Source organism: Clostridium nigeriense (assembly GCF_050585265.1).
Classification (GTDB): Bacteria; Bacillota; Clostridia; order Clostridiales; family Clostridiaceae; genus Clostridium; species Clostridium nigeriense_B.
This window is the reverse complement of sequence record NZ_JBNOOE010000002.1, coordinates 115,343-346,028: the sequence shown is the minus strand read 5'-3', so window position 1 is coordinate 346,028 and position 230,686 is coordinate 115,343. Positions and strand designations below refer to the sequence as shown.

220 protein-coding genes, 3 tRNA genes, 5 pseudogenes and 2 riboswitches (2 of these 230 cut by a window edge) are annotated in these 230,686 nt (G+C 28.1%); of the genes and pseudogenes, 22 read left to right on the top strand and 206 right to left on the bottom strand.

All coding sequences use genetic code 11. The annotated features are described in order from the left end of the window. The 38 genes from ACQPVP_RS03380 to ACQPVP_RS03195 form a co-directional block, all read right to left on the bottom strand. Nucleotides 1-326 carry the 5' end (the start) of a phage tail spike protein gene (locus ACQPVP_RS03380; protein ID WP_430847232.1) on the bottom strand. It extends 1,954 nt beyond the left edge of the window, so the window shows 326 of its 2,280 coding nt (coding positions 1-326); its start codon is at nucleotides 324-326; its stop codon lies off the left edge, out of view. Beyond that, nucleotides 326-1,012 (bottom strand): distal tail protein Dit, encoded by a 687-nt coding sequence (locus ACQPVP_RS03375; protein ID WP_430847230.1) that lies wholly within the window; start codon nucleotides 1,010-1,012, stop codon nucleotides 326-328. The genes ACQPVP_RS03380 and ACQPVP_RS03375 overlap by 1 nt, the downstream gene beginning before the upstream one ends. Beyond that, on the bottom strand, nucleotides 1,005-3,968 hold the full coding sequence (locus ACQPVP_RS03370; protein WP_430847228.1) for a phage tail tape measure protein: 2,964 nt from the start codon (nucleotides 3,966-3,968) through the stop codon (nucleotides 1,005-1,007). Before ACQPVP_RS03370 ends, ACQPVP_RS03375 begins: the two co-directional genes overlap by 8 nt. Nucleotides 3,969-3,978: 10 nt before the next feature. Further along, nucleotides 3,979-4,221 (bottom strand): hypothetical protein, encoded by a 243-nt coding sequence (locus tag ACQPVP_RS03365; RefSeq protein WP_430847226.1) that lies wholly within the window; start codon nucleotides 4,219-4,221, stop codon nucleotides 3,979-3,981. Nucleotides 4,222-4,235: 14 nt separating this feature from the next. Then, complete coding sequence (gene gpG, locus ACQPVP_RS03360; protein ID WP_430847225.1) at nucleotides 4,236-4,556, bottom strand: phage tail assembly chaperone G; 321 nt, start codon at nucleotides 4,554-4,556, stop codon at nucleotides 4,236-4,238. Nucleotides 4,557-4,614: 58 nt separating this feature from the next. After that, entirely contained in the window at nucleotides 4,615-5,247 is a 633-nt protein-coding gene (locus ACQPVP_RS03355; protein WP_430847223.1) for a major tail protein, read from the bottom strand. Then, on the bottom strand, nucleotides 5,248-5,592 hold the full coding sequence (locus ACQPVP_RS03350) for a hypothetical protein (protein WP_430847221.1): 345 nt from the start codon (nucleotides 5,590-5,592) through the stop codon (nucleotides 5,248-5,250). Between the two features lie 9 nt (nucleotides 5,593-5,601). Continuing rightward, complete coding sequence (locus ACQPVP_RS03345; RefSeq protein WP_430847219.1) at nucleotides 5,602-6,033, bottom strand: HK97-gp10 family putative phage morphogenesis protein; 432 nt, start codon at nucleotides 6,031-6,033, stop codon at nucleotides 5,602-5,604. A 1-nt stretch (nucleotide 6,034) separates the two neighbouring features. Then, nucleotides 6,035-6,355 (bottom strand): phage head closure protein, encoded by a 321-nt coding sequence (locus tag ACQPVP_RS03340; RefSeq protein WP_430847217.1) that lies wholly within the window; start codon nucleotides 6,353-6,355, stop codon nucleotides 6,035-6,037. Next, complete coding sequence (locus ACQPVP_RS03335) at nucleotides 6,356-6,637, bottom strand: head-tail connector protein (protein ID WP_430847215.1); 282 nt, start codon at nucleotides 6,635-6,637, stop codon at nucleotides 6,356-6,358. It lies immediately after the preceding gene. 50 nt (nucleotides 6,638-6,687) lie between these two features. After that, a complete protein-coding gene (locus ACQPVP_RS03330) occupies nucleotides 6,688-7,773 on the bottom strand; it encodes a phage major capsid protein (protein WP_430847213.1) in 1,086 nt (361 codons plus the stop codon). A 45-nt stretch (nucleotides 7,774-7,818) separates the two neighbouring features. Beyond that, the gene (locus ACQPVP_RS03325; protein WP_430847211.1) at nucleotides 7,819-8,430 is read right to left on the bottom strand and encodes an HK97 family phage prohead protease; all 612 of its coding nucleotides are present in this window, start codon (nucleotides 8,428-8,430) and stop codon (nucleotides 7,819-7,821) included. Then, the gene (locus ACQPVP_RS03320) at nucleotides 8,417-9,637 is read right to left on the bottom strand and encodes a phage portal protein (RefSeq protein WP_430847316.1); all 1,221 of its coding nucleotides are present in this window, start codon (nucleotides 9,635-9,637) and stop codon (nucleotides 8,417-8,419) included. Before ACQPVP_RS03320 ends, ACQPVP_RS03325 begins: the two co-directional genes overlap by 14 nt. Before the next feature lie 8 nt (nucleotides 9,638-9,645). Then, nucleotides 9,646-9,804: a hypothetical protein gene (locus ACQPVP_RS03315; RefSeq protein WP_430847209.1), complete on the bottom strand. Its 159-nt coding sequence runs from the start codon at nucleotides 9,802-9,804 to the stop codon at nucleotides 9,646-9,648. Nucleotides 9,805-9,808: 4 nt separating this feature from the next. After that, nucleotides 9,809-11,491: a terminase large subunit gene (locus ACQPVP_RS03310; protein ID WP_430847207.1), complete on the bottom strand. Its 1,683-nt coding sequence runs from the start codon at nucleotides 11,489-11,491 to the stop codon at nucleotides 9,809-9,811. A gap of 2 nt (nucleotides 11,492-11,493) precedes the next feature. Next, a complete protein-coding gene (locus tag ACQPVP_RS03305; RefSeq protein ID WP_430847205.1) occupies nucleotides 11,494-11,961 on the bottom strand; it encodes a phage terminase small subunit P27 family in 468 nt (155 codons plus the stop codon). A 129-nt stretch (nucleotides 11,962-12,090) separates the two neighbouring features. Beyond that, nucleotides 12,091-12,525, bottom strand: coding sequence for a hypothetical protein (locus ACQPVP_RS03300; protein WP_430847203.1), 435 nt, complete (start codon nucleotides 12,523-12,525; stop codon nucleotides 12,091-12,093). Between the two features lie 22 nt (nucleotides 12,526-12,547). Further along, nucleotides 12,548-12,799, bottom strand: a complete 252-nt coding sequence (locus ACQPVP_RS03295) for a hypothetical protein (RefSeq protein WP_430847201.1) — start codon at nucleotides 12,797-12,799, stop codon at nucleotides 12,548-12,550. Nucleotides 12,800-12,811: 12 nt separating this feature from the next. Continuing rightward, complete coding sequence (locus tag ACQPVP_RS03290) at nucleotides 12,812-13,291, bottom strand: Xaa-His dipeptidase (RefSeq protein WP_430847199.1); 480 nt, start codon at nucleotides 13,289-13,291, stop codon at nucleotides 12,812-12,814. Between the two features lie 273 nt (nucleotides 13,292-13,564). Then, a complete protein-coding gene (locus ACQPVP_RS03285; protein ID WP_430847197.1) occupies nucleotides 13,565-14,221 on the bottom strand; it encodes a tyrosine-type recombinase/integrase in 657 nt (218 codons plus the stop codon). Then, nucleotides 14,214-14,396: a hypothetical protein gene (locus ACQPVP_RS03280; RefSeq protein ID WP_430847195.1), complete on the bottom strand. Its 183-nt coding sequence runs from the start codon at nucleotides 14,394-14,396 to the stop codon at nucleotides 14,214-14,216. Before ACQPVP_RS03280 ends, ACQPVP_RS03285 begins: the two co-directional genes overlap by 8 nt. Before the next feature lie 82 nt (nucleotides 14,397-14,478). Continuing rightward, the gene (locus tag ACQPVP_RS03275; RefSeq protein ID WP_430847193.1) at nucleotides 14,479-14,826 is read right to left on the bottom strand and encodes a DNA-binding response regulator; all 348 of its coding nucleotides are present in this window, start codon (nucleotides 14,824-14,826) and stop codon (nucleotides 14,479-14,481) included. Nucleotides 14,827-15,061: 235 nt separating this feature from the next. Beyond that, on the bottom strand, nucleotides 15,062-15,301 hold the full coding sequence (locus tag ACQPVP_RS03270) for a DUF370 domain-containing protein (protein ID WP_430847191.1): 240 nt from the start codon (nucleotides 15,299-15,301) through the stop codon (nucleotides 15,062-15,064). Between the two features lie 30 nt (nucleotides 15,302-15,331). Then, complete coding sequence (locus ACQPVP_RS03265; RefSeq protein ID WP_430847189.1) at nucleotides 15,332-15,544, bottom strand: hypothetical protein; 213 nt, start codon at nucleotides 15,542-15,544, stop codon at nucleotides 15,332-15,334. Nucleotides 15,545-15,571: 27 nt separating this feature from the next. Then, complete coding sequence (locus tag ACQPVP_RS03260) at nucleotides 15,572-15,736, bottom strand: hypothetical protein (protein ID WP_430847187.1); 165 nt, start codon at nucleotides 15,734-15,736, stop codon at nucleotides 15,572-15,574. 33 nt (nucleotides 15,737-15,769) lie between these two features. Further along, on the bottom strand, nucleotides 15,770-15,973 hold the full coding sequence (locus tag ACQPVP_RS03255; protein WP_430847185.1) for a hypothetical protein: 204 nt from the start codon (nucleotides 15,971-15,973) through the stop codon (nucleotides 15,770-15,772). Nucleotides 15,974-16,000: 27 nt separating this feature from the next. Beyond that, nucleotides 16,001-16,255 (bottom strand): nucleotide modification associated domain-containing protein, encoded by a 255-nt coding sequence (locus ACQPVP_RS03250; protein ID WP_430847183.1) that lies wholly within the window; start codon nucleotides 16,253-16,255, stop codon nucleotides 16,001-16,003. 26 nt (nucleotides 16,256-16,281) lie between these two features. Then, on the bottom strand, nucleotides 16,282-17,136 hold the full coding sequence (xerA, locus tag ACQPVP_RS03245; protein ID WP_430847181.1) for a site-specific tyrosine recombinase/integron integrase: 855 nt from the start codon (nucleotides 17,134-17,136) through the stop codon (nucleotides 16,282-16,284). Between the two features lie 6 nt (nucleotides 17,137-17,142). Then, a complete protein-coding gene (locus tag ACQPVP_RS03240; RefSeq protein WP_430847179.1) occupies nucleotides 17,143-17,307 on the bottom strand; it encodes a hypothetical protein in 165 nt (54 codons plus the stop codon). A 154-nt stretch (nucleotides 17,308-17,461) separates the two neighbouring features. Then, entirely contained in the window at nucleotides 17,462-17,671 is a 210-nt protein-coding gene (locus ACQPVP_RS03235) for a hypothetical protein (protein WP_430847177.1), read from the bottom strand. A gap of 6 nt (nucleotides 17,672-17,677) precedes the next feature. Beyond that, complete coding sequence (locus ACQPVP_RS03230; RefSeq protein ID WP_430847175.1) at nucleotides 17,678-17,863, bottom strand: BC1881 family protein; 186 nt, start codon at nucleotides 17,861-17,863, stop codon at nucleotides 17,678-17,680. Nucleotide 17,864: 1 nt separating this feature from the next. Then, nucleotides 17,865-18,779, bottom strand: a complete 915-nt coding sequence (locus ACQPVP_RS03225) for a phage replisome organizer N-terminal domain-containing protein (RefSeq protein ID WP_430847173.1) — start codon at nucleotides 18,777-18,779, stop codon at nucleotides 17,865-17,867. Continuing rightward, nucleotides 18,769-19,008 carry a hypothetical protein gene (locus ACQPVP_RS03220; protein ID WP_430847171.1) on the bottom strand — a complete coding sequence of 80 codons (240 nt, stop codon included), beginning with the start codon at nucleotides 19,006-19,008 and terminating at the stop codon, nucleotides 18,769-18,771. Before ACQPVP_RS03220 ends, ACQPVP_RS03225 begins: the two co-directional genes overlap by 11 nt. Nucleotides 19,009-19,020: 12 nt before the next feature. Beyond that, nucleotides 19,021-19,212 carry a hypothetical protein gene (locus ACQPVP_RS03215; protein ID WP_430847169.1) on the bottom strand — a complete coding sequence of 64 codons (192 nt, stop codon included), beginning with the start codon at nucleotides 19,210-19,212 and terminating at the stop codon, nucleotides 19,021-19,023. Next, on the bottom strand, nucleotides 19,205-19,351 hold the full coding sequence (locus ACQPVP_RS03210; RefSeq protein ID WP_430847168.1) for a hypothetical protein: 147 nt from the start codon (nucleotides 19,349-19,351) through the stop codon (nucleotides 19,205-19,207). Before ACQPVP_RS03210 ends, ACQPVP_RS03215 begins: the two co-directional genes overlap by 8 nt. A gap of 9 nt (nucleotides 19,352-19,360) precedes the next feature. Continuing rightward, nucleotides 19,361-20,059, bottom strand: a complete 699-nt coding sequence (locus ACQPVP_RS03205; RefSeq protein ID WP_430847166.1) for an ORF6C domain-containing protein — start codon at nucleotides 20,057-20,059, stop codon at nucleotides 19,361-19,363. Nucleotides 20,060-20,077: 18 nt separating this feature from the next. Then, entirely contained in the window at nucleotides 20,078-20,245 is a 168-nt protein-coding gene (locus ACQPVP_RS03200; protein WP_430847164.1) for a hypothetical protein, read from the bottom strand. Continuing rightward, nucleotides 20,202-20,447, bottom strand: coding sequence for a helix-turn-helix transcriptional regulator (locus tag ACQPVP_RS03195; RefSeq protein WP_430847162.1), 246 nt, complete (start codon nucleotides 20,445-20,447; stop codon nucleotides 20,202-20,204). The genes ACQPVP_RS03200 and ACQPVP_RS03195 overlap by 44 nt, the downstream gene beginning before the upstream one ends. Nucleotides 20,448-20,701: 254 nt before the next feature. Here ACQPVP_RS03195 and ACQPVP_RS03190 point away from each other — a divergent pair, with 254 nt between their 5' ends. Both ACQPVP_RS03190 and ACQPVP_RS03185 read left to right on the top strand, forming a co-directional pair. Beyond that, a complete protein-coding gene (locus tag ACQPVP_RS03190; RefSeq protein WP_430847160.1) occupies nucleotides 20,702-21,064 on the top strand; it encodes a helix-turn-helix domain-containing protein in 363 nt (120 codons plus the stop codon). A gap of 3 nt (nucleotides 21,065-21,067) precedes the next feature. Continuing rightward, nucleotides 21,068-22,564, top strand: a complete 1,497-nt coding sequence (locus ACQPVP_RS03185) for a recombinase family protein (RefSeq protein WP_430847158.1) — start codon at nucleotides 21,068-21,070, stop codon at nucleotides 22,562-22,564. Here ACQPVP_RS03185 and ACQPVP_RS03180 read toward each other — a convergent pair. Next, nucleotides 22,562-23,134 (bottom strand): annotated as a pseudogene (locus ACQPVP_RS03180) (B12-binding domain-containing radical SAM protein); the annotation flags it as partial. The gene ACQPVP_RS03185 and the pseudogene ACQPVP_RS03180 sit on opposite strands and share 3 nt — an antisense overlap. A gap of 27 nt (nucleotides 23,135-23,161) precedes the next feature. After that, nucleotides 23,162-23,656, bottom strand: a complete 495-nt coding sequence (locus ACQPVP_RS03175; protein ID WP_430847156.1) for a hypothetical protein — start codon at nucleotides 23,654-23,656, stop codon at nucleotides 23,162-23,164. A gap of 156 nt (nucleotides 23,657-23,812) precedes the next feature. Between ACQPVP_RS03175 and spoVB the strand changes: the two genes are divergently transcribed. Next, nucleotides 23,813-25,312 carry a stage V sporulation protein B gene (spoVB, locus tag ACQPVP_RS03170; RefSeq protein ID WP_430847155.1) on the top strand — a complete coding sequence of 500 codons (1,500 nt, stop codon included), beginning with the start codon at nucleotides 23,813-23,815 and terminating at the stop codon, nucleotides 25,310-25,312. 163 nt (nucleotides 25,313-25,475) lie between these two features. On the opposite strand, the gene ACQPVP_RS03165 is transcribed toward spoVB, so the two are convergent. From ACQPVP_RS03165 to ACQPVP_RS03135, 7 genes are all read right to left on the bottom strand, one after another. After that, entirely contained in the window at nucleotides 25,476-26,462 is a 987-nt protein-coding gene (locus tag ACQPVP_RS03165; protein ID WP_430847153.1) for a GNAT family N-acetyltransferase, read from the bottom strand. A 52-nt stretch (nucleotides 26,463-26,514) separates the two neighbouring features. Next, complete coding sequence (locus ACQPVP_RS03160) at nucleotides 26,515-26,697, bottom strand: DUF4177 domain-containing protein (protein ID WP_430847151.1); 183 nt, start codon at nucleotides 26,695-26,697, stop codon at nucleotides 26,515-26,517. Nucleotides 26,698-26,923: 226 nt separating this feature from the next. Beyond that, the gene (locus ACQPVP_RS03155) at nucleotides 26,924-30,172 is read right to left on the bottom strand and encodes a LamG-like jellyroll fold domain-containing protein (protein ID WP_430847149.1); all 3,249 of its coding nucleotides are present in this window, start codon (nucleotides 30,170-30,172) and stop codon (nucleotides 26,924-26,926) included. 498 nt (nucleotides 30,173-30,670) lie between these two features. Next, on the bottom strand, nucleotides 30,671-32,287 hold the full coding sequence (locus tag ACQPVP_RS03150; protein ID WP_430847147.1) for a putative polysaccharide biosynthesis protein: 1,617 nt from the start codon (nucleotides 32,285-32,287) through the stop codon (nucleotides 30,671-30,673). Between the two features lie 15 nt (nucleotides 32,288-32,302). After that, nucleotides 32,303-33,271, bottom strand: a complete 969-nt coding sequence (locus ACQPVP_RS03145) for an RluA family pseudouridine synthase (RefSeq protein ID WP_430847145.1) — start codon at nucleotides 33,269-33,271, stop codon at nucleotides 32,303-32,305. Between the two features lie 63 nt (nucleotides 33,272-33,334). After that, nucleotides 33,335-34,525 (bottom strand): M20 metallopeptidase family protein, encoded by a 1,191-nt coding sequence (locus tag ACQPVP_RS03140; RefSeq protein ID WP_430847143.1) that lies wholly within the window; start codon nucleotides 34,523-34,525, stop codon nucleotides 33,335-33,337. Nucleotides 34,526-34,696: 171 nt separating this feature from the next. Continuing rightward, the gene (locus ACQPVP_RS03135) at nucleotides 34,697-36,688 is read right to left on the bottom strand and encodes an ATP-dependent helicase (RefSeq protein ID WP_430847141.1); all 1,992 of its coding nucleotides are present in this window, start codon (nucleotides 36,686-36,688) and stop codon (nucleotides 34,697-34,699) included. Between the two features lie 150 nt (nucleotides 36,689-36,838). Between ACQPVP_RS03135 and ACQPVP_RS03130 the strand changes: the two genes are divergently transcribed. After that, nucleotides 36,839-38,305 (top strand): nicotinate phosphoribosyltransferase, encoded by a 1,467-nt coding sequence (locus ACQPVP_RS03130; RefSeq protein WP_430847139.1) that lies wholly within the window; start codon nucleotides 36,839-36,841, stop codon nucleotides 38,303-38,305. A 107-nt stretch (nucleotides 38,306-38,412) separates the two neighbouring features. On the opposite strand, the gene ACQPVP_RS03125 is transcribed toward ACQPVP_RS03130, so the two are convergent. Together ACQPVP_RS03125 and ACQPVP_RS03120 are read right to left on the bottom strand one after the other, a co-directional pair. After that, on the bottom strand, nucleotides 38,413-38,634 hold the full coding sequence (locus tag ACQPVP_RS03125; protein WP_430847137.1) for a hypothetical protein: 222 nt from the start codon (nucleotides 38,632-38,634) through the stop codon (nucleotides 38,413-38,415). A gap of 266 nt (nucleotides 38,635-38,900) precedes the next feature. Next, complete coding sequence (locus ACQPVP_RS03120) at nucleotides 38,901-39,233, bottom strand: hypothetical protein (protein WP_430847135.1); 333 nt, start codon at nucleotides 39,231-39,233, stop codon at nucleotides 38,901-38,903. Nucleotides 39,234-39,572: 339 nt separating this feature from the next. Between ACQPVP_RS03120 and ACQPVP_RS03115 the strand changes: the two genes are divergently transcribed. After that, a complete protein-coding gene (locus tag ACQPVP_RS03115; protein ID WP_430847133.1) occupies nucleotides 39,573-39,980 on the top strand; it encodes a Fur family transcriptional regulator in 408 nt (135 codons plus the stop codon). Nucleotides 39,981-40,172: 192 nt separating this feature from the next. Here the strand turns inward: ACQPVP_RS03115 and ACQPVP_RS03110 are convergent, their stop codons facing one another. The 14 genes from ACQPVP_RS03110 to ACQPVP_RS03045 form a co-directional block, all read right to left on the bottom strand. Beyond that, the gene (locus tag ACQPVP_RS03110; protein WP_430847131.1) at nucleotides 40,173-40,709 is read right to left on the bottom strand and encodes a hypothetical protein; all 537 of its coding nucleotides are present in this window, start codon (nucleotides 40,707-40,709) and stop codon (nucleotides 40,173-40,175) included. 113 nt (nucleotides 40,710-40,822) lie between these two features. Then, nucleotides 40,823-41,083: a hypothetical protein gene (locus ACQPVP_RS03105; protein WP_430847129.1), complete on the bottom strand. Its 261-nt coding sequence runs from the start codon at nucleotides 41,081-41,083 to the stop codon at nucleotides 40,823-40,825. A gap of 25 nt (nucleotides 41,084-41,108) precedes the next feature. Next, nucleotides 41,109-41,510, bottom strand: coding sequence for a hypothetical protein (locus tag ACQPVP_RS03100; RefSeq protein ID WP_430847127.1), 402 nt, complete (start codon nucleotides 41,508-41,510; stop codon nucleotides 41,109-41,111). Between the two features lie 155 nt (nucleotides 41,511-41,665). Further along, nucleotides 41,666-42,265 (bottom strand): ribosome biogenesis GTP-binding protein YihA/YsxC, encoded by a 600-nt coding sequence (gene yihA / locus ACQPVP_RS03095; protein WP_430847125.1) that lies wholly within the window; start codon nucleotides 42,263-42,265, stop codon nucleotides 41,666-41,668. Next, nucleotides 42,258-44,588 carry an endopeptidase La gene (gene lon, locus ACQPVP_RS03090; protein ID WP_430847123.1) on the bottom strand — a complete coding sequence of 777 codons (2,331 nt, stop codon included), beginning with the start codon at nucleotides 44,586-44,588 and terminating at the stop codon, nucleotides 42,258-42,260. Before lon ends, yihA begins: the two co-directional genes overlap by 8 nt. Before the next feature lie 251 nt (nucleotides 44,589-44,839). Beyond that, nucleotides 44,840-46,513, bottom strand: coding sequence for an ATP-dependent protease LonB (lonB, locus tag ACQPVP_RS03085; protein ID WP_430847121.1), 1,674 nt, complete (start codon nucleotides 46,511-46,513; stop codon nucleotides 44,840-44,842). Between the two features lie 179 nt (nucleotides 46,514-46,692). Next, entirely contained in the window at nucleotides 46,693-47,988 is a 1,296-nt protein-coding gene (gene clpX / locus ACQPVP_RS03080; protein WP_430847119.1) for an ATP-dependent Clp protease ATP-binding subunit ClpX, read from the bottom strand. Between the two features lie 29 nt (nucleotides 47,989-48,017). After that, nucleotides 48,018-48,620: an ATP-dependent Clp endopeptidase proteolytic subunit ClpP gene (gene clpP, locus ACQPVP_RS03075; protein ID WP_430847117.1), complete on the bottom strand. Its 603-nt coding sequence runs from the start codon at nucleotides 48,618-48,620 to the stop codon at nucleotides 48,018-48,020. A 155-nt stretch (nucleotides 48,621-48,775) separates the two neighbouring features. Continuing rightward, nucleotides 48,776-50,059 carry a trigger factor gene (gene tig / locus ACQPVP_RS03070; protein WP_430847115.1) on the bottom strand — a complete coding sequence of 428 codons (1,284 nt, stop codon included), beginning with the start codon at nucleotides 50,057-50,059 and terminating at the stop codon, nucleotides 48,776-48,778. 107 nt (nucleotides 50,060-50,166) lie between these two features. Further along, nucleotides 50,167-50,964, bottom strand: a complete 798-nt coding sequence (locus tag ACQPVP_RS03065) for a hypothetical protein (protein ID WP_430847113.1) — start codon at nucleotides 50,962-50,964, stop codon at nucleotides 50,167-50,169. 81 nt (nucleotides 50,965-51,045) lie between these two features. Continuing rightward, nucleotides 51,046-51,216 (bottom strand): hypothetical protein, encoded by a 171-nt coding sequence (locus ACQPVP_RS03060; RefSeq protein WP_430839639.1) that lies wholly within the window; start codon nucleotides 51,214-51,216, stop codon nucleotides 51,046-51,048. Nucleotides 51,217-51,729: 513 nt separating this feature from the next. Further along, nucleotides 51,730-53,073, bottom strand: a complete 1,344-nt coding sequence (locus tag ACQPVP_RS03055) for a murein hydrolase activator EnvC family protein (protein ID WP_430847111.1) — start codon at nucleotides 53,071-53,073, stop codon at nucleotides 51,730-51,732. 18 nt (nucleotides 53,074-53,091) lie between these two features. Next, on the bottom strand, nucleotides 53,092-54,342 hold the full coding sequence (locus ACQPVP_RS03050; RefSeq protein WP_430847109.1) for a TcaA 3rd/4th domain-containing protein: 1,251 nt from the start codon (nucleotides 54,340-54,342) through the stop codon (nucleotides 53,092-53,094). Between the two features lie 14 nt (nucleotides 54,343-54,356). Beyond that, the gene (locus ACQPVP_RS03045; protein WP_430847107.1) at nucleotides 54,357-54,719 is read right to left on the bottom strand and encodes a hypothetical protein; all 363 of its coding nucleotides are present in this window, start codon (nucleotides 54,717-54,719) and stop codon (nucleotides 54,357-54,359) included. Between the two features lie 193 nt (nucleotides 54,720-54,912). Between ACQPVP_RS03045 and ACQPVP_RS03040 the strand changes: the two genes are divergently transcribed. Beyond that, nucleotides 54,913-55,686, top strand: a complete 774-nt coding sequence (locus ACQPVP_RS03040; protein WP_430847105.1) for a histidinol phosphate phosphatase — start codon at nucleotides 54,913-54,915, stop codon at nucleotides 55,684-55,686. A 112-nt stretch (nucleotides 55,687-55,798) separates the two neighbouring features. Here the strand turns inward: ACQPVP_RS03040 and ACQPVP_RS03035 are convergent, their stop codons facing one another. The 7 genes from ACQPVP_RS03035 to ACQPVP_RS03005 form a co-directional block, all read right to left on the bottom strand. Then, a complete protein-coding gene (locus ACQPVP_RS03035; protein WP_430847314.1) occupies nucleotides 55,799-56,119 on the bottom strand; it encodes a DUF4367 domain-containing protein in 321 nt (106 codons plus the stop codon). 45 nt (nucleotides 56,120-56,164) lie between these two features. Further along, nucleotides 56,165-56,314, bottom strand: a complete 150-nt coding sequence (locus tag ACQPVP_RS03030; protein ID WP_430847103.1) for a hypothetical protein — start codon at nucleotides 56,312-56,314, stop codon at nucleotides 56,165-56,167. A gap of 228 nt (nucleotides 56,315-56,542) precedes the next feature. After that, entirely contained in the window at nucleotides 56,543-61,618 is a 5,076-nt protein-coding gene (locus ACQPVP_RS03025) for a S8 family serine peptidase (RefSeq protein ID WP_430847101.1), read from the bottom strand. 493 nt (nucleotides 61,619-62,111) lie between these two features. Continuing rightward, nucleotides 62,112-62,849: a DUF2812 domain-containing protein gene (locus ACQPVP_RS03020; protein ID WP_430847099.1), complete on the bottom strand. Its 738-nt coding sequence runs from the start codon at nucleotides 62,847-62,849 to the stop codon at nucleotides 62,112-62,114. 15 nt (nucleotides 62,850-62,864) lie between these two features. Continuing rightward, nucleotides 62,865-63,185, bottom strand: a complete 321-nt coding sequence (locus tag ACQPVP_RS03015) for a PadR family transcriptional regulator (protein WP_430847097.1) — start codon at nucleotides 63,183-63,185, stop codon at nucleotides 62,865-62,867. Between the two features lie 386 nt (nucleotides 63,186-63,571). Next, entirely contained in the window at nucleotides 63,572-68,446 is a 4,875-nt protein-coding gene (locus tag ACQPVP_RS03010) for an Ig-like domain-containing protein (RefSeq protein ID WP_430847095.1), read from the bottom strand. A 556-nt stretch (nucleotides 68,447-69,002) separates the two neighbouring features. Beyond that, nucleotides 69,003-69,401, bottom strand: coding sequence for a MerR family transcriptional regulator (locus ACQPVP_RS03005; RefSeq protein ID WP_430847093.1), 399 nt, complete (start codon nucleotides 69,399-69,401; stop codon nucleotides 69,003-69,005). A gap of 102 nt (nucleotides 69,402-69,503) precedes the next feature. On the opposite strand from ACQPVP_RS03005, the gene ACQPVP_RS03000 reads away from it, so the two are divergent. Both ACQPVP_RS03000 and ACQPVP_RS02995 read left to right on the top strand, forming a co-directional pair. Then, nucleotides 69,504-70,349: an aldo/keto reductase gene (locus ACQPVP_RS03000; protein WP_430847091.1), complete on the top strand. Its 846-nt coding sequence runs from the start codon at nucleotides 69,504-69,506 to the stop codon at nucleotides 70,347-70,349. Nucleotides 70,350-70,395: 46 nt separating this feature from the next. Then, nucleotides 70,396-70,977: a histidine phosphatase family protein gene (locus ACQPVP_RS02995; RefSeq protein ID WP_430847089.1), complete on the top strand. Its 582-nt coding sequence runs from the start codon at nucleotides 70,396-70,398 to the stop codon at nucleotides 70,975-70,977. 196 nt (nucleotides 70,978-71,173) lie between these two features. Here the strand turns inward: ACQPVP_RS02995 and ACQPVP_RS02990 are convergent, their stop codons facing one another. The 17 genes and pseudogenes from ACQPVP_RS02990 to ACQPVP_RS02910 all read right to left on the bottom strand — a co-directional run bounded on the left by ACQPVP_RS02990 (nucleotide 71,174) and on the right by ACQPVP_RS02910 (nucleotide 84,848). Continuing rightward, a complete protein-coding gene (locus ACQPVP_RS02990; RefSeq protein WP_430847087.1) occupies nucleotides 71,174-72,055 on the bottom strand; it encodes a hypothetical protein in 882 nt (293 codons plus the stop codon). 129 nt (nucleotides 72,056-72,184) lie between these two features. After that, entirely contained in the window at nucleotides 72,185-72,817 is a 633-nt protein-coding gene (locus tag ACQPVP_RS02985; RefSeq protein ID WP_430847085.1) for a DUF4230 domain-containing protein, read from the bottom strand. Nucleotides 72,818-73,069: 252 nt separating this feature from the next. Continuing rightward, nucleotides 73,070-73,318 carry a WYL domain-containing protein gene (locus ACQPVP_RS02980; RefSeq protein ID WP_430847083.1) on the bottom strand — a complete coding sequence of 83 codons (249 nt, stop codon included), beginning with the start codon at nucleotides 73,316-73,318 and terminating at the stop codon, nucleotides 73,070-73,072. Nucleotides 73,319-73,620: 302 nt separating this feature from the next. Further along, nucleotides 73,621-74,187, bottom strand: a complete 567-nt coding sequence (locus ACQPVP_RS02975) for a zeta toxin family protein (RefSeq protein ID WP_430847081.1) — start codon at nucleotides 74,185-74,187, stop codon at nucleotides 73,621-73,623. A 1-nt stretch (nucleotide 74,188) separates the two neighbouring features. Further along, nucleotides 74,189-74,353 (bottom strand): hypothetical protein, encoded by a 165-nt coding sequence (locus ACQPVP_RS02970; RefSeq protein WP_347467817.1) that lies wholly within the window; start codon nucleotides 74,351-74,353, stop codon nucleotides 74,189-74,191. Nucleotides 74,354-74,796: 443 nt separating this feature from the next. Next, on the bottom strand, nucleotides 74,797-75,717 hold the full coding sequence (locus tag ACQPVP_RS02965) for a sensor histidine kinase (RefSeq protein ID WP_430847079.1): 921 nt from the start codon (nucleotides 75,715-75,717) through the stop codon (nucleotides 74,797-74,799). A 19-nt stretch (nucleotides 75,718-75,736) separates the two neighbouring features. Then, nucleotides 75,737-76,516, bottom strand: coding sequence for an ABC transporter permease (locus ACQPVP_RS02960; protein WP_430847077.1), 780 nt, complete (start codon nucleotides 76,514-76,516; stop codon nucleotides 75,737-75,739). After that, nucleotides 76,509-77,429 carry an ATP-binding cassette domain-containing protein gene (locus tag ACQPVP_RS02955; protein WP_430847075.1) on the bottom strand — a complete coding sequence of 307 codons (921 nt, stop codon included), beginning with the start codon at nucleotides 77,427-77,429 and terminating at the stop codon, nucleotides 76,509-76,511. The genes ACQPVP_RS02960 and ACQPVP_RS02955 overlap by 8 nt, the downstream gene beginning before the upstream one ends. 114 nt (nucleotides 77,430-77,543) lie before the next feature. After that, nucleotides 77,544-78,245 (bottom strand): response regulator transcription factor, encoded by a 702-nt coding sequence (locus ACQPVP_RS02950; RefSeq protein WP_430847073.1) that lies wholly within the window; start codon nucleotides 78,243-78,245, stop codon nucleotides 77,544-77,546. A 258-nt stretch (nucleotides 78,246-78,503) separates the two neighbouring features. Further along, nucleotides 78,504-78,590, bottom strand: a pseudogene (locus ACQPVP_RS02945) (phosphoribosyl-AMP cyclohydrolase); the annotation flags it as partial. A gap of 235 nt (nucleotides 78,591-78,825) precedes the next feature. Beyond that, nucleotides 78,826-79,326 (bottom strand): GNAT family N-acetyltransferase, encoded by a 501-nt coding sequence (locus ACQPVP_RS02940; RefSeq protein ID WP_430847071.1) that lies wholly within the window; start codon nucleotides 79,324-79,326, stop codon nucleotides 78,826-78,828. Nucleotides 79,327-79,363: 37 nt separating this feature from the next. After that, nucleotides 79,364-79,828: a GNAT family N-acetyltransferase gene (locus ACQPVP_RS02935; protein WP_430847069.1), complete on the bottom strand. Its 465-nt coding sequence runs from the start codon at nucleotides 79,826-79,828 to the stop codon at nucleotides 79,364-79,366. A 105-nt stretch (nucleotides 79,829-79,933) separates the two neighbouring features. Next, nucleotides 79,934-80,734, bottom strand: coding sequence for a YhfC family intramembrane metalloprotease (locus tag ACQPVP_RS02930; protein ID WP_430847067.1), 801 nt, complete (start codon nucleotides 80,732-80,734; stop codon nucleotides 79,934-79,936). Nucleotides 80,735-80,933: 199 nt separating this feature from the next. Further along, nucleotides 80,934-82,064, bottom strand: a complete 1,131-nt coding sequence (locus tag ACQPVP_RS02925; RefSeq protein WP_430847065.1) for a DUF1648 domain-containing protein — start codon at nucleotides 82,062-82,064, stop codon at nucleotides 80,934-80,936. 10 nt (nucleotides 82,065-82,074) lie between these two features. Further along, nucleotides 82,075-82,455, bottom strand: coding sequence for a GntR family transcriptional regulator (locus tag ACQPVP_RS02920; RefSeq protein WP_430847063.1), 381 nt, complete (start codon nucleotides 82,453-82,455; stop codon nucleotides 82,075-82,077). 88 nt (nucleotides 82,456-82,543) lie between these two features. After that, nucleotides 82,544-84,142, bottom strand: a complete 1,599-nt coding sequence (locus ACQPVP_RS02915) for a putative ABC transporter permease subunit (RefSeq protein WP_430847061.1) — start codon at nucleotides 84,140-84,142, stop codon at nucleotides 82,544-82,546. Then, a complete protein-coding gene (locus ACQPVP_RS02910) occupies nucleotides 84,135-84,848 on the bottom strand; it encodes an ABC transporter ATP-binding protein (RefSeq protein WP_430847059.1) in 714 nt (237 codons plus the stop codon). Before ACQPVP_RS02910 ends, ACQPVP_RS02915 begins: the two co-directional genes overlap by 8 nt. A 205-nt stretch (nucleotides 84,849-85,053) precedes the next feature. Here ACQPVP_RS02910 and ACQPVP_RS02905 point away from each other — a divergent pair, with 205 nt between their 5' ends. Both ACQPVP_RS02905 and ACQPVP_RS02900 read left to right on the top strand, forming a co-directional pair. Next, nucleotides 85,054-85,680, top strand: a complete 627-nt coding sequence (locus ACQPVP_RS02905) for an ECF transporter S component (RefSeq protein ID WP_430847057.1) — start codon at nucleotides 85,054-85,056, stop codon at nucleotides 85,678-85,680. A 234-nt stretch (nucleotides 85,681-85,914) separates the two neighbouring features. After that, entirely contained in the window at nucleotides 85,915-86,103 is a 189-nt protein-coding gene (locus ACQPVP_RS02900; RefSeq protein WP_430839603.1) for a small, acid-soluble spore protein, alpha/beta type, read from the top strand. Nucleotides 86,104-86,318: 215 nt separating this feature from the next. Here ACQPVP_RS02900 and ACQPVP_RS02895 read toward each other — a convergent pair whose 3' ends face one another. The 4 genes from ACQPVP_RS02895 to ACQPVP_RS02880 all read right to left on the bottom strand — a co-directional run bounded on the left by ACQPVP_RS02895 (nucleotide 86,319) and on the right by ACQPVP_RS02880 (nucleotide 87,141). Next, complete coding sequence (locus tag ACQPVP_RS02895; RefSeq protein ID WP_430847055.1) at nucleotides 86,319-86,666, bottom strand: class Ib ribonucleoside-diphosphate reductase assembly flavoprotein NrdI; 348 nt, start codon at nucleotides 86,664-86,666, stop codon at nucleotides 86,319-86,321. A 237-nt stretch (nucleotides 86,667-86,903) separates the two neighbouring features. Beyond that, nucleotides 86,904-86,978: transfer RNA gene (locus ACQPVP_RS02890), tRNA-Gly, on the bottom strand. A 6-nt stretch (nucleotides 86,979-86,984) separates the two neighbouring features. Then, a tRNA-Lys gene (locus ACQPVP_RS02885) sits at nucleotides 86,985-87,060 on the bottom strand. 4 nt (nucleotides 87,061-87,064) lie between these two features. Further along, nucleotides 87,065-87,141 (bottom strand) — tRNA-Arg (locus ACQPVP_RS02880). Nucleotides 87,142-87,308: 167 nt separating this feature from the next. On the opposite strand from ACQPVP_RS02880, the gene ACQPVP_RS02875 reads away from it, so the two are divergent. Further along, entirely contained in the window at nucleotides 87,309-88,190 is an 882-nt protein-coding gene (locus ACQPVP_RS02875; RefSeq protein ID WP_430847053.1) for a DUF4300 family protein, read from the top strand. A 111-nt stretch (nucleotides 88,191-88,301) separates the two neighbouring features. Here ACQPVP_RS02875 and clpB read toward each other — a convergent pair whose 3' ends face one another. Further along, a complete protein-coding gene (clpB, locus tag ACQPVP_RS02870) occupies nucleotides 88,302-90,902 on the bottom strand; it encodes an ATP-dependent chaperone ClpB (protein ID WP_430847051.1) in 2,601 nt (866 codons plus the stop codon). 171 nt (nucleotides 90,903-91,073) lie between these two features. Here clpB and ACQPVP_RS02865 point away from each other — a divergent pair, with 171 nt between their 5' ends. After that, nucleotides 91,074-93,140 carry a helix-turn-helix domain-containing protein gene (locus tag ACQPVP_RS02865; RefSeq protein WP_430847312.1) on the top strand — a complete coding sequence of 689 codons (2,067 nt, stop codon included), beginning with the start codon at nucleotides 91,074-91,076 and terminating at the stop codon, nucleotides 93,138-93,140. A gap of 514 nt (nucleotides 93,141-93,654) precedes the next feature. On the opposite strand, the gene ACQPVP_RS02860 is transcribed toward ACQPVP_RS02865, so the two are convergent. From ACQPVP_RS02860 to ACQPVP_RS02810, 11 genes are all read right to left on the bottom strand, one after another. After that, nucleotides 93,655-94,911 (bottom strand): helix-turn-helix domain-containing protein, encoded by a 1,257-nt coding sequence (locus tag ACQPVP_RS02860; RefSeq protein WP_430847049.1) that lies wholly within the window; start codon nucleotides 94,909-94,911, stop codon nucleotides 93,655-93,657. A gap of 18 nt (nucleotides 94,912-94,929) precedes the next feature. Further along, nucleotides 94,930-96,231, bottom strand: coding sequence for a helix-turn-helix domain-containing protein (locus ACQPVP_RS02855; protein ID WP_430847047.1), 1,302 nt, complete (start codon nucleotides 96,229-96,231; stop codon nucleotides 94,930-94,932). 406 nt (nucleotides 96,232-96,637) lie between these two features. After that, nucleotides 96,638-96,811: a YtxH domain-containing protein gene (locus tag ACQPVP_RS02850; RefSeq protein WP_430847045.1), complete on the bottom strand. Its 174-nt coding sequence runs from the start codon at nucleotides 96,809-96,811 to the stop codon at nucleotides 96,638-96,640. Between the two features lie 117 nt (nucleotides 96,812-96,928). Beyond that, nucleotides 96,929-97,405, bottom strand: a complete 477-nt coding sequence (locus ACQPVP_RS02845) for a hypothetical protein (RefSeq protein WP_430847043.1) — start codon at nucleotides 97,403-97,405, stop codon at nucleotides 96,929-96,931. Nucleotides 97,406-97,533: 128 nt separating this feature from the next. Continuing rightward, nucleotides 97,534-98,760, bottom strand: a complete 1,227-nt coding sequence (locus tag ACQPVP_RS02840; protein ID WP_430847041.1) for a DUF6179 domain-containing protein — start codon at nucleotides 98,758-98,760, stop codon at nucleotides 97,534-97,536. 29 nt (nucleotides 98,761-98,789) lie between these two features. Further along, nucleotides 98,790-99,236, bottom strand: coding sequence for a DUF6323 family protein (locus ACQPVP_RS02835; protein ID WP_430847039.1), 447 nt, complete (start codon nucleotides 99,234-99,236; stop codon nucleotides 98,790-98,792). 197 nt (nucleotides 99,237-99,433) lie between these two features. Next, a complete protein-coding gene (locus ACQPVP_RS02830; RefSeq protein WP_430847037.1) occupies nucleotides 99,434-99,592 on the bottom strand; it encodes a hypothetical protein in 159 nt (52 codons plus the stop codon). 224 nt (nucleotides 99,593-99,816) lie between these two features. Beyond that, nucleotides 99,817-100,734 carry a ComEC/Rec2 family competence protein gene (locus ACQPVP_RS02825; protein WP_430847035.1) on the bottom strand — a complete coding sequence of 306 codons (918 nt, stop codon included), beginning with the start codon at nucleotides 100,732-100,734 and terminating at the stop codon, nucleotides 99,817-99,819. A 196-nt stretch (nucleotides 100,735-100,930) separates the two neighbouring features. After that, a complete protein-coding gene (locus tag ACQPVP_RS02820; RefSeq protein ID WP_430847033.1) occupies nucleotides 100,931-101,863 on the bottom strand; it encodes a viroplasmin family protein in 933 nt (310 codons plus the stop codon). A 23-nt stretch (nucleotides 101,864-101,886) separates the two neighbouring features. Continuing rightward, nucleotides 101,887-102,846: a YkvA family protein gene (locus ACQPVP_RS02815; RefSeq protein ID WP_430847031.1), complete on the bottom strand. Its 960-nt coding sequence runs from the start codon at nucleotides 102,844-102,846 to the stop codon at nucleotides 101,887-101,889. A 24-nt stretch (nucleotides 102,847-102,870) separates the two neighbouring features. Next, a complete protein-coding gene (locus ACQPVP_RS02810; RefSeq protein ID WP_430839588.1) occupies nucleotides 102,871-103,293 on the bottom strand; it encodes a hypothetical protein in 423 nt (140 codons plus the stop codon). Nucleotides 103,294-103,515: 222 nt separating this feature from the next. Here ACQPVP_RS02810 and ACQPVP_RS02805 point away from each other — a divergent pair, with 222 nt between their 5' ends. Then, nucleotides 103,516-105,264: an ATP-dependent metallopeptidase FtsH/Yme1/Tma family protein gene (locus ACQPVP_RS02805; protein ID WP_430847029.1), complete on the top strand. Its 1,749-nt coding sequence runs from the start codon at nucleotides 103,516-103,518 to the stop codon at nucleotides 105,262-105,264. Nucleotides 105,265-105,404: 140 nt separating this feature from the next. Here the strand turns inward: ACQPVP_RS02805 and ACQPVP_RS02800 are convergent, their stop codons facing one another. From ACQPVP_RS02800 to ACQPVP_RS02580, 45 genes and pseudogenes are all read right to left on the bottom strand, one after another. After that, on the bottom strand, nucleotides 105,405-105,584 hold the full coding sequence (locus ACQPVP_RS02800; RefSeq protein ID WP_430847027.1) for a hypothetical protein: 180 nt from the start codon (nucleotides 105,582-105,584) through the stop codon (nucleotides 105,405-105,407). 35 nt (nucleotides 105,585-105,619) lie between these two features. Then, nucleotides 105,620-106,150, bottom strand: coding sequence for a helix-turn-helix domain-containing protein (locus ACQPVP_RS02795; RefSeq protein ID WP_430847025.1), 531 nt, complete (start codon nucleotides 106,148-106,150; stop codon nucleotides 105,620-105,622). A gap of 119 nt (nucleotides 106,151-106,269) precedes the next feature. Further along, on the bottom strand, nucleotides 106,270-106,953 hold the full coding sequence (locus ACQPVP_RS02790) for a DUF4179 domain-containing protein (protein WP_430847024.1): 684 nt from the start codon (nucleotides 106,951-106,953) through the stop codon (nucleotides 106,270-106,272). Continuing rightward, nucleotides 106,953-107,471 (bottom strand): RNA polymerase sigma factor, encoded by a 519-nt coding sequence (locus tag ACQPVP_RS02785; RefSeq protein WP_430847022.1) that lies wholly within the window; start codon nucleotides 107,469-107,471, stop codon nucleotides 106,953-106,955. Before ACQPVP_RS02785 ends, ACQPVP_RS02790 begins: the two co-directional genes overlap by 1 nt. Before the next feature lie 146 nt (nucleotides 107,472-107,617). Then, nucleotides 107,618-107,752: pseudogene (locus tag ACQPVP_RS02780) on the bottom strand (UDP-galactopyranose mutase); the annotation flags it as partial. A gap of 27 nt (nucleotides 107,753-107,779) precedes the next feature. After that, a complete protein-coding gene (locus ACQPVP_RS02775) occupies nucleotides 107,780-108,796 on the bottom strand; it encodes a glycosyltransferase family 2 protein (RefSeq protein WP_430847020.1) in 1,017 nt (338 codons plus the stop codon). 184 nt (nucleotides 108,797-108,980) lie between these two features. After that, nucleotides 108,981-109,586: a hypothetical protein gene (locus ACQPVP_RS02770; protein WP_430847018.1), complete on the bottom strand. Its 606-nt coding sequence runs from the start codon at nucleotides 109,584-109,586 to the stop codon at nucleotides 108,981-108,983. Nucleotides 109,587-109,588: 2 nt separating this feature from the next. After that, nucleotides 109,589-112,039, bottom strand: a complete 2,451-nt coding sequence (locus ACQPVP_RS02765) for a glycoside hydrolase family 3 C-terminal domain-containing protein (RefSeq protein ID WP_430847016.1) — start codon at nucleotides 112,037-112,039, stop codon at nucleotides 109,589-109,591. A 187-nt stretch (nucleotides 112,040-112,226) separates the two neighbouring features. After that, nucleotides 112,227-115,103, bottom strand: a complete 2,877-nt coding sequence (locus ACQPVP_RS02760; RefSeq protein ID WP_430847014.1) for a glycoside hydrolase family 3 C-terminal domain-containing protein — start codon at nucleotides 115,101-115,103, stop codon at nucleotides 112,227-112,229. A gap of 239 nt (nucleotides 115,104-115,342) precedes the next feature. Then, nucleotides 115,343-117,232 (bottom strand): beta-glucoside-specific PTS transporter subunit IIABC, encoded by a 1,890-nt coding sequence (locus ACQPVP_RS02755; RefSeq protein WP_430847012.1) that lies wholly within the window; start codon nucleotides 117,230-117,232, stop codon nucleotides 115,343-115,345. Nucleotides 117,233-117,493: 261 nt separating this feature from the next. Continuing rightward, a complete protein-coding gene (locus ACQPVP_RS02750; RefSeq protein WP_430847010.1) occupies nucleotides 117,494-118,378 on the bottom strand; it encodes a LysR family transcriptional regulator in 885 nt (294 codons plus the stop codon). Beyond that, nucleotides 118,375-120,792, bottom strand: a complete 2,418-nt coding sequence (locus ACQPVP_RS02745) for a beta-glucosidase family protein (protein WP_430847008.1) — start codon at nucleotides 120,790-120,792, stop codon at nucleotides 118,375-118,377. The genes ACQPVP_RS02750 and ACQPVP_RS02745 overlap by 4 nt, the downstream gene beginning before the upstream one ends. Nucleotides 120,793-121,077: 285 nt before the next feature. Next, nucleotides 121,078-121,626 carry a hypothetical protein gene (locus tag ACQPVP_RS02740; protein ID WP_430847006.1) on the bottom strand — a complete coding sequence of 183 codons (549 nt, stop codon included), beginning with the start codon at nucleotides 121,624-121,626 and terminating at the stop codon, nucleotides 121,078-121,080. Nucleotides 121,627-121,910: 284 nt separating this feature from the next. Next, on the bottom strand, nucleotides 121,911-122,621 hold the full coding sequence (locus tag ACQPVP_RS02735; protein ID WP_430847004.1) for an N-acetylmuramoyl-L-alanine amidase: 711 nt from the start codon (nucleotides 122,619-122,621) through the stop codon (nucleotides 121,911-121,913). Between the two features lie 179 nt (nucleotides 122,622-122,800). After that, a complete protein-coding gene (locus tag ACQPVP_RS02730) occupies nucleotides 122,801-123,997 on the bottom strand; it encodes an alanyl-tRNA editing protein (RefSeq protein ID WP_430847002.1) in 1,197 nt (398 codons plus the stop codon). 8 nt (nucleotides 123,998-124,005) lie between these two features. Continuing rightward, a complete protein-coding gene (locus ACQPVP_RS02725) occupies nucleotides 124,006-124,968 on the bottom strand; it encodes a serine hydrolase (protein WP_430847000.1) in 963 nt (320 codons plus the stop codon). 312 nt (nucleotides 124,969-125,280) lie between these two features. Continuing rightward, nucleotides 125,281-126,117, bottom strand: coding sequence for a MetQ/NlpA family ABC transporter substrate-binding protein (locus ACQPVP_RS02720; RefSeq protein ID WP_430846998.1), 837 nt, complete (start codon nucleotides 126,115-126,117; stop codon nucleotides 125,281-125,283). A gap of 142 nt (nucleotides 126,118-126,259) precedes the next feature. Continuing rightward, the gene (locus ACQPVP_RS02715) at nucleotides 126,260-126,895 is read right to left on the bottom strand and encodes a methionine ABC transporter permease (protein ID WP_430846996.1); all 636 of its coding nucleotides are present in this window, start codon (nucleotides 126,893-126,895) and stop codon (nucleotides 126,260-126,262) included. Then, a complete protein-coding gene (locus ACQPVP_RS02710) occupies nucleotides 126,895-127,923 on the bottom strand; it encodes a methionine ABC transporter ATP-binding protein (protein WP_430846994.1) in 1,029 nt (342 codons plus the stop codon). The genes ACQPVP_RS02715 and ACQPVP_RS02710 overlap by 1 nt, the downstream gene beginning before the upstream one ends. Nucleotides 127,924-128,006: 83 nt before the next feature. Beyond that, nucleotides 128,007-128,147: riboswitch (SAM riboswitch) on the bottom strand. A gap of 80 nt (nucleotides 128,148-128,227) precedes the next feature. Further along, the gene (locus ACQPVP_RS02705) at nucleotides 128,228-128,515 is read right to left on the bottom strand and encodes a DUF503 domain-containing protein (protein ID WP_430846992.1); all 288 of its coding nucleotides are present in this window, start codon (nucleotides 128,513-128,515) and stop codon (nucleotides 128,228-128,230) included. A gap of 585 nt (nucleotides 128,516-129,100) precedes the next feature. Further along, nucleotides 129,101-130,579, bottom strand: a complete 1,479-nt coding sequence (gene malQ / locus ACQPVP_RS02700) for a 4-alpha-glucanotransferase (protein ID WP_430846990.1) — start codon at nucleotides 130,577-130,579, stop codon at nucleotides 129,101-129,103. Nucleotides 130,580-130,666: 87 nt separating this feature from the next. Next, nucleotides 130,667-131,689: a LacI family DNA-binding transcriptional regulator gene (locus tag ACQPVP_RS02695; RefSeq protein WP_430847310.1), complete on the bottom strand. Its 1,023-nt coding sequence runs from the start codon at nucleotides 131,687-131,689 to the stop codon at nucleotides 130,667-130,669. Nucleotides 131,690-131,775: 86 nt separating this feature from the next. Next, a complete protein-coding gene (locus ACQPVP_RS02690) occupies nucleotides 131,776-132,672 on the bottom strand; it encodes a sugar ABC transporter permease (protein WP_430846988.1) in 897 nt (298 codons plus the stop codon). A gap of 1 nt (nucleotide 132,673) precedes the next feature. Next, on the bottom strand, nucleotides 132,674-133,591 hold the full coding sequence (locus ACQPVP_RS02685) for an ABC transporter permease subunit (protein WP_430846986.1): 918 nt from the start codon (nucleotides 133,589-133,591) through the stop codon (nucleotides 132,674-132,676). Nucleotides 133,592-133,686: 95 nt separating this feature from the next. After that, nucleotides 133,687-134,895 (bottom strand): maltose ABC transporter substrate-binding protein, encoded by a 1,209-nt coding sequence (locus ACQPVP_RS02680; RefSeq protein WP_430846984.1) that lies wholly within the window; start codon nucleotides 134,893-134,895, stop codon nucleotides 133,687-133,689. 115 nt (nucleotides 134,896-135,010) lie between these two features. After that, complete coding sequence (locus ACQPVP_RS02675; RefSeq protein WP_430846982.1) at nucleotides 135,011-135,958, bottom strand: PucR family transcriptional regulator; 948 nt, start codon at nucleotides 135,956-135,958, stop codon at nucleotides 135,011-135,013. A 397-nt stretch (nucleotides 135,959-136,355) separates the two neighbouring features. After that, on the bottom strand, nucleotides 136,356-136,547 hold the full coding sequence (locus tag ACQPVP_RS02670; RefSeq protein WP_430846980.1) for a hypothetical protein: 192 nt from the start codon (nucleotides 136,545-136,547) through the stop codon (nucleotides 136,356-136,358). Nucleotides 136,548-136,625: 78 nt separating this feature from the next. Further along, entirely contained in the window at nucleotides 136,626-137,168 is a 543-nt protein-coding gene (locus tag ACQPVP_RS02665) for a phosphatase PAP2 family protein (protein WP_430847308.1), read from the bottom strand. Between the two features lie 178 nt (nucleotides 137,169-137,346). Then, a complete protein-coding gene (locus tag ACQPVP_RS02660) occupies nucleotides 137,347-137,670 on the bottom strand; it encodes a PTS lactose/cellobiose transporter subunit IIA (RefSeq protein ID WP_430846978.1) in 324 nt (107 codons plus the stop codon). Between the two features lie 19 nt (nucleotides 137,671-137,689). Next, on the bottom strand, nucleotides 137,690-139,024 hold the full coding sequence (locus ACQPVP_RS02655; RefSeq protein ID WP_430846976.1) for a PTS sugar transporter subunit IIC: 1,335 nt from the start codon (nucleotides 139,022-139,024) through the stop codon (nucleotides 137,690-137,692). 42 nt (nucleotides 139,025-139,066) lie between these two features. Beyond that, nucleotides 139,067-139,372, bottom strand: coding sequence for a PTS sugar transporter subunit IIB (locus ACQPVP_RS02650; protein WP_430839547.1), 306 nt, complete (start codon nucleotides 139,370-139,372; stop codon nucleotides 139,067-139,069). A 272-nt stretch (nucleotides 139,373-139,644) separates the two neighbouring features. After that, nucleotides 139,645-140,373, bottom strand: a complete 729-nt coding sequence (locus tag ACQPVP_RS02645) for a MurR/RpiR family transcriptional regulator (protein WP_430846974.1) — start codon at nucleotides 140,371-140,373, stop codon at nucleotides 139,645-139,647. 64 nt (nucleotides 140,374-140,437) lie between these two features. Further along, complete coding sequence (locus ACQPVP_RS02640; protein ID WP_430846972.1) at nucleotides 140,438-140,671, bottom strand: hypothetical protein; 234 nt, start codon at nucleotides 140,669-140,671, stop codon at nucleotides 140,438-140,440. A gap of 5 nt (nucleotides 140,672-140,676) precedes the next feature. Continuing rightward, nucleotides 140,677-141,765: a glycosyl hydrolase gene (locus tag ACQPVP_RS02635; RefSeq protein ID WP_430846970.1), complete on the bottom strand. Its 1,089-nt coding sequence runs from the start codon at nucleotides 141,763-141,765 to the stop codon at nucleotides 140,677-140,679. Between the two features lie 11 nt (nucleotides 141,766-141,776). After that, nucleotides 141,777-143,462, bottom strand: a complete 1,686-nt coding sequence (locus ACQPVP_RS02630) for a glycoside hydrolase (protein ID WP_430846968.1) — start codon at nucleotides 143,460-143,462, stop codon at nucleotides 141,777-141,779. Then, nucleotides 143,452-145,317 carry a glycosyltransferase family 2 protein gene (locus ACQPVP_RS02625; protein WP_430846966.1) on the bottom strand — a complete coding sequence of 622 codons (1,866 nt, stop codon included), beginning with the start codon at nucleotides 145,315-145,317 and terminating at the stop codon, nucleotides 143,452-143,454. Before ACQPVP_RS02625 ends, ACQPVP_RS02630 begins: the two co-directional genes overlap by 11 nt. A 26-nt stretch (nucleotides 145,318-145,343) precedes the next feature. After that, a complete protein-coding gene (locus ACQPVP_RS02620) occupies nucleotides 145,344-147,941 on the bottom strand; it encodes a polysaccharide deacetylase family protein (RefSeq protein ID WP_430846964.1) in 2,598 nt (865 codons plus the stop codon). A gap of 246 nt (nucleotides 147,942-148,187) precedes the next feature. Continuing rightward, the gene (locus ACQPVP_RS02615; RefSeq protein WP_430846962.1) at nucleotides 148,188-149,027 is read right to left on the bottom strand and encodes a PRD domain-containing protein; all 840 of its coding nucleotides are present in this window, start codon (nucleotides 149,025-149,027) and stop codon (nucleotides 148,188-148,190) included. 37 nt (nucleotides 149,028-149,064) lie between these two features. After that, nucleotides 149,065-150,534 (bottom strand): glycoside hydrolase family 1 protein, encoded by a 1,470-nt coding sequence (locus ACQPVP_RS02610; RefSeq protein ID WP_430846960.1) that lies wholly within the window; start codon nucleotides 150,532-150,534, stop codon nucleotides 149,065-149,067. A 4-nt stretch (nucleotides 150,535-150,538) separates the two neighbouring features. After that, nucleotides 150,539-152,398, bottom strand: a complete 1,860-nt coding sequence (locus ACQPVP_RS02605) for a beta-glucoside-specific PTS transporter subunit IIABC (protein WP_430846958.1) — start codon at nucleotides 152,396-152,398, stop codon at nucleotides 150,539-150,541. Between the two features lie 377 nt (nucleotides 152,399-152,775). Continuing rightward, nucleotides 152,776-153,570 carry a metallophosphoesterase family protein gene (locus tag ACQPVP_RS02600; RefSeq protein WP_430846956.1) on the bottom strand — a complete coding sequence of 265 codons (795 nt, stop codon included), beginning with the start codon at nucleotides 153,568-153,570 and terminating at the stop codon, nucleotides 152,776-152,778. A gap of 1 nt (nucleotide 153,571) precedes the next feature. Continuing rightward, nucleotides 153,572-154,486, bottom strand: a complete 915-nt coding sequence (locus ACQPVP_RS02595; RefSeq protein WP_430846954.1) for an ABC transporter permease — start codon at nucleotides 154,484-154,486, stop codon at nucleotides 153,572-153,574. Nucleotides 154,487-154,488: 2 nt separating this feature from the next. Further along, nucleotides 154,489-155,574 carry an ABC transporter permease gene (locus ACQPVP_RS02590; protein ID WP_430846952.1) on the bottom strand — a complete coding sequence of 362 codons (1,086 nt, stop codon included), beginning with the start codon at nucleotides 155,572-155,574 and terminating at the stop codon, nucleotides 154,489-154,491. Next, the gene (locus ACQPVP_RS02585; protein WP_430846950.1) at nucleotides 155,564-157,072 is read right to left on the bottom strand and encodes an ABC transporter ATP-binding protein; all 1,509 of its coding nucleotides are present in this window, start codon (nucleotides 157,070-157,072) and stop codon (nucleotides 155,564-155,566) included. Before ACQPVP_RS02585 ends, ACQPVP_RS02590 begins: the two co-directional genes overlap by 11 nt. 197 nt (nucleotides 157,073-157,269) lie before the next feature. Beyond that, a complete protein-coding gene (locus ACQPVP_RS02580; RefSeq protein WP_430846948.1) occupies nucleotides 157,270-158,340 on the bottom strand; it encodes a BMP family lipoprotein in 1,071 nt (356 codons plus the stop codon). Between the two features lie 261 nt (nucleotides 158,341-158,601). Between ACQPVP_RS02580 and ACQPVP_RS02575 the strand changes: the two genes are divergently transcribed. From ACQPVP_RS02575 to ACQPVP_RS02560, 4 genes are all read left to right on the top strand, one after another. Continuing rightward, nucleotides 158,602-159,288: a cyclic nucleotide-binding domain-containing protein gene (locus ACQPVP_RS02575; protein ID WP_430846946.1), complete on the top strand. Its 687-nt coding sequence runs from the start codon at nucleotides 158,602-158,604 to the stop codon at nucleotides 159,286-159,288. Between the two features lie 80 nt (nucleotides 159,289-159,368). After that, nucleotides 159,369-159,413: riboswitch (PreQ1 riboswitch) on the top strand. 253 nt (nucleotides 159,414-159,666) lie between these two features. Further along, entirely contained in the window at nucleotides 159,667-160,641 is a 975-nt protein-coding gene (locus tag ACQPVP_RS02570; RefSeq protein WP_430846944.1) for a nucleoside hydrolase, read from the top strand. Between the two features lie 18 nt (nucleotides 160,642-160,659). Then, complete coding sequence (locus ACQPVP_RS02565; RefSeq protein WP_430846942.1) at nucleotides 160,660-161,223, top strand: ECF transporter S component; 564 nt, start codon at nucleotides 160,660-160,662, stop codon at nucleotides 161,221-161,223. Next, entirely contained in the window at nucleotides 161,216-161,905 is a 690-nt protein-coding gene (locus tag ACQPVP_RS02560; RefSeq protein ID WP_430846940.1) for a radical SAM protein, read from the top strand. Before ACQPVP_RS02565 ends, ACQPVP_RS02560 begins: the two co-directional genes overlap by 8 nt. Nucleotides 161,906-162,052: 147 nt before the next feature. Here the strand turns inward: ACQPVP_RS02560 and ACQPVP_RS02555 are convergent, their stop codons facing one another. From ACQPVP_RS02555 to ACQPVP_RS02540, 4 genes and pseudogenes are all read right to left on the bottom strand, one after another. Further along, nucleotides 162,053-162,607 carry a maltose acetyltransferase domain-containing protein gene (locus ACQPVP_RS02555; protein WP_430846938.1) on the bottom strand — a complete coding sequence of 185 codons (555 nt, stop codon included), beginning with the start codon at nucleotides 162,605-162,607 and terminating at the stop codon, nucleotides 162,053-162,055. A gap of 223 nt (nucleotides 162,608-162,830) precedes the next feature. Then, a complete protein-coding gene (locus ACQPVP_RS02550) occupies nucleotides 162,831-163,160 on the bottom strand; it encodes a hypothetical protein (RefSeq protein WP_430846936.1) in 330 nt (109 codons plus the stop codon). A 47-nt stretch (nucleotides 163,161-163,207) separates the two neighbouring features. Continuing rightward, nucleotides 163,208-163,535: pseudogene (locus ACQPVP_RS02545) on the bottom strand (class I SAM-dependent methyltransferase); the annotation flags it as partial. A 598-nt stretch (nucleotides 163,536-164,133) separates the two neighbouring features. Continuing rightward, nucleotides 164,134-170,025, bottom strand: coding sequence for a S8 family serine peptidase (locus ACQPVP_RS02540; RefSeq protein ID WP_430846934.1), 5,892 nt, complete (start codon nucleotides 170,023-170,025; stop codon nucleotides 164,134-164,136). A 270-nt stretch (nucleotides 170,026-170,295) separates the two neighbouring features. On the opposite strand from ACQPVP_RS02540, the gene ACQPVP_RS02535 reads away from it, so the two are divergent. Then, on the top strand, nucleotides 170,296-171,381 hold the full coding sequence (locus ACQPVP_RS02535; RefSeq protein ID WP_430846932.1) for an ArsR/SmtB family transcription factor: 1,086 nt from the start codon (nucleotides 170,296-170,298) through the stop codon (nucleotides 171,379-171,381). A gap of 84 nt (nucleotides 171,382-171,465) precedes the next feature. On the opposite strand, the gene ACQPVP_RS02530 is transcribed toward ACQPVP_RS02535, so the two are convergent. The 25 genes and pseudogenes from ACQPVP_RS02530 to ACQPVP_RS02410 all read right to left on the bottom strand — a co-directional run bounded on the left by ACQPVP_RS02530 (nucleotide 171,466) and on the right by ACQPVP_RS02410 (nucleotide 198,030). After that, a complete protein-coding gene (locus ACQPVP_RS02530) occupies nucleotides 171,466-172,242 on the bottom strand; it encodes a class I SAM-dependent methyltransferase (protein WP_430846930.1) in 777 nt (258 codons plus the stop codon). Nucleotides 172,243-172,562: 320 nt separating this feature from the next. Beyond that, nucleotides 172,563-172,781: a DUF2922 domain-containing protein gene (locus ACQPVP_RS02525; protein ID WP_430846928.1), complete on the bottom strand. Its 219-nt coding sequence runs from the start codon at nucleotides 172,779-172,781 to the stop codon at nucleotides 172,563-172,565. Nucleotides 172,782-172,848: 67 nt separating this feature from the next. Beyond that, entirely contained in the window at nucleotides 172,849-173,076 is a 228-nt protein-coding gene (locus tag ACQPVP_RS02520; RefSeq protein WP_430846926.1) for a DUF1659 domain-containing protein, read from the bottom strand. A 161-nt stretch (nucleotides 173,077-173,237) separates the two neighbouring features. Then, a complete protein-coding gene (locus tag ACQPVP_RS02515; RefSeq protein ID WP_430846924.1) occupies nucleotides 173,238-173,588 on the bottom strand; it encodes a DUF3221 domain-containing protein in 351 nt (116 codons plus the stop codon). Between the two features lie 272 nt (nucleotides 173,589-173,860). Beyond that, nucleotides 173,861-174,913 (bottom strand): conserved phage C-terminal domain-containing protein, encoded by a 1,053-nt coding sequence (locus ACQPVP_RS02510; protein WP_430846922.1) that lies wholly within the window; start codon nucleotides 174,911-174,913, stop codon nucleotides 173,861-173,863. A gap of 560 nt (nucleotides 174,914-175,473) precedes the next feature. Next, nucleotides 175,474-176,076: pseudogene (locus ACQPVP_RS02505) on the bottom strand (hypothetical protein). A 309-nt stretch (nucleotides 176,077-176,385) separates the two neighbouring features. Continuing rightward, nucleotides 176,386-177,060, bottom strand: coding sequence for a CPBP family intramembrane glutamic endopeptidase (locus ACQPVP_RS02500; protein ID WP_430846920.1), 675 nt, complete (start codon nucleotides 177,058-177,060; stop codon nucleotides 176,386-176,388). Between the two features lie 120 nt (nucleotides 177,061-177,180). After that, a complete protein-coding gene (locus ACQPVP_RS02495; protein ID WP_430846918.1) occupies nucleotides 177,181-177,414 on the bottom strand; it encodes a hypothetical protein in 234 nt (77 codons plus the stop codon). A 65-nt stretch (nucleotides 177,415-177,479) separates the two neighbouring features. Next, the gene (locus ACQPVP_RS02490; RefSeq protein WP_430846916.1) at nucleotides 177,480-177,779 is read right to left on the bottom strand and encodes a hypothetical protein; all 300 of its coding nucleotides are present in this window, start codon (nucleotides 177,777-177,779) and stop codon (nucleotides 177,480-177,482) included. Between the two features lie 527 nt (nucleotides 177,780-178,306). Continuing rightward, a complete protein-coding gene (locus tag ACQPVP_RS02485; RefSeq protein WP_430846914.1) occupies nucleotides 178,307-179,041 on the bottom strand; it encodes a hypothetical protein in 735 nt (244 codons plus the stop codon). Nucleotides 179,042-179,270: 229 nt separating this feature from the next. Continuing rightward, nucleotides 179,271-180,401, bottom strand: a complete 1,131-nt coding sequence (locus ACQPVP_RS02480) for a hypothetical protein (RefSeq protein ID WP_430846912.1) — start codon at nucleotides 180,399-180,401, stop codon at nucleotides 179,271-179,273. Nucleotides 180,402-181,188: 787 nt separating this feature from the next. After that, a complete protein-coding gene (locus ACQPVP_RS02475) occupies nucleotides 181,189-183,690 on the bottom strand; it encodes a hypothetical protein (RefSeq protein WP_430846910.1) in 2,502 nt (833 codons plus the stop codon). A 191-nt stretch (nucleotides 183,691-183,881) separates the two neighbouring features. Then, the gene (locus ACQPVP_RS02470; RefSeq protein WP_430846908.1) at nucleotides 183,882-184,769 is read right to left on the bottom strand and encodes a GIY-YIG nuclease family protein; all 888 of its coding nucleotides are present in this window, start codon (nucleotides 184,767-184,769) and stop codon (nucleotides 183,882-183,884) included. Between the two features lie 121 nt (nucleotides 184,770-184,890). Further along, on the bottom strand, nucleotides 184,891-188,235 hold the full coding sequence (locus ACQPVP_RS02465; RefSeq protein ID WP_430846906.1) for a DEAD/DEAH box helicase family protein: 3,345 nt from the start codon (nucleotides 188,233-188,235) through the stop codon (nucleotides 184,891-184,893). Between the two features lie 19 nt (nucleotides 188,236-188,254). Next, complete coding sequence (locus ACQPVP_RS02460; protein WP_430846904.1) at nucleotides 188,255-188,587, bottom strand: hypothetical protein; 333 nt, start codon at nucleotides 188,585-188,587, stop codon at nucleotides 188,255-188,257. Nucleotides 188,588-188,631: 44 nt separating this feature from the next. Beyond that, the gene (locus ACQPVP_RS02455) at nucleotides 188,632-189,186 is read right to left on the bottom strand and encodes a hypothetical protein (RefSeq protein ID WP_430846902.1); all 555 of its coding nucleotides are present in this window, start codon (nucleotides 189,184-189,186) and stop codon (nucleotides 188,632-188,634) included. Between the two features lie 11 nt (nucleotides 189,187-189,197). Continuing rightward, nucleotides 189,198-190,346, bottom strand: a complete 1,149-nt coding sequence (locus ACQPVP_RS02450) for a restriction endonuclease subunit S (RefSeq protein WP_430846900.1) — start codon at nucleotides 190,344-190,346, stop codon at nucleotides 189,198-189,200. Between the two features lie 2 nt (nucleotides 190,347-190,348). Further along, nucleotides 190,349-191,812: a type I restriction-modification system subunit M gene (locus tag ACQPVP_RS02445; protein WP_430846898.1), complete on the bottom strand. Its 1,464-nt coding sequence runs from the start codon at nucleotides 191,810-191,812 to the stop codon at nucleotides 190,349-190,351. A 216-nt stretch (nucleotides 191,813-192,028) separates the two neighbouring features. Continuing rightward, the gene (locus ACQPVP_RS02440; protein WP_430846896.1) at nucleotides 192,029-192,469 is read right to left on the bottom strand and encodes a hypothetical protein; all 441 of its coding nucleotides are present in this window, start codon (nucleotides 192,467-192,469) and stop codon (nucleotides 192,029-192,031) included. A 154-nt stretch (nucleotides 192,470-192,623) separates the two neighbouring features. After that, nucleotides 192,624-193,871, bottom strand: coding sequence for a sigma factor-like helix-turn-helix DNA-binding protein (locus ACQPVP_RS02435; RefSeq protein WP_430846894.1), 1,248 nt, complete (start codon nucleotides 193,869-193,871; stop codon nucleotides 192,624-192,626). A gap of 585 nt (nucleotides 193,872-194,456) precedes the next feature. Further along, the gene (rlmD, locus tag ACQPVP_RS02430; RefSeq protein ID WP_430846892.1) at nucleotides 194,457-195,818 is read right to left on the bottom strand and encodes a 23S rRNA (uracil(1939)-C(5))-methyltransferase RlmD; all 1,362 of its coding nucleotides are present in this window, start codon (nucleotides 195,816-195,818) and stop codon (nucleotides 194,457-194,459) included. 18 nt (nucleotides 195,819-195,836) lie between these two features. Beyond that, a complete protein-coding gene (locus ACQPVP_RS02425) occupies nucleotides 195,837-196,214 on the bottom strand; it encodes a hypothetical protein (protein ID WP_430846890.1) in 378 nt (125 codons plus the stop codon). Between the two features lie 26 nt (nucleotides 196,215-196,240). Then, nucleotides 196,241-196,921, bottom strand: a complete 681-nt coding sequence (locus ACQPVP_RS02420; protein WP_430846888.1) for a hypothetical protein — start codon at nucleotides 196,919-196,921, stop codon at nucleotides 196,241-196,243. Between the two features lie 151 nt (nucleotides 196,922-197,072). Further along, nucleotides 197,073-197,288, bottom strand: coding sequence for a DUF350 domain-containing protein (locus tag ACQPVP_RS02415; protein WP_430846886.1), 216 nt, complete (start codon nucleotides 197,286-197,288; stop codon nucleotides 197,073-197,075). 82 nt (nucleotides 197,289-197,370) lie between these two features. Continuing rightward, entirely contained in the window at nucleotides 197,371-198,030 is a 660-nt protein-coding gene (locus ACQPVP_RS02410) for a helix-hairpin-helix domain-containing protein (RefSeq protein WP_430846884.1), read from the bottom strand. Nucleotides 198,031-198,185: 155 nt separating this feature from the next. On the opposite strand from ACQPVP_RS02410, the gene ACQPVP_RS02405 reads away from it, so the two are divergent. Further along, nucleotides 198,186-199,478, top strand: coding sequence for a D-alanyl-D-alanine carboxypeptidase family protein (locus tag ACQPVP_RS02405; protein ID WP_430846882.1), 1,293 nt, complete (start codon nucleotides 198,186-198,188; stop codon nucleotides 199,476-199,478). 37 nt (nucleotides 199,479-199,515) lie between these two features. On the opposite strand, the gene ACQPVP_RS02400 is transcribed toward ACQPVP_RS02405, so the two are convergent. The 27 genes from ACQPVP_RS02400 to ACQPVP_RS02270 all read right to left on the bottom strand — a co-directional run bounded on the left by ACQPVP_RS02400 (nucleotide 199,516) and on the right by ACQPVP_RS02270 (nucleotide 225,240). Continuing rightward, nucleotides 199,516-200,418, bottom strand: a complete 903-nt coding sequence (locus ACQPVP_RS02400; RefSeq protein ID WP_430846880.1) for an RluA family pseudouridine synthase — start codon at nucleotides 200,416-200,418, stop codon at nucleotides 199,516-199,518. 59 nt (nucleotides 200,419-200,477) lie between these two features. Beyond that, nucleotides 200,478-201,827: an LCP family protein gene (locus tag ACQPVP_RS02395; protein WP_430846878.1), complete on the bottom strand. Its 1,350-nt coding sequence runs from the start codon at nucleotides 201,825-201,827 to the stop codon at nucleotides 200,478-200,480. Between the two features lie 21 nt (nucleotides 201,828-201,848). Further along, entirely contained in the window at nucleotides 201,849-202,415 is a 567-nt protein-coding gene (gene yqeK / locus ACQPVP_RS02390; RefSeq protein WP_430846876.1) for a bis(5'-nucleosyl)-tetraphosphatase (symmetrical) YqeK, read from the bottom strand. A 30-nt stretch (nucleotides 202,416-202,445) separates the two neighbouring features. Further along, on the bottom strand, nucleotides 202,446-203,060 hold the full coding sequence (nadD, locus tag ACQPVP_RS02385; protein WP_430846874.1) for a nicotinate-nucleotide adenylyltransferase: 615 nt from the start codon (nucleotides 203,058-203,060) through the stop codon (nucleotides 202,446-202,448). 8 nt (nucleotides 203,061-203,068) lie between these two features. Beyond that, the gene (gene yhbY / locus ACQPVP_RS02380) at nucleotides 203,069-203,362 is read right to left on the bottom strand and encodes a ribosome assembly RNA-binding protein YhbY (protein WP_430841594.1); all 294 of its coding nucleotides are present in this window, start codon (nucleotides 203,360-203,362) and stop codon (nucleotides 203,069-203,071) included. A 15-nt stretch (nucleotides 203,363-203,377) separates the two neighbouring features. After that, entirely contained in the window at nucleotides 203,378-204,667 is a 1,290-nt protein-coding gene (gene obgE / locus ACQPVP_RS02375) for a GTPase ObgE (RefSeq protein WP_430846872.1), read from the bottom strand. A 264-nt stretch (nucleotides 204,668-204,931) separates the two neighbouring features. Beyond that, entirely contained in the window at nucleotides 204,932-205,231 is a 300-nt protein-coding gene (gene rpmA / locus ACQPVP_RS02370; RefSeq protein WP_066895552.1) for a 50S ribosomal protein L27, read from the bottom strand. A 1-nt stretch (nucleotide 205,232) separates the two neighbouring features. After that, on the bottom strand, nucleotides 205,233-205,607 hold the full coding sequence (locus ACQPVP_RS02365; protein WP_430846870.1) for a ribosomal-processing cysteine protease Prp: 375 nt from the start codon (nucleotides 205,605-205,607) through the stop codon (nucleotides 205,233-205,235). 5 nt (nucleotides 205,608-205,612) lie between these two features. After that, complete coding sequence (gene rplU, locus ACQPVP_RS02360) at nucleotides 205,613-205,924, bottom strand: 50S ribosomal protein L21 (protein WP_066895557.1); 312 nt, start codon at nucleotides 205,922-205,924, stop codon at nucleotides 205,613-205,615. A 132-nt stretch (nucleotides 205,925-206,056) separates the two neighbouring features. Then, the gene (locus tag ACQPVP_RS02355) at nucleotides 206,057-207,505 is read right to left on the bottom strand and encodes an Rne/Rng family ribonuclease (RefSeq protein WP_430846868.1); all 1,449 of its coding nucleotides are present in this window, start codon (nucleotides 207,503-207,505) and stop codon (nucleotides 206,057-206,059) included. Nucleotides 207,506-207,518: 13 nt separating this feature from the next. Next, nucleotides 207,519-208,220, bottom strand: a complete 702-nt coding sequence (locus ACQPVP_RS02350) for a TIGR03936 family radical SAM-associated protein (protein WP_430847306.1) — start codon at nucleotides 208,218-208,220, stop codon at nucleotides 207,519-207,521. Continuing rightward, a complete protein-coding gene (locus ACQPVP_RS02345; RefSeq protein WP_430846866.1) occupies nucleotides 208,204-210,057 on the bottom strand; it encodes a TIGR03960 family B12-binding radical SAM protein in 1,854 nt (617 codons plus the stop codon). Before ACQPVP_RS02345 ends, ACQPVP_RS02350 begins: the two co-directional genes overlap by 17 nt. 159 nt (nucleotides 210,058-210,216) lie before the next feature. Continuing rightward, entirely contained in the window at nucleotides 210,217-211,068 is an 852-nt protein-coding gene (locus tag ACQPVP_RS02340; RefSeq protein ID WP_430846864.1) for a site-2 protease family protein, read from the bottom strand. Nucleotides 211,069-211,132: 64 nt separating this feature from the next. Then, nucleotides 211,133-211,606, bottom strand: coding sequence for a peptidase M23 (locus ACQPVP_RS02335; RefSeq protein ID WP_430846862.1), 474 nt, complete (start codon nucleotides 211,604-211,606; stop codon nucleotides 211,133-211,135). 95 nt (nucleotides 211,607-211,701) lie between these two features. After that, complete coding sequence (rodA, locus tag ACQPVP_RS02330) at nucleotides 211,702-212,838, bottom strand: rod shape-determining protein RodA (RefSeq protein WP_430846860.1); 1,137 nt, start codon at nucleotides 212,836-212,838, stop codon at nucleotides 211,702-211,704. A gap of 304 nt (nucleotides 212,839-213,142) precedes the next feature. Next, entirely contained in the window at nucleotides 213,143-213,406 is a 264-nt protein-coding gene (gene minE, locus ACQPVP_RS02325) for a cell division topological specificity factor MinE (RefSeq protein ID WP_430846858.1), read from the bottom strand. Between the two features lie 16 nt (nucleotides 213,407-213,422). Beyond that, a complete protein-coding gene (minD, locus tag ACQPVP_RS02320; protein WP_430846856.1) occupies nucleotides 213,423-214,217 on the bottom strand; it encodes a septum site-determining protein MinD in 795 nt (264 codons plus the stop codon). A gap of 20 nt (nucleotides 214,218-214,237) precedes the next feature. Continuing rightward, nucleotides 214,238-214,891: a septum site-determining protein MinC gene (gene minC, locus ACQPVP_RS02315; RefSeq protein WP_430846854.1), complete on the bottom strand. Its 654-nt coding sequence runs from the start codon at nucleotides 214,889-214,891 to the stop codon at nucleotides 214,238-214,240. Between the two features lie 161 nt (nucleotides 214,892-215,052). After that, complete coding sequence (locus ACQPVP_RS02310; RefSeq protein WP_430846852.1) at nucleotides 215,053-218,004, bottom strand: penicillin-binding transpeptidase domain-containing protein; 2,952 nt, start codon at nucleotides 218,002-218,004, stop codon at nucleotides 215,053-215,055. Next, nucleotides 218,001-218,492: a rod shape-determining protein MreD gene (gene mreD / locus ACQPVP_RS02305; RefSeq protein WP_430846850.1), complete on the bottom strand. Its 492-nt coding sequence runs from the start codon at nucleotides 218,490-218,492 to the stop codon at nucleotides 218,001-218,003. The genes ACQPVP_RS02310 and mreD overlap by 4 nt, the downstream gene beginning before the upstream one ends. 10 nt (nucleotides 218,493-218,502) lie before the next feature. After that, nucleotides 218,503-219,354 carry a rod shape-determining protein MreC gene (gene mreC / locus ACQPVP_RS02300; protein ID WP_430846848.1) on the bottom strand — a complete coding sequence of 284 codons (852 nt, stop codon included), beginning with the start codon at nucleotides 219,352-219,354 and terminating at the stop codon, nucleotides 218,503-218,505. Beyond that, nucleotides 219,354-220,373 (bottom strand): rod shape-determining protein, encoded by a 1,020-nt coding sequence (locus ACQPVP_RS02295; protein WP_430846846.1) that lies wholly within the window; start codon nucleotides 220,371-220,373, stop codon nucleotides 219,354-219,356. Before ACQPVP_RS02295 ends, mreC begins: the two co-directional genes overlap by 1 nt. 16 nt (nucleotides 220,374-220,389) lie before the next feature. Next, on the bottom strand, nucleotides 220,390-221,079 hold the full coding sequence (radC, locus tag ACQPVP_RS02290) for a RadC family protein (RefSeq protein ID WP_430846844.1): 690 nt from the start codon (nucleotides 221,077-221,079) through the stop codon (nucleotides 220,390-220,392). Between the two features lie 50 nt (nucleotides 221,080-221,129). Next, nucleotides 221,130-221,699: a Maf-like protein gene (locus ACQPVP_RS02285; protein WP_430846842.1), complete on the bottom strand. Its 570-nt coding sequence runs from the start codon at nucleotides 221,697-221,699 to the stop codon at nucleotides 221,130-221,132. 208 nt (nucleotides 221,700-221,907) lie between these two features. Further along, nucleotides 221,908-222,621: an SPOR domain-containing protein gene (locus ACQPVP_RS02280; protein WP_430846840.1), complete on the bottom strand. Its 714-nt coding sequence runs from the start codon at nucleotides 222,619-222,621 to the stop codon at nucleotides 221,908-221,910. Between the two features lie 350 nt (nucleotides 222,622-222,971). Further along, the gene (locus ACQPVP_RS02275; RefSeq protein ID WP_430846838.1) at nucleotides 222,972-223,601 is read right to left on the bottom strand and encodes an NAD(P)-dependent oxidoreductase; all 630 of its coding nucleotides are present in this window, start codon (nucleotides 223,599-223,601) and stop codon (nucleotides 222,972-222,974) included. Between the two features lie 187 nt (nucleotides 223,602-223,788). Further along, complete coding sequence (locus ACQPVP_RS02270; protein ID WP_430846836.1) at nucleotides 223,789-225,240, bottom strand: aminoacyl-histidine dipeptidase; 1,452 nt, start codon at nucleotides 225,238-225,240, stop codon at nucleotides 223,789-223,791. Nucleotides 225,241-225,378: 138 nt separating this feature from the next. Between ACQPVP_RS02270 and pyk the strand changes: the two genes are divergently transcribed. The 3 genes from pyk (at nucleotide 225,379) to ACQPVP_RS02255 (ending at nucleotide 228,338) form a co-directional block, all read left to right on the top strand. Next, complete coding sequence (gene pyk, locus ACQPVP_RS02265; RefSeq protein WP_430846834.1) at nucleotides 225,379-226,797, top strand: pyruvate kinase; 1,419 nt, start codon at nucleotides 225,379-225,381, stop codon at nucleotides 226,795-226,797. A 295-nt stretch (nucleotides 226,798-227,092) separates the two neighbouring features. Continuing rightward, a complete protein-coding gene (locus ACQPVP_RS02260) occupies nucleotides 227,093-227,437 on the top strand; it encodes a hypothetical protein (RefSeq protein WP_430846832.1) in 345 nt (114 codons plus the stop codon). 1 nt (nucleotide 227,438) lies between these two features. Next, a complete protein-coding gene (locus ACQPVP_RS02255) occupies nucleotides 227,439-228,338 on the top strand; it encodes a M28 family metallopeptidase (protein ID WP_430846830.1) in 900 nt (299 codons plus the stop codon). 343 nt (nucleotides 228,339-228,681) lie between these two features. Here ACQPVP_RS02255 and ACQPVP_RS02250 read toward each other — a convergent pair whose 3' ends face one another. Further along, nucleotides 228,682-229,380, bottom strand: a complete 699-nt coding sequence (locus tag ACQPVP_RS02250) for a response regulator (protein WP_430846827.1) — start codon at nucleotides 229,378-229,380, stop codon at nucleotides 228,682-228,684. Beyond that, on the bottom strand, nucleotides 229,355-230,686 hold the 3' end of the coding sequence (locus ACQPVP_RS02245; protein WP_430846825.1) for a DUF4118 domain-containing protein. Its footprint extends 1,371 nt past the window's final position; the window shows 1,332 of its 2,703 coding nt (coding positions 1,372-2,703); the start codon falls outside the window, past its right edge; the stop codon is at nucleotides 229,355-229,357. Before ACQPVP_RS02245 ends, ACQPVP_RS02250 begins: the two co-directional genes overlap by 26 nt.

The window sequence follows — 230,686 nt, the reverse complement described above, 5'->3', positions numbered from 1 at the left end:
TTTAAAGCTTCTTGTCCTAGTTTATTACTAGGTCTAACATCTAATAAGACTTTATCTATTAAGTCATAAAATAAAGGCCTTGCATAAGCTGTTACACTATACAAAGACCTAACTACATTATATATTCTATAGAATATTTTCTTTTCATTTTTCTCTACTGCAATTACATTTTCATATTCAATGTATTTCCATCTGCCTTCTTCATCTAAGAAATGTTCTAGAGTTACCTCTTTCTCACTATCCTTATATGTACAAGAAGTAGGATCTAGTGTTATATCGCCATTCTTATCATAATTGGTATTGCTTTTTAAATATATTTCTATCATTATAAACACCTCCAATTAGGTAAGATATAAATCTTAAAACCTTGTGTCCAACTAAATGTATTTTCACCTTCTAATAAATACATATCTTTCCATCTACCTTCTAAGGCTACATTATTAACTATTCCCTCTCTATAACATAATCCTTTATCTGTATCTATTATTAATTCTTGCCCTACGTTAGCTTTTATAGTTTTATTATTTATTGTTAATGTTAAATATCCTTCTCCTACAATACGATACACTGGTCTAGAAACTAGATAATTATTGTATAGAAGTGTTACTAATTCCCTTTCATTTTCATCTACGTAAATATAAGGCTCACAAGTAAATGTAGCTGTAAACCTACCTATCTTTTTTATTACTCTTTCAGGAGTATCTATAGTTACTTTATTAACTTTATAATATACTTCTAGATCATCAGAAAACTTTAATTTATTACTTCCTTTACCTAGTAACCAACTCTTTATATTTCTAAAATCTTTATCCCATGTATTTTTAGACATAAAATTAAAAGATACAGTTATATCTATATCTCCATATCCCTTTTCTCTATATAAAGTTTTACCTCCTGGTACTTTTACTTCTTCATATTCCATTTCAGGAGAAGGCTTAGAAGGCCTAGCTGTTACTAAAAGATTTACATCTAAATTGGTTTTATTATTATAAACTATAAAATATTTACCCAAGTGCTAGACCTCCTTTGCTTTTTCTATAGTTATTAGTTCCCTTACTTATTTTCTTAATTACTTTCTTACTAGTCTTTTCGCTTATAACTTCACCATCTAATTCAGTTACATTAGTAATATATATAACAATATCTTTATCTGAACTACTATCAACTATTCCTTTTATATTTCTATACATTTCATTAAGTGGTACTACAGCTTCTGCATTAGATCCTTGTCCATTGAAGGCATCCCCTACACCTATTCCATTTAATATTGTTGGTGTCTTAAATATACCACCATTATAATACCAATCAACTGATACCCTAGGAATTGAAGGTGGCGATAAGCTAAATTTTCCTGTTATGCTGAAATGAGGTAACTTAAACATTGATGTAATATTACTCCATATCGATGTTATACTGCTAACAACTCTTTGAAATGGTGATATTATACCATTCCATGCATTCTTAATACCATTTACAACTCCACTCCATACTAAGGATATTGTATTAGTTATATTTTGCCAAACGAATTGAATGGTATTACTTACACTTTGAAATATACTTTTCCATCCTTCCCAAGTAGATCTAAAAGTATTAATAACTATATTCCATATATTCTTAATTATATTACAAGCACTTTCCCATATAAAACGAATAGCATTAACTATTATCTCAAATGCAGTCTTCCATGCTTCTATTTGAAGCTTAAAATATTCTATTGCCATATCCCAAATTAATTTAAATGCTGCAACAAATCCTTCCCATATGCTTTTGAAAAAATTTATCGTTGTATTCCAAGCAACCTTTAAAGCTTCAAAAAGTTCTAAACATAAATTTCTAAACCACTCGCATTTATTCCAAAGAATAACTATAGCAGCAACAAGTGAAGCTATTGCAATTATTATAAGCGTTATTGGATTCAAATTCATTACAAAGTTTAATGCTGCTTGTGCTATGGCCATTGCATTAGTTGCTATAGTACTTGCAACTGTTGCAACTTTATGAGCAATAAATTTAGCTGCACTTATACTAGCTTGAACAGCACTTTTGGCAAACTCTAATGTTGCTTTCCCTAAATTTAAAGCTAAATTTCCTACTGCTTTTGCTCCATTCACTGCTGAGGTAACCATATTTTTCCCTATAGTAGTTGCAAAATTTCCTACAGCCTTTACACCATTTAATGAATTGCTACTAATATTTTTAATTACATCAATAGCCTTACCACCAAATTCTTTCATATCCTTATACCCATTTATTATATTACTTATTCCTTTAGAAAATGAGCCTAATACTATAAGTGTTGGTCCAATTGCTGCTACTATACCCGAAATAGTTAATATGTTTTTTCTTCCTTCATCGCTTAATCCACTTAAAAAATTTGTTACAGTTTTTAATACATTCTTAAGTTCTGGTAATGCAACTTTTGCTAAATTTAATAGCTCCTGTCCAAATGGCAATAATTCAGATTTAGCTTCTCTCAAAATAGATGAAAATTGTTTTCCAAATGAATTATTAACTTCTTCTCCTGCTTTTTCTGTTGCTCCTGTAATATCTGTTAATCCCCCATTTATATTATTCATTGCTAAAATAGCATCTTTTGAAGAATCTTCCCACATTGTTCCAAAAAGATTGACTCCAGCCAAATCTTGTTCTATAGGATCTTGTATGTTTTTTAATCCTTCTATAGTTTGATTTAACGCTTCCTTAGCTGTATCTCCACCTGCTGCAAATTTTCTAGCCATTTCATCAGCATTTAAACCTATTAATTCAAACCCTTCTATAGTTGTATTACTTCCATCTATTGCTCTTATTGATAATTCCTTTAATGAATCAGCCATTTTATCAGCATTATATCCACCAGCATCTAATCCAGCTTTTATATAACTTAGTGCATCTTGTCCATCAAGACCTAATTTTTTAAATTGTGGTGAATATTCATATAATACATCTAATAAATCTCCTCCACTATTAAGTCCATTCTGAAAACCTTTAGTAATCAAATCTAATCCTTGATCTAAATCATCTATTATTCCATTTTTAAGCATATTGTTTAAAGTTTTTGTAATCTCATCTGTTTCTGCTCCAAATAATGTCTTTATAGTAGAAATCTGTTCTAATAAGTTTTCTTTTTGCTCATTAGTTAAATTTGATGTTTCTTTTATATTTTGTTGTAATAAAACTACATCATTTACACAATCCTCTAAACTTTCTCCAAAACCATTATTATATAAACTCTTAGCTACATCCTTAAGCTTTTCAGTTTCTTCAGATGTTAAGCCTAGTCTTCCAGATAAAGTGCTCAAATCATTTTCTGTATCAAATGCCATTTTACCTAAAGCAGTACCTGTAGCAACTATTCCAGTACTAACTACACTCATCTTTTTACCTACATCTGTTGCTGAATCTCCAACCTTCTTGAAATTTTCTGATAGCTTATCTATTTTACTATTGTTAATTTCTTTATTTATATCTTCTAGTGCCTTTTTATTTTGAATTATAGCTTTTTCAGTATTATTCATTTTTGATGTGGTATCAACTAGCTTGTTATTATTATTTTGAATTGCTTTTTCATTTCTGGCATACTCTTCTTGTAATGCTTGTAATTCCGATTTAAGCTTTTTACTCTCTTCGCTATTCTTTCCAGTTTGCTCAACTGATTCCTTATATTTTTTATTTGCATCTTCAATTTTACTAGTCAATTCACTTTGCTTAGATTTCTGTTTATCAATTTCATTATTTATTCCTGTTATTCTATCTTTATATATCTGAATAATTTGAGTTTGAGCCTGAATTTTAGCTGTAAGTTCTTTTTGAACTGAACTTAACTTTTCTTGTGTTGTACCAAATGCCTTAGCCTTTTCAGTTGCTAGTCCACATTCAGAACTAACTAACTTTAACTGTTGTGTAACCTCTTTCATTTGCTTTTGAAACTCACTACTTGAAGCACCAATCTTTATACTTGCTCCTGACATAATTCACCTCCTAACTTTCAAATTCTCCTGATGCACTATGACTTTCTATAGGATTCCTCACCATATCAAATTCTAAATAATCAATATAATCAACAATATCCATGTCCATACATTCTGAATAGCTCATTTTATGAACCCTCATTCCATACCTAATTATCTGAAATAATATATCAACATATTTATTTTCTTCTATTTCTTCATCCTCATAGCCGTTTTCCTTATCATAATCATCAAAGGCGGAAGCTTCTTTCATTTCACCCCCGCCATTTATTTTTTTATTAAATTTTCCATCTTCTTCATAGTCTTGTTTCCTATTTCTTCTCCAAGTTTCATGAAAGTTGGATATATATCGTCTAGATCCATGCCATCTAAAAGTTCATCAACTGTAAAGCTATCTCCAAACATTTCACAAATATACTCACACATCAAATCATAATGTTCCTGTGTGAAAACACCCTCTTCATCAGCTTTATTCATTACATCTTGAATTTCTAGCATTCTTTTTAATGCTCTTCCTCTCATTCTTCTTGTAGAAAATTCCTTTTCTATAATCTTCCCATTTTCAAATATTTCTAATTTTATTTTCAAATTTCTTCCTCCCAAATATTAAGACCAAGGACTGAACCTTGGTCTATTATTCTAAATATTAAATTTCTGGAGCTGTATATTCCTGTACTTTAGCAAACCACGTTGTAATTGCTTGTGTTGCTGTAGTATCTGCTTCAAGTAAATTGCTTTCATCAACTTGTATTGCATATAAATTTTTCTTTTTCCCATCAATCGTATCTTCTTTTTGTCTAGAATAAAAACTTCCTTTTAAGCTAGATGTTTGTGTTTTTATTTTATCTTCTTGTGTTTCATAGTTCATTTCTGGTCTTTCAAGCTTACCGCAATAATACCATGTAAATTCATACTTGCCATTTCTCTTCTTTGCTCTCCAACCAATTGCAATTTCTTTAGCTCCATCTCCAGCTGCCTTTAATAAAAATCCATTTTTATATAGATTTTCATAAAGCCTTGCATAATCCTGTGGTGCTAATGTATTTACTGAAAAATCTATATCAGTACCTTCATACTGTTCAACTATATCTTCAACATTATCATCACTATAAACTTTTTCAATTGTGAATTTATCACTAACCTTTGCACTTAATGCTCTTGCAAGTTTTACGGGCGTACCTGCTGTGTATGTTGTTCCATCATTAGTCGTTACTTCTGCTACATAGATATCCTTTAACCCACATAATCTACTTCTTACTATTACTTCTTGTTCTGGCATTTAATTTACCTCCTCTAAATAATTAAATCTCAATGCTTTATGATATATTTTAGTATCAGTTTCAAAGAAATCCTCGCCATCAATATACCCAAAATCATTTCTTAACATTAATTTTTTAATTTCTTTTTTTAATTCCCATTCATCTTTTAAGCTCCAAATATCAATCTGAATAGTATGAGCTATATCTTCTTCTTCATCATCTGATAAATTATTACTTCTATCACTTAACTCACAAAACGTAATGTGAGTATCACTAATATTTTCATCATACCAACCTTGTACTACCGTAATACTTCTTTTAGATATTGTATCTAATGCTTTTGCTATTATTTCTATAATATCCACTTTACTCACCTACTTTAATTTTGTAATTAAACTTTCATATTCGCTTTTTGCTACTTCACTAAAATAATCTTCTAGTTCTTGTTTGGTTTTTTCCATATATGCTAATGGTTTCATCCGTGAAGTACCCCATTCAGTAAATTTAACATAAAAATAAGGTGAAATATCTGATTTATCCCACCCTACAATTATACTTTGATATCCATTTTTCTTTTTTACCCCACTTAAAGGAACATTATCTGCTGAATGTCTTCCTGTTCTACTTCCTTTTCTTCCACTAAGCATAGGATCTCCACTTCTTGGCATCTTAGTTTTTACTGTATTTTGTGCCTTAACCCCACATTTTTTTAGAATATTAGCATTAACTTTCTCTATTTCATTTTCACTAGCAATGTTTTCTACCTCTTTTATAATTTCATCTAAGCCTTCAAATTTAATAATCATGTTAAATTATCATTTTCGCTTTTATATAAACATAATCCTTAGAATTGGCTTTAAAATCAACTTGATATACTTGATATTCAATATCCTCAAATAAAATAATAAATTTATTTTTATCGGTAGTTCTCATTGCTTTTACTTTATTACAATACCTTACTTTAAAAACTATGACATTTTCATATTTTATATTTTGAGCTTCATATAGTTCATTTCCATATAACTCCATTGGAGTACACCAGCAATCATAATAATCTTCTGTCTTTTCTTCCCATCTTCCATTAACTATTAATTTTACTCTATTCTTAATACGAATCTTACTGTCCAATCACTCCACCTCACTATAATTGCTTAATTTATCTAATATAGTAGTAACTATAGCATCTTTCTTGGTATTATTCGGAACTTCTGTACCTCTATTCTCATACATATCATGTATAATCTTTTTTTGCAATAAATCAGCTAGCTTATTAGCCTTTTCATCTCTTTTATATGAAGTTCCTACACATGATTCAATATAATTTTCACTAACAATTATTAAATTATATAAAACATCATCATCATCATAATAATCTATTTTTAAATACTTCTTAACCTCATCTAATTCCATATACTCACCCTTTCTTTAAAGTAGGAAAGGGAAATTTAATCCCTAACCTTTTAAGCTAACTCTATCTTCTTTATAGATCTAATTGATCCTTTTATAGCATCAAATCTTTCTAGTATTCTTAACTTTATAGTATCAGTATTAAATCCAGCTTCTGTACTTCTTGCAATTGTAACACCATTTCTTTCTAGATATTTAACAGCTTCCTTAATTTTTAGTGAAAAATAAACTTTTGTTTTTTCTGCTGAAGGTGTAACTAAAGAGCTATCAAAGGTTACTATTGGCTTACCATTAAAATATTCCTTTCCATCTAGACCTACAGTAATAAGGTTCATATTTCTACCTTGCTTATCTTTCATATTTTTTAAATAAGCATATCCCTCTACATTACATAAAGTAATTAAACCAGCTTTTACTGCTGGTAAAGCTTTTGCCATTACATCTTCTAATGCTGTATAATCTGTTGCTTCTACAATTGTTGCATTATCATTAATAATAGTCATAATTTTTTTATTTTCTTTTGCAACTGCTATTTCAGTAAAGTTAGTCTTAGCAATTCCTTCAATTTCTACTTCTGCATCATCAACTAATTCAGAAGCTAATGTTTGAATTAACCCTACTTTCTTACATTTATAAGGTAACTCAGTAGTTACTAAAGTACCATCTACTATATCAGCGCCTTCAGCTATATCTGCTAATTCATTTTGATCATAATCAACTACTGGAATAGTTCCTTCATTCTTTGTAACAGGAATAACATCACAAAGCTCTTTTAATGATCCGTATCCTTTTTTTATTTCTTGTAATTGATTTATAAATTCCTTAGGTAGTACAGCAGCATTATCACTTGATACTACAGCGGCTCTTTCTTCATTACTTAATTCATGACCCATTACACTTTTTACTATAGCTCTCATTTCATTTACTTTTACTTTTGGATTTTTATTAGCTAAATCCCTTTGTTCTTCTAAATCTCTTTTTTCATCTTCTTCTATTTCCTCTGCAATTTTAACTTTTCTCTCAAGATTTCTTATTTCAGCAGTTATATCCTCTGCTTCTTTTAATTTATCTTCTTTTAATAACTGTCTTGCTTCAACTTTTTTATCTACAATTAATCTTCTTAACTCTTTTACTTTCATTTTCTCACCATTCCTTATATTTTTTATAAAAAAAGAACCTATTGTTTAAATAAGTTCTAATTCTAATCTTAATTTTTCTTTTCTTTTTTCTCTTAAATTTTCATGATTCTCTTTTGCTCTTTTATAGGTTGTACAACTTGTACTTTCATAAGCAGGATTAGTAACAATCGATACATCAAATATTTCTTTGATTTTATTTATAGTTCTTAAATCATATCCTCTTTTTCCATTATCCCAATCCCATTTTTGTGAATCTAAATCAGAATAGTCTAACATAAATGCAAAACTACATTTATCTATTATTCCTGCTTCCATATTAGAAATTAAATCTCTACTATAGGATGTATCAGTTGGTATTGCATCAAAGAAAAGTCCTTTTTCATCAACTGTTAATGTTAATGCTCCAATTCCATTAACTTTGTTATTTCTAGCTAAAGGCTTATCCATATCATGATTGATATTTAAAACTACATTATCCATTTTACAGTTATCTAAAGCTCCTTCTCGAATTATCTCCCTAAAATAGCCTAAGTCTTCACTTAAACTATCAAAAGTTAATGCATAACCTTGTAAATGAGTTTGCTTTTCTTCACCTTCTCCAATGCTCCTAACTTCAAAAGAAGTAGTGATTTTCATTATTTCTTTACTCAATCTCATCACCTCCTTTCTTATCATTAGCTCCCTTTTGCCAAGTAGCATTACCTTTAATAAGGTTATCTAAAGTAATTTGTCCACTAGGTAACGTTACTATATCCCCACCATCAACAAGTGGCACTCCTAATATTCTTTTAGCATCATTTACTGTATATGCTCCATCCTTTAAATATCTATCTATAATAATACTTTGAGTTAATGGACTAGTTCTAAGCATAGCATTAACATTAAATCTAATTTTATATCCCGCTTCCCTTTCATCCTCACTAAGTAATTTCCAGTCCATTTCTTGCTCTAATGCTGTTATTATTGGGATTATAGCATTACTTAAAAAAGCTATTGTTTCCTCTTCCGTTAATGATCCCTTTTCTATTAGCGAGTACGGAACTCCTATAGCACTTGTTATATCCTTCTTACCTATTATCTTTAATTCTGCGAACTGACTATCTGCTAAAGAAAGATTTAAGGCTGATACATTATATCCAGCAGGTACTGTAAAAACTCTTCCGTTGTTTGAATACATTTTATCAAACTTATTCTGAACTTTTTTAAGTTCTTTTTCTTCTTTTATGTCTGATGTTAACTGAACTACTATTTTGTTAGTTAATCCATTGCTGAATAATTGAGCTTGGTACTTTTGAGCTTTAATATTTGTATCAATACTATCTTTTATATAGGATCTAGTATTTCTAAAGCTTATTCCATTAATAGAATTATCCCTTAGAATAATTATGTCTTTTTCAAAGCAACTACCATTCATATCTCCACAAGTAAAATCAACTAATACTTTGTTTTCTTTAGTTGATTTTATTAGTCCTGCATTATCAACTATAAACTGATTAATTTTAACTGGATAAAGACCTTTTACTAACCCTTTTTTGTCATAATCTATATATAATCCAGCACTTCCATAATGCTTATTCATTGCTACAAGTGCTTTTATACATTCAAATGCATTCATTGAAGGATTAGGCCTTAGTCTTAAAAGTTCATAAAGATAAAAGTTATTTGCATCTATATCTCCTTTTTCAGTGCTTATTTTAGTTATAATAGGTAGTTTAGCAATATTATCACTATAAAGATTAATACATTTTGTATAGGTACTATCATTATTACTAAAATCACTATCTTCTCCTTTTATCCATGATGTCCAATCAAAAGGATTTTCACCAATTAAGCTTCGCTTTTCAAATAACTTTTCAAACATTATCTCACCTCCTATCTATATCTTGATATAATTATTGCTATCCCTATTAATACAAAAGATAGCAAGTATAAACCCATATAGATATTAAGGATTAATGTTGTATTTATAAGAATAATTAATGCGATAATAACTAAAATATCTACTAAATTCTTTTTTAAAAACTTTAACATTAACTTAACCCCAATCCTCTTCCTCTAATTTATCAACTGCATTATATCCATCCTCTGGTACTACAAATTCTGTATAAGCAAATATTAATACTGCAACCATATCTATTCTTTGTTTATTTTTATCTTCTTTTGCTAACATTTCATCATCTGATTTACCTTTAGTTGTAATGGCATTTTTCATATTCCAATCTAATAATTCATTAGCTTCATATCGTACTTTGTTATCATATATTTTTTTTCTAAACTCTTTAGTTGAAGGACTTAAATTAGTATAGGTTTGCTTTAATAATATTACATCATAATCTTCTGCTAATCTTTCCATAAGCTCTTTTGCATTCATAGGATCAGTTACAATAGATTTAATTGTACATTCGTATTCTTCTTCTATACCTCTTATATATTCCTCAACTTTTGTATAGCTTATAGTCATACCTTTATGCAAATCACAATATTTTTTTTCAGCATAATTCCTATAATTAATGTTTTCTCTTCTTTCTGCCAAACTATCTTCTGGTAAAAAGCCATGAGATTTACAATATACTTTTCCATCTTCAACATACATTATAGAAACTGCTGTTAAGTCAGTTGTTACAGATAAATCAACTCCTACAACAACTTCCTTTCCTTTAAAATCAATGCTTTCTCGCCTACATTTCTTCCAATAATCTATATTTATATACTTATTCAATTCATTACTCTCCAAAAATATATTAAAATTCTTTGTAAATAGCTCTTCTTGCTCACTTGTTTTAATTTTTGCAGTTTCTCTATCTGCTCTAATCTCATTGTAATTTTCTTCAACTCTTAACGGATTAGCTTTATATAATCCTTCTTCTGTCCATACTTCTTCTTTGCTGCAATAATATAATAAACAGAATAATCTTTTATTATCTATTGTTCCTTCTAAAACTGCTCTATCGTAATCTAACTCTTCTGGCATAATAGAATTACTTTCAGCATAAGCAGTAGTTATTTTAAACATTATAGGATTTAATACCGATAACTGACCTTTTCTCATAGCTTGTATATTCTTATTATCAGTAAATGCACCTACTTCATCACAACAAACTGCTGCTGGTCTTATGGAGTTATTCTTATTTGCCTTTGCAGTTCTTGGATAATAAAAACTATTAGTAATTTTACACTTGATTACTCCTATTTCACTCTCTGATACAAAGAAATGCTTTTTTATTAGTGGACTAGCTTCAATTAACTGAGCCATAGCCTTTCTTACCTCTTTTGCTAAATCTCTATCTATACAAATAGAATAAAATTCACTAAATTCCTGTTCCGTTAGCATCAGCAATAATAAAACTAAAGCAATAATAAATGTCTTAGCATTTTTTCTAGGAATAAATAAAACTACATCCCTATATCTAAATTTTTTCTTATTACTTTTATATCTCCATCCAAAAATAGCTGCTAAAAAAAGGCATTGAAAACCTTCCAATCCCTCTAAAACTTGTTTACCTGCAATAAATCCAGTAGCATAATTAAATAATTTTAATAAGTTATTTATCTTTTTTAACTTTTTTTCACTAAAACAAAATTCAAATTCATCCAAATATTGTTTTTTGTAGTAATCGTCCAAGAATATTTTACATTGTAACTTTACCTCATCCGTTGTAATTTCTTCTCCAGAAAGCACATCATTGCAATATTTTAAAGCTCTATCTAATAAAATCATAATTATTCGTCATCATCATCTTGTAATGCTCTTAATACAGCATCTTCATTTTCATCTTTAGCTTTTAGTGATAAGCTGCCAAACTTTGCTCTACTTTGTGGAGATAATGAAAGTTCATTACAACACCTATAAAAATCTTTATTGTATTTATCTTTCGCACTCATTAGATCCTTATTCATTATTGCTTTTGGATTTTTATTTATTATTTTTTCAATATATTGTAATCTATCAATCGCTATGCTGCATGTTGCTAATATATAAACATCTAAATTACTTAATATTTGACTTGCTTTTAATTCCTCAAATATATTTGTATATATAAACTTTTGTTCATCTGTTAAATAAATTGGAGGAATTTCTATTTTATCAGCTAATCCTTTTAATTTATTTTCTGTTTCTTTTCTTTTTTCAATTTCTTCTTTTGAGTTATGTCTACTTTGTCCTTCAATGCTTTTACATGGTCTAGCCATTTTAAAAATTACCTCCTTATGAAGTTTTAAAAGTTTCATTTTGGGATATTTTTGTGACTGAGAGAGCATGCAGGATTTTTTTAATCTCTATAAAAAATTTTACTACTCCCCCGGGTATATAAATTTTATCTATCCAATTCCAAATTCTTTTTTCGCTTTCTTTAAACATTCAAATAATATTTTTTGCATTTTATTTTTTTCTTTATCTGATTTTAAATAAGCTTTATGAATCTTTATATGATTAGATTGAGTTAAGTATATTAAATTGCTTTTATCTAATGCTCTTTCTTTACGCTCTTTTAATTCTTCAATATGATGTAGTGTGTATCCTTCCACTACATTTCCATTAATATAATACTCATACCAATCAATATTAACTAACTCTATTATTCTAGTTTCCCTACAATCAATCCAGGTATTGCTCCTATAAAAAGCTTGTTCATCCTTATCATTTCTTCTAGCTCTATATTCTCTATATCTTTCTCTAGTATTGTCTATCTGGCATTTACAGGTAGTATTACTAGGAATTCTTTTACCACATGAACTACAACGCTTATACATCATAATTAACTAATAACCTTACTATTTATTTCTTTTCATTCTGAATTAATAACTTATTATCAATAGCTATAATATCTAAATCACTAGGAATTATAATTATTCTTATCCCTTGATCTAAAAACAGTTTCCTCAATCCTCTATAGTACTCATCCGTTATAGGTCTATTAGCCTTTAATATAATTTGCCCTGGTAATAAGTCTAATGGTATATAATCAAAATCACTTATCTTGAATCCCGGCTTATTACTCTTAGGACTTGGATTTATTCCACATTCCATTTATTTCACTCCTTAAATTATTACTTTACTATCTATTTCTTTTTCTTTAAGTTTTAATGACTTCTTATCTATATCTATCTTGTGAGGGTCATTCTTCCAGCTAGCCTTTTTCTTATTCTGTAACCAAAACTTCTGAGCATTAACATCTGGGTGACTATATTTTTTAACCTTTGATATAACTACTTTTTCTTCTACCACAATTTCTCCATCAATTAAGCTTTCTACCTTAACCTTTGTTGGAACTTCTTCATAATAATAAAATCCTGTAGCCTTTTTAAAAACTGCCTTTTCTGCTTCTTGATTTAACTTATCTTTTCCAGTAGCAAATACAGCCTTAAGTGCTACGCTTTCAGTCTTGTATTTCCTAAATGTGGAATATCCTATTCCTAACTCTACTGCTATTTCTTTATCTGTGCAACCCTGCTCAATCATTGATTCTATCTTATCTAAGCTACTATTTATAATCTCTTCAAAACTATCTTTTCTAGCCATTTTTTACCTCCTTTATCGTAGCACTCATTTTTTAAAGTGCTATGATAATTTTATATATTTCCCTTCCAGTTATTTAAAGCTATATTTTATAATTTTATATATATTTATAAAAACCTATTGTAACCATTGAATTTACTGGTGTTAGCTAACCTTTTTTATTTTTCTTATAATCGGTAATAACATGGAGAATTACGGATGTCTTTTTTAAGTTACATATATTAGTAGGAATTTTTCTACTTTCTATTAAATAGTAATCATTTTATTTTTTACGTATTATATATCTTTATCTGCAATCTTGAAACTATCCTTAATCATCTTTTCTTTTAGTCCTAAATATCTTTTTGTTTCTTCAATACTCTGATGATTTAATGCAATTCTAACCTGCTCTAAATCTTTCCCAGATTCTTCATATATTTTTGTTGCAAAAGTTTTTCTTGGACTATGTCCACTTATATTTTTTAATCCTATTCTTTTACCTACTTCAGATAATATCTCACTAAATGCTTTTTGACTTATCGCTTCATTTCCTCCACCTTTATTAGAAGGAAAAGCAAATTCTGATCTCTTTTTCCCTTTTACATAATCTCTTAAATATTTTTCTAACTTATTACCTATTAATGCATCTCTTCTATCAGGCTTCTTTCTATTAGGATATTTAGGTAAATTACTTTTCCATTGCTCATATTGTTTTGATTCCTGGATTGAAAAATATCCATGTTCTAAAGCTTCTTTTATTTCTCCGATAGTTAAACTAACTAAATCACCCATTCTATATCCAGTTGCCCTTGCTAAAATAAAGAGCATTAAATTTCTTTCAGAATACTTCTTGCTATAGAGAATAAGTTCCTCTTTAAATCTAATATATTTATTATCAGGTATCGGATTTGCTGTTCCTTTTTCCCAATCTCTAATTTTTTCTTCTTCAAACATCACTATATCTCACCTGCTTTATAGCACCATGTTTCCCCCTTTTATAAGAACTATGTGACATTAAATCTTTTAAATCTCTTTCACTTAGCTTTTCTTTACTATTTTTTTTAATAATCGATTTTAATTCCTTATATTCTTTTGATTGACTTTCTTTTAAAATATCATTAATTCTCATAGTTCTCCTTTCTTCCCAAAATACAAAAAGACACCTAATTAGATGCCTTTTGTAATCCCATCCTAGGGTATATATGATTTTATTAGTACACACTCTTATTTTCATTTACTAACCTCTTAGGTGTATCCCAAGTTGTAGTAATATCTTTTTTAATTACTATATCGCCATTTTCTTTTGTTTCATAAATTGATCTATTCTTTAATATAAATGTTTTATCAGTCATATATTTTTTAGATTCATAATTTACTGCTTTTAAGGCTTCTTTTCTCATGATAACTGCTCTATCATGTTTTTCCTTAAATTCTTTTAAATTTCTTTGTATATATTTTTGAATCGCTGCCTTTGTAGTTTTTTTACCTGAGGTATTTATTATCCTTGCTATTTCAACTGAATTATATCCTTCTAAATATAACTTTTTAATAAACTCCATAAATACCTCCTAAATTACATAGTTCACCCCAACCCATTAAGGTGGACAACCCTTAATTTAAACAAATAAGTAATTAATATTGCTTGTCCTTTTTATTTCCGATTTGTTTAAATACATTCTAATATAAAAAAATATAAATATCATCTTACGTTTAACATATATTTCAATATGTTTTTAATTCATTTTTGATGATATTTATATCTTTTTTGTTTGTTTTTATAGTTTTATATTTTATTTAAAAATTTTCATTAAACCTTTTTCTTAAAGTATCTGCTCTATTGCTACTTATTATTATTTTTCCTTCTGCTATTATTATTGAATTTGTTTTTTTACCACCTGTTGCATCTATTAAACTATTTTCTTCTTTTGCACTTTTAATTAATCTTCTTGCATGGTTACTATCAGCATTTATTATTCCTATTATTTTATCTACATTAACACTATTTTCTAAACCTATGTTTAAAAACTTTGCCATATAATCACCTTCTTATACCTTTTGTTTGAATTACTCTCTATCCATAAAATCAGCTAAATCTCTTAAGTTATCTCTAACATCTGATATTTTTTCTGATATATCATCTAAATCATCATTTTCATGCAATCTTAAATCTAATAATTTATTATCTATCCTTCTTACAATACTGGCGCATAAACTCAGCTTTGTATTTAATTTTCCAACTTCGTAAGAAAGCTCCATAGTATCTTTGTTTATATTCATTTTTACCTCCTGTTTTTGCATTGCGAATTAACAATGATATTCAAAATTAATTAAATCATCTTTGCTTATCCACAGAACAACTCCATCTTCACACTCAATCTCATATTCATACATATCAGAATTTGTTATTTTATACTGTTTTCCTTTTCTTAAATTATTCATATTATTTTTAGGTACAACAAACATTCCCAAGGCTCCTCACTCCTTTCTTGATGCGTAATATAATCAAATTATATATTTATGACCTCTTAAAAAATCTATCATTCCCTCCACAACATCTTTATTGTTTTTAGCTAGTACTCCTTTAATAAAAATATTTCCATCAGCTTCTAACCTAATCATTTCTTTATCTCCACATATAAAAGTTATTGTATTACTAGGTTTAATTGTATTGGCATCTAAAAAAATAGAATCATTATTTACAGTCATTTTTAACCCTCCATATTTTAAAAAAATTCATGCCTTACTTCTCTTATTATTAATCATTAACAATGTGTACCCTATTATATCTTTAAGAGTGTCCTCTATGCTCTCCTCAACCACTTCGCTTTCTTTCTTGGTAAGACTTTTCAATCTGCTTAACTTGTCCTCTATTCTTAGAAAATAAGCAGTATCTCCATATTCTTGTAATGTCCTATCAAAACTATTCCCATAATCTCTATTTTTCTTTTCTACTAACTCCGCTACCTCAATAGCTATATTTTTTATCATTAAATAACCTCCATTCAATATCCCCATTAACTTACTAACATCCTATAGCTATGCTCTACATCACTTTCAGCTAACTTAGCATAAACCTTTAATGTTATTCCTACATCTTCATGACCTAGTATTTGTTGTATTACTTCTGGCTTCATTCCACTTCTTAAGGCTTGTGTAGCAAATGTATGCCTAAATATATGTGGATGTATGTGTATATCTAAGTTAGCTTTTTCTTTCATTTTATTTACAATTACTTGCATACCTCTTGGACTAATTTTCCTATATGGCTTTCTTTCAGTAACAAATAAATACTCACTTTCATCTTCTCGACTTTTTAGATAATTGTTTAAAGATCTCTTACACCTTTCAGTAAAATATACCCTTCTCTCTTTATTTCCCTTACCTATTACAAGTAAAGTCTTATTAGCAAAATCTATATCTCTTACTTTTACATTTAGAACCTCTGATAATCTGCATCCTGTACTTAAGAAAAATTCTAATAGAGCTCTTTCTCTTCGTGTAAGCATAGAATCTCTAAGTTGCTCTACCTGTTCCTCAGTAAGTGGTTTCCTCATTCTCTTAGGTTCCTTCATAGGTTTTATACTTGCACAAGGGTTCTTTATTATAAATTCTTCATTTTGCAACCATGCAAAAAATAATCTTATAGGTGTCATAAATGTGTTCATACTGCTTGGACTTTTCTTTTCAGCTTCACTATACATAAGCATTTTTATGTCTGCTGTTGTAACTGTGGAAACTGGCTTATGAAATACATTTTGTAATTTCCTTAAAGTGTATTCATAATTTCTAAGTGTTCTTGGAGATAATCCTTCTAACTTCTTAGTAGCTAAGAAATAATTTATCTTTCCTTCTAGATCTGATGTAGTCAATGCAGTTTATTTACTAGTAACTTCATAGTTATAAATCACTTCTTCTATAATTTTCCTTATTCTTAATTGCTCTTGTAAATTTGCTTCTAATCCAGGTAATTCAATAGTCAATTTTCCTATTAATTTAACTACAACCTCATCATTACAATTCCTATAAAAATTAGTTTCCATATCATTTCCCCCTTGTAGCAAGTGCAAAACTTAGTCTTGCTTTTCTCTTTTAGTAGCTCCATATATTAATGCCCAATAGGCAAATATACCTATTATCCATATGACTACTACTCTCATAAACTCTCTCCTTATATTTTAATTTTTATCTTCTTTATTACTTCTTTCTGCTAAAGTTTCTTCTAGTTTTATTTTTATCAAATTTAATCATCCTATTATAACCAGCTTTAACATATTCTTTCTTCCAGGCATTATAAACTTTTTCTACATCTTCGACCTTTAATTCGAATACAATTTTAACTCTCATCTTTATTAGCTTAGGATCCATGTAAGATATTTCGTCTAGATAATTAAATATCTCAATCACTTAAATTCACCCCTTTTTTATTTCTAAAATAATAGCTGGCCCTTCGCCTTTAATGTAACGATTTTTACTATCATCTAATCCTGCAGCTTGTACCTTATGGACTTCATTTTTATTGATTTCCATACTTCTTATCCCGTCTCTACTTGTAAGTTCTTTTATTAACTCACTAACTGCAACTTTCCTTAAATCCATGCTAATTCTCCTCATCCCAGCCTAAAAGTTTTTTCTCTAGATCATCATAGTCATAATCTCTGCCTTTAAAATTATCAAATTTTAATTTAGATTGTTTATTTCTATTTGTTGTTTTTTTATCTGCATAATTACCTTCAATAACTTTTATAAAGTTATTAGGTTTTACTAACCAATCAAATGTTATAACCCATCCTTTACTATTTTGACCTTTTAGAAATGTACTGTATTTTATATTATCTATTGCTTCTAAAACTTTATCTTCTCCATATTCTTTAAGTCTTGCATTTAATAATTTATATCTAGTAGTACCTGGATTAATAGAAACTAATTTTTGTAATCCTAGTTCATTCCACTTCTTTATGATAGGTTGTAATTTATTACTACTCACTATATCTTTAGATGTAGTCTCATCTCTCTCTAACTCTATCTCTCTCTCTAACTCTATCTCTCTCTCTAACTCTATCTCTAGTGGAAGTTTGTCCAAATCTGTCTCGAAAATGTCCGGACATTTGTCCCCTTCTATTAATAACAACTTTTTTTCTTCTTTTATCTTATTTCTATATTCTCTTTTTCTATCAGCTTCTGAGCTGCTTTTACCAATAAGACTTTGAATATCTAGCATATATATTGCTCCATTATCTAACACTTCAATTAAACCTAATTCTCTAAATATACATAAGGCTTTGTCTACAGTATCAACATTATGGTTAGCAATAGTAGCTATCATCTTCGGACTATAAGGGATATTTTCTTTAAACATTAGTTTTCCATCTGTTTTCAAGGACTTAAGATACAGTTTCATTAATATATCTGAATATAAATATCCATTGTCCATAGCTTGTAATATCTTCATATCTTCTGTTTCATAGAAGTTTTCTTTAATTTTCAAATAATAGTATTTTTTATTATCTGACATTATACTTACCTCCTTCACAATAAATTCTGTTATTGTCTATATCCTTTATATCTGGTATAATGTCTTTGATTATTTTGCTATGCTCTTTCCCTTTATCTTGGTTGGTAAGGGATTGAGCTATTTCCTTTTCTAACTCTTCCATTAGAACTTCTTTAAGCTCCTCACCTTTGTAAACTCTGTCTTGAACCCTTGGAACTACATTATTTACAATGTCTAAAATTAAGCCCATATTCTTCTCCTTTCATCTTCTACACATATACCTCTTTAGTTGTCCTAATTTCTTAGTGAAGTAATATTTATCATTTAATATAAAACTTATAAAAAACATTAAAATTGTTATTATTAATAATCCAATAACTACTTCATAACATAACTTAAGTAAACTCATAAAAAATATTTTAACTACATAAAAGAAATAAATTAATTTACTCATTTGAACACCTCATTTTAGTAGTTACTAACACATAATTACTATAAATTTCTAAGTTATATTTACTATATTCTTTAGTTATTCTTATCTTTTCTTTAAAAGTCCTATATGGTATTACTTCACATATTAAATACCCTACCATCTTATACTCCTACATTCTTATTTGAGCATTGCAGCCTTTAATCATCAGTTCTAATTCTCTAGCAGGTTGCCAGTCTATTATTACCTTCTTAGCAAAGTCAAAATCCTTTATTGCGGTATCTTTATAGGAAGCAACTCCTACTATTCTTTTATAGTCCTTCCAGCATTGGCTAAATGCTTTCTTGCTAAGTTCCTTATATGCTGGTGTATCTTTTCCACCTAATACTGCTATCACCTTTTTATTTACTAGATCACTTAGCACTTTCTGATTTCCAGTTTCTATTGTCATTCTATTTTCTAAGTTAGCAACTCTATTATCTATTTCCAATGTCTTTTCATCTAACATCAAAATTGCTTGAAGCTCTTTAGATAGTCTAGGAATTTGTTGCTCTTTAATTTCATTTTCCATCTTATTAAATGCCTCTATATATTTAAGTTTCCAACTTAAAGCTTTACTGCCTGTGAATCCCATTACTAATAAACTAAACCCATCTCTAGTCAATAGATATTCTGGGTATTGCTTACCTCTATTTTCGTAAGTACTTTCAACCATCATATCTTTCACGGCTGAATTTTCAGCTGCCAAATTTGAAATTGTTTGTAGTATATTTTTATGTTCCTTCCCAAAATCTTCTGCAACTTGTCTACTAGTTACAACTGGTACTGCTTGTCCTCCAATATTAATTTGTTTAATAGTTAAATTATTCATATAGATTGTCCTCCTCACTTAAATTCCTATTTCATCATAAGCATGTCCTAAGTTCTTAAATGCTTCTGGTATTCTTTCTGGATTAGCAATTGTAATATTGTTAAATATCCCCTTTAAGCTATCTAGTAATTTTTCAGTTTCCTCATCTGTTAACAGTTCGATTTCTTTTTTTAATTTCTCTTTCATCTTTTATCTCCTTCCCTAATTTATAGCAAATCATTATTTCTTCATATGTGCACTTGTAAAGTTCTTTCATTTTTAATAAGATAGAAGCAGAAGGTAAGCAAATATTTTGTTCTATCTTATATAGTGTTGTAATTTTAATGTCTAATTCATCAGCGACATATTTCTTTGTTAATCCTGCTCTTTCTCTTAAAGTTCTGAACACTGTATCACCTCGTTTCTATGTTTTATTATGTCACTTAAAATGACAAATAACAATTGCTATATTTATCCATTCTAGGTTATTTTAAGTCATTTTAAATGACATAAGTTCTAATTGCTATTGTTTTCTCTATTTTACTGTTTTTGTTTATTTCTCTATACATTACTTCACTTTAGAACGCTTGTTCTCTTTAATTATGTCATTTTATATGATAATATTTTCGTATAGTCATTTAAAATGATTTTAAGGAGGCAAAAATGAAAGGCGAAATTTTGAAACAATTAAGAAAAGAAAAAAAAATGACACAGCAACAATTAGCTGATAGATTAAATGTTTCACGCAGTGTTCTTGCTATGATTGAGAGTGAAAAACAAAAAGGAAGCATTGATTTACAAAGACAAATTGCTAATTATTTCAATGTCAGCTTGGATTATTTAGAAGGGTTTACTAATGAAAGAAGTGGAATCTCTGAAAAAAAAGAAAGTTTAGTTACTAACTTCTTACAATTTTTAATTAATTCCGGGATTATAAAAGATGAGAATGAAATTGATGATAAAACCGAGGAAATGATTTTGGAAATGGTTAAAAAGGAAATTGCAAATTTAAAACGAGGTGAATAGAAAATGAAAATAGCAATATACACAAGAAAATCTGTTGCCGTTGAGAGAAGCGAAAGTATAAGCACTCAAATTGAAATGTGTAAGAAATATTTTAAAGGGAAAAATGAATTTGAAATTTTTGAAGATGAAGGTTTTAGTGGAGGAAATACTAATAGACCTTCATTTTTAAAAATGATGTCTTTAGTTAAGCTTGGTAAATTTGATGCGGTAGCAGTGTATAAAGTTGATAGAATAGCTAGAAATATAGTAGACTTCTTTAAAATATTTGATGAGTTAGAAAAGTATAATGTAAAACTTATATCTATAACTGAGGGGTTTGATCCGAGTACTCCATCGGGAAAGATGATGATGATAATGTTAGCTGGATTTGCTGATATGGAGCGTGAGAATATAAGGCAAAGAGTTAAGGATAATATGATAGCTTTAGCCAAGAAAGGTTGTTATACTGGTGGTTTTGTTCCCTTTGGGTGTGTTACTGTTAATATCGAAGGTAAATCTTATCTTCAAATTAAAGACAAAGACCTTATCAAATTAATATTTAAAAAATATTATGAATTGGGATCTCTATATGCTACTCAAAAGTATCTTAAAGAAAACGGTTTTAAAACTTTAGCAAATAGAACTAGTTTGAATAGAATACTTAGAAGTCCTGTTTACGCTAAAAGTTCTAAAGAAATAAATGACTACTTTAAGGCTAAAGGATATTTGATATACGGAACTCCTAATGGAAAAGGCTACAATACATACGGTAAAACAGTTAATGAATCTATGCTCATAGTATCAAATCATTCTGCACCAATTTCATCTGAGTTATTTTTAAAAGTTAATAAAATGTTAGATAAAAAAAGAGACGAATCTGCAAAAAGATTTAGTAAGACTTATTGGCTTACTGGTACACTCTATTGCCCTTTCTGCGAAGGTAAATACACTATAGCTAATAGCAGTAAGAAAAGCTATTATATATGCTCTAATAGACTAAATAGAAAGAATAACGATACTGGAATAGATAAAAACAAAGAAAAATGTTCAAATAATAAATATATTAATGCAGAAGTGCTAGAGAAAAAAGTTGAAGAATTAATAAAAAGATTAGAGCAATCAGAATTATTCGAGAAATATTATAAAACTAGTCTTTCAAATGTTGATGATAATGAAGATAATGAGATAGATATTTTAAAGAAAAACTTTGATGAGAATGAATCAGCGATAAAAAACTTAATAGATAAATTATCTTTAGTGTCTAATGAAGCAGCTAAGTATTTAGTTGAAAAAATTGATGCTTTAACAGAGCAAAACAAAGAGATAAGTCTAAGCATAGATAATTTAAAATTACAGAGATTAGAGAAAAGTACGAAGATAAGCAAAGAGGAGATTAAGGATTTAATAATAAGATTTAATAAAATAAGTGATCCAAATGAGAAAAGAGTTATATTGAATAAAGTCTTTAAAAAACTAGTATATAACCCATTTGATGATACTTTAGATATTCATTTTAATTAGTATCAGTTTTGTATCTAAAGGACATCCCCTCGAAGCCTCATAATATACAATTTTATTATCTAAATTTTCATCTTTCTCATAAGGAAATACTATTTCATTCATATTCATTAATGGTCTTTTCCCATTAAAAACTACATCTACATCACATTTATAATATAATCCCCTAATAGAATTAATATTTCTTTCCCCTAATTTATATTCTACAAACTCTCTATAAGTCTTTTCTCCTTCGCCCTCTATGATATATTCTCCATTAAGCTCCTTAAGTATATTTTGGCTATCATAAGAAACCTCAGGTCCTCCATAAAGGATTTCTATATCTTCATCTACTAGTTTAATTAAATTTGAAATCCTTTTAATCATTTCAATATTCCAAATATAAGTAGAAAAAGCTACAACATTTGGCTTTTCCATAATTATCTCTTCTAATATCTTTTCTTCTCTATCATTTATGGAAAACTCTCTAATTTTGCAATCATAATTCATATCCTTTGTAAATGCTTTTAAATATCTAACAGCTAAATTGCTATGTACAAATTTAGAGTTTATAGCTGTAAGTAAAATTTTCATAAGTATTTTCTCCCTTCAAACTTAAACTTATATTTTTCTTCCCCTAATGAAGTGAATATCCTCCCATAACTTAGTTTCTTCTATTTTATAATATTTTTCAAGGAGTTTTTCATTTTCTTCCATATTAGATTTTATTATTGGGTTTAAATTCTTAAATTCAAACTCTTTTAAATTTCCTGATGGCAACACTGCTACTATTTTATTATTTATCATATCTCTTACTTCTTTATTTATATCCCATATAAATAATTCTCCCCCAGCTTTAATATATTTACTTACCTCTTCAATTAATTTTAATCTTATTGAAGAGTTCCACATTCTACTTAGGCAGAAAAACATTGTGCAAGTATCATATTCTCCCTCTTTCAAAATATCATTATTATCTCCATTTACATAGTCAACTGATATTTCTTCCATTATCTCTTTTGATATATTATAAATAACACCAAAGCTTTCACCAACATCTAGTATGTTTCCTTTTAATTTCACATCTGATAAATTTAATACTATAGTTTTTCCCATCTCACCTTACCTCCATATTACATAAGTTATATTACATTTATATTTACTTAACTATAAATTTATTAATACTTTTTATATTTATATTTAAATTTCTTATTACTCATATTTGTTTACATTTTAGAATAGATATAAATGTATTGATTGGGGGTGAAAAATTTGAAAGAAGATAGCTTTCTGAAAAATTCTGTCCTGCTAACAGCATCTAATATAACTACTGGAATTTTAGGATTTATTTTCTCAATTTACTTATCAAAACTTATAGGTCCTGTAGGAATTGGTCTATACGGCTTAGTAATGCCTATTTATAACCTTTTTATATGTTTGATGACTGCTGGAATAATAGCTGCTATTTCTAAAGTTTCAGCTATATATAAGGCAAAAAGACAATATAATAATATAAGTAAGACAATAAAATCAGTTGCAAGCTTTAATATAATATGGTCCATTGCAATAGGAATAATGGTATTTTTTCTAGCTCCTTACATAAGTAAATATGGAATCCATGATATGAGAACTGTTAATGCTATTAGAATAACTTGTCCAGCAATGGTATTTATAGCTTTATCAAATATTTTAAAAGGATACTTTTTAGGAGTTTCAAAAATAGTTGTTCCATCCTTTATAGATATTTTAGAAAAAGCTATGCGTATAATTACAATAACATTATTAATTATATTTTTTAAAGCTAATTCTATTACAGCTCTTGTAACATTAGCATATTTATCATTAGCTATTGGAGAACTACAAAGTTTAATATTACTATTTGTATACTACAAAAATATTTCTAAAAAGGCTCCTACTTCAGCAGATAAGCCCGAAAGAGCTTCACAATTACTATTTAATGTTTTAATTATAGCTTTACCATTATGTATAAATGGTTTTTTAGGAAATTTATTTGGGACAGCTTCCACACTTTTAGTTCCTAGAAGATTAGCATCTGCTGGATTTGATGCTTCTACTGCTTTAGGTATGATTGGAAAGTTTACTGGTATGGCATTAACTATAGTTACCTTCCCTATGATAGTTATTATGTCAATTAACACTCTAATGGTTCCGGATTTATCTGAAACCATTAGTAGAAGGGATTATTATAATGCCTCTATAAGAATAAAAAAAGTTATGAAAATAGCATTTCTCCTAGGTCTTGCTACTACAGTAATTTGTAACTTGATTCCTACCTCTTTAGGGCAAATGTTTTATAGTAGGGATGATTTAGGTGCCTATATTAAAATAGCCTCATTAAGTGCTCCTATATTCTTTACATCTAGTACTATGTTTGGAATATTAAATGGTTTAAATAAACAAAGTATAATACTTAGAAACTCCTTAATAGTATCAGCAATAGAAATTGTATGCCTATATATATTCATTGGTATTCCAGGAGTTAATATAATGGGATATGGAATAACTTTATTCATAAGCTCTAGCATAAGTTTATTTATAAATCTTAGAGAAGTTCAAAAACATATATATTTAAATTTATCAAAAAGCAATATAATTATTTTTACATTACTTTCAATATTAATATTTATGATATTAAGAGGACTTACAGCCAATATACTTACTAATTTTATAATTATTAGAAATATTGCTCTTATTATAATAACCTTTTTAATATTTACAGCACTAAGCTTCTTTGGAATAGAAGAAGAGTAGTGATAACACACAATTAAAAATAAATAATGTATAATGCATAATTAATATAAAACTACTTGAAGTAATTTTAAAAGAATAAAAAATTAAGTATTTCGATATGAAATACTCCCATAATTTCAAATTATACATTTTACATTAAGGGGCTGTTTACAACGGCCCCTATTCACTTTTCCATTATATAATTTTTGAAATTCTGTCCTTTTCTTTTAACCTGTTGTTCTTTTACAACTCTATATCCTAGTTTTCTAAAAAATGGTTTTGCTGTTATTGATGCATGAGTTGTTATAACCATTTCCCCACATCCATATGCATATCTTTCAAGTCTTCTAATAATTTCTGTTGCTATACCTCGATTTTGATAATCCTTGTGTACATATAGCCTATCAATATAGCAACCATCAATATCTCCAAATCCAACAATTTTATTACAAATCTCAGCAACAACTGTATGATGTTCTAAAAAAGATTTGTTCCATTCTTCCTTGTTAATATTTCCATCTGCCCATGCATTAAGCTGATTTTTATTATAGTCTTTATTACAAATTTCATGTACTGTGTTATAAAAAATCTCTACAATATCATCTATATCAGAGTGCTCATATTCTCGAAGTATAATAATATTTCCATCAATATAATCATATACCTTTTGAATCTCTTTTTCATAATCCTCTTTAATTTCAAAATAAGTTACTCCTGCTTTAATACATTTTTTCTTTAGTTCTTTATTCTCAATAATAAACTCATCTATATTTATTTCTTCGTGGAACTTTCTTTTTTCTATTATATTTTCATAAGTAATAATTTTTTTAAAATTCTTTTCTATATATGAATCTGAAAATAAAATATAAACTGCTATAATATTATCATCAGAAATATCAGCCACACTTTCAGGTGGAAGATAGCATCCTTCCAGAATTATATTCTGTTTATTTTCAATACAAGTATCTATTATTCCTTTTACAACTCCCCATAAATTTTCTGAAATTACATCGTCACTATCATAAGGAGTAAATCCACATTTTTTATATCCACGAATAATTCCCATCTTTATATGATCGATACTTGTATATGAGAAACTGTACTTTTCAAGTAATTTTTGTGCCATTACAGTTTTACCAGTATGGCTTACACCTCCAACTAAAATAATCATTTATTTTCCTCCAATAAATATATACACATTTTTTGTTAAAATTAATCTTTATCTATTCTTCATATTTTTCAAATACTAAATCTACAGAATCAACTTGTCCATAGCTTCCATTACTTTTAGGTATGGCTGTTACAAATCTCCATCCGTCTACTGCATTCCTAGCTATTATTTCCCTATGATCTTCTTTCCCAAAATAGCCTCCAACTTTACACTCAATAAATAAATACTTATACATATTAAATCTCCTTTATTATTTATATGATAATAGCGATGGATCTTTGATTGAAATTCTTTTAGGCTCACTATTTTATCCTCATTATTAATTCAATTATTGATGTTCCATCAAAATCATAAATCTTAACCAAAAAATATTACTGGAAAATTAAATTTCCAGTAATATTAGCTAAAATCCTATTCTATAAAAAATTATTTAAAGTCTAATATTATATATTTTATTATTTTTAAATTTTTTTTCTTCCTAATATAATAATTCCAGTAGATGATAATAATACCGCAAGTACTAGCATTATATTTGAAGATACTATTATTCCTGTTTTTGGTAATTCATTATTAGACTCTTCTTCTTTATCAGTTATATCAACATTATCTTCCTCTTTACTAGTGTCATTATCTTTAACTTTTAAACTTTTCACAGCTATATCTAAATTATTTATTGCTTCTTCTACCATTGATTGACTTGCTTTTTTATTATCTAATACTTCTTTCGCATTATTTAATGCTACTTCGAAATCTTTCCATGAATCTTCTGTATAATTTTCTTCAACCTTATCTTTATTTGCATTATATAATTCTCCTAATTTATCTTTATTTACTTCTGGAATTTCTACCTTTTCTTTTAATTCTGATACTGCAACTCTTAGCTTTTCTAATGCATTATCTACTTCCTCTTGTGTTACACTTTCTTTTTCTAATAATTCTTTTGCTTCATTTAATGCAACTTCGAACCCTCTCCATGACTCTTCTGTATAATCTTCTTTAATCTTATCTTTGTTTGCATTATATAATTTTTCTAATTCTTCTTTGTTTGACTCTGTAATTTCCCCACTATTAATCTTAAATATAGTAAATGAATGAGGATCCAAGTCTACTTTTAGATCTTCGCCATCTGATACAAATGATGAACTTTCTATTGCAACATTATTAGGATTTGTTAATGAATTTTCTGCACTAAAAGAATCTCCTGAAAGTTTTTTAACATCTACTTTTTTACCTGTTAAATCCATATCATTAACATTAATTTTTATAGATTGATTTTTTTCTATATCAAAATTAACTAAAGCTACATAAATATTGTTATACTCATCTTTACTAGTTAAAGAATTAAACATTTTTACATTATCACCAAAAGTAATCATATTATTAAAACTACTTTCAACAATTTCACTTCCAAACATACCATTATATAGTTCAAAAACATGAGCAGATGGTGTTGAGAAGAACTTATAGTCGCCTTCACCTCCACTAGCTCCATTTTGTGCAACTGCTTGAATTACAGCTTGCTGTGTTGGTCCTAAAGCATCTGCCCCATCACTATACCAATCTACTAAACAATGCTTTTGAATGTAAGGACTTCCTAATTTAATATAATCCATTATACTCTTTGCTACATATAATGCATGGGTTTGAGACCTTACTAGAGGATTAGTTGATCTAAATATTCCAAATTCAGATATTACTGGAACCTTATCTTCAGGCATTATATCAACATATTCTTTCACTTTATTATAAGCCGTTGTTTCTGATAGTTTCATTGCTTTATTATAAAAATCTTCACCACTTCCACCTGGATCACCTGAATATGGATGAATAGTTAATCCATCATAAAGGTCATTCTGACCTTTAGCATTCATTGTATTAATGAACCCTTGACTTTCATAACTTGAATATATATGAATTTCTTTATTTGTGTTAGATTCTTTATTTATTTGATCAATGGTTTCTCTCATAGCTTTTGATATTTGAGTAAATCCATCTTTTTTAACTTTGTATGAAACTGTAATTTTTGAATTAACTTCTGGAATATTCCCATTAGTACCATCACCAAATTTAATTTCTCCAGTAAAGTAATTCACTTCTACTTCATCTTTTTGTCCAGCTTTCTTTATATCACTAACTATATCCCATTTTTTATCATTTACATAAATCTCAACAGAATCACTTTCTATTGCTGTAAAAGATTCTTTTTGGTATTCTTCATTAGTAACACTACCTCTTCCTGGAATTGTGTTAGAATATCTCATATATTTTACTTGATTTGCTTCTCCATTACTATTGCTAGTAGAAGAATTCCAATTTTCAGGTTCAACAACCTCCTGTTTTGTAAAAGCAACAGTTCCACCATTTATATAACGATCTAATGAATCTCCTCCTGGAGCTTGTGTCCAGTACATTTGAGATGTTGATCCATCTCCTCCGCCTTGATTCATTTCATTTCCAATCTCAAAATATCTTATATCATATGGTTTAGAATGTCCATTTTCCTTACGAACTTCGGCCCATGCAATTCCACCATTAGGATTTGTTCCTACTTCCGCATTAAGATATTCAATTAGATCTGCAGCATCGCTTGCTGATCCTCTTCCTAACCCATATACATAAATAATTTCAGAGTTATTATCTGTTGCAAATGTTCCAATTTCATCTAAACCGAAATTAGGTTCTATTCCTTGAGCTGCACTATAAAAACCATGGATTTGATTTTTTCTATTATCTTTATCACCAATAGAATCCTTCCATCTAAATAAATTTGAAATAGTTCCGCCAGGATATCTTATTGAACCAAAATTTGCATCTTTATAAAGAAGTTCAAAATCTTCCCTTACCTTTCCTAATTCAGGATCAAAACTTCCATATCCATTAAATGCATATCTATGGTTTATTCCAAATAAACCTCTATCTATCTCTCTCTGAATATTATTTGTGTTTATTGTTAAAGTGATATTGTGATCTATAGTTACATCATCATAAATTTCCTTTGCTATTGTATCACCGATTACATAGTCATATACTCTTATTTCATCAATTTCTCCTACAAATTGCTGAGGATTACTGTTTGTAAGAGATTTATGACTGCCAATTAATAAACTAGTTAATTCATTAACTTTATTGCTTCCTGCATCATACTCACCATCTAACTTACCATTAATATAATACTTTATTTTATTGGAATCTTTATTAATAGTTATTATTATATTTTGCCAACTTTCTTTTGCTATTGTACCTGCTGATAATGCATCTGTTCCATAAACATATGATCCATACTTATTATCATTGGAACGTAAAGTTAATAATGATTTTCCTTTACCATCCTGTTGTAATAAAGCTGTATGTTGAGTTGTGCTAAGCTCTCCAGCCTTATACCATAAAGAAAATGAATATGAGTTTTGTGCTGTATTTAAGAAATCCTCTATTTTTAGATTACTATCATTTCCCTTTGTAAATGATAATGATTTTCCTAAATTTTCATCACTTGACTCTTTTATAGATACATGATCTCCAACTAATTCTCCATCTTCATCACCAGCCAAGTTTTTAACTTGTCCATCATCAAAGTTCCAATAACCAATTAAACCATCTTCAATATTTACTGTTTTTGTATTAGTTTCAGCTTTAACTGCTAGTATAGGGTTTATAAACGTTGTAGTTAGTGCTATTGATAAAAATAAATTTATAAACTTCTTTTTACTCAAATTAATTACCATCCTCTCAAAATAATTAATATCCTCAAGATATCGATTACAATTCAAATATAAAAGTAATAACTTTATTATTTTCATTAGTATATTCCCCATAACACTATCTTAAGTTAAATTATACTTCACCTCCTAGGATATAATTAAATTTATATTTTATATATAAAATATATTTATATATCTCTCTAGTACTATTATTGAATCCTAAAAAATTTCAAAATGAAATGAAATATCCTCTTGAGGTCATGTCTTATAAAAGCCGATTTTTCTAATACTTAATGCATCTTAATTTCTTCTATATTTTACCATGACATATATATTATGTACATATATTACTTAATAACCAAATTGATTCACTTTTGTATGATAAAAAATGTTGCAGTATAACAAAAAACTCAGCCTAAGCTGAGTTTTTTGTTATCGTTATAAATTAATAAGTAAAATATGCTATGAATAGACGTAATAGTATTTTATTATTTATGTAATATCTTTTTTCTAAAGTAATTCTTTTCTAAGACTTCTCGGTAAAAACTTATATACCTTAGGTGATATTAAATCTAAGTCTTTTCTTCTAATTCCTCCAAAGTATATCATAGAATATAGATAAATAACTCCTCCTATAGCAATTAATAATATAGTTGCTATTGCAATTATAACTCTTCCTCCACCTAAGGCTTCTGCTACCTTAATTATTGGGAATTTAGCTACTAGTATTACTATAGTCATTAATAAAGAACAAATAGTTGGTACAATTGCTTGTTTAACTATTGGAATATTAACTTTAAAGAATCCCTTTATCTTTTTATGATTTATTATTGTTGGAATAATAAATGATATAAATGTTGCGATTACTGCACCCATTACATTAACACTTGGAATAGAAACTAATAAAATATTTATAATTATTTTTGCTATTAATCCAAGACTAGCTGACACAATAATTAAGTATAGCTTATTAATTCCTTGTAATATAACATTTTGTATAGTTGTTATTGACATAAATATCAGTAATGTTGAACCATACATAAGTAAAGTATATCCTGAATTAGAAGGAAACAAGAAAGTATATATTTCCTTACTTAATATTGCTAATCCGAAAGTAGCTGGCATTACTATTATATACATCATCCTAAAGGAATAACTAGTTTGTTGTTTTAATTCCCTTTTATTTTTATAAACAAATGCCTGTATAATCTTCGGAAATATTGATGTTCCAAGAGCTGTTACAATAGCTAGTGGTACATATACAAGTGTTTTATAATAAGATAATACAGATGTTAAATTATCTATTTGTAGTTCATTAAATCCAGCCGAAGTTAAGCTTCTTGCTAAGGTTATACTATCTATAACTCCTGCAAAGTTTTGAACTGCTGCAACTAAAGTTATAGGAATAGCGTACATAAATATCTTTTTAACTATTCTTTTATCGGAAACCCTCTTTCTACTTGGATCATGATTTTTTTCTGCTTCTTCTTCAAAATCCTTCTTATTATATATATATATTATATATATAATTGCAATAATAGCTCCAAGAGAAGTTCCTACAGTACCTCCGGCACTTCCCCATTCCAAACTTCCTGTACCCCAAATTAATAAAGCTGCAAAAATAATACTCATAACTACATTTATTAATTGCTCAATTATTTGAGATATTGCAAGAGATTCCATCTCCTCTACCCCCTGCATATATCCTCTATATCCAGCTAAGATAGCTGCAAATATTATTGCAGGACCTAAAAATAGAAATGTTAAAGCTGATCTCTCTCTATATATTAATTTAGATATAGGAAATGATAATGCCATAAAAATTCCAGCAATTACTATACTTATAATTGATAAATATTTTATTGAAAGTTTCATAGCTCTTAAAGCATCTTTATGATTTCCCATTGCTCTAAGTTCAGTAACTACCTTAGTTACTGCAGGTTGTGCTCCTAAACTTGTTACAGCAATTAAAAATACAAATATATCATAACCTGCTACATATATTCCATAGCCTGTTTGACCTAAAACCCCTGTTAGTAAAGGTACATATATTGCTGATAATAATTTACCAGCAATACCTGCTATTGATAATATTAAAAAACCACGTCCGGCTGATTTTTGCTCCATAATAATCACCTTTTATTATATTTTGAACTTAAATACATCATTTTTTATCTTTTTAAATACTGGTGGTAAGCTTTCTGTTATTGTTTTATTATTTAAATAGTTTAATTTATCTTGTGTATCTCTAAAAACAAGTTTATATGCATATAAGAATTGACAATCTAAGCCGAACTTATTTGCAAAAAATGAGTTTAATTTTCTATCTCCATATTTATTATCTCCAATAATAGGAGTACCTAAATGAGATAGGTGAGCTCTTATTTGATGGCTTCTTCCTGTTATTAAATCTATTTCTAAAAATGAATATGCTCCATTAGTCTTTAATGTCTTAACTTCCATAGCTATTTCCTTAGAATTTGGAATCTTTTCATCATAAATTTTAGAAATATTAGCTTCTTCATTTTTCAGTATATAACCTTTGTATAGCCCATCTTTAATTTTACCCTTAACTAAAGTATTGTAATACTTCTCAACATTACCTTCCCTTATTAATTCATTTATGCATCTTAAAGATTCAAAATTCTTACCAAATATAACTATTCCTGAAGTATTTCTATCTAATCTATTACATGGTGCTGGAGTAAATGTTACTTCATTTTCAGGTAAATAATCACCCTTCTCATTTAAATATGATAATACATAATCAGTTAAGCTTGGTTCTTTTCCTTTTTCATCTGGATGCACTAAAATATTAGGCCATTTTTCAACTATTAATATATTAGAATCTTCATAAGTTATCTTCATTCCTCTAGCATTTACCTTAATGAATTTTTCCTCTGGCTTTTCTTTAGTACTTTGTATATATTTAATTTCAACAACATCATCTACTTGAAGTGTATAATTTTCTTTTTGCTTCTTACCATTAACTCTTACATCACCTTTTCTTAAGGCTTTAAATATTTTACTTAAAGGAACATCCTTTAATAGTTTTCTTAAAAATTTGTCTAATCTTTGACCCGCTTCATTTGTTCCTATTTCTATTCTCAAAGTAATCACTCCTAGTTTCTATATTCTAAACTATTTTCCCCATTCTACTAGAGTAATATTATTTTAGCATCTTGTCAAATATTCAAATACCATTTGACACTGCATTGCTACTCCAAGTGGTAAACAATCCTCATCTATATCAAATAAATTGCTATGAGCTGGGAAAATAATATTTTTCTCCTTATTGCCTGAGCCTAAGAAGTAAAATACTGATGGTCTTTCATTTGCAAAATAAGCAAAGCTTTCTACTCCCATTTTAGGATTCTTTTGAAGTAATACATTCTCACTTCCTAAAATCTTTTCTGCTCCAGTTTTAAATAATTCTACCATTTCATCATCATTATAAAGATTTGGATAAGACTCCTCTATTTCTATTTCAGCAGTTGCCCTAGAAGATTTGCATATTCCATCAACTATTTCAGTTAATCTTTCTTTTGCAAAAGTTCTATCCTCCTTGCTCATAGTTCTAATTATTCCACTTATTATTACCTCTTCTGGTATTATATTTTGAGCTGTTCCCCCATGAATACTTCCAACTGTTACTACCGCTGGATTCGAAGTATTTATTTCTCTACTTACTATAGTTTGTAAAGCTAATACAACATGACTTGCTATGACTACAGGATCTACAGTAGTATGAGGATAAGCTCCATGTCCACCTGAACCTTTAATTTTTATAGTAAATGGATTTGATGCTGCATTTACTACTCCATCTTTTATCATAATAGTTCCACATTCTAAAGTTTCTTCTACATGAAGCCCACAAACACAATCTACTATAGGATTTTTTAAAACTCCATCTTCAATCATAAATCTAGCTCCACCTATAGTCTCTTCAGCTGGCTCAAACAATAGTTTTACATTTCCATTAAATAAATGTTTATTTTCATTTAATATTTTAGCTGCTCCTAATAAAATTGTAGTATGAGCATCATGTCCACATGCATGCATTCTTCCTTTAACTTTTGAGGTATAATCACAAACCTTTTTATCTAAGATAGGCAGTCCATCAATATCCCCTCTTAGCGCTATAGTCTTATTAACTATATCCTTGCTTTCTTTAGTGCCTTTTATAATTCCACATACACCAGTCTTAGCTACTTCTCTAAATTCAATACCTTCATTTTTTAAAAAGTTCTTTATAAATTTAGAAGTTTCATATTCTTCCATACCTAACTCCGGATGTTCATGTAAGGTTCTTCTTATTTTTATTAATTCATCTTTTATGCTTATTGCTTCATTCTTAAAATTCATATTTTTGCCCCCTTAAGAATTTCTAAGATTTTTTATTCAATTTTTTCATATTGACTTAACAGATTCATACTAAATATATATGAAACTATTCTGTAATATATTATATTGTCAAAATTTCTCCTTTTATTGTCATAATAAGATTATACAGCCTATTAATAAATTAGTGAACAATTACTTATCTATTGAAATAATATTATTTTCCATTAAAATCCTTAAAGAAAAACTTTTATTTATTCCATCTCCAAAATCTAATTTTATTACATCTTTATTTATCTCAATAACCTTTCCCCTACCATAAGCCTTATGAATTATAATATCACCATTCTTAATTCCATAGTCTTCATTAACTTCTATTTCTTTAAATCCACCTTCTAAAACAAATCTAGATATGTCTTTAAATTTACCTCTTTGAGTTTTAGGTGAAAAAATATATAAATTATCTATAGCCCTTGTAATTCCAACATAAAACAATCTTCTTTCCTCTTCAATATTTTCATCTATAGATGATTTATGTGGAATTGTTTCTTCACAGGTATTTATTAAAAATACATTTTTAAATTCCATCCCCTTAACCCCATGAATAGTACTTAGTATTACTCCTTCTTTTTTATCTTTACTCTCGTTAATTTTTTCTTTAACTTCTTCAACATGTGAAAGTAATTCTATAATAGTCCTTAGCCCATCTGCTGCACTTTTAAACTCTTCAACTATATCTTCAAGATCATCTAAACTTTGATTATATCTTTCAGCATATTCTCTTAAATAGTCTATATATCCTAATTCAGATATAACATATTGTATTGCAGAAGATAATGATAACTTGTTTAAATGAATAATATCCTTTCTTAGTTCATCTATCTTTTTTGCTTGATATGGTGGAGTGTCTTTTTTGTCAATTAAAATGTCAAAAGGGCATTTATCCTCCCTATAGGTTCTAACATATTCTAGATTACTCTTACTAACATACCTAAATGGCCTATTAATTATATGTAAGAAACTCTCCCTATCTTTTATATTTATAGCTAACCTTAAATAGGCTAACATATCCTTACAAATAAAATGCTCAAAAAAATTATATCCTTTATCTAAAAGCACAAAGGGTATTTTTCTTCTTGTAAATGTATCTATCATACTTCTTGCTTCCATATTAGTTCTATATAAAACTGCATTTTCAGTAAAGTTATATTTAGATTTTTCAATTATACTTGATATCTCTTCTCCTTGAATTCTTTCATCATGAGGAGATGAAAACTTTATTAAGCCAGTAGTAATTTTATTTGCTTTAATTAATTTAGAATTTCTATTTAAATTATTTTTAATAACTTCCTTTGAAGCTTCTACTATATTTTCATTACTTCTATAATTTATAGATAAATAAATTTTCTTACCGCCACTAAAAATATTATGGAATGTAACCATATATTCAGGCTTAGATCCTCTAAAACTATAAATACATTGATCTTCATCTCCAACTGCAAATAAAGAATTATTTTCATTCATCATTTTCAAAAATGAAATTTGCAACTCATCACAATCTTGAAACTCATCTACAAGCACATACTTAAATAAATTTAGATACTTATTTAAAATTGATTTATTTTCTTTAAATAAAGTAATTACCTTAATTGATAAGTCATCAAAATCCCAAAGTCCATTTTTACTCTTATATTCCTCATACTTCTCATATGCCTCTAGAAATATATCCTTAGATAAAGTTGCCTTAAACTCATCTATAGCTTTCAATGATGTTTTATAAAATGATATATTGTTTAATACTTCTTTTATTTTATCTTCACTAACTTCATCAGAATACTTTGCTAAAACTGCCTTAATAATTCTATGAGCTATTCCACCTTCTATTATAGATATATTATATCCTTCTCTTAATAGAATTTTATAAAACAACCCATGGAATGTTCCAAAAAACGGAGCATTCTCTCTATTAAATACATTTTTATACCTACTCCTCATATTATCTGCTGCAGCTCTAGTAAAGGTAATTACAATTATATTGCCAATTTTAACATTTAGTTCTGTTACTAAATAATTAACTCTATTTATAATAACAGTGGTTTTTCCAGATCCAGGTGCTGCTACCACTAATACATTTTTATCCTTTATATATACTGCTTCCTTTTGATAATTATCTAAACTAACTTTCATAGTCTCTCCTCTTTATCTTCTATTATTGACTTTTTGTACTATAAATAACTATATTGTAATAATTTATTTATAGAGGTACAATAGAAATATATTTTATAAATCAATTCCTTTATGATTTTTATAAGGATATTTATTTAAGAGGAGAAAAACATGGAAAACTTAATTAGATTCGATGTCACTAACGAACGTAACCTTACTATGTTAGTTGACTTTTATGAATTAACTATGGCAAATGGTTATTTCAATAAGGAAATTCAAAATAAAATAGCATACTTTGATATGTATTTTAGAAGAGTTCCAGATGGTGGTGGATACTGTATTATGGCAGGTGTTGAGCAATTAATTCAGTATTTAAACAACTTAAACTTTACAAATTCAGATATAGATTATTTAAGAAATAAAAATATTTTTTCAGAAGAATTCTTAGATTATCTAAAAAACTTCAAATTTGAATGTGATGTTTGGGCTATACCAGAAGGTAATTTCGTATTTCCAAATCAGCCATTGGTGATAGTTAGAGGCCCTGTTGTTCAAGCTCAATTTATTGAAACTATGATTTTACTTACAATAAATCACCAAACATTAATTGCAACTAAAGCAAATAGAATATGTAGAGCTGCTGCTGGAAGAACTGTAATGGAATTTGGTTCTCGTAGAGCTCAAGGTTATGACGGTGCAATATATGGAGCAAGAGCATCTATAATAGGAGGATGTGATTCCACAGCTTGTACTATAGCTGATAAATATTTTAGTGTTCCTGCGGTTGGTACCATGGCTCATAGCTGGGTTCAATTATTTGATACTGAATATGAAGCTTTTAAAGCTTGGGCAGAAGTATATCCAGATAACTGTTCATTACTTATAGATACTTATAATGTTCTAAAATCTGGCTTACCAAATGCAATAAAGGTATTTGATGAAATATTGAAACCTCTTGGCAAAAGACCTACTGGTGTTAGAATAGATTCTGGAGACATAACTTACTTAACTAAAAAATGCAGAAAAATTCTTGATGCAGCTGGCTATTCAGACTGTAAGATAATAATTTCTAACTCGTTAGATGAACATATTATTAGAGATGTTTTAAATCAAGGTGCTTGTATAGATTCCTTTGGAGTTGGAGAAAGATTAATAACAGCTAAATCTGAACCAGTTTTTGGTGGAGTATATAAACTTGTAGCAGTTGAAAATAACGATAAAATAGTTCCTAAAATTAAAATCAGTGAAAATACTGAAAAAATAACTAATCCAGGTTTTAAGAAAATCTATAGAGTTTATGATAATGAAACACATAATGCTGTAGCAGATCTAATTGCCTTAAATCATGAGGTTATAGATGAATCAAAACCTCTTGAAATCTTCCATCCAATTGAAACATGGAAGAGAAAGACTGTTACAAATTATTACGTTAAAGAATTAATGGTTAAGATATTTGATAAAGGACAGCAAGTTTATGAAAGTCCTTCAGTTTTAGATATAAAAGAATTTTCTCATAACGAAAGCTTAAAAATGTGGCCAGAAATTTTAAGATTTGAGAATCCTCATACTTACTATGTGGATTTATCGCAAGAATTATGGAACTTAAAGCAAAACTTACTTCATAAAGTAATAAGATAAAATAAGAAATACTATATTGTTTAAAATATTGTAAATTTCCTAAAGAATAAAAAAGACTTTTAGGAATTAACCTAAATACTAATTCCTAAAAGCCTTTTTATTATGTTTTAATAATTAATAACCCTCTCATCCTCATCACTATTTAAATATCTATCTTGAGAATAAAACAAATCATCATTTAAACTCTCTTTAAAAGATATATTATTTCCTGATATTGAAAAATCCTGAAAAGGACAAATTCCACTTTCATTGCTTATCGTATGCATTGGACAATCGCTATAGCAATTAACCTTCTCTTTATTAGTTGACCAAAATGGACACTTCCCCATACTCTTACCTCCATACCCACTAGTTGAAAACGAAATCAAAATTTTCTTATATTATATTACATATTATTGTTAATTTAAAGTATTAACATATTATTTTTGTATGACAAATATCGACCAATTTATTTTTACATTTAATAAATCTTTATTTCTTGTATATTTAGTCTATTTTATTAATAATTAGCCATATTTTTTATTAATATTAACATATTAATAAAAACAAAATTTAAAACATTGCTAAAAAAGATAAAAGAGGACATAGTCCTCTTTTATCTTTTGCAACGACTGCTATTTTTAACTACTGAAATATTTATTATTTCATTAGTAAATGCTTTAAGTAAAGCTTTTTCTAGAACCTTTTCATGGTCAAAGTTTTCTATATCTCTGCATTCAGCGAATACTTTATTTAATTCCCCATCTACATTTCTATATGTTAATGTTACATATGGCTTATCATATTCTACATTAACTATTTTTAATCCCCAAGAAATTTGAGCATATTCACCGTCTGTTGTTAATTTAGTTAATTCCCTTAGCTTTACCTTTTCTTCAGAAGGATCGCTAATTACGATTAATTCATCTCCAACTTTATATTTTCCCATATAAATTCCTCCTTATAAAATAAATTCTATCTTTATTATATATTATTACATAAATTTATGATATTATAAATTTAGTTAATTTTAAAATTTATGTTTGTTAATTTATTAACAACCTTTGTATAATTATAATATCATATGATAAATTATATTACAAGCAATTTTATATAAAATATATAAAATATATAAAATATATAAAATATATAAAATATATAAAATTCAGCAAAATTACTACTAATTAATATTTATTATTTATTACTATTAATTACTATAAAATATATATTGACATTTAATATCATCTATTATATAATTGTGATAACAATAGGAAAAGGATGGTGTATTATGGAAAATATAACTTCTATCTTCAGAGAAAAGAAATTAAAACTTACTCCTCAAAGATTAGCAGTTTATAAGTATTTAATGAGTACAGACGAACATCCTTCTGCAGAGATTATATATAAATCACTTCAACCTGAGTATCCTACTATGAGTTTAGCTACAGTATATAAGGCCCTAAAAACTTTAGTAGAGGTTGGATTAGTTCAAGAGATTAATGTTGGAGAAGGAAATTTCAGATATGATGCTAATCAAAACGAACATGCTCATATTCAGTGTATAAGCTGTAGTAAGGTTTCTGATTTGGAAAATATTTCATTTTCTACTCTTAATCATACTGCTGAGGAGTGCTCAGATTACAGAGTTTTATCAAATAGAATTTTCTTTTATGGATTATGCAAAAACTGCAAATAATAAACAAGCTAGGAATTTAATCAATTTCTAGCTTATTTTCTTTGTAATTGAAAGGCCGCTAAAATAGCGGCCTAAAAGGGGGATGGGGGGGTTTTAGCTTAAACGAAGATTACTCTACGTTTGCTATAGGAGAATACTTCTCCGGTACAGTTATAGTATTAACTCCCCTCTCTTTTTTTATACAATTATTTTTCATTTAAAATATCCTTTATTATAAGCTTCAATAACTTTATCTATAAACATTGCTTTTTTATAATCAACTATACTTTTTATAGCTATTAACATTTGTATGTTCTCATCATCTTCAAGAAAATCTTCTTCCATTAAATCCTCTTTAATTTCACTATTAACTTCTTCATCAAAATTTTCTTTTTCAATATCTTCAATATGTGCATTATTATCTTCAGAATTAAAGACTCCATTATTACTACCTTGCATATTTATATTCCCTAATCCTAGATTATTCATCATTCCTTGTAATGGTCCAAAATTAAACTCATTTCTATTAGGCTGATTGCTATTTCCTTGATTTAAGTTAAAATTATTTAAATCTAAGCCATCTATCTTCATAGATGACAGCATATTTCCAATTTGATTAAAGTCTACATTACCTCCTAATAGACTCATAAGTTGCGCTGGATTTATACCAAAAGGCACATTATTCCCTAGGTTATTAGAAGTCTCACTACTTCTTCTTTCCTCTCTGCGCCTTCTCTTTCTTTTAGACATTAAGGCTCCTCCTATTATATTTCTGTTGCTTTATTATATGTAAAAAAATTATTTTTGCTTATAATTTAGGGTATTTTTTTGGAGGGCATAGCCCTCCATCCTCTATACTATTATTAGTAGCCGTCTCCGCCGAATATATTTCCGAAACAACCTCCACATAGTAAGAATAATAATATTATTAGAACTGAGCAGTTACTATTCAATAAACCAGAACCACATGCTATTAATAAGAATATAATTGGTGTAATGCAACTATTTAATCCACCAAATATATTTCCAGTTCCACAGCAAGAATTTCCTACTGGTTCACAGCACATTGGCTCGCAGCAATAATTATCATCTTTTCTTTCACGACAATGTTTTTTCTTTGACATGATCTTCTCTCCTTTCTAATTTATATTAGCAGAATCCGCCAAGTAAATTTCCACATCCAAAGTTTCCACAGTTTCCAAAGTTTGAACCATTACAAAGGAATAGGATTACTAATAAGAATAGATAAGGTGTACAATTACCTAATCCTCCACTACCTCCATCGTATCCATCACAACAATCAACTTCTTTACAACAGCAATCGCGTTTACGTTCCTTCTTACAGCAACACATTCTTCTTCCTCTGTTACCACCAAATCCGCCGCCAAATCCGCCGCTGTAGAATAGGATTAATAAGATCCAAATCCAACTTCCACCAAAGCCAAATCCACCGTTATTACATGGTGCATTTGTTTGAGGTGGACAGTTAGGTGCAATATCATCATTACATCCACATGAATTTAAACCATTTAGAATTTCATTCATTTCCATAACTTACTCCTCCTTGGGATTTTTAGTTTTTTTTGTTTTATACTATATGATATTCCCTCGAATAATAATTGCCACTGTTTTTTATTGTAATATTATAAAATTTTTAATCAAAAAAAGAGCTGTGCACTAATTATTTAAGTACACAACTCTTTATACTATTTATTTTCAACTAATGGTGCAAAAAGATTATCAATTAATTCATCTTTTCCTTTTTTATTTACTGAAGAAAAGAAGTATAATGTATCTTCTTTTGTTAATTTTAAAGTATCTCTAATTATTTTCTCGCTTTTTCTTAATTCATTATTGGATAATTTATCACTTTTTGTAGCTATAATTACTTCATCATATCCATAAAATTTAATCCATTCATGCATTTGTATATCATCTGCAGTTGGTTTATGTCTTGAATCTACTAATAATACTACCCTTTTTAATTCACTACGTCCACTTAAATAAGTTTCAATTGTATTACCCCAACTAGCCTTTTCAGTTTTAGATACCTTAGCATATCCATATCCAGGTAAATCGACTAAATAAAATTCATCATTATTAATTATGAAAAAATTAATAAGTCTAGTTTTTCCAGGGGTCTGACTTACTTTAGCTAACTTTCTTCTATTAGTTAAAGCATTGATAATAGAACTTTTTCCAACATTTGATCTACCTACAAAAGCAATTTCTGAAAGTCCAGTTGTAGGATATTGATCTTTTTTAACTGCAGATGTAACAAAATCTGAATTTTTAATTTTATACAATAGTATCAACTCCAATTATAGCTTTATTTAATACCTCATTAACATGATCAACTGCAATAATATTAAGCTTATTTTTAACCACATCAGGTATCTTATTAATGTCTTTTTCATTTTCCTTAGGAATTATAATAGTATCAATTCCTGCTCTATAGGCTGCTATAGACTTTTCTTTTAATCCCCCTATAGCTAAAACCCTTCCTGTTAATGTAACCTCTCCAGTCATAGCAACATTGCTTCTAACTTTCTTATTAGTTAATGCAGAAACTATTGAAGTAATTATTGTAACACCAGCTGAAGGTCCATCCTTTTTAATAGCTCCTTCAGGAAAGTGTATATGAATATCAGTATTTTTATAAAAATCTTCTTTTATTCCATATTTACTTGCATTTGCTCTTACAAATCCGAAAGCTATCTTAGCAGATTCTTGCATTACATCTCCAAGTTGACCGGTTAATGTTAACTTTCCAGTACCTTTCATAGTTACTGATTCAACTGGTAATGTATCTCCACCAGCAGCTGTCCATGCCATTCCTTTAACTACACCAACTCTATCTTCTTTATCTTTAACATCAAATGTAAAAATTTTATTTCCTAAGTACTTTTCTAATCTATTTGCATTTATGGAAATAGACTTTTTATTATTTTTAATCATTTCTGTTATAGATTTTCTTATAATTTTTCCTAGTACTCTTTCTAAACTTCTTACTCCAGCTTCCCTTGTGTAAGAGTTTATAACTTCCTTAATAGCAGCTTCAGATATTTTAAACTGACCTTCCTCCAACTTATGATCCTTTAATAACTTTGGTATTAAATAACCCTTTGCAATATGATATTTTTCTTCATAAGTATATCCTGATACTTCTATTATTTCCATTCTATCCAAAAGTGGTGCAGGTATTGTATCTAATGAATTCGCAGTAGTTATAAATAAAACCTTAGATAAATCCATATCTAATTCTAAATAGTGATCTCTAAATGTATTATTTTGTTCACTATCTAAAACTTCTAGAAGGGCATCAGCAACATTTCCTCTATTATCATATCCAAGTTTATCTATTTCATCTAATAATACAAGAGGATTATTAACCTTAGCTTCTTTTAATGCATATGCTAATCTTCCTGGAATAGCACCAACATAAGTTTTTCTATGTCCTCTTATTTCAGCTTCATCTCTAACACCACCAAGTGACATTCTTGTATATTTTCTATTTGTTGCATGTGCTATTGATTTAGCGATAGAAGTTTTACCTACTCCAGGAGGCCCAACTAAACATAATATAGGTCCTTTTAAACTATTTGTATATTGTTTAACTGCTAAATATTCAATAATTCTTTCCTTTACTTCCTCTAATCCATAATGCTCTTTATCTAGAATTTCTTCAGCTTCTTTTATGTCAAAATTATCCTTTGTAGATTTACTCCAAGGAATATCTAATATCCAATCTAGATAAGTTCTTATTACATTACTTTCTGAACCTTGACCTGCTGCAGCTCTTAATCTATTTAGCTCACTATCAGCCTTCTCTCTAACATATTTAGGCAACTTAGCTTTCTTTATTTTTTCCTCATACCTAGCAATTTCCCTCTTATCTTCGTCATCTTCTCCAATTTCTTCTTGAAGGACTCTTATTTGCTCTCTTATATAATATTCTCTTTGTGATTTATCAACACTTTCCTTAAGCTTCTTACCTATTTTTCTTTCAACATTTAGTATGTCTATTTCTTTTTCAATAATCACTAACAGTTTTTCGATTCTCTTAATGCAATCTATTTCTTGAAGAATTTCTTGTTTCTTTTCTTCATCTACAATTACATAAGAAGCTACTACATCTGCAAGCTCACTATAATTCTCTATAGTATCAAATATAGAAACAACATTATTTCTCATATTTCCAGAAGCTTTAATATATTTACTAAAGTTTTCTCTTAATAATTTTACATATGCCTCTATATCTTCATACTCATCATTAGAAGCTTCTTCTATTTTTTCTACTTCTGCTTCTAAGTATTCATCCTTAATATTTAAACCTGTTAATCTACCTCTATCTAGTCCTTCTACTAATACTCTTATAACATCATTCGGTAACTTTATTATTTGCTTTATTGTACATATAGTTCCAATTTCATATATATCTTCAAATTTAGGATCTTCAATTTCATAATCTTTTTGAGTTGATAAGAAAATCTCAGTTTGATTTTCCATGGCTATTTCTATAGCCTCTCTAGATTTTTCTCTTCCTACATCAAAGTGTATTATCATATTAGGAAAGATACTAATTCCTCTTAAAGGAATTAAAGGTAGAGTCATAAAACTTTCACTCATTATTCCCATCCTCCTTGTTTTAATTGTATAACTTTATTAGTATACACATAAAATTATTATTTTTCAATCTATTTTAAACTCATATATTTAAGCATATTTCATTAATAGATAATAATTATTATATACTAATTATACATAGTTTTTACTAATATTATAATACATAGATAAAATTTAGCAATGAAAATCAAATAAAATTTTTATTTATTGAAGAAAATAGAAAAAATCTGTTGTATAACAACAGATTCTCAATGTTACTCCTCAGATTTAGCTGATAATATATCTAAATTATTATTTATTAATATATTATCTCCCAAACTTTCCTTATAAATTGCTTCATCTATTACTTCTTTTAAATTTTTAACTGCTATAACTTTAATACCTTCTAAATTTGAAAAACTTTCTTTCCAATTTTCAATAGGTATTATAACTCTATTAGCTCCTGCTTTTTTTGCCGCAGATATCTTAGCATTAACTCCTCCAATTGGCTTTACTTCTCCTAATAAACTTATTTCACCTGTCATTGCTATCTTATTACTAATTTTCAATTTATTTATAGCACTGTATATAGCAGTTGCAATAGTTACTCCAGCTGAAGGTCCATCTACTGGCATTCCACCAGGAATATTTATATGTATATCATAACTTTCACACTCTAAATCAAATATATTATTCAACACTGTAAATACATTTTGAATTGATGAATACGCTGTACTTTTTCTTTTAATCTTTCTATTGCTACTACTTATTTCTTCTTCTTCAACAATTCCTGTAACTTTTAAGGTACCAGGTCTATGATTAACTTGCTTTGCTGTTGCTTCTATTTCCATTAGTATTCCTATATTAGCACCATGAACAGCTAATCCATTAACTACTCCAACTTCTGGCTTTTCTTTAATTTTTTTATCTGGTATTTGTGTATAGTTACCATTTTCTATTACCCATTGAATATCATCTATATCAATATCAGTTCTATTTTCATTTATAGCAACCCCAGATGAAAGCTGAACTAAATTAACTACATCTCTCCCATTAGTACAATATTGAGATAGCAAATTTAAAGATTCATCCTTTATACTTAATCCAACCTTAGAGGCAGCATTTTTAGCAATAATTTTAATTTCATCTGTGTGAAGAGATCTAAAGAATATTTCAACACATCTGGATCTTATTGCTGGAACTATTTCTTCTGGACTTCTAGTAGTTGCTCCAATTAATCTAAAATCTGCTGGTAATCCATTATCAAAAATTTCTCTTATATAGTCAGGCATATTTGGATTTTCACTGCTATAATATGCACTGTCTAAAAATACTTTTCTATCTTCTAATACCTTTAATAATTTATTTAACTCTATATGGTGTAATTCACCTATTTCATCCATAAATAAAATTCCGCCATGAGCCTTTGTTACAGCTCCTGGTTTTGGCTGCGGAATACCAGCTATGCCTAAGGATCCAGCCCCTTGATATATTGGATCATGAACTGAACCAATTAAAGGATCTGCAATTCCTCTTTCATCAAATCTAATGGTAGTTGCATCTATTTCTATAAATTTTGCATCTTGTTTAAATGGTGATTTATTATACTTCTTAGCTTCTTCTAAAACCAATCTTGCTGCTGCGGTTTTCCCTACCCCTGGAGGTCCATATATTATAACATGTTGTGGATTAGGTCCACATAAAGCAGCCTTAAGAGCTTTAATTCCTTCCTCTTGACCTATAATCTCATCGAAACTAGCTGGTCTACTTTTCTCAGTTAATGGTTGAGTTAATTGAATACTTCTCATTTTTCTTAACTTATCCATTTCCTTTATATTTTCTCTTTCAATCACAACCTTATTAGCGTTATGCCCCTTATTATTATTAACCATATAGTAAATAAAGAGTAACATAGTTGTTATTTGTAATATCACTAATATTTCAGTCATATTCTTTGCATTAACTTTCTAAAGTAAATGCGTCCTCCCTTCTTTTTAGTCATATAAATATTATTAACTTAATGCAAATTAAATATTCTATAAAAAAAGGGTAAATTTCCATGATTTTTCTTTAAGATAAAAAAATAAAAACATCTTAAAGTTAAAAATAACAATAAGATGTTTTTATGTTAAGCAGTTTCAATGCCTTTTCTTTTTTTCACTTTTTTAGCTTTTAATTGTGGTCTTACTTCACCTTCTGGCAATCTAACTACTTCTGGATTCTTCTTTTCAGATATACAATTTTCGTTAATAATAACCTTAGATATAGCCTCATCTGATGGAATATCAAACATAACCTCTGTCATTAATTCCTCAACTATTGATCTTAATCCTCTTGCTCCAGTTTTTCTCTTTATAGCTTCATCTGCTATAGCCTTTAAAGATTCAGATGTGAAACTTAATTCAACATTATCCATTTCAAATAATTTTCTATATTGTTTCACTAATGCATTTTTAGGTTGAGTTAATATATTTATTAATGCATCACTATCTAAAGATTCTAAAGTTACAACAACTGGTAATCTACCTACAAATTCAGGTATAAGTCCAAATTTCAATAAATCTCCAGGCATTATATCTTGAAGTAGTTTACCAACGTCTTTAGTGTGCTTAGAAGTTATATTAGCTCCAAATCCTATAGAACTCTTTTCAGTTCTCTTTTCAATTATTTTATCTATTCCATCAAAGGCTCCGCCACAAATAAATAGTATATTTGAAGTATTTATTTGTAAGAACTCTTGATGAGGATGCTTTCTTCCGCCTTGTGGTGGAACTGAAGCAGTAGTTCCTTCAAGTATCTTTAATAATGCTTGCTGAACTCCTTCTCCTGATACATCTCTTGTAATAGATGGATTCTCTGATTTTCTTGCAATCTTATCTATTTCATCTATATAAATAATTCCTTTTTCTGCTCTTTCTATATCATAATCAGCATTTTGTATTAGCTTTAATAATATATTTTCTACATCTTCACCTACATATCCAGCTTCAGTTAATGTTGTAGCATCAGCAATTGCAAAAGGAACATTCAAAAATTTAGCCAATGTTTGAGCTAGTAAAGTTTTTCCTGATCCTGTTGGACCTAATAATAAGATATTACTTTTTTGAAGCTCAATTTCATCATCTACTAAATTTGAATTTATTCTTTTATAGTGATTGTAAACTGCAACAGATAAAGACTTTTTAGCCTTTTCTTGACCTATTACATATTGATCTAAATAATTCTTTATTTCATTTGGTTTAGGTACACTTGTTGTGTCTAATTCAATACTATCTTCAAATTCATCTGCGATTATTTCTGAACAAAGATCTATACATTCATCACAAATATATACTCCTGGACCAGCTATTAATCTTTTAACTTGCTCTTGATTTTTGCCACAAAAAGAGCATTTTAATTGTTTCTTTTCATCATATTTAGCCATAAATTCACCTCACTTAGGTTTAGATAGAACTATTTTTCGTCACTACCTTTTTCATTTTTAGTAATTACTTTATCTACTAACCCATAATTCATAGCTTCATCTGCTGACATAAAGTAATCTCTTTCAACGTCTGCCTTAATTTTTTCTAATGATTGATTAGTATTTTCACTTAAAATCTTATTTAAAGATTCTTTAATCTTTAATATTCTTTTAGCGTGAATATCAAAATCAGTTGCTTGACCTTGGAAACCACCTAATGGCTGATGAATCATAATTTCACTATTTGGTAATGCAAATCTTTTTCCTTTTGCTCCAGATGAAAGCAAGAATGACCCCATTGATGCTGCCATACCTATACATATAGTTGAAACATCTGGTTTAATATATTGCATTGTATCATAAATAGCCATACCTGAAGTTATTGATCCTCCTGGACTATTTATGTATAAATAAATATCTTTATCTGGATCTTCACTTTCTAAAAATAATAATTGTGCAACTACTAAGTTAGATACAGTATCATTAATTTCTCCACTTAGCATTATTATTCTATCTTTTAATAATCTTGAAAAAATATCGTAAGATCTTTCTCCCCTACTAGTTTGTTCTACTACCATAGGAACTAAACTCATTTTTATTCCCTCCTTCTCTATAATTTACCTTCTTTTATAATATATCCATATTATTAAAAAACTAATTATATTAAATTATATATAATTTTGTTTATTTTGTTAATGGTTATTTGAAATAATTGCCAGAATAAAATTCTGGCAATTACATTTTTCTCTTATTTATTATTTTCTACTAATAATTTTATTGTTTTTGAAACTTTAACATCAACAGTTAAAGCAGCCTTTTGGCTATTTAATAATAAATCTACCATTTTTTCATCTTCACCAGCTGAATACATCTTTGCAACTTCTGTTGCTTTTTCTTTTAGCTCTTCTTCAGTTACATCTATGTTTTCTGCTTTTTCAACAGCTTCTAATACTAAGTCTGTTTTAACTTTTACTTCAGCATTTTCCTTCATGTATTCTCTCATCTTAGCTTCATCTGTTCCAGTGAATTGGAAGTATTGTTCTAAGTTTAATCCTTGATATTGAAGTCTTTGCTCTAAGTTTTTAACCATAGTATCTATTTCTTTTTCAATCATAACTGCTGGTACTTCTACCTTAGCATTTTCAACTACAGCTTTTATTATAGCATCTTCATATTCTTTTTCAGCTCTATCTGCATTTGCTTCTTCCATCTTCTTAATTATATCAGCTTTTAAATCAGCTAATGTATCAAACTCAGAAGTTTCTTTAGCAAATTCATCATCTATTTCTGGTAATTCTTTAACCTTAATTTCTTTAACTAAAACTTCGAATTTAGCTTTCTTATTGTTTAATTCTTCTCTTCCATAGTTTTCAGGGAAAGTTACATTAACTTCTACCTTATCTCCTGCTTTTGAGCCAACTAATTGATCTTCAAAGTTATCTATGAAAGTACCTGAACCTATTTCAAGTGAATAGTCTTTACCTTCTCCACCTTCAAAAGCTACATCATCAATAAAGCCTTTAAAGTCAATAACTGCTGTATCACCAGTAGCTACTTCTCCGTCTTCCTTAGTTTCAATTCTTGCATTCTTTTCTTGCATTTCTTTTAATTTTGCTTCTACATCTTCTTCAGTTACTTCATAAGATGGCTTTTCAACTTTTAAGCCCTTGTATTCTCCTAATTCAACTTCTGGATAAACAGTTACTTCTGCAGTATAAACGAAATCTTTTCCTTCTTCTGCAGTTACTATGTCTATTTGTGGATAGTCAACTGGAGTTATGTTATTTTCTTCTAATGCCTTTGAATATGAACCTTCTATTGCAAAGTTAATTGCATCTTCCATTAATACTCCTACTCCATAATACTTTTTAACTATAGCCATAGGAACTTTTCCTTTTCTAAATCCTGGCACATTAAAGTTTTTAACATTTTTATTATAAGCTCTCTTTATAGCATCTTGAAACTTAGCAGCTTCAACTGTTATTTCGAACTTAACAAGGTTTTTCTCTATTTTTTCCATTTTAGCTTCCATCGTATTCTTTCCTCCTAAAATAGTAAGATACTATCATAATTGATATAACTACGATATTATACCATATAATATCAATTACTTTCAAATATTTGTTCATTTATTTTTCTTTAATTTATTAGCTCTCCACCTGAGTTTATATATTTAACATTTCCATCTATAGTAACTTCTAAACCTTTTTCTTTGATATCACCAAATTTTATTTCCTTCCCCTTAGAATTCCATAAAGTTGTATGGCTATTATTATTTAAATTTACTACCCAAATGTACTTATTTAAATCATATCCAAAATAAGGTACATTACTAATATATGCAACAGTAGTATTATCAATAAACTTAGCCTCTACATTCCATAGGTATCCATTATATGTTTGTAAAATTGATGTTTTATTAAAAATCTCTCCATTTGGAGCTGTATAGCTATCTTTTGTTATATTCACTTCTTTTGCATCAACATTAAATATTTTCATATCTTGATTTTCATCAATAGTTAATACTAAATTTTTATCTGGATTTAAAGTGTAATAAATATTACTTGGAGCATCTTCTATCCCCTTAAACTTAACTACACCATTAACTTCTTCATATTCTGCCTTTAATATAATGCCATCTCTAACTACTAAATCCATAGTCTTACTTTCTGGTTCCTCTGGCTCCTTAGGTGCTTCTTCCTCTGAATTATTTTCTTCTTCAATATCAGTAGCATTTTCTTCAGGCATTACTTTATCTTCATCAATCCAATTTTGTACTCTATTTTTTAATGTATCCATATTTACACTACTCATTGCTATCTTCATAAATAAAAATCCAATAAAGAAAATCCCTAAAATTGATATTAGAGCTATTCTTTTTCTTCTTTTTTTCATCTGTCTCTCATAGTCTCTACTGAATATGCTAGGTTTTTTCACACCTAATTACCTCCTAAAAATTAATCATTATATATTAAAAGCATCAACTAATATATTTATTGAAACAAGTTCATTTAATTATTATTTTCTGCTTCCACAGCCACATGAACCGCCTTTTGTACTACAACATCCCCCACATTTTATAAGACCATTCTCCCTTAGCTCTTCTACTGTTAGCTTTGCTTCATTTTTATCGTATGATTCATATTCTGGCGTAGCCTTCAATAAATCTTCAGTCTTAATATTTAACATTTAAATCACCTCAATTTATATTATATACTGTATTTTGAGTAAATCTCCATATATTTTATTTATTTTTAAGTTTTTTTAATTTTATTATATACTATAAACTGATATATTCTATTAAAATATTATAAGCTTCGATTTTTTTTATAAAAACTATTTGTTTTTTTGACCAAATATAATATAATTATAATATAATAAATTTACATTTATTATATATTTTACATAATGAAATTTAAAGTAAATAGCCCATACTACTGTTAATATTTTTAACAGTTTTAATAAAACCCCACATATGTTCATTTATTCCCTTTCTTAAATGAACATAAAACCCTTTAACCTGTGCAAAGATTTTGTGCAGGTTTTTTTACTCTTTAGGAACTTATAATAGACGTACCTTTTTCTTTATCTTATATTTAGACACTTATGCTATCTCATCTAAAATCCCTATAAAATTACATAAATAAAAAGGCCCTTAGGCCTTTTTATAAAAATCTACATTTTTAATATTATGTATTTAGTCTATACATATGGCGATGGATCTATATGTTGTCCATTAATTCTTATTTCCCAATGAATATGAGGGCCTGTACTCATTCCAGTTGACCCAACCTTGGCAATAGTTTGTCCTCTATAAACTGTTGTTCCTACACCTACAAGTAATTCACTATTATGAGCATAAAGAGTTTGAACTCCATTACCATGATCTAGAATTATCGTATTACCATATCCACTAATCCATCCTGAATATACTACTACTCCACTTTTAGATGCTGCAACTGGAGCTCCATATGGATCACCTAAATCAATACCTGTATGGAAACCAGCCTCTCCAGTTACAGGATTAATTCTTGGTCCATAATTATCTGTAACAACTCCTGAACCTGGTCTTAAAAAGGTTTCAGTGCTTGGATCACCAGGAACACCACTACTTCCACTATCATCTGAATCATTATTACCACTAGAATCTGAACTGTCTCCATCACTTCCAGAATTATTATTACTATTATTATTTATGTCTGCAAAAATTTTATCTAACTCCTGCTGAAGCTCTTGATTATATGCAACTAAATCTCCAATTTGATCTGCTAACTCCTGTTGTTTATCTGTTAACGATGCAATTATTCCTGATTTTGTGGATTCCAATTCACGAAGTTCATTCATTTGACTTTGATGATATTCTTCCTTTGCTAAATATTCCTTTTGAGCCTCTTTTAATTCATCCTGTCTTGATACAACTTCCTTTTTATTATTTTCTATATTTTCTAACTCTTTAGCAATTTCATTTTTTTCGCTTTCTAATTGTTCCTGTAAATCTTTTGCTTTCTGAGCTAATGTTCTATCTAAATTAATTATTCTAAAAACGCTTTGTATGTTATTAAATAAGGATAAAATATCTTCACTTTTTAATATTAAATATATGTACTGAGTCGCTACATCCATTTTATAGTAACTCACAAGCCTTCTATCTATGTTTTCTTTTAATTTAATTTGCTCATTTTCTTTTTCAACAATTAAATTTTCTTTACTAGCAATCTCATTTTCAGATTTAACTATTTTATTATTTATTATATCAATCTCTTCTTGAACTTCATCAATCTTTGATTGATAATAATTTACTTCTTCCTTCGCTGCCTCTAGCTCCTTACTTTTTTCATCAATTTTATCTAATATTCCTTGAAGCTCGCTATTTTGACTATCTATTTCACTATTAACCTCGTCTTTTGCATCTTCTAAATTATCGATCTCATTTTTATTTTGATCAATCTTATCTTGTAAAGATGAAGTTGATTCTGCAAAGGCTATAATATTCGCTGAAAAGACTACCGTAATAGTTAGTGTTATTACCTTTAAAATTCTATTCATAGCCATCCCCCTTGAAAGTTATTCTAAAGTAAACTTTTGTACATCAACTATAATCCATTGATTATTTTCAAATTCAATTTGAGTTAAGAACATTTCCTCCACATTATTATCTATAAATGGAAGTAATTTTTTACTTATATTGTAGTTTAATTTAATTACTATATTCCCCTTATAAATACCATCTTCATAATAAAACTCACTACTTTTAATTTCAGTATTTAAATTATTAAGTTCATAGTTATTCTTTAAAAATAAGCTTTCCTTTTTTATACTGTCATAAATTTTACTTTTTGCATCATCTCTAGAATTCTCTATTAAAGAGTAATCTGAATTATTTAACGCATTGAACACACTAGTATAAAAACTGTTACAAGATTTATTAACCTCATCTATTAAATTGTCATTAACCATATTTATATCTATATTTATATTCGGTAAAGTACCAATAGTAACCTTATCACTTTTTAATATTCCCCAAGGAAATTCCCTTTCTAACTGAATATTTATTTCCTGATTTAAGGGTATAGGGCCATATTTTTGTATATCCTTCACACTTTTATTAATATATTTATCATTAATAAAAACTTTTGCATCTTCAAAATTAGACGTCAAATTTATATTGATAGCAGGCATATTTAAGTTGTAAGTAAAATCTTCCATTATATATACTTCTTTTTCTTCTTCAATTACTCCATATAAAGTTTCTAATTCACCCTTTATTAAGTATTTCCCAGGAATTAAGTTTCTTTTCATATTAGTTTCTTCAAATTTAATTCCATTTATATATACTTTAGTTTCATCAAAATTAGTAGTTATTTCTACAGAAGCTGGTTTTATCTCAATATAATAATTGTCGAAAAATAGTATTTTATCATTAATTAAACTAAAATATCCACTTTCACCATTAGATTTTAAATTTTTAATAATATTATCTACTTTTGTTGTATTTTCTGAATAATATTCAGTTAAGGGTTCAAAATCATTTTTACTTATTTTATTACCATCCAATTTAATTTCTTTATAAATTTTCTCTGGTTTATTTTCTTTTAAAGCAATTTCTAAATTCTTTAGTACTATGCTTTTTGAAGAATTATATTTACTTACACCAAAAACAATAATAACAAATATTAATAAAAGACTTACTGAAATTAATACTTTTCTTTTCTTTATAAAATCTTTTAAATTTTTAAAGGTTAAATTGCTAATATCCTTTATTAATAATTTAAAATTTTCATTAAAACCTCTTACTAACTTCTTTAATTTCTCCAATACCTTTCCATCCTTTATTCTAAAATATCTATTATCCATTTATTACAATTTAAGCATTTGTATACTCTGATAACAAATAAATCTAGCATTCCTAGTGATCCTAATTTACTTGATGGTGAACCTACTTTACTTAATAATTCAACCTCTTCCCTAGTAAAGAAATCATCATTTTCATTTAAAAATCCTTGAATTTCAATTATATAATTTCTTTTAGTAGCTTCACAACAATCATTTGCTTCAACTACTTCTATTTCTTCATACTTTAGCTTAGGACTAAGTTCTTGGATAATAGAAATAACATCTTCATATTGATCTATATTATCTAAAAAATCTTCTTTATAGAATACTAAATTTTGTACTTGAAATAATTTTTTCATATAAACACACCTTTTCCCTATATTTTTATTTAATTTTATATTCAAAAGTAATATTAATCAAGGCTTTATCTGCCTTATCATTTTTTTCAAATATCTTTATTTTATATTTAATAATGATATTAATCAAGATATTTTATATAGTCAAAATTTAACATATATATGTTATAATTTAAAATTATAAGGAGGGATTAATATGATTTTTGATAGCCACATGCACTCAAAATTTTCTAGTGATAGCAAAATGAATATATTAGATGCAATTACTATTGGAAAAGAAAAAAATATAGGAATAATAATTACTGACCATATGGATTTAGACTATCCAATTAAAGAGGAGTTTAAATTTAATATTCCAAGTTATTTTAATGAATATGAAAAATATAGATCTAATAAAGTTAAACTAGGAATTGAAATAGGATTAACAGAAATTACACTTATAGAAAATGAAAATATAGCTGCAAATTATGATTTTGACTTTGTGTTAGGTTCTATACATGCAGTCAAAGGCTTGGATATATACGCAGAATATATACATCAAGGCTACACAAAAAAAGATTACTTCAATTATTATTTCGAAGATATGCTAAAATGTGTGGAGATTTACAATAATTTTGATTCATTATCCCATATAGATTATCCTTGCAGATACTGCTCCTTTGATAATAAAGAAATATTAGTTTCAGAGTATAAAGATATTATTTCTGCAATATTTTCTACATTATTGAATAAAGGCAAAGTAATAGAACTAAATACCTCAAGACTTCATATCCCTGAAGCTCAACTAGCATTAAAGGATATCTACAAACTTTATAAAGATTTAGGTGGAAAATATGTTACCTTAGGTTCAGATGCACATAGTCACTTAAATATATACAAGAACTTCGATATTGCTTTAAAATTCATAGATGAATTAGGTTTAAAGGGAGTCTATTTTAATAATAGAAAAATGGAACTAATGACTATCTAGAAAATATAAGATTACATGAAAATCTTAATTACCATAAATAAGGGGCTGTCGCACAAATAGACTTAACTAAGAATTTAAAATTAATTCTTAATTTTTCATTGTGCGACAGCTCCTATTTAATTGATTCTATAATAGAATATAAGTCAGTTTCTGAAATAGCAATATCTACTTGCACTGCATATGAAAAAGTATCATCTTTCCATATTGCAAGACTATATAATCCATCATTTCCTTTTAATATAATACTATTAGAATCTACTGCATAAGTTTTTATTTCATTATATTCATTATAATCTCCACTAATATCTTCTTCTCCTTTTTCCTGACGGAAACATATTTCATTTTCCCCATTTAAATATATAACTTGTATAAAATAATTATCTATAACAGAAATAGAATCTTGAACATAACCTTCTGGAAGTTTTGTAGGTATATTTGCTTTAAATCCAACTATAGTCTCAGCTTCCTGAAGTGTTTCTCACTCTTTAAAAGGACTTGGAATCTCTACGGAATTTTCACCAATAATTTCATTTGTATTCTTATCTTCTATTTTTATATTACTTTTCCCACAAGCAACAAGTGATAGAACCATAGTTCCACATAATGCACCAATAATAAATCTTTTCATATCATAACACTCCTTATTCTATAAAATATTATAGCCATTTTTTTGACTCTATCTTATATACAAATAAATATATTAAAGTGTTGCATAAATTATAAATTTATTTTTTTAAATTATTTATACTCTTATAATTTATAAACTAAATTTAAAAACTATTTAAATGAAGAAAGGGCTGTCACTCAGACAACCCTAATTAAGAATTTAAATATAAAAATTTTCTTTATATTTAATTTATTTTTTCTTTTTAAATGCTATTGCTCCCCCTATAGTAGTACCTACTCCAAGTATTAATGTCATTAATGAACTAGCCCCTCCTGTTTGTGGTAACTTTCCATTATCAGTTGTTGGCTTATTTGTATCATCTGGTTTTATATCAATAGATGGTTTATCTATTCCATCATTATTGCCATCACTACTTCCATTATTATCATCTGGATTTTGTGGGTTATTACCATTATTGTTATTACCGTTATCATCTCCATCTCCTGGATTTTCTGGTTCTTCAGGATCAACAACATCATTTTTATTTACAGTAACTATCTTATTATCTTGCCATATATAGCTAATTTCATCATAGAAAATTCTAACCTTAACAGCGTAGCTTCCAGCTTCTTCTGGTGTCCAAGAAGTGCTTCTATTATCACTTCTATCTTGAATAACTGTCCACTCATCATCATTTTGCCCTCTTACTGAGAATTCATATTCAAATTCTACTTCATCTGTTGGTGGAGTAGCTGTAAGATTTAATGTTTCTCCTGCTTTTAATTCATATTTATCCGCTTCTAAAGTAACATTAAGCTCTGGCTGCTCATCAAAATATCCACATTCTTCAAGTATATCATAAAGATCATTTCCATTATAAACTTCCTGTGGTTCCTTAGCACCTTCATTTAAATAATCCTTCATTAGATAGTTTTCTATAACTGCATTCATATCAATATAGTTAACTATTCCATCTTGAGTTAAATCAGCAGCAACTCTTTCTTCTGAAATTTCACTAGCCTCACTAGAAAGCATTTCATCATCAAAAATTGTAGGTACATATACCTTAGCAATTTCAACAGCATCAAGAATATCTATGGCTCCATCTTCGTTAACATCACCTAATTTAGATTGTAATGGAGTTGAAGATGTAAATGAATAGCTTGTTATTGCGAATATATTTCCTATTCTCTCATCGTCCTTATTTAATCTACTTCCTGGTACATCAACAATACTATCAAAGCCTCCTGGAGTCTCTAGTATAATTTTATAATTTCCTTCAATTATAGGAAGATCATTAAATGCAAATAAATGTCCTCTTTCAAGCATTTCATCAAACATAAAGTAAGTTGGCTCATATTTATTTCCATCTGGATCAATAGCATAAACTTTAGCATCACTCATACCTCTAGTGTAAGTAATTGTTGTACCATAAATTAAAGTTTTTTCAGTAGATTCGATTAATAAATTTTTATCCATAGTCCCAACTTGAACATTAACTAAATCTCCACTAGAATTTTTAAATTCTCCACTAATACCTCTTAAATTCATATATCTAAATTGTTCATCATCTATTAAGTCTTCTTCTATTCCCTCAAGACTATTAACCTTATAATTAACATCAAATAATTTAACACTATCATTTAAGCCAATAATATTTTTGCCATCTAATTTAAATGATATTTGAAATGCTTGTCCTCCATTATCAGTTGAAATTTCTTCAAAGTTTATATCTATAGACTCTTTATTTTCATTTAATATAGCTTTTAATTCCTTAGTTGGAGTTACTGATTCTATCCCCAAATCTGCATTTCCATAATTCTCAATAACAAAAGTACCTTCAGTAACATCCTTTGCATTATTTAAAGAAATACTTGCAATTAAGCTATCATTTTCAGTAACTCTTTCAAGATTTGTATCTAATGATAAATATTGAGTATCCTTATTCACAAATATAAAATTATGTGGTATATCCGTTACTGTTGCAGCATTAGCATATTCTAACTTAACCTTAAAGAAACCATCTTTCAAGTCATTTTTTTCTATTCCTGCTATTACTACATCTCCATTTTCCTTTGCCATAACACTCATAGCTATTCTCTTACCATTTGGATAATATCCATTTGCATATAACCCATTTAATTCTTCTTGCTTTAAATAATCTAGACCATATTCATTCTTCAATTTATCTACATATTCATTAAATACATTAGCTTTTATCCAAATACCTTCATGCTCTTCACCATCGTACCAAACCTCTGAAGAATATAAATCATCAGTTACTTCTATTATTCCCTCATTAAAATTAAAAGTAAGTTCATCAGAGTTTGTATCATTTATTACTGCCATAGGTATAGTTTTTGAGAAAGTCTTTCCTTCATAAGTTTCAACTACAACTTCTAAATCATATATTCCATTTTGAACTGCAATCTTTTCTCCAGTAACATTTCCATTAACTATTTTAGACACTAATCCACCTGGCATAATATTTGGAATTAACACCTCATAATCTTCTGGAATCCAACTACCATCTTGACTTCCAGCGTGTCCAATATATTCTCCTGTAGTCTTATCTTTAATAAAAGTATGAATTACTGATACTGGTTCACTTACAGCCATAGTAACTGTAATATCACTACCTGCAAAAAAAGTATACTCGCTCTTATTAAATAAAGATGATGTATTAAATGCTGATAGCCCCTTTGATACCCCTTCATACATAGATGGATAATCTAATATGCTAAATCCTTCTATTGATAATGTTGCACTAAATGGCATTTGATAATCTTCATTACTAGCTGTATCTTGAAATAAAATATACCCTTCATAAGTTCCATTACTTGCACTACCAGGTAAAATTATTTCTGCATCAAAACCCTTACTTTCTCCTGGATCTAATGTTATTTTATCTAAAACATTTAATTTAACATTATTTTCTTCTGCTGATACTGCTCTATCACTATTAGAATAATGGACTGATACATTATAGGTTTTTCTTTCACTTGAATTATTGCTAACTGTAACTGGAATTACCTTCTCTGTATCCTTAGAATTATCTTCGTTCTTATACACTTTTCCATAAGAAAGCATGCCTGTTACATTATCATACTTTTCACTTTTTTCTCCAGCTATAACTTCATATTCTGCTTTAAATGAAACATCCTCATAAACTGCTTCATATGGATTAACTCTTCCAGCACCTATTTGATGAACACTATAATCACTACCATCTTCTTTAATAATCTTTTCGGAAGTGTTCATTATTGCTGCTTTTACATCCTCTGGAGTATAATCTGGATTAGCTTGAAGAATTAATGCTGCTATACCAGCTACATGTGGTGCTGCCATGGATGTTCCACTCATTCTTTCATAGGCTACTTTATAATTGTCCTCATCTTCATTTTTATCATTTATATATTCTGGAACTGTAGAGAATACTTGTGAACCTGGTGCTACAACATCTGGTCTTATTTCATAAGTTCTCTTAACTGGGCCTGCAGAGCTAAAATCTGTTAATTTATCACCTTCAACAATAAAACTACCTGATGCTGTTATTGTAATCTTCTTATCTAAATTTTCTTTTAAAACTTTTCCATCTTCTAGTGATAAAGCTAGAGTATTTAAGCTTGTACTTTCTCCAATGTATGGCATAGTTGAGTCTGTAACATTATTTGCTATAATTACAAAAGCAGCACCTGCAGCTTTGGCATTTTGTAATTTTTGAACAAATGTTGATGTTCCTCTATCAATTAAAGCAACCTTACCTTCTACATCTAATTCGTTAAATTCTTCTTCACTTCCTAAGGCACAATAAACTACTTCATACTCTGTATTTTCAAAAGCTGAAAATGGAACTTCTAAGTTTTTAACCATAACTTGTGAATTTATTTCTAAGCCATTTAAAGCTATTTTATAAGCATCAACTTTATAATCTACAGAACTTGCTCCTACAGTAATTGGTAATTGAGCTGTTCCTGGAGCTGATGACGTTGCTGCACTTGGTCCTGAATTACCATTTGCAATTACTGTTACAACCCCTGCTAAAGTTGCATTATTAACAGCTGTTACCATAGGACTAAATGGATCTGTAGTACCTGCATCACCCAGTGACATATTTATTACATCCATTCCATCATTAACAGCTTTTTCAATACCTGCTATTATTCCTGAAGTAGCACCTGAACCTCTTGGCCCTAAAACCCTGTATCCATACAGTTCAACATTTGGAGCAACTCCAAGCACTGCATTATCAGTTTCAGTATTGGCTGCTTGACCCGCTATAGTTCCTGAAACATGAGTTCCATGAGATGTATAATATGCATTCCCATAATAATCAAACTCTTGCTGCCCACTTTCCTTCCAGTCACTATAAGTTGTTTCCATAGGATCAGCATCATTATCTATAAAGTCCCAACCTTTAATAGACTCTATATCTTGATTATTAGCATCCCCATCATTTGATGTAAATCCTCTATATGCATCAGTTAAATCTGGATGATTATAATCTATACCAGTATCTAATACACCAACCTTAACTCCATCACCTTTTACACCATCTTCATGTAAATCATCAATATCTAAAAATGGCACTGAATCCATCATAAGAGGTGATATTTCATTTGATACTGCTTCATGCTTATCTTCTTCTGATTTAATTATCTCTTCAGATTTCTCTTCTTCCGATTTAATTATCTCCTCAACTTCATTTCCCTCTATTCCTATTTCTATTTCATTTGTTAATTCATTTTCCTCTATTATAGGCTCAGTACTTTCAATCTCTTCAATTTCATTTGAAGTAGAACTAGACTCATCTTCTACACCTTCATCATCTACATTTTCTAACCTAACTTCATAATCTTTATGAATCTTCTTAACAACTTCACACTTTATTAAAGCTTCCAATTCACTAGATTTTATATTCATTGCTACACCATTAAACACAGTGTAATACTCTTCTTTTATTTCCATTTTTGTATCACTATAAGTTTGCGGCATATTACCTAAAAAAGTTTCAAATACTCTATGGTCTCTTTCTACCTTTGATTCAGACAACTTAAATAATGATTTTTCATTACTTACTGCCAATGGTTCACTTACAAACTCTACGATAACCGAAACAACCTCATCAGATTCTAAATCTATATCTGTTGAAATTTTTGAAGCACTACTTGCTTCTTCAATTAAATTTCCCTTCTTTATACTACTTAATAATTTTGCATATTCTGAATTATCTGTTGTATTAGCTTTTGCATAGATTAAAGAATTAGACCCCAAACTTACAGCTAATGCTATACCTATTATTCCCTTTAACTTATTTCTTTTCATTAAAATTTACCCCCTATTTATTTTGCTTATTGCTTTAGTTAACATATCTTTTAAATACTTTTCATATAATTTTATATTAATATGTACTCATCTACTTCTATCATTACTCAATTTTAACTAAGAAATATAGTTTAAGATGATAATTCTCCCCAATTCATCCGTCTTTATTTTTTACTTTTTTTAACTATATTTACATATATTTCTTTATGGACTTATTATACTATCATTTATCTTTTTGTCAATTAATTTTTTACTTATACTATTTTGTTTAAGTTAAATAAAATAGTATAAAAAATAGCCCTAGGCAAGTTATATTAATGCCTAAGGCTATAAATCATATTCATAGAAACCTACTGCTTATATTTAGAGTAGGCTATACTCTATGTAAGTTCTATTATTAAAAAACAAGTTCTGAAGTATCACTTAAGTTCATATTGCCAAACATAAAATTTTTAGGTAATATAGGTAACACCTATAAGTGAGTTTTTTCTATTTATTTTATTTGTATAGACTTTTTATATTTCTTATAATACTTTGAACTTGAAAAAATATAAAAAGCACCAAAAATTATATAAAATACTGCTGAAAAATATAGTTTACCAATTAAATGCCATATCCCTATAGCTAACCATAGAATGCTTACAATTGCATATAATTTCCATGAAATTTTATTATCTATTACTTTATTTTTATACTTACCATACTTTTTTATTTGCTTGATTCTTGAATTATATGCTAAATAAGGCATAAAATTAAAGACAAATATAAATATATCAATTATTAATAATCCAATAATAATCGGGAATATAGGTTTAATAACAATTGAGGAAACAACTATCAAACCAATTAATGCTATAGCTATTATTAGAGAATATAGAGTTCCTTTTCTTGTAGTATTTCTTATACTTGTATATTTATCTATTTCTGATTCACAATCACTATAAATTGGTTTAGTTCCAACTTGTGCTGAAAAAATATGCATATAATTTCCTATAGAAACAACAAGCTCCCATCCTGCTTCTTTAAATATATTGAAATATTCTTCATTTGTCTCTGTTTGATAATCTATATTATATACTATGTTTTGAGGCTTATCTTTTCTTAGTTTATAGAAAAATCCCCATACTATGTCTTCTAATATCCAACCTTGACTTGCATAATTTTTTAATTTTTCCATATCATCTTCTTCACTAAATGCAAGTCCATTAATCATTAAATATTTACTTTTCATCAATATCCCCCATTTCTAACCTAAAAAATTTTCAGCAAATCTAATCATCTGTCTTTTACGTTCGATCTCTTTTATTAACATCTCTCGTCCTTTATTTGTTATTTTATATACTTTTTTATTTTCAGCTATGTCAGTATTTAACTCCACTAACTCTGCTGCTAGAAGTTTTTTCAATGTTGTATAAAGTGATGCTGGCCCAATTATAACTTTATCATCTGTAAGCTTTTCAATAGTTTTCATAATTAGGTATCCGTGCTTTTCCTCAATAACACTAGCTAAAATATAAAAAGCAGTATCTGTTAATTCTCCGATATCAATAGAATCTTTTCTCGCCATAAATTACCTCTTCACAGTTTTATATCATTAATTGATATATCATTAAATATAATATATCAATTAATGATATACTTGTCAAATATTCATATGTAATTTTTCACATAACATAATCAATGGTTTTACACTTCCTAATTTGTTCATTGTAATCAAAGTTTGTATCAATTTTCTTTGGAATAATAATTTCTCCTAAATTTATATAGTGTATTATTCTAAAACTTACAACTGTTCATACAAAAAACAGTACCTAGTTTTGTTTTTACACAAAACTAGGTACTATTCCTCTTGATCTAACAGTTTTTACGAGCCTATAGCTTCTTTTTGTAGCCATTTGTCTTATGAATCATATTTTATTTATATTTGCAGTTATATTTGCAATTTAAAACAATTTATTTCTTATTTTTCTTTTTATTTAAAGCAAATCCGAGAGCTGTCATGGCCATAGCTAAAGCTACTGTTGCTACCGGAGTGACTGTTGCACCTGTATTTGGTAAGTTTCCTTTTCCGTTGTTATCTTCTAGATTTGTTTCAACCTCTGGCTTTTCTTCTTTTTCTTCTTCTTTTGGCTCTTCTTCTGTTATCTTTTCTTTCACTGTAAATATTAGTTCTGCCTCAACATTATCAGGAGAAATTGCCTTAACAGTTGCTTTTCCTTCTTTTATTGCAGTTATTGTTCCATTTTCATCTACTTTAAGCACTTCTGGATCTGATGTTTCCCACTTCAGTGTCTTATCTGTTGCATTATCTGGTGTGATTACACCTGTTATTTTTATTTGCTCTCCGATTTCTAGTTCGTCTTTTTCAGCAGATAATTCTATTTTTTCTACCTTAATATATTCAGGTTTTTCTATTTCCTTTTCTTTCACTGTAAATTTTATCTCTGCCTCAACATTATCAGGAGAAATTGCCTTAATAGTTGCTTTTCCTTCTTTTATTGCAGTTACTGTTCCATTTTCATCTACTTTAAGCACTTCTGGATCTGATGTTTCCCACTTTAATATCTTATCTGTTGCATTATCTGGTGTGATTACACCTGTTATTTTTATTTGCTCTCCGATTTCTAGTTCATCTTTTTCAGCAGATAATTCTATTTTTTCTACCTTAATATATTCAGGTTTTTCTATTTCCTTTTCTTTCACTGTAAATTTTATCTCTGCCTCAACATTATCAGGAGAAATTGCCTTAATAGTTGCTTTTCCTTCTTTTATTGCAGTTACTGTTCCATTTTCATCTACTTTAAGCACTTCTGGATCTGATGTTTCCCACTTTAATATCTTATCTGTTGCATTATCTGGTGTGATTACACCTGTTACTTTTATCTTCTCTCCAATTTCTAGTTCTTCTTTTTCAGCAGTTAATTCTATTTTTTCTACTTTAATATATTCTGGTTTTTCTATTAAAGAATCTAATGCTATTTGCAATGATTCTTTTGCCTCATCAATCTCTGCCTGTTCTGCAATTACACTTTCATTCAATGCCTTTGCCATAACATATGCATCAAAGAATATATCGTATCCTTTTTTATCACTATAGCTCAAATCTAATTCTTGAACTTTTTCCTCAGCTTGAGTAATAATTGAATTTAAATCTGATTTTTCAACTTGCTCATATGCTTCAAATTCCCTCAACTTAAATGTATTCCCATTATTCTGTAATCCTTTAACTCTCAAATATTGTGTATTAACTGGTTCTTTAAAAGTTATCTCATTTATGCTTTTCCCAGTTACTTCTTGAATGTCTGTCCAAGTTTCACCATCTTTTGACTGTTGTATCATAAACCTCTGTGGAGGATTATCCCATTGCAGAACTATCTTGCTTATATCATATTCTCCTTGCATATCAACTGCAAGAGAACTATCTGCATATGCACCCTCAAAATAAGAATCTTTTTCGCTCACATCTGTTCCATGAGAACCGTTCAGTGCATTTCCATCACCATCTAATGCTTTCCATCCAACTCTTAACTTTTTCCAACCAACATCTTGACCTACATCACCTTTACGCTGTGCCATTCCTGCTGCACCTTTATCTTGAGAAACATTTACCTCACTAACACTTTCTCCTCTTCCTATCTTATCTATAATTTCTGGAGACAATGCTTTGTTATATGCTTTAATATTTGCAATTTTACCATCTAAGCCACTTCCAATAGAAGTTAAAGGAAATACAAATGTAGATAATAAATTATCATAGTCTGTTTCAGAAGCTGTCAATCTTGACAACACAGACTGTAGCTTTCCATTTACATAAAGCTTTGTAACTTGTTGCGTTCCAACCACTGTAAGCTCTACTTTCTCACCTGTTGGTATTTTGTAACTAAAATCTTGATTGAAGAATACACGATTCAATCCAAGATTTCCATTCTTCTTTACAGTTAAACGTCCATCATCTCCATCAAAAAGGCATATATCCTCTTCTCTATTATCAGCGTCAGATAATTTTAAATCAAATTGCACTGTATATGGATAATCCAACGACTTTAGTGTTGTTGTAACGTCACCAGTACCGTCTAAATTTAACCATGTTTCTCCATCTTCTTTTACTATTTCTCCATTCTTAATTTTCCCATCATATCCATTTCCACTTGAATCATATATAGTTCCATCTTTTTCATTTGCAAAATCATATGACATAACAAGCCCTGATTTAGAGTCTACTCCTGCACCTAGAGTTACACTAGGACCTTCTCTCAAACTCTCATATTTGAAACTATAATCTTCAAAGTTCTGCTCTTTATCAGTTCCCCCCCATGTTTTTTCACTCAAAACAGCTGCCTGTCTCAGTAATCTTTCCTGACTATCTCTCTCTGTGACTCCCATATTATTAATATCTGCCCATAACGAAGTCTTTGCCCCAAGTAGATTTGGTTCTCCCTTTTTCAAGTTTCCCCCCGAAATTATAGTTGGATCCCAATTATTGAAAAGATGTTCTATATTTACAACATCTCTATAATCTCTTCCTGGATTTCCATATAAATAATTTGAATCAGCATTTACTATTTTAAATCCTTGTGAAACTCTTCTAACAGCATTGTCCCAATAATCTGACCAGAAATCTATTACAATATCATTATATTCTTTTGCATCAACGCCTTTATTATCAAAATATGGTAACATAGATGCCCACATACGAACCTCTTTTCCACTCTCTTTAACTGTTTCTGCCATTTTGTTAATATAATTACGCATTCCCACATATTCATTATCTTGAATATTCCAATATTCATCAATACCAATATTTACCGTATCACCTAAGAAAACTGGATCTTCTGAGTCTAGATATTCTTTATATAATGTTTCCATGAAAGTACTTGCCCACTCTCCACTTTCTCCTATTAAAGATAATAATTCCCAATCTCTAGTACTGTTAATATCCCCATTGATTTGCGGAAGAACTTTCTGTACTTCTTCTAAGTTATTTCTTATATATTTTGTAAATAAAAGTGAATGTCCTGGTGCATCAATCTCAGAAATAGGATTTATGCCATAACTCATTGCTAACTCTTGAAGCTCCTTATATTCTTCTTTTGAATACTGTGGTGAGCCACCATACACTTCGTTATAATATTCATCATCCTTATCATCTGTTTTCAGACTTGGAAATAAATCACTTTCTAATCGGAACATTGCTTCGGCATTCTTCCAATAATTATAATCTCCTCTGTCACCGCTTGAGGCAATATGCCTATTATCATTCAAGTGAAACTGTACTTCATTTATCTTATAAAAAGCAAATGTCTTAACTAAATCTTGTAAAGCTTCAATACGGTAAGGTGCCCTTGCAATATCAATCATAACACCTCTAATTTCATATTGTGGGAAGTCTCTTATAACACCTTTTGGGAATGTGAACTCTTTTTTCTGCGTATAAAAAACTTGTTCCAAAGTCATAAGTCCATAAAGACATCCATTATAACCACTGCTTGATATTTTAATTCCACTGTCATCCGCCACTAGTAAATATCCTTCTTCTCCAGTATCATATATATCCATTTTTGTAGAAGTTAAAACAATATCAGATTCACCTGCATTTCCACCTTCCACTACTTCTAATGTCCACCCTGTAATATCCTTCATATCACTTTGGAATTCTTCTGCTACCTTCTTAATTCCTAATTCTGCATCATCTTGAATAATTATTTTAGATTCACTATTTAGATTAAATTCTCCTTCATATCCATACCACTCCTGAATACTTGGAATTACTTTTGGTTCCTTGTTCGCATTATTAACTTGTGGGAATAAAGATGAATTTTTATCCCTTTTATTCGGTACATGAACATTAAAACTCTTTTCAGCCTTATCTTCCTCATTTTCTTTATTTACTGCCTCAATAATGATATCTTGATCATAATCGTAAATATTATGATTGCTTATTTTACCATCATCTGAAATTACTTGTGAATATTCACTTCCTTTTACTCGAATATCATATCCTTCCGGCGCTTTTGGAAGGAGTACTTCTTCCATATCTTTTGTTATCGTTTCCAAATAAGATATGCTATCAACTACATCTTGTGCAGATTCCGGTAATAACTCCTCCCCAGGATCCAAATCTAATACTCCATTAATTTCTATTTCATACACACCTATACTCATATTGGCTGCATTTGTATTTCCAGATGTAAATCGTAACCTTACATAACGCTGTACATGCTTCATTTCTCCATTTTCCCTTAAGTCTACAACTTTAGTTAAATTCATATCATTCCCTGGTGGCATTACCCCCTCTCCGACTTTCTCCCATACTACACCATCTTCATTAGTTTCTGATGTCTCTATCACAAAATTTCCATAAAGCTTTGCGAAAAATTTAACCTTAATTTCAGAAATTAGAGAATCTGTTCTAAGTTTTATCTCTATCCATTGTTCTTTAAATGTTGCATCTTCACCACTCTGCCATCTGCTATTTTGTTCTGATAAATTTCCATCTACAGCAAGATTTGGAGTTCTTGCTGGATATCCATCCTTAGCTTCTAAATATGCTGATGCTCTTGTAGGTCTATTCAATGCTAAATTTCTGATTTCTTGACTTGTCGCTTCTGTTTCTTTTGTCTCTTCTATTTCTTTTACCTCTTCTGTTTCTTTTGTCTCTTTCTCTATAATTGCCTCTTCACTCTCTTTTGTCTCTTCTGTTTCTTTCTCTATAATTGGCTCTTCGTCTGATTGATTCATTGCTTTTACAGTGATACCATCTCCTCCATAAAAGCAACTTAAACTAACTACAATAATCAAAAATGCTGCTAATACTTTTTTTCCTCTCATCTTTTCTCCTCCCCATTATTAATAGATTAAATAAATTTATCATTCACTTTATAACATAATATATAACCGTCTAAGTTTCAACGTAAATTTTACTTTTTTAGTTAATTTTGTAAACCAAAAGGAATTATTACTTTTTGAGCTAAAAGGAAGTTAGTTATGCAAAGTATCTAATATAATTAAATTGATATTGGTCATGAGCATATTTAGGAAGATTACTTATGTTAAATGATCAATTATTCAAGAGAAGACATCTTAGGGTTGAATCACGACTTATAATAAAAGTAGTGTAATAATCGTGTACATGCAAATTTTACATAACATCCAAATAAATTAAAAATTTATTTTATTATACTTCTGTATTTTTTATAATCAATTGTTATTTTTTTCTATAAATAATAAAAAGTTTTAATACATACTTAGTATTAAAACTTTAATTTCAAACCTTTTATTATTATTCAAATCCTCTTTTAGTAAAAATGTTTAGATTTGCCCATATACAATATAATTGATAATATTTTAATTTCATATTCTCATCATAATAATATTAAGTGCTCTACTATTTATCTACATCAATCAAATTACTTATATATTCTATTTTACCATCCAATACCTCATCATAGAAAGATTGTTTATTGTCAATGAAATCAATACATTCATTGAGTTCATTCATTTTCTTTAATAATGATTCTTTTAGTTTATCAAGCATCTCCTTTCTTTTAGGAATTGTAGAAGAACCTTCTATGCAATAATTCATATACAATTTCATATCTTTAATGCTCATACCACACTTTCTTAGGCATTGCAATCCATTTAACCAGGCAATATTCTTTTCATCAAAGATTCTATAGTTATTTTTATCTCTTTTTACATTTGGTACTAATCCTTCTTTACAATAAAATTTTAATGTTTCGTAAGATATTCCAACTTGTTCACATGCTTCTTTTGTTGTATACATAAAATTTCCTCCTAAATTAATAAAAACTCTTGCTCGGTAGCTACTACCTACTAGTAACATTATTATAAACCTCAAAATATTAAAACTAAAGGAGATGTTAAAATGGAATATGTAACTTTAAATAATGGCATAAAAATGCCTAAAGTTGGGTTTGGAGTTTTTCAAATCACAGATAAAGAAGAATGTACTAAGGCTGTACTAGATGCTATTGAATCTGGATATCGATTAATTGACACAGCCCAAGCCTATGGAAATGAAGAAGCAGTTGGAGAAGCTATTCTTAAATCACCAGTTTCTAGAGAAAATTTATTTATTACTACTAAGGTATGGATTAATAATGCTGGATATGAAAAAGCAAAGGGATCTATTGAAGAATCTCTAAAGAAAATGAAATTAGATTATTTGGATTTAGTTTTAATTCATCAACCAGTAAGTGATTACTATGGTACTTACAAAGCTATGGAGGATTTAAATAAAGAAGGTAAAATTAGAGCAATAGGAGTGTCAAATTTCTATCCAGACCGTTTAGTTGACCTTTCTTTATTCAATGAAGTTACACCTGCTGTAAACCAAATTGAGATTAATCCATTCCACCAACAATTAATAGCACAAGAAGTTAACAATAAGTATGGAGTACAACTACAAGCATGGGCTCCCTTTGCTGAAGGGAAAAATGGAATGTTTGATAATCTTACTTTGAAGTCAATTGGTAATAAGTATGACAAATCAGTTGCCCAAGTTATTTTAAGGTGGTTACTTCAAAGAGGAATTGTTCCACTAGCAAAGACAGTCAATAAGGAAAGAATGAAACAAAATATAAATATTTTCGATTTTGAATTAAGTGAAGATGATATGAATACAATCTCTTCTTTAGACAAAAAAGAAAGTTCTTTCTTTAATCACCAAGAAGCATCATCAGTAGAGATGTTAGCTAGTCTTATTAGATAAAGTGAAAATTATTAAATTATTACATCATAGAAATTAGGATATATATATGAAGAAGATATTGTACTTAATGAGACATGGACAAACCTTATTTAATGCTAGAAGAAAAATTCAAGGGTGGTGTGATGCACCATTAACTAAACTAGGAATCAGACAAGCTATAATTGCTGGAGATTATTTTAAAAATAATAACATTACTTTTGATTATGCTTACTCATCTACATCTGAAAGAGCTTGTGATACTTTAGAGTATGTTACAAACATGTCCTATACAAGAGTAAAAGGTCTTAAAGAATGGAATTTTGGTACCTTTGAAGGAGAAAGTGAAGATTTAAACCCCTCATTACCTTATGGAAACTTTTTTGTTCAATATGGCGGTGAAAGTGAAATTGAATTAAGAAATAGAATTGCTAAAACCCTTCATTCAATTATGAAAAATGATAACCATAATACAGTTTTAGCTGTTTCTCATGGAGCTGCTTGCCGTCAATTTATGAGATACTGGGCTCATACTAGTGATATTGACCAAAAAGAAAGACTAGGTAATTGTTGTATACTAAAATTTGAATTTGAAAAGGATACTTTTAGGTTAATAGAAATAATAAATCATGATTTTAATGAATTACCTTAATAAAAAAGAAGTAAATATGTTATATTAGTTGCTCCGTCGCAAGCTCCAAGTCATCGCAAAATTAATAGAAGCACTTCAAAGCTGAAAGAAGGAAATTATAAAAAAGTTATTCACATGGTAATATCTTTACAATTTCCTAAAGAGAAATTAAATTCCTACAATAATCATTTATTTGCTTATTGTAGGAATCTTACTTTTATAATCTTACTCTCTTTACTTCTATAACTTTCTTAGAAAGTCCTCCATGCGTAACCTTAATAACATCATATTCATTATAGTTGCAATAATCATATACTCTAAATTTAATTTCTCTTTTATTCGAAAAATCAGTAACATATACTTCGTAATGTACCTTTCTAAATCTATCTCCTATTTTCATTACAATGCCTGTACATACTCCTTCAGTCTCTGTATATAATCCCAAAATAGCATCTACCAAATATAATGTATCTGGAATAATAAAAATAGAAGCAATAACCATGATAGGAATATACACTAACCTAAAATCACCTAAAAACGGTACTATAAATATAAGTCCAATCCAATCAATATGCTTAATTCTTTCAGTAAAACTTACTGATACATGAGGTACTAGCATAGGTTTAATCTTCCATAATAAACTGCTATTCTCATAAGAATGTTTATTATAAGCTTTTCTCCAATTCTTTTGAGTTTCAGAAAGTATATCAACTGTCCTGCTCTTTCTTTTGAACATATAAAAGTTTATATATCCACCATATATAATTGATGCTGAAATAATTATACTAATATTTTTTACCATAATAATTGTAAATATTATATATCCAATAAAAAATATATGTAATAACTTCATAGCAAACATTTTTCTATCAAGCTCTTTCTTCTCATCCTTTGAAAGTTTCCTACCCCTTTCAAAAAAATTAAAAATGCAACATATTAAAATGCAAAATGCAGTAAATTTATTAAACGAATCCACAGCCTGTAAAGTTTCATATGAACCCTCACTTATAAAATATACAACATTAGTAGCTATATTCATCACTATGGGAAGTATAGCAAAAATTATATAACTTTCAATACCTCTTTTTTCAGACCACATTTCTTCTCCCCCCATATTTTATCCGATCGCTACCATTGCTAATACTCCCATCCTCTATAGGTGGGAGCTAAGCACTGCTACGCGCCTGGATAAGTGATTACTTTCTTCTTAGAATATTGTATCTACTTATTATTTATCTTTAAAAGTTATTTCATACTTTTCCAAATCATATGAATTTGCAAAAAATCCTTTTAATATTGTTTCTACATTATTTCGAGCATTCTCTAATAAACCATTTGCAATAGCATCTTCCTCTGCCTTTTCTTTTAACTCCTTCATTGCTTCATTATTTTCTGTCATAGTAATTTTAGTGAAGATACTTTCATCCTCATGATATATTTTAAACGAATCCAAGTCTATTTCACTACTTAATACCTTTGCCTCTGGTAGTTTTACTTCAATGCTAGTCCCATTTTCATCCCATTCAATATCCTCAAAGTCAAATCCCGCTTTTATAACTATATCATAGCTATAAATATATTTACTTTGTGTAAATGGTATTGTGACTCCAAATAAATTTTTTGACTTATCTGTAACACTTAATTCTGTACAGTAAGCAGTTTGTGTCGCTAATTCACCAATATCTTCAAATCCAATTTTTGTAGTTTTACTTTTAAAGAAAATATCACTTCCTACTCCAAGCACTACAGCAACAATAATCACTAGAATTACAATACCTATCATTAATTTTTTAGTAAGATACTTTTTTAACCACCTTAATTTGACACCACCATTTTTTACTGTTTCATTTTCCATACTCATAAAATTATCCCCCTTTAATTAAAATTCTTCTTTATAATAATTCATGTAATTTTCGCGAGATGTCATGCCTTAACACTTGAAATTCTTTATATATTTTACACAAAAACCATTTTTATTAAGTTAGCAATGTAATTATATAATATTTTATAAATATCATATTATTTATTTTTTTAAATATACCATTTTGTTTTTTAATACCATCTCTGTTATAAAGTTTATCTTCAATTACTTATCCAACTACTGTTTCTCCTTTTAAGTATTATTAACTTCATATAAGCTTAATAGTTTTCTGAATCTATTTACTAATTCATCTCGTATACTTTGTGGACCTAAACATTCACATTTATCTCCAAAACGCATTAACATATTATAATTAAAATCATTTTCTATAAAAGGAAATTCAACTATGTATTTATTATTGCCATAAGGCTTTATATTTTTTTCTTCACAAAAGTTTGGCAGGGAGTCTTTTAATGATTTATCAATAAGAAGTGTAGCCATAATTATATTATCGGATGTTAAATCTGGTGAACTTAATTGATATTAAGCCCACGCCTTAGGACAGTATATAGTTTTGTGTAAAAACCTCATGTAACATAAACTAATTTTCCCATACCTTCAAATTAATAATCTAACATTGCCAAATCATAGATTTGTAGAGTTACTTATGATACGCTTCTCCGTATCATAAGTAAAAAAGTCTAGACTTCCACATATACATGATAATTAATAATATTTCAAATTCAAGTTTTCATTATATTTTTATATGAAAATAGCTAGTAAAACTTTTATAATTTTGCTAGCTACCTTTGTAAAATATTTTTTGACCAATTAGGTATTTTTTTATCTCTCCATATTACCTTACCCTTTTTTAAATATATAACTTCTCTTAATACTTCTGTATTATCATATATATTTACTTCATCACATATTTCAATTACATCATTTAGATTTTTTAACGAATCATAGTATCTTCTTTCTATATCTTTATCAGGTATTCCATGTCCACCTTTGCTTACTCTAATTTTAACTCTTTCCTTAGCAAGTTCTGGATTTTCTAACCCTATATAATTCATAACAATATAAAAACCATTTTCTTTTGCAAACTTTATATTCTTTACTATGCTTCTGCCGTATAGTGTTGTTTCTTGATTAAATGATATTCCATCCAAAATGTGTTGTTTTATTAACTTAACAGCTTCTCTTGCACATTTCATTTGAAGATTATTGTCTTTCCAAGAACCAATTCTAACTACCATTTCATCAGTATTTATTCTTTTTTCATTTTTATTTTCATTATAATAAATAGATTTATATATTGAAGTTTTACCTGCTCCATTAACCCCTGCAAAAATTGTATAAGTTGGCATACTATTCACCTATAACCTTAGCTTGCTCTTTTTGTAATACTAAATTGGATAAGGTCATATAAAAATCTTGTTCTTCTTTTGTCTTGGCATTTTTAAATAATTCCTTCAATTGACTATATGAATAATTTATAAAAATATCATATAAATTAATATCCTTATTTACCATTAAATTTCCTCCTAAAAAAGCATTTATATGAATATTATATACCAAATTAAATGTATTATAAACCTAATACCTTTTAATTTTGGTTCTCCATAGATACTATAAATTTCTGAATAATGTCATTATTCTATATTATTCTTAATTATAATATAGAATTTATCATCACCACTAAAAAAACTCTTGACCTTAAGTAAACTTAAGGATTTATATTAATTATATCCAAGAGGACTTCTGATAATAGCTCAAAAGAAGCCAGAAGAAATATATTATTTGAAATACAAGATGACCTTAATAATCGTATTAATAAATTATCTAATTGTTTATAAAAGATTGAATATAAAATTGATTATGAAAAATTTAAGCCTATTTTATTTGATATTCCAAATTCAACCAATTCAACTACTAAAATAATCCATAGTACTATGTCACTTTTTGAATCGTTTTGTTTAATAATTCACCTCATCATTATTTAATATGAATGTAATACTAAAACATAATATATCCTTATTAATATCTACTTTAATTTCGCCGTTCATTTGCTCAACTAATAACTTTGCAACTGTGAGTCCAAGACCTGAACTTGAATTACTTCTTGAAGAGTCTTTCATATAAAATCTATCAAATATATGTTCAACATCATTTTCATCTAAAGTATTGGCATCATTAACTAAAATAATTTTAACGTTATTATTATTTTTTTCTAAGGATACTTTAAATTTATAATTAGCGTATTTTATTACATTTTCAAGCAAATTGGTAAATATTCTCTCTAAAGCATTTTTATCAACTTCTACAAAAGCCTCCTCATTTAATAGCGCTACCTCTACCTCAATATTCTTTTTCTCAAAGTCATTATAAAATAAAAGAATATATTCTCTTACCGCTTTATTTATATCTACTTTTTCAATATTAAATTTATATTCATTAGCTTCTAATCTAGATAAATCATAAAATATCTGAACTAAATTATATAATCCTATTGATCTTCTTTTTATAATTGCTAAATACTCTGCCTTTTCTTTTTCCCTTATATCTTCATTTTCTAAAAATTCTAGATATCCTAATATAGAAGTTAAGGGGGTTCTTAAGTCATGAGATATATTTTCAATTTCTTTTCTTATTTCTTTTTCTCTTCTTATGTACTTAATCTTTTCTCTTTGTGATTCTTCTAAATATTTATTAACTACAATTAAAAATTTTTCAAAGTTTTTATCTCCATCTAATGAGGTTAATCGCCTATTTAATTCTATATTTTCACTAATTTCTTTTAAGTCACCTGTTGCTTCTTTTATCTCTTTGGAAATCAAGAAAAAGCGTGCAGAAAAATACACGCTAGGTATTAAAAGAATCAATAATATCCATATCATTTTCTACACACCCTTTTTACTACTTAACTTCTTTTCTTTTAAATACTTCTAAACCTATTATATAAAACATTCCACATCCTACAACTCCAACTACTATAGATTTTACTATTGCTTCTGGCGTAATCCAACCTAAAACTAAGGTATTTGTAACTTCGTTGAATGTAATATCTCCTACTATATTCCAAGGCATATAGCTTGCTATAGCACGGCTAATCTCACTTTTTCGCCCTATCATAGCTAATAAAGTAGGTATTACTATAACTATCCCTGCCCAACAAGCAACAACATTCATTTCTTTTTCAGTAATAAAATAAAAACTATGTGCTACAACTAAACTAAATAATATAAGTGGTATACCTGCTACTATTGAATTAATTAAAGTAGCTAAATATTCAATCCCGCTATTCTCTAATAGTATATATGCACTAATTATAAAAGTAGCAATAACACAAATTGCTGCAATAAATGAAAATATAATACTTATTATAAATTTTACAAAATAAATACTAGACCTTGATATTCCAAAGGAAACTGTATTTTTTAAGGTTTGATTTTTATATTCTTGTGAAAATATAATACTAACAATTAACACACACATAATCATTATAAGTTGCAAGCTACAATATAGACTACTAAATGCATACTTAGTAGTTGCATATGGAAAGCTTGTATCATTCTTTGCAAATATCCATAAAACTATATTCAAAAAAACAACAAGGGCCATTGAACCTAATATAAATAAATAGCTACCTTTATTTCTTAAATTACGATATATTTCACTTCTTATATAATTAATCATTTTTAACTCCTCCAATCAAAGACATATAATAATTTTCAAGGTCTACACTCTTTTCATATAAACCTTTAAGAGCTATTCCATTAGATATAGCTAACTTACTTATATCTTCACTAATTGGAGCCTTATCAAATAATTGTATTAATCCATTTGGCATAATTTTATAATCTTTATATCCTAGTTTTTCTTCTAGTAATACTGATAGCTTTTTAGGATTATTAACATTAATCTCTAAATAGCTTTTACATCTTTCATTTAATTCTTCTGCCGTTATCTCTTCTATTAGCTTTCCTTTACTTAAAAAGCCATAACAAGTAGCTATATTATACAGTTCTGATAATATATGACTTGATATGATTATTGTTATGTTTTTTTCTCTGTTTAAATTTATTAATAAATTTCTTATTTCCTTAATTCCACTTGGGTCTAATCCATTAATAGGTTCATCTAATATTAATAGCTCTGGCTCACCTAGTAATGCTAGTGCAAGTCCTAACCTTTGCTTCATTCCTAAAGATATATATTTAAATTTCTTTTTCTTTGCTTCATATAAATTAACCTTTTTTAATACATTATCCACATTTTCTTTACCTGGAATACCTCTTTGAATCCTATAATATTCTAGATTATTCTCTAATGTCATATTAGGATAGAAACTTGGATTTTCAATAATTGACCCAACTCTTTTTCTTACATTCATTAAGTCCTTATCTGTTGACTTAGATAATAATTCAAAACTACCATCAGTTAAATTACTTTGACCTGTTAAAATTCTAAGAAATGTTGTTTTACCTGCTCCATTATCTCCAACTAATCCGTAAATTTCACCTTGCTTAACAGTAATATTAACTTTATTTAAAACTGTACTATCACCATATTTTTTTATTAAATTAAATGTTTTTATTACCTCTCTCATGTTACCTCCCTTTAGTTTCTTTATAAATAATTTTTATATTATCTCTTTCACAGTATTAATAATATAGAAATATCTTAAATAAATACTCAAGAAAGTTTAAAGAAAGTATAAAGATTAATTTTTATTCATTTTAAATCCAATCCCCCACACAGTCTTTATATACTCTTCGTCAGCTACCACTTCTTTTATTTTCTTTCTAATGTTACTTATATGAACATTAACACTATTGTCTTCACCATAGTATCCATTTTTCCAAACTTCTTCATATAAAAATTCTCTTGAATATACCTTGTCAGGATTTTTTATTAAAATTCTTAATATTTCAAATTCATGTGATGTTAAGGATATGTTTCTTTCTTTAAGCATAACTTCTCTAGATTCCTCTTCTAATGTTAGATCTTTAAATCTATAGCTTTTATATTCTTTATCATTGACTTGCATTTGAACTTTTCTATTCCTTCTTAAATGTGAATTTACTCTTGCAATTAATTCTTCACACTGAAATGGCTTAGTAATATAATCATCAGCTCCACTATTTAATAAATTGACCTTATCTTCTAAAGCACTCTTTGCTGAAATTACCATTATTGGTGCATCCACTTTATCTCTAATATTCTGAATTAACTGTTCACCACTTACTCCTGGCAACATCAAATCTAATAAAATCATATTAAAAGTATCCATATCTATTCTTAATGCAGCTTCACTACCTGAAAAAGCTTGTGTAATTTTATAATCACACTTTTCTAACGTAAGCTTAATTAAATTATTAATATCCACATCATCTTCAACTACTAAAATATTTTCTTTATCCATAATATAAATTGATACCCCTTCATTTCTTTAATTCGATTACCTTTTACCTTACCGACAAATTCATATTTATAGTTCACTTAAAATTTATTGCTTTTTTATTATAGCATATTTTTAAAACTCATTATTATTTGTCTAATTCAATGTATTATAAATCTAATACCTTTTAATTTCTCTTCTTTCATTTTTTAGATTATTTATTTTCTTTCTTTTATTACTTCATATAACTCATTTATAATATTCTCCATAATACCACCTTACTTATAATAATTTTTTATGAAAACATCTTAATTCTCCTGTGTGGCAGGCTACCCCTACTTGTTCCACTAAAATTAATATTGTATCTAAATCACAATCTAGAAATTAAGCTCTCCATAATATAAATAAGCCAGTAAATCACTTTCCATATATTCACAAATCATAAAACTATGCACATAATAAAGGGAATTATCCCCAGGTAAATTGTTACTAACTTCATTCTCATTGTTGATAACTAATTTAATTGTACAAAAAAAGATTCAGCTTAAACTGAATCTTTACTTTAAATTCTACTTATTTTTTTACTAATATTTCTTTTTTTCAATTACTTATTTGCTAACTCTTCAATTTTATCTTCTGTAAGTCTATAAACTGTCCACTCATCCATAGGTACTGCACCTAAAGACTTATAAAACTTAATTGATGGTTCATTCCAATCTAAACAAGCCCATTCCATTCTCTTACAGCCTTGTTCCATTGCTCTTTTAGCTAAAAATTTAAATACTTCTTTTCCTATTCCTCTTCCCCTTGCTTCTTTTTTAATAAAAATATCTTCTAAGTATAACCCACTTCTTCCTACAAATGTAGAGAAGTTATAGAAATATAATGCATAACCTATTGGCTTTTTATCTAATTCTAAAATAACTACTTCTGCTCTATTATTATGAAAAATAGATTCACGTAGAGTTTCTTCAGTAGCTATTACCTCATCTGACATTTTTTCATATTCAGCAATTTCTTTAATAAGTGATAATATAAGTTCACAATCTTCTTCATTAGTTTCCCTAATTTTTAAATTCTCAATACTAGTATAATAATAACGCATAAAACTTCCTCTCTTTAATTCCCTTTAATTAATTATTTTAAGCAATGTCTTTAATCATTGCTATATCACATCTTTCACATACATCATCATCAAACTCCTCAAAGCCATATTTTCTATATAACTTTACAGCCTTATACAAAACTGAATTAGTTTGTAATGTAATCTTTTTATAATTTAATGATTTAGCTATTTTAAATGAATTTTCAATCATAATATTACCTAATCCTAATCCTTGAAAACTTTGTTTTAAATACATTTTTCTTAGTTCACATGTATCCTTGTCTATTTTATAAATTCCATAACTTCCAACAATTTTTCCTTTAAATACTATAACCTCAAAATCCCCATTATTTTTTGTATAGTATCTCGGTATGTCAGTAATATCTAAGTCCTCAATTTCAGGATTAACTTCTAATCCATAATCACTTAAAACCTCTTCTACTAAATGTAGAACTTTTCCTTCATCACCACGTTTAGCTTTTCTAATAGTTAGATCCTTCATAATATAGCCCCCTAATATCATATATATCTTAATAAATTTATTCTTATTATAATTTTATTAAGTCATATAATTTATTAATATTTTAATAATATTATAAAGGTTTTTCTACATAATTTCACTAATATTTTGTGGTTTTTTTGCAAATTTTTTAAATACAATCATAGCTAATGATATAGCTAAAATTAAAATTATAGTTTCTACTAATAAAATATTTTCTATAACTCCAGCTTGATAAAGAGCAGCAGGAAAATTTATCACAGCATGTGCAAGTATTGCTAGTCCATAATAAATATACTTTCTCTCTTTTACTGCATAACAAACTAAAACTGATAAGGAAATATGAATAATCATTGCTATAATTCTTTCATTTCCTGTCATTAACCAAATATAAGAACTAGTATTTACAAATTGATCCTGGGTTGCACTTATTACATCCTTTGAAACTAAGGCACCTTCCATTATTGATTGAAAACCGCCTTTGTTTATTAAGACTGAATAGATAATAGCATTTAAGCTACTAATTCCTCCAATTAATATAGCTTCTATGCCTCCATGTCCAACTCCATAAGTAATAGCATTAATATCATTTCTATCCTTTATTAGGTATTTAAATGATATTAATCTTGCTGTTTCTTCAAAGATCCCTGCCATTAATCCTCCATATAACATATATGCTATTGGATTACTTAATAAAAACTCTGAAGTAGTTTTATTAATACTAAAAAAATATGAATGAATTGGTGCTTCTAAAATTTGTACTGCAACAAAGAATGCTAGCATTCCTATAAAGAATATTTTTAAACTTACTTTATACTTCTTCTTTAAATAAATAATTCCTCCTATAGGTAAAGCTAAGCTTATAATTAAGCTAGTGACCATAAAGATAATAGATAAATTACTAACCATTTTCTAATCCCCCTTTATTTACTCTTATACTTTTATAAAAATTAAATTAATATCGTGAAATATTACTCATACTGATTTTAAAATGTATCCTACTATTAGAGTAACTATTTAAATAATATGATAATATTGTAATGTATATTATTGAAATATTTTTTACTACAAATAACCCTATGTTATTCAATTCGGATTCCCCTATATCTTATATTCCTTTTATAATGAAATAAATTACTAAGAATATTAGTAAAACAAAAGGTAATATCATTAATAGTACTCCTATTGGATTACCTAAATTAATATCCCATCCAACTCCTATTCTTTTCTCTACAAAGATACTTGGATCCTTTTTATTGAAATAGAAATTTCCTAATATCCAATTTTTATCGTCATCCCTATATATCTCTTCCTTTTCTTTGCTAAACTTTAGGTTTTTACCACCTTGTCCAATCTTATAGCTTATAATTGAAAAAATAATTACTGTAATTAATATTGTTGGTAAACCAATTATATTCACTAAATTAATATTCCAAGAATAAATAGTACAAAATTGGACAAATGCAAACATTAATGATATTTCTAAAGTAATTATAAATAAAAGTATAGAATTAACTCTTTTAAAAACTTTTCTTTGCTTCTTAATTTCCTCTAAAGTTCCACTATTAATATCAACCTTACTATTAATAGCAAATTTATTAAGCACAGCTATAAATATTATCATTCCAACCTGTATTAATGCTGGAAATAGAACTAAATAGAAAAATCCCTTAAAACCTTCTTTCTTTACAAAGCTATCTGCTATTCCTTCAGCATTATAATGAATAGGAAAAGGATTTGGTACATTTTTATAAGCAACTAAGGTTGCTATAACAGTAATTAAAGGAATTACTAATAAATACATAAAAGTTTTAGTTTTTATTACAACATTATCTTCCCTTACTTTTGGCTTTCTAATGGTGGTATCCACAATAACTACATTTTTTCCTAAGCTTCTCCAACCCTTTTCTTCCTTAAGCTTCATTGTTTTTTTCCAATAGATAATTATGGGTATATTACTAATTACAATTAAAGAAAATATCAATATAAAGTATATCCATATTCTTGAACTTATAAAGACAAGTACATTTATTATAATAATTAATGGTAAAATAAATATTAAATAATTTTTCTTATATTCTTTTTCTAACTTAATTATATCCTCATCATTCTCATATTCTTTTGGAACTCTAACTCCGAAAATAATTCCATTATTAGAAAACCTATTTACAAAAATAGTTGAAAAAATTAGAATTATACTTACAAAAATAGTGCTCCCTAAAATAATTATCTTTTCCACTACTCATCACCTACTCTTTATTAAAATCTAAAAATACTTTATCTATATAATCTTTAATTTCCTCTTTACTTAATCCTCTGTTATAACATTGAGCCATATAATAATATAAATTTTCATTTAAATCTTCTTTAAATCTATTCATAGATTGATCTAAATTTAAAGATACTATTGCACCTTTTCTCCTATCAATTTTTATATAGCCCTCCTCTTTTAGCATTGTATACGCCTTATTAACAGTATGCATATTTACCCCTATATCTTCAGCTAAAGCCCTAACTGAAGGCAACTCCTCATTTCCCTCAATTTCTCCTCTTGCTATACCTTCAATGACTTGATTTTTTATTTGAACATATATCGGGACTTCTGAATCAAAGTCTATTCTCAAAATCATTAAATCACCTCTTTTGTCTATAAAAATTTAAAGTAATATTTTATTTGAAATGAACTCTTATTTTGCCATTATTAAAAATTCCCTTGCATTATAGCCTATTAAATAATTTTACAGATATAGTATTTAAAATTACGGTTATAGCTCCTAATATTGTTATTTCATATATTACTATACATAATAAAAATAGATTTATATTTTGTATTTTCCCGTAAATGTAAATAACTACTGGAACTGCTACTATAGCTACAGAAATTAACATTTGAATCAATACACTTGCTCCTTGCTTTACTACTGCTGTTTCTGAAACCCAATTTAACTTAGGAAAGAACAAGTTTACTATTATTCCTATAATCGGTACTATAATAGAAAAAATTATTGATATTATTAAAAGCGAAATAACTTGATTTAATTCAAATTTTAATGATATTGAAAAAATAATATCTGAAATTAATACAGCTGGTACAATCAAAATTAAATTTAACATTATTTTAGCTTTAAATATCTCTATTGGTCTTATTGGACTTGATTTTAATATCCATAGATTTTTACCTTCTAATGATATAGATGAATTAGTTGTGCAAGATAAGACTAAAACTCCACATACAACGACTATAGTAAATATAGGAATACTCTCTCTTATTATTTCTATTTCAAGAATACTTACAAGCACTTCTTCTCCCATAAATAAAGTAGCTATTGAAATTCCAAGTAATAATATAGGCCCAATAATTGTGTTTATTACATATATAGGAGATGTAAAATATCTCTTTATTTCTTTTTTTACTAATGCCACTAATTGAGAAGATATTCTCATTTCTTTCATTTTATAATCAGCCTTTTTATAACTTTCTTGAAGCTTAGAGCTTATACTTTTAAAACTTCTACTAAATATAAATACAAATAATGAAAATACTAAAGCTGATAATAGTACAAAAATTACAATATCCATAAAATTAGAATTAACTAATCCTCTTATAGCAAAATCTGCTGGTGGATAAATCTTAGAAATTCCATCAGTAATTGATGAACTATTTAAGAATATTGACTGTATTAAATCCCCTGATTTAAATGATGCTATATATATTAATAGTACTATTCCTAAAGTTCCTAATATAATAACAGCATTTTTATGCTTCATCTTAGATGATACAAAACTTATTCCAAAGGCTATTAATGAAGATATAACTATTGGAATAAGTGGTAATGCTATAAATACTAATAATAAACTTAAGAAGAATATAGGTGATGTATTTGTATATTTAAAATAAATAACTGCTGGACATAGTAATGTAAATAATAAAAAGAAGTAATTTATTATTAATAGATGTATCATCTTTGCAATTAAAACATTACTTTTCTTAATTGGTAGACTCATTAATAAATCGTAATCTTTGAATGAAAATAATATACCTTGTGCTTTATAAATTGATGTAAATAAAATCATTGCAGTACTTAACATAAATCCCATAACTAAAAGCAACTCTAACATTCCTATTTGTTCTAATCCCTTTGCCAAAATATCAGAATATATAATTGACATAGCCAAAAATGCTATTATAGATATTCCAATAGTAATAGCTATAAATATAGCTTTATTTCTTTCTGTCTTTGATTTTTCATTTGTAAGTTTATTAATACCAATAGAATTAATAAATGTTATTTTTAAAAGATTTACTAAATTACTCATTATCTATCAACTCCATAAATATATCTTCTAATGAACTATTTCCCTTAACAGCTTCCATCCTACCTTGTGAAACTATAACACCATCCTTTATTATTGCTACCTTATCACAAAGCTTTTCTGCCACTTCCAATACATGCGTCGAAAAGAAAATTGAAACTCCATCTCTACATAAAGTCTTCATTTCCTCTTTTAATAAATGTGAAGCCTTTGGATCTAAACCAACAAAAGGTTCATCCAATATTAAAAGTTTCGGTTTATGAAGTAATGCAGAAATAAGAACTAATTTTTGCTTCATTCCATGTGAATATGAAGAAATTAAATCTCCTAAGAAGTTTGTTATTTCAAATTTATCAGCATAATACTTTATGGAATTTTCTCTATCACTCTTTGATACATTAAATATATCAGATATAAAATTTAAATATTGAATTCCAGTTAAACTTTCATAAATATCAGGATTATCCGGTATATAAGCCATGTTCTTTTTACAGTTTATTGGATCTTTTTTAATAGATATTCCATCTATTAAAATATCTCCTTCCTCAAATTCAAGTATTCCAACTATTGATTTTATAGTAGTTGTTTTTCCTGCTCCGTTATGACCTATAAAGGCGAATATTTCTCCATTATTAACTGTAAGAGAAATATTATTAACAGCCTTTTTCCCATTTTTATATGCTTTTGAAAAATTAATTATTTCTAACATTTTTACACCCCTTATCACATCTGTTATATTTATACTATAACAGATATAATAAAAGAGCAATATCTTTTTTTATTTCCTACTTTACACATTATTCATATATGATAAAATTATATTGGTCGGTATTCATTGAAACCGAACTTTGCAAAAATTTATTTTTTGCCGAATTATATCCTTAAAAAAGGAATAAGAACGGAGGAGTTTTATCATGTTAAACGCTAGAGGGGTGGGAAAATCCCATGAAAATGTTAGAAAGATGGTAGTAATATCAATGCTATCAGGTATCTGTTTATTCTTAGGATTAACAGGTCTTGGTTTTATACCTCTACCACTTTTCAAACTAACTATTTTACATTTACCAGTAATTATTGGAGCTATAATTGAAGGACCAGTAGTAGGTGGTTCTATAGGCCTAATATTTGGCTTATTCTCAATTTATCAAAATATTACAGCTCCAACGCCAATGTCCCCATTTTTCTATAATCCATTAGTATCTGTTTTACCAAGAATATTAATCGGGGTTATTTCTTATTATGTATACAAAATAATAAGATCAAAAGTTAAAAACATAAAGGTATCTATTAGTGTTGCTGCAATTTGTGGTTCATTAGTTAATACTATCGGTGTACTTGGCACAATTTATTTAGTTTATTTTAAAGATTATGCTACAGTCCTTATGGAAAGAGGTACTATTTCAACAAATTCGATGAGTGCAGTTACTACAGCTCTATTAACCGTAATTGGTACAAATGGAATTGCTGAAGCTATTTTATCTGCTTTAGTTGTTACACCTATAGTAATTGCTATATTTAAAATGCAAAAGAAAAATATATAAAACATATTTTATTATATAAATTTTAAAAATAAATTAATTTTTAAAACTCCTTCGGGAGTTTTTTTATTTTATTTTTTAATTATTTATTAAAATAGTTTGTACCACTTTTATCCTTTCTGGGAAGATAATTCTCTTAATGTATTTATTTTTATAGTTTAATAAGTTTTTTTTTACATAATATAATAGTACAAAGTAACAAAAAACTTTGTATTAACTTTTAAGGAGGCGCTTATTATGGCAAGCAATAAAACATTAGTACCAGAAGCAAAAAATGGATTATCTAAATTCAAAAATGAAGTAGCTAGTGAAATGGGAGTTCCTTTCACAGACTATAATGGAGATCTTTCTTCAAAACAATGCGGTAGTGTTGGTGGAGAAATGGTTAAAAGAATGGTTCAACAATACGAATCAAAAATTAAATAAATAAGCACAATCATCTAATTTTGTGCTTATTACATAGCTTTGTTACAAGTCATCTAATAATTAATAGATGAACTTCAAAGCTAAAGAAAGGAAATTATAAAATCTTATTTAAAGAATAAAATTTTTATAAATTCCTACAAATAATAAAAAAGCTATGTCTAGGTTATGCCTATACATAGCTTTTCTTTTAAATATAAGATAAATTTTTACTTAGCTTATAGATTTTCAATAGCAGCTTTTACTGCTTCTACATCTTCATCAGTTCCTTGTCCATCAATTTTACGAAGGCAAGTAATTCCATATTCTTTTTCAATTTTATCAGCTGCAAAACAATATGTTTCAGCATGTCTTTCTTTACTACCATTTACAACAACACCACGAACTAAATCTTTGTGTTTATCTAAAAACTCTCTTGTAACTTGTGTAATTTGACCTAATCCTTCATTACGTGTAACAAGAACACATTCTTCATTTAATGCCTCACTAACATTTTGTGTTGGCATTCCTAACTTTTCAGCAAATGCTTTTCCACTACCAAATCTACTATCAAATACTACTAACATATTTTTTCTCTCCTCTTTATGTATTAATTAATTAAATTTATTATATCACATAAAAATCAGAATGTAAGTATTTTTTAATAAAAATTATTAATAGATAATATTTATTAGTAAAACTATTGGTAATATAAAATTAAATAAAAAAGTTATTCATGGGGTAACATCTTTATAATTTCCTGAAAAATAAAAAAATCCGTACAAAAAGATACTAACTTGTATCTATCTTGTACAGATAATATTTGGAGCGAAAGACGGGACTCGAACCCGCAACATTCACCTTGGCAAGGTGACGCTCTACCATTGAGCCACTTCCGCAAAATGTGGTGGCTTACCCGGGAATCGAACCCGGTACACCTTGATTAAAAGTCAAGTGCTCTACCGATTGAGCTAGTAAACCATAATGGTGCGTGTTAAGAGATTCGAACTCCTGGCCCACGCCTTAGAAGGGCGTTGCTCTATCCAGCTGAGCTAAACACGCATTTTTCCCACGAGCAATATAATAACTTATTTTGTCGTAACTTGTCAACCTATTTATTAAATTTATAAAAAAATAAAATTTTAAATTAGTTGTAATAGTTTTGTAACTACAACTTTTAGACTTCTAAACTATAATAGAACTGCAATAAAGTAATGGAGGTAAAAGTTATGAAAAAAAGATTCATTTCATTGGCTTTAACATTAGTTATGGGAAGTATGATGGTAGGCTGTATAGAAAATAAAAATAATTCATTAGATGATACTAATATTTCAAGTCAAAATCAAATTGAAAAAGTTCCTGTAACACTTTCTAATATAGCAAATAAAAATATGGAAGATGAAGTAAAAAATTTACTTATTAATAATGGAGTAAGCGAAGAAAACATAACAACATATATAAAATATATTAATGATTTTAATGAAAGAGTTGAAGATAAGAGTTTATTAAAGGTAGATTTTGTAACTGTTGACTCAATAAATGGATTATATAATTCAATTATTTTAACTCCTAAAACACTAGATGATGGAATTACTATAAGCGAAATAAATTGTAGGTTAGCAGCTTTTGCATTATTTAAAGATTTTGTAACAACAAAAGGTAAAGTAGCTGCAGATAATTATCTAATGTTTGATATTGAAGCTATTGATAGCAATCCTATAGTTGATTTTAGTGAAGAAGATAAAGAAAAGTTTATAAATTTATTTAATCCTGTAGATATAGGCAATGTAAAAGATTCACAAAAAATAATAGAGTTAATTAAAGAAGATTTAAATAAAAGAGAAATTAATATAGAGAATAATGGAAAAGTTTCATTAATAAATCTCTATATGAATGATGAACTTGAAAACAAGATGTTTGTAGGTCATTCAGTAGTAATGATAGAAAATGAAGATGATTTTATTGTTCTTGAAAAGTATTCACCAATATATCCATTTCAAATATCTAAGTTTTCTAGCAAAGAAGATGTAAAAAAATATCTTTTATCAAGAGATGATATTTACGGAAGTGAAATTGATCCTATATTGTTTATTAATAATGAGGAATTCTAAAGTTAACAATAATACTCTAATATATGATTATAGAAAAATATTCCATATTAGTAAATTACACAAAAATAGGGCTATTACACTAATTGGTGTAGTAGCCCTTAATTTATAGTTCTATTCAGATTTAATTACTAATTGATCATCCTCTTCATCTACTATAACACTTGATCCATAACCAATATCGCCCTTTATAATCTTTCTAGCTAAAGTATTTTCTATACTATTTTGAATATATCTCTTTAATGGTCTTGCTCCATATACTGGATCATATCCTTCTCTAGCCATAATTGTCTTTGCTTTATCAGTTACTTCAAGAGTAATATTTTTATCCTTTAATCTTCCTGAAACTTCTTTTAAGAAAATATCTATAATCTTCTTGATTCCATTTTCTGATAGAGGCTTAAACATAATTATATCATCTACTCTATTTAAGAATTCAGGTTTAAATCTTAGTTTCATTTCATTCATAACTTGACTTCTAATACTTTCTTCTACAGTATCTTCACTCTTATTTTCTAAAAGATAGCTACTTCCAATATTTGAAGTCATAATTATAATAGTATTTTTGAAATCTACAGTTTTTCCTTTATTATCAGTTAATCTACCATCATCTAAGATTTGTAAGAATATATTAAATACATCTTCATGTGCTTTTTCTATTTCATCAAATAAAATTACACTGTATGGGTTTCTTCTTACAGCTTCTGTAAGTTGGCCACCTTCATCATAACCTACATATCCTGGAGGCGCTCCAACTAATCTAGATACTGAATGTTTCTCCATATATTCAGACATATCAATTCTTATAATATTTTCTTCAGAATCAAATAAATTTCTAGCTAAAGTCTTAGCAAGTTCTGTTTTACCTACACCTGTTGGTCCTAAGAATATAAATGAACCTATAGGTTTATTAACATCCTTTAATCCTGCTCTTGCTCTAAGAATGGCATTTGAAACAGCAGTTATAGCTTCTTCTTGGCCAATAACTCTCTTTTCCATTTCACTTTCTAATCTTAGAAGTTTTTCTCTTTCACCTTCTAATAGATTACTTACAGGAATACCAGTCCATTTAGAAAGTATTTTTGATACTTCCTCTTCAGTTACTTCTTCCTTTAAAAGTGCTCCATCATAATTTTCTTTAACATCTATTTCTTTTTGTTTAATTTCCTCTTCTAATGCTGGAATTACACTATATTGAATTTCAGCAGCCTTATTATAATTATAGCTTCTTTGAGCAGTTTCTAAGTCTCCTCTAGCATCATCTAATTTAGATTTTAAGTTTCTTAAAGTAACTATTGCATCTTTTTCTTTCTCAAACTTTGCAGTCATTTCATCATTTTTAGCCTTAAGTTCTGCAATATCCTTTTCTAACACAACAAGCTTCTTCTTAGATCCTTCATCTTTTTCCTTTGTTAAGGCTTCTTTTTCAATCTCTAATTGGAATAACCTTCTTCTTATTTTATCAAGTTCTGTTGGAAGAGAATCTATTTCTGTTCTAATCATAGCACCAGCTTCATCAATTAAATCTATTGCCTTATCTGGTAAAAATCTATCTTGTATATATCTATGAGATAATTTTGCAGCTGCAATTAATGCTGAATCATGAATTCTTACACCATGATGTATCTCAAATCTTTCTTTTAATCCTCTAAGAATTGATATAGCATCTTCTACAGTTGGCTCTTCTACTATAACAGGTTGGAATCTTCTTTCTAATGCCTTATCCTTTTCTATATATTGTCTATATTCATCAAAGGTTGTAGCACCAATACAATGTAATTCACCTCTTGCAAGTAATGGCTTAATTAAATTACCTGCATCCATAGCACCATCAGTTTTTCCTGCTCCAACTATAGTGTGAATTTCATCTATAAATAAAATTATTCTTCCTTCACTACTTTGTACTTCTTTTAAAACAGCTTTTAATCTTTCTTCAAATTCACCTCTATATTTAGCTCCTGCAATTAATGCACCCATATCTAAAGAAAATATAACTTTATTTTTTAAACCTTCTGGTACATCTCCTCTGATTATTCTTTCAGCTAAACCTTCTACAATAGCAGTTTTACCTACTCCAGGTTCACCAATTAATACTGGGTTATTTTTAGTCCTTCTTGATAATATTCTAATAGCTCTTCTTATTTCTTCATCTCTACCAATTACAGGATCTAGTTTATGTTTCTTAGCAAGGTCAGTTAAATTAGTACCATACTTACCTAAAGCATCATAAGTACCTTCTGGATCTTGAGTTTCTACTCTTTGATTTCCTCTAACTTCCTTTAAAACTTCCATAAAAGTTTTTTTATTAATATTATACTTATCTAATATTCTCTTAACTTCTCCATTTTTATCTACATCAATTATTGCAAGCATTAAATGCTCAACACTAATATAAGAATCTTCGAATTTTTTAGCTAAATCTTCAGCCTTAACTAATACCTCTTCTATTTGTCTAGTAGCATACACCCCAGAAGAGTTAGCACCTTCACCTAAAACCTTTGGCATATCTCCTAAAACTCTATTTAAATCATCATCTATTGATTTAACATTAACACCCATTTTAGTAAATATATTAGGTATTAAACCATCCTCTTGTTCTACTAGTGCTGTAAATAAGTGTATTAACTCTACTTGTTGGTGATTAAATTTAACTGCAATCATACTAGCATTATTTAATGCTTCTTGAACTCTTAATGTCATTTTATCAATATTCATGTGCTTCACTCCTTTATATACTACTTAATACATTTATTTTAATCTATATTTAAATAATAATACAAAAGTCAAAGAAAGTCAAAGTATATTTTGATTTTTTTATAATTTTCTATTTCATAATAAATAGGATATAATTAGAGTAAATGAAATAATTGAAAAGAGGTGATTTTTATAAGAAGAGAATATGTAAGCTACCCCTCTGATTCTCCTATAAAGATATCTTATGCCAATATAAAAGAATATCCTATACACTGGCATAACTCTATTGAGATACTTTATGTTTTAAGAGGAAGCATAAATGTTAATGTAGATACTGATTCATTCGAAGTATTAGAAAAAGAGATGGAAATTATAAATGTGGATGAAGCTCATAGAATTTATAGTAATGAAGAAAATAAAGTTTTAATTTTTCATATAGATCCTTATTTTTTTGAAAAGTACTATAAGGATATTAATAATATCTTCTTTTATACTAACTCAACAGATGATGGTGCTCAAGAAGGCGAAGAATATGATATCCTCAGAAATTTTCTAGCTAAACTTTTATGCGAAGCTGTTCAAAAGCTTGATGATTATGATAAAGAAATTGAATCTATTTTAGTAGATTTACTATATCATCTTATAAATAATTTTCACTACTTAACTTATGAAAAAGAAGAGTTAAAAGATAAATCTGAGCAATTAGCTAGATATCATAGAATTTCTAAATATATATTTAATAATTATGATAGTAATATTACTTTACAAGAAATTGCAAAGAAAGAATTTTTAAGTCCTCACTATTTATCTCATGAAATTAAGTATGCTACAGGATACAGCTTTACAGACTTGGTTAATTTAACTAGAGTTGAAGAATCTGTCAAACTTTTATTAGATAGTGATTTAAGTATTTCCGATATATCAGATGAAGTTGGGTTTTCACATGTAAGATATTTAAATAAAAATTTTAAAAATTACTATGGTTGCACCCCACTTCAATATAGAAAGAAAAATAAATTAACTGAAAAAGAATATGAAGCTAGTAAAAAAATAGAAACTTTAAATCTTCAAGATGCCTTAGAATATTTATCTTCTGAACTAGATGATTATGAAAGGTTTAATTATGAAAATAAACTTTGGAAGATTCATATAGATATGGATGAAACCCTTGGAGAGTTTAACAATGATTATAGTGAAATTATAAATCTAGATGATGCCTTCGACCTATTGCTAGAAGATAATAAAGACATATTAGAAGAAATACAAGAAGAGCTTCACTTTAAATATGTAAGACTTGAAAATATGTTTAATAATGATATGGGGGTATTCCCAAAAGCTGACTTCTATAACTGGAACAAAGCTAAAAGTGTAATTGAATTTTTAGATTACATAGATTTAAAACCACTTATATTACTGGATAATCCAAATTTCACATTTGAAAAATATAAGCAAGTTTTAATAAGCTTTTTTGAATACTTCTCTGAAATAGAATATATTGATATAACAAAATTTAAATTTCAATTTACCCCTGTTATAAATAAAAAAATAAAGAGTTCTTTATTTAACTTCTTAATAGAAGAATATAACCTAGATGTAATTGAAGAAGACTTTGTCTGTGATAAAAGTTTAAATAAGATTTATGATACAGCTTTTATGCTACCTTTTATAATTCATAATACTATTTTTAACAAAAATTCATTAAATTTCTTAAGAGCCTTTGATGTGTTAGAAAAAGAAATAAGTTTAACTAATGAAGTTTTTATTGGAGCACCAGGATTAGTTAATGATATGGGAATTAGAAAGCCTTCATACTACGCTTATTATTTGCTAAGTAAGCTAGGTGACGAAATAGTTAAAATAGACAATGGACTTATAGTAACTAAAAAAGAAGATGAATATTGTATACTACTTTATTCTTATAATGATGAATTAGAAGAAATGCAAAAATTTGAAGATATCTTTACAAAACGTGGTAAGAGAAAAATATCTAAGAAAAAAATATCCTTAAATATAGAAAACATAAAAAAAACATCTAGAATTATAACTTATGAAATTAGCGAAAGAATTGGGTCTTCTTATAACTATTGGCTATCTATGGGATCGCCAGATAGGCTAAATAAAGAAGAAAAAGAAATCTTACATAAGGCTTCTTTCCCTAAGATAGAATTTAAATACTCAAAGAAAAATACTATTTTGAATATAATTACTGAACTTAAAGGCTATCATGCTAAACTAATTTTGATTAAAAACACTAAGTAATAATAAAATTAATAGAAATACTTCAATTCTAAAGGAATAAAATTATAAAAAGTACAAAGGAACTAAATTTTATGGTTTCTTTGTACTTTTCCAATTTATTTGGAATTTTGTTAATAACTTAAATGTACTTAAAAGTACACATTTAAGTCAATGCATTATAAATCAGTTCTAAGTATAATTTAAGTATAAGTATGAACGGAAAAAATTTAGAAAGGATTGATTTTTAATGAGAGGCTTATTTTTTGTACCTAGCGTATTCTCTAAATATTCATTATTAAGTATATTATCATCATTTTTCCATCCTATTAGAAAATAGTAATTTTATTTTAAGAATAACAGATTAATTTAATGATAACTCATTCTTTGTAAATATATTTGGATAATTGTAAGGAATAAAACTTCATAATTCTGAGGAATGAAGTTTTATTCCTTTAACTTGTAGAATTAAATATGTTATGTTATAGCGACTTGGAGCTTGCCACGGAGCAAATAACATAACATATTTAATTCTTTTTTATTTTTCTAATTTTATAGCTAAGGTGAAATACTTTAAAGAATCTTTGACTTCTCCTAGCTTATAATACATTTCGCCCATGTCTAAATAACGTTCACGTCTCTTCTCTCTATTAGCAAATTTAAATAAAGAATCTAGTGATAGGTTCATATACATCTCTGCTTGGATATACATCCCCTTTTTTTGAAGTATCATTCCTTTTAAATAGTATGACTCTTCAATGAGAACTATATCTTTTGAGTTAATTGCAGAATTTAAAGCCTTATCAGTAATTTCATAAGCAATATCATATTCATTATTTTCATATAAAGTTCTTATACATGAATTCAAGAATCTAACATACTTTGCTTCATCTTCTGTAGGGAATATCTCTATCCCCTCTTTAATTTCTTCAATAGCCTTTTCTCTATTTCCTACATAAAAGTAGCTTTTACTATTTTTCCCTTTTGATATAGCTAACATAGTAGGATTGGACTTCTTATGTTCATATGCTAAGTTTAAATACTTTTCTGCATCTTCTTTCTTAAGCTTAATACATACTGTTGCAAAGCAATGATATATATCACCCTTTTCTAAAGAATCACTAATGTGATCAATATATTTCAAAGCCTCTTTTAATGTCTTATAAGTTTCTTCTAGTAAACCCATCTTTTCATAAGATTTTCCTTCTCTATAGCAAATATATGCATAGTTAGATTTACTAAAGCTTTTTTCACTTTTTAATAAATTTCTAGCCCTATCGTAATAATTTATTGCTTCATTAAGGTCCTTAATACTGTAGAAGAATGTAGCCATATCTATATAATAAGTTATTGTATTATCAAAAGTATTATTTTTTTGGTATAAATCATAATATTGAGATATTATTAATTGTATATTTTCCACCTTATTTTTCTTTACATAATAACTAAAAAGTTTATGTATAAGTTCAAAAGCTAAGTCATTATATGAATATTCTAAGGCATAAGTTAAATTATGATCAATAACCTTATCCATTTCTTCATCTGGAACTAGGTCTTTATTTATTAATTCAAGGTTAGTAATAATTTGTTCTTTTACATCCCTAACTAAATACTCATAATCAAGGTCAAGTTTATCAGCAATATATTCTAAAATTTCTTTATCCGCCTTAATTTTTCCATTTTCAATACAGCTCATTTTGGAAATTGAAACTTTTTTTCCACATAATTCTTTTAAAGTTATCCCTTGATATACCCTTGCCCTTTTAATTTTTTCACCAGTTGATAATATTTCCATTTAATACCCCCGATTGAATTAATTTTTAAGAATTCCTATTTTCCTAAAAATATTAACTCCTTCATCTAAATATTTAGCTGCTTCAGCATCCCTTTTATTATCTATATAAAACTTTCCAAGCATTATGGATAATTTCCCCAATTGTTTTTGTAAATCGTTAGCTTTAGCTAAGTTATATGTATCTAATAGAACATATTCTGCTTCCCTTGAAAGTTCTTTTATTGTATAAATTCTGTACCATAATAAGTTTAACTCTATTAAACTTTCTATATCGCCTTCATCTAAATAACTATTTATTTCTCCTAATAATTCTTCACATTTTGAAATATCTTTTAATTTAATATAATTTTCGCAAATATTAATTAGCGTTTCTACTATCTTAGAATCTTTTCTTCTTACTCTAATTTCTTTAGATATTTCATAATGTTTAAAAGATTCTTCTATGTTTTCAAATTCATAGAATAGTTTTCCTAGGTTATTCTCTATTTCAGAAATATTATTTAACTCATCTAACTCTTTATATACTTCTAGAGTCTTTTGTGAATACTTTATTGCATTTGATAAATCACCTTTTTTATTATATTCTTCTGATAATAGTAAAAGTGTTTTAGCGTATTCCTCTCTATTATTAACTTGCTCAAATTTACTTTTTGCTAAAAATGAATAATCTATGGCTTTAGCAATATTTTCAATTTTAAAATAAGATTCTGCCATATAATAATAAATTTCTCCAAGTAAAAAATCATTTCCTATATTATTATCTAGGTAGACCTTTTCAGCTTGTCTTAAGTAACTACTAGATGAGTGATATGCTTTTAAATTTAATGTTATTTTCCCTAGGTTTAGAAAAGTTTTTATTATCTCTTCGTAATTATTATTTTTAATAAATATTACATTTGAAGATAAGAAAAATTGTTGTGCTAAAGTTAGCTCTCCTTTAGCCATATAAGCTTGTGCTCTTAAATAAATAATCTTTGCTTTTCTATATTCTAGATTATATTTTTCAACATAATATAAAGCATTCTCTATGTATTTTTCTCCAGTGATGTAATCTCCAGATAATATATAAGATTCTGCAATTTGCTCATAATATACGCTTATCTTTTCAGCCTGAGTTTCTTCAGATTCCATTAAATATTCAACTGAAGTTTGTAATGCAACTGCTAAATATTCAAGCAAATCCATCGAAGGATTAGATCTTCCCGATTCAACTAAACTAATTTGACCTGGAGTTATTCTATCTCCTGCCAAATCTTTAAGAGTCATCTCTAATTCTTTTCTTCTTCTCTTTATTTTTTCCCCTAATGCAAGAATTTCCATCAAACACTCTTCCTTTTCATTACTGCTTATTAATACTAAATGTATCTGCCACCATATTTTTTTGATTTTTTTCGTCAAAATATAATTTAAAATACAAAATTAATTTTTTCTTTTTTATTATTATATCATTAAATACATAAAAATTACTAGATAATTTCAAAAATCTGCTATAAAATTTGTAGATTTTATAATATAATTTTATATTTATACAAATTAACCACTACTATAAAACTAAAATAATAGAAATAACTGTCATACAATGTAAAATTAATACGTTATAACTGAAGTAGTGAAATTATAAAATATTATTCAAAGGATACCATCCTTATATTTTTCCAAAAATAAAAAACTCCCTTAGGAGTTTTTTAAATCGCAACAAATTTTAGTTATTCCTTTAATACACTTTTTACTTCATATATCCCATTATCATATCACAGGTATCTTCAGCCATATTCATAGCCCTTCTTCCAACTCTTTTTATATTTCTTTGAGTTCTTCTATCTAACTGTGGTAATACAACAGCACTTACTGCCATACCTATTACTGCACCTGCTGCCATACCTTTTATCATCCTTAACATTTATCATCACCTCATAAACTTATTTCTAATTTTATTATTTGTAATTTTTCTTCTTATATTCATAAGATAAGGATAATAAATTTTTTGCCTCGCAAAATATAATATTTAAACTTAATTTTAGATTACATTAAGTTTAATAACATAACTTACAAAATGAGTAGATTCAGGTGTTGAATCCCATATGACTTTTACAGAATAAACATATTCACCTTTTTCATTAGGAACTTTAATGGAATTATTATCAATATCTATTTTAATTTCTTTTCTATCTGCTCCTAAACCATCTACTTCAATTGCATATATTTCAGAAATATTTTTATCATATTCAATTTTAAAATTTATTACATCATTAGGTTGTACATTAATATAATCCATATCCTCTGCAATTTCTAACTCTGGTGCACTTATTAAACTATTACCTAATCCTTGTCCTGTACTATCTATTTCTGACCATGTTACTTCATTTACCTCTGTTTCAAAATATTCACCATTATACTCTATTGTCATTGTTGGATAATTCTTAGGATAATTTGATGTCGAACATCCACTTAGAAATAATAAACAAATTGATATAGTTAGAAATATTTTTCTCAATAATATCATTCCTTTCATACAACAATTTCATCTAATCTATAAATTGGAATTAATCCGAGTGATATAAATAGATTATTCTCAACCTTTAGTATTATACAAATTTTAACATCTAAGTAATTCTATACAAACTAACAAATCTGGATAAATTTATTTTCCCATCCTGTATTTGAAATATTACCATTTAATTTATTATTCAAATAATATTTCAATGCTTCTATCTCATCTTTACTAAAATTATTAACTAATTCCTCTATTTCATCTTCCCAAATACAATTATTTAAAATTTCTACTAAATCATCTAAACTTTTAACTTCCTTATGAATAACTGCAATTTTATCCTTAGTAAATCTACAAACTCTTATTTCATCTATTAATTTCCTTAAGCTTTCATCATCCATAGTTTCATTAGCTAGAAAAATATCTTCCATTTCATTTTCCTCTATTTTATAGCTTAAAAATATATTTTCTAAATTATTATTTTTAGTACCTTCTTCAATTCTAACAAGTAAATTTAAAGCTGTCATTTTCACATAATTATTTTCATAATCACTTACTATTTTTAATTTATTACATATATTATTAGCTGCTTTTATAATATCTTCCTCTATTTCTTCTTTAGTCATTTTTTTGAAAGTATATAGTAATATTTCTCTTTCATAACTTTTCATTTCTAATTCAAATATATCTGCCTCTACCAACTCTAAACCAATAACATTAGTAAGTACTGGCTCAAATATATTTATTAATAATTCTTTATAATCTCTGCAATAGCTTTTTAAAATTTTTATTATTTTTTCTTTCTCAAAGTTATTACAAAATTTATTTTCAAATAATAATCGTGTAAGATATTCATTAATGAAATCTATTCCTTTCAAATCTTCATCTACAGGATTTGAGAGTTGATAATCTATACTACACGGTACTTCATGAGCCCAAAATCTATAATCGTAACCTTTGATACCTTTTTCAATTCCAGCAACAGTATCCTTATATGATATATTTTCTATGCCAGTTGATGTTTTTATTACCTCTTTTAGCAAATCCTTACCCGTTGTTATATCATTTTCTATTGTTAGCCAGGAGTCCTTCCATGCACCTTCTAGACATTCACATTGAAATAGGTCTACATTCGATTTTAGATTTTTCATTTCTTTCTTTAATAAAAATGTAATAGACTTTAAAAGTTCTTCAGCAATTTCAACTGGAACTGATGAACTATCTCCCATGGTATATCTTTCTGTAACTTTTCCTAATAAAGTCCAAAGCTTTATTTTAATTATTTCTTTATCTTCATTGCTTATATTAGCTAGGTTTGAATCTTTTAAAAGCTCTAAATAAAAATTATTATCCGCCATAGTATCTCCTTTTATATCCATAAGTTATTTTATCTTTCTCCATTTAATCCATATCTAGTATTACGACATAACTCCTCAAGATTTGTTCCACTTAAATATTCTATCGATCCCTGACATTCTCCATTGAAGCATATCTTCATAAATTCTATTAACTCATCATCTGCTATTTGCTCCATAGCTTCTCCCTTAAAAAAATAAAAAATTTCCTGTAGTTCTTCTAATGTTTCTTCATAGGTTTCTTGAATGATGTATGGAGAATCACAAAATGCTTCTATTAGCTCTTTTAAAATTCCATCTCCGAATTCTACTCTTCCAGTATTCTTCAAACTTTCAAACCTTTTATTAATTAAACTTTCAATTTGGGTGTCTGACAATGTAACTCCATATTTCATTGTCATCTCATTGCATTTTTTTATTTCCATTGCTAATTGTTTTTTCTTCATATTTTGGATAGTTAAAGAAAAATTTTCACTCATTACTATCACCTCTAATACAGTTTACTGCTATTTCCATATTAGTACTAGACTTGAATTTTCTTCTATTTTATGGTATTATAAGAGTATAGAAGAAAGTGCTATAAAACTTGAAATATCAAGCTTTACAGCACTTTTTATAATTTATAAATAATTCCTTATTTTTTAAATCTTCTTTCATAAAATCTCACCGACAAATTCTAATTGGTTTTTTTAATGTTTGCTCCAAGCACTAAACCTAATAGAAACCCTAAAACCATTCCTAATCCTGAACTATCAAATAAAAGTTCTCCGATTCCTCCGCCCATTAAGAATCCTAAAATACTTCCAATTCCAGAATAATTATTCTTAATTTCCATATCCCTATACCTCTCTATATAAATATTTTACAAATGATATTAATACTCTTCTATAAATCCCTATTTATCAAGTATTTTATTAAACAGCTACCTCACATAATAATATAAACGAAAGTCAATTATAATATATTTTGTAAATTTCTTGCTGTTCAATTTTCTAAAAAACATTTTTTATAACTAGTTCTCAATATATTAAAATTTTTACCTATTTGATTTTTATATACTTATTGTTCTATAGTCAGTCTCTTTCCATCACTTATAACTACAATAGTTCCCTCTCTTGTAAGCAAGACATTTGTACCTATTCCTTTTAATAATTCAACTGTCTCTTTATCCTCCTTCTCTTCTTCTGATGAAGTGATAACTGCATATTCAGGTTGTATTAGATTTACGAATTCCGGAAGGCATTCCATATAACGTCCATGATAAGGTACTTTTAGTAATTGATATTTAAAGTTACTCTCCTGTTTCGTAATAAATTCTTCAATTCTAAGATTATTTGCATCTCCAGTAAATAACATTCTATTTTCCCCATGTTCTACCGATATAATTAATGAACTATTATTACTTTCCTTTTCGGAATAAGTTGAAGCAATATGAGGATATACTTTGTATGTTACATTATCCAAAGTAAAACTAATCTCATTTTCTAGAATCTGAGCCGTAATCCCTGCCTCATCACATGCTTCTAGATAATCATCTACCTCATCACTATCCTTAAAATAATCCGAAGTAATAATATTATTTACTTTAAGTTTTTTTATAACCCTTGCTGCACCTCCAACATGATCTTTATCAAAATGCGTCAGAATCAAATAATCTATAGTATCAATTCCTTGACTCTTTATTAATTGTACTAGTTCCTTCCCCCCACTCTTAAGCCCTGTATCAATTAAAACAGTACTATTATTTGTATGTAGTACTATTGCATCAGCCTTTCCTGCATCTAGAAATGTCACAGATAAGCTTTCTTCCTCTAAAAATGAATTCTGACTATTACTATTGGAATCTGACTTACCAGAATATAAACTTTTTAGATTATTACATAATATCAAAGCAATAAATAAAATAATTACAAATATTATAATTCCTAAGAATATCCTCGTTTCATATAGCTTTCCAAGTTGAGTTATTTTCTTCATGTTTTTTCTCCTTTAACCATATTATTCTATGCATAATTAACATGAAATAATAATTTTTTCATATCATTTACTATTCTTTAAACTATCTTTATCTATTTTTGATATACATTATTTATAATTTTCATAAAATATTTCTTATTTTTCATTTTTCGATGCAAAATACTTGATAAAGTAAAAAAGATTGCAACGCAATCTTTTATTTTTCCTTCTTATATAAGTATTCAGCATAATTTACTACATCTTTTTGCTTTTCTAAAGGAAGTTTATTTAATACATTCTTCAATCTTTCAAAGATTTCTTTGCTTTCATTAATCTCATTATCTATAGCTACTTCTTCTTTAGAAATATTTATATTAGTGTAATCTTCATCCTTTTTAATACTAATAATGTTATTTTCTCTTCCCATAGCAAGGGACTTTAATTGATTTTTAACTAAGTCATTAGTAACATAAATTTTATTATTTCCAAGATACTTATAAACTTCATTATTAGAAGCAATAGATAAAGCCTCTTTACACTTTTCATCTGCTATTTCGTTATATAAATCTCCAGTATGACTATCAACTTTAACAAAGATAACTTCTATTCCTTTATCCATAAAACTTCTCATCTTATTATAATAATCAATAGATGATTGTTCTTTTCTTTCCCAAAATCCCGTTGCATGATGTGCAATTCCAGCATAATCATGGAAGATTACAACCTTTTTCTCATTTTCTCTTAATGCGTATTCAACACCTTTAACCGTCGCCTCTAATTCTCCAGCAATTTGTCTTATACTTTTATTAGAGTTATCTTCACTTTTACCATTTTCAATATATTCTACTATATTATTTTTCACAGCTACTAAGGCATAAGCATATTTTTCTGTAGTTATATTGTAGCTTCCATCAACATAGATATGTAAGCAATCCATAGGATAACTATCTTTGCCCTTCTTTAGCATGCCATCACCATCTGATAAAAACTTTTTAGCCTCATTTATATCTTCAAAGCTTTTATACTTAGCACCCTTAACACCTTTTATATACTTTTGACACTCTGCCCAAGTATCTACTATTAAATTCTCTACTTTTTCATTAGTATCAAAATTAAATCCTTCTTTAATTGCATAAACCTTTTTAGCCATGCTTACTACTCCTTCATTTAATTTTATAATGATATAATTTCTTCAACAAAGTTATAAACCTTCTCTACATTTTTAGCACCTGTAAAGTTTACTACATATTCAATTATATTTTTAATAACTAAAACTATATCATTCTTACCTTCCCAGTTTTCCAATATTATATTAATTGATACATCATCTATTATTCTTTCTAGTGCAAAAAATGCTACTGCTATTTCATCTATTTTTCCTATAAAAGGAATATTATCTGGTATTATATCCGTTGGAAAAGCAATATATGCAATGGCTCCTGAAATTATTAATTTTGTCTTTAATGAAACTCTCTTATCCTTTAGTAATCTATATAATAATGCAGCCATATCAGGAATTATAAACAGATAGTCACTATAAGTTTTTACCTTTGATGGTAATTTTTCTTCTACATAACCTCTACCAAGGCTATAATAATCTTTAACTTTTTCTATATTTTCATCTATTTTTTCTTCCTCTTCTTCTTTTTCCTCTTCTTCTTCAGGTACCTCTTTAATTAATGTCCCTTGTAGTGAAACATTAATATTAGATAAATCTACATTTAAAAGTCCCTTTCTTAAATGTAAATCTGATATATTTAAATCCACATATGGAACATCTTTTAATAAAGATTTTATATTTATTACTACTTTTCCTTCTTTATATGTTATTCCTTTTTCTTCTAATGACTTTAAAGCAAACTTTAATGCAGCCTTTCTAAGTATAGAAAATATTTTTATTTTAGCTATCTTAAAAGAAGAAACCTCGCCATGTATTATTCCATTTTCTACTCTACTAAGCTTTACTCCAGCAATAAAGTTTATAGTAAAACCTTTAGAAAAACTTCCATATAGCTTTATTTCCTCATCAATTTCAACTCTTTCTAAGGCTAATCCATCAATTTTCACAAAATCATTTAATATACTTAACAAATCTTCTCCAGTTAAAGAAACTTTAACACCCGAAATATTCATACTTACCTCCTATTAATAAGTTAATTATGCATTTAGATAAATTTCCAAATCTGTTCCAATTATATAAAGTAACTTGTCCTTTATATAAACATCTTTAATATCTGAACTATACTTTTCTAAATTAATAATTATATCATTTCCTTTTATTCTAATATAATCATCGCCTAAAATTTTAACTAAAGTCTTTAATATTACTACACTAGCTCCTTTTAATATTCCAAACTTAGATATATTTAGATCTCTAGTTTCTAGCATTATTTTATTATCACAAACCCTCTTAATATAAACAATGCCACTAAAATTGCTATTCATTTTAGTAAAAATCTTTCCTGAAAAAACTATTCCTTTATTTATTTCTATATGGGTTACTTCTATCCCTTTTTCTTTTCCTTTTAAGTTAATTATTTCAGTAATATCTTTTGATGATAATACAGTTGAATTAAGCACTTTTATTATCTCTCCTTATATATTACTCAATAAATCTATTAGTCTAATCAGTCAACTATTTATCTTAAAGTATACTCTATTTAGATATCTTTTAAAAGATATCTTTTGAATTTTACATATATACCAACACTTACATTGGAAAAATATATGTATTTAATTAGACTAAATATTTATAAATGTTAAAATATTTATGATAATTAATCTTCTATTTAGGAGGTAATGATGAACAAACTAAAGAAAAATATAATTTGGATTCCAATAGCAACTGCTATTATTTCAACATTAGTTTTAGTATATTTAAATTTTGGGCAAAAGGCTAACTACAATAAACAATATTCATTATTTTTACAAGATATAACTGATAATAATATTTCTAAGGTCATATTTAATAATGATGCAAATTTAACTGTATTTTTAAAGGATGGAAGTAAATATTCTACTAGTAACCCTAATAGTCCTACTTTAAAGGAAGATTTATTAAAAAATAATATAGAAATTTTAGATGAAAAAGTAAGTAGTCCCTCTAAAACTATAGCTTCAATAATACTTTTAACATCTATAACTTCAATTGTTTTTATATCACTAAATAAGAAAAGTCTTGGTAGTTCAAAAATTTCTAATTTAGATGTTAAGGACTTTTCTGTAGACGAAAATGCATTAAACTTCAATTCTGTTGCTGGTAATGAAGAAGCTAAAGAAAGCCTTATGGATGTTGTTGATTTTCTTAAAAACCCTGATAAATATAAAGAGTATGGTGCTAGAATGCCAAAGGGAGTAATTCTTTATGGTTCTCCAGGTACTGGTAAGACTTTGCTTGCCAAAGCAGTTGCAGGCGAAGCTAAGGTTCCATTTTATGCATTAAGTGGATCAGACTTTGTACAAGTATATGTAGGGGTTGGAGCCGCTAGGATTAGAAATTTATTTAAGAAAGCGAAGGCTCATGGAAAAGCTGTTATTTTTATAGACGAAATAGATGCCATAGGAAAGAAAAGAGGCGGTTCTAATGCATCTAGTGGAAATGATGAAAGAGATCAAACATTAAATGCTCTTTTAACTGAAATGTCAGGCTTCGGAGAAAAAGAAGGTATAGTTGTTATTGCTGCAACTAATAGATTAGATACTTTAGATTCTGCACTATTAAGACCAGGTAGATTTGATAGGCATATTGAAGTTTCTCTTCCTGACCTAGCAGCAAGAGAAAAGATAATATCCCTTCATTTAAAAAATAAACCTCATAATGAAATAAATATAAAAGATATAGCTAGAAAAACTGCCTATTTTTCAGGTGCTAAATTAGAAAGTTTAATTAATGAAGCTGCTATAATAGCTGCTAAAGAAAATTCATTATCATTAAATGAAGGACACATAAATAAAGCTTTTTCAATTGTTCTTGCAGGATATGAAAAAAAAGAAAGAAGTCATTATCTAGAAGAAGATAGACTATTAACATCATATCACGAAGCTGGACATGCTCTTCTTTCATTAATAAAGACACCTGAAGATACAGTTTCAAAAATCACAATTATTCCAACTACTAAAGGCGCTGGAGGTTATACACTAACTATACCTAAAGATAGTTCATACCAAAGATTAGATTATCTAAAGAATAGAATTATGGTTCTTTTAGGAGGTAGAGCAGCTGAGGAATTAATTTTTGGTAAAGATAAGATTTCAACAGGGGCTGAAGGAGATTTAAGTAAAACAACAGAAATAGCTCTGTCTATGATTTCAGAATATGGTATGGGAAATACCCTTGGCCTATTAAAACTATCAAGTTTAGGCCAGCTTTCAAATAGTTATGGAAATCCTGTTGTTGAAGAATGTAGAGAATTAATTAATTCCTTATATAAAGAAACAATAACTATCCTAATTGAAAACAGAAAAATCTTAGATAAAATAGCCAATGAATTATTAGATAAAGAAACTCTAGATAAAGAAGAGATATATACAATTTATAATCTTTTTAAATAAAAAATATAGTGTTTAATAATATTAGGGCTGTATCTGAATGAATGATTTAAATTTAATATGCTCCCTTTTATAAGTAGACAAGTGAAATAATAAAACTTGTTTATCTAGAAGGGAGCATTTTTATTTATTACTATTTAATTTTAATTAAATATCAGTGGCACAAAGATTAAATATGCACTTATTACTGCCATAAATTTATACGGTTTTGCTTCCTTATCTGATTTTTTTATTGAGTTAATCAATCCAATAGTAAATGTTAAAGGTGTAATAAACATTGTAAATTCACCTATTCCAGCAATGCTTTTTAAAATATTGTACATATAATACCCCTCTCATTTTTCTCTTTAATTCTTCTTTAATAATCTAGTTGTTTTAATCTTATAATTACCTTTTCTTCTGAAGCATCTTCTAATTTATAAGATATTATTTTTCTTTCAATATCTTTAGTAACCTTATCTGAATTACTAAAAAGATCCCTTGCCGCATTTATAGCATAAGCAAGTACTGTAGCTGCACCTGCACTACCTAGTTCAAAACCCATACTTTCTGTTTCTGATAATTGGCTTTTCATTAATTTATATACTTCTTTACAATATGCTCCTTTAATTGTAATTCTATCATACTTATACTCTAAAGCTGTTAATAATTCAGTTGGATTATATGCTTCAAAAGCTGGATTTTCCCTTTCAAGATCTAATAATTCATCTAATACAGTTCCTGGAGTTTTTTCTAATATTTCTGCTAAAGCCATTATCACCTTATTCGAATACTTTTCTATTTTTTTATTAGTATGATTCGATAATAATTGCTGACTTATTCCAGTTTTCTTATAAACATCATATCTTTTTAAATTATTCCTTTGTAAATATAAATCCAAATAATTCATTTTAACACCCTCTTTTTATTAATTAAAAATATTTTATTACTAAAATATTTTTTACTAATCATATTATACTTTTAATTTCATAATTTGTATATATATTTCAAAAAAATATCCAAGAAATCTTATCTATAATTTTTATTTTTTATTGTCAGCTTTATTTCTCGAGAATCATTAATTTCCTCTGTAACATCTTCATCACCTATAAAACTTATTATTGACCTTGGAGATATATTTACTGTTAATTCTTCCTTATTATTTACACCTTTATCAAAATTCAATTGCCTCAATGAATATCCATAGTATATACCATCTTCATCTACACCACCTGTGTCTAATCCTGTTCCTCCTTCAACATTAAAATCTTCTCCACTTATATCTATATTAAAACCATATAAAGTTGGATCATTAAGCTTAATTTTACTTTCAATTTTATATACTATTAATAATTGTTCTCCCTCAAAATCTACAGCTTCTATATTAACAATATGATTTTCTGTATGAAATTCTTCTTTAACTACTAATCCATTTTCCGTATATTTAATTCCTAATCCCCATTTGTTATTTAATACTTTAAGTACTGAACCAACTATTGGTAGCTCTTCAGCCAAAGAAGGTTTAACAAAGTTAATTCCTATTAATAATGTAATGAATAATCCAGCAGCTTTAAATACATTGTTTCTAACTTTCTTTTTACTCTTTGACTCTATATCTTCATATATTTTATCAACCTTTTCTCTTAAAGAATTTGGTATTTTAATATCATCCTCATTATAAAGATTTTTTAATCCCTTATCTAAATTCATCATTACATTATCTCCTTTCCATTCATACTTTCAGCAATCTTATCTTTTGCTCTAGATAATCTTGATTTAACAGTACCTTCTGGTATTCCCACAATCTCTGAAATATCACTTATCTTTAAATCTTCAAAATAAAATAATGCGATAACTAACCTTAACTCCTCTGGTAAGGAATCAACAGCAATTTTCAAGTCTAAATTTTCATATTTATCGTTATACTGCTCTTCAATAACCTTATCTAAACTTATACATTTTTTATTAAAGTTATAAATTTTATTACATTCATTTATAAGAATTTTTATAAGCCAAGTTTTAAATAATTCATCATTTTTTAAGTTTTTAATATTCGAATACGCTTTCAGTATAGTATTTTGTATTGCATCTTCTATATCATCTTCACTATTTAAAATTCCTTTTGCAACTCTATATATACTCTTAAGATTTTCATCTATTAATTTAGTAAAGGCTTTTCCACTTCCTCTCTTAGCCTTGGCCACCGAATCTAATTTATTTAACCCAAACATTTATTTACCCCCTCATATATTCTCATCTATTAGATATAGTTAACTAGTAAAAAGTTCATAAATTTTATTATAAAAAATAAAAGAGAATTCTATTTTGTTATTAGAATCCTCTTTTATTATTTTATCATCAATTTCTTATTGAATATTTAAATATCTAAAAATATTTCTTTTACCATCTCTAAAGCTACTTCAATAACCTTATCCATATTGTAATATTTATACTCTCCTAATCTTCCTCAGAAAATCACATTTTCTTCATCATTGGCAAGCTCCTTATATTTATCCTTCATAGTTAATCTTCATATATATTAGTTAAACCCTACAACTAACTGAGATATTTTATAGATTCCTATACATATCTTATGCCCTACTAGTCCTGGCAAATTAATAAGTTGTCCCATTAATCTATATCTAAGAGTACGGTATAACCTTATATCTTTATCTTTAATATATTTCCATAATTCTTTCTTCTTTTTTAGATTTTCTGACGTTCCTGAACGTATTAATAATATACCTGATACAGTAGTTATAATTTCAAGATAATTAAGCATATATTTATAAAGCTTTTTATTTTCTATGCTTTCTATATCAACATTTTCAATCATTAGCTTATTTACTTTAATCTGTTGATCTATTCTCTTTATCATTACTTTTTCATTTACAGATTGATCTTCTCTTCCTATAAGATATCTATAAAATTCAACATTTATATAAAATATCTTTTTAACATACTCAAGAGGTAAATATACAAATAAATTATCAACATAAAAAGTATGCTTTGGAAGTGATAGTCCACATTCTCTTAGGACTCCTGTTCTATATATAACTGAATGCATTAAAATATATTGTCCTTTACGAAAAGTTCCAATATCATCCCACGAAAAAATTCTTCCTTCTGGAAGCACATTATCATACTTCATAACCTTTTTAAACTTGGAATTTTCCTTTTCATATACAAAATTACTAATCAACATATCTACATATGTTTTCTCTTTATCAAAAGTTTTTATAGCATCTAATATTTTCAAGTATGCTCTTGTATCTACCCAATCATCACTATCAACTACTTTAAAATATAATCCAGTGGCATTTCTTATTCCTGTATTTACTGCTTCACCATGTCCACCATTTTCTTGATGTATAGCTCTTACTATGTTTGGATACATTTTAGCATATTCATCTGCAATTTTTCCTGTATTATCTGATGAGCCATCATTTACTATCAGTATTTCCACGTCGTCTCCTCCTGGTAAAAGTGACTCAATACAATACTTCATATACTCCTGCGAATTATAACAAGGAATTGTTACTGATAATAATTTCATAATTACACTACCCTTTCTTACATATTAAATTAAAGGGATAAAACTTCTAATTAGAAGGTACTTATCCCTTAAGTAATTTTAACTATTCAATCAATTATAGCATTATTTTAACAAAGTTTTGGGATTATTGTCCTAACTTTCTAATTTTTTTATATTCTATTTTCATTATAGGTCCGTACGCTTATTATTTACTCTTAAAAATTATTTTAAATATTGGGAAAAATACCCAGAATGAAATAGCACTATTAATTATCATTGTAACAAAATCTGCTATTGTTTCACCTGTTGCTCCCATTCCCCATGTATTCATTAATAAATTGTATATTGGTGCCTTGTAAAGCCCTTGAAGTGCAGCTGCTCCAACTGTTATTATTAAATACGCAATTACATACCAAAATGCTGCTTTCCCAACACTACCATTTGATTTAAATGTTACATTTCTTTGTGCAAAAAAATTAATTACTTGTGCAATAGCCATTGATATTTGTACTGCAAGGAAGTAAGCAAGACCGCCTCCTCCACCTGAAGCAAGAGAACCTGCTGCATAATTAAAAACATAATATGCACTTCCATCAAAATTATTCCCAACCTGTAGTATTTGAAAACTTGTATTTACTAATGATGTATGTTCAAACATACCTTTTAGTACAGGCATTAATATCATCTGTAATACAGTTATACCATTACTAAGTATAAAGAATACTAGAAATTGTGCTGTTCCTGGATGCTTTTCACTAAAACTTGTCCACATTGAGACTATTTTATTTGTTTTTACCGCTTCTTTATTCAATTCTATGCCTCCTCCACTATTTCTATGTCCGAACTCATTTTTATCTTTTTAGATTTTACTAATTTTCGTCTTTCTTTTAATAAGTGAGCTAGCCCTTTAAAGAAATGCCCATTAACTATCATTAACATTCCATCTAACATGGGCATATTAACTATACCTCCAGTCATTCTTGAAACTCCTCTAAATGGCATATGATATACTGACATCATAATCATATTAGCAGTATCTCTCTTACCTATCTTTGTTAAAAAACAATGTGCGAAAGCTATCATCTTATAAGCAAATCTAGCAAATAAGCCTTTTCCATACTGGCATTGTGCAATAGTATCATTATAGCTAATATCCCTTGTTCTATCCCATTTTGAATTAGGTACTTTATTTCCAAGAAGCTTTTCAAATTCATTTAAATTTACATCATATACATTTCCTGAATAATAAGATTGAAGCTCACTTTTATTATATGGAAGTTCTACATTCGTCCCTTGTATAGAGATAGTATCAGTAAGCCTTATATCTTGACTTGAAGCCCCTATCATTATTTCATATTCTGCTGATTCAACTTCCCATTTATTAGTTTTCACATTAAAGTAACGGAATGTTTTATCGTCGAAAGGTATCGTTACTTCTTTTTCTTCTCCAGGATTTAAAGAAATTTTAGCAAAGCCCTTTAATTCTTTCTTAGGTCTAAATATTTCTTTAGATTTACATCCTACATATAATTGAGCAACTTCCTTTCCTGAAGCTTTCCCAACATTTTTCATCTTAAATGATACTTTATCATTATTTACCTTTATATCTGAATACTCAAAATTTGTATAGCTTAATCCAAATCCAAATGGGAAAAGAACTTCCTTACCTATTGTGTCATAGTATCTATATCCAATATATATTCCTTCTCTATATTCCACACTAACTTCTTTTCCTGGAAAGTTTTTAAAACTGGAGGTATCATCATATTTTAAAGGATATGTTTCTGCAAGCTTACCTGATGGGTTTACTTCACCTGTTAATACTCTTAGTATAGCCTTTGCTCCAGCTTGTCCACTTAAATATGAATGGAGTAATCCCTTTACTTTATTTATCCATGGCATTTCCACTGCTGATCCACAAGATAAAATAACTACAATATTTTTATTTACTTCATATAATTCATTTAATAAGTCTATTTGATTTTGAGGAATTTTCATATTTTGCCTATCCAACCCCTCAGCTTCAGTAACTTCATCTAAACCAATATGTAAAAGAACTACATCAGCTTCTTTAGCAAGTTTACAAGCATCATCTATCTTTTTCTTATCTCTTTTGCCATATCTATCAAAACCTGGTTCATATCCAACATATGAAATTCCAAAGTTCTTAATACAATCTATAGTATTATCTAAAATAGTTGGATTAACAACAGAAGAACCTGCACCTTGATATCTTGGTTTCTTTGCAAAATCACCTATAACTGCAACTTTTTTTTGCTTTTTGATTGGTAAAATATTATCTTCATTCTTAAGAAGTACTATGGATTCTTCAGCTACTTTTTGTGCCATTTCATGATGTTTTTTATTATCAATTTTAACTTGAGAACTTTCCAAAGCTTCTGTGGTTTCAAATATAAGTTCAAGTAACCTATCAACACATTCATCTAATACTTCTTCTTTTATTTTTCCACTTCTTATTGCTTTAATAATATCTTGATTTGTTTCACCATCTGTAGTTGGCATTTCTAATTCATTACCAGCAATTAAACCTTCTACACGGTCATTACAACCACCCCAGTCAGTAACTACACATCCATTAAATCCCCATTCATCACGAAGAATTTCTTTCATTAAATGTATATTTTCATTTGTATAAGTTCCATTTAATTTATTATAAGAAGACATTACAGTCTTAGTTTTTCCTTCTTTAATTGCAATTTCAAATGCTGTTAAATAAATTTCTCTAAGAGTTCTTTCATCAACTATTGTATCAATAACCATTCTTCTTTCTTCTTGATTATTTACAGCAAAATGCTTAACACATGCAGAAACTCCATGAGATTGAATTCCTCTTATATATCCTGCTGCTAATTTACCAGCTAAGTATGGATCTTCACTAAAATATTCAAAATTTCTGCCACATAAAGGATTCCTCTTCATATTTATTCCGGGTCCTAATAAGACATTAACCTTTTGTGCAACTGCTTCTTTCCCTAGATACTCACCAATTTTTTCTGCAAGCTCTTCATTCCAACTGTTTGATACTGTAGCCGCTGTTGGAAAGCAAGTTGCTGGCTCACTAGGATTAAGACCTAAATGATCTGCTGCTGCCACTTGCTTTCTAATACCATGTGGCCCATCTGCAAGAAAAATATTTTTTATCTCAAGACGTTCTATATCTTGAGTCTGCCAAAAGTCTTTTCCAGACATTAAAGATGCCTTTTCTTCTAAAGTCATTTTATTAATTAATTCTTTATATTTCATATTTTATTCCTCTTTTATATTGTAGTAACACTAACTTAGCATTACTAACCTAATTATTTTACTGTATCTTTTGATACTAATATTATTAAAGATCTGTTATATTTTTCTTTAAAATAAATGTAACTAAAAGTACTGCATATAAATGATTAAATCAATTATATGCAGTTATGATTTTAATATATAATTCTTATTTTATAATTTGCCTATTTTCTTTCTTTTCTCTTAAAAGCTTTTTTGTTACTAATGTCACAGAAACTACTACACCAATAGCTACAACTGCATCTAGGGCATATAACCAATATTTCCATAAAGGTGTTACTGAAACAATCTTAGAATCAACTGATAATCCATTCATAGCGTGACTATTTACTATAGTATAAATTATACTATGAGCTGATTCTCTTATATTATTAACTACAGTTGGAGTTAGTGTATTCCCAGTTAAAGTCCATAAAGAAGAGTCAGTATTTAACCATAAGTTTGTTCCAGCTTCTAATCCTTCTAAAATGTCTTGATAAGCAAATACTGAATAAGAAGCTTGATCTGTAATAACTGTTCCATCAAATCCCCATTCATTACGAAGAGTTTCTGTCATAAGCCCAGCATGACCACCTGACCAACGAGCCCCTATACGATTCATACTTGCCATTGCTCCCCTAGCATCACCTTCACGAACTGCTACTTCAAAAGGTGTTAAATATAATTCACGTACAGTTTGTTCATTAGCAAATATTGCTCCCCCCATACGATTTGTTTCTTGGTCATTTAAAGCAAAATGTTTCATAAATACAAATGCACCCATAGATTGTACACCCTTCACTTCGCTACCAGCCATTTTTCCTGAAAGGAAACTATCTTCAGCAAAATATTCAAAATTTCTACCACTAAAAGGTGCACGATGTATATTTATACCTGGTGCATACCACCCTGCAACTTTAGAATTTAAACTATCTTCACCTACAGCCTTACCCATTTCTTCTATTAAATCAAGATTCCAAGTTGAACCCATAACTACTTGCGCCGGATAAGACATACATTTTGTTCCACCACCTACTAAAGTACTAGAAATACCTGCAGGACCATCCTTATCTATAGTCCCTGGAAGGTTTATTGATTCTATTGGAACAGTAGCATATCCACCCATACGAACTAATTTAGTCATCTCTTCCATTGTTAATTGATCTAAAAGAACATCCCACATTTCATCATCATAATCTAATCCAATAAACATTGCTGCACTTAACTTACCATGTTCATCACTTATCTTTCCAGTTTCAGGCATAACAACATCTTGATCTTCAGTATGTGAAATTTCTAAATCCTTTAATAATTGATCTGAAGCAGTCATAGAACCGCCAGCATATGTAGTTGGCCATGTACCTGCCCAATCTTTTCTAGATAAATACTTAAACGAAGGGTCATAATAGTTAATATCTACATCTTCAAATTGATTATTTATTTCATTACCAGTTGCAACTGAAACAGCATAAGTTTCTGAGTCAAGAGTTTCTACAACAACTTTATTAGTTAGTTCTATTTTACCATCATAATCCATATCATTAGCTTTACTATATCCCTTTGCTGCTAGAATATTATTTAAAGCATCGTGAGAATTTTCACCTGCTGTAAAGTAATAATCACCTGCATCTACAATATAAGTTCCATAGCCTTTAGAATCATATGTTTTCATTTCTTCTTTATCTACAATAACAGTTACAACTTCAGATTTACCTGGTTCTATTAAAGATGTTTTTTCAAACCCTACTAGCTCAACTGCTGATTTTTCTATACTATTTTCTTTATCATATTCTGTATAAGGAGATTGCATATAGATTTGTACTACATCTTTTCCTGCTACATCACCTTTATTTGTAACTTTAACAGAAATTTCAAATTCATTTTCTTTTTCTTTTACATTATATTCAGACCATTCGAAATTTGTATAAGACAATCCATATCCAAATGGGAATTGAACTTCCTTAGAATAATCATAATTCTCTAGCTTTTCATTTCCTAAAACAACATCTTCATATCTAGTTTCATAGTATCGATATCCTACATAGATTCCTTCTGCATAAACCATATAAGTATTACCATTTGCTACATTACTATTAGCTATTTGATAATTACCTAAGTTAGCCATTGCTGGTGAACCCATTACATCGTAGGCATAAGTATTTACTAAGTTTCCTGAAGGATTTACATTACCATTAAGAACTTCACCAATTGCATAAGCTCCTCTTTCACCTACAGCACCTACCCATATACAAGCATCAATATCATATTCATTTAAGAAATCAAGTTCCATAGCATTACTAGCATTAATAACTACTATAACTTTATCAAAGTTATCAGAAGCCATTTGTAAAAGTTCTCTCTCATTTTTATCTACTTCTAAATATATGCTTCCACTATCTAAGACTTCACTTGAAATGTCAGCAGTTTCTCCTCCTGAACGTCCTATTACAACAACAGCTGCATCATTATATTCTTTAAAGCTATTTTTTACTTCATCAGTATAAACATTAGCTGGTACCTCATTTACAGCAAAGGAACCTTGTCCGTAAACATCTGGAACTGCTTTACGATATGATGACCCTGCCCCACTTTTATAGAAATTCCATAATGTCATATTTACATCAAATCCTGAAGCGTTCATAGCATCCAATAGATTTGGTGCCTCAGATGAATCTACAGAGCCTGCTCCAACACCACCATAAACTAAATCAACGGAACTTTGCCCAAGTAAGCTTACTTTTCCTCCAGAAGCAAGTGGAAGAGCATTATTATCATTTTTTAGTAAAACAATTCCTTCCTCTTCTACCTTTTGACTTATTTCTTCAGTATACTTTCTCATTTCCTCTTCTGTTGAAAATGAACTTTTATAGTACTGAGTGTCTACGTTTTCATCATTGCTAACAGTTTTACTAGTTTCATGTCCTAAATAAATAGAAATAATTTGTGAATAACTCATCGCATAAAAATTCCCTACTACTAGTCCTACTATTAACACAATAATTACTACATACGTTATAATAGCTGTGATTTTAGATTTTCTTCTCATTGTTATCCTCCCATATTTAATTCTTAGAATTATTAAAATATCTTACACTCTTTTAACAATTCTAGAAACAAGTTAACTTTAACATTTTTTATTTCAAATAACTATCAGCCAAAAGTTACTCTGTCTAAACCAAAAGTTTACCTAAACTAAAAGTTAGGAGGGGTAAACCTTTGGTTTATAATTATATTTATTCATTCTAATTATTATATTTTTGATGTATGCTAATGCCCATTATTGCTTTATGAAACTCCCTTATCTAGATTCAATATATTTTCATTATACCTAATAAATCCTTTTTTCATTGTTACTATATCGGAATACTCACTTGAATTAGTTACTACTATTGGGGTAGTAATATCAAAGCCTTCTTCTTTAATTTTATCAATATTAAATTCTACTAATAAATCTCCTTTTTTAACTGTTTGACCTTGAGCTACCATTACATTAAAGTACTTACCGTCTAATGAAACTGTATTAAATCCAATATGCATTAATATTTCTACACCATTATTAGAAGTTACTGCTACTGCATGTCCAGTAGGAAACACCACTGAAACAACTCCATCAACAGGACTAACTAATTTTCCTTCTGAAGGTAAGATTGCTACTCCATCACCTAAAGCTTTTTCTGCAAAAACTTTATCAGCAACTTCTGATAAATCTTTAATTTCTCCCTTCATTGGACTTGTTAGAATCTCTATCCCCTTACATTCTTCTATAATAATTTCTTTTTTCTTTTTAATACTCTTATCTTCTTTTAAATTAGTATCTATATTTTCACTAGGATCTTTAAAGATTATAAAAGATAGTACTACTGCTAATAAATATGATGTAGTTATTGCTATTAATAATCCTCCAAATCCTTTACCAAAGTATGCAGGTAACGTTAGTAAACCTGGAATAATATAACCAATGGTTGCACTTCCTGAATATCCTGCAATTGCCCCTCCTACTGCACCTGCTATAGAGGCACATATAAATGGAGTTTTATACTTTAATGTTACTTTATATATGGTTGGTTCCGTTATTCCTAATATTCCTGTAGGTATTGAAGATAACGCTGCTTTTTTAATATTTTTATCTCTTGATTTCAAAAGTACTCCCAATACAGCGCCAGCTTGTCCTATACTTCCACATATAGCAAAGGCAAAAATACTATCAACCCCATATAAAGATAAGTTATTAATAATTATTGGCATAGCTAACCAATGAATCCCTTTTATAACTAATACTTGCCAAAATGCTCCTACTATAGCACCTAAAATTATTGGACTTAGATTATATATAAAAGTATAAATATTCCCAATTATATTTGTTGCTATTGTTGCTATAGGTCCAATTATTATAAAAGTCAAAAGTGTCATTACTATTAAACAAATCAATGGCATAAAAAAAGGTTTTAAATTCTCATTTATTACCTTATTTAAAAACTTTTCTAATTTAGATAATATCCATACTGATATTATTATTGGTATAAATGTAAATCCATAATTTATTTCTTTAATATGTATGAATAAAAAATCAATGCCATTATTTTTACTTATAAAATCAACAATTACTGGATTAATCAATATAGCTCCTAATGTCACTGCTATATACTCATTTGCTTTAAACTTCTTGGCAGCTGTTAATCCCATTAATATAGGCATAAAATAAAGTGCACTATTTTCTATTGTATGTAAAATTTGATATGTTACACTATCAACTGATATGTAATTAAGGTAAACTAATATTGCAATTATTCCTTTTAAAATACTTAAACTTGCTAATATGCTTAGAACTGGTGCAAGTATTGATGATATTAAATCTAAAACTTTACTTTTAAAATCATTCTTTTCTTTTTTATCTGTACTTTTACTTTCTTCATTTATATTTCCATCACTAATATTAGTTAGCTTCATAATCTCTTTATATATTTCACCAACTTTATTTCCTATTACTACTTGAAATTGCCCTCCACTTTCAACAACACTTAAAACCCCATCAAGATTTTTTACATTCTCTTTATTAGCTTTACTATTATCAACTAATTGAAACCTTAATCTTGTAACACAATGTACTAAAGAAATTATATTACTTTCTCCTCCTACATTTTTGAGTATTTCTTTTGCTAGCTCTGTATTATTCATTATTTCACTCTCCTATACTATAGTCATTAAAGTTTTTATTTCTCCCGCCAACATTTTCCACTTTATCATAACAATTACTGAACTTCTATAAGCGAAAAGTTACTGGTAGTAAACTAAAAATTTAACTAAACTTAAAGTTATTAGGTATAAACCTTTAGTTTACATAAAAAAGAGTAAGTTCTTTTAATATGATAAAAATCTATTAAAAGAACTTACTCTTTAAAGTAGTTTATTTTCTTTTATTATATTCATTTAAGTAGTTTATTTTCTTTTATTATATTCATTTATGTAATTCTTAAATAATGAAACAATTTTAGATTGAACAGGTCTTTTTTTAGTAACTAAATAAATATTTTGATTTATTTTTTCTTTCAATCTTATTATTTTTAACTTATCATCTTTAATAGAATTTTCTATATAGTCTACTGAAACAGCTGCAAGTCCATCTGATCTACAAAGCATATGGGCAGTTACAGCATTACCTATTTCATATTTAATCTGTGGTGTAAATCCTTGCTCTAAACATTTCGATACAAAGTTATGCTCTTCACCTGATTCCACTGATTTTAATACTAATGGTTCGTTTTCTAATTCCATTATTGAAATTTCATCTTTTTCTGCTAAATGATGATCCTTTGAAACAACGATAACCACTTCTCCTTCTAGCATTAATTCATAATCACAAATATCAAATTTTTCATTAACCATAACTAGTCCAACATCAACTTCTTCGTCTTCAAATAATTTTTCTATTGGATATTCATCTGGAACTTCTTTTAACTTCATTTGTATATTAGCATGTTCCTTAGGAAATCCAAACAACAAATTAACTGGTAAAGATGATGATGCTGAATAGGTAACTACAGCATTTAAAACACCTTTGCTTCCACTCATAACACTAATTTCTTTTTTTAAATCTTCTACGAGATAACATATATGTTTTGCTCTAGCATATAATACTTCCCCATATTCTGTTGCTTCTACACCACGTGAGCCTCTATAAAATAATTCTGTTTCTAAATCCATTTCTAATTGCTTTATAGTTTTACTTAATCCTTGAGGAGTAATGAATAAATCTTTAGCTGCAGCAGTAACACTTTTCTTTTCGTAAACTTTTATAAAATATTCTAATGCTTCTGTATTCATTTATTTCTCTTACTCCTTACTAACTTATTTTTTTCTTTTATAAGTTTAGCTGTTCCTTTGAAAAACTTACCATTTACTATCATTAATATTCCATCTAGCATAGACATATTAATAATACCACCTGTCATTCTAGATATTCCTCTAAATGGCATATTAAATATAGACATAACCATAATGTTTGCCTTTTCTCTTTTACCTAACTTAATTAAAATCCAATGTATAAAAATCATTAAATAATATGAAATCCTTGCAATAAGGCTTTTTGCATATTTACATTGAGAAATAGTATCGTTATAGCCTAATTTTTTCTTTTTATCCAAAGTACTAATTGGAACTTTTTTACCCATAAGCTTTTCAAACTCTTCTAATCCAACATCAGTTACTTTTCCACTATAATAAGAAGGTAGATTACTTTTATCATAAGGTAATTCAGTATTATTACCTTCTATCCAAATACTATCAATTAATCTTATATCAGCACTTGAAGCTCCTATCATTATTTCATATTCAGCTGATTCAATTTCCCATCTATTGGTCTTAACATTAAAATATCTGAAGGTCTTATCATCAAAATATATTTTTATAGTCTTTGTTTCACCAGCATTTATAAATACTTTAGCAAATCCCTTTAACTCTTTTTTAGGTCTAAAAATTTTATCTGATTTACAACCTACATATAATTGCGCAACCTCCATACCAGCAACACTTCCTGAGTTGTTTAATTTAAATGTTACTGAATTTTTATTAACCTCTATATCTGAATATTCGAAGGTTGTATAACTTAACCCATAACCAAAGGGAAAAAGTACTTCTTTATGTACAGTATCATAATAACGATATCCAATATAGGGCCCCTCTCTATACTCTACACTAACTTCTTCTCCCGGAAAATTATTGTAAGATGGTGTGTCTTCATATTTTATTGGATATGTCTCTGCTAACTTTCCAGAAGGATTAACATCTCCCGATAAAACCCTAAGTATAGATCTTGCCCCAGCTTGCCCTGCTAAATATCCATGAAGCAATCCTTTTACCTTATTAATCCATGGCATTTCTAATGCACAGCCACAAGATATAATAGCAACAATATTTTTATTAACCTTATATAGTGCATCTAATAATTCTATTTGATTTTTAGGAATACTCATAGTGTTTCTATCTAATCCCTCAACTTCTACATATTCATCTAACCCAATATATAGAAGTATTACATCAGCCTTTTTAGCAAGTTCACAAGCATTACTAATTAATTTCTTATTTGTTTTTCCATACCTTTCAAATCCTTGTTCATATCCAATACTAACAATTCCCGATTCTTCAAAACAATCTAATGTATTATCCAATATAGTTGGATTTACTATAGATGATCCTGCTCCTTGATATCTTGCTTCTTTAGCGAATTCTCCTATTACTGCTACCTTTTTATTTGGTTTAATAGGCAATATGTTGTCTTTATTTTTAAGAAGAACTATTGATTCTTCTGCTACCCTTTGGGAAATTCTATGATGCTTTTCAATATCAATTTTTACATATGATTCATTTAGTGCCTTTTCTGTTGTAAATATTAAATCTAATAATCTATCTACACACTCATCTAACACTTTTTCATTAAGTCTTCCACTTTTAATTGCTTGTACTATTTCTTCATTTGTTTCACCACCTGTTGATGGCATTTCTAATTCATTACCAGCTAACAATCCCCTTATACGGTCATTGCTTCCGCCCCAGTCTGTTATAACACATCCATTAAATTTCCATTCTTCTCGAAGAATATCCTTCATTAAATGTATGTTTTCGTTTGCATATGTACCATTAACTTTATTATATGATGACATTATAGACTTAGTTTTGCCTTCTTTAACAGCAATTTCAAAAGCAGTTAAATATATTTCTCTAAGGGTTCTTTCATCAACTATAGTATCAATTGTCATTCTTCTTTGCTCTTGGTTATTTACAGCAAAATGTTTAACACATGCAGCAATCCCATTAGATTGAATTCCTCTTATATATCCAGCTGCTAACTTACCAGCAAGATAAGGATCTTCACTAAAATATTCAAAGTTTCTTCCACATAAAGGATTCCTTTTCATATTTATAGCTGGACCTAGTAATACATTTATTTTTTGATCAACTGCCTCAGCTCCTAAATATTCTCCTATTTTTTCTGCTAAATCTTCATTCCAGCTATTTGAAATAGTTGCTGCAGTAGGAAAACAAGTAGATGGGTTACCTATATTAAGCCCGATTTTATCTGATGCTTTTTTTTGCTTTCTAATTCCATAAGAACCATCTGCTAAAAACATACTTTTTATTCCAAGGCGCTCAATATCATTTGACGTCCAATAGTCTTTTCCCGACATTAATGATGCCTTTTCTTCTAATGTCATCTTCTCAATTATTTCTCTATACTTCATTCCTTATTCCTCTTTTTATATTAAGTATAACTTTAAACTATATAAATAATTTCATCTAATTTATTAATATAAATAATATCATTCAACATTATTTTACATTATATCATCATTTTACTAATTTAAATAGTAGGCATTTGTAAATCTTCCTTTTCATTCATTTAGTAATAAAGATATTTATAAAAAATATAAGGAGCTATGACAAAACAGCTCCTTAATTGTACATTATACTTTCTTTATTTTTCATTATATTTCAATTAATTATATGTTATCTATATATCTATATTTTTAATCCATGAAAATACTTTTTAGTTCACTATATATTTGCGTTTTATTTTCTAAATCTATTTTATATAGATTATTATTTGGTATTCTTATGTAACCAGTACTCCAAACCTCTATTATTCCTGGCTTACCATTAGTATTTTCAAATAAAATGAATTCTACATCTCCGCTAATATCATTAAAGTTAAAAACTCTTTTATAATTATAATTTTCTAATATCTCAAATACTTCTTTTCCTTTTTCTGAATCTAATTTAATAATATCTGAACTAGTAATATTTCCATATACACTAATATCTTCATAATTTATATTATTACCTATATCTACTGCTTTATATATGGTCACAGGTTTTGAATAATAAAAAATAAATGAAATACAACTTACTAATATTACTATAAAAATCACTAAATTATTTTTATATTTTTTTATTATACTTTTTTCTGTATTAGACTCATTCTTTTTTTTCATTATTAAAATAAAATTATAGATTATAAATATTATGGTAATTAAGGCTATTCCTATAGAAAATAGGTATAAATAATTGCTTATCATCCTATCCCTCCCTTTTGTTCATATTAGATTTATTTAATACATCTTACCATTTTATTATATTTTAACCAATAATATTTTCAAAAATAATTTTACTTTTCCAAGCCAAAATATAGTTGTCGCACAAACATCTCAAATTAAGAATTTAAAATTAAAAACAAAGAATTATTTATGTAATTCTTACAAAATTACTAAAATTAAATTCTTTTTAAAACTCCTTGGAAAGTTTTTTCATTAATTTCATTATTCATTCTTAATTTTTTTGTGCGACAGCTCCATTTTTGATTTTATATTAACTTTTTGAATCTCTCATTATCTTCAGGATAAGGAACTACATATGCATCTTTAAATCCTTCTTTTTGCAATCTAAGCACTTCCTCTTCTGCTTCTTCATAATCTTTATAGTATCCTATGCAAATCCTCCAGCCTTCTCTTTTAGGTGTTTTAGGTTTTTTAACTGGAGTATCTATTAGGACTTTATTAACCATAGCTAAACAAGCATTAGCTACCATGTACCCATACTTTATACTATTAAAGTTCTTTTCTACATCTTCATTAGATATAAAATCTGCTTCTATCATTACAGCTGCCATTTTAGTTTGTCTTAAAATAGTGTAACTTGCTTCCTTTATTCCCCTATCCTTTGATTTTAAATTAGCAAGTAATTCATCTATTAAAAATCTTGCTAATTCTTCTGATTTATTTCCCTTTTCAAATATAACAATTTCAGTTCCACTAACAGAATTATCTACAAAGGAGTTCATATGGAAGCTAACAAAATAATCCGCATCCCACTTATTAGCAATATTTACCCTATCATTTACATCTAAGTAAATATCAGATGCCCTTGTAAGCAACACTATTTCACCATTTCTCTCTAGTAGCCTTTTGGCTTCGTAGACAGCTTGTAATGCAATATCAGCTTCTCGCCTACCATTTTTACCAACTGCCCCAGAGTCACTGCCACCATGTCCTGCATCCAATACCCATTTTGCCAACTTTTTCCCTCCTAATTTATATAATTACTATATAAATCTTTATTACTTTATACTTCATTATATTTCAAATTCCAATAGTTGGTTACAAAATTTATTTTTATTATAACTATTCTGACATTGAATTTAATAATTCTTCAGAGCTATAACTAATTAAGATGCTACTAAATGACAACTAATTTTTAAATTATACTACAGCATAACTCATACATATTATTTAAAAATTTTTCTATTTTATCTACTTCTCCAATTCCCTGAGCTAAAGTCTTACTTCCTCCACCTTTTCCATTTATAATATTAGCAAATTCTTTAAAAATCTGTCCCATATTTATATTTTCAATACTTTTAGATGAAGAAAGCACTATATTAGCTTTATCTTTATTCTTTATTGCAAATAAGCAAATAACATTATCTTTTTCACTTAATTTATTTGCAAGCTTTGCAACATATTCTACAGATTTATCTATAAATATTTTATTAATAATTCTACTTTTATTACTAGTATCAATTTCTCTTAATAATGAATTTGCCTCGTATTCTAATAATTCCTCTTCTAGCTTCTTTTTTTCAATTTTTATTTCTTCTAATGAAGCCCTTAAATTTTTTATTCCATTTAAAGCCTCATCTTCATTGCTACTTAAATAATTACATATATCTCGTATTACTTTATCTTTATTTAATGAATCATCAATAGCTCTTTTTCCTGCTAAAAATTCTATTCTAGTATTTCCTTTATTCTTCTCAAACCTTTTAATTTTAATCATTCTTAAATCAGAAGTTTTATTAGGATGCACTCCACAACAAGCATTAATATCTAAATCTTCTATTTCAACTACTCTTATATCCTCTTCAGTATTTGGTAAGTCTCTTCTTAAATTCATAGTTCTTAATTCTTCTTCACTTGGAACTAAAAAATTTACTCCTAAGCCTTTTCTAATTACTTCATTAGCTAAAGCTTCTGCTTTTCTTACTTCTTCCTCATCTAATTGGCCTATAATATCTACCGTACTTATTTCTTTTCCTAAATGAATACTTACTGTGTTAACATTAAATAATTTAAAGAAACATCCTGATAATATATGTTGACCTAAATGTTGATGCATTCCATCTTCTCTTCTATCCCAATCTATTTTACATTTAACAATTGAATCCAATTTAATTTCTTCAGTAACAACATGATATATTTTCTTATTTTTTTCATAGACATCTAAAACTTCTTTGAAATCTATATCTCCTAAATCACATTGCTGTCCTCCTCCCCCAGGAAAGAAGGCTGTGCTATCTAATACTATATGATATTTATTTTCAAATTCTTTTACTTCTATTACTTTTGCTTCAAATTCCTTTAAATACTGATTTTTATAAAATAATTTATCCATATTTTCACCTACTTCTTACTTTTATCTACTAAAGTGTATATTTCCTTAGATATTTTTGCTATAAGCTCGCAAGCTTCATCTCCCCAATCTAGTACAAATCTCTCATCTTCTTCACCATCCTCAAATGGTTCATCACTTAATTCTCCAATATCTTTAGTTAAAACTACTAATATATAAGGATCTGCTCCATATATTATCCCTACATCATGATAATATCTATAATAATTTCCAATCTTATGTGCAACTATTCCATAATCTAAATACTTATCTAACCTATCATGGTAATTAGTCTCAGTCATATAATCTATAAGAGTACTATAATAAGGATTATTATCTGGATTTTCGTATAAAATTCTTAAAAGTTCCCCAAATTGCTTCGCTGTTGTATAATTGCCATATGGAATATTATAATCATCAGTAACATATCTCATATAATCAGTAACACTTGTACTAGCTACTCTACTTAGCATATTCTTTGCGATATTATCTGAATCTACAATAGATAAATAAATAGCTTCTCCTATAGTTAGGTTTGGAACTTCATCTAAATAATATAGACTTCCACTTCCCCCTTCTCTATCAGCTTCAATAAAATAAAGTAAATCATTCATTGTTTTACTTCCATTATTAACATCATCTAATATCATCATGCACAAGGGGACCTTTGTTGTACTTGCAGCAATATAATATGTATCACCATTTAAAATATATTCTTCATTTGTATTTAAATTTTTAAAGTAAATAGATACATTATCCTTATATTCTCCTAATATTTCATCTACGGTTTTAGATATAGATTTTACTAAATCTATTGATTCATCAGCTTCTTCATTTTCATCTTTGCTTTCTTGATCCTCAATTATTTTCTCATCTAACTCATTTTCATATATACTAGTAGTTTCCTTACTTTTGCAGCCTACAAAAAATATTGTAAATAAAGATATAATCAATAATGTATATATTTTCTTCATTTCAGTCACCTTCATATTATTTTATAATTATTAAATTATATCATATAAACAAGTCAAATATAACCAATTGAAGTTTCTTAATCTTTTAGAATTTTATAAAAGATTTATTAAAGTCAAAAAGATGAAATATCTAACTGTTTATAAACAATTAAAGATATTCCATCTTTTTTAATTCCTAGGAAAGTATAAAAACTTTGCCCTTTTAATAACTATTTATACTTTCCTTCCTTTAGCTTTGAAGTTCACCTATGTAATTTTGCGATGACTTGGAGCGTAGCGACGGAATAAGCAAAATTACATAAGTGGACTTTTTTAGAATGTTGGAATTACTGTTCCATCACTATATTTTTCTTCAATATAACTCTTAACTTTATCAGAAGTTAAAGCCTTAGTTAAAGCTTGAATTTTTTCACTATTTTCAGTTCCTTTTCTAACAGCTAATACATTTCTATAGTTTTGAGCTGCTTCTGCATTTGCATCTTCTATTGCTAAAGCTTCTTTAGATGGATTTAATCCTGCTTCAAGCGCATAGTTACCATTAATAACTGCTATATCTACTTCATCTAAAACTCTTGGTAATTGAGCTGCTTCTAATTCTTCAAATTTTAAACTTTTAGTGTTTTCAGTAATGTCCTTTGGAGTAACTAATTCTCCATCTTTTAATTTAATTAATCCTGATTTTTCTAATAATCTTAAAGCTCTTGCTTCATTTGATGGATCATTTGGTATTGCAACTGTTGCTCCATCCTTAATATCTTTTAAATCTGTTAAAGTTTTAGAATATGCTGCTAATGGCTCTAAGTGAATAGCTGCTGTATAAGTTAAATCTAAGCCTTTACTTTCATTAGTTTGGTTTAAATACGCTATATGTTGGAAATAATTCGCATCTAAATCTCCTTCTGCTAAGGAAGTATTTGGTGTTACATAATCAGTAAACTCTACTATTTTAACTGTATATCCTTCCGCCTCAAGATCTGGTACAATTTGCTCTACTATTTCTTTATGAGGCACTGGACTAACTCCTATTGTTATTGTTTTATCTTCAGATGCTGATCCTGTACTATCATCTGACTTTGATGTTCCGCATCCTACTAAACCTATTGCTAAAGCACCTACTAATAAAATTGATAAAATTGATTTTCTTTTCATATTTAAAACCCCCTATTTAGTTAATTGATAATTGTTAATGCGTAATTTTAGTTAATTGATAATTGTTAATGCATAATCGTGGATGAAACGCCTTTAGGAGTTTCTTCTTTAATTGTTCATTTTAATTTTGTTTTGCAAAATATTAGGATAATTTTTTATATAAATAATTTCCTAATGATTGTAGAACTTGTACAATTATTATTAGAATTATTACTGTTGCTATCATTACATCTGTTTGATATCTTTGATAACCATATCTTACTGCTAAATCACCAAGTCCACCTGCACCTACTGTTCCAGCCATAGCTGAATATCCTATTATACTTATTACAGTTAATGTTAATCCTGAAATTATTGATGGAACGGCTTCTTTAAGCATAACTTTAAATATTATTTGTGTATTGGATGCTCCAAAGGATTTTGCAGCTTCTATTACTCCTGGATCTACTTCTTTTAAAGATGACTCTATAATTCTTGCCACAAATGGAGCTGCTGCTATAGTTAATGGAACTATGGCTGCTGTTGTACCTATAGATTTTCCAATTAATAATTTTGTAAATGGCATTATTGCTACCATTAATATTAAAAATGGAAAACCTCTTAAAATATTTATTATTGTATCTAAAGTTTGATAAACTGTTTTATTAGGTTTTAATCCCTTTGGAGCTGTAACTATTAATGCAATAGCTGGAATAAATCCTAATATTACTGAAAATAATGTTGAAAAAAACACCATTATTATTGTTTTATTAAATCCTTCTATTAATATTTCTGCCATTAATTAAGCACCTCCGATACTACTCCTTTTTCTTCAAGATAAGCTATAACCTTGTCCTTATCTTTTTCTTCAATATTTATTACTAAGTTTCCTAATATCTCTTCTCTAAATTTTTCAAGCTTACCCCAAACTATTGAAAAATCAATATCTAGCTCTCTTGACATCTTTGTTATAAGTGCATTTTCTGAAGATGTACTTGGGAAATATAATTTAATATTAATTCCTTTAACAGGAAGAAGTTCATCTTCTTCTCCAAGAAATTTTTTAAGGGATACTCCTGGTCTTAGGAATAATTCTTCTGATTTTCCTTCTGCCTTTAATACTCCACCTTCTATTAATGCAACCTTTTCACATACTTCTTTTACTACTTCCATTTGGTGAGTTACTATTACAATAGTAATCCCTAACTCTTTGTTTATTTTTGATAGTAGTGCTAATATATCCTTTGTTATCTTAGGGTCTAAAGCAGAGGTTGCTTCATCACAAAGTAAAATTTTAGGTTCAAGGGCTAGTGCTCTTGCAATTGCTACTCTTTGTTTTTGTCCACCACTTAAACTTGATGGCTTAACATCTGCTTTTTCTGAAAGTCCAACTAAATCTAAAAGTTTAGTAACTCTCTCATTAATCTTATTATTTCTATATTTTCTGTAACTAATTGCATTTTCTCCATTTAATTTTTCTTTATATTCTTTATATTCTTCTTCATAACCCCAAACCTCTAATGGCAGAGCTATATTTTCAAATACTGTTTTTCTATTTAATAAATTAAAGCCTTGGAATATCATACCTAGTTTTTTTCTAAACTCCCTAAGTTCCAATCCTCTTAATTCATTAACTTCTTTTCCCATTACATTTATAGAACCTTCTTCATAAGTTTCAAGTCCATTTATACATCTCAATAAAGTTGACTTTCCAGCTCCACTATGTCCTATTATTCCATATATTTTTCCTTCTTCTATTTTTAAAGAAACATTTTTTATAACTTCAACATCATTAAATCTTTTACTTAAGTTTTTTATTTCAATCATTAACGTCCCCTCCTTAAAAACACAAAAAAACGCACTGGAGAATAAATTCTCAAGTGCGTGTAAAATTCACCTATTAATTTATTCTCTCATCTTTCAGCTAAAAGCTGCAGGATTTAGCACCAAGCTTAATAAGAGTAATTTAGCCTAATTTAATTAAGCCTATCACACCTATTGCAGGTTGCTGGGTTTCACAGGGCCAGTCCCTCCACCACTCTTGATAAGAAACTCAAAAAGTTTATTAATTTTTCTATTGATACTAGAATACATTTATTGCATAAACTTGTCAACAATTATTTTTTTATTTTTAGAAAACTATACTCTCTTTAGATATGTTAATTACTTCTGCATCAGTATTTGACTCAACAAAATTAATTATATTTTCAGCTGTAGAATCTACTTGTGCATTAGTTGAACATATTCCGGATACTCCAATTGTAATAATCTGATGAATATCTTGATTATCTACTTCATTAACTGAAATATTAAATTTATTTTTTAGCCTTTGAGTTATACTTCTAACTATCATTCTTTTTTCTTTTAAAGAATGAACCCACTCTGCTCTTAAATCTATGGTCATAACTAATACTTTCATATTCTCACCTTTTTATTTATATTATGAAAAATTTAATATTTTTATTCAAGTCTTTTGAATTTAAATTTTGTTCTAATTGAAACTATATCATTATGAATGTTTAAACTTCACAATTCTTCTACCTTATAAACTGTATATCCTTCATAATTATAATCTATTTTCGGAAAAGTATCACTTATCAACCACTATTTAAAACAGAGCCTATAAATAAAATGATATTTATTTCATAAGACTATCTTGGAAAACTTTAACTTATTATCTAAAGATTTAAGTAACTTAAGAATCTAAAAGAAGTGATTATTCTAAAAAAAAGAAGTAAATATGTTATATTAGTTGCTCCGTCGCAAGCTCCAAGTCGCCCTAACACAACATATTTACTTCTACAAACTCAATGTAATAATTCCTCATTCCTCGGAATTATGAATTTTTATTCTGTCGCAAGTTCCAAGTCATCGCCAAATTAATAGAAGCACTTCAAACCTGAAGGAAGAAAATTATAAAAAAGTTATTCACATGGTAGCATCTTTATAATTTCCTAAAGAGTAAAAAGTACTCTAGTAGTTTTTAACCTTAATTCTTAATTCATTAGCATCTATTATATAGCTTAGTTAAATCATAAATTTCTTTTGCTAATTTATCATTAATATCTTTTTCTCTAACTCTCCAAATCCAATTTCCTCCTAATGTAGAAGGAAAATTCATCCTTGCTGCTTTTCCTAGTCCTAATAAATCTTGCATAGTTGTAATTGCTAAATAAGCTGTACTTCCCCATACTCCTCTTATTAAGCCTCTTGCTATACCTTCTTCATAAGTTAAATTTAGATATTTTTTAGCTTTTTCAATCTCATCTTTTCCTCCAGTGCTATTATACCATCCACAAATAGTATCATTATCATGGGTACCAGTATATGCCACGCAATTTACTGGATAATTATGTGGCAAATCTTCACTATTTTCACCACCAAAAGCAAATTGTAATATCTTCATCCCTGGAAATCCTGTATCATCTCTAAGTTTTATTACTTCTTCTGTCATAAATCCTAAATCTTCAGCAATGATTTTTACATCTCCAAGCTTTTCTTTTATAACCTTAAATAGTTTTATTCCTGGTCCTTTGGTCCATTTACCATTTTCTGCTGTCTTATCTCCATATGGAACTTCCCAATAAGCTTCAAAGCCTCTAAAATGATCTATTCTAACAACATCGTATAACTTTAAACTCTCTCTAACTCTATCTATCCACCAATTATATTCTTCCTTTTCTAATGCCTCCCAATCGTAAATAGGGTTACCCCATAATTGTCCTGTAGATGAAAAAGTATCTGGGGGACATCCTGATACAGTTATTGGTTTCATATCTTTATCAACATTAAAATACTTAGGATTACTCCAGATATCTGCACTATCTTCTGCTACATATATTGGTATGTCTCCTATTATTCTTATTCCATTTTCATTAGCATAATCTTTTAAGGCTTGCCATTGTTTAAAGAATAAATATTGAATAAAAATCCAATAATCAATTTCATCTTTAAGTAATACTTCATAACGCTCTATAGCCTGATTTTCTCTTAGTCTTATATCATCATCCCAATTATACCAGCTAACTAAATTAAAATGTTTTTTCACTGCCATATATAAAGCATAATCTTTAAGCCATAAATCATTCTTAGATTTAAATTCTTTTATTTCTTTATTATATTTTCCTTTTGAGTTATTATAAGCAATTCTCAAAACTTTATTTTTATTAATAAATAATTTTGAATAATCTACAGCATCCTCTTTAGAACCATAATCTAGAGTATCATAATCTTTTTTTTCTATTAAGCCATCCTTTTCTAATAACTCGAAATCTATGAAATACGGATTACCAGCAAATGCTGAAAAGCATTGATATGGCGAATCTCCATATCCTGTTTGCCCTAAGGGTAATATCTGCCAGTATTTTTGTCCACCATTCTTTAAGAAATCTACAAAGGCAAAGGCTTGTTTCCCAAAAGTGCCTATTCCATACTTTCCAGGTAATGATGAAATATGCATTAATATTCCACTACTTCTTTCCATAAACTTTACCCCATTTCTAAAAAAGCTATTACATATTTTTTGTCTTCTTAGTTGAATTAATTTCATAAGAGAGTTTGGATTTTCTGTTTAAGGGTTAATAATATTGAAGTTAGTTGATTCTCTTACTACAAGCTCTGTATTTAAAATAATGTGTTTATTATCTGTTCTATTTGACATTAAATCTAATAATAAATCAACGCTAATTTTTGCCATTTCTAATTTAGGCTGAATAACTGTTGTAATAGTAGGATTATAAAATTCACTTATATCCATACCATCAAATCCAACAACAGCTATATCTTTACCAATTTCTAATCCATTATCTTTTATAGCCTTTGCACATCCTACAGCCATTATATCTGATATTGCAAATATAGCTGTTACTTCTTTATGCTTTTTTATTAACCTATTAGTTTCTTCATAAGCACCTTTATAAGCATAATCTCCTAAAATTCTATAGTCTTTATTAAATTTTATATTATTATCACTTAAAGCATTTAAATAACCATCTTCTCTTAAATGACCAATTCCTATATCATACTCATCACCTAGCATTAAAGCTATATTCCTATGACCACAATCTATAAGATATTTGGTAGCTGAATATGCTGATTTTTCATTATCTATAGATACAGAAGAAAAATTTGAAAATTCTTTCCCATATTTATGATTTATAGATGTTAATACTACTGGCACTCCAATATCATTAAAATCATCATTTTTTACTTCTGTAAAATTTCCTCCAAGGCATATAACCCCTTGTAGCCTTTTCTCCTTTATCATAGATATTAAATTATTCATTTCATCGTTGCTTAGATAATCATGATGCTCTAATATCATTGAATATCCTGCTTTAGATATCCTTTTACTTATTGAATCTAACATTTCAGAGAAAAATGGATTAAATACCCCTTTAATTAAAACACCAATATTGTTTGTGTTATTTTTCTTTAAATTTCTTGCACTATTGTTAGGTATATAATTATTTTCTCTTATTATTTCTAAAACTCTTTCTCTAGTCTGCTCTTTAACGTCTGGATGATTATTGATTACACGTGAAACTGTACTAACCCCTACTCCAGCTATTCTAGCAATATCTCTTATGTTTATCATAACTCCCTCCAAATCTCGACAAATTATTCGGTATCGTTTCCATATATTGTTATAATTAAACTGAATAGTTCATACATATAGTACTATTCTTTTACCGATCCTGAAACTAATCCTGTTGCTATATATTTTTGGAAAATCATAAATATTACTACTATAGGTAACGCTGCCATTACTGCTGCTGCTGAATATTGGGTCCAATTAGCAGAGAAATTATTAGTAATAAACTTTTGTAATCCTGTAGTTATAGTTTGGACATCTGCATTTTTTAATATGGATGATGTAAACATAAACTCACTATATGCACCAATAAATGCAAATAAGAATATTACTATTAACATATTTCTAAGAAGTGGTAATATTATTGAATAGAATACTTTAAATGTAGATGCTCCATCTATATATGCTGCTTCTACTAATTCATCAGGAATACCATCTATAGCTCCTTTTAACAACCAGATATTATAAGCACTTCCACCAGCTAATATTAGTATCAAAACCCATGGTTTATTAGTCAGGTTATATAAAAATACTATACCAAGTATTGCAGGCAAAGCCATTGTTGTTGGAAACATTTGAAGTATTAATAAACTCATTAAACCATTTTTTCTTCCCCAAAATCTTAATTTTGAAAAAGCAAATGCTGCCGGAATTGATAATATCAATTGAATAACAGCTACTATTGTACTTATTATTAATGAATTTCTAACCCATAATAAAAATTGAGTCTTTTCTATTACTTTTATATAATTTTCTAATGTCCATTCTTTAGGGAAAAATGTTGTTTGTGTAAAAGCATTTCCCTTTGCCATTGATGCAGAAATTACAGCAATTATAGGAAAAACAGTGATTATTAGCATACACCATATGAAAATTCTACTTATCCATGCTGTTCTCACTTCATCAGGTCTTAATTTCTTCTTATACACTACTTTTTTTTCTTTTTGTGTAGCTGTATTTAAATTCATACCAACTTGTTGCATTCTATTCAACCTCCTCAAACTGACCAGATGCCTTCATTTGAATAAATGAAATTGATGCAATTATTATAAAGATTATTATGCTAAGTGCTGATGCAATTTCAAATCTACCAAATTGTATTGAAAGCTTATAGTTTACTGATGCTAGTATATCTGTATAACCTGCAAATTGAGTTGTTAATCTAGGTGGGTTTCCTTGAGTTATTAAATATGCAGATCCAAAGTTATTAAAATTAAATGCAAATGATGAAATTATTAATGGATATGCTGTTTTAGCTATTGATGGTAGTGTTATTTTAGTAAATTGCTTCCATTTACTTGCCCCATCTACCATTGCAGCTTCATAATAAACTTCTGGTATTGCTGATAATGACCCTAAAGAAACATTCATCATATAGGGAAATCCAAGCCATATATTAACTATTAGTATACTAACCCTAGCTAAATTAGGATCTGTTAACCACTTTATAGGTTCTTCAATTAAATGTAATTGCATTAATACATTATTTATTTGACCATAGCTTCCATTAAATAATCCTTGGAAAGATAAAATTGCAACTGTTGCTGGTAACGCCCAAGGTAATATTAATATTCCTTTATAAAGTCCTCTTTCTTTTATATTTGGATTATTCAGTGCTAATGCTAAAATTAAACCTAATAAAAAGCATCCAAGAGTTGAAATTACTGCAAAAATTATTGTCCATACAAATACAGGTAAAAAAGTTTCTTTAAAAGGTCCTGTTAATACTTCTTTGAAATTTGCTAAACCTACAAAGTTTATTTCACCCTTAGAGTATTGAGTATAATCTGTAAAAGCATAATATATTGTTGATATTATCGGCATTACTGTAAATATTAGAATTGAAATAAGTGCTGGTGCTAAGTAATAATAGGCTTTATGACTTTTACTCTTCATGCCCATATAAAGTCCCCCTTTGTTTTATATAGAGATGGATCTGCCCCAAGGACAGCTTAAATAATATTGTGAGACAGCACCATCTCTATTAGTTAAATCCTTTATTTAATTTGTTTAATACCTTCTTCAACTTGATCAACTATATTCTTAGCAGTTGTTGCTGCATCAGTTTGTCCAGAAGTTAATAATTTTAAATTATTATTTGCAGGAGTCCACATAGCTTGAACTTCTACTATATTAGGCATTGGTGTAGCTATTTTAGCTTGTTCAACAAAGACTTTAGTATATTCATTATCAATAGCATAATCTTTAGCTACTGGAATTCTATTACCAGTCTTATAAATTATATCTTGTCCCTTATCAATAAACTCTTCCATAAGATCCCATGCTAAATCCTTATTCTTAGAATTTTCATTAACTATACCAGTTTGAACACCTAAGAATGTACTTGTATCATTTCCACCAAGTGTTGGCATTGGAATTACTCCAAAGTTTAATCCAGCTTCTTCAGCTGCTGAAACATCCCATGGACCTGAGAAATAGAATCCAGCTTTTCCAGAAGTAAATTCACCTTGAGCTATATCTCCTGTAATATCTGCTGCCATTAATTTATCTTTATTTACTAAATCAGAAATAAATTGAAGTCCTTTTATTGCTCCTTCATTTCCAAGTCCTATATCAGTTGGATCTAATGTTCCATTATTATCTTTATAAACATATCCACCATTAGCTGATAAGAATGCATATGAGAAATAGAAATCATTAATATTGTATACAAATCCAACCTCTTTAGCTTGTTCTACTAAATCTTCCATAGTTGTTGGAACTTCTTTAACCAAATCCTTATTATAAAACATTGCAGTTGTTTCTTGTGCAAAAGGTACTGCATAAATCTTACTATCTAATGTAACTGCTTCAACTAGTGCATCAGATGTATATTTGTCTGCTGAAACAATGCCACTTGGAACTTCTGCTGCAACTCCAGCCTTTTGGAATGTTCCTAAATTATCATGTGGAATTCCTAGCATTATATCTGGGCCATTATCACTTTGAGCTGCTTGAATCATAGCTTGCCATTCGCCTTGATCTTCAACAACGCTAACTTCTACATTATTTTCTTCACCCCAAGCCTTTGCTACTTTTTCAAATTCCTGAACTTCAGAAGTTGTAAAATGGGACCAAACTGTTAAAGTCTTCTTTTCTCCTGAATCGGAAGTTCCTCCATTAGAACTTGATCCACAGCCAACGAAAGCAGTTGTAGTAATTACTCCTGCAATTAAAATTGCTAATAATTTTGAACGTTTTACCATAATAAATTCCTCCCAAAAATCTAATTTAAATCTTTATATTATAAACCCCTTTTAGGTTTATTAACTTTTTGATAACATTTTCAGATACCCTTTCCGGTACCGTTTCCGAAAAACTCTACAATTTACTACTATAAATTGCTTCTTTCCAAAGTAAAAATAATATTTTAAACTCTACGGCTTCATTAAAGTTAGAAATATCATAATTAATTATTTTCTTTATCTTATCTATTCTATAGAATAATGTATTTCTATGAATGTATAGCTTGTCCGCAGATTCTGTAATCTTAAGTCCTTCACTAAAAAATACCTCAATTGTTTTTATTAAATCACTATCTAATTTTGAAAATAAATAATTATATTGCTTATATATTCTAATAACTTCTTCATATTTAGCATTATTAACCATCTTTTCAATCAATAAAGAATTTTCACTATAAACCTTTGAGGATAAATTGTATTTTAAGCAAATTCCTATATTATCTTTTAAATATTCATACCTCTCTTTAAGCTCTTTATATTCATTTATCTTGCAGTAAGTTACATAAACCTTTTCATTTATATTTTTTCTTATTGATTCAAATAAATTATTAACTTTTTCATCGCTAATATCATTTTTGCTTATAATCAATATATATTTATCTTGTGTTACTATAATATTTTCTTCTTTATCATAGTTACTTTTAATAAAGTCTAATACCTTTGACTGTTTTTCTTCTAAATATAGTAATATTAGTTTAAAAGGTTTGTATTTAATAACTTCTTTTAAACTATCATCTGAAAATTCTTTTCCCTTTAATATACCTAATATAATTTCTTCCTTTGATTTAACTGTATTATTTAATTCTTGTTCTAAGAAGCATTTTAATAAACTTATACAATTACTATAATTTTCATAAGTTTCTAAGAGCAATTCCTCTGTTGGAATTTTAATTATACTACTTATAACCTTAGAATTATCTCCTTTAAGAAAGTCTGCTAATACAACTCCATTTTTTTCACTTAGTTTGAAGGGAACTTGAATTTTCTCGCTTATTTTTTTAAAGGAGCTTTTTAATCCATACATAATCTCCCTCCGAATATATTGTTTTGATTTGAAACAGGTAACGTTTCCAAAAACCTCAAGCAAAATTCTTGTTTTTTTCCAAATTTTCCTTGTAATTAAATTATATTCCTGCAATCGTTTTTATTCAATAGTATATTTGTACAATTCAAAATATTTATTTTGTGCAATTTCACAAATATATAATAAATTTTATTAATGTGAATTTAAAGTGAATATGTTTCTAAAAAAACAAAAGGAGCTATCGCACAAATATCCCTAATTAGGAATTTAAAATTAAAAATGAAGAATTACTAAAATTAATTTTCTTTCAAACTCTTTAAGGAGTTTTTTCATTAATTATTCATTATTAATTTTTCATTGTGCGACAGATCCTCTATGTGTTAATAAATATTTTATATTACTTCATCTTTTTTAATGCTTTTTTCATATCATTAACCATTGATGCAACGTTATCTTTAACATCATCTCCCATTTCCTCAACCTTTTCAACTAACTCAGATATTTCTTCAGCAATCTCTTGGGTTAATCTACCAGATTTAACATGTCTATATAGCCTTTTCATTTTCTTTTCTATTTCTTCCATACCCATAGATTTACACCTCCTAACTAAGATATATAATTATATTTAACTATTAAAATATAATTATACTTAGTTAGTTAAATAAATTTATTCTACTGATTTCTTTAGAATAACATTATTCAATAGTTTAATTGTTAAAAGAGCACATGTAACTCCAAGTAAAATTCCACCAATTATATCTGATGGATAATGTACAAAAAGATATAATCTTGAAAATGCTATTAATGAAGCCAAGGCGTAAGCCACAAACTTCCAACTTTTCATATAATATCCTATGACTACTGCTGCTGTAAATGATGATGCAGTATGACCTGATGGAAATGAAAAAGATGATGGAGCTTTAATTATTATATTTATATCTGGATACGTTATAAAAGCTCTAGGTCTTTGAACTACATTTTTTATTATTCCTTCACCAATTATAGAAGTCATAAGTAAAGCTATTAATAAAACAAATCCTACTTTCCTATACTTCCTTTGAGCTAATAAAATAATGCCTATTAATATCCAAATAAATCCCTTATCTCCTAAGGTTGTTATTATCACCATTAACTTATCCATAACTGGATTTGAAAAATTTTCTTTAATAAAATGTAAAATATTTACATCAATATTACTTATAAAATTTATCATAATAACCTCTTCATTTAATTTTATGTAACTATATTTATTTAATAATTATACATTTTAAGTATAATTTATACAAGTTATTTAACTACAAAATGGGCTGTCTAACAAACAGCCCAAATTAAGGATTAAAAATGTTTCATTAATTTTTAATTGTACAAAAGCCACTTAAACAATTATTTTATATAGACATTATTTTCTTAATTTCTTTATTCATTTCAATTAATTCTATAGCTAAATCTTTAATAGTCTCTGCACTTATAAGTTGATCCTCTGCATGCATTATTATTAAAGAAAACTCTATCCTTTTGCCTCTTGCTTCATCTTGAATTAAACCATAATGGGCATGATGTCCTTCTAATAAAAATCCCTTAGCCTCATCTACTTTTCTTTCAGCTTCTTCAAAATTTCCATTTCTAGCTTCTCTTATTGCTTCCATAGCCAAAGATTTAGCCATGCCAACATTGCTTATTATTTCAAAAGCAACTAATTCTAGTTCATTCATTTTTTATTCTCCTATCTAATTACATAGTTTCTTTATTTTCTAATTCTTCTTCGTGCATCTTTATAGCGGCTTTATTTGATGCAATTACGAACGGAGCATAAATTAATACACTGACTGCTAAGCAAACAAATCCTACTACAAGTCCCATAAATTCTCCACCAGTTCCTATAAACGGAATAAGTGGTCCTGGAGTAGTCCACACAGCCCCATAAGCTATTGGTGGAATAATCTTAAAGAATATCGCTCCATATCCAATAAAAACATTTACCATAGGTACTAGTAAGAATGGTATTATATATATTGGATTTAATACTATTGGTAAACCAAATATTACTGATTCATTAATATTGAATAATCCAGGTCCTATTGATAATTTAGCAATATCTCTTTGATCCTTTGCTTTAGAGAATATGAATATTGCTATAAGTAATCCCAATGTCATACCTGAACCACCATAGTTAGCAAAGGCATCAGTTAAAACCCAAGTTGTTGGAAATGGTGCTCCCCATGCTGTTCCATTAGCTTGTGCGTAAGCTAAGTTAGCAGCATTTGCTTCAGCAAACATGGTCTCTCTTACTGCTGCAATTGTGTTAGGTCCATGAATACCCATTATCCATAATAAATTTGATACTAAAACCATAATTGCTACTGAAAAAATGTTATCTCCAAGTTTAGTTAACGGAGCTTGCAATACATTATAAATTATAGTGTGAATTCCTCCACCATTAGTAACTTTATCTAATATAAAGTTAAGAATTGAGAAACCAACTGTTACTATTATTATTGGTAACAATATCTTAAATGTTCTAGAAACTGCTGGTGGAACTTGCTCAGGCATCTTAATTTCAAGTTTAGATGACTTTGAAAGTCTTGATAATAGTTCACCTACTAATAATCCAACTATTATTGCAACGAATAGACCTTGAGGTCCCATATATGTCATTGTAATGCTTCCATCCACTGCTGCAGGATACATTATAAAGAATACGGATATTCCAGTAAGTCCTGTTAATAGATCATCAGCCCCTAAGGATCTTGCAAGGTTCCTTGCTATTAAAAATACTATTAAAATTGCTAAAATGTTTAAAGAACCATTTAAAACAGGTGCAAATATAGCTTGATAGTCTGCTAAATTAGGAATTAAATCTCCTAAGTGTAAAAGGTTTGCTATAAATCCATCTGGATGAAGTAAAACATTATTTATTAATACCATTAGTGAGCCTGCCATTGTTAATGGGAATGTTAAGATAAATGCATCCCTAATTGCAACAATATGTCTTTGTGCATTTAACTTCGTAGCAATCGGCACAAGAATTTTCTCCATACTGCTTTCTAGTTTAGTCATAATACTCATTATTTTTCCCCCTTTTATCTTTTTATTTATTATAAGCTCTTGTTAAATGCCAAGAGTTTTTAATACATTATCTAAAATGACTTTTCCATTCATGGTCCCATATAATCTCATATCTATTACTTCAACAGGTACCCTTCCCTTAACTAATGCATCTACTTGAGGTTTTTGAAATCTTACTTGCGGTCCAAGAAGTACAATATCCATTTTATCTATGACACTTGAACATTCTGAAACTGGCAAAGCTTCAATGTGTATTTCTATTCCTTTTTCTTTTGCTGCTGCCTTCATCTTATTTACTAAAAGACTGGTTGACATTCCTGCTGCACAAACTAATAAAATATTTTTCATACTAATCCCTCCTAAATTTACATTTCGCCTAAGCTTACTCCCTTTAGCTCTATCTTCCAATACCAATTTATTCTTTATTTATAATTAAATTATATCCTTATAAATCCCGTTTTGTAATCATTTTCATAACTAAAAAAACAGACTTAACATCTATATAATTTGTCACATAAAAATAACAATTTGTTTTACTTTACCATGGTTTTTATATTATTTTTTAATATATTTATTAATGATAGTAACAAGATATTTTTCAAAAAAAAGGATAGATTACTCTATCCCTTATAATTTTTATATAATTTTTTGCCTATGATTTCTATAATATATAATGCAGGTATTTGTGTCGTAATATCATCCTCTTCAGTTTTTTCTTGTTGTACATAATATCCAATATTTATATCAGATATCTTTGCTATTATAGAGTCTTCATTATTAGTAATACTTATTATCTTACACCCTTTTCTCTTAAGTCTATTAATATGTTCTATAGCTGTTGGTGTTTCTCCTGAAACTGAAAAAGCCATTGCAACGTAATTCTCACTATATTTTAAATGTAAAGGATAGAATGGATCATCTATATAAATAGCATTTCTTCCAATAGCTGAAAGATATCTAGCTGCATATTTAGCTATTATTCCTGAGAATCCTATTCCAATAAATATAATGGTATTAGCCTTATTTAATTCATGACAAACTAAATCTATTTTTTCTATATATTCTTTTCCTTGAGCTTTTTTTAAGAAATCTATTATCATTGAAGTATTATCTGCTAAACCTTTACCACCAGATTCATCTAAATACATTTTGAACTTAACTTTAAATTCTGAAAATCCTTCACAATCTAGCTTTTTGCAAAACCTTAATATAGTTGTAGTTGAAACATGAGCTTCTTTTGCTAACTCCCTTATTCTCATATAAATAACTTTTTCACTATTTTTCATAATATAGTTATACAATGATAGCTCAAGTTCATTTAAACTTTGTATCTTATTATAACTAAACATACTAATCTCCTTTAAATATAATAATGCTTCAAGTAATATTTTCCATACTCATTTAATATAACCTTTATTTTACATGTATTGTATAGTAAAGACTTGTCCCATAAGGTGATTTTCTCTTAAACTCTGACTTTAAATATTTCTCTAAATCTACAGCTGATAACTCTGTTTCAGCTAAGTAAATTATTTTAATTCTATTTTTATCATCAAAAACTGTTAGCTTAACCTTGTCATCTTGGTAATTATCAAAAAATTCCCTTATAAATTTCATTTGCACTCCATTTATCTCAACTTTATGCATAACCCTTATCCTCCCACAAAATTATTAAATAAATTTCCGCCTAATCTCCATAGACTAACATTATATCCAGCCTCTATTATTGGTTGATATAAGCATTGTAAAGTAATTTTATCAGCATACCATACTTCATGCTTTATATTATCTTTATCCATGTAATTAAAATATAGATATTTACTATTCTCATCTCTTTGTATATCTACATCATATTCACTTAATATTTTATTGACCTCTAATTCGGATACTGATTTAGTCTTACCATCTTCTCCCCAATCAAATCCTCCTGTAGCTATAGCAAAACTCTTATTTCCATCTATTTTTTTCATTTTTTCTATTAGAGATTTTATAAACTCTTCGTTTGCCTTTTCACCAGGTTCACTAAAAGCCCCATGTAAGTTGTAGCACATCATTACATAGATTGGCCCATCTATAAAATCTAATTTCTCTATAGGGGCATTGGGTTCTAGCATTACCCTTAAATCTAAATTATTTAAAATTGATTTACTATATAGCTCATCAATAAACAACAAGAAATTATCCCATAAATCTAAGTCATCCTTAATTTGTTCATAATCGATTTCTATTCCATCAAATTCATATTTACTAGCTAAGTCTATTATCTCATTAATATGATTCTCTCTAGATTCTTCATCCCTTAGAACTTCATTTAATACATTCGTATCTTTTAAAGAAGATTTTCCATCATCATAAACCACATCATTTACAATGGTAATATACTTTTTAAAACTATATAATTTAGTTTCATTGTAATATGTTATTAGCTTCTCAGGAATTACAAGTTTATTTTTATCATTAAAATTTGCTGAAAAATATGAAATACTACTTAATTCATTATCTAATTGTTTTATCTCATTATCTACATCTAAGTCCCAATATACAACCCAAGAAGATAAATTGCTTAAATCTGTAAAAGTCCCACTCTTATCCTCATCTATAAATATATTATCTCCCTGTGTATTTACATTATTTTCTTCAATATTTTTGCTATTATCTATTAATTTAAATAACAATAATAAAGTTACTATTAATGTTAAAATTCCAATCATAGTGTAAAGATTTTTATGTTTTCTAATCATATTACCTCTTCTTATAAGTTAGTTATAAACCAATTTATAACTTTCTCAAAATAATTTTTAATGTTATATTTAATAAGTTCAGTTCCCTTTAGTGACCCATCATATAATACCGTATCATCTATTTCAGTAACCTTTAGCTTTTTAAATATTCCATCATAAACATCATCTGCAATATTTCTTTGACTATATCCATACTCTCCCCAAGCTGATTCTAGAAAAACACTTCCTTTTTCTGTGCTTTGCACTTCTAGTCCTTCTACTACTGTTTCTCCATCTAATGTAATATCAAGTTTATTTTCATTTAGTATTATATTTACTTTCTTATTTCCCTTTTCATTTATATCAATGTCATCAACATCTCTTCCGTCATTCAAATCTTTTGAATATAGTAATTCTTCTTTACCATCTATGCTTTCTGTAATTTCAATATTATTATTAATAATCTTAAATCTTAAATTATTTTGTAAATCATCACTTGCCCTAAGATAAATTGCTTGTGAACCTATTATATTACCATTAAGTTCTATAGATAATTTAATATTTTTAAAATCCTCGCTATCCAATAACTTAATAATTCCTTGATCTTCTGGTAATGATGTAAGAATAATAGTATCATCTTTAAATTCTGATTCACCTTTTATATTTTGAAAACTTTTTGATCTTTCTTCATCTCCAACAACAAAATTTACATCTTGCTTAGTATCATCCCAAACTCTCATTAATAAATGATTTGTTGACCAATATGCCTGTGGTTGCATTCTTGTTAAATCATATATTGAGCTATCTCTAGTATTTAAAGAAAATCCTTCTCTATTAAAATTCATACTAAAAATTTTATTAATCCACTTTTCATTAATTTTACTAACCTTATCATTTGTTCCAAATTGACTTGTATTAGAATGCATAAGAGCATATAAGCTTGGTACACTTCCTAACTCTTTATTATAAATCTCATATAATTTTTCATAGTCATAATCTATACGTTCATTCATTTCACTATAAGTTTCTTTTGGTATATTATTTTCGTCTCTAATATAATCCATTAAATAGTGATTGTAATTTCTTCTAATATTAGTTGATAATTTAGAAAAATCATTAGAAGTTAACTCTCCTAAATAATTATCATCCTTATCAAAAACATTTATATACTCTAGTCTATACCCATTTGTTCCCAGTTCCCAATAAGAACTTTTAACAAGTTCTTTTAAATCCTTTGGCATTAAAAACTTAGGATCATTCTTAGAAAACTTATCAGCATAAGTAAGCATTGTTGCCTTATAATTGTACTTCTCCATTATTTTTTGTGCAAAAATTGCAGTATCTCTTCTACCATCCTCAAACAATAGTAATAACGCCTTACTTGGCAATGCTTTACCTTCATTATAATAATCTAAAACATCTTGTTGGGTTATAGTAACATATCCATTATCCTTTAAAGCTTTTAATTGATTTTCTAATGCTTCTGTACTTATTAGTTTATTAGTTCCACTTCTATCTACTCCAAAATAAGATATAACAATAAAACCATTGTCATCATTATTACTTACAACATTATGATCATATGGGCTATACTCTGAAAATGTAAAAATTGCCCTTATAGCTACTATTAATAACACTAATAATATCAATGCTTGTATAGTACCTCTAATAATCTTTTTTCTATCTTTTCTTTTAGGAGAAATTTCTTTATACTTCATTATTAATTCCTCCTTGTCTTCCATTTTTCATCATTGTTCTTTTTCTTTCTGCTTCTATATCACTTTTAGTCATTCTTGTTCCCCATGTTGATTTCCAGAATGTTGCCCAAGCAATTGGCATTTGCCAGAGTAATACTGCTTCATAGAATATACAAAATATCATTCCAAATATCCATGTTGTACTCTTTCTAAAAAACATTTGTGCAAAACTCATCATCAATGCCATCATCAACAATCCCACAAGGAAGGTTGTTGGAAAAACATTATGAAATATAGGGACATAAATAAGATTATAAACAACTACAATTGGAGCTAATATAGGAACTAATAATCCTGTATAGAAAAAGATAGACATGAAGGGTTCTTTCTTCCATATAAATTTTCCTGCAATAATTGACTCTCTAAGCCATGATCTTTTCCATCTCATCTGTTGTTTCAAAAACACTTTATACTTATTAGGAACTATAGTGGAACAAATAGCTGTATCCTGATAAGCAGTTCTATGTTTATTTAAAACAAAATTAGTCATAGCTCTATCATCTCCAAAGGTAGCTTTTTGCCCCAAAAAAGTTTGATTTCTCCATGCCTCCATATTGTCCATAACTATTTGTTTTTTATAACATGAAAGTGGTCCAGATAAACATGTAACAGCATCAAAATATCCCTCTGCCGCCTTCATTATTCTAAAGGCTATATAATATCTAACTGACTGCATTTTAGTTAATACATTAGTATATGTATTAGCCACATCTGTTCTACCAGATACCCCTCCCATTTTAGGATCCTTAAAGGGTTGTACTAAGTTAATAATTGCAAATGGATCTAAAAAGCTATCTGAATCAACGAAAACTACTAAGTCATGTTTTGCATTTAAAACTCCTGTACACAGTGCTTCTCTTTTACCCATATTTTTTTCTTGGACAAAATACTTTAATCTTTTATCAACTTCAAATCTCTCTTCTTTTTTTAACTCTTCTATAGTTTCCTTAATTTTCTCTACAGACTTATCGTTAGAACAATCATCTACAACTATTACTTCTAATTTATCAATAGGATAATCCTGGTTAATACATCCTATAATTGTTCTTTGTATCCATTTTTCTTCATTAAAACAAGGAATAATTATAGTTACTCCCGGGGTATAATTAGAGTCAATTGGAACAGGTTTGTATAATGCACCAAATAGATATCTACTCAATAAAAATATTGCTGCTATTATGCTGTACAAGTACATCCATTTATTAAACTTAAAATAAATTATACTCTCTGCCCTCATTAATATTATAAAAAAGCTTATGAAAAATAATAATATACTTGACATAGCCAAAAAATATTTATCTTTTTTCCTCTTTGAATATTCAGATAAGGTTTCTAGAAATTCAATTCCGCATAATATATTTCCATCCTTATCAACTATATCTCTTACTTTCTTACCTTTTATTTTAACTTTTATTTCATATCCTTCAGGCATTGAACCTTGTAATATTCTAAACTGTAGTTTTAAATAATCAGCTTCATTAATTGCTTCTAACTGACTTTTATCTTCTAGTTTTATTAATATTCCAGTAGTAGATATATTATTAGATTTCACTATAAATTCATTTTCTTCTTTAGAATTTTTATATTTTACTTTTACATCAATTTCTGTAATATACCTTATTCCAGCTTTACTACTTTCAATAAATGTAGTTGTTTTATTTTTATTGCAATTTATCTCCTTTTGACCTCTACGATCAATCCCTTTTCTTATACCTTCTTTATCTGGAACATTAGATAAAATTCTTCTATCCTTTTCTGGTTCTAATAAAATATCTTCATCACCTTTAACTTTTTTCTTCTTATATTTAATTTTCAAGCTTACTCCTCCCTATATAAAAGCTTTTAATTTCCCAGATAATCACTTAGCTTTGCAATTTTATACTTTTTACCGTATACTCCATTTTCATTATTAGTAAGGAACTTATCTAATGCTTCTGCTGTATAATAACTTTGGTTATTCATATGCATTACTATTACATTACCTACTCCTTCTTTTAGTTGTGATTCAATGGTATTGACTATCTTATCTGAAGAGCTACTTTCATAATCATGAGTAGATATATTTCCGCTAATTGAGTACTTATATCCACTTTCAAATACAGATGATAACCCATCCTTATCAACATATAATGTTGGTGGTCTAAAATATTGCTTTAGAGAATTTAAATCCCCTATTACCTTAGCCATAGCATTATATGACTCAGTTAATGACCACTCTAGTGTATCTTTACTTTCACTTAGTAATTCATGACTATAAGTATGGCTACCTATATCATGCCCATTTAAAGCAATTGTTCTAAGTATATTAGGATTAATATTAGATAAATTACTATCTATATCAAAATACCTTGCTATTGCAAAAAATGATGCTTTTACATTATGCTTATTTAATACATCTAATATTTCATTAACAATAGGATCACCGCCCCAGTCATCAAATGTAAAGAATATTACATCTTCACCGTTAGTGTTTATAGTTCCAGTAGTATCAATTCCCACTACTTCCTCATCACTAAAACCATATAGTGGTACATACACATTGCCTATATAATTAGTTCTAATTAAATCAAGAACTTTATCACTATTAACCTTTTCAAGGGTTTTATAATTAGATAAAATACTATATCTACCATAGCCATTCGTGCCCTCAATAGTATTTTGTATATTTTTCACAGAGGTTATATTGTAATTTAACGGTACTTGAACTATATCATAGGAGCTTGTCCTTTCGTTATATCTATGGGCATATCCATTTTTTACATACCTTTCTGTTAAAATTTCTATAATATTTGAAATTTGATTTTCATCTTCAAATATATTTGAATCTAATCTAAAATACACAATTTCACCTTTACTTAATGAAACATAAGAATTTATATTAAAGTAATCACTAACAATATCTTCGGCACTCATATTTCTATACTTTCCTAAAATAGGTGCCTTTGTATAAGTGATTAACTCATAATTTTCAAGACCACTTATTTGCCTTATTGTAGATACGGCTTCTTGAATATTAGAATTTGAATATCCATATCCAGCCATGTATGCATTAGTGTAAATTCCTTTTTCCTTCAATAATTTATCAACTTCATAAATTTCTTTACATATTTCTTCAGTAGTTTTACTTAATATTTTAGAACTAGAAGTTACTCCTCCATTAGCAATTTCATGACCAGCATTTATAATTTTTTCTATTCTATCTGGATAATCTTCTATATCTTCCTTAGTTACAAAAAACGTTCCTTTAGCATTGTATTTATCAAGACTCTCCAATACATCATCTAACACTTTTTCATTACTTATTCCTCTAAATGTATATGTTACTGCCTCTTGAGTTGTAAAAAATCTTGAAACTACTGGCGAAAGATTATTGTTATTTTTTTTCATTAATTCATTTAAATTAATTTCAGAGAAATTAACTTCTTCTTTTTCTACATTCTTATTTACTTCATTTTTTATTTCTTCTTTATTAATAACTTCATTATAAATATTATTTATAATATAAGTAGTATTAGGCTTTGTAAGTTCTTCTTCTTCATTTGTATCGATTGTCTTATCTATAATAGGTAATTTTTTCACTTGAACTGGTGTTATTCCCTGTTCTGTAATTGAATCTAAAATCCACTCTACTATATCTACGATACTTACATCATACTCATCTATTTGAGTTTCATCTATAGTAGATTTTTTATCTATTGCAGGTTCTTCTTCTGAGCTGGATTTATTATACTCAAAATCATCTAAAACACCATCTAATTTTATAGATATAATTTCTCCTTTAGATAACTTCTTTATATAACTATGTACTTCTTCATAATCTTTAAAACTTTGATAACTTAAATAATAGCCTGGACTTACAACATATCTATTTCCGGCTGCATATGCTGAAGCTAATAATTCATTACTATATACTGTTGAGCTACATTTTAATAATCTCGCATTTTTTTTAACTATCTCTTTTAACACCTTATTAGCACTAGAGAAATCTGCTATTAAATCTTCCTTTGATAAATTTTGCATATCCCTTGTCCCTGATAAAGTTCCACTACCTATATCATGTCCATATTCCTTTATAAGCTCTACTGTACTAGAATCTTCAACGGCCTCTACTCCTGTAATAAAAAAAGTTGCTTTAACATCATATAAATCTAATAAATCTAGTATTTCCTCTGTAACCTCTGTATCATTTATTCCCTCAAAGGTTAAAGCAATAATATTAGATTCTGTATCAATATCTTTAATTACTTTAGCTTTTTTATTAATACTATATTTTTCTATTGCTAGTTTAGTTTCATATGATGAATCATATTTCTCATCATCAATTGGATTTACCCCTAATGAACTATTATCTATCCTATAATGTCTGTAGGCATAGAGTCCTATAAATAAAGCTAATAATAATATTATTATTGTTATTATAGGCACAATCTTTCTCTTCATTTTCTCTCCTCCGATTTATAAATTAACAAAAACAATGTATTTCTCATATAACCATTATTTTAACTTTAATTAGATTTTGCATGATTCATTATAGCAATAATATATTTTATTCACAACATTCGGTATTTAAATTATTTTTAATAATCTAAAAATAACTCAAAAAAATATTGTTTTAATAAACATTAAGTAATTTAATTCATTATCAGAAAATTTTAAAAGGACCTAAAATATAGGTCCTTTCATAATTTAATCTATAGATATTAATCTTTGTATATGAACTGCTAAATATGCTATTTCTTCTTTAGGTAGTTCTTTGTTATATGTTTTATAAATATATTGAGCAACCTTTTCTGCATATTTTACTGAAGAAGCATGTTTGTGCTTTATTTGCTCATATAAAAAATCATCAGAACTATCTATTAATTTTTCAGCAAAAAATCTTTCTGCAAAAAATTGCATATGAGAAATAAATCTTGAATAATGAAAACTCTCCGTGTCAAAATCTTGATTTGTTGCATACTTAACTAAATTAACTACAGCTGAAATAAGTTTTGCTGCTCTCATAGCATCATGCTGATAACTTTTTCCACTTTGTGCATTAACTAAGTGAAAGGCGATATTAGCAGCTTCTTCTTCTGGAAGATTAACATTAAATTTCTTATTAAGTAATTCTAATGCATAGACTCCAACACTAAATTCCTTTGGATAAAAGTTTTTAATTTCCCAATAAACTCTATTAAAAACCATAATATCATTATTATATCTTTCTACTGCAAAACTTAAATGATCTGTAAGAAGTAAATATATATTATCTTTAAATGTAGTTTCTAACTTTTCAGTAGCATAATTAATAATTTCTTGAGTTAATTCAAAATATTTTGCAGGAATTGAATTAATCATATCCATTAATCTTTTAGCTGTTGGATTTTCAACTGGCATAAAAATCTGATTTTCATCACTATCATCTATCTCTTCTCCAGCTCTACGTCCATATCCTATGCCTTTTCCTAATATAATAAATTCTTGTTTCTTATCATCTTCAACCAATAATACACTAGAATTCAAAGCCTTCTTTATGATTAGCATAATATCCCTCTCAACATTAATTTATTTTAATTAATCATTAGTTCATATCTTCTCCGTTAGTTTCAATAACTTTCTTGTACCAGTAGAATGATTTCTTACGTCTTCTTTCTAATGTTCCATTTCCAAAGTCATCTTGATCTACATAAATGAATCCGTATCTCTTTGACATTTGAGATGTTCCTGCACTGATTAAATCTATTGGAGCCCAGCTTGTATATCCCATAAGCTCTACCCCCTCTTCTACTGCCTTTTTCATCTCTATCATATGACTTCTGAAATATGCAATTCTATAATCATCATTTATTGAACCATCTTCTTCAATTTTATCAACAGCTCCCATTCCATTTTCAACAATAAATAATGGTAATTGATAACGGTCATATAATTCAATTAATGATATACGCAATCCAACTGGATCAATTTGCCATCCCCATTCAGTTTGTGGAAGATATGGATTTTTCACTCCCATAATCGTATTTCCTGCTGTTTTTTCCATCTCCTCTTCATTTTCACATGCAGCTAATGACATATAATAACTAAAGGATACAAAATCAACAGTATTCTCTTCTAATATTCTATCATCATCTTCATTCTTTTCAATAACAATACCTTTTTCAGCAAACATTCTTTTTATACGTTCTGGATATTTACCACGAACTTGTACATCTGAGTAAAAGTAGTTATTAAGATTTTCATTTAAAGCCTTTAAAATATCTTCTGGCTTACATGTTAATGGGTATGTTGTAAGCTTAGTTAGCATACAGCCTACTTTACTTCCTTCTATTATTCTATGACATTCACCTGTCACAATAGCTGATGCTACAAATTGATGGTGTAATGCTTGGTATATATCTTGTTCTTCTTTTCCTTCTTCACAACGATCTGCTACTATACCTGCTGTAGTAAATGGATGACGATATATACTATCTATTTCATTGAAAGTTAACCATAGTTTTACTAAATCTTTATATCTTTCAAAACATACAGTACAGAACTTTACAAAGTAGTCTACAACTTTACGTTCAATCCATCCATTATACTTTTGACTTAATGCTAATGGCATTTCATAATGAGATAAAGTTACTAATGGCTCTATTCCTAGCCTTTTCATTTCAGAAAATAAATTTTCATAGAATTTTAAGCCCTCTTCATTTGGTTCATTTTCTTCTCCTGTTGGGAATATTCTACTCCATGCGATAGAAACTCTTAAAACTTTAAATCCCATTTCAGCAAATAATGCTAAATCTTCTTTATAATGATGATAAAAATCTATTCCTCTACGTTTTGGATATAATTCAGAACTCTTATCTTCTATTGCCTTTTGTATTTGTTCACTAGTTATACCAACATGTCCCTTATAATCTGTAACACTTATATTAGATCTAAACATTGCAACATCTGCAACCGATAAACCTTTTCCTCCTACATTCCATGCTCCTTCAACTTGGTTTGCAGCAACTGCCCCTCCCCATAAAAATCCTTCTGGAAATCCTTTTTTAATACTCATTATTCTATACCTCCATTGCTTTAACTAAAACTAAATTTTTTCCTACTTTTGTATTACCTTGAGTTTTTGGTTGAATATCAACATTTTCCATATTAGTCATTACCATTGGAATTATTGTATCATATCCTTCTCTTTTAATTGCATCTATGTCAAAGTTTAAAAGTAAATCTCCTGCCTTTACTCTATCCCCAACTTTTACCTTTACATCAAAATACTTTCCCTCTAATTTAACTGTATCTATACCTACATGAAGAAGAATTTCCTTTCCACAATTAGATTTAATTGCAATTGCATGATTTGTATGGAATACAGTTTCTATTGTTCCATCACAAGGAGCATATAAAGCTCCATCTTTAGGCATTATAGCAATCCCATTACCTAATATTTTTTGACAAAACATATCATCTTTTACATCTTCAATATTAACAACTTCTCCATTTGCATAACTTAATAAAGTAATTTCTTTATTTAAATCATTAGATTGAACTACTTCTTCAGTAGTTTTTTCTATAACTTCTTCCTTTTGATCCTTCCAAAGTATAATACCTACAACAAAAGCAACTACAAAAGATATTAATGCACCAATTATTGCATAAAGTATATTTTTAGGCAACTCTTCTGAAATAAACATTGAAATACTTGCAAGTCCAGGTCCTACTGCTGCAAAAGCCCTAACAGATGATATACCTATAAATGTTGCTCCTATAAAGCTACCTGCCATAACACTTGATAATACCTTCTTATTTTGAATAGTTAAGCTATAAAGTGCTGGTTCTGTAATACCAAATAATGCTGATACTCCAGATGATAATGCTGTTGAACGAGTCTTATCATCTTTTGATTTAAGTGATACTGCAAAACATGCTCCAGCTTCAGAAATATTATGTGCTAATGATGCTGGTAAATATAAAAGCTCATATCCCATTTCTGTAATAGATGATACTGCGTATGGTACTAAGGCTTTATGCATTCCTGTTGAAATTAAGAATGGTAAAACTGGAGCTAAAACAGCAATTGCCACCCATCCTAATTTACTATATAAGAATAATATGCAACTTGTGAAACCTTGTCCTAAGAAATATCCTAATGGTCCTATAGCAACTAAAGTAACTGGTACTGTAATTAATAATGTCATAAGTGGTACAAAAAATATACGAATTGCTTTTGGTGATATCTTAGTAAATAATTTTTCTACTTGCGCTAAGAATAACACACAAAGTATCGCTGGGAATACTTGAGAAGTATAATTAATATTTGTAATAGGTAGTCCAAATATTGAAGCGCCCTCTGCCATTATACTTGTCATTGAAGGTAAAATTAAAGCTGCTACTGCTGAAATTGATACTAATTTATTTGATTTTAATTTAGAAGCCGTTGTACTTGCTACGAATATAGGTAAGAAGTAAAATCCTGCTTCCCCAATATTATTTAGTATATTATATAATTGGCTTGATTTATCTAATACCCCAAACATGGCTAAAAGTAATAGTAAAGATTTTAATATACCTGACCCTGCAATTACTGGAACTAATGGTTGGAAAACACCAACTATAAAATCAAGTATAGTTGCACCTATTTTCTTATTGCCTTCTGGAGCCTTCTTTCCTTCTCCTTGTCCAATATTAGCAATTTTCATTATTTCATCATAAACTTCTATAACTTCATTACCAATAATAACCTGACATTGTGCTGAAGTAACTACTCCAACTACACCATCAATTTTCTTTAATTCATTAATATTTGCCTTTTTATCATCAACTAATGTAAATCTTAAACGAGTAGAACAATGCTCTAAATATGCTACATTCTTCTCTCCACCAACATTTTTCAAAATATTTATAGCTGTTTCTCTATAACTTTTCATAAGTAATTTCTCCTTTTATAATTTGAAATTTAGTTTAACTTCTGGATTTTACTAATTGAATTTGGCCAATATCAATTTAAAAAAGCAAAAAGGACCCAATAAAAGTAACACGTAAAAATAGTGTTATTTTTATTAGATCCTGCCTGCATTACCAGTCACATGTCTAAACATTAACTAAGATTATAATACTATATCCTAGCTAATTAGTCAATGTAAATCTTTACTTTTTTTTTGTTTTTTTAATAAATATAGAACACTGAAAATTCTCAGTACTATAAAAAAGTAGATAAATTGGCTTTTAACTAATCTATCTACTTTCATTCAACCTTACTATATTCAATTTAAAAATGGTCTAAAATGCTGATTTAAATATTCTATTAAAACTTGATACGAGTTAAAAATTTGCTTTCTTCTAGAATATCAATAATATCTACAAATATTTTCCCATCTTCATATCTACAAAGATTACATTTTGTCGCCTCTTCAAATCTAACTTTTCCATCTTCTTCATCATATCCAACAAAAGAAAGGCTACCTGCTGTGAAGTAAGGTTTTCCCGCAAATATTCCTTTATAAGGATGGTGAGTATGTCCTGAAAATATTCCTATAATTGAACTTTCATTCACAATATCTTCAAAATCCTTATCAAAACTTACTGGTGGTAAATTAAATTGATTTTTTAAAAGATGATGATGAAGCATAAGTATTACATCTTTATCGGTGTCTTTTTTTAATTCCTCTCTTAACCAATTACATCTATCAAGAGTTATAGTTCCATTATTATTATGATATTCAGAATTATCAAAGCTTATTATCTTAAGCTTGCCTATTTCCATCATAGTATTATAGGGTTCATCCTTTAGTCCTTCATTAAACCAACCTTTATAAAATTCTTTCTTATTATCATGATTTCCTAAAGTAACAATATAAGGAATACCTTCAAATAAACTATCTAAATTTTCTTTTAGTATTCTATAATCCTCACTATCTCCTGATTCTACTAAATCTCCAGTTATTATAATAAAGTCTAGAATATTCTTATCTATTTTTTCTAATACTCTCTTTATTTGAATAATTGGATTAGTCATATTATTAAAAATAGAATTATATCCAACTTCTTCTTTTATATATTCCCTTAGAAAATGAATATCTGATATGTGTAAAAATATCATACTACACCTTTTTACCCTTATTTTTCTTATTCTTAATACTGAATATAACTAAAGCAACTATTGTAGCTACATAAGGTATAGATGCTGTAATTTGTGTTTTTAATGATGTATTTTGTAATACATTTCCTGCTGCTTGTGAAAATCCAAAGAATAAACTTGATAAAAGTACTCCAATTGGATTTGATCTTCCTAAATTATTTGCAGCCATTGCAATATATCCACGTCCTGAAGTTATATTTTGTATAAATAAAGTTACAGTTCCCATAGAAAGAAGTACTCCACCTAAACCACATAATAATCCTGATAAGCTTATTGTAAGGAATTGATATTTTTCTACCGGAGTTCCAAGGCTTCTTGCTGCCTCTTTATTTATTCCTATCGCTCTTAATCTATATCCTAAAACTGTTTTATATAAGAATATATGCATTCCAATAGCTATTATAAATGCTAAATAATCAATTATTGTTAAGCCCGAAATCATTGTTCCAAGCACAGGAATATCCTTTATAACTGGTATATCTATCTTTGTAAGACTTACTAAACTTGGATCAGTAAAAACACCCTTTGTTTTAAATATTACATAAAGTAAATATGTTGTCACTCCACCCATCATTGTATTAGTAGCCATACCAACAACTACTGGAGAAGCCTTTAACTTAATTATACAAAAGCCAACTATTGCTGAGATAATCATTCCACTTACAGCCCCTGCAATTACTGACCAAAATACACTATGAGTATAATAATTAGCAACAATACTAAAGAATGCACCAGTTAACATGGTCCCTTCCATAGCAATATTAAAAATTTTTACTTTTGTACATATTGCTGCTGCAAGAGTTACTAATAAAATAGGCGTCATCATACGAATAGTAGAATTTACTACCACCGCTAAATAATCTATACTTAATTCCATTTTTATTGAACTCCTTCCTTAGTTGATCCATTTTTGTTTTTATTTTTCTTATACCATTTCACTACAAATTTTGCAGTAATTAATAAAGTTATAATTCCTTGAATAATTGTAGTTACTTCAGATGGAACACCCATACTACGCTCTATTGTACTACCACCAGTTGTAAGTCCTGCTAAGAAAATAGAACTAACTAAAATACCAACTGGATGATTGCTTGACATTAACGAAGCTATAATACCTGTCCATGCGTATCCTGGAGAAGTTATCATTGAATCTACATAACGATATCTTACTCCTAAAACTTCACATGCACCACCAAGTCCAGCTATAGCACCACTTAACATTAGTATATAATACATCATCTTTGTACTATTAACTCCACCATAATTTGCAAAGTTTGGATTTAATCCTCCCATCTTTGCTTTATATCCAAAGCTTGTCTTTTTCATAACAAATAGTATTACTAATACAGCTATTAATGCAATTACAAATCCAAAGTGTAATGAATATCCTTTAAATATTTTAGGAAGTATTGCATCAGTTAACTTTTGTGTTTGTATAGCTGATGAATCAACAGCAAGTGGGTCTTTAACAACATATGTAGTAAAATATGACGCAATATAATCAGCTACATAATTAAGCATAAGTGTTATTATAAGTAAATCTAATTTAAATCTTTCGCTTAAATAGGCTGAAAGAACAGAATATAATATTCCAACTACCATTCCTGTAATAAGAGCAACAAATACAACAAATACTGCTGGCCCTGGGCAATTAGCTGCTACAATTGCTGATGTAAAAGCTCCTAAAACCATTTGTCCTGCTGCTCCAAGACTTGAATATCCAGATCCCCATGCTAAAGCTCCTGCAAGTCCTGCAAATATAATAGGAACTGAACGCGTTAATGTAGTTGTTAAATAATAAGCTGATCCAAATCCACCTTTAAACATTCCTATAATAGCTTCAAATGGATTAAATCCTGATAGTCCAATGATAACTCCACCTAAAATTAACCCAACAACTATAGCTTGCATAGGATGTTTTAAAGGTTCAAGAAATTTAGTAAATTTATTAATTTTACTTTTCATCTGTCTTACCTCCTACCATTAAAAGACCAAGTCTTTTTTCATCAATACTGCCTCTTTTAAATTCTCCTACAATTTCTCCTTCATATATTACATAAATTCTATCGCTTAAACTCATTATTTCACTTAGCTCTGAAGATACTAAAAGAACGCTATCTCCATTATTTCTTTTTTCAACAAGCTGATCATGAATAAACTCCATAGCACCTATGTCAATTCCTCTTGTTGGCTCACAAGCAATAAGAAGTGGAGTTTCCATAGCTATCTCCCTTGCTACTATAAGCTTTTGTGCATTTCCTCCTGAAAGTTCTTTAATCTTTTGATTTGGAGAATCTGATTTTACACGAAATTTCTTTATTAATTCCTTTGCGTGATTTGTAACTTTATTTATATTTAATATTCCATTTTTAGCAAACTCTTTTTTATCTTCAAATCCCATTAAGGCATTTTCAGTTAATGTAGCCTCTTTAGCACTTCCCCATAAATAACGATCTTCTGGTATATGTGCTATCCCTGCATCTCTAATCTCCATTACTTTTTTATTAGTAATATTATTTTTATTAAGTATTACATCGCCTGAATCTACATGATCAAGACCTGTTATACATCTTATAAGCTCAGATTGACCATTTCCTGATACTCCTGCAATACCAACAATTTCACCTTTTCTTATATGTAAATTAACTTTATTTAATATTTTCTTTTCATGCTCTCCATTTAAAGTTAAATCCTTAACTTCTAATACATTTTCTTTTGTTTCTTTTTCTGGGATTATTCTTGTTAATATTTGTCTCCCCACCATTAAATAAGATAACTCTTCTATGCTTGTATCTTTCTTAAGAGTTTCTGCAACCACTTCTCCAGTTCTCATTACAACCACTCTATCAGCTACTTCCATAACTTCATTAAGCTTATGAGTAATTATAATTATACTTTTCCCAAGCTTTGCCAATTGCTTCATAGTTTTTAAAAGCTCATCTACTTCAATAGGTGTTAAAACTGCTGATGGCTCATCAAATATAATAATATCTGCATTTTGATAAAGAATTTTTAAAATTTCAACACGTTGTTGAAGCCCAACTGGACACTCATCTATAATTGCCTTGGGATCAACTTTTAACATATACTTCTTCGAAAGCTCTTCTACTACTTCTATATTCTTTTTATAATCAAAGAAAATCCCATTTTTCATTTCTTTTTTATAAACTATATTTTCAGCAACAGTCATTGATTCAAAAAGCATGAAATGTTGTTGAACCATTCCTATACCTTGTTCCATAGCATCTGATGGGTTATGAAAGTCCATCTTTTTTCCATTTATATAAATTTCTCCAGAATCTGGTCTTTCTAGTCCATAAAGTATCTTCATTATTGTTGACTTTCCTGCCCCATTCTCTCCAACAACAGCTAGAATCTCACCTTTGTTAAGACTTATGTTTATACCATTATTAGCAAGTACATTTCCATATCTCTTAACGATATTTTTCATTTCTAAAAGCATCTCTAACTTCTCCTTCTTAAATTATCTTACTCAATTGGTTTTTCCCATTTTTAAATTAAAGAAGGGACTGTTGACAGCCCCCCAATGCAAAATGTATTTCATTATAATTCAAATCTTATAAAATATTAACTATACATTCTTCATTTTTATTATTCGGCAGAACCCTACCAAATTTATAAAAACCTTGTTTTTTATTATTAATTTGCTGACTCTTCTGGAACTTCTATTACAATTTCACCTGTTTTAATTTTTTCTGCTGCAGCCTTTCCTGCTTCTATAACTTCGTCTGTTATAATTTCACTATTTCTATAATTCATAGATTCTGTTGTAATACCAACTACTCCAAATGCACCTTCTTTTATTCCAAGAAGTTGAGCTCCACCTTGAAGTTTTCCTGCTAAAAATTCATCTACTATTGTATTTATACATACAGCAGTATCTTTTATTAATCCACCAATTATATACTTATTATCTTCAGTTGTTTGGTCTATACTTAAACCAGTTGTATATATTGGTGTACCTTTCTTCTCTAATTCAAGAGCTGCTTGATATATACCAGCATTTCCACTAGCAGATACTCCACCAAATATGAAATTTGCTCCTGCTGCCTTTTGTTGAATTGCATATTCATAAGCTAAGCTTGTATCACTATATGAGTTTGTATAGTTATACATAAATTTAGCATTTGGATTTAAAGATTTAACTCCTTCTTCAAAACCATATCTATATTTATATGTAGCTTGTGTTTGGAATGATGATATATAACCATATAAGCTTTCATTTTCGAATGCTTTTGCTATCATTGCACCAAGCACATAGCTTCCTTCTGCTTCCTTAAATCCTATGCTTGTCACTTTATCGTTAGATGCTGTTGTATCTATAACTGCATACTTTGTATTTTCAAATTCATCTGCTGCTTCACTAAATGGATCTGCTGCTTGCCAGCCAATACCGATAATTAAATCATAACCTTCATTTGATGCGGCTCTTGTGTTTTCTTCCCAAGCAGCTGTATCTGTACATTCTATTGAAGTCCATTGGAAGCCATACTTTTCTGCAGCAGCTTTTACTGCATTATAAGCTTGAAGAATAAATTGTTCTGTACCAATTGTATCTGATATTAATGCTACTCTTAATTTTGAATAGTCTCCATTAGAAGCACCATTTTCTCCTGACTCACTATTGCCAGATGAAGAACATCCTGCAAAAACAACAGTTGACATAATAAATAATAAACAAATAGTAATTTTCTTCATAAATTTTTTCATAACTTCATCCCCCGTATTCAACTTACGACTTTATTATAATAGCTATTTAATATTAAAAATATGACATAGGTCATATTTTTCTAAAAAAACTATATATTTAACTTATTTTTAACAAAAATGTTCGTGATTTTCAATATATATTTTTTATATTTTGGTGTACTATTAAATTACAATATTAAAATTCATATTAATTGAATGACAAATACCCTTATGATAAAATAATTATAGGAAATATTAATGCTACTATAGTGTGGAGGCCTTATGGAAAAAGTAGAAAGTATCTCTCTTTTTAATAAATACATCCGTGAAACTAAAATTTTAGAACTATTCTCAAATGATATGAGTGATAAAATGGATCTTTTTTATTTTAAAAAAGGTGATATTTTAATAAATGAAGGGGAATGTTCGGATTATTTATTTTTTTTAGTAAATGGACGAATGAAAGTTTTCTCTCATTCTAGTTCTGGTAAAGTAATGTTTGTTTCTCATTTTAAATCTCTGCAAATTCTAGGGGAAACATGTAGCCTATGGAGAAAAACTCCTACAGCTACAGTTCAAGCCACTACAAATGGCTATTGTATAGGAATATCCCTTACAAAACATAGGGAATTGCTTTTTAATGATATAAAATTTTTAAGGTATACTTGTATGAATCTTGGTGAAAGACTTAGTTACATGAATAGTAATACTTGCATTACTATGTTTGATTCATTAGAAAGTCGTTTAGCTTCATTTATACTAAACAACTCTACAGATAATATATTTCATTATAACTTAACAGAATGTGCAGAGCTTTTATGCACTAGCTATAGACACTTATTAAGAGTTCTTAATACATTCTGCAATAATAATAAATTAAATAAAACAGGTAAATATTATAAAATAATAGATAAAGATTACTTTATAGAAATTGCTTCAAGTTCTTATGATGTAAATTCTTCTATATAATATAATTTATCTTAAAATATTGGAAAAATTTATTTTTTGTTATATACTAATAATGTAAAATTTATATACTCAGAATGATTCTGAGAGAGGTTCGTAACCATCCCTCTATAAAAAACTAGGACCCTAATTTAATTTATTTTAAATTAGATTATTTTTGTTGTATAAAATTTCAACAAAGTAATAACTAGATTTTTATAAGGGCTATTATTTACTAATAGTCCTTTTTAATTTCTAGCAATTTATAAAAAGCTTATTATGTAAATAACCTTTTATAAATTATGTCCTATTTTATTTGTGATGGAATGAACTGTATAGTTCGTTCCTTTTTTATTATTTATGAATATAAATTTTTCATATAATCGGTAAGGAGAAATGTAAATGAAAAGAAAAGTAATAATTGATTGTGATCCAGGTATTGATGATTCATTAGCTCTACTTCTAGCTTTAAATTCACCTGAACTAGATGTTATAGGAATAACTATTGTATCTGGAAATGTTCCTGCTAACCAAGGTGCTAAAAATGCATTAAAAGTTCTAAAACTTCTAAAAAGAGAATATATTAAAGTTTATATTGGAGAAAGTGAACCTTTAGTTAGAGAATTAGTTACTGCACAAGACACTCACGGTGAAGATGGATTAGGTGAAACTAATTATAAAGAAGCTGATATTGAAATTAATTATAACGGAATTGATTTTATATTAGATAGTGCTAAAGAATGTGATGTTAGCATTATTGCCTTAGGACCTTTAACTAATCTAGCAAAAGCTTTAGAAAAAGATGAATCTTCCTTTAATATGATTAAAGAAATAGTATCTATGGGTGGTGCATTTAAATCTCATGGTAATTGTTCACAAGTTGCAGAATTTAACTATTGGGTTGATCCTCATAGTGTAAAAGAAGTATTTGATAAAAGTAAAGTTCCATTTTCCATGGTAGGTCTAGATGTTACCCGTGAAATAGTATTAACTCCTAACCTTATAGAAGTTATAAATCAAATTGGCGGAGAAATAGGTAAATTTATTGTTGATATAACAAAATTTTATGTTGATTTCCATTGGAAACAAGAAAGAACTCTTGGATGTGTCATCAATGATCCTTTAGCTGTAGCTTATTTTATAGATAGAAGTATTTGTGAAGGCTTTACATCTTATTTAGATATTGTTGTTGATGGAATCGCAATGGGACAAACCTTAGTTGATGTAGGCGAATTCTATAGAAAAGAACATAATGGGTTAGTTTTAACTAAAGTTGATTCTAAGAAGTTTATGGAAATGTTTCTTTTCAGGTTATTCCCAGACAATATTAATGATATAAAATTAATACTTAACAATACAAAATATGGCTTAATTTAATATTTAAAGGAGATACTCATGAAAAATAATAACATTTTGAAATTAACGTTTATGTCTCTGGCTGTTGTAATAAACATTCTTGGAGGATTTATTGCTATTGCACTTAAACTTCCAATATTTATAGATACAATCGGAACTTTTTTAATTGCTTTTTTATTTGGACCAATAAGTGGTGCAATAACTGGTTTAGCTACCTCATTAATTAATGGATTTACCTTTGATCCATATTCACTATACTTCTTTCCTGTTCAAATAGTAATAGGATTAACAGCTGGATTATGCTATAAAAAAGGATTATTTAAAGGTAAATTTATAGTTTTAGGTATTTTAATCTCAACTATAGCTGGTTCATTAATTGCTTCATTAATTTCAGCCTATGTTTTTGGTGGTATGACTTCCTCTGGATCTACATTTGTAGTTATGTACTTAAAAAATGTGGGTGTAAATATAGTAGCTAGTGTTTTCTCAACTCAAATATTATTTGATTTATTAGATAAGGCATCTACTATTTTTATAGTATTAATGTTAATTAAATCTTTACCATATAATATGAAAGAAAAAATAGGTGTTGTAAATGGATAGATATAGTAAAATAACTAATAAAAATATTAGAGAAATTGTATTATTAAAAGCCTTTCCTTGTATCTGGGGAAAATGTAGCTTTTGTGATTATATAGATGATAATAGTTTAAACGAAGAAGAAATAGTAAACCTAAATAAAGAAGTATTAAAAAATATTACTGGGGAATTTAAAGTATTAGAAGTTATAAACTCAGGTAGCTGCTTTGAAATTCCTAAAGAAACTTTAAACGATATAAAGAAAATAATAAAAGAAAAAAATATAGAAAAATTATTTTTAGAAAGCCATTGGTGCTACAAAAATAGATTAGATGAAATGAGAGAATTCTTCGGTATTCCAATTATATTTAAAATAGGTGTAGAAACCTTTGATAATAACTTTAGAAATTTAGTATTAAATAAAAATGCAAACTTTAAAACTCCTGATGATGTAAAAGAACACTTTGAATCAGTTTGTTTACTAATTGGAATAAAAGGTCAAACTAAAGAAATGATTAAAAGAGACATAGACATAGTCCTTAAAAACTTCAAATATGCCACATTAAATGTATTTGTAAATAATACAACAGATATAAAGAGGGATGAAGAACTAGTCAAATGGTTTATTGAAGAATATAAATATTTAGATTCCTATGACAATATCGAAGTATTATATAACAATACTGATTTTGGCGTTGGAGATTAATACGGCTACATAATGTATCCCCCATATCCCCTTTTATTTATATGATACAAAAATCGTCAAGGCGACTGTGAAGACGTCGATTTTTTTAGTGCATCTGCCTTTCCAAGCTTGCCGAGGAAAAAATGGCAGACCGCACTGTATTCAATTTTATTCTATACTCTTTATAATTTTTGCTGGATTTCCACCAACAACTACATTATCAGGTACATCCTTAGTAACTACTGCTCCAGCTGCAACTACAACATTATTTGCAATAGTTACCCCTGGACAAATTACAGTTCTTCCACCAAGCCAAACATTATCACCTATTTTTACTGGTTTTCCATATTCATAGCCACTATTTCTTTCTATTGGATCTAATGGATGAGTAGCAGTATAAATATGAACTCCTGGTGCTAAAAAAACATTATTTCCTATTGTTATAGGACATACATCTAACATTACACAATCATAATTTGCATAGAAATTTTCACCTACTTTAATATTGTATCCATAATCACATTTGAAGGCTGGCTCTATGTATATTTTTCCTGCTACCTCTCCAAATAATTCTTTTAATATTTCAGTTCTTTTTTCTAATTCTGTTTCTAAAGTAGAATTAAATTCTCTAAATAGTCTTCTAGCATTAAGTCTTTCTTTTACTAAAACTTCATCATCTGCTAAATACATTTCACCTTTAATCATTTTTTCTTTTTCTGTCATAATAAATCTTACCCACCCTTAAATTTTATTTTAATATTATAATGTTATTATATTCCTATCTTATAAAAAATTCTTGTATTATTAATGCAATCAATATAATCCCTAAAGAATTTTGTAAAAAATAAGCTGTATCAAATTAAGTTATATGCGAAAATAATAAAACCTAGGTAGTAAGTGGTAAATCTTCCCGCCTTAATACCTAGGTAAAAATAATATTTTTGTATTATATAAAGAAACTTATATAATAATTTCCTATTAAAGATATTGCAATTATAACTATACTCATTTTAAAGTCTAACTTTTTTAACTTGCCTAAATATACTCCTAAAGCACCTAATGCTCCTAAAGAAATTGCTATAATCCTATAAATAACATAGCTACTTGGTACTGCAGTAAATGCAATTACCGTAAGTGCTGCTATTAATACTAAGCTGCAATATACAAACCAAATTTCATTAAATATAGTATCTTTCTTTAAAAAAGCTATAGTTATTGTTGCTGCTATAATTATTCCAATTATAATTGTTGTAATAAATAAAAAACCTAATGCCATAAATATCATTCCTTTACAAAATTTTTAGTGTTTTAATAATAAATAAACTATTCTTTTATTAAAATATCTAATGTATGAGCTCCTGCCCCTACTAAATCTTGTCTTTCACAGGTAGATAAATGGTAATCAATAAAAATTTTAAAAAAATCCATATGTTATTACACCCTACTCATTCATTAGATAAGCAACTAATATTTTTCCACCTACTTTAGTTACTCTTTTTGCTTCTTCTAAAGCTCTTACTTTATCTTCAAATGTATATAAATGATACATTGGTCCAAAAACTAATATTATATCAAAAGTATTATCTTCAAATCTAGCTAAATCTAAAGCAGTACCTTGAAAAGCCTTTACTGAACTGCCCTTAGATTTTATTTTAATCTTATAATTATAATGTTATTATATTCTTATCTTATACATAATTCTTGTATTATTAATGCAATTAATATAACAATACTGCTAAATTAGGAGTTTTATATTGATAAATTAAATACGCGAATTATTCTAACATCATAATATATTCATGTCAATAAATCTATCTTTATAATAAAAACATGTTACTCAAAATACATAAAATATTAATATTGGTTTAATAAAATTAATTTCAACTTAATTTTAAACACATTATTTTCCTATTAATTCAATAAGTCCTGTGCCAAGCTTTTCTCCCCAACTTAGACAGTCATGTCCTGAAGGAAATTGTTCATAGAAAACATCATATTTCATCATAATAGTTCTTTTTCTAAAGTATAATAGCTGAATTTTATTTTCAATATTTTGATAACTTATCTAATAGTATTTAAATCCCCTAAAATTTAATTTTAAATACCCTTCATTAATAAGTACCTTAATTAAAAGGAAATTCAGAAAAATTTCTTAAAATTATTTTATATAAATTTCTAAATAGTAAAAAGCTGTGTATTTAAAGAATAAATACACAGCTTTTATATTATAAATTCTTAAAGATTAAAAATTATTCTACTTGTCTCCTTTTGCTTATCATAATCACAGTTCCTATAGAACATAGGATTACAGCAATCCATAAAGCTATTTTCGAATCCCTTCCTCCTGTATTCGGAATTTTATCGTAAGAGGATGAACCATTCGATCCTGAATCGCTTGAACCAGAATTATTTGTTCCTGAATCCCCTGGTTCTGGATTATCTACTCCTGAACCTCCTGATCCTGGATTATCTGTTCCTGTATCTCCAGGTCCCGGATTATCTGTTCCTGTATCTCCTGAATCTGCTGTATAGACAGCCTCAATTGTCATATCATTCTTAATAGAATCTGTTATCTTATTCCAATAACCAGTGTATCCCTTCTTAAGAGGAATTTCTGGATACTCCTTATCTGTCAATGATTCTCCGTAATTCTTACTTACAGTACCAATAACCTTACCATCTGCAGTAAAAGTAATAGTATAGCTATTTATAGAATACTCTGCTGTTACAGTCATATCTTCCGTAACATTCTCAAAACTATTATCCCATCCTGTAAAGGAATATCCCTCTCTTTGTGGATCCTCTGGAGCTATAGCACTATTACCTTTTTGAACTATTTCTTCCTTTAAAATAGATCCATCATAATCTTTAAATGTAACTGTATATTTTTCAGTATCTTTTGAAACTTTAACAATACAATAGCTCTTTATATTATTATCTGTAGATGATTCAACTTTTATATATGCATATCCTTCAGATAATCCAGTTATAGTTCCATCTTCCGAAACAGTAGCAACTTCTGGATTAAAACTTGTCCAAGTAAGTTCTTTGTCTTTCTCATTAGTTGGTGTTGGAGACAATATCGCTACTTGATTAGCTGTTTCACCAACCTTCATTTCTATATTATGTGTATCAAGAGTTATCTTATCTGCTAAAACTGGTTCAGATATTACTGCAAAATTCACAGAATACTGTCCATCTTTCGTAGTTGCTGTTATATAACTCACACCTGGCTCTGATGGAGTGTACATAGCCGCTTCATATTTCTTACCATTTACATCTGCTTCGCCTAATTCAATCTCACCATTCCCTTTTGTAAGAGTCCAATCAAACGGCCCAAACATTCCATCTGGCTTAACATATGTCGTATCAGAGATAGTACCAGCCTTGGCACCTTCACTCTCTACGCCATCTGCTACAATGAGAAGTTTATTATCTGCTCCACTTGGCGCATAGTTAATTATAATTTCCCCAGTATTTGAATTGTATGTGTAAGCATTATAACCTGGATAGTTCTTAATCTCATATTTATAGCCGTCTGAATATACAATGTAAATATGAACATCAGATGGTAACGCATAATCCTCATCATTCACTAATTTAGCCTTATAGCTTCCTCCTATACTGAAGAAATCTGCCCCATCAAGTTTAAGTCCTTTAAGTTCTGTATTCACATCTCCTATCTGATGCAAACTAGATTGCTTATACTTTGCCATTAGTGTAGCTGTCTCACCCTGAGTTACATAAATTGACTGTGAATTATAGTTTCCCCCAGAAATAATGTCATCTTCCTTATTAGACTGATAAATTTGATCCCAGTCTATATCCATACTTCGTTGTATATCACCTATGGTAACTGTTAATACAGCATGACCTGCTGGAAGAATATCTTCTGATGAATTTACTGTCAGATACAAAAATCCTGAAAGAGCATCACTAGAATACTTTCCTACAGTAATAAGACCTGATGCATAATCATTAGCATAATCTTCATCTTCTGAAACTTCCCATCGTATATTATCTATCTTAACATTCGCTGGTTGAATATTATTTACCTTAACTACAAGTTCTCCATCAGGCTTTAATCCTGAAAAACTATCAATAGACAAATCAAAGCTCTTAACCTCAGTGTTTTTCTCTTCTACTGCTACAATACAAACAGCAGATGAGCTACCATTTGAAACAGTAATAGTTGCTTGTCCTGGTGCAATAGCTTTAACACGACCGTACTCATCAATAGTAGCAATTTCTGGATTACTTGATGTACGAGTAAGAATATCACCTAAAACTTCAGTATTATTATTAACACTTAAGTCAAATTGCTCTCCAGGATTTAATAGAGCTGATGTCTGTGAAAGAACAATTCCGCTTGAAGCATCAATTTTTATAGCATAACTTCTGTCATTAGCACCATAGTCTCCACATGAAACAAGAACATTTCCATTCCATTTATAATCATAATAATTATTTTCACCTGGATATGACTCATTAGCATGACTATATTCTGTTACATCTACAGTAAATGTAACCTCCTTTTTTTCTGAGTCATAAACATTATTAACATAAAATGGATTATTTCTATCAATACCTATTTGAGAATAATTAGGATCACCATAACCCTCTTTATAGGTACGTGTTACATATGGTGCTATTTCAATAGATGCAATTGATCCATCTTCATCATATACTTTTCCAGTAATATATGTGCGACCATCTTTCTCATATATTCTAACAGCATTATTTTCAAGTTTTGGTGCTACTGTATCTATAGTAACTGGGAAGGAAATAACATCTCCAGTCATATCCATTGTATGGCCATTAAATGTAGGCTCATTTTCCCCAGGAATTATAGAATCAAAGTTTGTAACATCTCTACCTAATTCTTCATTATAAACTTCTTCACCATAATCTCCCTCTCCATAAGCAGTAATAGTATAGGTACACTTCGTTCCACTAGGAAGTACATTTCCTTCCATATCAGTTCCATCCCATTCTGGGAATGTACCGTAAAGGCTAAATGGTATAGCAGCACCTAAGCTAGAATTATAAAGACTCTTTGTTGGATAAGAAGCCCAATCACGCATATAAACCTCTCCAGTTTTAGAATCTTTTGCCTCAATAACTACTACTCTTGCATCACGAAGCTGATAAAGAATATAGTCATCAATACGGTCAAAATACTCATCTCCATTAGGTGATAGTGTTATATTTTCTTCTTTATATATAACCTGACTGATAGATGACATTTCATCAAATACGTTCTGACCAAGATTAAAGAATCCTATAACTCCATAGATATCATTTTTTTGGGTACTTCCAACTATATTAGTATTCCAAGTGGACTCGTTATTTAATACATTCTCACCATCTTTAGGTTCGTCAATCCATAAAGCTGAGTCAAATATTGGAGCTTTAGACCAATCACCATAGAATGATAGCATAGGCATACCTATCTGAGGATTCTCACTATCTGTTGCATCAGTTAAAATTACATATCCCTCTACATAAGTTCCATTTTCAAATAGCCTGTCCAACTCTGATTTTTCACTATCTGTTAATGATACAGTATTACTAAATGTTGTGTTCCCACCAGCAGGTACACTGATTTCTCCTAGTGAAACAGTTTTTATAATAACATCAGTATTAGAGATAACATTACGTTCACCCCATTTGCTAGATGTAGATGATACATCAGGTCTCATCAACACAACTTGAGCATCATATTTTAAATCACTATCAGAAATGTTATTCAAGTTAAATTCTATATCATAGTTACCATTTTTATCAGGGTCATCACCAAGTTCCAACTTACCAACCTTCTTATCATCAACTGTTATATAAGCCGGTGTTGAAACTGCACCTGATGCATTTACAAGACCTGCACCTTGTTGACGTGGAGAATAGTATACTCCTGCTTCGTCCTTTTGTGGAATAGCTGTACTTATTAATAGTTGACTAACAACATTTCCAACAGATTCAGCTGGAGTTCCTGCAAAGGCACTTTCTTTAGCTATATGCTGACGAACCAATGCACCGATACCTGCCATATGAGGAGCTGCCATAGATGTACCACTCATCATTTCATAACTTCCAGTATATCCGTTATTACTTGTATTAACCTTATCTAATACTGTAGACCATATATTTCCTCCTGGTGCAGTAATTTCAGGTTTAAGTTCAAGTCCTGGACCTGCTCCCCATGAAGTAAATGAAGACATTTGTCCAGAGCTAGGATTATCAAGTGTTTCATCAACATTAGAAACTTTTATTTTAACATCATATCCACTCTCTAAAGCATTTACTATTTCATAACCATCTTGTCCTGAAATAAATGCTGAATCTAAACTAGTACCTGAAACACTCATTCCAATTAATTCTGTACCGTTAGGATCATCGTCATATACTATAACTCCTAATACACCGTAAGATTCATTACTAGAATTTACTCCTGAAAAACTAATAGCATTGTTAACTTTATCTGCAAAGGATATCTCTCCACGCTTTACAAGCGCTAGGCCTGTCTTCCCGTTATTATATCCATTATTAAATCCGGCATTATAATAGTCATTATAAGTACCAACCCCACCTACAGAATAAATTGGATACTCCTTATCTGAAAAGTCTGCCTTCATAGCAACAGACCATGGGTCGTTGAAAGAAACCTTGTGCTCATTACCTTCATTATCATTCCACGTAAAATATGATTGTACTTTAATAGTATTTTCTATAGATGCAACGCTAATATTACTACTATAAATAGCTGGAGATGACATCATAGATTCATCAGGATTAGATGTTAAGCTATTACCATTGTAACTATTACCTTCAGAAGACTTTTCACTATTTCCAGCAGAAGTCATAAGAACTATTCCTGATTTATTAACACGTTCATGGACATCATTCTGAATTGTATCGTCATTTGCAAAACCATTATCAGAACCTAAACTTAGGTTAATCATATCAGCCCCAAGCTTTAGAGAGTCTTCAAGAGCATTTACAATATAGCTTTCTGCTGCACCACCACCTGCATCAGGGAATACCTTCATAAATAATACCTGTGCATCAGGAGCAACACCTGAAAATTTAACTTCCCCTTCCTCAGTACTAGCAAATCCTGCAATAGTACCAGTAACATGGGTACCATGATCGCTATCAGCAGGTAAAACATTTAAATCTCCCTCCGCATAGTCACATGCATATGGTACCTTTAAATTTTTATAAAGTGCGTTGTTATCATAAGTTATATGATTTCCATTATTTCCAGTAGTAGAATTAAGTTGATTTCCCTTTAGAAACTCTTCAAGACTATTACCAGTGAAACGTAGATTCCAATCATCTATTCCATCGGTTGGATTTCCACTCATAAAAGAATCATCAGTAAACGCTTCATGTGTACGTACAACTTCTCCGTTCCAATCAATCTTTATATCAAGTCCACTATCAAGAACTGCAACTAGCATACCTTTACCTGTATCCCCTTGCCTCCAGGTTTCATCAACCCCTATCATATCATAACTATAGGAGTAATTTTCCTTGCCATCTTGCACCACTGAATTTTCAATAGGGTCAGGAAGATCATATGTGTGCTCAACATAAGCACGCTTAACCCCATCTATTTCACTAATTTTATCAATGATACCATATGGTACACGAATAGCCATAGCATTTACGATAGTAGACCAATTATCAATTACTTCAAACCCCTCTTCAGATCCTCTAGCTATATTACTACTTTCATTAGCTAGTGTGGATATCTTAGAGATTACATTCTGCTGACTATCAATTATTTCATCAGATGCTATCTTAGCATCCTCTGAAGATAAAAAGTTAGATACTGCTTCCCCTGCTGAAGTTTCTCCATCAAGTGAAGAATAATTGCTAATTTCGTAATAATCCATTACAGGAGCCTCCTCCATCTCTACGATGGCTGTAACTATTTCATCGTCCCCATAAATAGTTTCTACTTGTGATTCATTTGGTTTTGTTTTTAATTCATCAAGTCTAGGAGTCCCCTCAACTTCAACAGCTGTCAGCTGAGAGTAATTACTCTCCTTCATATCTGCATGAGTGTTAGTAGTTAACATCCCAACTAACATGAAAATCGTAATAATCCCCGAAAAATAACGATTCATCTTTTTCATGTTTTTGCCCCCTTTTTATTTAATTTTTTATAATTTATACAATATCTAATACTAATAATGTTAAATATATATATAACATTATGTTCTATGTGTATTGTACATAAATATAATAATACTTTTTTTTACCACTTGTCAATAAAAACCATTTATACATATTTGTTTCTGTTGTAAAACTTGACAAAAATGCTATTATATGAAATACTCAAAACGATTATTTTAGAATTTAGTAAAAATATGCCTTAAGGCATCAGAAGAAGGGAAATTTATACTATGAACTATAAAGATAGACCTAACCTGCTGCTTGAAGCTCTTGCATATCTTGGTAGGAAGGCATCAGGTAATACTTGGGATCACTTAGAACAAAAGATTAAGCACAGAAAATTAAAAGATAAAGATTCATTTCATGAAACATTTTCTAAAATTAAAAAACTCACTATTCGTATGGATGAAAATATATCTCTAGGTGAAGATATAATAAATAAATATTTTACCAATCTTGAAGGTTTTCCTTTCAATACCATTGGATCAACTTCAGTTGCCTTTCTTCTATTCTACAATGTTTTAGAAGAATTCGACGAAGATTTTGACACTCTAATATCATATATGAAAGATTTTTCACCTGATAGAATTGCCTATAATATTGCTGAAGCTCTTGACATTTCAGATAATTGCAATACTCCTTGTTCATTAAGTGACAGAGAATTCTTAGATAAAGTTCTCTCACTTTCTGTTCCAGCTGAAAGCAAAATAACCATACTAGACACTTACCATAATTATCACGAAGTATTAAATGACATTTCCGTATGTCTTAATACTATTATTAATACTTTCAAAAAAGAAAAAAATGCTTTAACAGATATAATAGATAATTTTAGCATAGAACTAGTTCAGACCGGCTGTATTGAGTATTTTAAGCAGATATCAAAACTCAAACTCGTAGATGAAATAGACTACCACATGCAACCTTTTATTTTTGGTATGGACACAAACCTTACCTCAAACCAAAAGATCAATACTGTTCACATTTATTGTGGAATCTTACGCAAAGATCTTTTAGATATGTTAAACGGACAGATTTCCTATATCGACGATATCTATGAAGCTTACCATCTTCTAGGAGATCGTACAAGATTTGATATTCTTTGTTATCTACGCAAACAAAGTGCATATGGGCTGGAACTATCAAATCACCTTAATGTTTCTAGAAATACAATTCATCATCACATGAGCAAACTTATCAATTACGGTCTTGTAATTTGTACTACTGATGGCAAAAGAGTATATTATTCACTTGATACGGAAGCATTTGAAATGTTTATTATGAGACAGAAAGATTTATTCTGCAATAAAAACTGATTATAACTGTAATAAATAGTAAACATAACTAAAATTGCACCAAAATATCAGTTTATATCTAATATTTAGGTGCAATTTTATTACCTATTCTTTTATTAAAATATCTAATGTATGAGCTCCTGCCCCTACTAAATCTTGTCTTTCACAGGTAGATAAATGGTAATCAATAAAAATTTTAAATGTTTCATCGTCCATAGCATTTAAAGTTGGTCTCATAAAGTTAGCAGGTCCATCTGCTGAAATTATTTTTATTCTCTTTACTCCTGCAGCTTCATTTATTTTATTAATATCTTCAATTCTTACATAGTCATATAAATCCTCGGGATTTGATATAACATGAAAGTTCTCATCAAGATTTCCATCTTCAATACACTTTTTAATATTATTTTCTTTAAATCCATATGTTATTACACTATACTCATTCATTAGATAAGCAACTAATATCTTTCCCCCTACTTTAGTTACTCTTTTTGCTTCTTCTAAAGCTCTTACTTTATCTTCAAATGTATATAAATGATACATTGGTCCAAAAACTAATGTCATATCAAAAGTATTATCTTCAAATCTAGCTAAATCTAACGCAGTACCTTGAAAAGCCTTTACTGAGCTACCTTTAGCCTTTAAAACTCCTAGATTATGTTTTACAAGTTCAATTGCTGTAACATCATATCCTTCATTAGATAGTGCTACTGAATATCTTCCAGTACCAGCTCCAACATCTAATATTTTTAAACTCTTATCATCATTTAAATATTCATGAATATATTTCATAGAAGTTATATATTCAACTTGCCCATGCCTTCTTGTTAATCTTTTATCTTCGCAAAATTTATTATAGTGTTTTTCTAATTCTACTGTCATTTTTTTCTCCCCTTTTAATATAATTGCTTAACTTATAAAGTGGATAAACATTTCTTGTTAATAATTATATAAAGCATTAATTTTCTGTTAGAAAAAACCTTGATCTCTCAAGGTTCTAAATTTACATTTTTATTAATTTCAAAGGCTCTAAACCTTTATTTGTCAAGATTCTTATTGAAATTATTATATACTTATCTCATATTTTTGTCTAGGTATACTTAATAGTCAATAAACCCTTAGTAGAACAATTTTCTTTATTCTACTAAGGGTTTTTATATAAAAGTTAAATTACGGAGTTTAATGGAATTAAAACTTAAAAACTATAGTTCAATTTCTTTTGTGTCCTTAACAACGACTTGAGCTGTTTGCTTTTCAACCAGATTTCCATTTTCTGTCTTAATAAGATTATTATTTATAATAGTATCCATTAAAGATACTACTGCTATATCTTCAACATCTTCCTTAATATCCTTTATAGATACTGTGTACTTCTTTCCCGCTGCATCCTTAAAACTAATACTTGCAGTTCTTTGAATCATAACTTTTCCTCCTTTCCCCTCAAATTAATAATAAATTTCTTCTCTTACAAACTACTTATAACTAAACCTACTCCCCTCTAGTTATTACATAAGTTTGCTCTTTTTTAATAGTAGAAACAGTGTATGCTAGGATTCCACCTATTGCATCAGATAAAGCCACTAACTCATCATCTGTTGCAGTTGCTGATATGTTTTTAAAGCTTTGTCCTTCAAAAACATCTTCTCCCTTAGAGTTAACTCCAGTTTGATAGCTTATTCCTAAAGCATTTCCAACTAATACTGAACTTGCTGCCATGTTTATCACCTCCTCAACTTATATATACGTACGAGAAAGATGATTTAAAAAAAATAAAAGAAATAAATATAATATTCGAGATTCCGTCGCAAGCTCCAAGTCACAATCATTTAAGGTTATTCTCCTAAATCCAATCCATTTACCATAAAATAATAGCTACTTCACTCATTAATTAACAATATTGCATAAACTGTATGGATTTGAGCTGGATAAGTTTCTAATATAATACCGTCATAGAATATCTTTACTTTATCGCCAACTTTAAAACTTGTCATACTATCTTTTAATTGAACATCAAGTGAAACACTCATTTTATCACTACTCTTAATTTCATCCTCATCTTCATCAACAGAAACTAAAATTGCTTTATCATATATTTCTGTTACTATTCCTGTAAAATTAGGCTTATCGTAAATATCATTCATTGTCATTGGTTTAAATAGATAAAACAATATAATACCGACAACAAATATATCTATTACAATGAACCAAAATATTTTTTTATTTTTCATTTTATCACTTCCTTTTGAGAAATATAATACGATTATTCAATACTTTATATACTTATACACATAATTCACGGATTATAATTCTAATAATGATATAAATAAAATTAAATTTATACAAATATTGATTATCCCTATATTATAACATAATTTGGAAAATAATTTTATGTTAACGTTCATTTAAATAGAGCCTTAAAATTAAATAAGTACCCTTCACTTTCTAAATTGTAATAAAAAATTATGTCCATCTTTTTTAAGATAGCCGTTTGTTAATATTATTAATTATCCCAACCTAATAGTTTCTTTTCTAGATCGTCATAATCGTAGTCGCGACCTTTAAAGTTATGGAATCTTAGATTTTTATTGTATCTATAGCTTTTTTTATTTTCATAAGGATTATTATTTTTACTTTCTTCTTGTTTCAATATTTTTTGATTTAAATAAACCTCAAACTTATCTCCAAATAGAGTAAATGGAGTTAAGTATTGCTCAAAGCTAGTACCCTTCCAAGTCTTAACTTTCTTATCTATAACTTTTTTAAAGTCACCAAAACTAAAACCTTCTCTTAGTCTGGCTTTTATTAGATTTATAGTTTTAGTGTTACTAGGCTTATACATAACACCAGCTTTTGAGTTTAAATAGTTAATTATACTAGATACATTCTCTTTTATATTATTATATATATTAGTTACTATGGTAGATGAGTTATTTAGTAGATTAGTCTTTGTTGAACATTTCTCTGCATACCCTCTATGATTATTTTTGGATACCCCCTCTTCATTTTGGTGATTATTTACAGATAATTTTTCTAAATCATGTACAGCTTCGTCATTCTCAAGAACACTATCTTCATTATTAAGAACTTCATTAATGGTAGAATCCTCCTCTGAACTTATACTTATATCAATATCTTCTTCATTAATATAGTAATTATTAGCTTGTCCCTTATTATCCTTATTATTATTTTTAGCATTATTATTATCTTTATCGTCATTATTTTTATTAACATATACTAATTCCTTATACTTTTCTCCTAAAGCATAAAAAGAAAAAGTTCCACCTTCCTTTTTAGTATAATGAGATAAAATTCCTAAATCCCTTAATTTAAGCATTCTCATCATAATAGTTCTCTTTCCTAAACCTAAGAAAGGAAGTTCATTTTCAATATTTTGATAACTTATCCAATAGTACTTAACACCTTCTATAACTTCATAGTTCATCTTTCCACTATTTCTAAAATCATCAAAATACCTAAGAATAGTTACATCCTTAACATCTAAATTAAATTCCATAATCTTTTTAACTGAATACCCTAAAAATGAAAATTGCATATTTAATCCTCCTAAAATTTATTTAAATACCCTATCATTAAATAAGTACCCAGTTTTAAGTAAAATTGAGAAAAAAATAAAAGAAAAAATATGGCGTTGGAAATTCCGTCGCAAGCTCCAAGTCATCCCAACGCCATATTTTTTCTTTTTCAAACTAAATGTAATAATCCCTCCAAAGTCGGAATTATGTGAATTATTTACGACCTCGCATGCTCCAAGTCGTCATAATATTATAAATATTTTTTCAAAATAATTGATATAATTCATTATTCCACCATAAGCTCCAAGTCATCCCAACGCCATATTTTTTCTTTTTTAAATTAGGCTATATTTTAAATATGTGTTATAACTAGTTATAAGTAAAACAAACAGATTGCTTTGTCCGTTTTCTATCTATTTTGTATGACAATAATCTTATTAATTATTCTTGTCCTGTTCTTTAATTGATTTAACTACTATATTTATACCATAACCAATAACACTGATTGTTATAATAAATGCAATAAATACTGGAGTGAACATAGTTATATAACTATATCTCCAATAGTAGCCCCCAACATTTATATCTTTCCTCCACGTTTTTTATAATCCACTTCAATTTTATTCTTCCAATTATCACTTATATTTTTATTGGTTCTTAGACAGCTTACAGTTTCACTTATTACTTCATAATTAAGCCTAGTTCCTTCACTATCACAATTATAATTAGTTGCTCTATCTTCAGATATTCATATACTTTCAGCTGCTCTAACAGCATCAATATTTGCTCCAAGGAATATAAACTCCCATCCAAATTCCTTTTTCTTATCTTCTATCATTCTTCTAATTTTTTCATAACTATATCTTGTACTTGAATTTTCCATACCATCTGTAGTTATTACAAAAAGAACTTTACTTGCTCTTTCTGATTCTAAAGTATGTTTTTGAGCATTTTCTATTTTATTTATAGTCTTTCCAACGGCATCTAATAATGCAGTAGTACCCCTAACAAAATATTTTTTCTCAATTATAGGCGATACTCCTTTTATATTAATTCTGTCATGTAATAACTCATACTTATTATCAAATAATACAGTAATTATAAAAGCTTCTCCCTCTTCTTTCTTTTGTTTTTCAATCATTGCATTAAAGCCTCCGATAGTATCCTTTTCAAGTCCCATCATTGATCCACTTCTGTCTAAAATTTATTAACAAATATAGTTTTGATGATTTATTAGCATATATAAATAATATACCATTATTTAACCTAAGGTATTTTCATCAAAAGCAAATAATGCTTCATTTATCTCAAGCATGAACTTTTGTAATATCATTACGAATTATTTCTAATGACATATAAATCTCTCCCTTACATTGTTTCACCTTTTTAAATATAAAAAACCATAGTGTTACTTTCTGTATTAAGGTAATTTTACCACAAATTATCTGTAGAAAGGATAACGCCTATGGCTTGTATTTTATTAATATCTGGTTTATACAATGTTGAAAAGCATAAATCCAATATAATTAATAGCAAAATTTGCAAACATGTGGATTAACCAAGTAACATATATATTTTTATATTTCCCATTGAAGTAATTAAAAATTAATCCTCCAACAAATAATCCAACTATAGTTAAAATAAATAAGCTTATATCAAACCATCCTATCATCATAGCAATATGATAAAAAGCAAATGCTAAGGAACTAAAAATATATGCAAACTTCCTAGTTGATACTTCTTTTAGCTTTAAAAATGCAAAGCCTCTAAAATAGAATTCTTCTAGTAAAGAATTAATAAAAGAAATATATATAGTAACAAATAAGAAGTTATTATTGTTAATACCTGCATTTTCTGATAATGAGGATACAACATTTGAAAAATCAAAAAAATTACCTATTATAAAATAAGCTCCTAAAATAACTGTAAATATTGCTACTCCTGATAAAATAGCAATGATTATTTCCTTCTTGCTTTTTACCTTAAATAAAGAAGATAAATTTAAATTCGTATCATATCTTGAATATAAAATTGGCATTATAGAAAAAAGTATAATTTTTATAAAGGACTTTATAAGATACTGTGGGCTAATAACTGCATCTATAAATCCCATTATTAAACAACCTATTAAAACAATTAAAATAATAATTTTCTTTTTCTTTACCATAATCCCACCTATTTTTCCTTATTATACCACAAGATATATATATCTGTTATCTATAACTTTTTATACATATTCCTAATTACTATTATCTTCTCTTAAATCTTTTATAATGTATAAAAGTCATCAAAAGAAAATATACAATTTATTTATTTCACTAGAAAATGCTGACTTAACACCAAGCTTCTTTGTTAATTTCTTCTGAGTAATTTTCCCAACCTCATTAAGTAAAGTTAGGATTTTCTTTTGGCTTACTATTCTTTCTTCTCTAGTATTTCTACCCTCATAATATGTTCTCGTGCTGAAACCTTCGTTCTGTTCTAAAATTCTTTGTCTCACATCCCTTGTTAAACGTACCATATTTCCCTCCAAATAATATACTAGTAGTTAAATATATTGCCTATACTTATGATTTATTGTGGTTTTTATGAGCTAAGTAAGAAATTTATAAATTTCATATACTTTGCCAATAGATAGTATAATTTATTAATCAAATTCGCTTTCATCTGCAGTCCCAGAATAAATAATAGAATGATATATTTCTCCATTATATTCATATGCAGTGTACGGATACCATTCCCCATTATTTTTTTTGTTTCTTTTTCAACAGTACGAAACTGATCCATAGCCTCTTCTCTACTATACTCATTAACTGGAAAGGTATAGTAATCATACATTTGTTCCCATCCCATTCGTTTTGCACTAATTACATGACATTTTCCCATATTATTCACTTCCTCCTAATTCCAATTTATCGAGTAGTTTAATAAATAACTTACTCATATATTAATACAAATATTAATTTCTATATATTTCTATTATCTTATAATTATGGTTATGTCTACGTAAAAGCAAAAATGATAATTTTCTTTTTTAATTCTTCACCACCGTATAGTATTATTTATCTTTTAGATTATTAAATTCTTGAAAAATATTAATATTAACATTATCACTATTCAAGTCTAATAAATTTTTACTTTTAAACACTGTTCTTTTAAGCCCCCAGTAAGTTTTCTTGTACGAATCCTTAGGTACACCTACAGTATAAATGTTCTCTAATTTACTAAACTCAATCCTATTATCCTTAATATCTGTTGGAAAATAAAAAGCCCACCAATCTGAAGGTGATATTCCACTTCGCCAACTTTTTATATTTTCATATTCAAATTTGGATAAATAATATGATGGTGCTTCTTCAAAATTTAATTCTAGTACATATAGTGGTCCATTTCTTCATTTATTTTCCAGTTCTTTATCTTCTCTCCTTTGATATACAATTATATTTTTTATTCTCTTTAAATACGAAATATTCATTTTTATCTATTATACTACTACTAATATTACTCTTAAAACTTTTAAAGCTATCAAAGCCTTTTTTAGCTAAAAGTTTATAAATATCATCAATTACTACTTTTTCAAAATAGTTTAACTTAGAACTTTTATATAATTCTTCTATTATAGAACATATTTCTTCCCAAGAAATAAACTCAAATATTACACCATTTTCTATAATATTTCTCTTCTTTACGTTATCTACTATTTCTTTGCCTTCATTTTTCCTAGCAATAAAAAGTAAAATTGGTTTCTTATTTTTTTCTATTGCTAACTCTTTAATAATCATTGATTCTCTAGATAACTGATTTTTACTTGGCTCTTCACTTTCATAGTCTTTTATTACATCATCTTCTGATGATAAACCACTATTATATTTAACTTCTATACCAATAGTAACTAAATTAAGATCAATAATTAAATCTAACTCTCCATCTTTATGATAAGGCCAAAACTCAATTTTTTCTGCCCACTCTTCTGCTTCATAATTATTAAAGTTACTTTTATCAATTATTTCTAATAATATTTTTTGAATGCCCTTACTAAATGGAATATATCTTAATGCACCAAAGATATTACCAGTTAAATTATCTTCTGAAGTTTCTCTTAAATTTGTTCCTCTGCTACTAATTTTCCCATGCAACTCTGCAATCATAAATCTTCCCCTTCATTATATCTATACTATAATAAACTTATTAATCATTATTAATCTTATTCACCCTTAATATATAAATTGCATACAAATTTATCTATTAATAATTTTTTCAAACTAAACAAATTTAATAAAAAAATATTGGAGATATTCTACTAATGATAGTGTATATCTCCAATAATTATTATAGTTTAACATTCATATCTTACTATATCATCTACTATTACTTTTTCTAAGCATATATTAAATCATCAACAACTACAAACTCTTTAGCTTTAATATTTTCATCTTTAAATGAAATAATATTTTCAATAAAATTATTTTTAATTTTTTCAAATTCTAATTGTTTGTTTTTATAGTCTTGCATAGCCTTCTTAAATTGACTTACTGCATCATCTCCCTTTATAGCTTTTTTTATAATTTCTAATAATGTTTCTTCACACTTATCTATAAGCATCTTAACATCTGAATCTACTATATTTCCAACTCTCTCAAGTTCTGCAATTATATTTTTGTAATATTCTTCATCATACATTTCTGCAACTTGTATTTCATATACTTTTCCAATACATAGCAATTCAAAACTTAACTGCTGTTGTCTTATTAATCCAAAAACAATTTTTGATAGTTCATCCATTTCTGATAATCTCTTATCTGTAGTACTTAACTTTTTATTAGGTATATTAACTATATCATTACTCTTTCTATCTATGCTCTTAGAATAAAATAATATATTTGAACACATTTTATTATTTGTTGCTTGTAAATTAGTTAAAGTGGATAATTTTAATACTTCATTTCCAAGTATTAATTGCATATTACTCTTTACATATTCACAAAAATTATATGCTGAAAAGTTATCTGATTCTTTTTCATCATAAATTATACCAATAATCTCTTTAACATTTTTTGTAATTGTTTCTAATCCCTCATCAATTCTAGCCATAAAATACTGTCCTGTAATTGCAGACATTGCTGAGAATATCATTAATGGAGTTAGTGATATATTATCAACAGATACTAATCCAGCATGAGCAGATATCTTTCCATTATCTCCAATAAGCGGAGTTCCTAGCATTCCATTTTTATACTTCATTAAAGTTCCTGATGCACCTTCTGGGAAAACAATTTTATATGAATTGCTAATAATTTCACTTTGTTCTATGCTTACTGCTAAAGGTAATTGTTGCATAAACATATTTACCTTAGCAAGACTACCTATACACTTTTTATTGTTAATTTCTTCATTTTCAACTTTCATAACAGTTAAAAACTCTTTTTTACTTCTAGGATCTAAAAAGCTAACTTCATCTTTAAAGCTTATTATTTCTTCCTCTTTATTTGTTAATAACTCTTTACTCATTTCTCATACCCCCAGATTTATTAAGTGTACTTATACTCCATGTACAATGCCTTATCTTTTAACTACTTTCCATTCCCTATTATACCATATTCTAGCATAAGCCATTAATCATATATTTAAATTTAAAATAGAGGTACAGTAGTTAGTTTTGTGTAAAAACAAAACTAACTACTGTACCTAAACTTATATTCAATCATTATTATCTTCATAAAATATTTTTTGAATAATATTCCAATTAATATAAATTAAAGGTGATAAAAATAGTCTTTTATATCACCTTTTAATCTTATAAATCTTCTTACTGAAATACCTATCTCCTTTACCTGAAAGTATCACTCTAGTATTGCTTTATTAATATTATCCTAATCCTACTTTTTTAGATTATTAGTTAGCGAAAAAGTCTTTCTCATCATACTACTATCATCCTCAATATTTTTCTTGTTATTTTCAATTCATCTATTATACAACATACATGTAATTGCATTTTATAATATTGATTGAAAAACCTAGTATTATTTTTTAATTGAAAGCTTATTTTCCCCACTCAACGCTAAAAGCTTTTTAGAAGCATTAGTCTAACTGGTAATATTCAAAATAAAATAAAAATAGGAATAGATACTTTGGTACATGTGTACCATTGACTATTCCTCTTTATATAATTAAGTTTAGGTCTCTCTAATTAAAAACACTTACTTTAAAATACTTGTACTAATAATATTTAAATTTTCTTTCCAAGTAGCTTTATTTCAGATTTAACTTTGAATAATATAATTTCCATTATCTCAAGTTATAATTTTAACATTTTCAATTTATATACCATTGGCTTCATTTTATCCACTAATTTTTTATATAACTCATTAAAATTAGCTAAATCTTCTTTCATAAATTCCTTTAGAATACCTTTTATTTGATACCACCCAGCATCCCATGTGTTAATATTATATTTAGGGTTATCCTCATTAAATAATTTTCTATATTCGAAGCTTTTTTCTACTATCTCCTTTGCTTTATCTAAAACATCAGTCGCCTCTTTTGAAAAATTAGTTTCCCTCACTAAAGTAAAAGTATACCTATCCCCTCCAAAATTTCTAATATCATTATAAATATAATCATTGTCGTACTTAACTGCTAACTCTCTCATCTCATCTATACCCATAAAGAAAAATTCATTCTTTATGTTATGTATTCTATTCTTATACTCTATTTTTCTCAAAGAGCTTTGATTTGATGATGTATTAAATATTGAATAAATTATTGCATCGTTATTCCATTCCTCATATAACTCATTATCTAAATTAGGCTTAATATATTCATCTTTTTGATTTATCCATGTATATTCTTTACCAGTTACTAATTTTCTAGCTGCAAAATTGGAAACTACTTTCATATAATTTTCTTTAGTTATTGATATTCCATTTGCTGTTGAAGCTGTACTTGATAATAAAAACACATCCGATTTATTTTTATAAACATTATTGCTCACGTTTACATAATATCCCAATGCACCATCTACAATTCTTCCTCTACCCTTCTGCTTTACATTTATTGCACTACTCAACTGTGGAGCATCTTTAGTATTATTCTTTATAACATCTTCTTTTATCCAATCTGAAAATGATTTTTCTAAGTCTAAATTGTAAATAATTTTAGTTCCTATACCAATTATTTGCCCATTTATTAAATCTTTTATAGTATGCTTAAACTCAGTAATATTATTTGATTCTCCACTTTTCCAAATTGAAAAACTTATACCCCACGACTCTTTTACCCCTGAAAAATAGCTTGCTTTAAATAACATTCCACTTTTAAAGTTAAAATTCTTAAAAAAATTTTTTCTAAATCCCTTGTAAGAACTTCCTGACATATATATCGGATTAGAATATATACATATATTTATGTTATTCAAATTATATACTTCTTTAAATTTTAATATCCTATATAAGAACTGAGTTATTAATTGTTGTGAAGATTCTCCCATTTCATCATTTTTCATTAACTCATTGACCTTTGTCTTCGCAACCCCCTCTTTATGATCACCTATCTTTGTACCTGCATTATTTGCTGTTGCATATGGTGGATTAATAAAAAATATTATAGGCTTATTACTTTTTATACTTTTTAATAGTTCTTTAGGTAATTTATATACTTCTTCTAGCAACTCAGCCCCTTGTATTAATTCAATATCATCATTTAAAAAGTCATATTGAAATTTTATTGAATTAATATTATATCTATCTCCTATTCTTAAATCACTTTCATTAATTGTTGAACAGTATAATTCCTTAAACTCATAATCTCTAGTTAAGTTACCTGTTCCCCATGCACAGTCCCAAACAACATATTCTTCCCTCCAATTTTCACCAAATTCTTTCGATATCATATTATGTGCTTCATCTGCCCATATAGTTGGTGTATAAAATTCACCATTGAATCTACGCTTTGTATCATCTATCAACCTATCCGAAATTTCAGTAAACACATCTTTTTCTCTTGATGTATAACGCTTATCAAAATGCTCTATAAATGCTCTATATGCTCTTCCATCTATTTTTATTTCTCTCTTATTAGATAAAACTAATATATTTCTTTTATTTGGGTGAGGGTAACAATCTTCTGGTGAAACCATTAAACTAATAAAAACATAAACTAAATCATTTACACTATATTTGTTTACATCAACTATCACTTTACATATAAAATAGTCATAAATTAATGGTATATTATTTTCTGTAATCTTAACAAATCTCTTTATATTCAATGCTAACTCTTTTATCTTATCAGCTACATCTTTAAATGAGAATGTTTTATCTACTCTAAATATAAATGGATTTATTTCTCTATCTTTTGCTATTTTTAAAACTACTTTAGGATTTTTATTTGCTGCTTCGGATGGTGCAATACTCCAATCAATATCTTCATACAAATATTTTATAATTGTATTTGTATGAATTACAAAACATTCATCTTTATCACCAACCAATATTATATCTGGTAATATACTATAGTGTATATCTGTATTAAATTTCTTTAAATAATATATAACCTGGATAAGAACCTTTGCCTTCTGGATATCTCTACTAAAATCTTCATCATACTTGAACTCCATAATTAATCTTAAAACTTTAGTTGCATTATCATACTGAATATTTGATTCTATATATCCATCACATTCAAAAGGATGTTCTATTATACTTTTGGGGAAATATGTATTTATCCCCTTTTTATAAACCAATTCTACTTCTTTTTCTTTCTTTGAATTAACTATTTCATTATAAAATTTACTAGTCATCATAACTCCCCTAACTAAATATATTTACTATCATTTGAGTTGTTTTATTTATTAACTAATGTTTGTTAGGTTACATTCTTACTGTTGACTAATTTATTATCTTTAGTTCTCTTTCTTACCATAAAATATATGCATCTATTTTTTTTAAATTCTAAATTTATGCAAACAAAAAAGAGTAAAATTTTTCGATTCTACTCTCCAAGCTTCTTCTCTATGTTTTCCTTATATGTAGCCCCAAATTTATCTTTCCAAATTTGAGTTCCTGATACTTGTGCTCCTAATATAATAGATGCTGCTTGACTACTACTTTTAAAAATAGTATCTTTATTAAATATTAGTATATTATTATGTTTTTTTAATATAGTTAAATCAATTAATTTATTTTTATATCTCACCCTATCTATTGCAAGTGAATTAACATTTTCCTTTATACATTCAGAACCTTTTTTTACTACATAGCCTTCATCATTTATTATTAGTGTAGCTTTGATTCCCTTATTTTTAATATAATAAACTTCATTTTTGTTTTGTACTAAATCCTTATTTTTTATTTTATTTATTGAAATTGTGTTTGGCCTAAAACAATTAAATTCTACTGCTGGTAATATTATTTTTATTTGTTCTAAGAAATAATCCATATCACTCTGATCAGCTTCTGGTAATGATGTAAGCTTATTACTTTGCTGAATATTCTCGACCTCTACATTTCCATATTCTAGACTTAATTGTATTAACTTTGTTTCTAAATACTTTATATGTGCCTTTGTTAACATCTCATCTTTACCAATAAATGCTATACACTCATCAAATTCTTTATTAGAATCTACCAAGTGTTTTTTAAGCCTTGCACTAACATCTTCCCCTTCACCAATATAAATTTTTTCACTATAATTACTATTATTAGATGGCGCCTTTAAAAAGTACACTCCCGGTCTCTTATATTCATCTCTAGTTTCTAACATATTCTCAAGATGAGAAACTGGAGAATATATTCCTCTACCACTCCAATTTCCTATATCTATAGTCTTTGGACCATAATTACTATCATTAATTAAATACATTACTAATTTCTTGCCCATTCAATACCTCTACTTAACATAATATATTGATTATAGTATAGTCGAACATTTAATATATTATACTTATAAAACTGGGCTCCAGGAGAAATTCCCCTGGGGCCCAGTTTTTTACCATATTCATTTAACTTACTTCTATTGCATTATCTTTTATTTCTTTAATAACACTTAATAACTTACTTCTAACATCAATATTATTTTCAAATAGTTCTACTATGTTTCCAACAGTTCTAAAGGGATCTTCTGTTAAAACTCTATTATCATCTATCATTCCATTTTTAACTACATAATCTACTATTAGCTTAATAAAATGTATTTGATTAGAGTTTAGATTTTTATTATTTAAAAACTCTGAAAAGGCTTCATTAGCAGCTTCTCTATCTAAACCTACCATATTCCTAACAAGCTTTGTTATTGGTGTATTACCAAATTCCTTTTGGTAATCTGATTGGTTTCCTAGTTCACTAAACATTATACTTTCTAAATGTTTTATATCTTCTTTAGTTAGCTTTTTATTATTTCTAAGCTTATATATTGCCATTTCATTTTTATGCTCATTTAAATAATGTTCAACCTTTTTTCTATAGTTTTTCAAGTCATTAACATTATAAATTGAAGTATTTTTTTCTTCTGCTATTATTAAATCCTTAAAGTTGGTATAATAAATTATTCGTCCATCCTTTTCTAGATATTTAATAAGCTCTCTTAATGCTTCTCTTACTTCATCAACTTCAAATATATCTGCACTCTCCCAAAAGCTTTCTGTCATAGCTTTTTCAATAACATATTTTTGCTCTTGAATTTGTGGTATTGTTCCAAGCTTTGATAATTGTTCTGCTGTATTTATAACTGACTTAATTCCTCTTGTAGCATTTTTACCTTGAAGATAAGCAAGTTGTATATTATACATAACTAAATCAAATCTTTTTGCTAGTTCATCATCATTTAATGGAGTTATTAAGCCTGCAACATTATCTTTTAATTCAATAACTGAACCTGTATTTAAAGCTTCCCACTCTTTTTCATTTTTATATTTTTGAACATATTTTAAATTCATTTTAACTAAGAAATTTTCTTCATTTAATGCTTTTATACTATTTAAAAGCTCTTCTACTAAATCTTTTCTAAGGTCTATATATTCAGTATCAGAGTATTTTAAATCTTGTAGCTCTTTAATTAATTCAACTTTAACATTAAATAATTTTTCTGTTATTGATTCTATTTTTCCACCTTCAAAGCCTTTAGGATTTACTCTAAAGAATTCAAAGTTATTACAGAAATCGAATATTAAGAACTTTTCTTTATCTTGCCCTAAACCTAATAAATCTTTGCAAAGTCTTGTTCCTCTACCTATCATTTGCCAGAACTTTGTTTTACTTCTTACCTTCTTAAAGAAAACAAGATTTAAAATTTCAGGTATATCTATACCTGTATCAAGCATATCAACACTTACTGCTATTTGAGGCATTTTATTTTTATCTGAAAAATCATCTATTAAGGTTTCAACATAATTTGTATTATAATCTATTACTTTAGCAAAATTACTGCCATACTCTGAATATATAGTATTAAATCTTTCTACTATAGCCTTTGCATGTCTACTATTTTTAGCAAATATTATAGTCTTTCCAAGCTTTTCATTACCTTCAATTCTTAATCCTTCATTCATTAATTTATTTAATACTAAATCTATTGTATTAGCATTAAATAACCACTCATTAACTGCTGAACTACTTATTTCCTTATCTATATTTTCATCATCATCAAAGGTTGCTTCAAATTCTTCTTTTTCTTCTTCAGAAAGCTCATCATATTTTATACCCGACTCCATAATCTCTGTTTTATTTTCTATCGTTGTATAATCAACTAAAAATCCATCTTCTACAGCTTTTTCATATTCATATGCATAAGTTGGTACACCACTTTCAAGGTTAAATACACTATAAGTATTTTTATCTATTTCATCTCTTGGTGTAGCTGTAAGACCTATTAAATAAGCGTCAAAGTAATCAAATATAGCTTTAAACTTTTTATAAATAGATCTATGACTTTCATCTACAATAATTAAATCAAAATGTCCTGGCGTAAATAATCTATTACCATTTTTACTCTTAGTTTCATCTATTGAATTCATCATAGTTGGATAAGTTGAAAATATCATTCTTGATTCTTCTGGATTATCTCTATTATCAAGAAGATTACATAATGGTAAATTAGGCAATAACTTAGAAAAATTGTTTTTTGCTTGTTTCACAAGAGCTTTTCTATCTGCTAAAAACAATACATTCTTTATCCAGTTATGTCTTGAAAGCACATCTACTATTGAAATAGCAGTTCTTGTTTTTCCTGTCCCTGTTGCACATACTAAAAGCATTTTTCTTTGTCTATTTTCAAGTGCTTCACATACATTAATTATTGCTTCCTTTTGATAATATCTATTTGATATTTCATCTTTTATATCTATATTCTTTAATGGAATTTTACTATATATTCTATCTATCATTAATTGAAGCTCTGACTTTTTATAAAAACCATATACTCTTCTTTCTGAATATTGATTATAATCATCATATATATAAGTTTCAAAACCATTAGTAATAAAAATTACTGGTCTTTGTCCATATTGCTTTTCTAAACAATCAGCATATAATTTTGCTTGTTGTTTACCTACATCAGCTTCTTTAGAAACTCTTTTTGCTTCTACTACTGCTAAAGGCTTACCATTATCTCCATATAAAACATAATCAACAAAGCCTTTTTCTGCATTATTAGGCATTCCCTTAACTTCAACTTCTTCAATTACATCTTTTCCTATATCCCAACCAGCTAGCTTTAATTCAACATCTATATATCTTTTTCTTGTTTCAAATTCACTTATTTCATCTATGTTGAAATCGTAATTTAACTTATTTTCTTTTCTTCTTTCAGTTAATTCCTTTATTAAATCTTCATTTTGCTTTCTTATTTCTTCAATCTTTTTATCTTTAGAACTAAGCTTGTCATATAAATCCTTTAACTCTTCAGGTCTTGTTCTTACTTCTTCACCTACATCTAAAAGATCTTCATCAAATTCTTCTGCTGTAAATTCATCTGAATAACAATAATCAATCCAACTTACAAACTTGTGAAGATTATTTAATGATAATATAGCTTCGCCTCTTTTCACACTTTTATTAGTATGAACTGCAACATTACCAAGCTGTATAATGTACTTTATTTGAGGTAACATTTCATAATCTATAAGTTCAATAAAACTATTACTATGTATTAAAGAACTAATATTATCTTGATAAGGTAAAACTAAATCTGAATCAAATGTATATAACCATTTAACAGCTAATTCTAAAGCTCTTCTTGATAAAATTGCAGTTGTAGCTGGACTAATTAATATACTCTTTTCAGCTTCTAAACAAGCATTAGTAAAGCTTTCAAAATTCTTTTTCCCTTTTAAAAAATCAAAATTCCCCAATACTGTCTCCACCCTCTTTTTAATTTAATATAACTTCTATAGCCTCTTCTCCTAAAAACCATTCTTTTACTTCATATTCACTGTATAAAGCACCTACATCACTTTTAACAAAAAACTTAACAGTATAGTCCTTAAATTTTCCATAAAAGTCTTCATTATATTCTGTTGATCCAATACAAATAAGTGCTCTATTTTCTTTCCAAAAAATTTTATTTAATATTTCATTATTTGCATTTAAACATCTTTCATTTATAAATAATCTTACTTCATTATCAAAAGCTCTATACCATTTCATATAACCTTTGCTACCAGCTATTTCTTCTTTTTTTAAATTATCTCTCAATTTTTTCATTATTAAATTCTCCTATTATTATCTACTAAAATCTATTAATTACTTTATTGAAACCCTTGCAATATTAAAGGCAATAAAGAGATTCCTACATCTACACCCTTGTCTGCTATCCATTTAATAATACTATTACAACTTTCCCACTTCTTGCTTTTTCTTTCCTTAGAATTAATTATATTTTCTAATTCATTAACTTTTTCTAATATTTCCTGTATTTCTTGTTCTCTTAAAGAAGTCATTTCCTCTATCTTTTCTCTAACATTATTAAATGTAGCAGATATACTTATTTGATTAACATTGCTATTAGAAAAAGTAATATTAGTTCCAGTCTCTTTCTCATTATTAGAATATCCATGAGCTTTAAAAGCACTTAATTTGCCTTTCAATATTATTAAGTTATGCTTTAAACTTTCTCCTTCTTCATCACAATAAAATTTAGCAGTTTGACTATAACCATATAGTCCATCCCCTAAATTTCGTATATAATTATGATATTTAGCTATTATTCCTTTGTAAAATTCATTAGTATATTTTTCTTCATTAATAACTCTATCTATTTCCTCTATATCATTATCAACCATCTTTTTAAATTCATTATTCACAGTAAACCTCACTAAAATAATTCCCCTTTAAATGCTCTTTGCATTAATGAATTGAAGTTATCTTCCAACTCTTTCAAACTCTTCTCCAATTCAAATTTCAATTTGTCGACTTGTTTGAAGAATTCAGCAAATTCATTTTGTTTATCAATTGGTGGAAATATGAACTCTAACTCTGATAGTTGTCCTTTACTTAATATCCCCTTCAATGACATATTGATTGTACTTTGTATATACTTTTGGGATAAATTAAATTGCTGTAACATAAAAAACACATTATTTTTTAATGGTTCAATCCCATTAATTTGTTGATTAAATGTAACTCTTCTATTAGCTATTGCAACATTTCCAATACACTTAATACTACCAGCAATACAAGTCATCAATATACTATTTTTCTCTATACTTCTTCCTACTTTTAAACCCTCTTCTGATAAATATTCTCGAGCAGTAGTTAAGTAAACTCCTGCATCTGTTATATTATCTGATTTAATCCACTCAATATAATCTCCATAATACTCTTCAACTTTTCTTGAAGGAGTATTTCCTGTAATTATATTGCATTCATCAGCTAATTTTTTCTTTTCCCAATTCATGGGATTTGAAACAGGGTCACCAAACATCTCGATAAATTTTGATTTTACTAATTCATCTAATGCTTCTATTTGTTCTTTTCTTTTATTAATTAATTCTTGTGCTTTATCTAAAATATTCACTATTTTCTTCTGAATCTCTATATCCTCTGGGAATATGCAGATAATCTCATTTACCGTTTTAAAATTTACTGCAGGCAATCCTGTTTTTTGTTGATTATTAATTAATCTATTATATACTATTTTTTGAGATAGATAATAATATAAATACTCATTTATTATCAAATTTTCATCTACGGTAATTTTAAATAAATTATTTGCAATAGCTCCAACATATCCTCTTACAACCCTACCAGCATCACCATATCTAATCATAACAACATCTCTATCATTAACTAAATATTTTTCTCCTGGATTATCAATGTATCTAATTTCATCCTTATTTTGAGTATAGTCAATTATCCTTAAAAATCTTACTGAATTATTATTTACAGAACTATATTGTTTATCAATGGCAACTTGTACTCCTTGACTAAAACGTGCAATATCGCCTAACTTTTCTCGTCTCATAACTACACCTCAAGCATTCCTTCTAATTTTTCTAAGCCTTTAGTTATTTCTTCTTCTAAAGTCTTTATTCTTTCTAAAATAACACTTGGAGCATCATATTGTACTTCTTCATATTCCATTTCTTTGTATTTATTTATAGATAAGTCATAGCCATTTTCTCTTATTTCTTCTACTGGTACAAAGAAGCTTTGTTCTGTTCTTTTTCTATCTACTTCTTTATCTAAGTTATTAAATCTTTCTATTATATCTTGAATGTCATTTTCTTCAATTGGATTTCTTTTATCGTCTAAGGAATATCCATCTGCTTTCATATCATAGAACCATACTTTATCTGTTCCACCTGTTCCTGTTTTAGTGAATATCATAATGGCTGTTGATACCCCCGCATATGGCTTAAACACTCCACTTGGCATTGATATTATAGCTTCAAGCTTATGGTTATCTACTATTTCTTTTCTTATTGATTTATGTCCACCTGTTGATCCAAATAAAACTCCATCTGGAACTATAGATGCACATCTTCCACCTGTTTTTAATATTCTTAGGAATAATGCTAAGAATAAAAGCTCTGTTTTCTTTGTTTTTGTTATTTTTAAAATATCTGCTGATACTGCTTCATAATCTAAACTTCCCTTAAATGGAGGATTGGCTAATACTAATGTGAATTTTTCATTATCTGTATTAACTTCAGATAATGAGTCCTTATATTCTATATTAGGATTATCAACCCCATGAAGCATCATATTCATAGCACCAATTCTAAGCATAGTTCTATCCATATCAAAACCATAGAACATATTATTATTAAAGTGTTCCTTTAAGCCTTGAACAAAAAATAAATCATTATGATTCTTTCTTAAATACTCTTGTGATGATACTAAAAACCCAGCACTTCCCATAGCAGGGTCAACTATTACATCTTCTGGTGTTGGCTTCATTAAATTAACCATCATGTCAATTATATGTCTGGGTGTTCTAAACTGACCATTAGTTCCTGCTGTTGCCACTTTAGATAATAGATACTCATATAAATCTCCCTTTGTATCTTTATCCTTATCAAATTTAATATTTTTAATCCCTTCAACTATCTTACTTAGCATGAGTGGAGTTGGAATTTTAAATATTGCATCTCCCATATACTTTGCATAAGCTGACTCATTATTTCCATCAAGATTTTTAATAAAAGGAAATACCTCATTTTGAACTATTAAATACATTTTTTCTGGGCTTCCTTCATTAGAAAACTTACTCCACCTTAAATGTTTCTTATCCTCTGGAAAAGTTCTTTTAAAATCTATACCTAAAATTGAAGCTTCTGCTTCCTTTGTTGTTTCTATTTCATCTAATCCCTTAATAAATAAAAGATATGTAAACTGCTCTATTACTTCTAATGGATTAGTTATTCCTCCAGTCCAAAAAGTTTCCCAAATTTTATCTACCTTGCTTTTTAATTCACCTGTAATCATTTTTATGTCCTCCTAAACTATATACTTATATTTTACTATGGATTAGGACTTTTTTCTATTTATAAATATTCATATAAATTACAGCATATAAATAATACAATCAACTTTTATATGCTATATAACTTTTACACCGTTAATTTTCTTATTTATAAAATTAAATTCTATATTTATAATTTGTACTTTCATTTATAAAAATAAAACCTTATTTCTAAATTTCTATATATCATTATTAGCATAGGATATTATAAATGGTGATGAGCTATAATATAATCTATTATTTATAATAAGTTTATACATATCTAAATTATCAATATTATACTTATAACTAATATCATAGTATTGATTCCATTTTATCTTTTTTTCCACTTCTAACTTTTTCAAAATTTCATTTTCAAATTCAATATTGCTATTAAGTCTATTTACTTTTTCCAGAACTTCTTCGATAGATTTATTCATATCTAACATTACATATCCTAAACCATTTTTTATGCAATAGTTCTTTAATGCATCATATTTAACTAAATTTCTATATTCAAACATATTGAAAATTGGTTTTACCTCTATTAAAAATCCCCTTCCATCAGTTAATTTACATATAATATCAGGATAATACTTCCTTTCATTTTTTTCTCCATAATTTATAATTAATGGCTGCACTTGATAGTATTCCACTAAATTACTTTTTTCTAATATTGTTAAAACATTATATTCAAGATTTGATTCATATTCAATTTCATAATTATTTTTATGGCTATAAAACTTCCCACTAATACCATCTCCATCTGAATTTACATTTCTTTTAGGAGTAACCTTATATAAATCGTTTTGGCCATACTACCTTATTTAATATTCTCTCTTCAAATCTCAAATTAATTTTTTGTTCTTCTAAATCTAATTTTGTTTTTTCTATTTTTAAATCATAAAACTTTCTAACTGCGTTTCTAAGATTAATAAATTCTTTATCATCAAAAATCACTCTCATTATTGTATTATATATACCACTTTTATCTTCATATGCTTCAGCTATTAATATAGCCATTCTATAAACTTTAACTTCTTCTTCATCTCCAATTATTCTTTTTGTAAACTCTCTAAACACCATACTATTAATTTCATTACTTTTTTTATATCTATTAATAATCTTATTAATAGTTTTATTAATTAATTGCCTAACTCTTTCTCTTGTTATTTCATATTTATCTCCTATTTCTTGTAATTTATATCCTTGATATCTTAATATAAAGATATCATATTCTCTTCTATTTTTAGCTACACGCCTTAATAATTCCTCTATAATCTCATCATAAAAATTTTTAACAGTTTTAAATTTTATTGTCTCTTCATCTTTTATATATTTCTTTCCTTTAAATATATCTTCAATATCCAATTTATCAATATTGAACACTTCTAAAGCATTCTTATATTTATCCATCATTGTATTTATTTCAAATTTATTTTTTTCTAATTCTTCATTAACTATTTTATTTTCTACAGTTATTTTAACTACTTCCTCCCTATTAATTACCACTTCAGTATTTCTTTCTTTTAGTTCAATAGATATATTATTCTTTCTAAACAATTCTTCAAATAGTTCTAAATTATAATTTTTTTCTTCTAATAAATATCTCTCTTTTAAAAAAGCAAAATCATTTTCCGTAATATTTTCATATTTAATTAATGTTTTTAGTGTGTAATTTATAATCTGTGGTTTATCACTATTAATATTTTTAATTAATATATCTTTTAGTAAATAACACTCTTCTTTATATAAAGGGAATAATTTTCTCACTGCTGATGCGGCCAACCTCTTTTCATTTGGAGTGCCATTCTCTAAATATTTTTTTAGATATCCTATAGCCTCTTTTTTATTACTTTCTCCTAATTCATAAGGAGTCATATTTTTAAAATCAATAATAATCTCCTTATTTTCTTCTTTATATTCATATTGAAATTTCAAATCAACTACATTTTGACTTGTTTCTATTTCTTCAAACATCTTCTTATTTTTCAAATTTAATTTTAATATTTTACTAATACTATTTTTTAATGATTCAAACACTATTTTCCCACCATTCTAAATACTTATCTCCAATTTCATTATACATTATTTTACATGAATTTCAATTTAATACATGCACCATTTTACATTTATTATGATAATAAAAATTTATTTTAATGATAAATAGTAATTATCGCTGAGCAACTCACTTTTTATAGGATTTAACCCCTCCTTAATTCTGAGTGATTTAAAAAATCACTCTTACTATGTACTCTCCTACTAAAGTCCGACTTTCCTCACCCACCTACACTCCACTAATACTCTCATTCTTAAAAAATTCCTAATAAAGTTTGACTGCGAAAAACTCATAAAAATGGTGGTATTGATAAACGCTTTCTTAATTAAACTTTAATCGGATTCTTCTTAAAGTTTAACTTTTAAAAAGCGTTAGATTTAATGGAATACCAAAAAAGAGCTAAGCAATTTTCTTGCCCAGCCCTCTATTTATCAGCATTTAAGCCTTATTATATTTTATTTATTTCTCCTTATTTAATCCTAATCCTTAACTCTTCATCAAAGATGCTCAGTGAAAGTTTCTTCGGAATACTCATTCTTTAATCGGATTAGTTAATGTTTTTTCGGAGATTACACTCCGGTCTTTATAAGCTTAACAATTGCCTCAGCATGTGGTGTGTTTGGGAACATGTCTTTAACGCAGCTTTCAACTATTTTGTATCCTGCTGCTATTAAGACATTTAAGTTATCTACTAAAGTTTTAGGATTACATGATACATATATTATCTCTTTGGCATTGAATTTAATTACATATTCTAATGCTTTTGGATGTACTCCACTTCTTGGTGGATCTAAAATTATTGTATCTGGTTTATCTTTAACATTCTTTATTATTTCTGCTACATCTCCAGCTAGGAATTCACAGTTATTTAAATTGTTTAATTTAGCATTTTCTTTTGCTGCTTCAACTGCTTCTTCTATAAGTTCTATACCAACTACTTTTTTTGCGTTAGCTGCTGCTATTTGCCCTATAGTTCCTGTTCCGCAATAAAGGTCAAATACTACTTTATCCTTTGATTCTCCTATATAATCTCTAACTATACTGTAAAGACTTTCTGCTCCCTTAGTATTAGTTTGGAAAAATGAAAAAGGAGATATTTTAAATTTTAACCCTAATAAATTTTCAGTTATATAATCTTTTCCAAATAATAAGTTAACTTTTTCTGGTACTACTGCATCAGAAAATGAATCATTTTCTGTATGTAATATTGATACTAAATTACCTTTATATTCTTGATTTTTTAATATTTCTACATACTCTGATAAATCAAACTCAACTTGAGTTGTAGTAACTAAGTTAACCATTAACTCACCTGTATTAATAGCTTTTCTTATTACTAAATGTCTTAAATATCCTTCTCTTTTCATTACTCTATAATAAGGTAATCCTTGAGTTCTAAAGTAATCTACTGTAGCCTTAATTACAGTTCTAAAATCTTTATCTACTATTAAGCATTTATCTACTGTAATAATTCCAAAAGACTTTCCTTTCATGTGCATTCCTAGAGTTAACTCTCCACCTTTTTCAAAGTCTCCAAAAGTAAACTCCATTTTATTTCTATATTCCCATTGTTCCTTACTTCCAACTATCCCCTTATAGTTATTAAGTGGTAAGTTTGCTTCTTCAAATAAAGATTTAAATTCTTCACTTAAAAGCTCTAATTGCTTTTCGTAAGTTAAGTTTTGTGATGTACAACCACCACAAATTCCAAAATGCTCGCAAGATGGTGCTATTTCATAATCAGCTCTTTCATCAACAGAAATAAGCTTTAGTTCTGCAAAAGCTTCTCTTTTTTTCTTAACTCTGCCAGTTACAACTTGCCCTGGGAAAGCTCCTTTTACATATATTTTTTTGCCTTCTAAAGTTCCAATCCCAATAGATGGAAACTCTGTTTTATCTATTTTAACCTGTACAGTACTTCCTTTTTTCATTTTAACTCCTAATTAAAATTATTTTAGTATTATCTTTCTTCCTATAGTTTCTTTTAGCTTAGTTGATGTGCAAATTGGTATATATAAAATATTTACTATTATATACATTATTAAGAACATTGGCTCTCTTTCTGCTATATATAGTCCAATAACTTTTAAAATAAGATCAAAAACTATTAATAATAGTAATGAAATAGCTATACTTATTATTTGATCTATTATTCCTGCTAAAAGCTTTTTCAAAAACTTAATACCTTTACCATCTTCTTTGTTTTTTTCATTTTTCTTTTCTGTGGTAACTTCTTTACAGTCAACTCCATCGATTGCTTCAATCACCTTATTTTTTTCTACAACTTCCTCTTGAAATTCATCATTATTTAAATCTTTATTATCCAAAACCTCATCCTCCTAATATAAATTAATTATTTTTTAAAATCATAAGTTTTTGAGTCTATTTTATATAGTAAAAAGTCATTTTTAATAGTTATAGTTTCAACTAATCCATTTAAATTAGTCTCAATAGTTCCATTAGCATTTTGATTTTTAACTATATCTATTATCTTAGCATTTATTTCTGAATAATCCCTTTCGGAATCATTAGTCATAGCTTCTGAAAACGTTGATATAGAAGTTTCTTTTAAATCAAATTTATCTTCATCTTTTATTTGATCTAAATCTAATCTAAACCCTATCTTCAGATTTAAGCTGCCGCTTGCCATATCAGAGCCATAAGTTTTAAATCCATAATACATACTTTCCATTCTATTTGGCTCAGGATTTAAATTATCAAAATAAACGTATTTATCATTAACGCTTACGCCATTGTCATCACTTATCTTTTCTTCTTTAACATATTCTAATCCATAGAATTTAGCAGCTTCTTCCATTCTAGCTGTTATTTCATCATTTAAGGCCGATACTTCATCTCTAGTGTAATCATTTGCCCATTCACCTTCACCAATAAAAGGTTTATCTTCTTCAACAGATCTTGCACTTTGTGCAGTATTACTTTCTTCATTTTTAGCATTAGAAGAAGGACTACATGCTACTAAAGATACAGCCATTATTCCACTTAAAATTGCAATTAAAGTTTTTCTTATCATAATATCCTCTCCTTAGGATGTATAACATACCTATAATATTTTTTCCTTAAATTCATCTTATTATAACATTAAAGATTTTATTTTGAAAGTGCTTGTCACCTAACTGACACATAAAGAAAATGGAGCTATTGCTCCATTCAAAATTAAAAATTTATTTAACTACTTGTGAAACTATTATTGCTATACCTATTAAAGCACCAGCAAGAAAAATTGCAACTGCAATATTCCCCTTTTCTAATTCCTTATTAAAATCAGCTGGTATAATTGCATCAAAAATCTTATAACCTGCTACTAAAACAATAATTCCAACAGCTCCAAATATAATACTTAGTAATAAGTTCATAAGAGCGTTTAAAACAAATTCCATAATATATCCCCCTCTAAAATGCTACTATATACTAATTTTACCACAAAACATATAATCATATATTAAAGATTTGTAACTTTCCTTAAATAGAAATCTGATCCTTTATCTTCTCGAAGGTCTTTGCCCCTATTCCATCAACATTTTTAATTTCTTCTATAGACTTAAATCCTCCGTTCTTTTCTCTATAACTAATTATACTTTGTGCTTTAACCTCTCCAATTCCAGTTATATTCTGTAATTCTGTTAAAGTTGCAGTATTAATATTTATAATTCCATCACTAGAAACTCCTGTGGAAATACTACTGTCTCCCACATTGTTATTTGCATTGTCGTTATTAGGAATAACTATAAGTTCATTAGCCCTAAGTTTTTCAGCTCTATTTATTCCATCTATATTTGCTTCTTCTGTTAAGCCTCCGGCCATATTAATTAAATCCCTAATTATACTTCCTTCATCAATTTCATATACATCTGGATTTTTTACTTCTCCCTTTATTTCTACTGTAATTTTACTCAGAGTATTATTAACTATATTTTCTCCAAAAGTCTCTGTACTTCCACCATCTCCCTCTTCACTATTTATATCATTTTCTTCTACAAATATGTTTTTCATATACTCATCCTTAAATACACTTGACTTATTTATTCCATATAAATAAAAAGATGCTAAAATACAAAATAAAGCTAGTATAACTAATACTATATTTCTTACATTTAGTAAGTCCTTTATTTTTTTATCCATAAAACCCTCCAAATTAATAGTTTATAGCTATAATTATTAACTTATTATTAAGTTTTTAACTGTTTATACATAAATTTTTATAAAAACTAGAATGATTTATATTTTTCTGATAAAATAATTTTGTCTATATGAAAACATTATGTGGGAGAATTGGTATGAAAAAATTTATAAAAAAATTTCTTTTATCCTCTTTAGTTGTAAGTAGTATTTTTACTTCAGTAAGTGGATTTACAGTAAAAGCTACTGAATTACCGCCTGTATATTCAGAAGGTGCTGTGCTAATGGATGGAAGAACAGGAAAAGTGCTTTATTCTAAAAATGAGCATACTCAATATGAGCCTGCTTCTACAACAAAGGTAATGACTGCTTTAGTTGTTTTAGAAAATGTAAGTTTAACAGATAAGGTAACTATAGGAGAAAAACCTCCTCAAGTAGATGGCTCTGCTCTTGGTATCCAAAAAGGGGAAGTTTACACAGTTGAAGAGCTTATGTACGGGCTATTATTAGAATCAGCCAATGATTGTGCTGAAGCATTAGCTGAATATGTTTCAGGTTCTAATGAAGAATTTGCAAAGCTTATGAATGCTAAAGCTAAAGAACTTGGTGCTTTAAATACAAATTTTAAAAATCCTAGTGGTCTTCATGAAGATGGGCATTTAACTACAGCTTATGATTTAGCTCTTATAATGAAAGCAGCATCACATAATGAGGAATATGTAAGAATTTCACAAACAGAATCTTATAAATATGTGAATCAACCATTTTCAGATGGAAGTGAAAAGTGGGCAACCAATAGAAACCAATTACTTAATGAATATAGTGCTTATTATTATGGAAATACTTTTTGTGGAAAAAACGGATATACTCCTGAAGCAAATCATGCCTATACTGCTGCTGCAGTAAATGGTGATCAAATGTTAATTGCTTCATTTATAAATGCTACTGATAAGGATAATTTTTATACAAATATAGGTCCATTATTTGATTATGGATTCGACAATTTTGAAACAATTAAATTAATAAGCGCAAATGATGAACTGGATACATATAAAATTAATGAAGATATTACTATACCATTATTAGCTAAAAGTGATTTTTATTATACTAAAGCTAAATCTGATAAAACTCCTTTATATTCTTTAGAATATGATAAAACTGATATTAGTAAACAAGCAATTAGCCTTGGAGATACGTTATATAAAGTTAAAATAGTGATTGATGGTGAAACTGTATCTACTATAGACTTAATAAGTGGAACTAATAGAGAGTATGATAATAAAATAAAACTTCAAGAAAACTTATTAGAATTTATTAAAAAACCAATGAATATAGCTTCCATAGTACTTGCATTATTTATTTTCTTTATACTTATAAAATTTATTATTTATTTTATAAAAAGAAGAAAGCTTAAAAGAAAATACTCAAAATTTCATAGATATAAAAGTTAAAAGAGGCTATCCCAACAAATAGCCTCTTTTTCTCTTCTTATCTATTTTCTAATTCTTTAACTAATTTATTAATATCCTCTGGTAGCTTTGCTCTAAGACATAAAGGTTCTTTAGTTCTTGGTGATTTAAAATCTAAACCATAAGCATGAAGTGCTTGCCTTTTAATAATATGAATATCATCTTCACTTCCATATAATGTATCTCCCCAAATAGGATTTCCTAAATGACTTAAATGTACCCTTATTTGATGTGTTCTTCCTGTTTCTAATAGACATTCAACTAAATCAGAATTCTTATATCTCTCTACAACCTTATAATGAGTTATACTTCTTTGTCCTCTTTCATCCACAACTCTTCTAATAGTACCTTCTTCTTCAGGTCTATAAATAGGTAAATCTATAGTTCCCTCCATATTTTCCATATGTCCATGTACTACAGCTAAATATCTCTTTTCTACATTATTTAAAGTCATTTCCTTAGATAACTCCATATGCGCATACTGATTTTTAGCTATTATTATAAGCCCTGAGGTATCCATATCTAATCTACTTACAAGTCTAACTATACACTTTTGATTACTTTCCTTAAAATAATACATTAAAGCATTGGCTAAAGTACCACTTTGATGTCTTTTGGTAGGATGAACTACCATATTAGGACCTTTATTAACTACTATTATATCTTCATCCTCATAAACTATATCTATAGGAATATTTTCTGGATCAATATTTTGAGTTTCATCCTTCATTAAATTTATTAGTATATTATCTTTATCTTTTACTATGTAATTCATTTTAACAGCTTTATTATTTACAAATATTCTTTTATCTACAGAAGCACTTCTTATTAATCTAGAAGAAAGTCCAAGTTCTTCTTTTAAATATTCTCTAATTTTTCTTCCATCGTACTCCCTAGTAACTACCTTCTTAATAGTACTCATTTTCCCTCCTATAAAAAGGAGCTGTTTATAAACAGCTCCAAATTATTATTCATTTTACATTAATTTAATAAGTTATAATCATCACCTAATAGTATTACAACATCATAATCCTTATATTCAGATTTACTTATTTTATCAACTTTTTCTATGTCTATATCACTTTTTATTAATTCTCTTAAATCTTTATCATCACTTTGTATTACACTTTTAGATACTGCTGTAGTAGTGTTTCCTACCTCTATATTAGTGTATCCTAATGAAATTAGCTTGTTTTTTGCACTAGATGCTAATCCATCTATCTTGGTTCCATTTAAAACTAAAACTTTTAAATCTCCTCTATTTATAGATGTTATATTATCAGCTGATGATGAATCTCCTGAATTTAGAGCATTAATTAAGTCTGTATTATATTCTTTATCAGCTACTATATAAGATTGACCATATATATATTCTGCTTCACCTTGCAATGTTTTCATCACTATATTAGATGGTCCTATCCTTAATACCTTCATTCCTAATGATATTAATTCATTTGCTGGAATATTGGTATCAACATTTTCACTAATGGCATCTAAAATCTTTGGCGCTTTAAATATTATACTTGGACTTAAGGCTTTATCAATCAACTTACTAATAAATAATTGTTGGTTCTTAATTCTGTCCAAATCACCATTTGCAAGTCCAGTTCCATCATTATTTTCTCTCCATCTAAAAAACTCTTCAGCTTTTTGTCCATCTAGAAGAACAGTTTCTCCTGCTTTAAAGTTTATATGAAGATCTTGCGCCTCGTCATCGTAATACATATCTTGCTCAATAGTCATCTCTACTCCACCAATAGCATCTACTATACTTCTAAAGGCATTATAGTCTATCTCTACAATATAATTAATATTAATATCAAGTAATGATTCTACATGGGTTATAACTTCATCTTCCCCACCTAAGGCATAAGCTGCATTCATCTTCCAATATCTTTGATATTCTCCAGTATCTAAATAAGCATCAACTTCAATTAATGTATCTCTTGGAATTGATACTAAATGAGCCTTCTTTGTATTAGGGTTATAGTTAAATACCATAATACTATCACTTCTTCTAATTGACTTATTAGCTTGATTATCAGTATCCCCTATATCCATTCCCAAAACTAAAATATTTATAGGATCACTTGATGATGCTGGTGCAGTTCCAGTTCCTAATGTATTTGTTTTTAATCCTGATATAAATGAGTAGGCATATATTCCACCACCAAAGATTAAAAGTAAAAATATAGTAAATATAAGTTTTACTATTCTTTTTTTTCTTCTTTTCTTTCTTTTAGCTTCCATAGCTTTTCTTCTTTTTATTTTTTCTTCCCTAGTAAGTGGTCTCTTACCTCTGTTTCCAAGATCTTCTCTGCTATTCCCCATCTTTTAATTCCTCTCTAAGATTTATTTATGAAGCAACAAATAATTTCTTGCCTTAATACTATTTATATCAATAGGAACTCCCTTACTTAACAAGTACTCAATGGTATGATTCAAACCTTGAAGAACTCCATTATCCAAATCTTTAAAACACTCTCTTCTAAGCTTATCTACTCCTGGAAAATTTCTATTTGGTTCGATCATATCAGCCATATAAATTACTTTATCTAACTTACTCATATTTTCCTTTCCAGTAGTATGCCATCTCATAGCACTTAAAATTTCCTCATCTTCAATTTCAAAAACTTCTCTAGCTACTATAGGTCCAACCATACTGTGCCATAGTTCTTGATTTCTTTCTTCATCATAAGTTAATTTTACATTATTTTTATCTAAAATATCTTTTAATTCATATATAGTTTTATTTTTAGCTATATCATGAGCTAAAGCAGCAATTTCCGCTTTTTTTTCATCTACCCCATTTATATTTGCTAACCTTATGGCAGTATCAACTACTCCTAAGGTATGAATATACCTATTTTCCATCAGATTATTTTTAAGGTAGATCTTAATTTCTTCTATACTAAGCATAATTTTCTCTCCTTAAATTTCACTTTATAATTATTTAATATTATTACAATAATTATATATATTATTTTTTTCTATATAACTTAATACTTCTTTTGGTAAGAAAAAGTCAACTCTTTTTCCTTCATCAATTCGTTTCCTAATCATAGATGAGGAAATTTCTAAATCTATTATATCTAAAAAATTAATAGTTGTGTTAAACTTTTTCTCAATTTTATCCTTTTGAATTCTTAAATTTTTCTTATTGTAACCAGCTCTATTAAACACTACAAATTTTGAAAGCTTAAATATCTCTTCTGGACTTTTCCATTCTTCGATATCCATTAGACAATCAGCACCTGTTATAAAGTATAATTCATTATCCTTAGTTTTAAACTGCTTTAAAGTTTCAAAAGTATAGCTGTAGGCTTCTTTTTCAACTTCATATTTGCTTATTTCGAAATCCTCATAATTTTTAATAGCTTCACAAACCATATTATACCTTAAGGAAGCCTCTATAATTTTTTTATCTTTTTTATGAGGCGGATTTCCTGCTGGTATAAATATTACTTTATCTAAATTTAATTGGCTTTTAGCTTCATAAGCTATATACAAATGAGCTAGATGAATAGGATTAAAAGTTCCTCCTAATATACCAATTTTCTTCATTTTAATTATTACCTAGGTAGTTCTATCTTAGGTTTTTTTGAGGATTTTTTATATAAAACTATCTTACTTCCTATTGCTTGAATACCTTCGCATCCTATTTTTTCACATATTGTATTTGATGCTTCCCTAGCAACTAAGCCACTATTTTCAAGCACTTTAATTTTTATTAATTCTCTTGCTTCTAAAGCTTCTTCTAATTGTTTTAAAAAAGTTTCCTCTATTCCATTCTTACCTAATTGAAATATTGGATCCATATTATTTGCAAGTCCTCTTAGGTAAGCTCTTTGTTTTCCTGTTATCATTTTAGTCCTCCTATTTTATAGCACATATTCAAATTCAAAATCATTAAGTCTTACTATATCTCCATCTTCAATTCCCATTTCTCTAAGGTTATCAAAAACACCTTTGTTTCTTAATACCTTATGGAAGTATCTTAAAGAGTCAGCGTCATGTATATTAACTGAGTTTAATAATCTATCTACAAATGATCCATAAACTACATATATCTTATTTCCATCTTCTCCATCTTCAATAGATACATCATAAGTAAATCTCTTTTCTTCTGGGATAAATCTTTCATCTTCACTTATTTCTAAATCTTTAATTGGAATTTCTGAAAGCATTCTACCAGCTTCTTTAATTATTGTCTCTACCCCTGATTTAGTAGCTGCTGACATCTTATATACTTTATCAAAACCTAATTCATTTACTTTTTTCTTAAAGTCTTCATAAACTTCTTCATCATAAAGCATATCAGCCTTATTAGCTACAACTATTTGTGGTCTATCCCAAAGCTTAACTGAATATTTCTTAAGTTCTTCATTTATCTTTAGGAAATCTTCAAATGGATCTCTTCCTTCTATTCCTGATATATCAACTACATGTATTAGTAATCTAGTTCTTTCGATATGTCTTAAAAAGTCTAAACCTAATCCTACACCTTCAGCTGCACCTTCAATTATTCCTGGAATATCCGCCATAACAAAGGCATTTATTCCTTCTGCTTTAACAACTCCTAAATTTGGTTTTAAAGTAGTAAAGTGATAGTTTGCTATCTTTGGTTTTGCTGCTGTTACTGTTGAAAGGAAAGTTGATTTTCCTACATTAGGGAATCCTACTAAACCTACATCTGCTAATAATTTAAGTTCTAAAGTTATCCATCTTTCTTCCCCTGGCATACCTGGTTCTGCAAAATGAGGTGCTTGCCTAGTTGGTGTACAGAACTTACAATTTCCTTTTCCACCTTTTCCACCTCTTGCAATTACAAAAGTATCATCCTTATGAGAAAGGTCAGCTATTATCTTATTAGTTTCAAAATCTCTAATAATAGTTCCCATTGGCACCTTAATATGTAGATCATCTCCATCTTTTCCATAACATTTAGAGCCTTCACCTTTTCCACCAGTTTCAGCCACAAATTTCTTTTTATATTTAAAATCTAAAAGTGTTGTTAAGCCTGGATCAATTTCAAAAATTATGCTTCCGCCTTTTCCTCCATCTCCACCATCTGGTCCTCCTAGAGGAACATATTTTTCTCTTCTAAATGATACACATCCATTTCCTCCGTCTCCAGATTTAACAAATATTTTCGCTTTATCTATAAACATAAAATCACCTATCTTTCATAAATTATTTTAACCTTATTCTTATTATTTCAATCTTTTCAAGGTTTATTATAACATAATTGTAAATATAATATTAATCCTTCTATAATATCAAAATAACCCTACTATATATATCACAATTCATAATATGAATGGACAATTGACAGTGTACAATGGGTAAGGTTTATCCATTGTCAATTGCCCATTTCTTTTTATAAATTTTACAAAATAAAGCACCCTAAACTAGGGTGCTTTATGAAAATAATATTATTCTGCTATTTCTTCAAGATTTACTGGATAAATGCTAACTTTTTTCTTATCTCTACCCATTCTTTCAAATCTAACAATTCCGTCTTCTTTAGCAAATAGAGTGTCATCTCCACCCTTACCAACATTAGTTCCTGGATGAATCTTTGTTCCTCTTTGTCTAACTAAAATGTTACCAGCTAAAACGAACTCTCCGTCAGCAGCTTTAACTCCTAATCTTTTTGATTCTGAGTCTCTACCGTTCTTAGAGCTACCTACCCCTTTCTTGTGGGCAAATAATTGAAGGTTCATTATTAACATACTATTGCACCTCCTCTTTCAACAATCTTATATATTCACTATCTTTTTTACTTCCAAAAGTTAATTTAAGAGATTCAATCAAGCTTTCTATACTTTTTTCAAAAGTCAAAAGTAATACTTGACACTTCTCTATTTCTTGATCTTTAAGATTTGATAAATTTATATGTAAAAATCCATCATTTATCTCATACTTAATCTTAAGCTTTAATACCTCTTCCATACCTATTAAAGTACTTTGAGATAATACAGAAACTGAATTGCAAATTAAATCATAAGCATTTCCACTTTTCTCTATTTCAGCCTTTGAAAGAGCATGACCTTCTATCTTAAATCCAAGTCTTAAATCATCCTTTTTCAAAATCCTAATCTTAATCATGATAATTAAGCTTCGATTTTTTCGATTACTAATTTAGTGTATGGTTGTCTGTGACCAGTCTTCTTTCTGTAGTCCTTCTTTGGCTTATACTTGAAAACTGTGATTTTCTTAGCTTTGCCTTGAGCAACAACCTTAGCAACAACCTTAGCACCTTCTACAACTGGTGTACCAACTTTTAAAGCATCACCATTTGAAACTGCTAATACTTCTGTTAATTCAACTGTTGAGTCAACTTCAGCGTTAAGTTTTTCAACGAATATTACGTCTCCTTCTTGAACTCTGTATTGTTTTCCTCCTGTAGATAATACTGCGTACATTAAAAACACCTCCTCTTATTACGGTCTCGCCAACCGAGGTACAAAGCTCTAAACTTTGTTTATATAAAAACCTCTTATGTGCGGTTTAACATCTGCTATTTTACCATACTATTATGTATATTGTAAAGCAAATTATTCATATTTTTCATATGCTTTTACAAGATATTTTTTTACATTTTCTTTTTGACTATTAAAAATTAAAGGTTCAACTTTATATCCTTCAATTCCATCTACAAAATTTAAATAAATTTCATTATTTAATGAGTTTATATTAGATAAGAATGAAAATTCATCACCCTTAACAAATTCCTCATAATTCTTATCTAATTCAATATAAAAAGAACTTATAGAGCTTTCTTCTTCTGCCTTACTAACTTCATTTCTAATTAATTTTTCTATATACGATAGTTTTAAAACAAAGCCTTCCTTATTACATCTCTTACAGCCTTCCTCTAAATATTCATATATAGATTTTCCTCTTCTTTTTCTTGCAATTTGGACTAAATCTAATTCAGTAAAAGGGAATACTTTAACATTTCCCTTATCTTCTTTTAAGGCTTCTTTTAAAGCATTCATAACTAAAGATTTTTGAGAAAAATCTCTCATATCTATAAAATCTATAACTATTATTCCTGCTAAGTTTCTTAGTCTAATTTGCCTTCCAATTTCCTTTGCAGCCTCTAAATTAGTTTCTAATATAGTTTTATCAAAACTTCTTCCTTTAATATTTTTAGAAGAATTAACATCTATAACATACATAGCTTCTGTTTTATCTATTACTATATTTCCACCACAATTTAAGGCAACCTTCTTATGTCTAAGCTTTAATATTTCTTTTTCAATTCCATAAAAGTCAAATAGGCTTCTACTATTATCATATTTTTCAATAGATATATCACTATTTCCATCTACTATTGAAGAAATTTCTTTTAAATCCTCAGTATTATTTGTAATTATTTTGCAACTAGCTCCTAAGTTTTCAATTATTACTTTGTTTAAAATAATATTTTCTCCATAAAGCTTCCCTAAGTTTAAACTATAATTTAACTTCTTTATAAGTCCTTCAAAGTCTGCTAAAAGTCTATTCTTTTCTTCTATTAAATCCTCATCACCAGCATGTACAGCTTCTGTTCTAATGGTTACACCATAACCAGCAATATCATTAATAATATTTGAAATTCTATCTTTTTCTTCTTGATTATTAATTCTCTTTGAAAAGCTTATTCCACTTCCGCCTAGAGTTAATACCATGAATCTACCTGGAATACTTACATTTTTGCTTATTTTAGCTCCTTTATTGTTTAAAGGTTCCTTTATAACTTCTATTAAAAGTTCATCGCCTTTTTTTATTCCCTGATCTTTTAGTTCATTACTTAAATACATGTAAGCTTCTTTTTCTAGCCCAATATCTACAAAAACAGAGTTTATAGCAGTAACTATATTTTTTACTCTTCCCTTATAAATCTCTCCTATTTTAGGATCTTGAGAGGCTTCTTCAACGAAGCACTCTACAAGTTTTCCATTTTCTTTTATGGCAATTCTTAAAAGCAATTCATCTCTTTCAATGAAAATTTCTCTCATAAAATACACATCCCTAAATGAATTTATATATTGGTATGTATTTATTATCCTTTAATACATACATTTCTTCTCTCTTTATATCTATAAAGGCATCTTCAACTATTTCAGGAATATTACTTTTTATATAACTTGCTACTAAATCTGGTGATAAATGTTCTCTACTACCTGAAGAAACAACTATGTTTAAAATTAATTCGTCATTGTTAATCCAATATTTCATTTCTTTAATCATAGTCTTTAAATTAACTTCTTTTTCACCTTTTTTACTTTTCTTTATAGTAGTCCAATCTGATTTTTTATCTAATTCTTTCATCTTTTCTTCAGCTATTGTAGAATCTTCACATATCATTTTTATAGTAAACCTTGCTGCATCTATTAATGCCATAGTTTGAGGAATCTTTTTTTCCCCTTCTTTATTTACTACTTTTTTAGCATTTAAAAATTTAATTCCTGATGCAGTCTTTTCATTTAATCTAGCTACTATTTCTTCTTCATTTAATTCTTCTACTAATACTATATCCATATATTCAGCATCTGAATAAACACCAACAGATAAAGGTTGTGCTATTGACATTGCCATGTGCGGATTAAATCCCTTTGAATATTCCATAGGAAGATTTGCTCTTCTTATTACTCTTTGCAAAGTTCTCATTAAATCTAAATGAGATATAAATTTAATGCTGGATTCCTTAGTAAATTTAATTATGTAACGCACCTTCAAAACACTTCCCTTCTTTAAAATTAACATTTACTCCACAACCTGTACAACCCTTTCTACAGTTTTGTGTAAGTTCTGCTCTTTTTGCTTTTTCATTTTCAACTTCTAAATATCTTCTATTAACTCCAATATCTATAAAGTCCCATGGAAGTATTTCATCATAGCTTCTATCTCTGTAAACATAGAAGTCTTCATCTATATTACATTCCTTCATAGCTTCCATCCATATATCATATTTAAAGTATTCTGACCATCCATCAAATTTAGCACCTTTTTCGAAGGCCTTTATTAACAATTCACAAGTTCTTCTATCTCCTCTAGCAAATACAGCTTCCATAAATGAAGTTTTTTGTTCATGATAATTATAATGAATAGCTCTAGTTTTTATAGATCCCTTAACAGCATCTATCTTTTGCCATACTTCATCTGGTCTAGCCATTGGTGCCCATTGGAATGGAGTAAAAGGCTTTGGTACAAGTATTGATGTACTTACTGTAATCTTTAATCCCTTTGCTCTCTTTTCTTTTGGAATCTCATAGTATACTGCCGCCATTTTTTCTGCAAGCTCACCAATACCAGCTGCATCTTCTATTTCTTCATATGGAAGCCCTAATATAAAGTAAAGCTTAATAGTGCTCCAACCTGATTCAAATGCACTTTTAGTAGCTTCTAAAATTCTTTCTTCAGTTAATCCTTTATTTATAATATCTCTCATTCTTTGAGAACCTGCTTCTGGAGCAAAGGTTAATCCTGTTTTTCTAACCTTTTGGATTTCCTTTATTAAATCAACTGAAAATGCATCTACTCTAATAGATGGAAGTGCCACCCCTACATTTTTATCTCCATGTTCTAGAATTAAACTGCTTACAAGATTTTGTATATCTGAATAATCACAAATACTTAATGATGCTAAAGATACCTCTTGATATCCAGTTGCCTCTATCATCTTTCTTGCTTGATCCATTAAAGTATTAGTTGTTTTTTCTCTTACAGGTCTATAAATCATACCTGCTTGACAGAATCTACAACCATTAGTGCATCCTCTTGAAGTTTCTAAAACTACCCTATCATGCACTATTTCAGAATAAGGTACTATCATATCTAATGGGAAATCTACCTTATCAAAGTTATTTATTATTCTCTTTTTAACTTTAGCTGGAACGTCATCATACTTTGGTTTAAATTCTTTTATAGTTCCATCTTCATTATAAGTAACATCATATAAAGAAGGTACATATACGCCCTCTATCTTAGCTATTTCTCTTAAAAATTCTTTTTTCTTACCTTTTCCTTTATATTTCTTATATACATCAAGTACATCATTCATGATTTCTTCACCTTCACCTATTTCAAAGAAATCAACTATATCATATAAAGGTTCTGGATTATAAGCACAAGGACCACCAGCCATAACTATAGGCTCATCTTCTCTTCTTTCAGAAGCTCTATAATTTATTCCAGCCATATCAAGCATATTTAATATATTTGTATAACTCATTTCATATTGAAGAGTAAAACCTAATATATCAAACTCAGTAAGTGGATCCTTTGTTTCTAAAGTCATTAAAGGAATCTCATTTTTTCTAAGTTCTGCTTCCATGTCTGGCCAAGGTGCAAAAACTCTTTCACAATATGTATCTTTTCTTGCATTTATAGTATGATAAAGTATTCTAGTTCCTAAATGAGACATTCCTACCTCATATACATCTGGAAAACAAAAAGCAAATCTTATATCAACATCTTTTGGATCTTTGACTACTTGATTTAATTCTCCACCAACATATCTTGATGGTTTTTCAACCTTATATAGAATATGATCAGTAATTTTTTTCATAATCATTCCTCCTAAAACGAGAATTCAAATAGGTGCTATCACAAACATTTTACATTGTGCGATAGCACCTATATCCTTTCCATTCTAGCATATATAAAACTAAAGGTAAATCTATTACTAACATATATGCTGCTGATAATTTAACCATTTTTAATATTATTAGGATTTTTCAATTATATATTCCTCCAAAGTCATATTCCCATATATCTTTAAAGCTTCTATAAGCTCATCTTCATGTAATATATGAATAAGCTTCATATCATCATCTAATATATAAAAAGTATTAAACTTATTTCTATCTACTAGAGCCAATACATTAACAAGGCCCTGCTTGTAATAAACTGATATGCTCTTATTTTCTATATATCTATCTTTTAAAAGCTTTTTTCTTTTTTTAACTATGTTACCCATAGTTATATACATAGATGTATGTTCTTCCATTCTAGTAATATAAATTATAATTATCGCTCCTATTATCATACTAAAATTTAAACTATGTAGAAATATATATATATAAGCTCCTATTACTATAAATAAACCTGCTATTATAAAACTTATTATACTTATAATTTTTTGAGCTCTTTTAAATAAAATTTTTTTAGACAAAATTATTTCTAATATTCTAGATCCATCTAGAGGGTATGCAGGTAATAGGTTAAATATAGCTAAGCCTATGTTTAAATTAATACTAGTTTCTATAAAGCTATTATTATACTTAAAACTTAAAATATAAAAAAGTACTGCCATTACTATATTAAATGAAGCCCCTGATAAATATATAATTATTTTTTCCTTATCTTTTAAAATATTTATATCTGAAAGCTCTGCATTTAATCCAAATATATGAAAGCTTATATTATAAAACTTACATCCATATTTTAAAGCTATAAGTATATGAGTAAGCTCATGTAAAAACACCCAGATAAAAGCAAATATAAACATCCTATTATAGCTACATACTAATAATATCAATAGTATTTCTGCTAATATCTTTTTTGTCTCTCTATTCATTTATATCTCCCTATAAATTGCTACAATTCTATATAATCACCTTCTATTTCTAAGATTTATATATCTATAAATCTAAAGTTTTGTTTATATCATCTAACTTTATATTAGAAATTTCACTTATTACATTCGTATATTTTTCTTCTATATTTTTCAATATATCCTTATAATCAAAACCAAGTTTATCTACTCCAGATAATAATTTTTCATAATTGAAATTACTACTAACTGCCGCCTTACAAATTTTGTAAAGTTCCTTTGCCTCACTATTGGGTAATACTTTCAATGTAAATACTCCTAGAAATAATACAAATGTACATATCATTCTAATTATAAATCTATCAATATATTTAAATTTTTTCTTTTCAGACTTTACTCCATATGTACCGCTTCTATAAGTATAATTTCCTACATTTGCAGCGCTTGGATATATATCGTCTCTTGTGCTACCTACTTTATCTATTTTATTTGTTTTTCCCTTAACTTTTCCTCTTACTTTATCATAATAATCTTTATATGCATCACTATAATTATTAATCATACTCCTCTCTCCTACCCTTAATAATGTATTTATATTTACTCATAAATAATTTTATGCTAAGACATAAAAAAAAGAAGGCAATTGGCCTTCTTTCATTAAAAATATATTTTTTTTCTTCTCATTCCTACATTTAAAACTAAACCTATTGACATTACTGTAGTAAGTAGTGAGCTTCCTCCATAACTAATCAGAGGTAAGGTTATACCTGTAATAGGCATAAGACCTATTGTCATCCCTATATTTTGTAATAGTGCAAATAGGAAATATGCAACTAAGCCTACGCAAATAATTGATCCAAAGGTATCCTTAGCAGTTTGCCCAATGGCTATCATCCTTGCAATTAACAATCCATAAAGTAAAAGTAATGTGCATGCTCCAACTAATCCCCATTGTTCTGCAACACTTGCAAATATAAAGTCAGTTTGAACTTCTGGAACATATTGAGATGCATATCCAACTGAAGATTCTTTAGTTATTGAATTACCTTGTAATCCTAATGTTCCTCCATTACCTATACTGATAAGAGAGTGTTTAAGTTGATACCCTGATTCTGAAGTATCAGATTCTGGATTTAAGAATGAAGTTATTCTTGTTTTTTGGTAAGGTTGTATTAAGCCTGAGTTCCAAACAATTAATATTGCTATAAGTAAAGATAATAAACCTCCACCTATTATTCTTATATCTAATCCACCAATAAAAAATATTCCTACTACTATAAAGAATAGTACCATAGTCATTCCCATATCAGGTTGAATTACTATGAAAACAGCCGGTATAACTGCATATACAGCCATCCTAAAGAAATTTTTCCATTCATTTATAGTTCCATTCATTTCTTCTAAGGTTTTACCTAACATCATAATAGTAGCTATCTTTGCTAATTCTGCTGGTTGAAAGGATACTGGTCCAAATTTTATCCATCCTCTTGCTCCATTTATATCAGAACCTATAAACATGGTTAATATAAGCAAAATTATAGATCCCCAATAAAATAAAGGAGTATAGGATTTTAATAATGTATAGTCAATTGCTAATACAAAATACAATGCAACTAAGCAAATTAAAAACCACATGGATTGCTTTATAAGGAAGCTAGTTCCATATTTTGATTCAGTTGCTAAGTATATATTCACTATTCCAATTATTATTAAAGAAATCATTGAAAATAAGACTAATTTATCTATTTCCTTAAGTTTTTTAAAGTCTATTCTAAAATGCGATAATGGTATCATTTCTTTATATTTCACCTCCGTCTTTCAACCTAGATTTATTATATCCAAAAACACTTCATTTCTCCATAATATATCTAATAAGTAACTAAAATTTAAGAATTTATTCATTAATTTATAGAAAATAAGTAACTACATTATGTTAGTTGCTCCGTTGCAAGCTCCAAGTTGCACTAACATAATATAGTTACTTCTAAAAACTTAAGGTAATAATTCCTCATTCACTTGGAATTATGAATTTCTGTTTCGTTACTATAATTAAAAATTTAAAACCTTAGTTGTTGAGTTTCTACCTTCTGCTTATTATCTAATTTTTAATATTCTTAATTGGAATATTAGCAATTAATGACGGATTATTACCCTCTAAATTTTCACTTTTACTTACAGCTATCTCCACATCATCAATATCTATCTCTATATATTTTGATAATACCTCCAATATTTCCATCCTTATCTTATCAAGGGTTTCATGAGGTAAATCCCCTCTATCATGTATTAATATTAGTTTTAATCTATCTTTTGCCACGTCCTTAGGTGTTGGCTTATTCGAAAATTTCCTAAAAAAATCCACCTCTCAAATCCCCCTTTTAACGCTTAAATAATCTTTTTAGTGATGCGAAGAATCCTTCTCCCCCAGTTTTTAAATCAAGTAAAGGAACTTCCTCACCAGTTATTCTTCTTGCTATATTTCTAAATGCTTGACCAGACATTGACTTATCATCTAAAACTATAGGTTCTCCCTTATTAGTTGATACAGTTATGTTCTTGTCATCAGGAACTACTCCTAATAATTCTATTGATAAAGTTTCAATTATATCAGGAACGTCTAGCATATCTCCTCTTTGAGTCATTTCATAATTTAATCTATTAATTATTACAGCATGATCATCTAATCCTTTAGCATCTAGCTTTCCAATAACTCTATCTGCATCTCTAACTGAAGTAATTTCAGGATTAACTACTACAATAGCTCTATCAGCACCTACTACTGAATTTTCAAAACCTTGTTCAATTCCAGCTGGGCAGTCTATTATAACATAATCAAAATCCTCTTTTAATTGATTTACTATTTTTAGCATATCTTGAGGTCTTATATCATCTTTATCTTTAGTTTGAGCTGTTGGTAATAAACAAAGATTTTGATATCTTTTATCCTTTATTAAAGCTTGTTTTAATCTACATCTATTTTCTATAACATCTGAAATTGTATAAACTATTCTATTTTCTAATCCCATTAATACATCTAGATTTCTAAGTCCAGTATCTCCATCTACAACTACGACTCTTTTATTTAAAGCAGCTAAAGCAGTCCCAATATTAGCTGTAGTTGTTGTTTTTCCAACTCCACCCTTACCTGATGTAATAACAATAGAAATTCCCATTTTTTAATCTCCCTCCAACACTATATATATTTCTTTGGTAAATATGGTTCTACCACAATAATATCATCCTTAATTTTTGCTAATTCTGGGTAGGATGGCTTAACTCCATCATCAGGTGCAATAGTAACTATATCTGCAATTTGAAGTATTTCTGGCTGAAGGTTGAATGCTGATATTACAGCTTTTTTATTTCCACCTAACCCAGCATGCACTTGTCCTTTAATAGTTCCTAAAACTACTATATTTCCTCCTGCATAAACTTCTGCTCCATGATTAATATCACCGATAATTACTATATTTCCATAATATCTAACCTGTTGTCCACCTCTTATTGTCTTTTTTATAAACTTTGTTTTTCCTTCATATATTCCATTAAAAATTTTATTTTCTTTCTTATCATTGGATTCTACTTTTTTAATATCTTCAAATATGCAATCCTTTATTTGAATCCTTTCAAATAAGACATCCTTTAACTTTAAGATATCATCTTCCTTTAATAGCTTTAAGTTTGTTTCTATGGTAAGAGATGAACCTTTGTAAAAACCTTTACCCACTGATAACTTTTTAATTAAAGCATCTAACATATCATTAAAACTATCAAATTTATCCATATCTATTGTTGCATTAATACCATCCTTGGTACCTTTTATTTGAATGCTACTATGTACTTTCATTGGTCACCCTCCACCAATTACCTTAACTTATTAATAATACTGTTACATAATTCTAATTATACAATTATATTATATAGTTTAACAACCTAATTTTGTATTTAATTAAAAAAGCAGTTAAAAATAATTATTACAAATTAAAAAGCTGAGAAAACTCAGCTTTTTTAATTTGAAGTATTAGAATTTGTATTTCCTGTTATATTATCTAATGTAATGCTATCATCCTTATTATCCTTAAGAGGTGATTCTAAAACATATTTTCTAAAGGATTCTGATTTAGAAGCATAATTAGGATCTAGTTCTAATAACTTTTCTTTAAAATACGCTTCATATATAGCTTTATGGATAGTTGCACCTTCACTACCTCTCTTACCATCATAAATAGTTGAGAATATAACTATTTCTGGATCATCTAAAGGTGCCATACTAATATAGTTACCATAAGCTAATCTTCCTTGAATAGTATAATTTTCATCTGTACTAAAGTCGGCAGTACCTGTTTTTCCTCCAACTTTAATTGGGAAGTTTGCAAAACTTGTATAAGCTGTTCCGTTACTAGAACTTGTATTAACTCTATACATACCATCTTTAACAGCTTGAATATATTCTTCTGGTATATCTAATTGATCTACAACTTCTGGTTCATATTGTTTTATTACTTCTCCACTTGGTGATGTGATTTTATCAACAAGAGTTAACTTATATCTAGTTCCTCCATTAGCTAATGTTGCAACATAATTTGCAATTTGTACTGGTGTGAAGTTATTCATACCTTGCCCAATTGCACTAGATATAATTTGTCCTGGAGTTTCAATTTGAACTGTAAGATTACTAATAACATAATATGCTAAAGCATCAGATATTACTCCTGCTTCTTCATCTATATCTACAGTTCTTTTTTGAGAAGTTGTAACTACTGAAGCTTTAAACTCATCAGATAAATTCATCACATTCTTAATATATGGAAGTAAACTTTCTGCATATGCAGTAGTATCTCTAACTTGCTCATCTGTTCCTACCTTTTCTAAAGTATCCTTCATATAATCTTTCAAAGCAGTTTTTGCTTCTTTTAAATCATCTGAATCACTATCACTATCTTCTATATTAAGTGGAACAAAAGAATAACTGTAGTAACTTCCAGCCTTTAATGCATCTACTATTTCATACATTGGTGTATTTACTACTTGATTCTTCCATGACTTAAAGTTATAAACTTGCCCGAAATTTTCTTCAATTTGTATACCTGTAGATGTGTTAACTGAGTTTTGATTGTCTGGATCTGCACCAAGACCAAATTTCCATGCATATTTAGCAAGACTATTTAAGGACTCAATATCTCCTCCATTATTTTTCCACAATCTATATCCTAATTCATAGAAATAGTAGTTTGATGATACTTGTAAGGCCTTTCCTAAATCAGTAGCACCATTTGCTACACCCTCAAAGTTTTTTAATATCATTCCAGGTAAATCCTCTTTACTCCATGTGCCAGAAGTATCATTCATAACTTCTGATGTTGTAACAACACCTTCCATTAATGCTGCAATTGCAGTAAGAGGCTTAAAGGTTGATCCTGCTGGAAGAAGCCCTTGAGTAGCATAGTTGAAGAAACGCTTAGGATAAGTATCAAATTTATCTTCTCTCTTTCCTGTCTCTTCATTTACTGGGAATAAATAATCTATCCCTCCAGTAGCACCTGTTCTTTTTATATATTCTGTAGCATAGCTTTCTATATCTGGATTGAAATACTCCTCTGATAATTCATCAGTAAGCATTCCCGGAATAGTAAACACATTAGGATCATATCCTGGATAACTTACCATTGCAATTATTCTTCCCGTTTTAGCTTCTATTGCTACTACTGCTCCTCTAGTTGCATTTGGTGCTATACTCTTTATACGTTCCATTGTATCTGCCATTGCTTGTTCAGCAGCATATTGAACATTTTTATCAATTGTTAAATATACATTATTACCTGGATAAGCTTCTAATTCAAATAATTCTTCTGTAACTCTCCCCATTGAGTTAACTTTAACTGTAGTTCCACCCTTTGTACCTTTTAATTGGTCTTCAAAAGCAGCCTCTATACCTGCAACTCCTATTAAGTCTGAAGATGCATCATATCCTCTTAATTCATAGTTTTCTTCTTTAGAAGAATCTATAGAAGATAAATATCCTATTACTCCAGATGCTAAACTACTATATGGGTAAAATCTAATAGGTTCAGTACTAACATTTATTCCTGGTAAATCATTTAATTTTTGATAAATTATAAAAGCTGTCTCTTCTTTTATATTCGATGCAATTGTTACTGATCTATACCCTTCAAAACTTTGCATCTTTATGGCATCTTTTATTACCATATAATTTCTTACATCTTTAAGAGAGTATGTTTTTAATAGTTCATCTAAAATTTCTTTTCCAGATAATTCTTCATATTTTTCATCATAAGCTTCAACTCTTGCATTATAAGACTTACTAGATTCTCCTTCTTCTTGAACTGGAGCTGGATCTACAAGTTCTTGAAGGCTATAAGTCTTAATAAGCTTATAGAAGGTTTCTTCTGGTGATATCTCAAGTAATTTGCTGTTAACTTGAGTTGTTTCTTCATCAGTAAACTCTGTTTTTTCACTACCAAATAATTCTTTTTGTATTTCTTCGTTTAGACCTCTATCTCTTTTAAATCTAGTTTCAACTATTTTCTTTGTATCTGCATCATCTGTTGTAAATTCAAAATAGAAATTTCCACTACTATCTATTTTAAGTATTAAATCATCATCAAAAGTTTCTCCATTTTCAGAAAGTATATCAAATACTTTGCCCATTGTGTCATAAAAATTTTCATTTTCATCATCAGGTTTAGTATATGTTAAGGTATATGTTTGAATATTAGTAGCCAAAACATTTCCTTCACTATCGTATATCTTCCCTCTAGGTGCCTTTTCAGATATAAGTCTTGTAGAACTGACATCAGCTTTTTCTTTATAATCCGAATGCTTATAAACTTGAAGATAAACTAACCTTCCAATAAATGTAGCAAAAAGTGCTATCAATATGATATACAAAACAACATATCTAGAAATTTTCTTTTTCTTTTTAGGTTTATTTACTATCATTTAAACCTCCATGCCCTCTCTCTATAATTATTATCATAAAGCCTTAAAACAAAACCATACCCTAAAAACATTAATACAGCACTATATATAGAAGAATATATTCCAACTTCAATATTTATAGTTTTCCCTGCTAATTTTAATAATATAAAGATTGAAAATACCTTTAATATATACAGCAATCCCATAGAAATCACTGGAATAAGTTTTTTTTCTCTATAAATATTTTCACCAATAACTGCTGCAAGTAAGCATATAAGCATATTTACTAGAGCGTTTATTCCAAAACCATTATAAAAATATATATCCTGCATTAATCCGGAAATAACCCCAATGAATACAGCTTCACTTTTACCATTTATAATAGAATAGGCTATTGCAAAAGTAAAAAGTAAACTTGGATATGCTCCCTTTATTGCTAAAAAAGGCATAAGAGAATTATCAAGTATTAAAAGTACTAATGAAATTATAATCAAAATCCATTTTTTCATAAACTACCCTCTAATTATCATATTTTACTTCTCTTGTTTCATTTGGGATTATTACAAATAAATCTTCCAATTTATCAAAATCAACATATGGTTTAACTATAGCAGTTTTCATTACTTTAATTTCATCACTTTCAACAGATACAACTTCCCCTATTCTAATATCCTTAGGGTAAACTTGCCCAAGTCCAGAAGTTACTATGACATCTCCTTCTTTTATTTCTGAATCCAAAGATAAGTTAGTAATCTTTGTTAATCCACTATTAGAACGAGTAACATATCCTTTAAGTATTCCTGCAGTTTCTCCAGTACTATTAACCTTAACAGAAATAGCTATATTTTCATTTAATAAGCTCTCAACTATAGCCCAATTAGTTCCTGTACTGGTAACCTGTCCCACAAGACCCTTGTCTGCAATGACAACCATTCCCTTTAGTATTCCATCATTTTCACCTTTATCTATTATATATCCATCAGAATAACTTTCTCCACTATATCCAATTATATTACATCCAATATAGCTGTAATCATTTTTTGAGTTTTTAAAATTTAAAACTTCTCTTAATCTATCATTTTCTTCTTTAAGTGTATCGTATTCTAAAAGTTTATTTTGTAATTCTATATTCTCCTTAGTTAATTCATCATTTTCATTCTTAACCTCAGAAAAATTTAAGAAGAAATCTAAAGTTCCTTTTATTTTATTATTAAAGGAATAAACTACCTTTTGTAGTGGATTTATAGCACTACCAACACCACTTGAAACTGCACCCTTTTCTTCATTATTAATTGTATAAATAATTACGCCTAAAAAGGCAACTGACAGCACTATTACAGTAGCTGCCAGTTTATTCTTACGAAGCTTCATTATTGACCTCTTTGAGTCCTACTTAACTCATCAAAGTTATCTAATGCTTTACCTGCTCCTAATACAACGCAATCAAGTGGTGATTCTGCTATATGTACAGGCATATTTGTTTCATTGTTAATTAGTGCATCTAATCCTCTTAATAATGCTCCTCCACCAGCTAACATTATTCCTTTTTCCATTATATCTGCTGCTAATTCAGGTGGTGTCTTTTCTAGAGTTGTCTTTATTGATTCTATTATTGAATATACAGGCTCTTTTAATGCTTCTCTTATTTGATTTTCAGATACAGTTACTGTCTTTGGAAGACCTGTAATCATGTCTCTTCCCTTTATATCCATTTCTCTTATTTCATCATCAACTTTATATGCTGAACCTAATTCCATTTTTACTTGTTCTGCTGTTCTTTCACCAATCATTAAATTAAATTCTTTCTTAATATAAGCTATTATTGATTGGTCTAATTCATCTCCAGCAATTCTTAATGATTTACTAGTAACTATTCCTCCTAAAGAAATTATAGCTACTTCTGTTGTACCACCGCCAATATCAACTATCATACTTCCTGTAGGTTCTCCAACTGGAAGTCCAGCTCCTATTGCTGCTGCCATTGGTTCTTCCATTAATACAACATCTCTTGCTCCTGCAAATTTTGCTGCTTCTTCTATAGCTCTTCTTTCAACTTCTGTTACTCCTGATGGATAACAAACTATTATTCTTGGGCTAGTAAAAGCACTCTTACTAGTTACTTTTTCTATTAATTTTTTAAGCATTGTTTGTGCTACATCAAAGTCAGCTATAACACCATCTTTTAAGGGTCTAATAGCAACTATATTACCAGGAGTTCTTCCTATCATAAGCTTAGCTTCAGAACCTACTGCAAGTGGCTTTCTAGTTGTACTATTTATAGCAACTACTGAAGGTTCACTTAAAACTATCCCCTTACCTTTAACAAAAACAAGCGTATTTGCTGTTCCTAAATCTATTCCCATATCCTTATTACTACTGAAAAATCCCATATGAATTCCCCTTTCGCTATATTATTCCTTTTTCTTTCAAACTAACATATTGATTTTTTCCAATTATTAAATGATCTAATAAATCAATTCCCATTATCTTGCCACATTCTTTCAATCTAATTGTTATATTAATGTCTTCCTTACTTGGTGTAGGATCTCCCGAAGGATGATTGTGACAAATGATTATGCTAGAACTACTCTTTTTTAATGCTTCCTTAAAAATTTCTCTTGGATGCACAATAGATGAATTTAAACTACCTTTAAAAACATCTTTTATTCCTATTATATTATTTTTAGTATCTAGCATTATAAGTTTTAAAACCTCTTGTTTTAAAAACACCATTTCTTTCATTACAAGTCTAGCTATATCATTAGGGGATGTTATACCTTTGCCTTCTCTAATTAAGCTTAGCATGTTAATTCTTCTAACAAGCTCACCAACCGCCATAATTTGACTTGCCTTTATGTTCTTAATTCCCTTTATACTAGTAATCTCATCAATTCCAGCATCTAATAAACCATCTAGTCCATTAAATTCAGATAAAACTCTAGTACTTAAAGAAACTATATTTTCTCCTCTAGTTCCAGTTCTTAAAATCACTGCAAGAAGCTCTGCGTTACTTAAGGTTTCTGGTCCGTTAATTAATAACTTTTCAATAGGTCTTTCTTCTTCTGGCATATCTGTAACTTTTATACTATTATTCATAAATAAACACCTCAAAATAGTAACTTTATTTATAAATATGCCCTAAATTCCTACTCTTTAACCTTATTTATCATTTTATTTAAAAGATTCAGCGGTAATCCTACTACATTGTAGTAACACCCCTCTATACCTTCTACAAAAACTCCACCGTAGCCTTGTATTCCATAAGCTCCTGCTTTATCAAGTGGTTCACCTGTTTTTATGTAATCTAATATTTCGCCATCTGTTAAATCGCTTATCTTTACTTCAGTGTATAAAGCTGCTTCTTCTGTTTTATTATTATACATATTTACAACTACTATACCTGAGTAAACTCTATGAGTTTTACCACTTAATTTTTTTAGCATTCTATATGCATCTTCTTCATTTTTAGGCTTGCCTAAAATTTCATTATCTAATACAACTACAGTATCTCCTGCAATAATTACAGCATCTTCCTTTAGGCTATTTTTAGTGCTAATTGCTTTTCCCTTAGCTAAGTTAATTACATATTTATCTATATTTCCATTAAATAATACAGTATTCTCATCAAAGTGACTTACTTCAATATCAAAATCCTTAATTATCCTATGTAATAACTCTTGTCTCCTTTCAGATGCTGATGCTAAAACATATTTCAAACCTATCACATCCTAATTTTATACATATTTATAGTATTGACAAAATGGCACGGTTTAAAACCAAAAATAAAGACAAAGATAATTGTCCCTATCTTATATCTTATATAGTTTATCATTATATAAGTTTTGAAACAAGTAGCTTTGCCCTTCTTTATTCAATTTTTATTTATTTGTAATATTTTCGTTATTTTTTACAAACGACATTTTTCTACTTTTCTATTCTACTCAATACTGAATAAATATACTCTAATTCTGAAACTATATTTGACTTATTTATAGTCTCTGGTAATTCATTAATATGTTCTTTATATTCACTTAAAATATCAATGCTATCTCCCTCTGTAATATCTCCTAGTTCTTTAGTCCAACTTTTAAAATCACTAGTATTAACTTCTTTAACCTCTTCTTCTCCTGCTGTATTTAAAATTTCTAAATATCCTTCTGTAATTACAATAACTTGATTTTCTACTTCATCATTTTTATTTAATCCTAGGTTAACCTTTATATTTTCAATTCCCTTTTCTTTTAAATTTTCCATAAGAGCAGCACTATCAGCTTCCTTAGCTATTCCAGCTATAACTCTATATTTGCCTTCTGCATCTTGAACTATAAAAGAATTAAAACTACTGTCTATAGTATTTAATACTTGTTTAGCATTTTCTTCTTTAGAGAAATATCCACATTGAATTAAAGCAAAGTTTTCTATATCTTCTGTTTCTGCTGTATTATTACTATTATCCCCATCTTCAGCTTGAGGTATAGTATTGGTTTGTCTTGAGGTATCGATATTAGGAATAACTTTTAATAATATCCATGCTGCAAGTAAACCTATAACTACCGCCGCAAGAGTTGTCATAACTAAAGATGTTAAAAGATTAATTCCATTATTCTTCTTTTTGTATTGATATTTTGTGTACTTCATTTTATCCTCCCCCTCTTTCTATACTTCATATATATTCTAAATTCCTTGATAATATTCATTATGTAAAATAAATTTTATAAGATTTTTTATTAAAGAAATTTAGAAAAACTTATTAAAAGAGTGGGCTATTATAAAAAAGTTATTTATAAGGTAACATCTTTATAATTTCCTAAAGAGTAAAGTAAAATATGGGCTGTCGCACAAACAGCCCATATTAAGAATTTAAAATTAAAAATGAAGAATTATTGATGTAATTCTTACAGAATTACTAAAATTAAATTCCTTTCAAAACTCTTTCAAGAGTTTTTTCATTAATTTTTCATTGTATTAAAGCTTTCTTTACCTAATAACTATGCTTCTCTTACAACTGAAACTCTTTCTTTGTTATGTCCTCCATTAACTGCTAAGTCAATCATTGCTACAGCATAATCTTTGTAACTAATTATACTTTCACCTTTTGAGTTAAGCTTAAATTCTTCTCCAGCAAGAATATATTTTCCAGTTTTTTCTCCATCCGCTTGGAAATCTGCCGCTGGACTAACATATGTCCAATTTACATTATTAACATTTCTTATTTCTAATAATTGATTGGCTTGAGCAGTTGCTAACGGCTTAAATACTTCTGGGAAATCTTCTCCATCCTTAAGTTGAACTGTATGTTCTTTATTTACATATAAGCTACCTGCTCCACCAACTACTAAAAGTCTATTAGCTTTGTCTTCTAAAATCTTAGTTAAATGCATTAATGATGTAGTATGATTATTTAAAGTTTCTGGTGTGAAAAATCCTAACGCATCTATAATTACATCATAATCTTTAATATCATCATAATTTAAATCATAAACATCCTTAATTAAATTTTTCTTTGAATTAACTACTTCTTTCCTAGCAATAGCTAGTACATCTATACCTCTTTCTATAGCCTCATTTAATATACGAGAACCTGCCTTTCCATTGGCTCCTATTACTGCAATCTTCATTTTAAATTCCTCCCTTATTTTCAAAACATTATCTTTTATACATTAATTATAGGACCTAATAGTTCCATAAAAAAGTACGCACTTTCAAGTAATATAGTTACTTAAAGGAAAGAATTAAGGTAAATAGCTAATTAAGAAAAAAAGAAATTCAGCACTAAGCCAAATTTCTTTCTTATAATTCTATTTTTTATTTTAATTCCTGAAGAACTTCAAGTAAGTATTCCCAAACATTTTTAACTGATGAAATACTCATATGTTCTTCTGGTGTATGAACATCATAAAGATCAGGTCCAAAGCTTATCATATCTAATTTTCCTAATCTTTCATTAAATAATCCACATTCAACCCCTGCATGAATTGCTACTATCTTAGCTTCTTTTCCATACATTCTCTTATATACATCTTGACATATTCCTCTTACCTTTGATTCACTATCATATTGCCATTCTGGATATCCAGCAGTAGTTTCAAATTTTGCACCTATTAAATCTGCTACTGTTTTACTTCTTAATACTATTTCATCCTTTAAAGATGCTATTGAACTTCTTATTGCACTATCATATTCAACAATATCTCCATTGGTAATAACTACTCCTAAGTTTGTTGAACTTTCAACTAAATCCTCTATTTCAACACTATTAGTGTTAATTCCATTTGGTATTAAGTAAAGTAAATTTACTGCTTTTTCTGTATCTACTCTTGTAAATAATTTTTCAACTTTTTCTGTGTTTTCTAATATAGAAACATTAACTCCTGGATCTTGAGTTTTTAATTCATTTACTAAAATAGGATTCCATGAATTAATTATTTCTTTTGCTTTTTCTAAGTCACTAGCTTTAACAGCAATTACTGCATCTGCTTCTCTAGGAATAGCATTATTTTTTGATCCACCATGAACTGATGCTAATTTATAATCTATATTTAATAACGATTTTAAGATTCTACCCATAATCTTATTAGAGTTTCCTCTTTCCTTATTAATTTCCATTCCTGAGTGACCACCTTTTAATCCTCTCACTGCAATATGTAAGAAATTATTGTAGTCTCCTACTTCTTCTAAATTAACTTTTAATAAGTGCTTGCTTCTAATTCCACCAGCACAACTTACTAATAGGTGTCCTTCTTCCTCATTATCTAAGTTTAAAAGAATTTTTCCAGTAATATGCTCTTTAGAAACTGCCATAGCTCCTGACATTCCAGTTTCCTCATCAGTAGTAATTAATACTTCTAGCGGTGGGTGTGGAATATCTGTAGAGTCTAGAATAGCTAATGAATATGCAACTGCAATTCCATTATCTGCTCCTAAGGTAGTATCTGTTGCATAAACCATATCATCTACAATTCTTAATTTTAATGGATCCTTTTCAAAATCATGTTCTGTTCCCTTATTTTTTTCACAAACCATATCCATATGTCCTTGAAGAATAACAGTTGGTGAATTTTCATATCCCTTTGTACCAGGTTTTTTAATTATTACATTTAAAGCCTCATCTTGGTAAACTTCTAAATTAAGCTTTTTAGCAACACTTACTAAGTAATCGCTTATTTCCTTTTCATTTCCTGAACCCCTTGGGATTTGTGAGATTTCCTCGAAATATTGAAAGACCTTCTTAGGTTCTAAATTTTGTAAAACATTCATGTTTTTATCTCCTTTCCTACTAAATTATGTTAGAATTATATTATAAATAAAGTATATCATAGTATATATGATACTTAAATTTTATTTTTTTATTATAATTATTCGGAATATTCACAATTTTTATTATGAGGTGATGTTATGCAAAAAACAAAAATGATTTTTACCATTGGCCCCGCAAGTGATACTGAAGATATTCTAAGAAAATTTATCCAAATTGGAATGAGTGCTGCAAGATTAAACTTTTCTCACGGAACTCACGAAACTCACAAAGAAAAAATAGATCTTATAAAAAAAGTAAGAGAAGATTTAAACTCTCCTACAGCAATTATCCTTGATATTAAAGGTCCTAAAATAAGAACTCATAACTTTGTTAATGACGGTGTAGAACTTCATGAAGGTAATGACTTTTCTTTTATATGTGATGATGAAATATTAGGTGATAATGAAAAATGTACAGTTTCATATAGAGATTTATATAGAGATGTTAAAGTGGGTGGAGAAATCTTAGTAGATGATGGTTTATTAAGATTTAAAATAAAAGAAATTAATGGAAAAGAAATTAAATGCTTAGTTACAGTTGGTGGTACTATTAAAAATCATAAAGGTGTAAATGTACCAAATGTTAAAATAAATCTTCCTTCTATTACTGAAAAAGATAAAGAAGATTTAATTTTTGGATGTGAAAATAAAATTGATTTTGTTGCTGCTTCCTTTATAAGAAAAGCTTCTGACATCCAAGATGTAAGAGATGTTCTAAAAAGTCATGGTGGAGATTACATTCAAATTATAGCTAAAATCGAAAATCAAGAAGGTGTTGATAATATCGATGCAATTATAGAGGCTTCTGATGGAATAATGGTAGCTAGAGGTGATATGGGAGTTGAAATTCCAATTGAAAAAGTCCCTATAATCCAAAAGAACATAATAAGAAAATGTAATGAAGCTGGTAAAATAGTAATTACAGCAACACAAATGTTAGATTCTATGATAAGGAACTCTCTTCCTACTAGAGCTGAGGCATGTGATATATGTAATGCTATTTTTGATGGAACAGATGCAATTATGTTAAGTGGAGAAAGTGCTAGTGGAAGTTATCCAATTGAAGCTGCTGAAATGATGTCTAGAATAGCTATAGAAACAGAAGCCAACTTAGATTACAACTACTTAAATAAGAGATTGAAAGAACCTTCACTTACTTCCTTCTCAGAAGCTATTAGTTATTCAGCATGTAGAAGTTCAAACCTATTACACGCAAAAGCAGTAGTTGCAGCAACTAATAGTGGAGCTACAGCAAAGCTTATATCAAAATATAGACCTAAATGTCCAATTATTGCTATAACTCCATATGATGAAGTTAGACGAGGACTAAACCTTAATTTTGGTATCTATCCAACAAAATGTGAAGTATTCACTACTACTGATGAAATACTAAGTGAAGCAAAGAAAGTTGCAACAAAGTTATCCTTTGCAGAAAAAGGCGAGGATATTATAGTTGCAGCAGGAATGCCTAGTGCTACTACCGGCGGAACTAATATGCTAAAAATAGAAAAAGTATAAATATAATGTTACTTCTGACCTAGAATTCATTCCAAGTCACAGTAATATTATTGATGCTATAATTTAAAAGATACTATTTAGAAACTAATGTTACGAAATGGTATCTTTTTGCATATGTTTATTTATATTAAACTAAAAACCATGATTTCTTTAAACTTTAATATGCTATAAATGTCTTAAAACCGTTATTTTTATTTTCTTCGTGAAAATTTCATTTAGCGAAGAAATCATAATAAGTATAAATTACACATATAAAATAATTATTAATTATTTTATATGTAAAGGAGATAAATATATGAAAAAAACATTAATTATTACATTAGTAAGTGTTATGTTATCGACGTCATTAGTAATTCCAGGTAAAGATGTAAAGGCAGAAACAGTAACTAATAATAAAACAAATATTATACAACCTAGGGAGTCAGGATCATTTATAGTGACTGCTTCATCAGGAGCATATATATATGCACAAAGAGATGAAGCATCTTATAGAGTTTATTATGCTCCATGTAATACGGTATTATGGAGAATGGAATATGGCACTACTTATGATCAATATGGAAGAGCTTGGTATAAAGTTAGAACGTATGATTCATATTATTCTGGATGGATATTAGCAAGCACTGGATATAAAGATTGATATGAAAAAAAAGACTTTTATAATATTAGCAATTTTTTTTTTGATTGTAATATTTATTAATAAAATTATTAATAAGGATATTTATAATATTAGAAATATTATAAATTATTTATGCTCTGACGAAATTAATGATAGGGAATTTAAAAGTTATGGAAATCAAAAGGCATCAGATTATATTAATAATCTATATAAAGAAATGGATTTAGAGTTTGTATTTGAAGACTCATATCTTAATAGTTTTAATTATGATTTAATAAAAATAAATAATATTATTGGAAAAATTAGTGGCGAAAATAACAAAAAAGCTATTATATTAACAGCTCATTTTGATGCTTGGTATAATGGGGCAGTTGATAATGCCTCAGGAGTTTCAGCAGTAATTGAAATAGCAAAAAAACTAAAGGAATTTTCAGAGACAAATAAGCTTAATCAAGATGTAATATTTTTAATGACAAATGCTGAAATGAATGGGTATAAGGGAAGTGAAGATTTTGTATTAAAACTATCTGAACTAAATTATGAGAATGTCTATAATATTAATATAGATTGTATAGGAATAAAAGATTCAATTAACTCTAGTGGATTAGGCTTAAAGAATTTAAGTCACTTAGAAGAATCAAAAAAATTATATTCAGGAATAAAAGAAGTATTAGGAGAGTACGAGATAGATTATACGGAAGATTTTTCTACAGAAAAATCTAGACTTGCATATGAACAGGGTTATGGAGTTAGTGATTATGTTTCTTTCGAAAAAAATGGATATCCTAATATTCATATTTCGCAAAAGGATATTGGAGAGTTTATATTAAATGAAAATGATGATCCTAATTTAATAGATTATAGAAAAATAAAAAAAATTTCAGAAGCATTAGCTCAATATATAAAAGAAGTTGATTTTTAAAAATAAAAGATAACATATATAAAAATATTTTTAGATATGTTATCTTTTATTTTTCGTGAAAATTCCTTTTAGCGAAATTTTATTAAGTTATATATTTTATAAATTATTAATTCATAGCTATCATCAATCATATCTATATGATGAGGCACTTTATCAATTTGTTCAATTATTTTGTTTAGAAATAAAAGAATCAAGACACCTACGTTCCCCAAAAATTTATAAAATCTCATAAAGATTATTCTCCTTATTCTTTTTAAAATATACTTCTGACAACTTTTGATTAATATATTTTACAATTATAATAAAATTAAAAATATTTAAATGTTAGATAGAAGTAATTGTATTAATCTTGAATCCTAACAAGTCTATATCCAACGCCTATATGAGTTTGTATATAAGTATTTTTTTCACAATTTTTTTCTATCTTTTTTCTTAAAGTAGCCATGAAAACCCTTAAGGATGGTATATCACTTTCATATGCTACTCCCCAAATCTCTTTTAATATATAAGTATGAGTTAATACCTTCCCTACATTTTTGGCTAATAAACATAGTAATTTATATTCTATTGGAGTTAAGTGAGTTTCTCCATTTTCAATAAATACACATCCTGATGCGTAGTCTATTCTTAAATCTCCATTTATAAATTCACTACTTTCTTCTTTTTTTGTATTATCATAATTCATTTTACGAATAGCAACCCTTATTCTTGCTAGTAATTCATCTACACTAAAAGGCTTAGTTAAATAATCATCAGCTCCAGAATCTAAGGCTTCAATTTTATCTTTATCTTCACTTCTAGCACTAACAACTATTATTGGACAATTAGACCATGTTCTAATTTTTTTTATTATATTAACTCCATCTATATCTGGAAGACCTAAGTCTAATATAATAATATCCGGTTTATGTGATGTAGCAAGAATTATTCCCTGATTTCCGTTTTCTGCTACAAAACAGTTGTAAGAATGAACTTCTAGAGTTGCATGCATAAAATTTCTTATTGCTTTATCATCTTCAATTACCAAAATTGATTCTTTCATTATTAACCTCCACCTTTGATAGTGTAAATCCTATTACTGTTCCATGAGGATAATTATTTCTAACATAAATTTCCCCACCATGAGCATTTATTATTGACTTACATAAGGCAAGTCCTAAACCTAATCCTCTTCTACTATCAACTTTATTTCCTTTAATGGTAAAGAACATATCAAATATACACTCCTGATTCTGCTTACTAATACCTATACCATTATCTATAACTTCTACTATAACCTTTTTACCTTTTGTAAAAACATCTATTCTTATTTCCGTTCCTATTTCAGTATATTTAATAGCATTATCTATTATATTTATCATAACTTGTACTATTAATCTTACATCTACATCTACTAATAATAAATCATCTTTAATATTAATCTTAACATCATAGTCAGAAATCTTACGATTAACATGTTGAAGAGCTTCATTTATTATCTCTTCAACTAACTGAGGCTCTGTATTTAATTTTACATTTCCATTATCTAATCTAGATACTGATAATAAATTTTCAACTAGATTTATTAACCAAATAGAATCATCATAAATGTCTAATGTCAATTTTCTTTTTGTTTCTTCATCAAAATTATTATTTAATATTGAACTAGCACTTCCAGATATACTAGTAAGTGGTGTTCTTAAATCATGAGACACAGCTCTTAATAAGTTGGCTCTAAATCTTTCATTTTCAGCTTGCATTAAAGCATTTTTCTTAGATTCATTTAAATTATACTTTTCTATCGCAAAAGATATCTGACTTATCATAGCCTCTAATAATGATTTTTCACTACTATCTATTACTTCATTTTCTCCCATTACTATTCCAATTACAGCCATAACATTTTCTTGTCCCAAAAGAGGAATATACATTGCCTTTGCTCCTGGAATTGTATCTGTATTTGCTCCTGCTCTTTTTTTGTTTTTTATAGTCCAAAGGACTACTCCCTTTTCATCTTCACTTGCATATTCTCTATCTATCTCACTACCATCATCATACTTATAATTATAAATACTTTTTATATCCTCGTTTTCAACTTGATAAATTATAATTGGTTTCTTTAAAAATTTATACAATTGTCGTTGAGCTGTTAATATAATATCTGATAAATTATCGCTTCTTTCTAAATCTCTACTTGCTTCTAGTAATATATTAGTTCTGTTTGCAATTACTGCTGATACATTTGCTTGATATTTAACTTTATTAGTCAATGTACTTGTAACTAATGCGGAAGTCATCATTATTACAAAGGTAACTAAATACCCTGGATTATAGAAATTAAGTGAAAACCTTGGATCTGTATATAATAA

What these genes read in the sequence shown, in the direction of transcription:
- mreD (WP_430846850.1), bottom strand. Translation starts at nt 218,492, where the DNA reads ATGAAAAAATGGATTTTGATTATAATTTCATTAGTACTTTTAATACTT.
- ACQPVP_RS02800 (WP_430847027.1), bottom strand. Translation starts at nt 105,584, where the DNA reads ATGTACAATATTTTAAAAAGCATTGCTGGAATAGGTGAATTTACAATG.
- ACQPVP_RS02520 (WP_430846926.1), bottom strand. Translation starts at nt 173,076, where the DNA reads ATGGCAGCAAGTTCAGTATTAGTTGGAAATGCTTTAGGAATAAGCTAT.
- ACQPVP_RS02340 (WP_430846864.1), bottom strand. Translation starts at nt 211,068, where the DNA reads ATGAATAGAGAGACAAAAAAGATATTAGCAGAAATACTATTGATATTA.
- ACQPVP_RS02530 (WP_430846930.1), bottom strand. Translation starts at nt 172,242, where the DNA reads ATGACAGTAGAATTAGAAAAACACTATAATAAATTTTGCGAAGATAAA.
- ACQPVP_RS03010 (WP_430847095.1), bottom strand. Translation starts at nt 68,446, where the DNA reads ATGAGAGGAAAAAAAGTATTAGCAGCATTTTTGATTATTGTAGTTAGT.
- ACQPVP_RS02750 (WP_430847010.1), bottom strand. Translation starts at nt 118,378, where the DNA reads ATGAATACAGAAGCATTAGAATATTTTATAAAAGTTTACGAAAAGAAA.
- ACQPVP_RS02990 (WP_430847087.1), bottom strand. Translation starts at nt 72,055, where the DNA reads ATGTGGTCTGAAAAAAGAGGTATTGAAAGTTATATAATTTTTGCTATA.
- ACQPVP_RS03120 (WP_430847135.1), bottom strand. Translation starts at nt 39,233, where the DNA reads ATGGGAAAATATAAAGTTGGAGATGAATTAATCGTAATTAGCGATCCT.
- ACQPVP_RS03275 (WP_430847193.1), bottom strand. Translation starts at nt 14,826, where the DNA reads ATGGAGTTTATTAAAAAGTTATATTTAGAAGGATATAATTCAGTTGAA.
- ACQPVP_RS02355 (WP_430846868.1), bottom strand. Translation starts at nt 207,505, where the DNA reads ATGAGAGAAATTTTCATTGAAAGAGATGAATTGCTTTTAAGAATTGCC.
- ACQPVP_RS03030 (WP_430847103.1), bottom strand. Translation starts at nt 56,314, where the DNA reads ATGAAAAGATTTATTATTGGTGCATTATGTGGAACTATGGTTCTATCA.
- mreC (WP_430846848.1), bottom strand. Translation starts at nt 219,354, where the DNA reads ATGAAGCTTCGTAAGAATAAACTGGCAGCTACTGTAATAGTGCTGTCA.
- ACQPVP_RS02775 (WP_430847020.1), bottom strand. Translation starts at nt 108,796, where the DNA reads ATGAAATTATTATCAGTAACAATTCCTTGTTATAATTCGCAGGAGTAT.
- ACQPVP_RS02345 (WP_430846866.1), bottom strand. Translation starts at nt 210,057, where the DNA reads ATGAAAAAAATTACTGATCATATTCTATATAAGGTTGAAAAACCATCA.
- ACQPVP_RS02560 (WP_430846940.1), top strand. Translation starts at nt 161,216, where the DNA reads ATGGATAGATATAGTAAAATAACTAATAAAAATATTAGAGAAATTGTA.
- ACQPVP_RS02915 (WP_430847061.1), bottom strand. Translation starts at nt 84,142, where the DNA reads ATGAGTAATTTAGTAAATCTTTTAAAAATAACATTTATTAATTCTATT.
- ACQPVP_RS02590 (WP_430846952.1), bottom strand. Translation starts at nt 155,574, where the DNA reads ATGAAAAGTAAAATTAATAAATTTACTAAATTTCTTGAACCTTTAAAA.
- ACQPVP_RS02930 (WP_430847067.1), bottom strand. Translation starts at nt 80,734, where the DNA reads ATGGTTAGTAATTTATCTATTATCTTTATGGTCACTAGCTTAATTATA.
- ACQPVP_RS02950 (WP_430847073.1), bottom strand. Translation starts at nt 78,245, where the DNA reads ATGGATAAAGAAAATATTTTAGTAGTTGAAGATGATGTGGATATTAAT.
- ACQPVP_RS02830 (WP_430847037.1), bottom strand. Translation starts at nt 99,592, where the DNA reads ATGGAAATTAAGAATAATTATTCTGGAATTGGAAGTATTTTAGGATTC.
- ACQPVP_RS02500 (WP_430846920.1), bottom strand. Translation starts at nt 177,060, where the DNA reads ATGGTAAAGAAAAAGAAAATTATTATTTTAATTGTTTTAATAGGTTGT.
- ACQPVP_RS02955 (WP_430847075.1), bottom strand. Translation starts at nt 77,429, where the DNA reads ATGAGAGAGGTAATAAAAACATTTAATTTAATAAAAAAATATGGTGAT.
- ACQPVP_RS02255 (WP_430846830.1), top strand. Translation starts at nt 227,439, where the DNA reads ATGAAAAAAAAGACTTTTATAATATTAGCAATTTTTTTTTTGATTGTA.
- ACQPVP_RS03135 (WP_430847141.1), bottom strand. Translation starts at nt 36,688, where the DNA reads ATGAAAGTTAGTTTAGATAATTATCAAAAGGAAGCAGTATATATAAAG.
- pyk (WP_430846834.1), top strand. Translation starts at nt 225,379, where the DNA reads ATGCAAAAAACAAAAATGATTTTTACCATTGGCCCCGCAAGTGATACT.
- ACQPVP_RS02640 (WP_430846972.1), bottom strand. Translation starts at nt 140,671, where the DNA reads ATGCATAAAGTTGAGATAAATGGAGTGCAAATGAAATTTATAAGGGAA.
- clpP (WP_430847117.1), bottom strand. Translation starts at nt 48,620, where the DNA reads ATGAGTTTAGTTCCTATGGTAGTAGAACAAACTAGTAGGGGAGAAAGA.
- minC (WP_430846854.1), bottom strand. Translation starts at nt 214,891, where the DNA reads ATGAAAGTACATAGTAGCATTCAAATAAAAGGTACCAAGGATGGTATT.
- ACQPVP_RS02660 (WP_430846978.1), bottom strand. Translation starts at nt 137,670, where the DNA reads ATGAATGAACTAGAATTAGTTGCTTTTGAAATAATAAGCAATGTTGGC.
- ACQPVP_RS02895 (WP_430847055.1), bottom strand. Translation starts at nt 86,666, where the DNA reads ATGTTAGTAGTATTTGATAGTAGATTTGGTAGTGGAAAAGCATTTGCT.
- ACQPVP_RS02580 (WP_430846948.1), bottom strand. Translation starts at nt 158,340, where the DNA reads ATGAAAAAATTTATGAAGAAAATTACTATTTGTTTATTATTTATTATG.
- ACQPVP_RS03290 (WP_430847199.1), bottom strand. Translation starts at nt 13,291, where the DNA reads ATGGCTAGAAAAGATAGTTTTGAAGAGATTATAAATAGTAGCTTAGAT.
- ACQPVP_RS03205 (WP_430847166.1), bottom strand. Translation starts at nt 20,059, where the DNA reads ATGAATAATTTAACTATTAAACAAATTAATATTGGAGGACAAGCAGTA.
- ACQPVP_RS02970 (WP_347467817.1), bottom strand. Translation starts at nt 74,353, where the DNA reads ATGGTAAATAAGGATATTAATTTATATGATATTTTTATAAATTATTCA.
- ACQPVP_RS02840 (WP_430847041.1), bottom strand. Translation starts at nt 98,760, where the DNA reads ATGGCGGATAATAATTTTTATTTAGAGCTTTTAAAAGATTCAAACCTA.
- ACQPVP_RS02620 (WP_430846964.1), bottom strand. Translation starts at nt 147,941, where the DNA reads ATGAAGAGAAAGATTGTGCCTATAATAACAATAATAATATTATTATTA.
- ACQPVP_RS02720 (WP_430846998.1), bottom strand. Translation starts at nt 126,117, where the DNA reads ATGAAAAGAAAATCAATTTTATCAATTTTATTAGTAGGTGCTTTAGCA.
- ACQPVP_RS03225 (WP_430847173.1), bottom strand. Translation starts at nt 18,779, where the DNA reads ATGTCAGATAATAAAAAATACTATTATTTGAAAATTAAAGAAAACTTC.
- ACQPVP_RS03270 (WP_430847191.1), bottom strand. Translation starts at nt 15,301, where the DNA reads ATGGCAAAGTTTTTAAACATAGGTTTAGAAAATAGTGTTAATGTAGAT.
- ACQPVP_RS02600 (WP_430846956.1), bottom strand. Translation starts at nt 153,570, where the DNA reads ATGATATTTTTACACATATCAGATATTCATTTTCTAAGGGAATATATA.
- ACQPVP_RS03280 (WP_430847195.1), bottom strand. Translation starts at nt 14,396, where the DNA reads ATGAGAATTAATGATATTTTAAAAGAAAGTCAATCAAAAGAATATAAG.
- ACQPVP_RS03160 (WP_430847151.1), bottom strand. Translation starts at nt 26,697, where the DNA reads ATGTATAAGTATTTATTTATTGAGTGTAAAGTTGGAGGCTATTTTGGG.
- malQ (WP_430846990.1), bottom strand. Translation starts at nt 130,579, where the DNA reads ATGGAAAGAAGTAGTGGAATATTAATGCATATTTCATCATTACCTGGA.
- ACQPVP_RS02250 (WP_430846827.1), bottom strand. Translation starts at nt 229,380, where the DNA reads ATGAAAGAATCAATTTTGGTAATTGAAGATGATAAAGCAATAAGAAAT.
- ACQPVP_RS02960 (WP_430847077.1), bottom strand. Translation starts at nt 76,516, where the DNA reads ATGATTAATTATATAAGAAGTGAAATATATCGTAATTTAAGAAATAAA.
- rlmD (WP_430846892.1), bottom strand. Translation starts at nt 195,818, where the DNA reads ATGAAAAAAGGAAGTACTGTACAGGTTAAAATAGATAAAACAGAGTTT.
- ACQPVP_RS03200 (WP_430847164.1), bottom strand. Translation starts at nt 20,245, where the DNA reads ATGAAAGAGAAATTAAAAAAAGAAATCGAACTGTTAACAGATGAGGAA.
- tig (WP_430847115.1), bottom strand. Translation starts at nt 50,059, where the DNA reads ATGGAAGCTAAAATGGAAAAAATAGAGAAAAACCTTGTTAAGTTCGAA.
- ACQPVP_RS03000 (WP_430847091.1), top strand. Translation starts at nt 69,504, where the DNA reads ATGGAATATGTAACTTTAAATAATGGCATAAAAATGCCTAAAGTTGGG.
- lon (WP_430847123.1), bottom strand. Translation starts at nt 44,588, where the DNA reads ATGAGTGAAAGTTTTATGACTCTACCTTTAATTCCTTTAAGAGGAATT.
- ACQPVP_RS02395 (WP_430846878.1), bottom strand. Translation starts at nt 201,827, where the DNA reads ATGGGGAATAGCAGAGAAGATCTTGGAAACAGAGGTAAGAGACCACTT.
- ACQPVP_RS02585 (WP_430846950.1), bottom strand. Translation starts at nt 157,072, where the DNA reads ATGCTTTTAGAAATGAAAAATATCGTTAAGAGATATGGAAATGTACTT.
- ACQPVP_RS02860 (WP_430847049.1), bottom strand. Translation starts at nt 94,911, where the DNA reads ATGGAAATATTATCAACTGGTGAAAAAATTAAAAGGGCAAGGGTATAT.
- ACQPVP_RS02605 (WP_430846958.1), bottom strand. Translation starts at nt 152,398, where the DNA reads ATGAAAAGTTATAGAGAAACAGCTATAAATATTTTGAAAAATGTTGGT.
- clpX (WP_430847119.1), bottom strand. Translation starts at nt 47,988, where the DNA reads ATGGCTAAATATGATGAAAAGAAACAATTAAAATGCTCTTTTTGTGGC.
- ACQPVP_RS03330 (WP_430847213.1), bottom strand. Translation starts at nt 7,773, where the DNA reads ATGAAAGTAAAAGAGTTAAGAAGATTAATTGTAGATAAAAAAGTTGAA.
- ACQPVP_RS03295 (WP_430847201.1), bottom strand. Translation starts at nt 12,799, where the DNA reads ATGGAATGTGGAATAAATCCAAGTCCTAAGAGTAATAAGCCGGGATTC.
- ACQPVP_RS02555 (WP_430846938.1), bottom strand. Translation starts at nt 162,607, where the DNA reads ATGACAGAAAAAGAAAAAATGATTAAAGGTGAAATGTATTTAGCAGAT.
- ACQPVP_RS03105 (WP_430847129.1), bottom strand. Translation starts at nt 41,083, where the DNA reads ATGTCAAAGAAAAAACATTGTCGTGAAAGAAAAGATGATAATTATTGC.
- ACQPVP_RS02450 (WP_430846900.1), bottom strand. Translation starts at nt 190,346, where the DNA reads ATGAGACGAGAAAAGTTAGGCGATATTGCACGTTTTAGTCAAGGAGTA.
- lonB (WP_430847121.1), bottom strand. Translation starts at nt 46,513, where the DNA reads ATGACTGAAATATTAGTGATATTACAAATAACAACTATGTTACTCTTT.
- ACQPVP_RS02765 (WP_430847016.1), bottom strand. Translation starts at nt 112,039, where the DNA reads ATGAAATATAAAGAATTAATTAATAAAATGACTTTAGAAGAAAAGGCA.
- ACQPVP_RS02445 (WP_430846898.1), bottom strand. Translation starts at nt 191,812, where the DNA reads ATGATTACAGGTGAATTAAAAAGCAAGGTAGATAAAATTTGGGAAACT.
- ACQPVP_RS02715 (WP_430846996.1), bottom strand. Translation starts at nt 126,895, where the DNA reads ATGGCAGAAATATTAATAGAAGGATTTAATAAAACAATAATAATGGTG.
- ACQPVP_RS03305 (WP_430847205.1), bottom strand. Translation starts at nt 11,961, where the DNA reads ATGGCTAGACCATGTAAAAGCATTGAAGGACAAAGTAGACATAACTCA.
- ACQPVP_RS03250 (WP_430847183.1), bottom strand. Translation starts at nt 16,255, where the DNA reads ATGATAAAAAATATAGCTATTGAGGTAGCGGAGTTAGTAGAAAAGAAA.
- ACQPVP_RS02850 (WP_430847045.1), bottom strand. Translation starts at nt 96,811, where the DNA reads ATGTTAAGGATGATAAAAGGTATGGCAGCAGGTGCAGTAATAGGTATG.
- ACQPVP_RS03220 (WP_430847171.1), bottom strand. Translation starts at nt 19,008, where the DNA reads ATGGGCTTAATTTTAGACATTGTAAATAATGTAGTTCCAAGGGTTCAA.
- ACQPVP_RS02260 (WP_430846832.1), top strand. Translation starts at nt 227,093, where the DNA reads ATGAAAAAAACATTAATTATTACATTAGTAAGTGTTATGTTATCGACG.
- ACQPVP_RS02875 (WP_430847053.1), top strand. Translation starts at nt 87,309, where the DNA reads ATGAAAAAAAGATTCATTTCATTGGCTTTAACATTAGTTATGGGAAGT.
- rodA (WP_430846860.1), bottom strand. Translation starts at nt 212,838, where the DNA reads ATGATACCATTATCGCATTTTAGAATAGACTTTAAAAAACTTAAGGAA.
- ACQPVP_RS03255 (WP_430847185.1), bottom strand. Translation starts at nt 15,973, where the DNA reads ATGACTGTAAATAATGATTCTATTTTTTTAGATGCCAATACAATTAAA.
- ACQPVP_RS02635 (WP_430846970.1), bottom strand. Translation starts at nt 141,765, where the DNA reads ATGATTAGAAAACATAAAAATCTTTACACTATGATTGGAATTTTAACA.
- ACQPVP_RS02550 (WP_430846936.1), bottom strand. Translation starts at nt 163,160, where the DNA reads ATGGCATTAGGTTTTTTATTTATTACAACAATTATAATTGGAATAATT.
- ACQPVP_RS02690 (WP_430846988.1), bottom strand. Translation starts at nt 132,672, where the DNA reads ATGCAACAAGTTGGTATGAATTTAAATACAGCTACACAAAAAGAAAAA.
- ACQPVP_RS03055 (WP_430847111.1), bottom strand. Translation starts at nt 53,073, where the DNA reads ATGAATAGAATTTTAAAGGTAATAACACTAACTATTACGGTAGTCTTT.
- ACQPVP_RS02815 (WP_430847031.1), bottom strand. Translation starts at nt 102,846, where the DNA reads ATGAATATTTCGGGTGTTAAAGTTTCTTTAACTGGAGAAGATTTGTTA.
- nadD (WP_430846874.1), bottom strand. Translation starts at nt 203,060, where the DNA reads ATGAAGAAAATTGGTATATTAGGAGGAACTTTTAATCCTATTCATCTA.
- ACQPVP_RS02405 (WP_430846882.1), top strand. Translation starts at nt 198,186, where the DNA reads ATGAAAAAATTTATAAAAAAATTTCTTTTATCCTCTTTAGTTGTAAGT.
- ACQPVP_RS02790 (WP_430847024.1), bottom strand. Translation starts at nt 106,953, where the DNA reads ATGATGAATTTAGATAAGGGATTAAAAAATCTTTATAATGAGGATGAT.
- yhbY (WP_430841594.1), bottom strand. Translation starts at nt 203,362, where the DNA reads ATGATAACAGGAAAACAAAGAGCTTACCTAAGAGGACTTGCAAATAAT.
- ACQPVP_RS02835 (WP_430847039.1), bottom strand. Translation starts at nt 99,236, where the DNA reads ATGAGTGAAAATTTTTCTTTAACTATCCAAAATATGAAGAAAAAACAA.
- ACQPVP_RS02655 (WP_430846976.1), bottom strand. Translation starts at nt 139,024, where the DNA reads ATGAGTATTATGACTAAACTAGAAAGCAGTATGGAGAAAATTCTTGTG.
- ACQPVP_RS02940 (WP_430847071.1), bottom strand. Translation starts at nt 79,326, where the DNA reads ATGCGTTATTATTATACTAGTATTGAGAATTTAAAAATTAGGGAAACT.
- ACQPVP_RS02995 (WP_430847089.1), top strand. Translation starts at nt 70,396, where the DNA reads ATGAAGAAGATATTGTACTTAATGAGACATGGACAAACCTTATTTAAT.
- ACQPVP_RS02725 (WP_430847000.1), bottom strand. Translation starts at nt 124,968, where the DNA reads ATGAAGAAAATATATACATTATTGATTATATCTTTATTTACAATATTT.
- ACQPVP_RS02820 (WP_430847033.1), bottom strand. Translation starts at nt 101,863, where the DNA reads ATGGCTAAAAAGGTTTATGCAATTAAAGAAGGATTTAATTTTGATACT.
- ACQPVP_RS03165 (WP_430847153.1), bottom strand. Translation starts at nt 26,462, where the DNA reads ATGATTATTTTAGTTGGAGGTGTAAGCCATACTGGTAAAACTGTAATG.
- ACQPVP_RS03230 (WP_430847175.1), bottom strand. Translation starts at nt 17,863, where the DNA reads ATGGATTTAAGGAAAGTTGCAGTTAGTGAGTTAATAAAAGAACTTACA.
- ACQPVP_RS02855 (WP_430847047.1), bottom strand. Translation starts at nt 96,231, where the DNA reads ATGGAAATTCTTGCATTAGGGGAAAAAATAAAGAGAAGAAGAAAAGAA.
- ACQPVP_RS03345 (WP_430847219.1), bottom strand. Translation starts at nt 6,033, where the DNA reads ATGATTATTAAATTTGAAGGCTTAGATGAAATTATAAAAGAGGTAGAA.
- ACQPVP_RS02595 (WP_430846954.1), bottom strand. Translation starts at nt 154,486, where the DNA reads ATGGAATTAAGTATAGATTATTTAGCGGTGGTAGTAAATTCTACTATT.
- ACQPVP_RS03365 (WP_430847226.1), bottom strand. Translation starts at nt 4,221, where the DNA reads ATGAAAGAAGCTTCCGCCTTTGATGATTATGATAAGGAAAACGGCTAT.
- ACQPVP_RS02975 (WP_430847081.1), bottom strand. Translation starts at nt 74,187, where the DNA reads ATGCCAACTTATACAATTTTTGCAGGGGTTAATGGAGCAGGTAAAACT.
- ACQPVP_RS03040 (WP_430847105.1), top strand. Translation starts at nt 54,913, where the DNA reads ATGATTTTTGATAGCCACATGCACTCAAAATTTTCTAGTGATAGCAAA.
- ACQPVP_RS02785 (WP_430847022.1), bottom strand. Translation starts at nt 107,471, where the DNA reads ATGTTTGGGTTAAATAAATTAGATTCGGTGGCCAAGGCTAAGAGAGGA.
- ACQPVP_RS02685 (WP_430846986.1), bottom strand. Translation starts at nt 133,591, where the DNA reads ATGGGCATGAAGAGTAAAAGTCATAAAGCCTATTATTACTTAGCACCA.
- ACQPVP_RS02675 (WP_430846982.1), bottom strand. Translation starts at nt 135,958, where the DNA reads ATGTATGGATTAAAAAGCTCCTTTAAAAAAATAAGCGAGAAAATTCAA.
- ACQPVP_RS03300 (WP_430847203.1), bottom strand. Translation starts at nt 12,525, where the DNA reads ATGATGTATAAGCGTTGTAGTTCATGTGGTAAAAGAATTCCTAGTAAT.
- ACQPVP_RS02795 (WP_430847025.1), bottom strand. Translation starts at nt 106,150, where the DNA reads ATGAATTATTTGGATTTATATTTACAAAGGAATAATTTAAAAAGATAT.
- ACQPVP_RS02705 (WP_430846992.1), bottom strand. Translation starts at nt 128,515, where the DNA reads ATGAAAGTATTAGTTATGACCATAGATTTAAGAGCAGAGTGGGTTCAT.
- ACQPVP_RS02420 (WP_430846888.1), bottom strand. Translation starts at nt 196,921, where the DNA reads ATGATAAGAAAAACTTTAATTGCAATTTTAAGTGGAATAATGGCTGTA.
- ACQPVP_RS02610 (WP_430846960.1), bottom strand. Translation starts at nt 150,534, where the DNA reads ATGAGTATTAAAAAAGGATTTCCAGAAGGATTTTTATGGGGAGGGGCA.
- ACQPVP_RS03175 (WP_430847156.1), bottom strand. Translation starts at nt 23,656, where the DNA reads ATGGGAAAAACTATAGTATTAAATTTATCAGATGTGAAATTAAAAGGA.
- ACQPVP_RS02740 (WP_430847006.1), bottom strand. Translation starts at nt 121,626, where the DNA reads ATGATAAGCAATTATTTATACCTATTTTCTATAGGAATAGCCTTAATT.
- ACQPVP_RS03355 (WP_430847223.1), bottom strand. Translation starts at nt 5,247, where the DNA reads ATGCCAGAACAAGAAGTAATAGTAAGAAGTAGATTATGTGGGTTAAAG.
- clpB (WP_430847051.1), bottom strand. Translation starts at nt 90,902, where the DNA reads ATGAATATTGATAAAATGACATTAAGAGTTCAAGAAGCATTAAATAAT.
- ACQPVP_RS03015 (WP_430847097.1), bottom strand. Translation starts at nt 63,185, where the DNA reads ATGGCGAGAAAAGATTCTATTGATATCGGAGAATTAACAGATACTGCT.
- ACQPVP_RS02515 (WP_430846924.1), bottom strand. Translation starts at nt 173,588, where the DNA reads ATGAAAAATAAAAAAATATTTTGGTTCATTGTAATAGATATATTTGTT.
- ACQPVP_RS02910 (WP_430847059.1), bottom strand. Translation starts at nt 84,848, where the DNA reads ATGTTAGAAATAATTAATTTTTCAAAAGCATATAAAAATGGGAAAAAG.
- ACQPVP_RS03210 (WP_430847168.1), bottom strand. Translation starts at nt 19,351, where the DNA reads ATGGTAGGGTATTTAATATGTGAAGTAATACCATATAGGACTTTTAAA.
- ACQPVP_RS02410 (WP_430846884.1), bottom strand. Translation starts at nt 198,030, where the DNA reads ATGGATAAAAAAATAAAGGACTTACTAAATGTAAGAAATATAGTATTA.
- ACQPVP_RS02415 (WP_430846886.1), bottom strand. Translation starts at nt 197,288, where the DNA reads ATGGAATTTGTTTTAAACGCTCTTATGAACTTATTACTAAGTATTATA.
- ACQPVP_RS02630 (WP_430846968.1), bottom strand. Translation starts at nt 143,462, where the DNA reads ATGAAGTATAAAGAAATTTCTCCTAAAAGAAAAGATAGAAAAAAGATT.
- ACQPVP_RS02495 (WP_430846918.1), bottom strand. Translation starts at nt 177,414, where the DNA reads ATGGTACGTTTAACAAGGGATGTGAGACAAAGAATTTTAGAACAGAAC.
- ACQPVP_RS02510 (WP_430846922.1), bottom strand. Translation starts at nt 174,913, where the DNA reads ATGCAATTTTCATTTTTAGGGTATTCAGTTAAAAAGATTATGGAATTT.
- obgE (WP_430846872.1), bottom strand. Translation starts at nt 204,667, where the DNA reads ATGTTTATAGATAAAGCGAAAATATTTGTTAAATCTGGAGACGGAGGA.
- ACQPVP_RS02825 (WP_430847035.1), bottom strand. Translation starts at nt 100,734, where the DNA reads ATGAAGAAAATAACTCAACTTGGAAAGCTATATGAAACGAGGATATTC.
- ACQPVP_RS03265 (WP_430847189.1), bottom strand. Translation starts at nt 15,544, where the DNA reads ATGAATATAAACAAAGATACTATGGAGCTTTCTTACGAAGTTGGAAAA.
- ACQPVP_RS03315 (WP_430847209.1), bottom strand. Translation starts at nt 9,804, where the DNA reads ATGTTAAAGTTTTTAAAAAAGAATTTAGTAGATATTTTAGTTATTATC.
- ACQPVP_RS02570 (WP_430846944.1), top strand. Translation starts at nt 159,667, where the DNA reads ATGAAAAGAAAAGTAATAATTGATTGTGATCCAGGTATTGATGATTCA.
- ACQPVP_RS02400 (WP_430846880.1), bottom strand. Translation starts at nt 200,418, where the DNA reads ATGAGTACTATTAAGAAGGTAGTTACTAGGGAGTACGATGGAAGAAAA.
- ACQPVP_RS03190 (WP_430847160.1), top strand. Translation starts at nt 20,702, where the DNA reads ATGAAAGGCGAAATTTTGAAACAATTAAGAAAAGAAAAAAAAATGACA.
- ACQPVP_RS03110 (WP_430847131.1), bottom strand. Translation starts at nt 40,709, where the DNA reads ATGTCTAAAAGAAAGAGAAGGCGCAGAGAGGAAAGAAGAAGTAGTGAG.
- ACQPVP_RS03215 (WP_430847169.1), bottom strand. Translation starts at nt 19,212, where the DNA reads ATGAGTAAATTAATTTATTTCTTTTATGTAGTTAAAATATTTTTTATG.
- radC (WP_430846844.1), bottom strand. Translation starts at nt 221,079, where the DNA reads ATGAATAATAGTATAAAAGTTACAGATATGCCAGAAGAAGAAAGACCT.
- ACQPVP_RS02985 (WP_430847085.1), bottom strand. Translation starts at nt 72,817, where the DNA reads ATGAGTATGGAAAATGAAACAGTAAAAAATGGTGGTGTCAAATTAAGG.
- rpmA (WP_066895552.1), bottom strand. Translation starts at nt 205,231, where the DNA reads ATGTTAATAATGAACCTTCAATTATTTGCCCACAAGAAAGGGGTAGGT.
- ACQPVP_RS02565 (WP_430846942.1), top strand. Translation starts at nt 160,660, where the DNA reads ATGAAAAATAATAACATTTTGAAATTAACGTTTATGTCTCTGGCTGTT.
- ACQPVP_RS02730 (WP_430847002.1), bottom strand. Translation starts at nt 123,997, where the DNA reads ATGGATAAATTATTTTATAAAAATCAGTATTTAAAGGAATTTGAAGCA.
- ACQPVP_RS02965 (WP_430847079.1), bottom strand. Translation starts at nt 75,717, where the DNA reads ATGATATGGATATTATTGATTCTTTTAATACCTAGCGTGTATTTTTCT.
- ACQPVP_RS02575 (WP_430846946.1), top strand. Translation starts at nt 158,602, where the DNA reads ATGGAAAAAGTAGAAAGTATCTCTCTTTTTAATAAATACATCCGTGAA.
- ACQPVP_RS03140 (WP_430847143.1), bottom strand. Translation starts at nt 34,525, where the DNA reads ATGAATTTTAAGAATGAAGCAATAAGCATAAAAGATGAATTAATAAAA.
- ACQPVP_RS02460 (WP_430846904.1), bottom strand. Translation starts at nt 188,587, where the DNA reads ATGAAAAAATTGAGAGATAATTTAAAAAAAGAAGAAATAGCTGGTAGC.
- ACQPVP_RS03020 (WP_430847099.1), bottom strand. Translation starts at nt 62,849, where the DNA reads ATGAAAAGTAAATATTTAATGATTAATGGACTTGCATTTAGTGAAGAA.
- ACQPVP_RS02485 (WP_430846914.1), bottom strand. Translation starts at nt 179,041, where the DNA reads ATGATTGCAGAGTTGCATGGGAAAATTAGTAGCAGAGGAACAAATTTA.
- rplU (WP_066895557.1), bottom strand. Translation starts at nt 205,924, where the DNA reads ATGTACGCAGTATTATCTACAGGAGGAAAACAATACAGAGTTCAAGAA.
- ACQPVP_RS02755 (WP_430847012.1), bottom strand. Translation starts at nt 117,232, where the DNA reads ATGAATAATACAGAGCTAGCAAAAGAAATACTCAAAAATGTAGGAGGA.
- ACQPVP_RS02525 (WP_430846928.1), bottom strand. Translation starts at nt 172,781, where the DNA reads ATGATTCAAAGAACTGCAAGTATTAGTTTTAAGGATGCAGCGGGAAAG.
- ACQPVP_RS02540 (WP_430846934.1), bottom strand. Translation starts at nt 170,025, where the DNA reads ATGAAAAAGATGAATCGTTATTTTTCGGGGATTATTACGATTTTCATG.
- ACQPVP_RS03045 (WP_430847107.1), bottom strand. Translation starts at nt 54,719, where the DNA reads ATGAAAAAATTATTTCAAGTACAAAATTTAGTATTCTATAAAGAAGAT.
- ACQPVP_RS03060 (WP_430839639.1), bottom strand. Translation starts at nt 51,216, where the DNA reads ATGTTAAATATTAAGACTGAAGATTTATTGAAGGCTACGCCAGAATAT.
- ACQPVP_RS02670 (WP_430846980.1), bottom strand. Translation starts at nt 136,547, where the DNA reads ATGGGTATGGAAGAAATAGAAAAGAAAATGAAAAGGCTATATAGACAT.
- ACQPVP_RS02645 (WP_430846974.1), bottom strand. Translation starts at nt 140,373, where the DNA reads ATGTTTAGTTATAATAAGATACAAAGTTTAAATGAACTTGAGCTATCA.
- ACQPVP_RS02680 (WP_430846984.1), bottom strand. Translation starts at nt 134,895, where the DNA reads ATGGTAAAACGTTCAAAATTATTAGCAATTTTAATTGCAGGAGTAATT.
- ACQPVP_RS02335 (WP_430846862.1), bottom strand. Translation starts at nt 211,606, where the DNA reads ATGATTAATAATTATAGTGATGCATATAAAGATTATTATGATAAAGTA.
- ACQPVP_RS02745 (WP_430847008.1), bottom strand. Translation starts at nt 120,792, where the DNA reads ATGAAGTATAGAGAAATAATTGAGAAGATGACATTAGAAGAAAAGGCA.
- ACQPVP_RS02980 (WP_430847083.1), bottom strand. Translation starts at nt 73,318, where the DNA reads ATGGCTACACTTCTTATTGATAAATCATTAAAAGACTCCCTGCCAAAC.
- ACQPVP_RS03240 (WP_430847179.1), bottom strand. Translation starts at nt 17,307, where the DNA reads ATGGAAACTAATTTTTATAGGAATTGTAATGATGAGGTTGTAGTTAAA.
- ACQPVP_RS02270 (WP_430846836.1), bottom strand. Translation starts at nt 225,240, where the DNA reads ATGAATGTTTTACAAAATTTAGAACCTAAGAAGGTCTTTCAATATTTC.
- ACQPVP_RS02310 (WP_430846852.1), bottom strand. Translation starts at nt 218,004, where the DNA reads ATGATAGTAAATAAACCTAAAAAGAAAAAGAAAATTTCTAGATATGTT.
- ACQPVP_RS03310 (WP_430847207.1), bottom strand. Translation starts at nt 11,491, where the DNA reads ATGATTTTATTAGATAGAGCTTTAAAATATTGCAATGATGTGCTTTCT.
- ACQPVP_RS03025 (WP_430847101.1), bottom strand. Translation starts at nt 61,618, where the DNA reads ATGAAAAGAAATAAGTTAAAGGGAATAATAGGTATAGCATTAGCTGTA.
- ACQPVP_RS02710 (WP_430846994.1), bottom strand. Translation starts at nt 127,923, where the DNA reads ATGATTGAAATAAAAAACTTAAGTAAAAGATTTAATGATGTTGAAGTT.
- minD (WP_430846856.1), bottom strand. Translation starts at nt 214,217, where the DNA reads ATGGGAATTTCTATTGTTATTACATCAGGTAAGGGTGGAGTTGGAAAA.
- ACQPVP_RS03125 (WP_430847137.1), bottom strand. Translation starts at nt 38,634, where the DNA reads ATGGGGAAGTGTCCATTTTGGTCAACTAATAAAGAGAAGGTTAATTGC.
- ACQPVP_RS03130 (WP_430847139.1), top strand. Translation starts at nt 36,839, where the DNA reads ATGGAAAACTTAATTAGATTCGATGTCACTAACGAACGTAACCTTACT.
- ACQPVP_RS03335 (WP_430847215.1), bottom strand. Translation starts at nt 6,637, where the DNA reads ATGGAATTAGATGAGGTTAAGAAGTATTTAAAAATAGATTATTATGAT.
- ACQPVP_RS02275 (WP_430846838.1), bottom strand. Translation starts at nt 223,601, where the DNA reads ATGAAGATTGCAGTAATAGGAGCCAATGGAAAGGCAGGTTCTCGTATA.
- ACQPVP_RS02480 (WP_430846912.1), bottom strand. Translation starts at nt 180,401, where the DNA reads ATGAGTAAAGAGTTATTAACAAATAAAGAGGAAGAAATAATAAGCTTT.
- ACQPVP_RS03150 (WP_430847147.1), bottom strand. Translation starts at nt 32,287, where the DNA reads ATGGAGCAAAAATCAGCCGGACGTGGTTTTTTAATATTATCAATAGCA.
- ACQPVP_RS02805 (WP_430847029.1), top strand. Translation starts at nt 103,516, where the DNA reads ATGAACAAACTAAAGAAAAATATAATTTGGATTCCAATAGCAACTGCT.
- ACQPVP_RS03370 (WP_430847228.1), bottom strand. Translation starts at nt 3,968, where the DNA reads ATGTCAGGAGCAAGTATAAAGATTGGTGCTTCAAGTAGTGAGTTTCAA.
- ACQPVP_RS02935 (WP_430847069.1), bottom strand. Translation starts at nt 79,828, where the DNA reads ATGAAGGATCTAACTATTAGAAAAGCTAAACGTGGTGATGAAGGAAAA.
- ACQPVP_RS02470 (WP_430846908.1), bottom strand. Translation starts at nt 184,769, where the DNA reads ATGGGCAAGAAATTAGTAATGTATTTAATTAATGATAGTAATTATGGT.
- ACQPVP_RS02535 (WP_430846932.1), top strand. Translation starts at nt 170,296, where the DNA reads ATGAACTATAAAGATAGACCTAACCTGCTGCTTGAAGCTCTTGCATAT.
- ACQPVP_RS03005 (WP_430847093.1), bottom strand. Translation starts at nt 69,401, where the DNA reads ATGTATACAACAAAAGAAGCATGTGAACAAGTTGGAATATCTTACGAA.
- ACQPVP_RS02650 (WP_430839547.1), bottom strand. Translation starts at nt 139,372, where the DNA reads ATGAAAAATATTTTATTAGTTTGTGCAGCAGGAATGTCAACCAGTCTT.
- ACQPVP_RS03285 (WP_430847197.1), bottom strand. Translation starts at nt 14,221, where the DNA reads ATGTTTGAAGAAGAAAAAATTAGAGATTGGGAAAAAGGAACAGCAAAT.
- ACQPVP_RS02295 (WP_430846846.1), bottom strand. Translation starts at nt 220,373, where the DNA reads ATGGGATTTTTCAGTAGTAATAAGGATATGGGAATAGATTTAGGAACA.
- ACQPVP_RS03325 (WP_430847211.1), bottom strand. Translation starts at nt 8,430, where the DNA reads ATGAGATTGAGTAAAGAAATAATGAAAATCACTACTTCTTTTGAAGTT.
- ACQPVP_RS02920 (WP_430847063.1), bottom strand. Translation starts at nt 82,455, where the DNA reads ATGATTTTGAGAATAGACTTTGATTCAGAAGTCCCGATATATGTTCAA.
- ACQPVP_RS02365 (WP_430846870.1), bottom strand. Translation starts at nt 205,607, where the DNA reads ATGATTAAGATTAGGATTTTGAAAAAGGATGATTTAAGACTTGGATTT.
- ACQPVP_RS02905 (WP_430847057.1), top strand. Translation starts at nt 85,054, where the DNA reads ATGTTAAACGCTAGAGGGGTGGGAAAATCCCATGAAAATGTTAGAAAG.
- ACQPVP_RS02900 (WP_430839603.1), top strand. Translation starts at nt 85,915, where the DNA reads ATGGCAAGCAATAAAACATTAGTACCAGAAGCAAAAAATGGATTATCT.
- ACQPVP_RS02280 (WP_430846840.1), bottom strand. Translation starts at nt 222,621, where the DNA reads ATGAAGTACACAAAATATCAATACAAAAAGAAGAATAATGGAATTAAT.
- ACQPVP_RS03115 (WP_430847133.1), top strand. Translation starts at nt 39,573, where the DNA reads ATGGAAAATATAACTTCTATCTTCAGAGAAAAGAAATTAAAACTTACT.
- ACQPVP_RS02475 (WP_430846910.1), bottom strand. Translation starts at nt 183,690, where the DNA reads ATGACTAGTAAATTTTATAATGAAATAGTTAATTCAAAGAAAGAAAAA.
- ACQPVP_RS02615 (WP_430846962.1), bottom strand. Translation starts at nt 149,027, where the DNA reads ATGCTAATCATAAAGAAGGCTTTGAATTCTAGTGTATTATTGGTTGAA.
- ACQPVP_RS03185 (WP_430847158.1), top strand. Translation starts at nt 21,068, where the DNA reads ATGAAAATAGCAATATACACAAGAAAATCTGTTGCCGTTGAGAGAAGC.
- ACQPVP_RS02760 (WP_430847014.1), bottom strand. Translation starts at nt 115,103, where the DNA reads ATGAGAAGAAAATCTAAAATCACAGCTATTATAACGTATGTAGTAATT.
- yqeK (WP_430846876.1), bottom strand. Translation starts at nt 202,415, where the DNA reads ATGCTTAGTATAGAAGAAATTAAGATCTACCTTAAAAATAATCTGATG.
- ACQPVP_RS03100 (WP_430847127.1), bottom strand. Translation starts at nt 41,510, where the DNA reads ATGGAAATGAATGAAATTCTAAATGGTTTAAATTCATGTGGATGTAAT.
- ACQPVP_RS02490 (WP_430846916.1), bottom strand. Translation starts at nt 177,779, where the DNA reads ATGGGAAAATGTCATGTAATTAGTGCAAAACGAATGGGATGGGAACAA.